The 200,121-nt window shown below is 44.4% G+C and carries 182 protein-coding genes and 1 pseudogene; 107 read left to right on the top strand and 76 right to left on the bottom strand.

Translation table 11 applies throughout. The features are described 5' to 3' along the window. Positions 1 to 48: 48 nt before the first annotated feature. The 3 genes from FC51_RS06145 to FC51_RS06135 all read right to left on the bottom strand — a co-directional run bounded on the left by FC51_RS06145 (position 49) and on the right by FC51_RS06135 (position 3,031). Positions 49 to 1,146 carry a VanZ family protein gene (locus tag FC51_RS06145; protein WP_057909903.1) on the bottom strand — a complete coding sequence of 366 codons (1,098 nt, stop codon included), beginning with the start codon at positions 1,144 to 1,146 and terminating at the stop codon, positions 49 to 51. An 18-nt stretch (positions 1,147 to 1,164) separates the two neighbouring features. Continuing rightward, positions 1,165 to 2,232, bottom strand: a complete 1,068-nt coding sequence (locus tag FC51_RS06140) for a YdcF family protein (RefSeq protein WP_057909904.1) — start codon at positions 2,230 to 2,232, stop codon at positions 1,165 to 1,167. 388 nt (positions 2,233 to 2,620) lie between these two features. Beyond that, entirely contained in the window at positions 2,621 to 3,031 is a 411-nt protein-coding gene (locus tag FC51_RS06135) for a Spx/MgsR family RNA polymerase-binding regulatory protein (protein ID WP_057909905.1), read from the bottom strand. Positions 3,032 to 3,213: 182 nt separating this feature from the next. Here FC51_RS06135 and FC51_RS06130 point away from each other — a divergent pair, with 182 nt between their 5' ends. Further along, a complete protein-coding gene (locus FC51_RS06130; RefSeq protein WP_057909906.1) occupies positions 3,214 to 4,332 on the top strand; it encodes an aminotransferase in 1,119 nt (372 codons plus the stop codon). Positions 4,333 to 4,807: 475 nt separating this feature from the next. Here FC51_RS06130 and metF read toward each other — a convergent pair whose 3' ends face one another. From metF to FC51_RS06100, 6 genes are all read right to left on the bottom strand, one after another. Next, on the bottom strand, positions 4,808 to 5,704 hold the full coding sequence (gene metF, locus FC51_RS06125) for a methylenetetrahydrofolate reductase [NAD(P)H] (RefSeq protein WP_057911226.1): 897 nt from the start codon (positions 5,702 to 5,704) through the stop codon (positions 4,808 to 4,810). Next, the gene (metE, locus tag FC51_RS06120) at positions 5,682 to 7,967 is read right to left on the bottom strand and encodes a 5-methyltetrahydropteroyltriglutamate--homocysteine S-methyltransferase (RefSeq protein WP_057909908.1); all 2,286 of its coding nucleotides are present in this window, start codon (positions 7,965 to 7,967) and stop codon (positions 5,682 to 5,684) included. Before metE ends, metF begins: the two co-directional genes overlap by 23 nt. 81 nt (positions 7,968 to 8,048) lie before the next feature. Further along, positions 8,049 to 8,522 carry an S-ribosylhomocysteine lyase gene (locus FC51_RS06115; protein ID WP_057909909.1) on the bottom strand — a complete coding sequence of 158 codons (474 nt, stop codon included), beginning with the start codon at positions 8,520 to 8,522 and terminating at the stop codon, positions 8,049 to 8,051. A 419-nt stretch (positions 8,523 to 8,941) separates the two neighbouring features. Next, positions 8,942 to 9,592 carry a TetR/AcrR family transcriptional regulator gene (locus tag FC51_RS06110; RefSeq protein ID WP_057909910.1) on the bottom strand — a complete coding sequence of 217 codons (651 nt, stop codon included), beginning with the start codon at positions 9,590 to 9,592 and terminating at the stop codon, positions 8,942 to 8,944. 9 nt (positions 9,593 to 9,601) lie between these two features. Further along, entirely contained in the window at positions 9,602 to 10,771 is a 1,170-nt protein-coding gene (locus FC51_RS06105) for an ABC transporter permease (RefSeq protein ID WP_057909911.1), read from the bottom strand. After that, the gene (locus FC51_RS06100) at positions 10,749 to 11,486 is read right to left on the bottom strand and encodes an ABC transporter ATP-binding protein (RefSeq protein ID WP_057909912.1); all 738 of its coding nucleotides are present in this window, start codon (positions 11,484 to 11,486) and stop codon (positions 10,749 to 10,751) included. Before FC51_RS06100 ends, FC51_RS06105 begins: the two co-directional genes overlap by 23 nt. Positions 11,487 to 11,768: 282 nt before the next feature. Here FC51_RS06100 and FC51_RS06095 point away from each other — a divergent pair, with 282 nt between their 5' ends. From FC51_RS06095 to FC51_RS06060, 8 genes are all read left to right on the top strand, one after another. After that, on the top strand, positions 11,769 to 13,142 hold the full coding sequence (locus FC51_RS06095; RefSeq protein ID WP_057909913.1) for a cytosine permease: 1,374 nt from the start codon (positions 11,769 to 11,771) through the stop codon (positions 13,140 to 13,142). A gap of 1 nt (position 13,143) precedes the next feature. Then, on the top strand, positions 13,144 to 13,743 hold the full coding sequence (locus FC51_RS06090) for a pentapeptide repeat-containing protein (protein WP_057909914.1): 600 nt from the start codon (positions 13,144 to 13,146) through the stop codon (positions 13,741 to 13,743). Positions 13,744 to 13,842: 99 nt separating this feature from the next. Then, positions 13,843 to 14,739, top strand: a complete 897-nt coding sequence (locus FC51_RS06085; RefSeq protein ID WP_057909915.1) for an energy-coupling factor transporter transmembrane component T — start codon at positions 13,843 to 13,845, stop codon at positions 14,737 to 14,739. Next, positions 14,727 to 16,391 carry an ABC transporter ATP-binding protein gene (locus FC51_RS06080; protein ID WP_057909916.1) on the top strand — a complete coding sequence of 555 codons (1,665 nt, stop codon included), beginning with the start codon at positions 14,727 to 14,729 and terminating at the stop codon, positions 16,389 to 16,391. Before FC51_RS06085 ends, FC51_RS06080 begins: the two co-directional genes overlap by 13 nt. Further along, on the top strand, positions 16,381 to 17,085 hold the full coding sequence (locus tag FC51_RS06075; protein WP_081037524.1) for an ECF transporter S component: 705 nt from the start codon (positions 16,381 to 16,383) through the stop codon (positions 17,083 to 17,085). Before FC51_RS06080 ends, FC51_RS06075 begins: the two co-directional genes overlap by 11 nt. 19 nt (positions 17,086 to 17,104) lie before the next feature. Then, complete coding sequence (locus tag FC51_RS06070; protein ID WP_057911225.1) at positions 17,105 to 18,151, top strand: prenyltransferase/squalene oxidase repeat-containing protein; 1,047 nt, start codon at positions 17,105 to 17,107, stop codon at positions 18,149 to 18,151. Between the two features lie 17 nt (positions 18,152 to 18,168). Beyond that, entirely contained in the window at positions 18,169 to 18,864 is a 696-nt protein-coding gene (locus FC51_RS06065; RefSeq protein ID WP_057909918.1) for a DUF4430 domain-containing protein, read from the top strand. Between the two features lie 410 nt (positions 18,865 to 19,274). Continuing rightward, entirely contained in the window at positions 19,275 to 20,123 is an 849-nt protein-coding gene (locus FC51_RS06060) for a D-alanyl-D-alanine carboxypeptidase (protein WP_225362356.1), read from the top strand. 47 nt (positions 20,124 to 20,170) lie between these two features. On the opposite strand, the gene FC51_RS06055 is transcribed toward FC51_RS06060, so the two are convergent. Beyond that, complete coding sequence (locus FC51_RS06055; RefSeq protein ID WP_057909920.1) at positions 20,171 to 20,449, bottom strand: hypothetical protein; 279 nt, start codon at positions 20,447 to 20,449, stop codon at positions 20,171 to 20,173. 46 nt (positions 20,450 to 20,495) lie between these two features. Between FC51_RS06055 and FC51_RS06050 the strand changes: the two genes are divergently transcribed. Continuing rightward, a complete protein-coding gene (locus tag FC51_RS06050; protein WP_057909921.1) occupies positions 20,496 to 20,912 on the top strand; it encodes a hypothetical protein in 417 nt (138 codons plus the stop codon). Positions 20,913 to 20,944: 32 nt separating this feature from the next. Then, on the top strand, positions 20,945 to 21,799 hold the full coding sequence (locus FC51_RS06045) for a hypothetical protein (RefSeq protein WP_057909922.1): 855 nt from the start codon (positions 20,945 to 20,947) through the stop codon (positions 21,797 to 21,799). A gap of 297 nt (positions 21,800 to 22,096) precedes the next feature. Here the strand turns inward: FC51_RS06045 and FC51_RS12665 are convergent, their stop codons facing one another. Genes FC51_RS12665 through FC51_RS06030 form a run of 4 tightly spaced genes read right to left on the bottom strand, consistent with a single transcriptional unit; the run spans position 22,097 to position 24,981 of the window. Further along, entirely contained in the window at positions 22,097 to 22,261 is a 165-nt protein-coding gene (locus tag FC51_RS12665; RefSeq protein ID WP_338092701.1) for a hypothetical protein, read from the bottom strand. A 6-nt stretch (positions 22,262 to 22,267) separates the two neighbouring features. Continuing rightward, positions 22,268 to 23,062, bottom strand: coding sequence for an electron transfer flavoprotein subunit alpha/FixB family protein (locus tag FC51_RS06040; RefSeq protein WP_338092700.1), 795 nt, complete (start codon positions 23,060 to 23,062; stop codon positions 22,268 to 22,270). 14 nt (positions 23,063 to 23,076) lie between these two features. After that, positions 23,077 to 23,850: an electron transfer flavoprotein subunit beta/FixA family protein gene (locus FC51_RS06035; RefSeq protein WP_057909924.1), complete on the bottom strand. Its 774-nt coding sequence runs from the start codon at positions 23,848 to 23,850 to the stop codon at positions 23,077 to 23,079. A 12-nt stretch (positions 23,851 to 23,862) separates the two neighbouring features. Further along, the gene (locus tag FC51_RS06030) at positions 23,863 to 24,981 is read right to left on the bottom strand and encodes an acyl-CoA dehydrogenase family protein (RefSeq protein WP_057909925.1); all 1,119 of its coding nucleotides are present in this window, start codon (positions 24,979 to 24,981) and stop codon (positions 23,863 to 23,865) included. 178 nt (positions 24,982 to 25,159) lie between these two features. Between FC51_RS06030 and FC51_RS06025 the strand changes: the two genes are divergently transcribed. Next, positions 25,160 to 26,020, top strand: coding sequence for a helix-turn-helix domain-containing protein (locus FC51_RS06025; RefSeq protein ID WP_057909926.1), 861 nt, complete (start codon positions 25,160 to 25,162; stop codon positions 26,018 to 26,020). Positions 26,021 to 26,064: 44 nt separating this feature from the next. Here the strand turns inward: FC51_RS06025 and FC51_RS06020 are convergent, their stop codons facing one another. Next, entirely contained in the window at positions 26,065 to 26,844 is a 780-nt protein-coding gene (locus tag FC51_RS06020; RefSeq protein ID WP_057909927.1) for a tyrosine-protein phosphatase, read from the bottom strand. A gap of 51 nt (positions 26,845 to 26,895) precedes the next feature. Then, a complete protein-coding gene (locus tag FC51_RS06015; protein ID WP_057909928.1) occupies positions 26,896 to 27,489 on the bottom strand; it encodes an NAD(P)H-dependent oxidoreductase in 594 nt (197 codons plus the stop codon). 114 nt (positions 27,490 to 27,603) lie between these two features. Here FC51_RS06015 and FC51_RS06010 point away from each other — a divergent pair, with 114 nt between their 5' ends. The 5 genes from FC51_RS06010 to FC51_RS05990 all read left to right on the top strand — a co-directional run bounded on the left by FC51_RS06010 (position 27,604) and on the right by FC51_RS05990 (position 33,412). Next, entirely contained in the window at positions 27,604 to 28,071 is a 468-nt protein-coding gene (locus FC51_RS06010) for a MarR family winged helix-turn-helix transcriptional regulator (RefSeq protein ID WP_057909929.1), read from the top strand. A gap of 176 nt (positions 28,072 to 28,247) precedes the next feature. Beyond that, on the top strand, positions 28,248 to 29,822 hold the full coding sequence (locus FC51_RS06005) for an Nramp family divalent metal transporter (protein ID WP_057909930.1): 1,575 nt from the start codon (positions 28,248 to 28,250) through the stop codon (positions 29,820 to 29,822). A gap of 71 nt (positions 29,823 to 29,893) precedes the next feature. After that, entirely contained in the window at positions 29,894 to 30,340 is a 447-nt protein-coding gene (locus tag FC51_RS06000; protein ID WP_057909931.1) for a universal stress protein, read from the top strand. Between the two features lie 107 nt (positions 30,341 to 30,447). After that, entirely contained in the window at positions 30,448 to 31,797 is a 1,350-nt protein-coding gene (locus tag FC51_RS05995) for an MFS transporter (RefSeq protein WP_057909932.1), read from the top strand. A gap of 190 nt (positions 31,798 to 31,987) precedes the next feature. Further along, positions 31,988 to 33,412, top strand: coding sequence for an NAD-dependent succinate-semialdehyde dehydrogenase (locus FC51_RS05990; protein WP_057909933.1), 1,425 nt, complete (start codon positions 31,988 to 31,990; stop codon positions 33,410 to 33,412). A 79-nt stretch (positions 33,413 to 33,491) separates the two neighbouring features. Here the strand turns inward: FC51_RS05990 and FC51_RS05985 are convergent, their stop codons facing one another. The 6 genes from FC51_RS05985 to FC51_RS05960 all read right to left on the bottom strand — a co-directional run bounded on the left by FC51_RS05985 (position 33,492) and on the right by FC51_RS05960 (position 39,677). Beyond that, positions 33,492 to 34,688: a CynX/NimT family MFS transporter gene (locus FC51_RS05985; protein WP_225355062.1), complete on the bottom strand. Its 1,197-nt coding sequence runs from the start codon at positions 34,686 to 34,688 to the stop codon at positions 33,492 to 33,494. 24 nt (positions 34,689 to 34,712) lie between these two features. Next, a complete protein-coding gene (locus FC51_RS05980) occupies positions 34,713 to 35,102 on the bottom strand; it encodes a MarR family winged helix-turn-helix transcriptional regulator (protein WP_225355063.1) in 390 nt (129 codons plus the stop codon). A gap of 415 nt (positions 35,103 to 35,517) precedes the next feature. Then, positions 35,518 to 36,408, bottom strand: a complete 891-nt coding sequence (locus FC51_RS05975; RefSeq protein ID WP_057911223.1) for a diacylglycerol/lipid kinase family protein — start codon at positions 36,406 to 36,408, stop codon at positions 35,518 to 35,520. Between the two features lie 45 nt (positions 36,409 to 36,453). After that, on the bottom strand, positions 36,454 to 36,945 hold the full coding sequence (locus FC51_RS05970; RefSeq protein ID WP_057909935.1) for an 8-oxo-dGTP diphosphatase: 492 nt from the start codon (positions 36,943 to 36,945) through the stop codon (positions 36,454 to 36,456). A gap of 502 nt (positions 36,946 to 37,447) precedes the next feature. Next, positions 37,448 to 38,782 carry an ammonium transporter gene (locus FC51_RS05965; protein ID WP_057909936.1) on the bottom strand — a complete coding sequence of 445 codons (1,335 nt, stop codon included), beginning with the start codon at positions 38,780 to 38,782 and terminating at the stop codon, positions 37,448 to 37,450. 262 nt (positions 38,783 to 39,044) lie between these two features. Then, positions 39,045 to 39,677, bottom strand: a complete 633-nt coding sequence (locus FC51_RS05960; protein WP_057909937.1) for an NAD(P)H-binding protein — start codon at positions 39,675 to 39,677, stop codon at positions 39,045 to 39,047. A 164-nt stretch (positions 39,678 to 39,841) separates the two neighbouring features. On the opposite strand from FC51_RS05960, the gene FC51_RS05955 reads away from it, so the two are divergent. From FC51_RS05955 to FC51_RS05945, 3 genes are read left to right on the top strand one after another with little or no spacing between them, the layout of a single operon-like run. Then, the gene (locus FC51_RS05955) at positions 39,842 to 41,761 is read left to right on the top strand and encodes a heavy metal translocating P-type ATPase (RefSeq protein WP_057911222.1); all 1,920 of its coding nucleotides are present in this window, start codon (positions 39,842 to 39,844) and stop codon (positions 41,759 to 41,761) included. 28 nt (positions 41,762 to 41,789) lie between these two features. After that, positions 41,790 to 42,011: a heavy-metal-associated domain-containing protein gene (locus tag FC51_RS05950; RefSeq protein WP_057909939.1), complete on the top strand. Its 222-nt coding sequence runs from the start codon at positions 41,790 to 41,792 to the stop codon at positions 42,009 to 42,011. Positions 42,012 to 42,024: 13 nt separating this feature from the next. Beyond that, on the top strand, positions 42,025 to 42,576 hold the full coding sequence (locus FC51_RS05945) for a ferritin-like domain-containing protein (protein WP_057909940.1): 552 nt from the start codon (positions 42,025 to 42,027) through the stop codon (positions 42,574 to 42,576). Positions 42,577 to 42,686: 110 nt separating this feature from the next. On the opposite strand, the gene FC51_RS05940 is transcribed toward FC51_RS05945, so the two are convergent. The 3 genes from FC51_RS05940 to FC51_RS05930 form a co-directional block, all read right to left on the bottom strand. Next, a complete protein-coding gene (locus FC51_RS05940) occupies positions 42,687 to 43,667 on the bottom strand; it encodes a YczE/YyaS/YitT family protein (protein WP_366915160.1) in 981 nt (326 codons plus the stop codon). 145 nt (positions 43,668 to 43,812) lie between these two features. Continuing rightward, positions 43,813 to 44,790: an aldo/keto reductase gene (locus FC51_RS05935; protein ID WP_171031863.1), complete on the bottom strand. Its 978-nt coding sequence runs from the start codon at positions 44,788 to 44,790 to the stop codon at positions 43,813 to 43,815. Between the two features lie 24 nt (positions 44,791 to 44,814). Continuing rightward, positions 44,815 to 46,032 (bottom strand): MFS transporter, encoded by a 1,218-nt coding sequence (locus tag FC51_RS05930; protein ID WP_057909943.1) that lies wholly within the window; start codon positions 46,030 to 46,032, stop codon positions 44,815 to 44,817. A gap of 240 nt (positions 46,033 to 46,272) precedes the next feature. Between FC51_RS05930 and purE the strand changes: the two genes are divergently transcribed. From purE to purD, 11 genes are all read left to right on the top strand, one after another. Beyond that, positions 46,273 to 46,761, top strand: coding sequence for a 5-(carboxyamino)imidazole ribonucleotide mutase (gene purE, locus FC51_RS05925; RefSeq protein ID WP_057909944.1), 489 nt, complete (start codon positions 46,273 to 46,275; stop codon positions 46,759 to 46,761). Continuing rightward, positions 46,742 to 47,875, top strand: a complete 1,134-nt coding sequence (purK, locus tag FC51_RS05920) for a 5-(carboxyamino)imidazole ribonucleotide synthase (RefSeq protein WP_057909945.1) — start codon at positions 46,742 to 46,744, stop codon at positions 47,873 to 47,875. Before purE ends, purK begins: the two co-directional genes overlap by 20 nt. A 1-nt stretch (position 47,876) precedes the next feature. Further along, positions 47,877 to 48,608: a phosphoribosylaminoimidazolesuccinocarboxamide synthase gene (purC, locus tag FC51_RS05915; RefSeq protein WP_057909946.1), complete on the top strand. Its 732-nt coding sequence runs from the start codon at positions 47,877 to 47,879 to the stop codon at positions 48,606 to 48,608. After that, on the top strand, positions 48,608 to 48,871 hold the full coding sequence (purS, locus tag FC51_RS05910) for a phosphoribosylformylglycinamidine synthase subunit PurS (protein WP_057909947.1): 264 nt from the start codon (positions 48,608 to 48,610) through the stop codon (positions 48,869 to 48,871). Before purC ends, purS begins: the two co-directional genes overlap by 1 nt. Next, positions 48,868 to 49,551, top strand: a complete 684-nt coding sequence (purQ, locus tag FC51_RS05905; RefSeq protein WP_057909948.1) for a phosphoribosylformylglycinamidine synthase subunit PurQ — start codon at positions 48,868 to 48,870, stop codon at positions 49,549 to 49,551. Before purS ends, purQ begins: the two co-directional genes overlap by 4 nt. Then, positions 49,544 to 51,778 (top strand): phosphoribosylformylglycinamidine synthase subunit PurL, encoded by a 2,235-nt coding sequence (gene purL, locus FC51_RS05900; protein ID WP_057909949.1) that lies wholly within the window; start codon positions 49,544 to 49,546, stop codon positions 51,776 to 51,778. Before purQ ends, purL begins: the two co-directional genes overlap by 8 nt. Further along, entirely contained in the window at positions 51,763 to 53,205 is a 1,443-nt protein-coding gene (gene purF / locus FC51_RS05895; RefSeq protein WP_057909957.1) for an amidophosphoribosyltransferase, read from the top strand. Before purL ends, purF begins: the two co-directional genes overlap by 16 nt. 10 nt (positions 53,206 to 53,215) lie before the next feature. Continuing rightward, positions 53,216 to 54,232 carry a phosphoribosylformylglycinamidine cyclo-ligase gene (gene purM / locus FC51_RS05890; protein WP_057909950.1) on the top strand — a complete coding sequence of 339 codons (1,017 nt, stop codon included), beginning with the start codon at positions 53,216 to 53,218 and terminating at the stop codon, positions 54,230 to 54,232. After that, entirely contained in the window at positions 54,229 to 54,816 is a 588-nt protein-coding gene (gene purN / locus FC51_RS05885; RefSeq protein ID WP_057909951.1) for a phosphoribosylglycinamide formyltransferase, read from the top strand. The genes purM and purN overlap by 4 nt, the downstream gene beginning before the upstream one ends. Then, a complete protein-coding gene (gene purH / locus FC51_RS05880) occupies positions 54,816 to 56,345 on the top strand; it encodes a bifunctional phosphoribosylaminoimidazolecarboxamide formyltransferase/IMP cyclohydrolase (protein WP_057909952.1) in 1,530 nt (509 codons plus the stop codon). The genes purN and purH overlap by 1 nt, the downstream gene beginning before the upstream one ends. Positions 56,346 to 56,537: 192 nt before the next feature. After that, the gene (gene purD / locus FC51_RS05875) at positions 56,538 to 57,770 is read left to right on the top strand and encodes a phosphoribosylamine--glycine ligase (protein ID WP_057909953.1); all 1,233 of its coding nucleotides are present in this window, start codon (positions 56,538 to 56,540) and stop codon (positions 57,768 to 57,770) included. 333 nt (positions 57,771 to 58,103) lie between these two features. On the opposite strand, the gene yaaA is transcribed toward purD, so the two are convergent. The 4 genes from yaaA to FC51_RS05855 form a co-directional block, all read right to left on the bottom strand. Then, entirely contained in the window at positions 58,104 to 58,859 is a 756-nt protein-coding gene (gene yaaA / locus FC51_RS05870; protein WP_057910159.1) for a peroxide stress protein YaaA, read from the bottom strand. Between the two features lie 2 nt (positions 58,860 to 58,861). Next, a complete protein-coding gene (gene pepI, locus FC51_RS05865) occupies positions 58,862 to 59,740 on the bottom strand; it encodes a proline iminopeptidase (protein ID WP_057910160.1) in 879 nt (292 codons plus the stop codon). Between the two features lie 153 nt (positions 59,741 to 59,893). Next, entirely contained in the window at positions 59,894 to 60,529 is a 636-nt protein-coding gene (locus tag FC51_RS05860) for an HAD family hydrolase (RefSeq protein ID WP_057910161.1), read from the bottom strand. A 172-nt stretch (positions 60,530 to 60,701) separates the two neighbouring features. After that, positions 60,702 to 61,940 carry an MFS transporter gene (locus FC51_RS05855; RefSeq protein ID WP_057910162.1) on the bottom strand — a complete coding sequence of 413 codons (1,239 nt, stop codon included), beginning with the start codon at positions 61,938 to 61,940 and terminating at the stop codon, positions 60,702 to 60,704. 344 nt (positions 61,941 to 62,284) lie between these two features. Here FC51_RS05855 and pyrF point away from each other — a divergent pair, with 344 nt between their 5' ends. The 5 genes from pyrF (at position 62,285) to xylB (ending at position 68,776) form a co-directional block, all read left to right on the top strand. Then, entirely contained in the window at positions 62,285 to 63,004 is a 720-nt protein-coding gene (pyrF, locus tag FC51_RS05850) for an orotidine-5'-phosphate decarboxylase (RefSeq protein WP_057911221.1), read from the top strand. After that, entirely contained in the window at positions 62,994 to 63,641 is a 648-nt protein-coding gene (gene pyrE / locus FC51_RS05845; RefSeq protein ID WP_057910164.1) for an orotate phosphoribosyltransferase, read from the top strand. The genes pyrF and pyrE overlap by 11 nt, the downstream gene beginning before the upstream one ends. Beyond that, positions 63,631 to 64,575: a dihydroorotate oxidase gene (locus tag FC51_RS05840; protein WP_057910165.1), complete on the top strand. Its 945-nt coding sequence runs from the start codon at positions 63,631 to 63,633 to the stop codon at positions 64,573 to 64,575. Before pyrE ends, FC51_RS05840 begins: the two co-directional genes overlap by 11 nt. Positions 64,576 to 64,680: 105 nt before the next feature. Continuing rightward, positions 64,681 to 67,203 carry an excinuclease ABC subunit UvrA gene (locus FC51_RS05835; protein ID WP_057910166.1) on the top strand — a complete coding sequence of 841 codons (2,523 nt, stop codon included), beginning with the start codon at positions 64,681 to 64,683 and terminating at the stop codon, positions 67,201 to 67,203. A 64-nt stretch (positions 67,204 to 67,267) separates the two neighbouring features. Continuing rightward, complete coding sequence (gene xylB / locus FC51_RS05830) at positions 67,268 to 68,776, top strand: xylulokinase (protein WP_057910167.1); 1,509 nt, start codon at positions 67,268 to 67,270, stop codon at positions 68,774 to 68,776. Positions 68,777 to 68,938: 162 nt separating this feature from the next. Here xylB and FC51_RS05825 read toward each other — a convergent pair whose 3' ends face one another. Then, on the bottom strand, positions 68,939 to 70,339 hold the full coding sequence (locus FC51_RS05825) for an amino acid permease (protein ID WP_057910168.1): 1,401 nt from the start codon (positions 70,337 to 70,339) through the stop codon (positions 68,939 to 68,941). Positions 70,340 to 70,547: 208 nt separating this feature from the next. After that, positions 70,548 to 70,994: an Lrp/AsnC family transcriptional regulator gene (locus FC51_RS05820; RefSeq protein ID WP_057910169.1), complete on the bottom strand. Its 447-nt coding sequence runs from the start codon at positions 70,992 to 70,994 to the stop codon at positions 70,548 to 70,550. A gap of 182 nt (positions 70,995 to 71,176) precedes the next feature. Between FC51_RS05820 and FC51_RS05815 the strand changes: the two genes are divergently transcribed. The 7 genes from FC51_RS05815 (at position 71,177) to FC51_RS05785 (ending at position 80,691) form a co-directional block, all read left to right on the top strand. Continuing rightward, positions 71,177 to 72,385 (top strand): MFS transporter, encoded by a 1,209-nt coding sequence (locus tag FC51_RS05815; RefSeq protein ID WP_057910170.1) that lies wholly within the window; start codon positions 71,177 to 71,179, stop codon positions 72,383 to 72,385. Positions 72,386 to 72,580: 195 nt separating this feature from the next. Next, positions 72,581 to 74,557, top strand: a complete 1,977-nt coding sequence (locus tag FC51_RS12500; protein ID WP_057910171.1) for a DUF5776 domain-containing protein — start codon at positions 72,581 to 72,583, stop codon at positions 74,555 to 74,557. Positions 74,558 to 74,729: 172 nt separating this feature from the next. Next, positions 74,730 to 76,037: a hypothetical protein gene (locus FC51_RS05805; protein WP_057910172.1), complete on the top strand. Its 1,308-nt coding sequence runs from the start codon at positions 74,730 to 74,732 to the stop codon at positions 76,035 to 76,037. Positions 76,038 to 76,199: 162 nt separating this feature from the next. Next, positions 76,200 to 77,024, top strand: a complete 825-nt coding sequence (locus tag FC51_RS05800) for an aldo/keto reductase (protein ID WP_057910173.1) — start codon at positions 76,200 to 76,202, stop codon at positions 77,022 to 77,024. Between the two features lie 93 nt (positions 77,025 to 77,117). Next, positions 77,118 to 77,759: an SDR family oxidoreductase gene (locus FC51_RS05795; protein ID WP_057910174.1), complete on the top strand. Its 642-nt coding sequence runs from the start codon at positions 77,118 to 77,120 to the stop codon at positions 77,757 to 77,759. A 296-nt stretch (positions 77,760 to 78,055) separates the two neighbouring features. Next, positions 78,056 to 78,736, top strand: coding sequence for a hypothetical protein (locus FC51_RS05790; RefSeq protein WP_057910175.1), 681 nt, complete (start codon positions 78,056 to 78,058; stop codon positions 78,734 to 78,736). A gap of 632 nt (positions 78,737 to 79,368) precedes the next feature. Further along, positions 79,369 to 80,691 (top strand): MFS transporter, encoded by a 1,323-nt coding sequence (locus FC51_RS05785; RefSeq protein ID WP_057910386.1) that lies wholly within the window; start codon positions 79,369 to 79,371, stop codon positions 80,689 to 80,691. Positions 80,692 to 80,744: 53 nt separating this feature from the next. Here FC51_RS05785 and FC51_RS05780 read toward each other — a convergent pair whose 3' ends face one another. The 5 genes from FC51_RS05780 to FC51_RS05760 form a co-directional block, all read right to left on the bottom strand. Next, a complete protein-coding gene (locus FC51_RS05780; protein ID WP_057910385.1) occupies positions 80,745 to 81,752 on the bottom strand; it encodes an aldo/keto reductase in 1,008 nt (335 codons plus the stop codon). A 161-nt stretch (positions 81,753 to 81,913) separates the two neighbouring features. Continuing rightward, a complete protein-coding gene (locus FC51_RS05775; RefSeq protein WP_057910054.1) occupies positions 81,914 to 82,720 on the bottom strand; it encodes a CAP domain-containing protein in 807 nt (268 codons plus the stop codon). Positions 82,721 to 82,821: 101 nt separating this feature from the next. Then, positions 82,822 to 83,433, bottom strand: a complete 612-nt coding sequence (locus tag FC51_RS05770; protein ID WP_057910062.1) for a TMEM175 family protein — start codon at positions 83,431 to 83,433, stop codon at positions 82,822 to 82,824. Positions 83,434 to 83,644: 211 nt separating this feature from the next. After that, positions 83,645 to 84,007, bottom strand: a complete 363-nt coding sequence (locus FC51_RS05765) for an MFS transporter (RefSeq protein ID WP_081037526.1) — start codon at positions 84,005 to 84,007, stop codon at positions 83,645 to 83,647. 197 nt (positions 84,008 to 84,204) lie between these two features. Further along, positions 84,205 to 84,429 (bottom strand): hypothetical protein, encoded by a 225-nt coding sequence (locus FC51_RS05760; protein ID WP_057910052.1) that lies wholly within the window; start codon positions 84,427 to 84,429, stop codon positions 84,205 to 84,207. Positions 84,430 to 84,565: 136 nt separating this feature from the next. Here FC51_RS05760 and FC51_RS05755 point away from each other — a divergent pair, with 136 nt between their 5' ends. From FC51_RS05755 to FC51_RS05730, 6 genes are all read left to right on the top strand, one after another. Beyond that, entirely contained in the window at positions 84,566 to 85,465 is a 900-nt protein-coding gene (locus tag FC51_RS05755) for a LysR family transcriptional regulator (RefSeq protein WP_057910051.1), read from the top strand. 127 nt (positions 85,466 to 85,592) lie between these two features. Further along, positions 85,593 to 86,243 carry an NAD(P)H-binding protein gene (locus FC51_RS05750; RefSeq protein ID WP_057910050.1) on the top strand — a complete coding sequence of 217 codons (651 nt, stop codon included), beginning with the start codon at positions 85,593 to 85,595 and terminating at the stop codon, positions 86,241 to 86,243. A 54-nt stretch (positions 86,244 to 86,297) separates the two neighbouring features. Next, complete coding sequence (locus FC51_RS05745; RefSeq protein WP_057910049.1) at positions 86,298 to 87,269, top strand: alpha/beta hydrolase; 972 nt, start codon at positions 86,298 to 86,300, stop codon at positions 87,267 to 87,269. Between the two features lie 60 nt (positions 87,270 to 87,329). Continuing rightward, on the top strand, positions 87,330 to 88,064 hold the full coding sequence (locus tag FC51_RS05740) for an SDR family oxidoreductase (protein WP_057910048.1): 735 nt from the start codon (positions 87,330 to 87,332) through the stop codon (positions 88,062 to 88,064). A 169-nt stretch (positions 88,065 to 88,233) separates the two neighbouring features. After that, positions 88,234 to 89,598: an FAD-binding protein gene (locus FC51_RS05735; RefSeq protein ID WP_225355035.1), complete on the top strand. Its 1,365-nt coding sequence runs from the start codon at positions 88,234 to 88,236 to the stop codon at positions 89,596 to 89,598. Between the two features lie 251 nt (positions 89,599 to 89,849). Then, the gene (locus FC51_RS05730; RefSeq protein WP_057910047.1) at positions 89,850 to 93,059 is read left to right on the top strand and encodes a MucBP domain-containing protein; all 3,210 of its coding nucleotides are present in this window, start codon (positions 89,850 to 89,852) and stop codon (positions 93,057 to 93,059) included. Positions 93,060 to 93,109: 50 nt separating this feature from the next. Here the strand turns inward: FC51_RS05730 and FC51_RS05725 are convergent, their stop codons facing one another. Both FC51_RS05725 and FC51_RS05720 read right to left on the bottom strand, forming a co-directional pair. Further along, a complete protein-coding gene (locus tag FC51_RS05725; RefSeq protein ID WP_057911220.1) occupies positions 93,110 to 95,524 on the bottom strand; it encodes a Xaa-Pro dipeptidyl-peptidase in 2,415 nt (804 codons plus the stop codon). Between the two features lie 286 nt (positions 95,525 to 95,810). Further along, a complete protein-coding gene (locus FC51_RS05720; protein ID WP_057910046.1) occupies positions 95,811 to 97,151 on the bottom strand; it encodes a TMEM175 family protein in 1,341 nt (446 codons plus the stop codon). A 167-nt stretch (positions 97,152 to 97,318) separates the two neighbouring features. On the opposite strand from FC51_RS05720, the gene FC51_RS05715 reads away from it, so the two are divergent. The 5 genes from FC51_RS05715 to FC51_RS05695 all read left to right on the top strand — a co-directional run bounded on the left by FC51_RS05715 (position 97,319) and on the right by FC51_RS05695 (position 100,914). Beyond that, on the top strand, positions 97,319 to 98,146 hold the full coding sequence (locus tag FC51_RS05715) for a sugar phosphate isomerase/epimerase family protein (RefSeq protein ID WP_057910045.1): 828 nt from the start codon (positions 97,319 to 97,321) through the stop codon (positions 98,144 to 98,146). A gap of 28 nt (positions 98,147 to 98,174) precedes the next feature. Further along, positions 98,175 to 98,741, top strand: a complete 567-nt coding sequence (locus FC51_RS05710) for a L,D-transpeptidase (protein WP_057910044.1) — start codon at positions 98,175 to 98,177, stop codon at positions 98,739 to 98,741. A gap of 111 nt (positions 98,742 to 98,852) precedes the next feature. Beyond that, the gene (locus FC51_RS05705) at positions 98,853 to 99,482 is read left to right on the top strand and encodes a uracil-DNA glycosylase (RefSeq protein WP_057910043.1); all 630 of its coding nucleotides are present in this window, start codon (positions 98,853 to 98,855) and stop codon (positions 99,480 to 99,482) included. A gap of 74 nt (positions 99,483 to 99,556) precedes the next feature. Next, positions 99,557 to 100,057 (top strand): DNA-3-methyladenine glycosylase I, encoded by a 501-nt coding sequence (locus FC51_RS05700; RefSeq protein ID WP_081037525.1) that lies wholly within the window; start codon positions 99,557 to 99,559, stop codon positions 100,055 to 100,057. A 14-nt stretch (positions 100,058 to 100,071) separates the two neighbouring features. Beyond that, positions 100,072 to 100,914, top strand: a complete 843-nt coding sequence (locus FC51_RS05695; RefSeq protein WP_057910041.1) for a hypothetical protein — start codon at positions 100,072 to 100,074, stop codon at positions 100,912 to 100,914. A gap of 55 nt (positions 100,915 to 100,969) precedes the next feature. Here the strand turns inward: FC51_RS05695 and FC51_RS05690 are convergent, their stop codons facing one another. From FC51_RS05690 to FC51_RS05655, 9 genes are all read right to left on the bottom strand, one after another. Then, the gene (locus FC51_RS05690) at positions 100,970 to 101,278 is read right to left on the bottom strand and encodes a glycine cleavage system H family protein (RefSeq protein WP_057910040.1); all 309 of its coding nucleotides are present in this window, start codon (positions 101,276 to 101,278) and stop codon (positions 100,970 to 100,972) included. Next, positions 101,262 to 102,665: a lyase family protein gene (locus FC51_RS05685; RefSeq protein ID WP_057910039.1), complete on the bottom strand. Its 1,404-nt coding sequence runs from the start codon at positions 102,663 to 102,665 to the stop codon at positions 101,262 to 101,264. Before FC51_RS05685 ends, FC51_RS05690 begins: the two co-directional genes overlap by 17 nt. Continuing rightward, positions 102,665 to 103,720 carry a lipoate--protein ligase gene (locus FC51_RS05680; protein WP_057910038.1) on the bottom strand — a complete coding sequence of 352 codons (1,056 nt, stop codon included), beginning with the start codon at positions 103,718 to 103,720 and terminating at the stop codon, positions 102,665 to 102,667. The genes FC51_RS05685 and FC51_RS05680 overlap by 1 nt, the downstream gene beginning before the upstream one ends. Before the next feature lie 139 nt (positions 103,721 to 103,859). Beyond that, positions 103,860 to 104,168 (bottom strand): glycine cleavage system H family protein, encoded by a 309-nt coding sequence (locus tag FC51_RS05675; protein WP_057910037.1) that lies wholly within the window; start codon positions 104,166 to 104,168, stop codon positions 103,860 to 103,862. A 17-nt stretch (positions 104,169 to 104,185) separates the two neighbouring features. Continuing rightward, the gene (locus FC51_RS05670; protein WP_225355036.1) at positions 104,186 to 105,250 is read right to left on the bottom strand and encodes a lipoate--protein ligase; all 1,065 of its coding nucleotides are present in this window, start codon (positions 105,248 to 105,250) and stop codon (positions 104,186 to 104,188) included. Positions 105,251 to 105,367: 117 nt separating this feature from the next. Next, the gene (locus FC51_RS05665) at positions 105,368 to 106,213 is read right to left on the bottom strand and encodes an aldo/keto reductase (protein WP_057910036.1); all 846 of its coding nucleotides are present in this window, start codon (positions 106,211 to 106,213) and stop codon (positions 105,368 to 105,370) included. A gap of 58 nt (positions 106,214 to 106,271) precedes the next feature. Next, complete coding sequence (locus FC51_RS12530) at positions 106,272 to 107,126, bottom strand: PH domain-containing protein (RefSeq protein ID WP_225355034.1); 855 nt, start codon at positions 107,124 to 107,126, stop codon at positions 106,272 to 106,274. A gap of 56 nt (positions 107,127 to 107,182) precedes the next feature. Further along, positions 107,183 to 107,725 carry a PH domain-containing protein gene (locus FC51_RS12525; RefSeq protein WP_225355033.1) on the bottom strand — a complete coding sequence of 181 codons (543 nt, stop codon included), beginning with the start codon at positions 107,723 to 107,725 and terminating at the stop codon, positions 107,183 to 107,185. Continuing rightward, on the bottom strand, positions 107,715 to 108,194 hold the full coding sequence (locus FC51_RS05655; protein WP_057910035.1) for a PH domain-containing protein: 480 nt from the start codon (positions 108,192 to 108,194) through the stop codon (positions 107,715 to 107,717). The genes FC51_RS12525 and FC51_RS05655 overlap by 11 nt, the downstream gene beginning before the upstream one ends. 178 nt (positions 108,195 to 108,372) lie before the next feature. On the opposite strand from FC51_RS05655, the gene FC51_RS05650 reads away from it, so the two are divergent. From FC51_RS05650 to FC51_RS05625, 6 genes are all read left to right on the top strand, one after another. Then, the gene (locus FC51_RS05650; protein ID WP_057911219.1) at positions 108,373 to 109,587 is read left to right on the top strand and encodes an MFS transporter; all 1,215 of its coding nucleotides are present in this window, start codon (positions 108,373 to 108,375) and stop codon (positions 109,585 to 109,587) included. 193 nt (positions 109,588 to 109,780) lie between these two features. After that, positions 109,781 to 110,554, top strand: a complete 774-nt coding sequence (locus FC51_RS05645) for a (S)-acetoin forming diacetyl reductase (RefSeq protein WP_057910033.1) — start codon at positions 109,781 to 109,783, stop codon at positions 110,552 to 110,554. Positions 110,555 to 111,337: 783 nt separating this feature from the next. Next, entirely contained in the window at positions 111,338 to 112,186 is an 849-nt protein-coding gene (locus FC51_RS05640; RefSeq protein ID WP_057910060.1) for an aldo/keto reductase, read from the top strand. A gap of 152 nt (positions 112,187 to 112,338) precedes the next feature. Next, complete coding sequence (locus FC51_RS05635) at positions 112,339 to 113,259, top strand: ABC transporter ATP-binding protein (RefSeq protein WP_057910032.1); 921 nt, start codon at positions 112,339 to 112,341, stop codon at positions 113,257 to 113,259. Position 113,260: 1 nt separating this feature from the next. After that, positions 113,261 to 114,868 carry an ABC transporter permease gene (locus FC51_RS05630; RefSeq protein ID WP_057910031.1) on the top strand — a complete coding sequence of 536 codons (1,608 nt, stop codon included), beginning with the start codon at positions 113,261 to 113,263 and terminating at the stop codon, positions 114,866 to 114,868. 10 nt (positions 114,869 to 114,878) lie between these two features. Further along, entirely contained in the window at positions 114,879 to 115,514 is a 636-nt protein-coding gene (locus FC51_RS05625) for a TetR/AcrR family transcriptional regulator (RefSeq protein ID WP_057910030.1), read from the top strand. A 411-nt stretch (positions 115,515 to 115,925) separates the two neighbouring features. Here the strand turns inward: FC51_RS05625 and FC51_RS05620 are convergent, their stop codons facing one another. Continuing rightward, positions 115,926 to 116,477 (bottom strand): LysM peptidoglycan-binding domain-containing protein, encoded by a 552-nt coding sequence (locus tag FC51_RS05620; RefSeq protein ID WP_225355032.1) that lies wholly within the window; start codon positions 116,475 to 116,477, stop codon positions 115,926 to 115,928. Positions 116,478 to 117,041: 564 nt separating this feature from the next. On the opposite strand from FC51_RS05620, the gene FC51_RS05615 reads away from it, so the two are divergent. From FC51_RS05615 to FC51_RS05580, 8 genes are all read left to right on the top strand, one after another. Then, complete coding sequence (locus FC51_RS05615) at positions 117,042 to 117,683, top strand: hypothetical protein (protein WP_057910028.1); 642 nt, start codon at positions 117,042 to 117,044, stop codon at positions 117,681 to 117,683. Positions 117,684 to 117,696: 13 nt separating this feature from the next. Then, on the top strand, positions 117,697 to 118,368 hold the full coding sequence (locus FC51_RS05610) for a Crp/Fnr family transcriptional regulator (protein WP_057910027.1): 672 nt from the start codon (positions 117,697 to 117,699) through the stop codon (positions 118,366 to 118,368). A 117-nt stretch (positions 118,369 to 118,485) separates the two neighbouring features. Then, positions 118,486 to 120,093 (top strand): xylulokinase, encoded by a 1,608-nt coding sequence (locus FC51_RS05605; protein WP_057910026.1) that lies wholly within the window; start codon positions 118,486 to 118,488, stop codon positions 120,091 to 120,093. Between the two features lie 21 nt (positions 120,094 to 120,114). Then, entirely contained in the window at positions 120,115 to 120,843 is a 729-nt protein-coding gene (locus FC51_RS05600) for an L-ribulose-5-phosphate 4-epimerase (protein ID WP_057910025.1), read from the top strand. Positions 120,844 to 121,343: 500 nt separating this feature from the next. Beyond that, entirely contained in the window at positions 121,344 to 122,078 is a 735-nt protein-coding gene (locus tag FC51_RS05595; protein ID WP_057910024.1) for a glycosyltransferase family 2 protein, read from the top strand. 98 nt (positions 122,079 to 122,176) lie between these two features. Then, positions 122,177 to 123,484 carry a D-alanyl-D-alanine carboxypeptidase family protein gene (locus tag FC51_RS05590; RefSeq protein WP_225355031.1) on the top strand — a complete coding sequence of 436 codons (1,308 nt, stop codon included), beginning with the start codon at positions 122,177 to 122,179 and terminating at the stop codon, positions 123,482 to 123,484. Positions 123,485 to 123,680: 196 nt separating this feature from the next. Further along, positions 123,681 to 124,541 (top strand): metallophosphoesterase family protein, encoded by an 861-nt coding sequence (locus FC51_RS05585; protein WP_065203849.1) that lies wholly within the window; start codon positions 123,681 to 123,683, stop codon positions 124,539 to 124,541. An 85-nt stretch (positions 124,542 to 124,626) separates the two neighbouring features. Then, positions 124,627 to 125,280 (top strand): YoaK family protein, encoded by a 654-nt coding sequence (locus FC51_RS05580; RefSeq protein WP_057910021.1) that lies wholly within the window; start codon positions 124,627 to 124,629, stop codon positions 125,278 to 125,280. Here FC51_RS05580 and FC51_RS05575 read toward each other — a convergent pair. After that, a complete protein-coding gene (locus FC51_RS05575) occupies positions 125,266 to 125,814 on the bottom strand; it encodes a GNAT family N-acetyltransferase (RefSeq protein WP_057910020.1) in 549 nt (182 codons plus the stop codon). The genes FC51_RS05580 and FC51_RS05575 overlap by 15 nt on opposite strands. 58 nt (positions 125,815 to 125,872) lie before the next feature. Here FC51_RS05575 and FC51_RS05570 point away from each other — a divergent pair, with 58 nt between their 5' ends. Next, entirely contained in the window at positions 125,873 to 126,217 is a 345-nt protein-coding gene (locus FC51_RS05570; RefSeq protein WP_057910019.1) for a hypothetical protein, read from the top strand. Positions 126,218 to 126,350: 133 nt separating this feature from the next. Next, entirely contained in the window at positions 126,351 to 127,025 is a 675-nt protein-coding gene (locus FC51_RS05565; RefSeq protein WP_057910018.1) for a DNA alkylation repair protein, read from the top strand. Between the two features lie 93 nt (positions 127,026 to 127,118). On the opposite strand, the gene FC51_RS05560 is transcribed toward FC51_RS05565, so the two are convergent. Beyond that, on the bottom strand, positions 127,119 to 127,307 hold the full coding sequence (locus tag FC51_RS05560; protein WP_057910017.1) for a hypothetical protein: 189 nt from the start codon (positions 127,305 to 127,307) through the stop codon (positions 127,119 to 127,121). Between the two features lie 516 nt (positions 127,308 to 127,823). On the opposite strand from FC51_RS05560, the gene abc-f reads away from it, so the two are divergent. Next, a complete protein-coding gene (gene abc-f, locus FC51_RS05555) occupies positions 127,824 to 129,338 on the top strand; it encodes a ribosomal protection-like ABC-F family protein (protein WP_057910016.1) in 1,515 nt (504 codons plus the stop codon). 70 nt (positions 129,339 to 129,408) lie between these two features. After that, on the top strand, positions 129,409 to 130,116 hold the full coding sequence (locus FC51_RS05550) for an SGNH/GDSL hydrolase family protein (RefSeq protein WP_057910015.1): 708 nt from the start codon (positions 129,409 to 129,411) through the stop codon (positions 130,114 to 130,116). 46 nt (positions 130,117 to 130,162) lie between these two features. Here the strand turns inward: FC51_RS05550 and FC51_RS05545 are convergent, their stop codons facing one another. Then, on the bottom strand, positions 130,163 to 130,720 hold the full coding sequence (locus tag FC51_RS05545) for an RBBP9/YdeN family alpha/beta hydrolase (protein WP_057910014.1): 558 nt from the start codon (positions 130,718 to 130,720) through the stop codon (positions 130,163 to 130,165). Positions 130,721 to 130,764: 44 nt separating this feature from the next. Next, on the bottom strand, positions 130,765 to 131,427 hold the full coding sequence (gene tenA, locus FC51_RS05540; protein WP_057910013.1) for a thiaminase II: 663 nt from the start codon (positions 131,425 to 131,427) through the stop codon (positions 130,765 to 130,767). A gap of 165 nt (positions 131,428 to 131,592) precedes the next feature. On the opposite strand from tenA, the gene FC51_RS05535 reads away from it, so the two are divergent. Continuing rightward, positions 131,593 to 132,342, top strand: coding sequence for a glucose 1-dehydrogenase (locus FC51_RS05535; RefSeq protein ID WP_057910059.1), 750 nt, complete (start codon positions 131,593 to 131,595; stop codon positions 132,340 to 132,342). Between the two features lie 51 nt (positions 132,343 to 132,393). On the opposite strand, the gene FC51_RS05530 is transcribed toward FC51_RS05535, so the two are convergent. Continuing rightward, positions 132,394 to 133,215 (bottom strand): DNA/RNA non-specific endonuclease, encoded by an 822-nt coding sequence (locus tag FC51_RS05530; protein ID WP_057910012.1) that lies wholly within the window; start codon positions 133,213 to 133,215, stop codon positions 132,394 to 132,396. Between the two features lie 375 nt (positions 133,216 to 133,590). Next, positions 133,591 to 134,544 carry an aldo/keto reductase gene (locus FC51_RS05520; RefSeq protein ID WP_057910011.1) on the bottom strand — a complete coding sequence of 318 codons (954 nt, stop codon included), beginning with the start codon at positions 134,542 to 134,544 and terminating at the stop codon, positions 133,591 to 133,593. A 117-nt stretch (positions 134,545 to 134,661) separates the two neighbouring features. Here FC51_RS05520 and FC51_RS05515 point away from each other — a divergent pair, with 117 nt between their 5' ends. Together FC51_RS05515 and FC51_RS05510 are read left to right on the top strand one after the other, a co-directional pair. Next, the gene (locus tag FC51_RS05515; RefSeq protein WP_057910010.1) at positions 134,662 to 135,273 is read left to right on the top strand and encodes a DedA family protein; all 612 of its coding nucleotides are present in this window, start codon (positions 134,662 to 134,664) and stop codon (positions 135,271 to 135,273) included. A gap of 171 nt (positions 135,274 to 135,444) precedes the next feature. Beyond that, on the top strand, positions 135,445 to 138,270 hold the full coding sequence (locus FC51_RS05510; protein ID WP_057911217.1) for a cation-translocating P-type ATPase: 2,826 nt from the start codon (positions 135,445 to 135,447) through the stop codon (positions 138,268 to 138,270). 95 nt (positions 138,271 to 138,365) lie between these two features. On the opposite strand, the gene greA is transcribed toward FC51_RS05510, so the two are convergent. Continuing rightward, positions 138,366 to 138,833, bottom strand: coding sequence for a transcription elongation factor GreA (greA, locus tag FC51_RS05505; protein WP_057910008.1), 468 nt, complete (start codon positions 138,831 to 138,833; stop codon positions 138,366 to 138,368). A gap of 320 nt (positions 138,834 to 139,153) precedes the next feature. Here greA and FC51_RS05500 point away from each other — a divergent pair, with 320 nt between their 5' ends. Together FC51_RS05500 and FC51_RS05495 are read left to right on the top strand one after the other, a co-directional pair. Continuing rightward, positions 139,154 to 139,504: an aggregation-promoting factor C-terminal-like domain-containing protein gene (locus FC51_RS05500; protein ID WP_057910007.1), complete on the top strand. Its 351-nt coding sequence runs from the start codon at positions 139,154 to 139,156 to the stop codon at positions 139,502 to 139,504. A gap of 225 nt (positions 139,505 to 139,729) precedes the next feature. Further along, positions 139,730 to 141,040 (top strand): nucleobase:cation symporter-2 family protein, encoded by a 1,311-nt coding sequence (locus tag FC51_RS05495; protein ID WP_057910006.1) that lies wholly within the window; start codon positions 139,730 to 139,732, stop codon positions 141,038 to 141,040. A 67-nt stretch (positions 141,041 to 141,107) separates the two neighbouring features. Here the strand turns inward: FC51_RS05495 and FC51_RS05490 are convergent, their stop codons facing one another. Continuing rightward, on the bottom strand, positions 141,108 to 142,040 hold the full coding sequence (locus FC51_RS05490) for a LysR family transcriptional regulator (protein ID WP_057910005.1): 933 nt from the start codon (positions 142,038 to 142,040) through the stop codon (positions 141,108 to 141,110). A gap of 346 nt (positions 142,041 to 142,386) precedes the next feature. Here FC51_RS05490 and FC51_RS05485 point away from each other — a divergent pair, with 346 nt between their 5' ends. Both FC51_RS05485 and FC51_RS05480 read left to right on the top strand, forming a co-directional pair. Next, positions 142,387 to 144,705: a glycoside hydrolase family 65 protein gene (locus FC51_RS05485; RefSeq protein ID WP_057910004.1), complete on the top strand. Its 2,319-nt coding sequence runs from the start codon at positions 142,387 to 142,389 to the stop codon at positions 144,703 to 144,705. A gap of 161 nt (positions 144,706 to 144,866) precedes the next feature. Beyond that, a complete protein-coding gene (locus tag FC51_RS05480) occupies positions 144,867 to 145,340 on the top strand; it encodes an arginine repressor (protein ID WP_057910058.1) in 474 nt (157 codons plus the stop codon). A 168-nt stretch (positions 145,341 to 145,508) separates the two neighbouring features. On the opposite strand, the gene FC51_RS05475 is transcribed toward FC51_RS05480, so the two are convergent. Next, positions 145,509 to 148,613 carry a YfhO family protein gene (locus FC51_RS05475; RefSeq protein ID WP_057910003.1) on the bottom strand — a complete coding sequence of 1,035 codons (3,105 nt, stop codon included), beginning with the start codon at positions 148,611 to 148,613 and terminating at the stop codon, positions 145,509 to 145,511. Positions 148,614 to 149,159: 546 nt separating this feature from the next. Between FC51_RS05475 and arcA the strand changes: the two genes are divergently transcribed. The 5 genes from arcA (at position 149,160) to arcD (ending at position 155,134) form a co-directional block, all read left to right on the top strand. Beyond that, positions 149,160 to 150,392 (top strand): arginine deiminase, encoded by a 1,233-nt coding sequence (gene arcA / locus FC51_RS05470; protein WP_057910002.1) that lies wholly within the window; start codon positions 149,160 to 149,162, stop codon positions 150,390 to 150,392. Between the two features lie 330 nt (positions 150,393 to 150,722). Then, positions 150,723 to 151,754 carry an ornithine carbamoyltransferase gene (argF, locus tag FC51_RS05465; RefSeq protein WP_057910001.1) on the top strand — a complete coding sequence of 344 codons (1,032 nt, stop codon included), beginning with the start codon at positions 150,723 to 150,725 and terminating at the stop codon, positions 151,752 to 151,754. Positions 151,755 to 151,920: 166 nt separating this feature from the next. Further along, positions 151,921 to 152,862 (top strand): carbamate kinase, encoded by a 942-nt coding sequence (gene arcC, locus FC51_RS05460; RefSeq protein ID WP_057910000.1) that lies wholly within the window; start codon positions 151,921 to 151,923, stop codon positions 152,860 to 152,862. Positions 152,863 to 152,979: 117 nt separating this feature from the next. Then, positions 152,980 to 153,681, top strand: coding sequence for a Crp/Fnr family transcriptional regulator (locus FC51_RS05455; protein ID WP_057909999.1), 702 nt, complete (start codon positions 152,980 to 152,982; stop codon positions 153,679 to 153,681). Between the two features lie 25 nt (positions 153,682 to 153,706). Beyond that, positions 153,707 to 155,134: an arginine-ornithine antiporter gene (gene arcD / locus FC51_RS05450; RefSeq protein WP_057909998.1), complete on the top strand. Its 1,428-nt coding sequence runs from the start codon at positions 153,707 to 153,709 to the stop codon at positions 155,132 to 155,134. Positions 155,135 to 155,202: 68 nt separating this feature from the next. Here arcD and FC51_RS05445 read toward each other — a convergent pair whose 3' ends face one another. Continuing rightward, a complete protein-coding gene (locus FC51_RS05445; RefSeq protein ID WP_057909997.1) occupies positions 155,203 to 155,982 on the bottom strand; it encodes a sulfite exporter TauE/SafE family protein in 780 nt (259 codons plus the stop codon). A gap of 211 nt (positions 155,983 to 156,193) precedes the next feature. Here FC51_RS05445 and FC51_RS05440 point away from each other — a divergent pair, with 211 nt between their 5' ends. Further along, positions 156,194 to 156,850, top strand: coding sequence for an HAD hydrolase-like protein (locus tag FC51_RS05440; protein WP_057910057.1), 657 nt, complete (start codon positions 156,194 to 156,196; stop codon positions 156,848 to 156,850). Between the two features lie 409 nt (positions 156,851 to 157,259). On the opposite strand, the gene FC51_RS05435 is transcribed toward FC51_RS05440, so the two are convergent. After that, positions 157,260 to 157,598, bottom strand: a complete 339-nt coding sequence (locus tag FC51_RS05435; RefSeq protein WP_057909996.1) for a DsrE family protein — start codon at positions 157,596 to 157,598, stop codon at positions 157,260 to 157,262. A gap of 2 nt (positions 157,599 to 157,600) precedes the next feature. Then, positions 157,601 to 159,016 carry a DUF2252 domain-containing protein gene (locus FC51_RS05430; protein ID WP_057909995.1) on the bottom strand — a complete coding sequence of 472 codons (1,416 nt, stop codon included), beginning with the start codon at positions 159,014 to 159,016 and terminating at the stop codon, positions 157,601 to 157,603. A gap of 145 nt (positions 159,017 to 159,161) precedes the next feature. Between FC51_RS05430 and FC51_RS05425 the strand changes: the two genes are divergently transcribed. Further along, complete coding sequence (locus tag FC51_RS05425; protein WP_057909994.1) at positions 159,162 to 159,740, top strand: methylated-DNA--[protein]-cysteine S-methyltransferase; 579 nt, start codon at positions 159,162 to 159,164, stop codon at positions 159,738 to 159,740. Here the strand turns inward: FC51_RS05425 and FC51_RS05420 are convergent. Further along, complete coding sequence (locus FC51_RS05420) at positions 159,712 to 160,563, bottom strand: hypothetical protein (protein ID WP_057909993.1); 852 nt, start codon at positions 160,561 to 160,563, stop codon at positions 159,712 to 159,714. The genes FC51_RS05425 and FC51_RS05420 overlap by 29 nt on opposite strands. A 120-nt stretch (positions 160,564 to 160,683) precedes the next feature. Then, positions 160,684 to 161,094, bottom strand: coding sequence for a helix-turn-helix domain-containing protein (locus tag FC51_RS05415; RefSeq protein ID WP_057910056.1), 411 nt, complete (start codon positions 161,092 to 161,094; stop codon positions 160,684 to 160,686). A gap of 122 nt (positions 161,095 to 161,216) precedes the next feature. Here FC51_RS05415 and FC51_RS05410 point away from each other — a divergent pair, with 122 nt between their 5' ends. Beyond that, positions 161,217 to 162,161 (top strand): alpha/beta hydrolase, encoded by a 945-nt coding sequence (locus FC51_RS05410; protein ID WP_057909992.1) that lies wholly within the window; start codon positions 161,217 to 161,219, stop codon positions 162,159 to 162,161. Between the two features lie 85 nt (positions 162,162 to 162,246). Continuing rightward, a complete protein-coding gene (rny, locus tag FC51_RS05405) occupies positions 162,247 to 163,845 on the top strand; it encodes a ribonuclease Y (protein ID WP_057909991.1) in 1,599 nt (532 codons plus the stop codon). Between the two features lie 443 nt (positions 163,846 to 164,288). Here rny and FC51_RS05395 read toward each other — a convergent pair whose 3' ends face one another. Then, positions 164,289 to 165,857: a bifunctional metallophosphatase/5'-nucleotidase gene (locus FC51_RS05395; protein WP_057909989.1), complete on the bottom strand. Its 1,569-nt coding sequence runs from the start codon at positions 165,855 to 165,857 to the stop codon at positions 164,289 to 164,291. A gap of 81 nt (positions 165,858 to 165,938) precedes the next feature. Further along, positions 165,939 to 167,924, bottom strand: a complete 1,986-nt coding sequence (locus FC51_RS05390; RefSeq protein WP_057909988.1) for a cation:proton antiporter — start codon at positions 167,922 to 167,924, stop codon at positions 165,939 to 165,941. Between the two features lie 193 nt (positions 167,925 to 168,117). Here FC51_RS05390 and spx point away from each other — a divergent pair, with 193 nt between their 5' ends. From spx to FC51_RS05370, 4 genes are all read left to right on the top strand, one after another. Next, on the top strand, positions 168,118 to 168,513 hold the full coding sequence (gene spx / locus FC51_RS05385; protein WP_013727307.1) for a transcriptional regulator Spx: 396 nt from the start codon (positions 168,118 to 168,120) through the stop codon (positions 168,511 to 168,513). A gap of 295 nt (positions 168,514 to 168,808) precedes the next feature. Further along, positions 168,809 to 169,603: a Cof-type HAD-IIB family hydrolase gene (locus FC51_RS05380; RefSeq protein WP_057910055.1), complete on the top strand. Its 795-nt coding sequence runs from the start codon at positions 168,809 to 168,811 to the stop codon at positions 169,601 to 169,603. Positions 169,604 to 169,753: 150 nt separating this feature from the next. After that, positions 169,754 to 171,010 carry a M57 family metalloprotease gene (locus FC51_RS05375; RefSeq protein ID WP_057909987.1) on the top strand — a complete coding sequence of 419 codons (1,257 nt, stop codon included), beginning with the start codon at positions 169,754 to 169,756 and terminating at the stop codon, positions 171,008 to 171,010. A gap of 9 nt (positions 171,011 to 171,019) precedes the next feature. Further along, positions 171,020 to 171,211, top strand: coding sequence for a hypothetical protein (locus FC51_RS05370; RefSeq protein WP_057909986.1), 192 nt, complete (start codon positions 171,020 to 171,022; stop codon positions 171,209 to 171,211). Between the two features lie 269 nt (positions 171,212 to 171,480). Here FC51_RS05370 and FC51_RS05365 read toward each other — a convergent pair whose 3' ends face one another. Further along, entirely contained in the window at positions 171,481 to 172,437 is a 957-nt protein-coding gene (locus FC51_RS05365) for a nucleoside hydrolase (protein ID WP_057909985.1), read from the bottom strand. A gap of 148 nt (positions 172,438 to 172,585) precedes the next feature. Here FC51_RS05365 and FC51_RS05360 point away from each other — a divergent pair, with 148 nt between their 5' ends. Further along, positions 172,586 to 173,668: a PrsW family intramembrane metalloprotease gene (locus tag FC51_RS05360; protein WP_057911216.1), complete on the top strand. Its 1,083-nt coding sequence runs from the start codon at positions 172,586 to 172,588 to the stop codon at positions 173,666 to 173,668. 8 nt (positions 173,669 to 173,676) lie between these two features. Then, positions 173,677 to 174,669, top strand: a complete 993-nt coding sequence (locus FC51_RS05355) for an NAD(P)/FAD-dependent oxidoreductase (RefSeq protein ID WP_057909983.1) — start codon at positions 173,677 to 173,679, stop codon at positions 174,667 to 174,669. A 126-nt stretch (positions 174,670 to 174,795) separates the two neighbouring features. Here the strand turns inward: FC51_RS05355 and FC51_RS05350 are convergent, their stop codons facing one another. From FC51_RS05350 to FC51_RS05340, 3 genes are read right to left on the bottom strand one after another with little or no spacing between them, the layout of a single operon-like run. After that, positions 174,796 to 177,054 (bottom strand): ATP-binding cassette domain-containing protein, encoded by a 2,259-nt coding sequence (locus tag FC51_RS05350; RefSeq protein ID WP_057909982.1) that lies wholly within the window; start codon positions 177,052 to 177,054, stop codon positions 174,796 to 174,798. A 5-nt stretch (positions 177,055 to 177,059) separates the two neighbouring features. Next, positions 177,060 to 177,851, bottom strand: a complete 792-nt coding sequence (locus FC51_RS05345) for an ion channel (RefSeq protein ID WP_057909981.1) — start codon at positions 177,849 to 177,851, stop codon at positions 177,060 to 177,062. A gap of 14 nt (positions 177,852 to 177,865) precedes the next feature. Next, positions 177,866 to 180,010, bottom strand: coding sequence for an LTA synthase family protein (locus tag FC51_RS05340; protein ID WP_057909980.1), 2,145 nt, complete (start codon positions 180,008 to 180,010; stop codon positions 177,866 to 177,868). Between the two features lie 163 nt (positions 180,011 to 180,173). On the opposite strand from FC51_RS05340, the gene FC51_RS05335 reads away from it, so the two are divergent. The 4 genes from FC51_RS05335 to FC51_RS05320 all read left to right on the top strand — a co-directional run bounded on the left by FC51_RS05335 (position 180,174) and on the right by FC51_RS05320 (position 184,120). Then, the gene (locus tag FC51_RS05335; RefSeq protein WP_057911215.1) at positions 180,174 to 180,830 is read left to right on the top strand and encodes a histidine phosphatase family protein; all 657 of its coding nucleotides are present in this window, start codon (positions 180,174 to 180,176) and stop codon (positions 180,828 to 180,830) included. Positions 180,831 to 181,082: 252 nt separating this feature from the next. Beyond that, positions 181,083 to 181,520 carry a GNAT family N-acetyltransferase gene (locus tag FC51_RS05330; protein ID WP_057909978.1) on the top strand — a complete coding sequence of 146 codons (438 nt, stop codon included), beginning with the start codon at positions 181,083 to 181,085 and terminating at the stop codon, positions 181,518 to 181,520. Between the two features lie 520 nt (positions 181,521 to 182,040). Beyond that, positions 182,041 to 183,288, top strand: a complete 1,248-nt coding sequence (locus FC51_RS05325; protein WP_057909977.1) for a PTS transporter subunit EIIC — start codon at positions 182,041 to 182,043, stop codon at positions 183,286 to 183,288. After that, positions 183,272 to 184,120: an alpha/beta hydrolase gene (locus tag FC51_RS05320; RefSeq protein ID WP_057909976.1), complete on the top strand. Its 849-nt coding sequence runs from the start codon at positions 183,272 to 183,274 to the stop codon at positions 184,118 to 184,120. Before FC51_RS05325 ends, FC51_RS05320 begins: the two co-directional genes overlap by 17 nt. A gap of 27 nt (positions 184,121 to 184,147) precedes the next feature. Here FC51_RS05320 and FC51_RS05315 read toward each other — a convergent pair whose 3' ends face one another. The 3 genes from FC51_RS05315 to FC51_RS05305 form a co-directional block, all read right to left on the bottom strand. Next, positions 184,148 to 185,263, bottom strand: a complete 1,116-nt coding sequence (locus FC51_RS05315) for an acyltransferase family protein (RefSeq protein ID WP_057909975.1) — start codon at positions 185,261 to 185,263, stop codon at positions 184,148 to 184,150. A 121-nt stretch (positions 185,264 to 185,384) separates the two neighbouring features. After that, positions 185,385 to 185,876 carry a C40 family peptidase gene (locus FC51_RS05310; RefSeq protein WP_057909974.1) on the bottom strand — a complete coding sequence of 164 codons (492 nt, stop codon included), beginning with the start codon at positions 185,874 to 185,876 and terminating at the stop codon, positions 185,385 to 185,387. 291 nt (positions 185,877 to 186,167) lie between these two features. Beyond that, entirely contained in the window at positions 186,168 to 188,879 is a 2,712-nt protein-coding gene (locus tag FC51_RS05305) for an MMPL family transporter (RefSeq protein ID WP_057909973.1), read from the bottom strand. 169 nt (positions 188,880 to 189,048) lie between these two features. On the opposite strand from FC51_RS05305, the gene FC51_RS05300 reads away from it, so the two are divergent. Genes FC51_RS05300 through trxA form a run of 4 tightly spaced genes read left to right on the top strand, consistent with a single transcriptional unit; the run spans position 189,049 to position 191,773 of the window. After that, entirely contained in the window at positions 189,049 to 190,029 is a 981-nt protein-coding gene (locus FC51_RS05300; RefSeq protein WP_057909972.1) for a linear amide C-N hydrolase, read from the top strand. Between the two features lie 32 nt (positions 190,030 to 190,061). Continuing rightward, positions 190,062 to 190,685: a glycoside hydrolase family 73 protein gene (locus tag FC51_RS05295; protein ID WP_057909971.1), complete on the top strand. Its 624-nt coding sequence runs from the start codon at positions 190,062 to 190,064 to the stop codon at positions 190,683 to 190,685. Between the two features lie 25 nt (positions 190,686 to 190,710). Beyond that, the gene (locus FC51_RS05290; RefSeq protein ID WP_081037527.1) at positions 190,711 to 191,469 is read left to right on the top strand and encodes a TerC family protein; all 759 of its coding nucleotides are present in this window, start codon (positions 190,711 to 190,713) and stop codon (positions 191,467 to 191,469) included. Next, the gene (trxA, locus tag FC51_RS05285; protein ID WP_057909969.1) at positions 191,447 to 191,773 is read left to right on the top strand and encodes a thioredoxin; all 327 of its coding nucleotides are present in this window, start codon (positions 191,447 to 191,449) and stop codon (positions 191,771 to 191,773) included. Before FC51_RS05290 ends, trxA begins: the two co-directional genes overlap by 23 nt. A 3-nt stretch (positions 191,774 to 191,776) precedes the next feature. On the opposite strand, the gene FC51_RS05280 is transcribed toward trxA, so the two are convergent. Continuing rightward, positions 191,777 to 192,166, bottom strand: a complete 390-nt coding sequence (locus FC51_RS05280; RefSeq protein ID WP_057909968.1) for a hypothetical protein — start codon at positions 192,164 to 192,166, stop codon at positions 191,777 to 191,779. 88 nt (positions 192,167 to 192,254) lie between these two features. Between FC51_RS05280 and FC51_RS05275 the strand changes: the two genes are divergently transcribed. The 4 genes from FC51_RS05275 (at position 192,255) to FC51_RS12690 (ending at position 195,498) form a co-directional block, all read left to right on the top strand. Further along, positions 192,255 to 192,809, top strand: a complete 555-nt coding sequence (locus FC51_RS05275) for a GNAT family N-acetyltransferase (RefSeq protein WP_057909967.1) — start codon at positions 192,255 to 192,257, stop codon at positions 192,807 to 192,809. A gap of 274 nt (positions 192,810 to 193,083) precedes the next feature. Next, complete coding sequence (gene nhaC, locus FC51_RS05270) at positions 193,084 to 194,481, top strand: Na+/H+ antiporter NhaC (protein WP_057909966.1); 1,398 nt, start codon at positions 193,084 to 193,086, stop codon at positions 194,479 to 194,481. A gap of 208 nt (positions 194,482 to 194,689) precedes the next feature. Beyond that, positions 194,690 to 195,295, top strand: coding sequence for a LysM peptidoglycan-binding domain-containing protein (locus FC51_RS05265; protein WP_057909965.1), 606 nt, complete (start codon positions 194,690 to 194,692; stop codon positions 195,293 to 195,295). A gap of 113 nt (positions 195,296 to 195,408) precedes the next feature. Further along, entirely contained in the window at positions 195,409 to 195,498 is a 90-nt protein-coding gene (locus FC51_RS12690; protein WP_225355030.1) for a DUF5776 domain-containing protein, read from the top strand. Between the two features lie 59 nt (positions 195,499 to 195,557). On the opposite strand, the gene FC51_RS05260 is transcribed toward FC51_RS12690, so the two are convergent. The 3 genes from FC51_RS05260 to FC51_RS05250 all read right to left on the bottom strand — a co-directional run bounded on the left by FC51_RS05260 (position 195,558) and on the right by FC51_RS05250 (position 198,310). Next, positions 195,558 to 195,878 carry a hypothetical protein gene (locus FC51_RS05260; protein ID WP_057909964.1) on the bottom strand — a complete coding sequence of 107 codons (321 nt, stop codon included), beginning with the start codon at positions 195,876 to 195,878 and terminating at the stop codon, positions 195,558 to 195,560. 156 nt (positions 195,879 to 196,034) lie between these two features. Further along, positions 196,035 to 197,006: a GMP reductase gene (locus FC51_RS05255; protein ID WP_057909963.1), complete on the bottom strand. Its 972-nt coding sequence runs from the start codon at positions 197,004 to 197,006 to the stop codon at positions 196,035 to 196,037. Between the two features lie 23 nt (positions 197,007 to 197,029). Continuing rightward, positions 197,030 to 198,310 carry an adenylosuccinate synthase gene (locus FC51_RS05250; protein WP_057909962.1) on the bottom strand — a complete coding sequence of 427 codons (1,281 nt, stop codon included), beginning with the start codon at positions 198,308 to 198,310 and terminating at the stop codon, positions 197,030 to 197,032. A 228-nt stretch (positions 198,311 to 198,538) separates the two neighbouring features. On the opposite strand from FC51_RS05250, the gene purB reads away from it, so the two are divergent. Continuing rightward, positions 198,539 to 199,834, top strand: a complete 1,296-nt coding sequence (gene purB / locus FC51_RS05245; RefSeq protein ID WP_057909961.1) for an adenylosuccinate lyase — start codon at positions 198,539 to 198,541, stop codon at positions 199,832 to 199,834. A gap of 65 nt (positions 199,835 to 199,899) precedes the next feature. Here purB and FC51_RS05240 read toward each other — a convergent pair. After that, positions 199,900 to 200,121: pseudogene (locus FC51_RS05240) on the bottom strand (quinone oxidoreductase family protein); the annotation flags it as partial.

Below are 200,121 nucleotides of genomic sequence, written 5' to 3'. Positions count from 1 at the left end.
TATACGCCTCTAAGCTTAGTAGTTTTTCTATATACAATTTACAATAAATCAAGCGGGCTTGGTGTCTGTGCCACTTAATCTTTCGAAGAACAATAGATGCTTCTGTGAGAACCAGTCAATCAAGAGGTCGACAAATACCAACAGAAGGAAAAATGATAGGACTAACACAAGATGGAGGATATTGGTCAGCTGTGAATAAGGCGCTGTAGCTGTCATATCCAGCAGACGGCCAACGGTTTCAAACAGCCCGCCAATGATCCCGTAGCCCAATAGATTGCGAAGTAAAATTTTAGCCTGGCTGGCACTTTGACCATTGCGGTCAACAATTTTGATGTGGACCAGCCGCATGCCGATGGTTTGTTGTCTCACCAGTTCAAATCCTAGGATAAAGATGATAAAACCAATCGCGGTGGTCACCCACGGTGTTTTGATCACAATACCAAGAATGGCGCTAAAAATTGAAATGATGATCCAGTCAGCACCAAGGGCTGCAATCCGTCTAATTGGTGAAATGTTCTTACTGAGCGCCATTGTCCGCTTGGTAACTTGTTCCTTGGTTGGCAGGTAACGGCCGAGCCAGACTGCCCCAGCAGCACCGACAATGCCCCCCGTCGTATTAAGCAACAGGTCGTCGACATCAAACAGGCGGTATGGGCGAGGGTAAAATCCGTAGAGCCCGGATAACTGCGTGAGCTCAAAAAACAGCGACAAGCAGAAGGTCAATAGAATCGTTTGTTTCCATGATCGTTGAAAGTAATATTTCATATAGAAACCAAACGGCAGGGTCAGAAAAATATTAAAGACCGGCTGGATAACCGTTGGCGCTTTGAGCGCAGCAATCCAAGTCCCCGGATGGGTGAGTGAAAATGGATTGTATTTGATAAACTCTCTGACAAAGGTAAACGGCACAAAATTGTGTGTCGGCGTTGTCAAATGAGCCACGTAAGTCCGTGACGGCAGCGGCAGAATCGTTAGGAAGTAGGCACACATCATGTAGAATACGAAGGTGTACAGCATGAAGATACTCCACTTCGGTATCGCGCCGTATTTATGATAACTTACAAGCAATATTGGTAAGGTAATAAAAATCGATAGCAGCGGGAATAAAAAGGCTGCGGTATAAATAACGTGAATATACTGTGACATAAAACTCTCCTAAACTAGTTATCTGATTGTTTCGCCTGGAATAAAGTACAGCAACAGACCGGCACCAATCGAAATCAGTAAAATTAAAATAATGATGGCAATATTTGACCGCTTATTCATGACTAAAAATGCCAGGTGTTCCCGAATAACGGCGTTGGGCAGGAAATAAAATGGGGTTGGCGCGCCAACGCCAAAGGCAACGAACTTTAACTTTCGCGCCAGCACACCGGCACGTAAAATATGATAGTTATTTGAGACGAAGATGACTTTGCTATCGGTCTTGCCACTATCTTTTTCGATCATTTGACGAGAAAATTGCAGATTCTGTTTGGTATTGACGGATTTGTTTTCAACCAGGGTATCTTCTTTGGGGATGCCATGTTCCAATGCGTATTTTTGCATCGCTTCTCCCTCTGGTAACAGTTCGTCGCCACCTTGGCCGCCAGAAAAAATTAATTTGGCGTGTTTGCCGGTAGCTTTGATTTGATCGTGGTAGAATTCCAGGGCTTTATCAATTCGGTTACCCAGCAGACGACCAACTTTGTAGCCATCGATCAAGCCACTTCCCAAAACAATAATGTAGTCCTTATCTTTTTTGGGAAAGTAAAGCCGGTACAACAGCATCGATGAGATGGTGTTCCAAACCGTGAGCAGGACGTAGAAAATAAGTAGGGTCAAGAAGGTTGTAACTGCCGCTTGCAGGGGCCTGGGGCCAAAAGATGGATTGGTGAAGTAGAGAATATCGACCACAACGACGGCAATCCCGGTTATCAGTGTCAGCGAACTGCTTAGACTGTAACCTTCGCGCTTCCAGACTACAAAGGCGTTAATAAAGAAGAAAATAAAGCTTAGGGCCAGTCCTAAAAGTACCAAACCGCCAACGATGAAGACGGCAACACCTAGGACAATCCCCCAGAATTGACTATCCAAAAGCGAAATTAACTGTACCAAGAAGATGAGCAGGACCAGAAGCGAAAGGTTGGCGAGCGCACCGATATACAGTGAATTGCGTAATTTGATTAAATATGTACAAAATAGTCCAACAACGATAATTAAGATAATAGTCGTCGGCAGTAATAAAGCCATAAAAACACCCCTTAAAAGTTAGCATCCGGTTGGAAGAGGCAGGTTTCGGGTATGAAATCGGAAAATCAAATTCACATCGAAACAGCGCCACAACAACCAGAAAATGATGAAATGACCCCCTAAATTGTCACTTCGTGGATTTAAACTCGTCAGCACTCGTAGAATACATTGAGTTGTTACCACATGACAATAGGGGATCACGATATGTAAAGTATAATTTATGTAAGTATAGATGTCCATGAATAAAGCGTTGGTTTATGGCTGAAAAATGGGAAAAATGATGAATTCAACCTATCTCACACTTCATGTCAGCCCCAGCTTTAGTACAATTTAAATAGGCCGGGACCAAAACCGAAGTCTTGTCCCAGCCCAATCAACACCCATTTAATTAGACAGTTTCCACGGCATCCGCGTGTGCCAACATGTCGTCTAACAATTCTTTTCTTGCGTGCCTTGGCAAGAAGCTGCGAATATTTTCTTCACTAAAACCAACTTGCAACTGTTGGTCGTTGAAAATCAACGGCCGGCGGATTAAGTCAGTGTGATTAACCATCAAGTCGATCAACTGTGATACAGTTAGATTATCAAAGTTGACTTTGAGCTTGCGGTAGCTGATGCATCGAGTCGAGATGAGATCTTCTGTCCCATTTTCCGACAATCTGAGCAGTCGTTTAATATCATCTGCGGTTAAGGGGTCCTTGGAGATATCGCGTTCGGTAAATTCAATGCCGTGGTCAATGAGCCACTTTTTTGCCCGTCGACTGGATGAGCTGCTGGGTGCCAAATATAAGTTGAGCATGGTTGCCATCTCCTTTGCTGACTAGGACGACAATGAAAATTGATGCATCGGCTCACCAACCTATCCCCACGTTTATCATATCATGAGTATAAACAAAGTCAAATATAAACTATAAGAATATGGTTAACACTGGTGCTATATTATTGACCTGAATACAAATATGAATAAAGGAGCTGGATTGAATGAAAATTGCTGGATTTGGTGTGGAAGAATGGTTAAATAAATGGGAAAAGTCGGCGACGTACGACATCTCTCAAAGCACAATTTCGTCGATGACCATGCAAGAGGCTTTAGCACTCGACGGCCATCAGGGAGCCGAGTTCTATGACATGTTGGACAAGGAGAAGATGAACTATGGTTGGATTGAGGGCTCGCCCGAATTTAAAGCTGAAGTGGCCAAACTGTATGCTGATGTGGACCCGGAAAATATTTTGCAGACCAACGGCGCAACGGGGGCGAACCACTTGGCCTTATACGCATTGATTGAGCCGGGCGACCACGTCATTTCCGAGTATCCATCGTACCAACAGCTTTACGACATTCCCAAGTCGTTGGGCGCAACGGTTGATTTCTGGCACATCCACGAAGACAAGCAGTGGTACCCGGATATTGAGGAATTAAAAGCTTTAATCCGCCCCGACACCAAAATGATTTGTTTGAACAACGCCAATAATCCCACCGGGACGCTTTTAGATGAGGCCTTCTTAAAACAAGTGGTTGCACTTGCTGACCAGGTTGGCGCCTACGTCTTGGTCGACGAAGTTTATTTACCATTGGACCATCCAGAAGCGTTTACTTCGATTGTGGACCTCTATGATCGTGGGATTGCGACCAATTCATTGTCAAAGACCTATTCGATGCCCGGAATCCGGATTGGCTGGACGGCCTCGAATCACGAAGTGGCCGATATTTTCCGAAAGTACCGCGACTACACCATGATTTGCGCTGGTGTCTTTAATGACTTGATGGCAACTTATATCTTGAAGCACCGCAAGCAGGTCTTAGCCCGCAATCAACAGTTAGTCCTTAACAACTTAAACATTTATCGGCAATGGATTGCGTCTGAACCGCGAGCCAGTGTTGTGATGCCCCAAGCGGTCTCAACATCGTTTCCCAAGCTCGACGTTCCCGATGATATTGAAGACTTTTGTGTTCGCTTATTAAAAGAAACCGGCGTTTTGCTGGTACCGGGTAACCGATTCGACATGCCCGGTCACGTTCGATTGGGGTATTGTGCCGACGAAGCAACCCTAAAGGAAGGATTAAAGCGACTATCCGTTTTTTTGAGACAGTACGACTAGCGGGTTTCTTAAGATGATTTAAAGGAGTTAGCGATTTGGTTAAGGATCATCATTCATATTTGGATTTGGCCGCACTTTAAGCTTCGGTTAAGCTGGCGACGGTAATCTAAGAACAATCAAATATGAAAGAAGGGATGATTCAAAGGTTAGTCACTAGGTCAAACACAGTCGGTAAACTGTTACGATTTCAATTTAAAGTGAAGAACGTCTCCTCCAAGATATGATTCTTCCAGCAAATTGTTATTTACCCGTTATACGAGAAAGGAAGTCGGCTAATGAACCGCAAAAATCTGTATTATACGTCAGGGATTGCCGCAACAGCCATGGCCTTAATGGTTGCTCACCGGATCTTTCGTCGATCGCAGTTAACACTTCATGCAAACTAAACCAATTCTTCTCCTCCAAGAAAGAATGGTCACAAAAAATCGTTTAGCGACTTAACCGTTCAAGCCGGTTATGTCACTAAACGATTTTTTTATGAGTTTGCTTTTTGTTTGCTCAAGTCGGATGCCGCAAAGACGGATTCGGTCTCGTCCCAGATACGTTTGGCGATTTTCGAGTTATTCATCGTATAAAGGTGAATGCCATCGACGCCTTGAGAAACCAGGTCGATAATTTGGTCGACCGCAAAGGCAATCCCAGCGTCCAGCATTGCTTCTTTACTATCTTGGTAACGATCCATAATTGCCGCAAACTTCTTTGGAATCGGAACGCCTGAAATTTGCGTGATCCGCTCGATTTGGTTCTTATTGGTACAGGGCATAATGCCGGCTTCGATTGGAACGTTAATGCCAGCGATTTCAGTTTTCTCTTTAAAATCATAGAATGCCTGGTTATCGAAGAACAGCTGGCTGATTAAATGGTCGGCGCCAGCGTCAACTTTTTCTTTAAGGTGGGCCAAGTCATCGACAAAGCCGGCCGCTTCGGTGTGACAGTTGGGGTAACAAGCGCTGGCGACGGTAAAATCAGGGCGTTGTTCCTTGACGAATTTAACCAGTTCGTTGGCGTGAGTAAAGTCGCCCGCGGGTTGTTTACCGGCAATTCGGTCACCTCGTAATGCCAAGATGTTTTTGACGTTGATGCTGTCCAGCCGATCCAATAAGGCAAGTACCTGTTCTTTGGTTTGGTAAAGGCCCGGTACATGCGAAACGGCTGGAATGTTCAGCTTGTTTTGAATTAAATTGGCAATCTCCACGGTGCCATCGCAGTGATCGGTGCCGCCAGCTCCCAATGTCACTGAGATAAAGTCGGGATTAAGGGACTGCAGTCGCGTCAAAGTTGGTAAAATTGCTTCGGTCGGGGAGGTCTTTTTAGGTGGAAAGACTTCCAATGAAAAGACAGTTTTATGTTTAAATAACTCCGTTAGGCTCATTGATCTCACTCCTGACCTTCTTGGTGGCGTCAACGATATTCTTCAGACTTTCAAACGATTCGTCCTCCGAACGCGTCTTAAGGCCACAATCCGGGTTGATCCAAACCTTATCAACTGGCAGTTTTTCAACCAATTGTTTAATAAGGCCTTCAACTTCTTGTTCGGACGGAATTCGAGGTGAGTGGATATCGTAAACACCGGGGCCAACTTCCGTCTGGAATTTGGCAGCAACCAGTTGGTCGATCAAAGTGAAGTCCGCACGGGAAGCTTCAAATGAAATCACATCGGCATCCAACGCGTCAATAGCTTTAATAATATCGCCAAATTCGCTGTAACACATATGGGTGTGAATTTGGGTACTTGGTTGAACCTTACTGTGAACAAGGCGGAATGCCGGAACTGCCCAATCGAGGTATTCAGAATACCAGTTGGACTTTCTAAGCGGTAAGTTTTCCCGTAACGCCGGCTCGTCAATTTGAATAATCTTAATGTCGTGTTTTTCAAGGTCGAGGACTTCATCTTGGAGGGCTAAAGCAATCTGAGTTACTGATTCCTTAGGCGTCACATCTTCTCGTGGGAATGACCAGTTGAAGATGGTAACTGGTCCTGTCAGCATGCCCTTCATTGGCTTGTCGGTTAAGTTCTTGGCAAATACCGAAGCGGCAACGGTGATAGGGGCAGTCCGGCTGATATCGCCCCAGATGATTGGTGGCTTAACACCACGGGTTCCGTATGATTGAACCCAGCCGTTTTGGGTGAAGACAAAGCCATCCAGCTTTTCGCCAAAGTATTCAACCATGTCGTTTCGTTCATACTCTCCGTGGACCAGGACATCAAGGCCGATTTCTTCTTGGATTTTGACGATCCGGCGAATTTTATCTTCATTGAATTTGTCGTATTCTTCCTTGGAAATCTCACCATGACGCAGTTTGGCACGATTTTGTCGGACATCTTTGGTTTGTGGGAATGAACCGATCGTGGTGGTGGGCAAGATTGGTAAGTTGAATTCCTTCTTTTGGATCTTTTCCCGTTCACTTCGAGCTGGCAAACGGGTGTAATCGGCGTCACTTAATCCATCAATCCGCTCATGAACTGCTTCATTATAAGGATGTTTAACATTGTTGAAGAGGGCGTTATTTTTCTCGAGGGCGACCTTGCCGTCGGCTTCATCGTGATAAATATTGTCGAGTTCTTTGATTTCGGCTAATTTTTCAATCGCGAAGGCTAAATGTTGCTTGACGTCTGAGGGCACTTTGGTTTCATCTTCAGCGCTATATGGGACGTGAAGAAGAGAAGTTGAACTGCTTAAAACAACTTTTGCTTGGGTGTTCAGTCCGTTCAAGAAGTCAATGGTATTGGCGTAATGGTTGCGCCAGATATTCTTACCATTAACAACGCCGGCAAATAGTACTTTGTCAGCAGGGAAGCCATTTTTCTTCACGAGTTCGGCGTTGTATCGGCCTTCAACAAAGTCCAGGCCGATACCATCAAAATCAAGATTGATGACGTCATTGTAAATATCCCGGATATCGCCGAAGTAGTTCTGCAAGAGGATCTTAGTGGATCTCTTTACAGCAAGAATGCCTTGGTAGAGCTTGTCGAACAAGGCTTTTTCAGCCGAATTGACGTCAAAGCTTAACGCAGGCTCATCAATTTGAACCCAATCAACACCTTGCTGGCCTAACTTTTCAATGACTTTTGAATATGCGGTAATGAGGTCTGCCACAAAATCATTTGGGGTGGTGCCGTCAAGAAAACGACTTAGTTTAAGCAGGGTGTAAGGACCGGTAATCACTGCCTTGACGTTAATTCCAAGTGCTAAGGCTTCATCAACTTCATTGAAGAGTTTGTCGCCGACTAGTTGCACCTGGGTCGTTTTGGTAAATTCGGGGACGATGTAGTGGTAGTTCGTGTTGAACCACTTCTTCATCGGCAGTGCCTTGACGGTTTCAGAGCCGTTTTGGTAACCCCGTGCCTGGGCAAAATATTCGTCCAGTGGAGATAAGTTAAGCTGTTTGTAACGGTCGGGAACGATATTAAGTAGGTTGGCGGTGTCTAACACGCCGTCAAAGAATGAAAAGTCGCCAGCGGGGATTAAATCAATTCCGGCAGCTTGTTGTGCCTGCCAATGATTCTTTCTGATGGTTTGAGCGGTTTGTTGTAATTCAGCTTGGTCAATTTTATTTTTCCAGTAATGTTCGGTCGCAAATTTTAACTCACGATGATGACCAATTCTTGGAAAGCCGATAATAGTCGTTGTCATGTATTATTCCTCCTGATTGTGTTGTTTCTGTTAGTGTCGGAAAGTGTCCTTTAAATCAATAAGCGGTGGTTCACTGGCTGATTAAATCACATGGCGCTCATATGGGTCATTTGAAATACCCTCATCTAAAATCTTCTTGCTCCATTCTTTGGCTGAGAACAATGAATGGTCGCGGTAGTTGCCACAGCTGTACTTATCGACGCCCGGCACATCTTTCCATTCAACCTGGTTGGCAATTTCATCAAGTGAGCCCTTGAGTGCTTCAGCGACCTCGGTGGTGCTGTGTTCACCCCAAGTAATCAAATGAAAACCGGTTCGACAGCCAAATGGGGAACAGTCAATTACGCCGTCCAAACGGTCACGAAGCAGGCTTGCCAGTAAGTGCTCAATTGTATGAAGCCCGGCCGTTGGAACTGCCGTTTCATTTGGTTGGGTTAATCGTAAATCAAAGTTGGAAATCACGTCGCCGTTAGGGCCGGTTTCCGTCGTAATCAAACGAACGTATGGTGCTTTTACCTTTGTGTGATCCAATGTAAAACTTTCAACTTTTGCCATAATGTCATCAATCTCCCTAGATAAAGTATTTAATTTATTTTTAATGCTGTAAATTGGTTTGCCATTTTAGATGCAAAAAAAGCATTCGCCCCTCGCATCAGAATTAATCTGACGGAGGGGCGAATGCTTCGCTTTACCACCCTGAATTTGTATTGCTTTCACAAACAATACCTCTGAAAGTACCAGACATCGATACTCGGCGATGTAACGGTCGCACCCGGAATTCAAGCGTTAACTTGAAGTCGCTATTCAGAGTTCATCTTCGTTAACTCGCAGGCCATCCTTTTTCACCAACCGGATTCTCTAAGGGCCCGTTCATTAAGTACTCTTCTCTTCAGAGCTTTAATTTACTAGCATTAAAATTTAATGATAATACTAGTCGTTGTTTTAATAATTGTCAACTGTTCCGGAAAAATAAATTATTTTTCTGGGGATAGACCTTTGACTAAGAACTCGACAGCTTGGTCGATGATGTGTTCCAAATCGAACTTGCGATCGAACAAAACCATTTGGGCACCATAGCCGGCTCCGATTGAAAGGACGTACTCCATGATACGCGGGGTGTCCCAGTCAACCAATAGGTGCTGCTTTTTTAACTCGTCGAGAACAACAGGGATGGTGTTGGTCAAAACATCTTTCACCGGGCCAATCAATTCGGCCAGTAATGTTTGGTCATTAACCGCCTGCATGAAAAGAATTTTGATGACCTGCTTGTTTTCAGCTCCAAACGTGAGTCGATTCATGAGAGTCGGTTTTAAGAAATCAGCCAAGCTGTCATATTTGAACTGACGAATATCTTCAGCGAATTCTTTTGCGGCTCTGGGGATGGTTTTGGAAAACAGTGGTTGGACAACGGCATGGAGTAGTTGATCCTTTGTTTTAAAACGTTTGTAGACCGTTCCTTGACTAACGCCGGCTTTTTCCGCGATGTCTGCCGTCGTCGTTGACTCAAACCCCTTGGAGGCAAAGAGTTCCAAGCAGGCTTTAAGAACCTGCTTTTGTTTTTGCGGTAAATCCGTCGCCGAGTCGATATCTTCCGAGTAAAATGATTCAATTGGCGTTGAAGACATGCTACTCACCTACACTTTCCGATACTTACGCATCCCGATCATGTTCAAGACAACAAACACTACTAAGAAGATTAGTATAGCAGAAAATTGTGGCATGACTGCAGATAAACTGGCTTGTTTTTGAATCACATCGGTTAATGCGCTGGCACCATAGTAAAGCGGCATGATGTGGGCAATGACTTGCAGCCAACCGGCCATGTTTGCGACCGGGATCAACCCGGAGAAGAAGATTTGGGGAATGACGACAATTGGGATGAATTGGACCATTTGAAATTCCGAAGCGGCAAACGTCGAGACAAACAATCCCATCGAAAGCGCCACGAGTGCCAGTGCAAAACAGATCAGCAGGACGACCCAGATACTGCCGAGAATTTCAATTCCCAGTACATAGATACAAAACAGTGTGATGACAGCTGTTTGAATAATCGCCACGACACCGTAACCGGTCAGGTAGCCATAGATGACCTCGCTGCGCTTAACCGGGGTTGCCAGCAAGCGGTCCAGGGTTCGGGAGTTTCGTTCGTTTAACAGCGAGATTCCAGAAATTAAGAAGACAAAGAAGAAAACCATGAAGCCGAGAAAGACCGGCAGCATTGTCGTAAAGAACGACGAGTTGCTTTTACCGTAGAGGTAGTGTTGGCTTAATTTTAAATTAGTTGGTTTTGAAGCGTTTTGAGGGACTGCAGCCGCCGGAATTCGACTTCCAATTGAGGCCGGCAGCTGTTTTTTAATTTGCTGAAGGGCCGATTGCATTTTGATCAAGCCGGCCTTTGACTTCTTGGTGGCCGTTACCAGTTGTTTCATCTGAACTTTAATCAACGCCATTTGAACTGACTTCTTGATGATGGCGGTTTTATTTTGGTCGGCGTTTTGGTACGTGACGATGAGTTTGCCGTTTTCTTTTTTGATGAAGCCGGCGTAGTCCTTATCTCGGATGACTTTTTTAGCCGAGACGTCGCTGCTCATCTCGTGGGTCTTGAGATGTTTATTGTCGATTGCTCGAATAACAGAACTTGAGACGTTGTACGTGCCGACATCGGCGACCGTATTGGTGTTTGATTGGAAGAGAAAATACATCAATGACAGGATGAACAGTGGGGCGATAAACATCAGCGCCAGCGTCCGCTTGTCACGAAGCATTTCAACGAAAATTCGTTTAGTGATTGTCAGTATTCGCATTTGATTTCCCCGCTTTCAAGAAGACTTGTTCCAAATTATCAACGTTAAATTGCTGCTCAAGGTTGCTTGGAGATCCGTGAGTAATGACGTGACCTTCTCGAATCATCAACAGTTCATCACACTCGGCGGCGTCTTCCATGACGTGGGTGGTGATGATAATTGACTTGCCGTCCTCAGCGTATTTGCGAAGCTCATCCCAAATCTGACGTCGAAGTTCCGGATCAATTCCGACGGTCGGCTCATCCAAGACGAGCAGTTCGGGGTCTTGAATCAGACTGATTGCCAGCGATAATCGCCGCTTCATTCCACCGGAGTAATTGCTGACCCGTTTGCCTAAATCTTGATTCAGATTGACAATGCCGGCAGTATAGTCGATGCGGTTCTTAAGCTGGTCTTTTTGAACACCAAATAATTGCGCGAAGAACTTGAGATTTTCTAGGCCGGTCAAGTTATTGTACAAGGCGTCTTCTTGAGCCATAAAGCCGATCCGCTGTAACACCTTTCGGTTCGGCATCGGTTGGCCAAAAACGGTCACGGCGCCGTCGTCCGGTTCTTCCATTCCCATAATATTTTTAATAATCGTGGTTTTTCCAGCTCCCGATGGCCCAATTAACCCCAAAATCTCGTGGGTCGAAGCGGTTAAATTAACATCGTGTAAAATTCGCTTGTGGTTAAAGCTTTTATTAACGTGTGAAACTGTCACAACTGCGTCCATAAGCTGATCCTCCTTTTGTGAGTGAGTGCTAACTCATTTATGGTTCAAGTATACATCAGGAAAAGTGAGTGTCAACTCACAAATTGCATTTTTTTCAAGCCTCACGTATAATGACAATAAAATTAAGTCCTTTAAATAGTCCAGAGAGTCTGTCAAGGAAGCCATTAATGATGTTGTTTTTTACCAGCGATAGTCTGGATTAAAATGCGCTTTGACTCGGATAGAGTTGGAGTGCATTTTTTGTTTGAGGGATGACTTAAATGAGTAGAGGAGATTATCTTCATGGAAGACAAAAGTTTTGGGCGCGTTGAATCGATTCCAAAGGAACATCGGCATCAATCCTACTGGGATATGTTTGCGACTTGGGTGGGCGCAAACGCCAATAACGGAACCTGGTACGTTGGCGGCGTGATTGCGGCGTGCGGGTTTGTGACAGCTTCGACCACGCTGATCATCGTGGGTGTCATTACATACTTTTTGCTGGCCTTGTCCGGATATATGGGCTATAAGACCGGGTTGCCCGCAATGGCGTTGACCCGGGCATCATTTGGGCTTAAGGGCAGTTTTTTACCATCCGTGATCAACATTGTCCAATTTATCGGCTGGGCTGCCGTGAATACGTTTATCGCGGCAACCTCAATTAGTTATATTCTCCACGACGTCTTGGGCTGGCCGGTCTATGGTAAGCCCGGTGGATTGAAGGGGTTGGTTTCAGGAATTATCGTGATGAGCATTCTGCATTTACTCAGTATTTCGATGGGCGAAAAGTCCGTCCGGATTATTGAACGAATTGGCATTATTCTGGTCTTTATCTTGGTGATTTGGGAATCAATCGTGGTCTTCCAAAACGTGTCGTTATCTGAAATTGTTTCGTGGCACGCACCGGCTGCTCTGAAAATGACGCCGGGCCAAGCCGTGGATGTATTGGCCGCCTTTAATTTAGCCTGGGTGACCGCAGCCAGCGACTTTACCCGTTTTTCAAAGAAACGGGCCAGTTCGACTTGGGCACCGTTCTTTGGGGCTAATTTAGGACTGATTTGGTTTGCGATGATTGGGATTATCTCGACAATTGCGACTGCGATTACCTTAAATCACTTCGATGCCAACAACTCGGATCCTTCCACGATTGCCAGCAAGTTGGGTCTTGGAGTCTTGGCGATGCTCGTGATCATTATTACCAGTACAACGGCCAATGCGGTGAACCTGATGTCGGCTGGATCGGCGCTGACCAACATGACCAAACGCTTGTCGTTGACTGTAAGCATCGTTTCCGTGACGATTGTCGCGGTGTTTGTGACCTTTATTCCAATTTTTTATTCCACCTTCCTGAATGTTTTTACCGCCTTTTTGGATGGTATTGGGATGTTTTTAGGACCTGAGATTGCCATCTTCTTGACTGATTTCTACGTCGTCGCCAAGCGGAAGTACCGGGTCGAACACTTTGCCTCTCGAACCGGCAAATACTGGTATACCGGTGGAATTAACTGGATTGCGATTGGGTCGTGGCTAATTGCGGTGATCGCGTACGGCTACGTCAAGCAAGTGCCGGTATTGGCGAATTCAGTTGGTGCAACGTTTATTTCGATGATGATTGCGGCCGTAATTTACTACGTGGTCAGTCGACTTGTTTATCGCAACCAACTGCAGGAGGATTAATTTGGCAACGATTGAGAAACAGACATTGAGCTTGGACGATGTCGAACCGGATAACGAGTATTTAAATTGCACCATCACAGTTTCCAACCAATTAATTCGTATTAACGAGGTTGTGTTTGACCACTGCGCGTTTGAACAAAGCAACTTTGACGGCAGCGACTGGGGTTACGTGTCCTTTAAGGGCTGTAACTTCTTGAACGCCAGTTTTCACAAGAGTTACTTTTCTAATTGCCAATTTACCAACGTTCAATTGATGGGCGCCGACTTTTCGATGGGGACGCTGCTTAAGAAATGCCAGTTCAGAGATTCCAACCTGCACTATGCCAATTTCAGTGAAATTAAGCTCGAAGACAGCTTTTTTGTCGACTGCAATCTAGTCGAGAGCAGCTTTCAGGCCGTGACCGTCAAAAAGGCACTGTCGTTTAACAATTGTGACGTTAACCAGATTGATTTTCTCGATACACGGATGAAGGGAATTGATCTGTCCAAGGCAACTTTTGATGACCTCATCGTCAACCCCGAACTGATCGCCGGCTTAAAAATTAACCCCTGGCAGGCCGGACAAATCGTCGCGATGCTGGGAGTGATTGTTGAAGACTAAGTCAATTAAATAATTTGGGAGTTACTCAAAATTCAAACGCTTGTTGATGATATAATAGTCATTCAGGGTCAACATCGATTTGAAAGGAGCAGTCTAACCATGCAGCAATTGCCGATACGAATGACATTTTTTTATCAGCTTCACCCAGTCGTTTCGGCAGTTTACTTCGTTGAAGTCGTGGTTGGGCTGCTTTTGTTTAACCACGTTTCCGTCGCAGTTGTTGGATTTGCCGGCTTGTTGGCGGTTAGCGGATTTTATATGGGCTGGCGGCCTGTGTTCAAGCAGCTCAAGTGGAATGGGTTGCTCTTTTTAACGATTGTTTTCTTTAACTGTTTGTTGAACCAAAAGTTTGCACCAACACTTGGACAGTTTTCGGTCTTCGGGTTGACGTTTCGGGCTTCGTTGCCTGCCCTAATCTATGGTGCCGTCATGGGCCTAATGCTGGTGGAAATGCTGATGGTGTTTGGGATATTGAATGTTATTCTGCCCGCCAATCGCTTGGTTTATGTCTTTTCACCAATGACGCCGAAACTTGGATTGCTGGCCGTGATGTCAGTTCATCTGGTCAAAACCTTCAATCATCAATTTCACGAACTGGCCATGCTGCAGAAGACCCGAAACTTGAACGTTGAAGCCGGTTCTATCGGCGTTCGGATTCGAAATGCGGGTAAACTCCTGCAGATTCTCTTAGAGGATTCGCTGGCGTCAGGGATGGAATCGGCTCGGTTGATGGATGCCAGGGGCTTTGGGGCGACCAAACGCAGCCATTATCAGACGTATCGTTGGCATGCCACTGATTGGATGTTTTTGGGCTGTTCGTTAGTCGTTTTTATTGGGATGATCGTGGTTCGAAGCAGCCAGTTCGGTTGGTCGAAATCAGTCGCTGATTTTACCGGCTTTTGGGCAACTGACGACTTTTTAGCAGCGGTCAGCCTGGGTATGTTATTAATCGGCCCACTGGTTTTTGAAGGAGCTTATCGCGCATGCAGGAATTAATTCAAACACACCATCTGACATTTACATATCCTGACAGCCCTCAGCCTGCCTTAGCCGACATTAATCTGACGATTTTTCGCGGTCAATTTGTCGTCATCGCCGGTGCAACCGGCAGTGGCAAGACCACTTTGATCAATCATTTTAAAAAGGAATTACTGCCCAATGGGACTCGATCCGGCCAAATTCTGATTAATCAACGGCCTCTCGATAGTTTGGATAAACTGACCAGCGCGAAAACGGTGGGGTATGTTCCCCAGGACCCCGCCGTACAGCCGATTATGGACACTGTGATTGACGAATTGGCATTTTCACTAGAGAACATCGCCTGTCCCAGTGAAGAAATTGAGCGGCGAATTGCCGAATTGGCTAACTATTTAGGACTCGATCAGTTGCTGCACAATACGATTGGCAGCCTATCCGGCGGCCAGCTGCAATTAGTTAATTTAGCATCGGTTTTGATTTTACGTCCCGATATTATTCTATTGGACGAACCGACCGCACAGCTGGACCCGCTTTCAACCCAGCACTTTTTTGATGTCTTGGAACGGATCCACCATGAGTTGGGGATGACAATTGTGATGACAGAACACAATTTGTCAACGGCACTGGCTTTAGCTGATACGATGGTCCTGATCCAAGATCGCCAGCTTTCATTTGTTGGCGACCCGGCGACCGGGATTCCCAAGATGGCGGCAGATGCCAAGCTCCAATACTTCGTGCCGGACGTTCCCAAACTATTTTTGAACTTAAAGTTGACCGATCAAAAACTGCCGATTTCGGTCGCTGACGGCCAGACTGCTATCTTGAAGCAGCGCCTGGAATTTCAGTCGGCCATTCAAGACATGCATAGGGCAGCGGCCAAACCTGTCATATTGAGTGCCAAAGATATTTCGTTTTCTTTTGACCACGCCAATAACGTTGTCGATCGCTTGGCCCTTGATTTGCATAAGGGTGACTGGCTGTCAATCGTTGGCAAGAACGGTTCGGGGAAAACGACTTTGCTGACGATGCTGGCTGGGCTGAGGGTTCCCCAGCATGGGAAGATCAAATTTGACCGGCAGATTGTTTGGCGGCTGCCAACTGGCGACCGGCTGTCTAAAATTTCGTTTCTTTCACAGACTCCCGCACTTCAATTTGGGGCCGAGACCGTTCTGGAAGAACTGCAAAATCAAGCGGACCAACTGCCACAAACCGTTTCAAACGAAGCGATTGAGGCCATGATTGCCCGTTTGCACCTGAATTCGGTTAAAAGCCACAGCCCGTTTGACCTTAGTGCCGGTCAGCAGCAGCTTTTGGGTCTGGCTATCGCATTATTGGCCAAGCCACAGTTGTTGATTTTAGATGAGCCCACCAAGGGGTTGGACCCATATACCAAACAGTTGTTGGGCAAGTGGCTACTAGAAGTCAACCAAAGCGGGACGACGATTTTGATGGCCAGCCACGACATGGCCTTTTGCGCGGCGTATACGAAACACTGTGCGTTTATGTTTGATGGTCACCTCAACACCATTTTGCCGACCAGAGAATTTTTTTCTGATAACTTCTTTTTTACAACACCCATTAATCGGTTGTTGAGAAGCCAAGTTCCTGAGGCAATATTGGTGGATGATGTTACACTTAAATCAGAAGGGACGAGTGGCGATGTTTCATAATCAACGGGCAGTTTATCTCAGCCGAATGCTTCTTGTCTTTTCGCTGATCGCTGTTTTTTTAGTCTTAGTACTGTTGTTAAAAAATCAATATTTCTTGCTATTCAGCTTCATGGTGCTCTTATGTACGCTTCTTCCTGCCTACTGGCGGTTTGAACACCAACCGCTGAAGACACAGACGTTAATGTTTGTGGCCATTTTGATTGCGCTGGCGGTTGCCGGCCGCGTCCCGTTTGCCTCGATTCCCAGCGTTCAAGCTGCCAGCTTTGTGATTATTTTAGGCGGGGTGGTCCTTGGACCGGAATTGGGTTTTGTGACCGGTTCGACGACAGCGCTGGTCTCAAATATGTTTTTGGGGCAGGGACCGTGGACTCCGTGGCAGATGGTTGCCTGGGGGTTGATGGGACTGACCGCCGGCTTTATCGGCCGGACCAAGTTTCGTCACAGCCTGATAGCGATGATTGTTTTTGGCGGCGTTTGGGGATTTGTGTTTGGCTGGATGATGGATCTTTGGTATGCTTTGGCTTACGTGACCCCACTAACGCCGAAAAGTTTTATTTTGGCATTTGTGGCGAGCGCTGGATTTGATTTGAACCATTGTCTATCAAACGTTGTGCTGATTGGATTACTATATCGAACTTGGGAAAAGCTGTTTAACCGGCTGGACCGAAAATACAGTTTTTTACCCAAACAATAAATCAAGGGATGGATAACTTATGAAACACATTAAAAAATTAGTGACTTTATCAATGGCCGGCTTATTGTTAGCCGGTGCCGCTTCACCGCTGGCAACCGTTAACGCCGCCAGTGTTAAGACTGCTTCAACTGCTTACCAACAATCAAAGACCAAGGCCAGTTATCAATACGCCAAGAAGATGTTATCCAAGAACCGGACCGGCTTTTCCGGTAAGACCAGTTACATATTTAGTAAAAAAGCCTATCCGACGACTGGGGCCGTTTATGGCTATTCAGACTTTCTCCTGGGGCTTAAAGGCTTGGGGTACAAGTTTACCAAGACACAGCGAACACGGGTCGCTAACAGCCTAATATTGAATAAGAAGAGTACCCCTGCTGATTTGGCAACTGCTATTATCGCAATCAAGGCGGTTGGCTTGAATCCACAGAAGCTCCACAAGACCGGCGCTAAGAAATCCCTAAACCTGGTTGCGGCACTTTATCGTAAATCCATGACGAAGCAGACTGTGACTGTCCAAAGTCAGGCATTAATTGCTTTATCGACTGGTAATTACCAGCGGCCAAGCAACGCACAATTTTCAAAGGCCGGCTTGGGTCAGGTGATCGTTAAGAATCAGCTCAGTAACAAGGGATGGGCGTATAATAATCAGCTTGCCAATACAGACAGCGACACCACGGCAATGGCTGTTACCGCATTGGCTCGAAGCAAGTCAACCACTGCAGCCGTTAAATCAGCGATTGCCAAGGGGCAAACTTACCTTAAAAATGCGGTTTACCCAAGTGGTGCGTTTGGTTACGCGTACATGGGTAAGACTTACCCCAACGCCAACTCAACTGCTGAAGCAATCATCGCATTTTCAACTAAGCAATCGACGTTGAAATACGTCAACGGTTACTTTAAATCAGGTCAAACCGCTTCACCTTTGAAAGCGATGCTCGGTTATGTTCGATCAACCGGCTCAATTAAGGGGGCCGCTACTCAAACATTAGGTGTGGGTCAGGTCAATTTGGCAAATGCGGCTTACCGGCAGGCGCTCAAGCACCAATCAGTTTATACAATCAAGTAAGTTAAAGGAATGGGTTTATGAAAAAAGCGATTGGAGTCGTCATTGGAATTGTGATTGCGCTGGGCCTGGCCTTTGGGGTTCGCGAGGTGATCGCCAACCGAGCGGAGCAGCATCCGAAGACCGAAGCGGTTGCCAAGATGGATTCCGGCAGCCAGCCTAAGGTATTCTCAAGTTCGACTTCCTCTTCAAGCAAGCCAAAAAAGCAGTCCAGTTCCAGTCAACCACATCACAGCAAGTCCCAGCACCAGGCTGCTCATCATCAAACAGCGGATCGGGCGTCTTCGATAGCTCATACGCCTGAGAAAGCAGCCGCTCATCATGCGACTGCTAAACAGTCATCCACGTCTCAGCATCCCAAAGCGACCACTAAAAAGCAGACGGCCACAACTCACCGATCAACGAATACGGTTGGGAGGGCCTACCTCAAAGTTTCTGGGTATAAGAAGCAGTTTTATTCAGGTAATCTAAGCATTACCAAGAAGACAACGGCCTTTACGCTTCTCAAACAAACCAATTTAAAAGTCACCTATACCAGCAGTCCGGCCATTTACGTCAGTGCCATTAACGGACTGAAGGAAAATGATATCAAGCCCGGCAGCGGCTGGATGTATTCGGTCAACGGCAAGTATGTTGACAAGTCGGCGGGTGATAAATTGATTAAACCGGGCGACCAAGTTCATTGGTACTTTACGGTGAACGGATTTAGTGAATAGAATTGATGATGGGAAAAAATTAACATAAACATAGGTTGTCGACAAAAGCGATGCACTGGAAAAATCATTTGGTTTTTCCAGTGCATCGCTTTTAGTGGTTTTTGAAATGATTGATAGAGCTGTGGAAGTTAAGTGGGGTTCTTGATCTTTCTTAAAATATGGCTCACTTATTGGCTTTGATCCAAGTCTTTTCCAACTGCTTAATGTAACTGCGGTCATCGACGTAGGTAATTACAATGTGGCAATTGTCAGCATCGGTGGGTGATTTAACTAGGCCGTTTTGATTTTGATTAACTCACCATTGTTGGGTTGTGTCGGTTTTGAAGACCTATCGTTATTCTTTATGGATGTTTTATTGACCCCAAATACAGAATCTTTTTGTTACAATATAAGTAATGGAGGTATTTAGGATGCTAAAAAGAAGTTTGTCATTTTTGTTACTGTTAGGGGCTGTTTTCCTTGGCTTATTAAATATTGGCTCAGTATCAGCGAACACTATCCCAAGCAACTATTCTTTCGATGGCTCCATATTTACAGGACCAATTCCGTATTATTCAAGCACTAAAAGTCAAAAAGCTTATATTTGGAACAATACCCAAACCAAACGGATTCACAATTTAAAGAATTATCCTAATACTGTCTGGTTGGTTTCCAAGGCATTTGTGAAGCCGGTTAAAGGTAAGAATCAAGTGTATTACAAGCTATATTCGGCATACAATAAAAAGGTTAAAGGGATTGCTTGGTATGGTTATTTCAAAAAAAGTATCATTAAGCTACCAGTCATATTTAATAGCCAACAAGCCTACCTTAACGATTTAAGTAGCAACAAAGCGTTAAAGCTAACGCGAATGGTTGCTAAGCTGTTTCCCAATTCCCAAGTTAACCTAGATCTGTCTAAAAGCTTATATGTTTCCTTACCCCAAAAAACGGATTTATTGAACGAATTTACAAGTACTAAAAGGATAGATTTGAATTCTTTTGATAGTGAGGGAAATTACAGTTACTATGAACGGATGGCCCCTTCTAAAGCCATTAAGCTAATTGATCAACGGCTTTCAGAGATGGGATACGATCAAGATAAGCGAAATAGTATGTCTAACTATGATATTGGTTTAAACATCGTCGGCTATGCGGAATCTTTTTATCGGCAAAGTGAACTAAACATCGCTAACAAGTACCGATACCCAGTCACGCTTTCAAACTTTCGAGATATGCAAGATTACGGCGCATGCTCAATCCAATTGGGAATCCCTAAATAAAGTAAGTAATATGTACCCCCTTCCTTATTCAGGAAGGGCTTTTTCAGTTAAAAAATAGATTTTTGAACACGGTAAATATAATGAGTTTTATTACCGGACGTTCCCTGCTCAATTCCAAACAGAATGTCATTACCGGTCAATTGTGGTGCTTCGATTTCTACTGCCCCAGATAAATCTGAAAAGGTTATGACACGTTCAACGGGAGTAGAGCCCAAAATATTCCAAGGTGAGCGAGTTTTGTCAATAGATAATGCCACATTAACTTCATGCATACTCATTTTTTGTTCGCAGTAATAGCCATTGACCTCAGTTTCTAAAACTATCAATGCTGTATCTTTTCAGCTATAATCGATTTAAAAAGAGGGGACCTGAATGAAAAACAGAATTCTATTAACTATAGTTTTGAGTGTCTTTGTGATCGGCTTCATGCTCCCAGTCACGACGATGTCCGTATCGGCACAACAACGAATCGTTCTTAAATCGGGGTGGAAAGTTATTAAGGGCAGAGCCTATCCAGGAGTCCCTTACCATGCAAAAAGTCCAAAGAAGAGTGCCATTCTTTGGAATACGCCAACCGTTAGCAAACATTCAAACCTGAATAAGTATCCATATGAAACTTGGAACGTTGTTGATGTTTGGGTTCTTCAGAAGGGGTCTAAGAAGCGTGTGTACTATCAGGTTGATGGCCAACACAATACCGGTTGGGTTTGGCGTGTTTATTTAACAAAAGGGCATAATCCTAATGAATCTAAAGGTAATAATCCAAATCAATTACCAGAAGATAACTAAAAAGTATTGGCATATTTTAGGGGGATATTTAAATGAACCGACTCAAGTTAACGCTCATAATTCTGTTAGCAACAATTTTTGGCTTCACAGTTATTTCGGATAATAAAGCTCAAGCCAGCGCTGTTCCAGCCAACTATTCATTCGATTATCATAAGGCACAAGTTGGGGCGGTCCCTTATAAAGCTAAATCAGTTTCACACTCAGCTTATTTGTGGGATTATCGCCACACTAAGAAGCTTCATAATCTTAAGAATTACCCTAACTCTAACTGGTATGTTTTCTACGCCAAAGTTAAAAACTACACGGGTAAACGAGCTGTGTACTATTACGTTGGCGCTAGCTCCAATCTTAAGGTTAAAGGGTGGGTTTGGAGTGGCTATCTCACCCGCTTACTGGCGAAATCACCTGCTAGTTTTACATCTGAATCAGCTTTTATTAATTATGTTCAAACTGATCGTTCGCAAAGATTAACTAGAGCCATTTTGAAACTCTTTCCCAACTCACAGCTTAAACTCGATTTATCGAAAGCTGCAGCAACGAGTATTAACGCTAAACCAACGTTAGCACCAAATTACACTAATTATATTTATTTGAATGATTTGAAGCCGGCCGGATCAACTCAAGTTGGTGACGATAGCATGTGGTATTTAAGTAAAACGGCGGGCAAACCGATCAGTCCTAGAATTAATTATATTGAAACCATTTTAAATGCGAATGGCTATACACCTTCTAAGCGTGAAAGCATGAAGAATTATAATATTGGCATTGCGTCATGGGACGGCGCACAAGACAGTCCTAAGTCGTACTTCACTAGCCCATATCCATCCTATCAGCTAGATGATAGTCAGAATAATGGTACGTTATTGTATTTAGCTACTGCAAAATAACTCTAGCAAAATGGCATTAAATTTGTAATGGTCGATTTGAGTTAGAGAACAGGATCGTGGGATCGCTAATTTTATTTGGTCCTATTAGAAACGGATCTAGTTACCGGTAAGTTTTTTCTATACTGACAAATGATGAATAGGTACGGCGAAGTAGTCATTTTAAAACTTTCCAGATAATTAGGATAAAGCGCGTATAACAATCGCTCAGCGGTGAAAGAACAATTCCGGTTCTTTCACCGCTGAGCGATTTTTTGGTAGTCAATTCGGATTTTATTAAATTACTAAATCAGGATAATGCTACCTGACCTGCTTTGCAAATGCAGTCAAAAAGTCCGTTACATCACCAACGTAGGCGAAGTCCGATTCTTCAAAAATTGGGGCATCTTTATCAATATTGACCGAGACAATCTTTTTGGCGTTCTTAATTCCAACGGTGTATTGGACCGCTCCTGAAATCCCCAAGTTGATTCACAGGTCGGCTGATAGTTTGGCACCACCAATGCCGATTTGATCATCGTGGGTGAATTCCGGTTCGTCGGTTAATGGCCGGGAGACGCCGACCATGCCACCGAGTTTTGCGGCTAGGTCTTTGGCCAGTTCAATGTTTTTTTCGTTATAGGCACCGCGACCCAAAGCGATGACAACTTTGGCATCGTCTAATTTAGATGAGCTGTTAATGATTGGCTCGGTGGCGATTACCTGACTATCGGCTTGCTTGTGGAAGTCAAAGACAGCCTTGGTGATTTCTGAGACAGTATCGTTGGTTTTCTTTGCCCGGAAAGTGTTTGGTCGAACGGTAACCATCTGTGGCCGTTCGTCTGGGCAGACAATATCACACATCACGTTATCTCCATAGGTCGGCTTAACTTGAACCAGCTGGCCATCTTTGTAGAAGATATCCAAACAATCGCCAGTCAGGCCGGTCTGAAGCTTTGCCTGCAGACGAGGTGCAACTGATCGCCCTAAAATAGTAGCTGGGAAAAGCAAGCTGTCTGGTCGGTTGTGATTGATCACTTGGAAGAGTGCGTCAGCGATTTCTTCATCGGTTGCGGTTGCGAATTGATCGGCTATCAACGTTTCAATCCGGTCAGGACCGTATTGTTTAAGCGTTGTTTCAACGGTTACTGCAGTGGTTTCCGGAACGACGGCAACGACTTTACGACCGTCAGCAATCTGCTTTGCTTTGGTAATCAGCTGAAGGCTGGTTGGCTCAATTCTGGAGCCGCTTGTTTCGATATATACCCAAATTTCATTGTTATTCATCATGTTGACTCCTCTCAATCCAAGCTGCCAAGCAGTTCTGAAACAGCTTGGGTTGGGTCATCTGGTAAGACAGTTGTTTTCTTTACTTCTTTGGTTGGCGCATAAACCTTGGTGACCTTGGTGGGTGAACCGGCTTGGCCAATCATTGACGGATCAAGGTCTAAATCCTTTTCAGTCCAGGTGGTGATTGGCTTATCGAAGCTTTCTTTGATATTTGACGGGGTTTCGTAACGCGGGGTATTCAGTTCTTTGCGAACGGTCACGACCGCTGGTAGGGTCAGCTTAATATCTTGAACGGCCGAATCCAGCTGTCGTTCGACAACCAAGGTGTTGGCAGATTCTAAGCTCAACGTTTCGGCAAAAGTAACTTGTGGGAAATCAAGAAATTCGGCAACAATCGGTCCCACCTGGCCGGTATCTGCGTCCACGGATTGACGACCAAATAACACCAAATCAACGTCTTTGATGGCCTCGATTGCTTTGGCCAGGGTATAACCCGTTGCCAACGTATCGGCACCACCAAACGCCCGTGAGCTCACCAAAATTGCACGGTCTGCGCCCATTGCCATTCCATCTCGAAGTGACGTCGTGTAGCTGTCGGGCCCCATACTGAGGAGAATCACCTCGCCACCCGCTTGATCACGAAGCTGAAGGGCGGCTTCTATTGCATTTTTATCAAATGGATTAATTATTCCCTGGATTCCTGATCGGACCAGGTTGTTTGTCTTGGGGTCAATTTTGACTGAATCTGTTTCTGGAACTTGTTTAATGCCGACAACGATTTTCATGAAGTCCACTCCTTACTTGGCAATTTCTGCATTGGTGATTTCAACGTTCATTTTTTCAATAGTTCCTTCAGCGAGCTCCATGGCTCTGGCATCTCGGATGAGGTGTTCAACCGGGTATTCGTGACTGTAGCCATAACCGCCCAGAATTTGAAGCGCTTTGTCTCCAGATAAAACAGCCGATCGGCTCCCATATGACTTGGCCATTGCGGCGATTTCATCATACGGTTGGTTGGCTACTTTATTTGTGGCGCCTTTTTGATATAATGCCCGGGTATTTTCTCTGGCGATGGCGATATCGGCGATTTTCTCCTGGGTGACTTGAAGTTGGTAGAGGGGCGTATCCATGGCTTTTCGTTCTTTTGAATAGCTGACAGCCGTGGCCAACTCATGATCCATGATGCCGGCAAGTACGGCACCCATCAGAATTCGCGCGTCTGCATGGGCGTTATCACCGATCTCCAAGCCTTGACCGACAACGCCTAACAAATGGCTCTCGGGAACGACCACGTGATTCAGGACGACTTCGCCGACTGGCACGCCTTTTAAGCCAATGAAATCTTCTCGTTTGCCGAATTTAAATCCGGGCATATCCTTGTCCACCACGAAGACGGCCAACTGGTCATCTTCAGTCTTCGAAAGAACGCAGTAGACTTCAGCAAGACCACCATTGGTAATCATAATCTTGTCGCCAGTGATGACCCAGTTATCACCCTGCTTGATGGCCCGGGTTGAGATTCCTTTGGGGTTGGAGCCTCCAGACGGTTCGGTCATCGAAAAAGCAAAAATCCGTTTTGTTGCACTGGGGAGGTAGGCATCATTAAGTGCTTTATTCCCATACTTGATAAACTGTTCGATCGTTTTGAAATGACCTTCCAAGGTAACAGCCATACTGGCGTTTCCGGCAGCCATATGTTCAAGTGCCTGGGCTGTGGCAACGTAGTCAAAGCCGGCACCGCCAAACTCCCGGGGAAGGGTCATTCCCAGCAAGCCGGTGTCTACGACCTTCTGGAACAAGCCGTCCGTGTAGTCACCACGTTGGTCAATTTCCATATCAAGTGGGGCTAATTCGTTGGCAGTAAATTCCTTGATCATTTGAATCAGCATTTTGTTTTGATCTAATGTTATCGACATATTGAGTCCTCCTGTGCATGCGTTCACAATCCTTTATATTCCAAAATTATATAGCCCGTTATTCCAAAAGTCAATATAATATCGTATATAAAATGACGTGATGGTTGATGTAAGCTTATATAGTATGATAATATTAGGTCATAAATAATTTCGGGGATAACCAGGAGGCAGTGGGAAAATGGACATTCAAAGGTTTATTAATCGCAGAAAAGAGCTTGGTTATTCCCAAAGCGAATTGGCTAAGGGAATCTGTACGCAAGCCACCATTAGTAAGTTTGAAAATAACGGCAAGATGATTTCGACTAAGATTTTGACGCAGCTCTGCCAGCGGCTGGGTCTTTCACTGAGCGACATTTTCCCCAGTGAGTCGGATAACGATTCCGAAGTCAGGGACGAATTGCGGCACGCGGAATTTGACCTGATTACGACAGAGTATGACGAAGCATTAAAAATTTTGACCAGCATTCAAATTGATCAAATTGACGATAAGCAGATAAAAATGGAATATTTGTTCATCAAGGGGTATGCATTGGCATTGAGCCGAGAAGACGTTGACGAAGCCATCTTTTGTTTTGATCAGATTTTGAACGGCTATGATGAGGAGCACAGCACCGTTTATTCACCACTGGCATACGTGGGCATGGGGATTTCCTACCAGCAGGCCGGCAACTTTGATAAAGCAGAATTCTATTTTTCAAAAATGCCGGAACGTTTGAAGACGATTTCCAACACCGATGTCGATTCGGTTTGGAAGTCACTCACGATGCTGTTTTACACTGGGAATTTCTATGGCGCACAAAATGAATTGGACATCAGCAACATGTTGCTTCAGTCGCTGATTAATCTGAGTTCACAACGGCACGTCACCTTTTACGTCGCCCGTGCTCAGTATCATTTAGCCTTAAACGAACAGGCCAGCCACGGATACTCCGAACACGTTCAGGAACTTTTGAATGACGCGGCTGCCTTTGCCCGCTTCAACAAGAACCAAAATCTCATCAAACAAATTGACCAAATCGAGCAAAATAGCCAAAAATAAAGCACTCGGACAATCATCTCATTTGAGATGGTGGTCTGAGTGCTTTATTTGGTTAGGTAGCGTGTTCGGAGCTTTTGAATGTCGGTAGTTGAAAGGTGCATTTCGGAATTTAGGTACTGTTTCATCGAACCTGATCGTTGGTCAATCGCTGAATACGCTGCGTTAAGGTAGGCAGACCGGACGGGGGTCCAGTGGCCTTTTTTGTATTGCGGGAGCTTTGACGCGGATAAATAACGGTTGGACGCCAAGTAGTTCTTCATGATGGTGGTTTTGGGGACGCCCAAACTGCTCAGTATCAACATTGTCGCGATACCGGTCCGATCTTTGCCATAGGTGCAGTGGTACAAAACAGCCCCTTGTTTTTGTTGGAGCAGAATTTTGAACATGGATCGATATGCCCGAATATCTTGTTTATCCGTGACAAGTTGGCGATAATATTGCGGCATGCGGTTGCGGCCCGACGACAAATTGCTTAAGATATTGAGCTGATGCAAACGGGCACCAGAAATTCGACTATCCGGTCGCTGCTTGATTTCCGGTTTTGAGCGGAAATCAATTACGGCTTTAACATCGTGTTTTTTTTGGAGGTCCAATCGATCGTGGTGCGTGAGGTTGGTCAAAGCATCTGATCTGAATAGTCGTCCTTGTCGGATATGCAGCCCATTTTTTGTTTTGATGCCGCCAAGGTCGCGGGTATTGGCGGTCCTTGTCAGTTTGATGTGGGTGCCGAGATTGGGTGTCTTGGCAGACGATGCGCAACTGGCGGTGAGTGCAACCAAGCCAACGCCCAACGCCAGCCACAACTTTTTAAGCGTGATTGTCATGCGAAATTCCCCCTGATAGCACCATTATAAGCCTCATGAACTGAAAGCCACTTATTTTAAGTACTTTTCAATGTGCTCTAAATCTCGTTGACGCTTACTGACTGTTTCATCTTCCGGGTTGAAATGATGCCAGCGGACCTTTTTCAGCCCGATCTTTTTAAATGTACCCCGACCAAGTGCTTTCATCACGGGATTTCCGTATACCACTCGATAAAGTAGGGTAGGGGTTCCACCAACCGTCAATATTTGGATGGTCGGCTGTTTTGGCAAGATGACTTTGGGGTGCTTTGAGACAATGCGGTTCTTGCTGAAAACCTTATCGATAAAGCCTTTCGTCATTGCCGGCATGACTTCCCACCACAAAGGGAAAACAAAGATGATTTCATCGGCTGATTTCAAGCGGTCAAAATAATCGTCGACTTGAGGATTCAATGACGCTTTGGTTCGCCATGCCGCTAAGTCGGCCGCATGCATGACTGGATCGAAATTGTCCTGATGTAAGTCGATCACATCAACGCTGTGACCGGCTTTCTTCAAATAATCAATAGTATGTTGTGCAACGGCCGCACTGTAGCTGCGTCGATGGGGAACGTTTTGACTGGAACTCAGGGTATAGGGATGATCAAATACAATAATATAGTTCATAAAAACCTCTTTTAAATTTGATTGATGTAACTGCTTTTAATTTTATATTCCAAGGAATATAATAATTATAATCAAATTAAATCTAAAGTCAATATATATTCCGAGGAATTTAAAATGAAAAAGAAAATTGCTATTGAAACAATTGCAGCTGAATTGGAGACGTTTCGGAGCCATGATGTCGACGCCACGATTTTGGAAAAAATTCGAGAAACCGACTTGGGTGACGTCAATACCAGAATGGGAATCACCATCAATGACCTTCACGTCTTAAGTGCGGTGCCACAAGACGGCAGTGCTAAAATCGCGGAGATTGTCGATTCAGTGCCATTGACACAGGGGGCGGTTTCAAAGGTCCTCAGCAAGCTGACTACTAAAGGATTAGTGTCCAAATTTCACCAGCCAAACAATAAGAAAGATACCTTTGTTCAGTTAACGACGGCTGGTGAGAAAGTCAATCAACTTCACCATGAGTATCATCAAGTTGAGGCCGTTAAGCTTGAAAAATTAGCGGCCGGTTATTCTAAAGGTGAGTTGGAAACAATCGCATCCTTTTTAGCCGCAATCAACAAAATCCGCCAGTAAGATTCCAAATAAAATTCAAAATAATTTCGGAAACTGCTAACCGCTTTCATTCTTGATATACCAAAAAAGGATTTCTCTTACTTATTAAATCAAAGTTAGGCGACCCTAATTAAAGATTTACATTGATTTAAACTATGCTAATATTAGAATTGTACAAACATAGAGGAGGTACTGCGATGTCAGACGAAAAAAAGCCAAAAAAGGAACATTTGATTCACTACGCGAATGGTCCTTCGTTGGAAGAAATTAACGGAACAGTTGTTGTTCCAAAGGGAAAAGGTTTTTGGAGAACGTTATTTGGATATTCAGGGCCCGGTGCGTTAGTGGCCGTGGGGTATATGGATCCCGGTAACTGGTCGACTTCGATTACCGGTGGACAAAATTTTGAATACCTATTGATGTCCGTTATCTTAATGTCGAGTTTAATTGCCATGTTGCTTCAATATATGGCAGCTAAACTGGGCATTGTGACGCAAATGGACTTGGCCCAGGCCATCCGGGCCAGAACTAGCCGTGCCCTTGGGTATGTTTTATGGATTCTAACCGAGTTGGCCATTATGGCGACTGATATTGCGGAAGTTATTGGGGCCGCAATTGCTTTATATTTACTATTCCATATTCCACTAGTTATTTCAGTTTTCATTACTGTATTTGATGTATTGCTATTATTGCTGTTAACCAAGATTGGATTTCGAAAGATTGAAGCGATCGTGGTGTGCTTGATCCTTGTTATTTTCGTCGTGTTCGCCTACGAAGTCGCTTTATCCCATCCTGATTGGCTCGGCGTCTTCAAAGGCTTGGTGCCAAACGGTGAAACATTCTCTTCGTCACCCCATATTGGTGGCCAAACACCTTTGACTGGTGCACTGGGGATTATTGGTGCGACTGTGATGCCTCATAACCTGTATCTCCACTCTGCCGTTTCTCAAACGCGAAAAGTGGATCATAGCGATGAAGAAGACGTTGCTCGAACGGTGCGTTTCTCAACATGGGATTCAAACATTCAATTATCAATGGCGTTTTTGGTCAACTCCTTACTTTTGATCATGGGAGTTGCAGTATTTAAGAGTGGCACCGTCAAGGATCCCTCGTTCTTCGGCTTATTCCAAGCACTATCAGACCCATCAACGTTAAGCAACGGGGTTTTGATTGCGGTGGCGAAATCAGGAATCCTTTCCATTTTGTTCGCCGTTGCATTGTTAGCTTCAGGTCAAAATTCCACTATTACTGGGACGTTAACTGGTCAAGTCATTATGGAAGGCTTTATTCATATGCACATGCCGCTTTGGATGCGTCGATTGGTGACCCGTTTAATTTCAGTTGTGCCCGTTTTGATTTGTGTGGCCATGACTGGCAAAGAATCGCCAATCCAGCAGCATGAGGCTTTGAATACATTGATGAATAATTCTCAGGTGTTCCTGGCATTTGCCTTGCCATTTTCAATGTTGCCGTTATTGATGTTCACGGATAATAAGATTGAAATGCATGACCGCTTCAAGAACTCATGGATTATCAAGATTCTTGGCTGGATTTCAGTTATTGCGTTAACTTTCCTGAACATGAAGGGACTGCCTGGACAGTTTGAAGCCTTCTTAGGCGACAATGCGTCAAAGGGGCAGGTTGCAATGGCTGACAATCTTTCATACGTTGTTATTTTCCTTGTGCTGGCACTATTGGCCTGGATGATTTGGGATATCCATAAGACCAACAAAAAATTGCAGGCAAAGTTTGAAGCAGCCCACGAAGAGTAGTATAAATAGAGTTGTGATAAACTTAGTACTTTTTAAGAGAGATTAAATGATGTGTGAAAGGAATGTTTAGAATGGCAAATCAAGCAGGTGGTCAAAAATTTGACCGGATTTTAGTGGGTGTTGATGATTCGGAGGATGCACAACTTGCATTTCGTTATGCAATCCGCGAAGCTCGTCAATCAAACGCACGACTAATCATCACTTCAATTCTTGAAGAAGATAATGTCAATGTATTTCAGGCTTTAAGCAAGGACTATGTTCACGGTGAGCGCTCAGAGCTGGCCAAGCATATTGAACAATATCGTCAGTTGGCTTTGCGGGCAGGTGTTAAGCAGGTTGACACCGTCATTGATGAGGGAGACCCTGGTGAGACAATCGTGAAGCGGGTCATTCCAGCAACCAACGCAGATTTGTTGATTGTCGGATCACTTTCAAAGACTGGCGTACGAAAGTACTTTGGTTCCCAAGCAGCCTATATGGCCAAATATTCACCGATTTCCGTAATGATCGTCCGATAGTTTCGAGAATTCATAGATAAATAGGATTAATCAAACAAGAAGGCTTAGATATCGGGATTTTACCGGTGTCCCAGCCTTATTTTGATAAGTCAAAAAGGGGGATTATCTTGGAACTTACAGAAAAAAGCCGCAAGTGGTTCATTGCCACGTTGCTGCTGGGAACATTTACCATGTCAATTAGTCAGTCGTCATTATCGACTGCTTATCCGACATTTATGCGCTATTTTAATTTGCCAGCCAGTACGATTGCCTGGTTGACGACCGGCTTCATGCTAATCATGTCGGTGGTGATGCCACTGTCGCCGTGGTTGATGAAAAATTTTCGGTTTAAGCCATTATATCTGACGTTGCTGGTCAACTTTGTGGTCGGAACGTTCATTATTATCTGGGCGCCTAATTTTTTGGTGATGATGCTCGGCCGTTTAATGGAAGGATTTAGCGTTGGTGTCTTATTTCCGTCCTACCAATCGATTATTCTGGAAATCACACCGACCAGTCAACGGGGAACCGTTATGGGGACCGTTGGCCTGGTAATGGGGTCCGCATTGGCGGTAGGCCCAATTATTTCTGGTGTCTTACTGCAATTTTTCCCGTGGGAAGCGATTTTTGCCTTTTTCCTCATTACGTTGACGATTGTGTTCTTACTGGCACTCAAAACAGTTGTTAGTCCACTGAAGATTGAATCCACGAAGTTCGACTTTGTGTCGGTCTTGATGTCGCTTGGAATCATTGGCCTACTGTACTTTATTAACGAACTTTCACATATGACTTCCGGCAGTTATCTGAACTGGATTATTTTAGTTGTTTCATTAATTCTGTTGGTGCTGTTTGTTCGTCGCCAATTGAGAATGCCACAACCATTACTTCGGTTAGATATTTTGTCGATTTTAAACTTTGATTTGGGCGTGGCGTTAACCTCGCTGTCCTACATGTCACTGATTACGGTTACGATTATCATGCCGCTATACTACCAGCAGATTCTTGGACTGACACCACTCTGGTCAGGATTGGCGCTTGTTCCAGCCGCTGCAGTGTTGTCCTGGTTAAATCGGCGAAGCGGCCGACTGGCAGATCGAATCGGCTTTAAGCCGGTGATTATGATTGGCTTTGGCCTGTTTATCGTCGGCTGGGCTGCCTTATTGCTGCTGTCAGGTTTGAAGAACGTGTGGGTGGCCATTCTTTGCTCGATTATCATCGAATCTGGTAACGCATTCGCTATGATGCCGGCAACGACGCTGGGTGCCAATTCATTGACCAACGATTTGATCCCCCATGGATCATCAATCATCTCCACGATTCGACAGATTATGGGGTCAACCGCCATTGTGATCGCCACCGTGGTTTTGGGTGACAAAAACTTCAACGGCGTTTTCCTGACCTTTCTCATCTTGGAAATAATTGCCATTTTCTTGGTATTTAAAATCAAAGATACAAAAAAGGTGGCCGTTACGGCTTAAGACCGTCTTGTGAAATGTAACCTATTTTCAGAAATAACATATGTTTATTATTGACCTCGTGAACTATTTTGAAAATCACAATGCTTTTTGTTGTATCCATTTTCATGACATGATATTCTATATTTGGATGTTGAAATGTCTATTTAATTTAGGGCGTTACAGATTTATCCAAATTATAGGAGGTTATATAATGGCATATCGTACTGTTAATCCTTTCAACAATGAAGTTGTAAAGGAGTATCCATTTGCGACTGACGACGAGCTGCAGGCTGCATTGGCAACTGGTCATGATTTGTATGAAACAATGAAGAAACAAGATATTTCAGAAAGGGCTAAGATTCTTCATAACGTTGCTGACAAGCTGCGTGATCACGAAGATGAATTGGCTCGTGCCTGCACAATTGACATGGGTAAATTAATTGGTGAATCAAGAGGCGAAGTTGAATTGGTTGCGTTAATCGCTGACTGGTTCGCAGACCATGGTGAAGAATTATTAAAACCGGAAAAGATTGATACTATTGCAACTGGGGATGCTGAAATTCAGCACCACGCAACTGGTGTTGTCATGATGGTTGAACCATGGAACTTCCCTTACTACCAAATCATGCGTGTTTTCGCACCTAACTTCATGGTCGGAAACCCAATGATCTTAAAACACGCTGCCAACACACCAACCTCAGCCCAGATGTTCGCTGACGTGGTTGCTGAAGCTGGTGCCCCTAAAGGTTCGTTAACCAACCTGTTCCTTTCATACGATCAGGTGACAGAAGCAATCGAAGATCCTCGTGTTCAAGGCGTTGCTTTAACCGGTTCTGAGCGTGGTGGTACAGCCGTTGCTGGTGCTGCTGGTAAGAACTTGAAGAAGAACACCATGGAACTTGGCGGCATGGATCCATTTATCGTTTTAGGCGATGCCAATATGGATGATGTCAACGATATTGCATGGCGGGCACGTATCTACAACACTGGCCAAGTATGTACATCTTCCAAGCGTTTCATTGTGATGGACAATGTCTACGATGAATTCGTTGAGAATTTGAAGCAAAAATTTGACCAACTCAAACCAGGCGACCCACTTGATCCTAAGACGAGCTTGGCGCCAATGAACACCAAGAAATCAAAGGATAAATTACAAAAACAACTTGATGAAGCGATTGCCAATGGCGCCAAAGTTGTTTATGGCAACGAACCAATTGACTTACCAGGTCAATTCTTCAAGCCAACAATTTTGACTGACATCGATAAAGATAATCCAGCATACAAGACTGAATTATTTGGCCCAATCGCATGTGTCTACAAGGTTCACAGTGAGCAAGAAGCAATTGATCTTGCTAACGACAACCCTTACGGACTGGGTGGAATCGTCTTTGCCGGCGACGCTAACCACGGTGCCGAAGTTGCTTCACAAATTGAAACTGGGATGGTCTTTGTTAACAACTTTATGTCAACATTACCTGAACTTCCATTTGGTGGGGTTAAACTCTCAGGCTACGGCCGTGAAATGAGCCACATTGGCCAAATGGCATTCGTTAACGAGCAATTAATCGTTAAGACTGACAAGCCAAACATGGATAATTTAGCCGGTGGATTGGTTGCAGTTGATCCAGCTGAATAATTGAATCATTACTCGGATTACAAAAAGAAGCAGTGTGCATTTTTCGCACACTGCTTCTTTTTTTCAGGATGTTTAATTATCAATTAAAGACATGTTGTTGCCGGTCAATCATCAATCCAGCACCGGTCATGATCACGACAATCACGATCAGGCAGACCAGCGCGATCGTCCAAGAATTGAATTGACTGTGAAGAAAGCCAGCCATCATTGGACCGACCGAAGCCGCCAGATAGCCGATGGATTGGGCCATCCCGGAGACTGCCGAAGTTTCATACGGATCTTTTGTTTTGAGGGAAAATAAAATCATCGACATACTAAAGGCTGCGTTAGTTGCAAATCCCAGTAGGATGCAGGAAATGACTGCGATGACCATTGATGGCGTTTCGATCATCAAGCCACCCAAGCCAAAGAAAAACAACAAGAAAATCATCAGCATTAACGGTGCCTGCTTTTCTCTTCTGCCCGCCAAGTTTGGAATGAGGTAGGCCATTGGAAGTGACGACAACTGCAACAGCCCCAACAAGAGACTGGCAGTGTTTTGACTCATCCCATGAGAGACGAAAATTGACGGTACCCATGTTAGGATTGTATAGAATAACAACGATTGAAGTCCCATGAACACAGTGAGCGACCAAGCCAGCGGTTGTTTCCAAACAGGCTTGGTTTGGCGAGTTGCGCCACTGTGTTGAATCGTGTTTGCGGAAGGCTTTTTCTGAACGGATTGGTTGAAAAACATCACCGCCAATGTGATGACCGGGAAAATGGCCAACCATTGCAAGGTTGACTGCCAGCCAAGAACGCCGGAAATTGGTGAACTGAGTCCAGCAGCTAATGCACTGAAGACCGTCATCGACAGGGTATAAACGCTGGTCATGACCCCAATCTTACTTGGAAAATATTTACCGACAACGGCAGGCGACAAGACATTTAAGATAGCAATCGAACTGCCCGCCAGCAAGGTTCCGATAAGCAGTGCCGGAAATGAATAGATACGGACAAAGGATCCAATCCCTAAGCCAATTAAGGCGGCGGTAATCACCGGCATCATCCCAAATCGATGGACCAGCCGGTTAACGAAGGGCGAAATAATGGCAAAACAGAGTAACGGAATGGTGGTCAGACTGCCCAAAAACCAAGCCGGCAGGTGAAAAGTATCGGAAATCTGGTTTAATATCGGCGGAACGGCTGTTAAGGCAGTTCTTAGATTGGCACCGATTAAGATTAATAATAGGATAATTAAGATCATTTGAAGTTTAGTTTGCTTTGTTGTTTGCACAAAAGTACTTCCTCTCATAAAAAATTATTGAATGTGACTGTGAACGCGGGTCAGAACATCCTTGATCTTTCCTAAATCGAGTTGGTCGAGTGAAAAAACCGTGTTGAGTTCATCCAAATAGGCGTTATAAATTCCTTCAGATAAATTGCGTCCTTTGACAGTCGCGTTTAACTTGAAGCGGCTTTGATTAGCCGGGTCGACCTGACGAGACACTAACTGTTTTGCAATTAAGCCCTTGATGATGGTGGAAACGGTACTTTTGTTGAGTTCTAAGATCTCTGCCAAGCCGATGACTGAGTTATCAGGGAAGTCCACCAAAGTATCAATTAATAAAAGCTCATTTGGAGCCAGGCCGTGTTTTCTGGCGTATTTGCGCAAAAGTCGGCGTTCCGTTCGCCGAATCCCGCGATTCAAAAAGATGATTTCTTTGAGTAAGTCGCGTTGTTGGGTATTGATGATGATCACCTCATTTTAGTTGAAGTGTTCGAAAACAAACACTAATCATTCTACACGTCCTTTGGGAAAATGCAACCTGAGGGGTGAAAATGCAGTGCGTGCTGGGATTGGATGAAATTGGTTCGTAGATGACAAGTTTGATTTTAAACGTAATAGAACCGACCAACGATGAATGAGTTGCATTCATGATTGGTCGGTTCTTTTGATGCGAGTCTAAGGAATGTAAGCATGATTTCAATTTGTAAGGGGGGCTGTTATTTAGATAAAACGTGTTCCGACGAGCCTGATACTAATTTCTAAGGGAACTTTGATTCAAACCCAAAAGCAGGGTTTAAACCAAAGCTGCCTTAGAAACCGCATCACCCAGCCCTCGTCACACTCTCGGCACAATTACCCTCAAAAAATCCGCCTTTGTTTTGACCGTAATTGGCAGCGACATGGCGGGGTCACCATCAATTCTTGCCTGGATGTCACGCTTGGACTGGTTTTCAATTTTAACCGTTTGGCATTTAAAGTATTTGACACCCTTGGCGTTCTTGAGATTTCCCGTAATGAAATAGCGTAAATACGTCAGCAATTTCATCGGTGTAAAGCTCTTCAAAATAAAAACGTGCAGATAATCGTCATCATAAGACGCGTCGGGGTTAAAGGCAATGAAGCCGCCGACCGAGTTCGTTGTTGTAATGAGCAGAATTTGCGAACGTAAGGTTTCAGTGTGACCGTTTGCGGTAATCTTCAGCTTGTAAGAGCGGTTGGTGAATAACTCCTTGAAGCCCTTGACTAGATAGATCGCCTTGCCAAACTTTTTCTTCTCGTCGTCCTTCACGTTCCTGGCGATGTCGGCAAGTCGGCCCAGTGTCAGGCTGCTAATCATCGGTGTGTCTCCGATGGCACCTAAATCCACTTCCGTTGGTTCGCCGTTCAGAAGGTTATTGATGGCGTCATCGACTTTCAGCGGGATGTCCAGTGCCCGGGCAAAATTATTAATCGTGCCACCGGGGATGATTCCTAGAGGAATGGCCTTCCCTGCCTTTAAAAAGCCCTCACAGGCGGTATTGATTGACCCGTCACCACCAATGGTAATTAAACAATCGTAGTTTTCGGTAGCGATTTCTGCTTGGTGAACCGCGTCATCTCGGGATTTAGTCTGGCGTAAGTCAACTGTTTTGCCATTACTTTCCAACAGCGTCTTGGCATCAGTCGCAATCTGTTGATTATCGGTTTTACCGGCATTCTTATTATAGATAATGACGTACTTTTTCATGTTGCACCTCCTATTCATCGATCCTAGGATTACAACATCATTATATTATGATTCGCGAGTTGTGTCGTCTTTAGGGATTATCGTCAGCGATCCGTTCATAATCGGCGAAGTGGCGTCGACTGTATCAGGATCAGTGAAAATTTTGAGGAATTTCATGAAACTTTCAGCAGTGTTGGCTTCGTTGAGGTCCTTTAATGGCAGCCAATAGTTTTTGCCTTCGTCAGATTGCTTGAGTTCACCGGAAAAATGAGTCGTTTTATATAGAAATCCGATTCGGCGATACGCGGGGGTTTCATTAAACCACTCAACTGTCCCGCATGACTGCAAATGACTCACCTTGAGGCCGGTTTCTTCAAAGACTTCTCTGACCATGGCATCGTATAATGACTCGCCTTTTTCAACGTGGCCACCGGGAAAGGTGTGACCGAACTTCCAAGCAACGTCGGTCTTGTCTTCTACCAGCACTTCTCGAGTCTGTTCATTATAGATCATGCACATGTTGACCATTTCAATTGGTTCGGAACGTGAATATGTCATTTAACTGCCTCCCGTATCGTTAATATATCCTTTGGTGCTTAGTATAAAGTAGATAGTAAGCTGGGACAAGAAGGGTGAGGGGATTCTTGGCTGGGCGATGAAACGAGTTTTATTTTGTGTCTCATTTAGCCGGTTGGACGACCTGGAAACCACGGCAGAAAAATAGCCAGTCAACGATGAATAAACTGCGTTCATTATTGACTGGTTATTTTTGTGGTCTGATGGCCATGAAATGTCTAGTAGTTAAACGGTTCGCTTTGCACTCTGGTTTGATGTAGATGTCCGTTTGGGCTTTCCTTTTTACCTAGCCCAAACTTGCTCCGACGACCACAAACGAAGTGCAGTGTCTAGTCCTGTGGACGACGCAACTGACACTGCGATCTAAGACCTTCCAATCAAAATCCAAAACCAGGATTTCAATTGGAAGGACCTTAGCTCTCCGACGGCTGTGAAACCGCCTAGCCTACTTGGCGTGTCAAACCGTTGCTCGTCGCACTCTCCCCTAATGCAACCGCGGATCCTTTGGGACATCCAGTCCGCCCAGTTGTCCTCTAAATTCTTTTGAATACAGGTTCAGATCAGAACGATATTCATCGAGATCTTTACTCATTTCAACGGTGTAATCAGCTTCTTCACCGTGTTCACCTTGGTCCAGGCCAAGCTCTTCTTCCTTGCGATCAACCCGCATTGGCATCACCAGACTGAGGCCCTTGATAATAATGGAAGCGGCAATGGCCACGAAGACGATTGTTGCAAGTGTTGCAACGACTTGGACTGTAATTTGGTGCCAACCACCACCGTAAAAGGCGCCGTTGTGAGCGACAATCGGGTTAACTGCCTTGGTTGCGAACAATCCGGTTGCAATACTTCCGACAATCCCACTGACCCCATGGCAGCCAAATGCGTCTAACGCATCATCGACACCAATTCGATCTTTTAGATAGTTAACGAAGAAATAACTGGCAAATGTTGAGAACATCCCGATCCAAAATGATCCGGCAATTGTCACAAACCCACAGGCTGGCGTAATCCCAACCAGACCACAGAGGGTACCGGTACAAACACCTACCAAAGTTGGCTTCCCATTAATGATCATATCCAAAATCATCCATGTGACCATTGCGGTACCCGTGGACATGGTCGTGGTAATCGTTGCTTGCGCAGCAATGTTATCAACTCCCAGGGCAGAACCAGCGTTAAAGCCGTACCAGCCAATCCACAAAATCGCAGTTCCAAGCAAGACCCACGGCAGGTTGTAATGCGTGTGGGGGATGTCGCCAAATTTAATGCGATTGCCTAAGAAAGCAGACAATACAAATGCTGTAACACCAGCGTTGATATGAACAACGGTTCCACCAGCGAAGTCGAGAACGCCAAGCCCATAGAGGATGCCGTGAGGGCTCCAGACCAAGTGAACCATCGGGTAATAAATAATGACTGACCAAAGAACTAGGAAGACTAAGAGAAAATTAAACCTAATTCGGCCAACCACCGCACCGACGAACAGGGCAGGCGTAATGACGGCAAACATCATTTCAAATACGGCGAAGATCCCAGTTGGAATTTTAGTCGCTGTCAGGCTGGTCAGGTCGATGCCGTTCATAAAGAAATTCTTGACGGTTCCGATGAACCCACCAATGTCACCTGAAAATGAGAGTGAATAGCCAATCACAATCCAAAGAACAATTGCAACACCGGTCATGATGAAAACTGACAGCATCGTGTTGACAACGTTTCGCTTTGAAACCAGGCCCCCATAGAAAAACGCTAGTCCGGGAGTCATGAATAATACCAAAATACTGGATAGAATCATAAATGAGGTGTTTGCAGCATTCATAACATCGCTTCCTTATCTTTTAATGTCATAAATTCTAACATCATCTTTTTCACACGTCCAGCACTTTTTGAAATTGGTTAGAAGATTAGAATCTCGCTCATTCAAATGGAACCGGTACCAATGCCTAAAAACAACAACTTTTATCAGCATGATCGTTAGTAAAAAGAATTTCATTTTTAAATTGGTACATGTAATTAAATCTGACACAAAAGCAGCTCATCACATTTAATGATGAACTGCTTTTCTACTTGTTGCTTCAAATTTAATTTAATTCATTAATGGCTTCTGGAATTGGTTCGTTTCCAGTACTCATTTCAATGACTTCTTTAATTCCGGCGTGATTTTCGACCAGGCCAATTAAAACATCGGCAACATTATCAATGCTATTTTCATTGGTGCTGTATGCACCCAGAGTCACTTTTCCGGACCCGGTCTTTTCAACCAGTGTAGTTGGTTGGAGGATCGTGTAATCCAAATGGGTATTATGGATCAGCCACTCATCGGCGTAATATTTGGCGATGAGATAATTCTCAAGTGGGGAGTCAGCGAATTCATCCGGAGACAGCGACCCCTTGGAGCTCAACATAACGAAGCGATTGATTTCCTTTTCTTCGGCGGCCTGCATGACCTTAACGGCACCATGCAGATCAATCTTCAGCAAATCTCTGCCACCCGAACCGGCAGCGAAGATAATTGCGTCAGCTTCCGGAAGGGCTTCTTTAATGTCGTCCATTTTGTCACTGAGGTCCAAGGCAAACGGAGTGACATGGTCGTTAGCTGGAATTTTTTCGGGTTGCCGGGCACCGGCATAGACCTCGTCTTCAGGATGCTTTGCCAGCTTTGCGACGATATTTGACCCAACTCGTCCAGTAGCACCAATTACGATGATTTTCATATACTTCTCCTCCAATCTTGTTACCTCTAATTATGGTGGAATTAATCCGATAATGCAAAAAGAAGATTTATTTAAGGAAAATGCCAAACTTGATATAGGTCAATTCTTTATTTGCGCATCCACCATATACTTAAGATACAAATTAAGGAATGGAGCGGGATATTATGAAATTTCAAAAGTACATTAATCAGCACACAAACCAGATAACGTTAGTCACCGCAATATTAATTGGGGTTGGCCTGCTTGGAAAGGTTTTGAACAGCGATATGATTTACACGGTTTCATTTATCGCCGCTTCAATCATTTCCGCAGTCCCAATCATTCTTCGGGCAATCTCGGCACTTCGATTTAAAACGATTAGTATTGAATTACTGGTAAGTATCGCTGTTATTGGGGCCTTCGCCATTGGTGAATATAACGAATCGGCGATTGTGACCTTCCTGTTCTTATTTGGAACATTCTTGGAAGACAAAACATTGGCCAAGACGAGGCACTCAATCAAAGATTTAACTGAGATGGCACCCACCACCGCGTTAGTTGTTGATGACGATGGTGAGACCGAAGAGACCGACGTTGACTTTGTTGACGTAGACGATGTGGTATTGGTCAAAGCCGGCGGCCAAATTCCAGTCGATGGCGAAATTGTCGACGGTTCAGGGCACATCAACGAAGCAAGCATTACCGGCGAATCCAAATTAGTCACCAAAAATGTGGGCGACCAAGTCTTTTCAGGCACAATGCTCGACAATGGTACAGTAAAAGTTCGTGCAACCAAAGTCGGTGATGATACGACATTTGGCAAAATTGTTGAATTAGTCGAAGATGCTCAAGATACCAAGTCACCAGCCGAAAAGTTTATTGATAAATTTGCCACTTATTACACCCCGGCCGTTTTGATTATTGCCTTGATTGTCGGGCTGGTTACTAAAGACTTCCGGTTAGCGATCACCGTCTTAGTGCTTGGCTGCCCAGGCGCTTTGGTCATCGGCGCACCAGTCTCAAACGTTGCCGGAATTGGTAACGGTGCGAAAAATGGCGTCTTGATCAAGGGCGGCGAAGTCATGAACACCTTCGCCAACGTTGACACCCTCGTCTTTGATAAAACCGGGACCTTAACAGAAGGCAAAACCGCTGTTACGCAGTTGAAAGATTACTCAAAGAATCAACTCGGCTTGACGATTGCGGCTGCAATTGAAAAACAGTCGGATCATCCACTTGCCCAAGCAGTTGTTAAATTCTCTGCAGACCACAAAATTGGATTTGACAAGGTCGAAGTGACTGATGCCGATACTATTAAAGGTCGAGGTGTGAAAGCAACCGCTGATGGCCAATCGGTTTTGATTGGTAATCTCAGATTGATGAACGATGAGGAAATTGCCTTAACTGACCAGCAGAAGTCAGATTTAGAGGCCATTCAAAGCCAGGGAAGTTCAACTGTCATTGTTGCTTTCGATGGCCGGGTTCAAACCATCCTTGGAATCTCAGATGTGATCCGTCAAGGCGTTAAGGAAAGCTTGGCCACTTTGAAGTCACTTGGCATCAAAAAGACCGTGATGCTGACTGGGGATAATTTGCAAACTGCTGATGCCGTTGCCGACCAAATTGGCATTGATGAAGTTCATGCGGAATTATTACCCGAACAAAAAGTTGAATATGTTAAGAAGTACCAGGAGCAAGGCCACAAAGTTGCCTTTGTCGGTGACGGCATCAATGACAGCCCGTCGCTGGTTACAGCAGACATTGGAATTGCCATGGGAAGTGGAACCGACGTTGCCGTTGAAACCTCAGACGTTGTCCTCATGTCATCCGGATTCAACGAATTGATTCACGCTTATGGCTTGTCGAAGAAGACCGTGATGAATACCAAAGAGAACATTTTCATCGCGATTGCCACGGTGGCAGCACTGCTAATTGGCCTGATTCTTGGCTTCATATACATGGCCAGTGGGATGTTCGTCCATGAAGCAAGTATCCTGGTTGTCATCTTTAACGCAATGAGATTAATTAATTATCGACCGAAAGTTGCAAAACTTGATCCAGATCAATTATCCGTTCGCGAATATGATTTATCATTAAAACAGTAAAGAAGTAAAGAAGATGGAGGTCATTAATATGAGTAAAGCAATTTTACAGCTCGACGCACTGTCATGCCCGTCATGCATGCAAAAAATCAAGGGTGCCCTTGAGAAGCAAGATGGGGTGGAAAACGTCAAAGTGATGTTTAATGCCGCTAAAGTCAAAACCGAATTTGACGGTGATAAGATTTCCGCTGACAAATTGTCAGACACCGTTTCCGATTTAGGCTACGAAGTTCAGTCAATGAAAGTTAAATAACGAGGTGAAAGATATGACAACAGCAACTCCAGAAAAATTATTCGAAGCAGAAGTAAAGCAAGCAGATATTGATCATCACACACCAACTGCCGGCGCAATGACCGGACATATCGTTTCCAACTTGGAAGTTTTAGCCAATAAGCTTCAAATGGCAAAATGGTATGTCAAAGGGATGTCCGCTGAAACGTTGAAGAATGTGTTTGGCGACTTGCTTGACCAAGCATACAGCCAAAAAGATGCCTTAGGGACAGTTCTGATCGATGAAGGCCTCATTACCCCAAGTACCCAAAAAGAATTCACTGAGTACGCCATGCTTGAGGAAAACGGCCAAAATAAATATGAAACAGCTGAATGGCTTGTCGATGATCTGGTTCACGATTACGATACGGAAAACATGTTTGTAACTCGCGCAATCAAATTGGCACAAAAAGAGGATCGCCCGGTTTTAGCCGACTATCTGGTCAACTTGCTTGGAGACAACAACCACAACGTTGCCAAGTTGCAAGCACTGCTTGGAAAGTCACCAAGAGAAGGCTTGGATGAAGACGAGGATGATGAGGACTAGGATTTAAGCTTGAGGGTCACGTAATTTAAACCACTAAAAAAGTTCTGGGGACAACCCCAGAACTTTTTTGTACGCAAGAAGTACGCAAGAAGTACACAAATTGTACACATTTATTCTGCTCGATTACCCGGCAAATTTCCCTTAACGACCTTGCCACGTTTCTTGGCCTCTTGGACCAGAATTTTATATTGGCGCTGGGCGTTTTCGTAAATTTGACCGGCTTCTTTTAATTGCTGCTGTGATTCGTTTAATTGTTCAACGAGTTGTGAGTCTGTGTAGGCTGACTTATGGCGTTGAATCTGTTCGGTCATTTGGTAAGCTTTAACGACTGTTCGATACCCTCCGCGGCCAAAGCTGGCAATTTGCGTACCGGCGTTTTTCAAAGATGGCTGGGCACTGAAATTATTAATCCGAAGCAGGAGCTTTTCGCTGACGTGACTATTCCAGTAGGTGATTAACGGACCCGTGAAGAAGGCGACGATAATGGTTGCAATTCCAACTGGACCGCCGATGAAAAACCCGGCGATCATGAACAAAATGTCTTGGCCAATTCTGGCTACCCGGTACTTCAAATGAACTCGAGTTGAAAGAATTGGCGCAATTGCATCGTAGGGGGCGACCCCCAGACTGGCACCCATATACATGGAAGAGCCCAACGTGAACAATAATAAGCCGATAATCAAGTCGGCCGATATCGTCAAAAAGTTAAGCGAATTTGGCAGGATTTGATTATACAAAGTTGTAAACCATTGAATTTCATAACCCACCAAAATCATGTTCATGATGGTGCCGATACCAATCTTCTTCCGATCCAGTAAGAGGACAATCATAAAGATAACCAGGTTGGAAATAAGCTGGGTATTTCCCAGACCAAGGCCAATCTTGGCAGCAATCCCAGTGTTCATTGCCGTAAACGGATCCAGACCGACACGACCTTCACGAAGAAAGGTGGTTCCAAGCGACAAAAGTGCGATTCCAACAAATGCCATGAGTGTTTTTAGACTGATTGCGGCACCGCGATTAACGGACGGCTGCTGCGGCTCTATCTCAGCCTCTGATTGCGTGTTTTTATCCATAACAGTATTAATCAATCATCCTTTCGTGTAAGCAAACGTTTGTGTTATTGTAACATCAACCTTTTTTAGAATCAAAAATAGTGTCGGCTGTATCATTCGACCGCCGTTCAACGCAAAAAGCTGAGATGCTTAACGCACCTCAGCTTTTGTGTTGAATAAATTACCAAAGATATTCAACTGGATTTTTAATGTATTGATCGTAAACGTCGCGGACAATCTGCATCTGGGCATCCGTAAACGCCGGCAGTTCTGCAGCAGTGGTATTGCGGTCAATTTGGTTGGGGTTACTTGCCCCGGGAATGACAGCAGAAACGGCGTCAAACATCAAAATAAAGCGCAGCGCCATAGCGGCGAGGTTGTCCGTTCCCAACCGGTCTTTCAACTCGTTTGCAGCTTTGACGCCAGTCAGATAATCAACGCCGGAGAATGTTTCGCCTTTGTCAAATTGTTCGCCATGGCGGTTGGTGGTCCGGTGATCCTCTGGCGCAAATTTGGTATCAGCCGTATATTTACCCGTTAACAAGCCACTTGCCAACGGGACTCGGGCTAAGATGCCGACGTTATTTTTCTTGGCCAAATCAAAGAACAAATCTGCTGGCCGCAACCGGAACATATTAAAAATAATTTCAACGGCAGAAATATCGTAGCTCAAGGCCTTGATTCCTTCTTCGACCCGTTCAACGCTGACACCGTAGTTTTGAATTTTACCCTGCTTTTTAAGCTTATCCATTTCAAAGAAGGTTTCCGGCATATAGTAATTCATCATTGGTGGACAGTGCAAAAGGACCATGTCCAAGGAGTCGACACCCATGTTTTTCAAGGATTCATCTACGTAACGGACAAGATGCTCAGGGTTGAAGTGCTCGAGGGATAGTGGGGATTCCTTCCGGCCAATCTTGGTTGTAAAGTGAACGTCGGGATGAGACCGAACAAACTCACCAACCGCCTGCTCACTTTTACCATCTTGGTAACCATCAGCGGTGTCAAAGAAATTAACGCCGTGATTGTATGCTTCTTCCAGAGTGTCTCGGGCATCTTTGGAGTCAAACGGGGTGCCCCACTTGCCACCAAGCTGCCAAGTGCCCAGTGAAACTTCACTAATTTTGTATCCGGTTTTACCTAAGGTTCTAAATTTCATCATATAGCCTCCATGTAAATCTTGTTATGAGTTAATTTTACCATTTTCAGAAGCTAAGTTTGCGGGAAATAAATGACTGGTTAAGACCACCACAAGGGAAACAAAATAACCAATTGCTGCCCAGGTGAACATGGTCCGGTAACCGCCTGAATTATTGAGAAAGGCGCCGGCAAAAGCCCCGATCACAACGCCAAATGACTGGACGAATTGTAGGAGCGCAAACGCTGAGCCTAATTGGCTGTGAGGAATCGTTTTGGACACTTCGATTTCGATCGTTGGATTATGACCGGCATCAGATAGTCCAAGCAGACTGCGACTCAGTATCAAAGCCAAAACGGTTATGGAAAGGGCGGCGACGACATAACTCATGGTCCCCAGCAATAACGCAAAAGCCAATAATCCGATAGACGACCAACGATTGATGAAGAAATCAACTGAATGAGAAATTGCAAATGAAAAGACGCCAGTAATTGCGATGGTGACACCGATCAAAAGCAGACCGGCATGACTGTCGATTTGACGAACAATCAAAGCCAAGTAGGGCGTGATCGAATTATTGGTGATTTGAATTAGAAGGACCCCCAACAACACCAAAACCAGCCGCACAGGAAAATGACGCGGTATTTTTTGATTGCTTCGTGGCGTAACGCGCGTGTTTGGCAGCTTAAACTGTAAGAATCCGCAACACAACAATAGAAGTCCGCCACTAATGATTAAGGTGAGCCGAAACGACAGCAGTGGAATTAAGATTCCTCCGATGACTGGCGCTAAGACGGTGGCCAAGCTGGTGGCAACACCTAATTTGCCAAGGGTTTGGCCCACTTTGGCAGCCGGAACCAGACTGATGAGAATACTGCTGGCAATCGAAATAAAGCCAACGAACAGGCCTTGAATGATTTTTAAAATGACCAACTGAAGTGGATTTTGAACCATACTCATTAACAGCAGAATAATAGCCGAGCCAAAACCAGCTCGAAGCAGCCAGGGCTTGGCGCCATATTTAATCGCAAGTCGGTTCCAAACCGGTGCAATCAACATGCCAACCAGATAGGGTGCAGCAATACACAGGCTGGTGAACCAGCTGGTTGCCGCGGTCCCTGTATGGAGCGTTTCTTTGATGAAAAGTGGTAAGAATGGGTTGATCTCGCCCCAGGACACTAGAAAGATAAATGACGTAAAAACAAACAAGCTGGTAATACTAAACGATGGTTCTCGATATCGATCCTTAAAGAAGCCAAACATATCAATTCCCCCTATGTATTGTCATTAAGTTATGTTTTCCATGTTAACGCAAAAGTAGTTTGGATAAAACAATCGACAACTGTTCTCAGTCGAATCAGTAAACAAAATCCGTAAATTAGCGAATAAATTTAGGGCAAAAGGGTCATATATCGTTTTAAACACGAACAATAAGGTTGACTTACAACATCATGTCAAGTATCCTTTAGACACTAAATAAATTTGAAAAGGTGAGTGGTTTAAATGGCAAACGTTGTCGGCGTAGCAATGGGCTCGATATCTGACTGGCCAACGATGAAGCTGGCTTGTGAGCAACTGGAAAGTCTCAAAATCCCTTATGAGAAGCACATTATCTCAGCACATAGAATGCCCGATGAACTTCAAGAATTTGGCAAAACAGCGCGGGACAAAGGATTGAAAGTTATCATTGCTGGTGCCGGTGGGGCTGCTCACCTGCCAGGAATGATTGCCGCCAACACGACACTTCCCGTAATTGGGGTGCCAATGAAAACACGAACATTAAACGGAGTTGACTCATTGCTCTCAATCGTCCAAATGCCGTTTGGTGCGCCAGTGGCGACCGTCAGCATTGGTGAAGCTGGTGCAAAGAATGCCGCATTGCTGGCAGCTCAGGTCTTGGCAACAACTGATCCGCAGGTTGAACAAAGGCTTGCTGATCTAAAAGAAAAGCAGAGAGTGGAGGCCAAAAACAGTGAGCAACAGTTCGATTAAAACAATTTTGCCGCCCGCAACCATTGGAATCGTTGGTGGTGGACAACTCGGCCAGATGATGGCGTTAATTGCCAAATCGATGGGGTATCACGTTGGAATTCTGGATCCAACGCCTGAAGCACCTGCAGGGCAGGTTGCCGACTTTCAAATTGTTGCTGAATACGACGACGTTGATTCATTAATGAAATTAGCCGAGCAAAGTGACGTGTTGACTTACGAATTTGAAAATGTCGACGAAAATTCGTTGTTGAAAGCTAACAAAGTCGCTGAGCTCCCGCAAGGCGTCAATTTACTTCACATCACCGGCCAACGCCTGAATGAAAAGAACTTCCTTAAAGATTGTGGCATCCCCGTTACCAAGTTTGCGGCGGTTTCTGATGAAGCATCACTCAAACGGGCAGTTGAAGAAGTTGGCTATCCTGCGATTTTAAAGACCGTTTCCGGTGGTTACGATGGGCATGGTCAAATGGATATCAATTCCGCAGCCGACGTTGCCAATGCCTCTGAGCTTTACTCAAAAGCGACCTGCATTTTAGAAGCCCGCCAAGATTTCATTGCTGAAGCATCGGTGATGGTCACTCGGGACCTCAACGGAAAAGTGATTACATTTCCGCTTGTCGAAAATCGTCATAAGAATCATATCCTTCATACGACGATTGCACCGGGGAGGTTTTCCAAGACCGTTCATGCCAAAGCCAAGCAATATGCTGAAATCATTGCCAACCGTCTCGACTTATATGGCGTTCTTGGAATTGAACTATTCGTGATTAATGACCAAGATGTCATGGTTAACGAATTGGCGCCTCGCCCACATAACTCCGGTCACTACACGATCGAAGCCTGCAACATTTCTCAATTTGAAGCCCACATCAGAAGTATTTGCGGCTTGCCGATTCCTGAAATTATTCAAGAAAAGCCCGCAGTGATGCGAAACCTATTGGGAACCGACTTAACCCTTGCCAGAAATTTACTCAAAGAACATCCTGAGTGGCATTTTCATGATTATGGGAAGGCTGAAATTCGACCACAACGCAAAATGGGCCACGTTACCGTCGTTGGTGACGACATTGACCAGTTACTGAAATCAACAGACATGCTAAAGGGAGAAAATTAAAATGACTGAAATAGTTAAAAAAGACTTGTTGTATAAAGGTAAAGCCAAAGAAATGTACACCACCAACGAACCGAACACCATGTGGGTTCATTACATGGACCAAGTGACCGCTTTTAACGGCAAGAAAAAAGTCCAAATGGAAGGCAAGGGCCAAACCAACTGTGAAATTTCGGCCTTGATTTTCCAAGACCTTGCCAAGCACGGCATTAAGAACCATTTTATCAAGCAGATTGACTCAAATAACCAACTCGTTAAACGGGTTCAAATCATTCCTTTGGAAACAGTTGTCCGAAACTTTGCGTCCGGTAGTTTCGAAAAGAAATTTGCTGCCAAACACTTGATGAAGTTCGATAAGCCGGTTCAAGAATTTTTCTACAAGAGTGACGAACTGGATGACCCATTCATTAATGATTTTCAAGCTGAAGCATTGGGCGTTGCAACCGAAGACCAAATGAAACAAATGCGCGCCATTGCCCTTAAAGTGAACGACCGGCTAAAAGAAATCTTCTCAGAAATGAATATTGACCTGGTCGACTTCAAAGTTGAATTTGGGATGGACTCAGATAACCAGCTGATCTTGGCCGACGAAATTTCACCTGACAGCTGCCGCTTGATCGACCGCGAGACGAAGAAGTCACTTGATAAAGATGTCTTCAGAAAAGGTCTTGGGGCATTGGTTCCTGTATATAAAGAAATTCTTGGACGTTTGGAAAAAGTGGAGGATGTTAAATAATGGCTCTCGTAAAAGTGTACGTAAACTATAAAAAATCCATTTTGAATCCTGAAGCAGAAGCTGTTCATAAGGCTTTGAAACGTTTAGGTTACGACAATATTGATGACGTTAAGCTCGGTAAGTATTTCGAATTAACCGTTGCTGACGGAAAGTCTAAAGACGAGTTGGATCACGAAATCAACGAAATTTGCGACAAACTGTTGGCCAATTACAATATGGAAAATTATCACTATGAAATTGTTGAAACGGAGGCTGCCCAATGAAATTTGCTGTCCTTGCATTTCCAGGATCGAATTGCGAAATGGATCTCTATAACGCAATCAAAGACATCATTAAAGAAGATGTCGAACTGGTTTCATACAAAAATGAGTCACTCGATGGTTTTGACGCCGTACTTATTCCCGGTGGTTTCTCTTATGGCGACTACTTGAGAAGTGGGGCAATTGCCCGTTTCTCACCAATTATTCCTGCACTTCAGGAATTCGCCAACAGTGGCAAACCAGTTCTTGGAATTTGCAACGGATTTCAGATTCTCACTGAAGCCGGGTTGTTACCCGGAAGCCTTCAGAAAAATGTTTCTGCAAAGTTTATTTGTAAGACTGAACCGCTTGTTGTCAATAACGACCAATCAATGTTCAGTTCGGAATACAAGGCGGGTCAGTTGATTAGCCTGCCAATTGCTCATGGTGACGGGAATTATTACTGTGACCAAGAGACGTTACGAGACCTGGTTGCCAATGATCAAATCGTTTTCAAGTATGCAACCAATCCCAACGGCAGTGTTAATAACATCGCCGGCATTATTAACAAACGTGGAAATGTCCTTGGAATGATGCCTCATCCTGAACGAGCCGTGGAAGCCATTCTTGGTTCCGATGACGGCAAGGGTGTCTTCCAGTCAATCGTCAATCACATTAAGACTCGAGGGGTAATCTATGAATAGTGTAATGGACCAAACAACCGAAGCGACGCCGGAACAAATCCGTGATCAAAAGTTATATCAATCAATGGGTCTAACCGACCATGAGTACGGATTAATCAAGGATGACGTTTTACACCGTTTACCAAACTACACAGAAGTCGGTTTGTTCTCAGGAATGTGGAGTGAACATTGCTCGTACAAAAACTCCAAGCCGGTTCTGAAAAAATTCTTTACCAAGGGCAAACATGTTGTTAAAGGTCCTGGTGAAGGTGCCGGCATTATTGATATCGGAGATAACCAAGGCGTTGTCTTTAAAGCAGAAAGTCATAATCATCCCTCAGCCGTTGAACCGTTTCAAGGCGCAACAACGGGTGTCGGTGGTATCTTACGGGACATCTTTTCAATGGGTGCCCGTCCGATTGCCAGCATGGACAGTTTGAGATTTGCCGAACCCAAGACGGATGCAGATAAGTATTTTATCCAACAAATCGTTGCTGGAATTAGTGCTTATGGAAACTGTATTGGCATTCCAACCGTTGGTGGCGACACCGCATTTGACGATGCCTATGCCCATAATCCACTCATTAACGTCATGTCAGTCGGCTTGATGGACCTTGATAAAATCGAGGTCGGGGCTGCTGCCGGCGTTGGCAACAGTATCATTTATGTTGGTCATAAAACGGGGCGTGACGGCATCAACGGCGCCTCATTTGCGTCCTTACAGTTTGATTCGGAACATGAAAGTCAACGGTCAGCTGTCCAAGTTGGCGATCCGTTTGAAGAAAAATTAGTGATGGAAGCCTGCCTTGAAGTCATTAACAACCATTCGGATGCCTTGGTGGGAATCCAAGATATGGGGGCCGCCGGGCTCGTTTCATCATCTGCAGAAATGGGCTCTAAGGCCGGTGGAAATGGGATGACCCTAGATCTTGACTTGGTTCCACAACGTGAAGAAGGCATGTCAGCTTTTGAACTGATGCTCTCCGAATCTCAAGAACGGATGTTATTGTGTGTCAAGGCCGGTCATGAAGATGAAGTCCTAAAAGTATTTGCTGACCAGGGTGTCAATGCGGTTGTCATTGGTCACGTGACGGAAGGCCACCAATATAAATTGTTGCATCACGGCAAGACGGTTGCTGACGTGCCGGTCGATTCACTGGCATCTCAAGCACCCGTTTACCATCGGGAATCAGCCGTTCCTGAACATTTGAAGAACGTTGATTCAGCGCAATTTGAGCCACAAATTTCCAACCCAACTGAAACATTGAAAGAGATGCTGGGCCAATTAACAATTGCATCTAAAGAAAGCATTTATGAAACATACGATACCCAAGTTCAAACGAATACGGTTGTGGCACCGGGATCTGACGCAGCTGTTGTCCGGGTCCGCCACCACGACAAAGCATTAGCGATCACCACTGATGTTAACGGTCGCTACCTGTACCTCAACCCACGGGTCGGCGGTGCGATGGCAGTGGCTGAAGCTGCCCGCAATATCGTTGCTTCCGGAGCGGTTCCACTTGGAATTACGGACTGTCTAAACTTTGGCAATCCTGAAAAGCCGGACCAATTCTATGAGTTGGATCAAGCGGTCATGGGGATGAGCGAAGCCTGCGAGAAATTTGAAGCGCCGGTTATTTCCGGGAATGTTTCGTTGAACAATGAATATGACAATATTCCAATTTACCCAACACCAATGGTCGGAATGGTTGGCTTGATCAAAGGGTTAAACCATATTACCACCCAAGACTTTAAGCATGCTGGTGATTTGGTTTATGTTGTCGGCAAGACCGAACCTGGTTTTAATGGTTCTCAAATTCAAAAAATGCAGACCGGAAAGATTGCCGGCAAACTGTTTGACTTTGATTTGGATTATGAACTTAAGATTCAACAACTCGTTACTCAAGCGATTCAAGCCAACCTGTTACAATCAGCCCACGATATTTCCGAAGGTGGTCTGATCACAGCGATCGCTGAAAGTACCTTTGGTCATCAATTGGGAGTCGACTTAGCAAGCGATTTAAGCGTTGCCGACTTCTTCTCTGAAAGCCAATCACGTTTCATCGTCTCAGTACCACAAGAAAAGCAGGCTGAATTCGAACAATTGGTTGGAAAAGAAGCGCAACAGCTTGGAAAGGTAGTCGATGACAATCACCTATTTGTCCAAGCCAACGATGGTTACTTTGACCTCGATGTTGATAAAGCGCTCGGGATTTGGAAAGGGGCATTGCCATGCCGTCTGAAGTAAAAAGTTTAAATGAAGAATGTGGCATCTTTGGTGTTTGGGGAACTCCCGACGCCGCCAAGCTGACTTACATTGGTTTGTTTGCCCTTCAACACCGCGGTCAGGAAGGCGCCGGAATTACAGTTAATAACGGTGGCCATCTGACAACCAAGCGGGGCTTTGGCCTTTTAACCGACGTTTTTGATTCGCCCAATGCAGTTGATGAAATGACTGGCGAGGCTGCAATCGGCCACGTTCGATATTCAACGGCCGGCAGCAATTTGCTGGAAAACATTCAACCACTGCCATTTAATTTTAGTGATACCCAGTTTGCTTTAGCACATAATGGGAACTTAACGAACGCCATTTCAATCCGAAAAAATCTCGAAGATCGTGGCGCCATTTATCATTCAAGTTCCGATACCGAAAATTTAATGCACTTGATTCGTTTGAGTCAGGCCGATAATTTGGATGACCAGATGAAAGAAGCCCTGAACATTATCAAGGGCGGCTTCGCCTACTTGGTCATGACGAAGGATCGGCTTTACGCAGCGCTTGATCCTAACGGCTTTCGACCATTGGTTGTCGGCCAGCTGCCAAATGGTGCATACGTCGTCTGCAGCGAGACTTGTGCCTTGGATGCCGTTGGCGCCAAATTCAAATGTGATGTTCAACCAGGTCAATTAATTAAAATCGATGACTCTGGGATCACGATTGACCAATACACCAATGACACTCAGTTGGCGATTTGCTCGATGGAATTTATCTACTTTGCCCGCCCTGATTCCGATATCTATGGGGTCAACGTTCACTCCGCCAGAAAGCGGATGGGGGCTCGATTGGCTCAAGAACAACCTGTCGAAAATGCTGATATGGTCATTGGGGTGCCGAACTCATCGTTGTCCGCAGCGATGGGATACGCTGAAGCGTCGGGACTGCCTTATGAAATGGGGCTGGTCAAGAACCAATATTCTGCCAGGACTTTCATTGAACCGACTCAGGAGCTTCGTGAGCAGGGTGTTAATATGAAGCTTTCCGCTGTAAAAGGCGTTGTCCGCGGCAAGAATCTTGTTTTGGTCGATGATTCAATCGTCCGTGGCACAACCAGTCGTCGGATCGTTAAGCTTCTTAAAGATGCTGGCGCCGCTTCCGTTCATTTGCGGATTGCTTCACCGCCACTGCGTTACCCATGTTTTTACGGAATCGATATCCAACACGTTCGTGAGTTGATTGCAGCCAATCAGACAATCGAAGAAATGAGAGAAACTTTTGGTGCCGATTCCCTTGGTTTCTTGAGTGTTCAAGGCGTGGTTGATTCAGTTAACCTGAAGACCGATGCGCCTAACAAAGGACTTTGTGTCGCTTACTTTGACGGCCAATATCCAACACCACTTTATGATTACCAAGAAGAGTACGATCGTGATCAAGCCCAACTACAACAAATGAGATGAGGTCATTATAATGGACGCCTACAAAAAGGCCGGTGTTGACATCAACGCTGGTTACAAGTTAGTCGATGATATTAAGAATTTATCTAAAAATAGTGCCCTTGGATCATTTGGCGGGTTGTTTCCTTTAGAGCTGGGTACCTATCAAAATCCAGTTCTGGTATCCGGAACAGATGGGGTTGGAACGAAGCTGTTGATCGCAATTAAGGCCAATCTTCATAAAACAATTGGTATTGATTTGGTCGCGATGTGCGTCAACGATGTTTTGGCCCAGGGTGCCAAGCCGCTGTTCTTCCTTGATTACCTTGGGGTTGGTCATTTGGACAATGACAAAGCCAAAGACATCGTCAGCGGTGTTGTTGAAGGTGTCTCCCAAGCGCAGGCCAAATTGGTCGGTGGTGAAACAGCTGAAATGCCCGATATGTATACGGATGGTCACTATGATTTGGCTGGATTCGCAGTGGGGATTGCCGATAAGGCGAAACTGCTGAGCGCGAAGAATTTGCGTGAAGGGGATGTGTTGTTGGGACTTGCTTCTAACGGCCTTCATTCAAACGGGTTCAGCTTGGTGCGCGATATTTTATTCAAGCAACATGACTATTCACTTGATGAGACATTGCCCGGATGTGAGCTTGACTTGAAGCATGAGCTCTTGCGACCAACCAAGATCTATGTCAAGTCCGTGCTACCGCTGATCGATAAGGGGAAAATTACTGCTATTGCCCACATCACGGGTGGTGGCCTTCCCGAAAACGTTGCCCGAATTTTGCCTGACAATCTTTCTGCCGAGTTCAATTATGGCAGTTGGAAAGTGCCGGCAATTATGGAAAATCTTCAGCGCATTGGTCAGCTGTCATTTGACGATCTCAAGCATACTTTCAACCTTGGCTTGGGAATGGTCGTTGCCGTTCACCCAGACGTGGCTGAAGACGTTAAAGCAGAACTGGAGAAATCCGGTGAGACCGTTTATCGAGTTGGTAAGCTTGTTTCTGGGCATCAAGAAGTTATTATTCGAAAGGATCAACAATGAAACCTGACGTAAAAAACATTGCGATATTTGCTTCCGGCGAAGGAACCAATTTTACGGCGTTAACGGATTTCTTTAAGAAAGAAAGCCTACCGCTCAAAGTTAAATTACTGGTCTGTGACCACGCTCATGTTCACGTCCTTGACCGGGCACATCAAGAATCGGTTCCAACGTTTGTGATTAATTTTAAAGATTATCCGGATAAGGCCGCTGCTGAGACAGTCATCGCCCAAAAGTTAGCCGATAATCAAATTGATTTCATTATTCTTGCCGGCTACATGCGGATTATTGGTCCAACGCTGTTAGCCAAGTACGAGGGTAAGATCATTAACATCCATCCGGCATTGCTGCCGAAGTTTCCTGGTCGTCATGGAATTGAGGATGCTTATGAAGCCGGTGTCGATACCACTGGTGTGACGGTTCACTGGGTCGATTCCGGAATTGATTCCGGGAAGATCATCGCCCAACAGGAAGTCCCGGTACACAAGGATGATCAGTTGAGCGATCTTGAGCAGCGAATTCACGCAACCGAACATGTTTTGTATCCCAATGTTGTTAAACAATTATTAGAAAGAGGAGAAATCTAATGTCAAGAAGAGCCCTTTTAAGTGTTTCTGATAAAAGTAACCTGGTTGATTTTGCCAAACAGTTAATCGATTTGGACTTTGAAATCGTTTCAACTGGTGGTACCAAAAAAGCGTTGGAAGATGGCGGCGTGAAGGTGACCGGCGTTGAAGAAGTAACCGGATTTCCAGAAATGTTGGATGGCCGGGTAAAAACGCTTCATCCAAAGATTCATGCTGGTATTCTTGCCAAACGCGACAATCCCGACCACATGAAACAATTAAAAGATGCCGGTATCACCCCAATTGATTTGGTTGCGGTTAACCTATACCCATTTAAAGAAACCATTGAGAAGCCTGATACCACGCAAGCACAAGCCATCGAACAAATCGATATTGGCGGCCCTTCAATGCTGCGGGCAGCTGCCAAGAACTTTGCGGGTGTGCTGACGGTCGTCGACCCGGCTGATTACCAACCGGTCGTTGATGCGCTCAAAGACCATAAAGATGACGCCGATTTCAGAAAACATTTGGCTGCGAAGGTATTCCGTCACACTGCTGCCTATGATGCACTGATTTCTAATTACTTAACTGAAGAAGAGTTCCCAGAAAAATTAACACTGACCTATGAAAAGCAACAGGCACTCCGTTATGGTGAAAACAGTCATCAAAAAGCCGCGTTTTACCGTAAGGCACTACCATCCAAATTATCAATTATTCCCAACCAACTTCACGGTAAGGAATTATCATATAACAACATTAAGGATGCTAATGCTGCACTGAACATGGTCGCTGAATTTGATCAACCCACTGTCATTGCAATGAAGCACATGAACCCATGTGGTGTTGGTGTGGCAGACACCATTGAAAAGGCCTGGGATGAAGCATATGAATCAGACCCAATGTCAATTTTTGGCGGCATTATTGCAGTGAACCGCGAAATTGATGCTGCAACTGCTGAAAAGATGCACAAGATCTTTTTGGAAATTATCATTGCACCTTCATACAGTGATGAAGCATTTGAAATCCTGGCCAAAAAGAAGAATATCCGTTTGCTGAAAGCTGACTTGAGCCATCGTGACCAACCTGACCGCTTTGAAGAGATTACTGTCAGTGGTGGGATGTTAATTCAAGAAAGCGACCATGAAATTGACCAAATTCCTGATTTCAAGGTGGTTACCAAGGTTCAACCAACTGAACAACAGTTAAAGGCGCTCCAATTTGGCCAACACGTGGTTAAACACGTTAAGAGTAACGCAGTGGTTGTAACGACCGATTCTAAGACTTTGGGTGTTGGAATGGGCCAACCAAACCGGATCGACTCGGCGAAAATTGCGATCCAAAAGGCAATGCCAAAAGACGGTTACGAAAATGCCATTATGGCATCGGATGCCTTCTTCCCAATGGATGACTGTGTTGAATATGCTGCAAAGCACGACATTAAGGCAATTATCCAACCCGGTGGCAGCATCAAGGATAAGGACTCGATTGCGATGGCAGACAAATTTGGTATCGCAATGGTCATGACAGGGGTTAGACATTTCAGGCATTAAAAGAACAGAGTGTGACGAGCCTCGGGTGGCTCCGGAGCATAAGCTGGTTATTGCCCTGGCGAACACATTTTAGTCAGAGTGAAGACTGGGGTCCGAACACCTAGCCAAACAAAAATCTACAAACCGCACCACAAGGCTGCTTGTCAGCCGTTATACATAACCAAAAACAACCAATCAAAAGGAGATCTCATCATGGCAAACGTCCTAGTTATCGGTTCCGGTGCCCGAGAGCACGCAATTGCAGCAACAATGTTGAAAAGTCCACAAGTTACAACAGTTTATTGTGCCCCTGGCAACCCTGGGATGAAAAAGGATCAGATACAGATTGTTGATATCGATGAAATGGATTTTCCAAAATTAGTTGAATTTGCCAAGGAACATCTGATTGATCTAACGTTTGTCGGACCGGAAGTTCCGCTCTCAAAAGGAATTGTCGATGCATTTATCGCAGCTCGTCTGCGTGTGTTTGGACCTGATGAGTCCGCAGCCCGCTTGGAAAGTGATAAGAATTTTGCCAAAGGCTTCATGCAGCGAAATAATATTCCGACAGCCAAGTTCAAAACGTTTACGGATTTTTCGGCAGCCAAGCATTACGCTGATGAACTGTCATTACCATTAGTTGTCAAAGAAAACGGGCTGGCTGCCGGTAAAGGGGTCACAATTGTTAAGGATGCCGATGACTTGGAGCCAACCATCAAGACGGCACTCGACAAATCCGGTGAGATCTTGATTGAAGAATTTCTTGAAGGCGAAGAATTTTCACTGATGCTATTTGTTGGCGGTGACAAGAAGGTTGTTTTTCCGATTTCCCAAGATCACAAGAAAATTGATGAGGGCGAAACCGGTCCAAATACTGGTGGTATGGGAGCTTATTCCCCTGTTCCCCATATTACTCAGGAAGTCTTGGACACAACGATTCATGAAATCGTGGATCCAACGATGGCCGGGCTTGCCAAAGAAGACCTGGAGTTTGCTGGAATTATTTACGTTGGCTGCATGCTGACAAAGCAGGGGCCAAAAGTTATCGAATACAATTTGCGACTGGGTGATCCTGAGACGCAGGTATTACTGCCACAACTTGAGAGTGATTTTTACCAGATGACGTCTGATTTGATTGACCGCAAATTGCCAGACATCAAATGGCAACAGGGTGATTTTTACTTGGGCGTGGTGGTTGCTGCCCCAGGGTATCCAACCTCACCGAAACAACATATTGCTTTACCGGCAGATTTACCAGGAAACATTTTTTATGCCGGTGTCACTGAAGAAGACGGTAAGCTATATAGTTCAGGTGGGCGAATCTTCACCTTGTATAATCACGCCTCAACTTTGGAATGTGCCCAGGCAAAGGTTTATGCCGAGTTAAGTAGATTGGACCTGCACGAGTTTTACTATCGAAAAGATATTGGCTTTAGAGATCTATAAACGATGAATGACAAAAGGGAGTGTGCCAAAAGGCGGTTTTGCTTCCGTAGCATAACCTAGAATGACTTTTTGAGCTGAAAGCTCGGAAAGTTATTCGTAGTTATGCCTAGGAAGCGGCCTTTTGGCACACGTTCCGGCTATATAAAATTGAAAAAACAAGGGGCTGCTAGCAAAACGTTAGTTTTGTCACAGTCCCTTTTTGGCGCAAATAAGACTCAGCCGAATCGCCCGAAATAGGTCGTATAAAAAATGATCCAATCATCCAATCCTAGGATGTTTGGACCATTTTTTTGTATTTTGGAACCTAACCGGTTTTTGTTACACACTCCCAGTTTACTTATCCACTGCTGATTGACGCAGAAAAACTAAATTGGTATCGGTGGAATTGGCCTCGTCAAACTGGTAGTTGGGCGAATCGAATTGAGTGAGTTCAGCTACGTCGGTGATGTGGCGCTCCGCCATGAATCGGACCATTTCCCCACGCGCCATCTTGGCGAAAGTCGCTCGGGTTTTGATTTGGCCATCCACCAAGTGACCAAACGTGATGCCAATGAACTGATCGTCAGGTTTCAGAAATTTTGTGATCGTTTTCGAATATTCTTGAGAAGCCAAGTTGATAATTGGCCCGTCGTCGGCAAGTGCCCGATAAATGCGATCGCCCCAGTACTGATACATGTTGTTAGCAGTGCCGATTGCCAAACGTGAGTCCATGTCAAAACGATAGGGCACAACACCATCGAATGGCTGTAAAATTCCGTAAAGCCCCGAAAGAATTCTTAAATGACCTTGCAGATAATCTAACCCATCCTTACTTAACAGATCTGGTGCCATATATTGATACTGGATGCCCGAAAAGCTCAAAATTGCGGGTGTTAGGCGCTGATGTAAGTCAATCTGTTGCAGTTGGTCATAACTGGCTTGAGTCAGCTTTTCGCTGGCGTGCCATAGCTGTTTGAGCTGATCATAACTTAATTGGCGTAACGCCGCCAAAATTTCTGTGGCTTGATCCAGATACATGGGGAGTCCCAAGACATCAAAATCATCAAGATTGACGACCATTTTCTTAGCTGGAGAAATAATAACTTTCATCGCTAATCATTCTCGTTCAGCCAGTTATCCAAAACGCTGATAAATTCGTCGTGCTGATCTAATAGGGCTAAATGACGACTGTTAGCGAACAGGTGCCATTTTGCGTTAGGAATGTGATCGTATACTGATTTGGCAATCAACGGCGTGCAGAGGTCATCAGTGCCGTTTGTGACCAGGACTGGGACGTGGATGTTCTTCAAGTCATCGGTAACATCAAAATCACTAATTGTGCCGTTTTCAGTAAACTCATTGGGACCTTCGGCGATCAGACTGGCCTTTTTTCCGTTGGTTGGCCGTCTTAAGGGTTCAGGTGAGTTTTCATCAGGGTCGTCCCAGCAGTAACGCTCCATGTAACGGTCGTTGGCAGCCAAATATTTAGGGCCGCTAAAATCACCGGTCCGCTCGGCTTCAGCGATTGCTTGGCGGTCTTCATAACTCAAATACTTAATGAGTCGGTGTTGCTCTTTAATCCACAATTGAATTGAAGCGGGAGAGCCATCGATCATGACACTTTTAACGCCTTCTTGGCTGTAGTGCGTCAAGTAAAGCATTTCCAACATTCCGCCCCACGATTGGCCCAACATATGTACGTGATCCAAATGAAGATATTGACGTAAGGCGATTAATTCCTCCGCCCAGGTCTCTTTGACATAGACTGATTCGTCGTCTGGAATTGATGATTTACCACAGCCGACCTGGTCATACATAATTAATTGGCGGCCGGTCTCGGCGTAATCATCCAGTAGTTCAAAATAATTATGAGAAGAACCCGGTCCACCGTGAATTAAAAGCAGCGGTGCCTTGCCAGGTGTCTTTTCGCCGACAATCCGGTAGTAGGTCTGGTATCCGTGAAATGGCATGTAACCTTCTTGAATTTTCATAAAAATCAATTCCCTTCATCAATCAAATTTGTTTCGTTGATTTTGATTATACGCTGAAAGTTTCTATTTGGCGCACGAATCTGCTAGGTAACAGTCAGGCTAAAAAGAGGTTGAAGCAAAACTTTTAGCTTTGCCCAACCCCTTGTTTTGAAATTAATTGTTGATAAGTGTCTCTCGTAATTGTTCGACCGAAGTATAAACCTCACCAGGATTGATTTTCTCCAGCTCTTCAGGCTTGGCATTAATCGACCAAGCAGCTGAGTAACACTTGATACCTGCCTGCTTACAGGCAACAACGTCGGTTGAGGCATCTCCGATATAAGCCATGTCTTCTGGTGTTAACTTGAATTGTTTAATGACTTCACCAAATTGTTTGGCTTTGATTGAGCCGTCTGGAGACCCGGACATAACCGGCGAGAAGGCGTCGTTGAGGCCAAGAGAATCCAGGCTGACCGTTAGACTTTGCTCGCCTTTTCCAGTAATCATCGGCGTGATCACGTCTCGTTCATGTAACTCTTTAATTAACTTTTCGATCCCATCAAACGGGTGCCGCAATTGTAAATGCGCTCTGCGGTAGTTCTCGTGAAAGCTTGCCAAAACTTCATCAGAATAATTAGGAATCAATTCCTTTAACATGCCAACTTCATTTGCGCCAAAGGTGGCCAAAATGACCTGATTGCTAATCCATTTATCGGTGTAGTCGTGTACTGTGCGCCTAAACGAATCAAAAATCACCGGGAAAGTCTCTGCGACCGTTCCGTCCATATCAAACGCAATAATTTTTTCCATTACTATTTTGACCTACCTTTCGAATTGCCTGACGAGTTTTCGCTTAAATAATAATTGTTAAAATCCTCCAGAATATGTATATACAACCATTATCGACTATTATAGGGAAATATTCAAATTAACTAAAAAAATCGCCAACAAATTGTTGGCGATTTTTGCTGATTTGCAATATTTATGCACGTTTTAACGTCATTTTCTTTAATCCCGGCAATGTGATCATGGTCATGAAACTGATGATGTAGAGAATTGAGAGAAATCCCATGACAACAGTCAGTGAGTAGTTATCCATCAGGATGCCGATAACCACTGATGAGAAGCCTCCAATTGCCCGGCCAATGTTGACGATAATGTTATTTGCGGTCGACCGAATTTCTGTAGGGTACAGTCGGCTGATTACCGCACCGTAGCCACCAAACATGCCGTTTGAGAAGAAGCCGACGATGGCACCAATGATGAGCAGTGAAATTGTGTTGTGTGCCAATGTGATGGTAAAGACCATTGCGGCAGAAGCAATAAGGAAGATGCCAAATGCCCGGCGTGGTCCGAAGAAATCAAGAATTGACCCGAAAGTAATCATTCCCAGACTCATGCCAATGATGGTTGAAATCATCCACAGTGATGAACCCGAAACGCTTAGGCCCAATTGTTTTTGAACAATGATTGGCAACCAGTTCATTAAGCCAAAGTAACCTGCAATTTGAACGGTCGTCATAATCATCAGTGCAAAGCTTTGATAAGCTAATTTTGGTGAACTGAACATGTATTTAAAGACGGCCTTGCTGGTGGATTCTTTTTCCTGCTTCTTTGCTTGTACAAATTCAGCAGTTTCGCTTAAATGTCGTCTGACAAAGTAGGTCAGAACAACCGGCACAATTCCAACGAGGAATAGGGCGTGCCATCCTAAATGAGGAATGACGATTGCGGCGGTGATGGCGGCTAAGATCGCACCAATCTGCCCGCCGATTGCGGCAACGGAAGTCATTTTCCCAATTTGGTTCTTGTGGAAGGATTCGGCAATCATTGCGATACCGACGCCATATTCACCACCCGCCCCAATTCCGGCAAGAAACCGCAAGATGTAGATTAACGTAATGTTATTGGCGAAGGCCATCATGGCAGTGGCGAACGCGAAGATGAAAATTGTGTAGGTAAATGTTTTAACCCGGCCAAAACGATCACCAATTAAGCCAAACATAATGCCGCCGAACAGCATTCCCAGGTTGGTGATTGACCCAATCAAACCGGCAGCGCCGCCACTCAAGTGAAGTTGGCCAATCATTGAACTCATCGCAAAAGATAAAAATAGCACATCCATATTTTCCAACGCGAATCCTGAACTGGTCGAGGCAATGACCCATTTCTGATTCTTCGTAAAAGCATGGCTGTGCGTAAGTGCATTTGTATTTTCCATTTTCGTTCCTCCAAATGAATGCTCGCTGACATTCTTTATTTTTAAGCTGTTCGTATTATGCCATGGAAATTATGTGAATGCAAGGGCGTTTCATTTAGATGATCCGATTATCTGTGACCCTTCACCAAAGAAGGTTGATTAAGCAGCTCAACAAATTCTACTTGAACAACCTCGATCAACGTGATAAAGTTATAAACAAATAAAAGAGCTTTAATTTGGTTCAGAGAGGCCAAAAGCGGACGACAAATAATCTAAGAGTCCGTGATTTTACAGGGATTGGTGCAGGGATGTACCGAGTTCTGCAGTCTCGGGCTCTTTTTCTGCAATCAACCAGGAGGGTAATTATGCGAGGACCGTTAATTGTATCACTTGATGTTTGGAATCGAGAAGGCTTGTTCAAGATTATCAACCAGTTTCCGACTGATGAAGGGATGACCGTCAAGATCGGCATGGAACTGTTTTATGGTGAGGGCCCCGAAATTGTCAAGGAGCTATTGAACAAAGGCTTTAAAATATTCTTGGACCTAAAACTTCAAGACATCCCCAATACCGTTAAGATGGGAATGATGCAAATCGGTCGGATGGGTGTGACTTACACAACTGTCCACGCACTGGGGGGATCAGAAATGATTGCCGCAGCTAAGGAAGGGTTGGAACTAGGAAGCGAAGAAGCTGGTGTGCCAACGCCGAAATTACTTGCGGTAACCGAGTTAACCTCCATTACCGAAGATGCCCTAAAGCATGAGCAAAACTGCAAGCTAGATATGGTCGATCAAGTTGTTTCACTGGCCAAGTTAGCTAAAAAATCCGGTGCCGATGGTGTTATCACGTCACCTCTTGAAGTGAGCTCGTTAAAAGAACAGGTTGGCGACGACTTCTTGTACGTGACCCCAGGAATTCGGCCAGCCAACTTTCCCAAGGATGACCAGTCAAGAACCGCGACTCCTAAGCAGGCTGCTGAATATGGCAGTTCGGCTTTGGTCGTCGGCCGACCGATTATTCGCGCCGAAAATCCGGTTGCCGCATATCATAAAATGTTAGAGGAGTGGAATTATGCAAACTAATCAAATCATTCAATCACTGATTGATCACCAAATTGTCAGCATCAACCTTGAAAAGCCATTTAGATATGCCAGCGGTATTTTAAGCCCAATCTATACCGACTTTAGATTGACAATCTCGATTCCATCATTGAGAGACATGATTGCTGACGGCTTGGCTGAAAATATTAAGAACAACTATCCGGACGCAACCGTCATCGGCGGCGTTGCAACGGCAGGGATTCCCCACGCTGCATGGGTAGCTGAACGATTGAATCTACCATTAATATACGTCCGGGCCAAGCCAAAGGATCATGGTGCCGGAAAGCAGATTGAAGGCCGAATTACCAAGGACGACAAGGTTGTCTTGATTGATGATTTAATTTCAACCGGCGGAAGTGTGTTGGGAGCCGTCAAAGCGGTTCGAAACGAAGGCGTAAACGTTATCGGCGTCGCTTCAGTCTTCACGTACGGCTTGCCCGATGCAGACAAAAACTTCGCTGATGCCGATACAAAGTTGGTCCCATTACTCAGCTATGCCGATTTAATTGCGCAGGGCCACAAAGAAAATAAATTCTCAGATGAAGAATATTCACGTTTATCAACCTGGCACAAAGCCCCTTGGGACTGGACAAAACGGGAGGAAGCAAATGCAAACTAAAATCTCACTCGCCTCACACATTGGTGATTACAAATTTGATAACCTACTATTAAATGCTGCCGGTGTTCGCTGCTCAACCACCGACGAACTGGAGAAGACGCTCGACTCAATGGCTGGTGGCTGTGTGACCAAAAGTGCCACTCCAGAAGAGCGGGCCGGAAACGAAAGCCCACGGATGAAGGCTTTGCCACTTGGAAGCATTAACTCGATGGGCCTGCCGAACCACGGCATCGATTATTATCTGAAATTTGCTGAAGAAAACCAAGGTCAAAATGGCAAGCAGGTTATTCTATCAGTTGCCGGATTATCAATTGACCAAAACATTGAGATGCTCAAAAAAGTTCAGGAAAGTGCGTTTGACGGCTTAACTGAATTGAACCTCTCTTGTCCTAACGTTGCCGGTAAGTCTCAAGTTGGTTATGACTTTGATGCCGTTCGTGATGTGTTGACCGCAACGTTCAAATTCTTCAAAAAGCCACTTGGATTAAAATTACCACCATACTTTGACTTTAACCAATTTAATGGCATTTCAGAAGTGTTGAACGATTTTCCAGTGACTTATATCAATGTGATTAATTCGATTGGTAATGGCTTGGTTGTCGATCCAGAAACCGAATCAGTTGTCATCAAGCCTAAGGGTGGTTTTGGCGGCCTCGGTGGCGATTACGTTAAGCCGACCGCATTGGCCAACGTTCGTGCCCTTCGGCAACGGCTCGATCCGCGAATTTCAATTATTGGAACGGGTGGTATCAAGTCCGGTATGGATGTCTTCGAACACGTTTTGTGTGGTGCCGACTTAGTTCAAATTGGAACTGCCTTTGGATATGAAGGAACGCCAATTTTTGAACGAATTTCTAAAGAACTTGAAGAAATTATGGACAAAAAAGGGTACCAAACGCTTGATGACTTCAGAGGAAAATTAAAGACAATCTGAGTAAAATAATGAGAGTCGAACCAGTAATGGTTTGGCTTTTTTTGTTCGCAAAAGTTCTTGCTGCGTTAGAATTAAATTAATCATATTTTCAAAAGGAGTCGTTATATGCCAGCAAACAAATTGCCCGATCACATTGAGGTGGTTGGGGGAAAAGTGAATAATTTAAAAAATATCAACGTTAATATCCCGTTGCATCAATTCGTTGCCATTTCGGGGCTGTCCGGCTCAGGAAAATCTTCTTTGGCGATGGGGATTTTGTATTCCGAAGGTGCCCGTCGTTATTTGGATTCATTAGCAACATACACTCGTCGGCGGATTAGCCAAGTCGGCCGTGCCGATGTTGATTCGGTCAAGCATATTCCGTCTGCGCTGGCATTAAGACAACGACCAACCGTGCCTGGTGCCCGGTCAACTGTTGGAACCATGACGGAAATTTTCAACGTTTTGCGGTTGATGTATTCCCGCTTGGGGTCGCCAAAGTGCCCAAATGGACATCAGGTGCCACCGACAATTAAGATTGCCGAAGCGATGGACGTGATGGGTGATCAAATGGGCATCATTACCTGTCCAACTTGCGGCGTGAAATTTCGCGCATTTGGCGCCGAAGACTTTGCGTTTAATTCAGACGGTGCCTGTCCAAAGTGTGAGGGCTTGGGGATTACCAAGCAACTGGATCCAAATCAGCTCATTGGGGATCAAACGAAAACGATTCGAGACGGGGCTGTGGCTGCTTGGCGGATTCCTGGGCGCAACTTTATGCCGATCGTGGCCCAAGCTGCGGGGGTTCGAATCGATGTCCCATATAACCAACTGACTGCTCAAGAAAAAGACATGGTTCTCCACGGCAAGCAGGAACATTTTGCGATTGATATCCCCAGCAAAAACGGCCGGGTTTTCCATATGGATAACGCGCTTTACGAAAATGCCTATAACGCGGTGGAAGATAGTATGAGCACCACTAAAAGTGAAGTCGCATTAAAACGGCTCAACCGATTCTACCGATTTTTCACCTGCCCGCTGTGTCACGGTACCCGGATGAATCCGGATCGGTTAACCCAGCTGATTGACGGTATGAACATTGCGGAAGCCAGTCACCTGCCAATTGGCAAGTTGCCGGCATTTGTTAAACGCATTAAAAAATGGCTGCCGGAAAACATGCAGCCACTCGCGAAGAATTTAACGACTGAATTGTTGAATCAAACCCAACCGTTACTTGATCTGGGGTTGGACTATTTGACGATGGACCGTGCCGGCGCATCACTTTCAACCGGAGAACTCCAGCGAATCCAGTTGGGACGGACATTGCGCACCCAAACGACCGGTGTGCTGTACGTCTTGGACGAGCCTTCAGTCGGACTGCATCCGGATAACGTTTCGGGTTTGATCAAGATTTTCCACCAACTTGTTGATCAGGGGAATTCATTGGTGGTGGTCGACCACGAAACATCGATTATTGATGCGGCTGATTACATCATTGAAATCGGTCCCGGTTCCGGTGTGAATGGCGGTCAGGTGATTGATCAGGGGACGCCGGCAGAAATTCGCGCCAGCAAGCAGTCACTGATTGGCCCGTTTCTGACCGGTCAGGCTAAGTTGATGACACGAAATGTTGTCCAGAAAAATGTCTTTGAGAAAGGCCAGGCGACGTTGACGATCAGTCACCGCTTTAACTTACACGACGTTACGGCTGATTTTCCGATTAACCGTTTGATTGCGATAACCGGCTTTTCCGGCGCGGGTAAAACGACGCTGGTGTTGGATGGATTACTGGATGCCTTTCAAGCCAAAATTCATCGGCGCTCTCTTCCCGACTACATTGCCAACTTTGAACCTGGTCGGCTGAAACACATTGTCAGTGTTGACGCCACTCCGGTTGGGAAAAATGCCAGATCAACGCTGGCCACCTATACCAACATTATGGATCATTTGCGCACAAAGTTTGCCCAGTTACCGGCTGCCAAGAAGAATCATTACACGCCCAGTTACTTTTCTTACAATAATAAACAGGGTGCTTGTCCAACATGTGGTGGGACGGGTGAAATTTCTTTAGACATCCAGTATCTGCCGGACATGGTTGAGACTTGTCCAACGTGCCGTGGCAAACGATTTAATCAAGATATTTTGAAAGTTAAGTGGAACGGGATGTCAATTGCTGATGTGTTGGACTATGACGTTGACCATGCGATCGGGTTATTTGAAGATGACGCGTCAATTTCCAAAACGCTTCAGGTCCTTCAACAAATGGGACTTGGCTATCTCCATCTCGGCGAATCGACACCCAGTCTGTCAGGTGGTGAGGCACAGCGACTAAAACTCACGTCACACATGAAGAGCCGCCAAAATGACACTTTGTTTATCTTCGATGAGCCAACGGTGGGACTGCACCCATTGGATGTCCACGTGCTGTTGAAGGTGTTCTCCCAGCTGATTGACCAAGGGGCGACCGTCTTGATGATCACACATGACCTGGATTTAATGGCCAACGCCGATTACTTGATCGACATGGGCCCCCGGGGTGGCGATCAGGGTGGCCAAATTGTTGCAAAAGGCCGGCCAAAAGATTTGATTGTCAATCCGCAGAGTTTGACGACCCGATATTTGGCGGAACATTTCGAAAAGTTTAAGTAAAATAAGACAAGCCATTTGATCCGAACCCAATGGATCAAATGGTTATATGTCAGGAGGAAACAACATGACTGATTGCGTATTGGGCGTTGACCTTGGCACAAGTTCTGTAAAAGTCACGGCGGTTACCAAAGCCGGTGATATTATTGCTCAAGAAGGGATGGATTTTCCGTTAGATCAGCCAAAACCCGGTTATGCTGAACAAGATCCGGAAGACTGGGTAAGTGCGACGACGGTATCCATCGTGCGCCTTATTTTAAAGGATGGCATCCAGCCTGAAGACATTAAGGGAATCAGCTATTCAGGCCAGATGCACGGCCTCGTGTTGCTGGATAAGAATCATAAAGTGTTGCGGCCAGCGATGCTTTGGAACGATACGCGTTCTACTAAGCAACGAGAAGAGATCATGGACAAGATGGGTGAGCGGTTCGTTGAAATCACTCATAACAAGCCACTTGAAGGATTTACCCTGCCCAAATTACTGTGGGTTAAAGAAAACCAACCGGAAATCTTTAAACAAGCAACAACGATGCTGCTGCCAAAAGACTACCTACGCTTCCGGATGACCGGCAAGTTGGCAATTGATTATTCCGATGCCACCGGAACGGTCATGCTGGATGTCGACAAACAGCGCTGGAGCCAAGAAATCCTTGATGCATTCGATATTCCTGCCAGTCTGTGTCCACCGTTGGTCCGTTCAATCGATGAAACCGGCCATATTGATGACTGGTATTCCGAATATTCAGGACTGTCCACTGACACCAAGACCTTTGCTGGCGGCGCAGACAACGCTTGTGGTGCTGTTGGCGCCGGAATTGACGGTCCCACCAAGGTCCTTTCAAGTATCGGAACCTCCGGCGTAATTCTCAAGTATGAGCTCAAGAAGGAGACCAATTACGATGGTGTGATTCAGTATGAGGACCACGCCATCCCTGACGCTTACTATTCAATGGGGGTTACCTTGGCTGCTGGATATTCACTCAGTTGGTTTAAGAAAACCTTCGCTGAAAACGAGGACTTTACGGAGGTTGTTGAAAGTGCTGGCAAATCAACTGTTGGTGCCAATGGTCTGCTATTTGCCCCGTACATTGTTGGTGAACGAGCACCCTATGCCGATGCCGATATCCGTGGCAGCTTTATCGGCATCGACGGGATTCATCGGCGTTACGACTTTGTCCGAGCGGTTCTTGAAGGCATTATTTTCTCGTTTAGGGACATTCTTGATCTCTATGAAGAAAAGGGCAGTCAATTTGACACGGTGGTCTCCATTGGCGGCGGCGCTAAAAGCCCATTGTGGCAGCAGATTCAGGCGAATATCTTTAATGTTAAAGTGATTTCACTTCAAAATGAGCAGGGACCGGGTCTGGGTGCCGCGATGCTGGCTGCAGTTGGCGTTGGGTGGTACAAGGATGTTTCTCAATGCTCGAAAGTCTTCGTTCAATTCAAAGATGTCTTTTTGCCGGAACCTGAAAACGTCAAAAAATACCAAAGATTACACGATATTTATCGAAAGATTTATCCAAGCACAAAGCAAATCACACATGAGTTGGTCGATTTTCGTCGTGATAACAGTTAGGAACAAACCTAACTGAAATGGCCGATTTGATGAGGATCGGCCAATCATGAAACGGGATTGGTAAAATCACCGAAAACACAAAAAATCTAAGACCGAATTTAGTTATCGCTGTCTTCAAACAGTTGTCACTAGATTTGATCTTAGATTTTTTAATTGAAATTGTTAATCATTTTCCGGGTTGGCCACTGCCATACTGCGTTGATGCATGTAAGTCACACCACCAAACACGATGGTCCAAATGATGGCACCCACAGCTCCGATAATATCTTGTGGGATGAAGAATAGGGTCACGAAGATAATCGCAAAAAACGCAATTGTCAGTGGGCTGGTAATGTTATACCAAGGCATCTTGAATCCATTTGGTAGGAAGTCGCTTGATTGGCGGTATTTCCGGTGGGCAATCATTGCCAAGGCGTAAACCAAAATGTACATGTCGTTTGAAGAACCTGCTACGATCGTGAAGACCGAGGCAGTCGCATTGGTCAAACTCATCAAAGGTGTGATCAGTAGGCAGAAAGCCGACATGGTAATTGCGGCAACTGGAACCCCATTTTTAGAAATTTTGGCAAAGTGGCGGTGCATGAAGCTGTCTTCAGGCGTTTCGGTGGCCAGTTGGTAGAAGTGACGGCCGGCTGAGAAAATAAAGCTGTTCAACGATGAGGAAGCCGACGTCAATACAACGAAGTTAATAATAGCAGCGGCGGCTGGGAAGCCGGCTAATTTGAATACTTGAACAAACGGGCTGCTGGCAGCGTTTAAATGCGTCCATGGAATAATTCCCATGATGACAATCAAAGCACCAAAGTAAAAAATCAAAATTTTAAGCAACGTTTCATTAACGGCTTTTTTGATAATCTTGTGTGGTGTTTGGGCTTCGCCGATGGTAATGCTGACGAATTCAATGCCTTGAAAAGCAAAGAAGACCATTGGAAAGGCAGAAATAAAGCTCATTGCACCGTGTGGGAACATTGAGAAGTTTTGGGAAATGTTTTGAATTGATGCATGTCCCAACGGTGTGACCGAATGGCTAAACATCATGAACGCACCTGTTGCAATCAGAGCAAGGATGGCGACAATTTTGATTAACGCAAACCAGAACTCTGCTTCACCAAATAACTTGGCAGCGATCAGATTAACGCCGGCCAAGGTGCCCAAGAACACCAATTGGATGATCCACGATGGAATAGTTGGAAACCAAAACTGGACGTATGTAGAGATGGCAGTAATTTCAGCCATGGCACAAAAAGAAAGGCCCAGCCAATAGGTCCAACCAGTGAAGTGGCCGACTGTTGGTCCCAAATAGCGGGTAATAAAGGCAACAAACGTGTGTTGTGATGGGTCGGAATAAAGCATTTCACCCAACGCCCGCATCATTAAGAAGAAAAAGATCCCTAATACTAAGTAAACTAATAAAATCGATGGACCGGTTTTGCTGATTGTGGTTCCGGATCCTAAGAATAATCCAGTTCCAATCGTGCCTCCGATAGCGATCATCTGAACGTTACGGTTGCTCAAGGAGCGGCGGGTGCCGTCAGCGTTTTTGGTTACTTCTGTTTTTTGCATGAATAAACTTCCTCCCTGTTTGGAAATGATGAATTGAATTAGAGGCCTCTAATTAATTTGCCATTATCCTAACACGACCGTGTCGAAATTGAGCGGTTTGGGGCGGAAGTTTTTAGATGATTTTGTAAATTTGATAATATTTTCATGAAAATAAGGCAGAATTGACGGTTTGCCTATGAAAACAAAATATTTTTTTCAGAGGCTGGTATTACGCATCGTCTTCGGGAAGCTTCAGTGGTCGGGGACCAATATTGGTCGTAAACGCAACGTTGGTATGGCTGTAGCCAAAGTCCTTGAGGGATGCATTGAACTCGTTTAACTCAGTCATGGTCTTGTAAAAGACTTTTAGTTGGACGGATGCGTCCCCAGTAATGTAATTACATTCAACCACATTGGGAATCTTTGAAATAAATTTCACGAATTTCGGCATTTCCACGTAACTGACATCGATCCTGACAAACGCTTTGATCAGGTAGCCTAATTTCTCATAATTTACGTCTGCGGTGTAGCCGTTGATAAAGCCATGACTCTCAAGATTTTGAAGCCGAACGGACGCTGAGGGAGCAGAAATAAAACATTGTTCAGCAATGCTCTTAATTGAAGCTCTTCCATCCTCTTGGATGATATTTAAAATTTTGCGGTCTAATTTGTCCATTCGAATTCTCCTCTTAAAAATATTTTGCATTCATTATACCATTCACGATTGAGTGGGTTTCTTTGGACGCCTCGTTTTTCAGAAAGCGTGGCATTTGTCAAAGATAATTGCCACCTACAACAATAATCGTTATAATAAATTTTGTATCTAAAATTCGAATTTAGTAAGGGTCTTGGAAAATCATGACAAAATCTGCAACACCTCAGTGGAAGAAAAACCTGTGGGCGCTTTGGTTTGGCAACTTTGCCACCGGTGCCGGCGCCAGCATGTCGATGCCGTTTCTACCATTATTTATATCTGAAATGGGTAACTTCCCCAAATGGCAGCTGACGCTTTATGCTGGGCTGGCATTTTCCGGCGTTTTTTTAAGTCAGGCGATTGTCTCGCCGATGTGGGGGAACTTGGCCGATAAGACCGGACGAAAACCGATGCTGCTGAGAGCGGCCATTGGGATGACGATCAGTGCGACGCTGACAGGATTATCGCCAAACGTTTGGTTTTTAATCATCATTCGCTTTATTCAAGGAACTTTTTCAGGCTACATTAATAACGCATACGCACTGATTGCCAGTGAGGTTCCGACGGAGGACAGCGGCAAGACCATGGGGACTTTGACCACTGGAAACGTCGGTGGCCAGCTGATTGGACCGATTATTGGTGGGTACCTTTCAGGTGTCTTCGGTTACCGCCTACCATTTTACATGTTTGGGTTTATGATGTTTTTAGCTTCGCTGTCGACTTGGTTCTTTGTTAAAGAGGACTTCACGCCAATTAAGAAGGGCGCTAAAACTGGAATCAAGGACGCGTTTAAAGGCATTAAACACAAGCGGGTTGTTTGGGCAATGATCATCTCATCAATGTTGGTGATGGCGGCAACGACGTCGATCAACCCAATTATCAGTTTGTTTGTTAAAGAACTCATGCACAGCCAGGGAAATGTCGCCTTTACCAGTGGGGTCATCGCTGCGCTGCCGGGGATTGCGACGATCTTTGCGGCCCCGTATCTGGGACGACTCGGCGACCACATTGGGCCGGAGAAAATCTTGTTAGCAGGCCTGATATTCTCGGCCGTCGTTTTCTTCCCGATGTTTTTTGTTACCACAGTTGTGATGCTAGGAGTTCTGCGGTTCTTGATTGGGATTGCCAACGCAGCGTTACTGCCGATCACGCAAACGGTTATGACCCTTGAAGCGCCATCGAGATCGGTGAGTCGAATCTTTAGTTATAACCAGTCCTTCCAGGCGATGGGGGCCGTTGTCGGGCCGATGTTAGCGTCGGGAGTCGCTGGGATCTTAGATTATCGCTATGTATTTTTGATGACAACGTTGATTGTTTTGATCAATATTGTGGTCGTCATCGTGGCTTATAAGAAAGACAAGGTTATTGCGTAAGTGATATTTATATATGGATAAATTTTTGAGGCATGCCTGGTTTGGGGATGCCTTTTTTGCGCTCCAGATATTGAGGTCCACGCGGTTTGTAACCTCTCTTTTGAACAGGTTTTAGAGGCCAAATAGATACTCAACTGGTATAATAAAAGTATCAATTAAATGTTATTAATTTTGTTATATTCTGGGGGAGTTTATATGAAAAAGCAGATCAGAATAATAGGCCACTTCGCGTTATTATTGGGAGTATTCGGATTGTTTGGGTTGTTTGGTTTGAATAATGCGCGTGCGGATAGCAGTTTATACAATGGTGCAGCGCCAAGGTATACAACACCAGCAAAATATAGTAACGGTTTGGAGCATGCCGTATACATTTCCGCTAATGGAGATAACTCGAACTATGGAGGATCTTCAAGACAGACACTGATCAATAATGATGTTTGGAAACTCTCTAATAAACCGTATTTTTATGAACATCTTTATTTGAAAAATAGCAATCCAACTGGGGGAGCTGATATCTCGGTTGCTCAATTTTTGAGATTTCCAAAAGATCTGTCCGGTGGAAGTGCACCGTTTCTTCCGGTTGGAGATCCTGCGACAGCAGCTGTGATCACTGGTGGGACCTTAGGACAATTTACGATCACTAAGCCATATGGGAATAGTAATATCGTCATCAACGGGAGTTTAAAGCCACAGCAGTCAATTGATGTAGCTGTTCCGCTTGCTTACGATGGGATAGGCCTCGTGTATACGAACGCGTATTATGAGGTTCGAGAAAACAACTGGGAATTTGACGGTACATCACTTTATTTTCGGGTCGGCCTTCCAATAGACGTTCAAACGTATCCTGATTTTATGAAGGGTCAATATTTGGTGACATATAAAGACCAGGATGGCTACTATAGACAGGCAACTGACGTTCAACCGTTAATGCCACAGTTTAACCTTGAAAATGACATTGAAATTGATAATGTTAATAAGGGATTGGGAACAAATGACGGCACAACTTTATTTAGTAATGCAACATACCGGGTCTTGGGCGACCAAATGTCTGCCAACAACGGTCAACCGTTTTGGGACATGCTCCAGAGTCGTGGATATGCCCCGGTATGGACGAACCGTTTGTTAACATATGAGAGTTTTACAGCCGGGTATCCAGGCGGATCAACGCCCACTGATCCTGATTATTTTAAATATATGCGCGATATTCTAAATCATAATGGCATTGGTGGCATCAACTGGCAGGTAGTTAAGGTACTGGTTGCTGATAACGCAACCGTTACTCGGAATACAAAGTGGAATCCGTTGGATCACGTTACATTGTATGATCCAAAGCAGCAGAACAATTCAACTGCGACGGAAATTCCCGTTACGAAGGACAACGTTAAGGTAACCTCGAACAATGGGCATATCAATTCTGATGGTACTTTAGATACCAGCACACCAGGTGTATATAATGTGACCTACACTTATGAGGCAGTATATTCAGATTCCGTAAAACGGACGATTAGCAAGACTATTCAAGTAACGGTTCCAGGTGGCAGCCACAATAATGGTGGATCTTCCACGAATTCAAATGCTGGCAATGAGAACGGGGGTAGTGGTAATTCTTCTTGGAATCCGACCACTCCTAGTAATCCAAATGGAACCGGCTTACCCAATTACGCTGCAGTCAAGGGCGCTGCTGTTTATGCGACCAAGACAATTTATCTCTATAAAGATGCGACGTTTAGGAAAACACAACGAATTGTTAAGTATCCTAAGGTTAAGCAAACTGATCGGCCGATGTTTGTCGTGACGGGCTATTCCCGTTCAAATGGGGGTGCGTTAAGATACAAGGTTCGTGACGTTAATCATAAGTCCAAAACGGCTGGCAAAGTTGGTTACATTACGGCTAATCGAAACTATGTGGAAAATGTTTATTATCAATCGGCACGTTGGAACAAAAAAATCACGGTTATCGCCAAAAATGGAATTCACGCGTATAAGAATAAGAATCTGACAGGGCGAACCAAAACGTATAAGAAGTGGACCATTTTGAACGTGAAACGGTTAGTCAAACATAATCTGACGACGCGTTATCAGCTAAAGAACGGTGACTATGTGACTGCCAATAAAAAGTTGGTCATTGAGGGCGAATCACATCGGATTGTGGTGATGAGTTACAAAAAGTAATCTGTAGTCGGGAAGCTGGAGTTAACTCTCCAGCTTTTTGTGTCTACAAGGTTACAACACCGAGTCGATTGGGTTAATTCAGCTGGAAAGGTACCATATTAAAATTTAACATGGTAACATTTAATTAACGCCAATTATGATTGGATTCGAAAGATTATGGGGAGTGAAGGTTATGCATTTGAATCTCAACAAATCGCTGATTTTGGGGCTTGCGGCAATTTCATTGACTGCTACAACGGGTATTTTAACCACCAATGTAAGTGCGAAGTCTTACGCACGAATAACAAGTAACCAAGCTTTACAGACTGCACCACAAAATCGTAACGTGACGACCAACGGAACCAGTGCCTTGTACACTAAAGCTGGTACGTTGCGGGGTGCACGGGTTATTGCATCAAAGTACACGCTGCAAAGATACGGGACGTCTAAAAAATCAAGTCAGTATTTCAGAGCTTACCGGGTTGCCACCACTAACCGGGGGTCTGTTTACTACAAAATTGTGTCGTTTAATGGCGTCTACCGTGGTTGGATTTACGGTGGCAATGTTTCAGGCACCTTTTCGGGTGGGGTGAATCCCGCCAACACCATGGAAAATGCCAATATGCCGGTTCAAAAAACCGGTTATACGCTTAATAATATCAATAAATATACGCTGTGGGTTGATCCAAAATGGTCACAGTATAAGGCTAAGCAAGTCGACATGAGTAGCTATACCGCCGGCGATACATTTACAATTTCAGATGCAGCAATGAAGACTCGGGAAAACTACCTATATTACAAAGTCACTGATGATAAGAATTCTGCGATTGTGGGTTGGGTTTATTCTGGTGGTTTGAACGCCCCAAACTCACAACCAGCCACCAAGGATAACAGTGTGAAGATCAACTACGTTAATGCTGCCGGACAATCAGTCGGCGCTTACACTTGGATTATTCAAAAAACGGATTTAAAGGATAGTGCCACTTTGACAAACGGCGCCAAATTAGGTGACATTCTTAATAACCCAACTGAACTAACGACGGTGGCGACCAAGAACGTCCCAACTGGGTATAAGATTAGCGATACCCAAAGCCCCACAAATTTGCCTGCCAGTGTGACGGTGGGGACCAACGATTATCTCATCTACGTTGATCCGGTGACCATGAACTTTACGTCACCCGTGGCCTATTATCTGACGAATACGGGTCAACAGATTAGCCCTTCACAGTTGAAGGCGAACACTTATCCAATTTTGACAGATGCTGAAATGGCGGTCTTTTCAAGTAATACCCAGGGAACGATTCCTGCCAAAGTATTTGATAATACGATCTTTAGTGACTCTAACAAGTTGGCAACACTCACTGGTGTCGCGGTTACCAACGCTGATGGCACAACGTCTACACCGACTTATTATTTCAATAAATCAGCTACGGTTGCTGCCAACGCTTCTGCCAAATATGGCGATACTTTGAAGCTTTACTATACGCAACCACAAAGATAATAAACGAGGGGCCGGGCCAAAAGTATCAGTTTTTAACTCGACGCCTTTTTGGTACTTCGATATTATTTGACCCACTCGACTACAAAAATGCGATTTCTCGCGTTTTTTCGTGTGAAGGTTCATAATATAACTACTCGCAAAAAGCAAAAGGAGGCATTTTAAATGTCGATTTTAACTGATACCTATGAATTAAATAATGGCATTGCAATTCCCAAAGTTGGTTTTGGAACCTGGCAGATTCCGGGCGGCCAAGATACCTATGATGCCGTCAGCATGGCACTTCAAGCTGGCTATCGCCACATTGATACTGCCAAAGCCTATCGAAACGAAAAGAGCGTTGGTGAAGCCATCCTCGATTCTGATGTCGATCGGGAAAGCGTCTTTGTGACGTCAAAATTACCAGCTGCTACCAAGTCTTATGACGGTGCGATTGCTGATTTTCGTTCTACCATGAAGGCCTTGAACCTGTCCTATCTGGACTTATATTTGATTCACGCACCATGGCCATGGGGTGAACGTGGGTCTACCAATTACGATGAAGCCAACGTTGAAGTCTGGAAAGCCATGCAAGATATTTATGCTAGTGGCGACGTTAAGGCGATTGGCGTTTCCAATTTCAATGTTCACGACTTACAGAATATTTTGGACCACGCAGACGTTAAGCCAATGGTGGACCAAATTCGCTACTTCGTTGGCTACACCGAACCTCAAACAACTCAGTTTGCTAAAGACAATGACATCTTGGTGGAGGCTTATTCACCACTTGCGACCGGCGGCATTCTTGAAAATCAAGATATTAAGCAGATTGCTGAAAAGTACGGGGTCAGCGTGGCTCAGTTGGCATTAAAGTTTGTTCTTCAAAACGATGTTCTGCCATTGCCGAAAGCCACCCATGAAACACATATCAAAAATAATACCCAGCTGGATTTTGAAGTCAGTTCAGCAGATATGAAAGTTTTAAACAGTTTAACTTCGACAGATATTTAATCGTAAAAACGGATTGCCAAGCTTTGGCGACCCGTTTTTTTAAATGTTTGTTATAGTGGAAGTAGACACTATTTGAAAAGGGGAATGTAATTTATGGCAAATGTATTAATTTTAGGTGCTCATGGAAAGATTGCCCAGCTTGTGGAAACACAATTGTTGGCTGAAACGGATCATCATTTAACGTTGTTTCTTCGAAATGCCGATCGCCTGAACGTGACTGATTCAAAACGCGAAACGGTAATTGAAGGAGACGCAGCTGATAAGGGCGAATTAATTAAAGCGCTGGATGGCATCGACATTGTGTATGCTAATCTGAGTGGCAAAAATATTGAGGATCAAGCAAAAGCAGTTGTCTCCGCCATTGATCGGACTAATGTTCAACGATTGATCTGGATTTCGACTTTGGGGATCTATGACGAAGTCCCTGGCAACTTTGGCAAATGGAATCATCAACAGTTGGATGGCGGTTATTTGGAAACCTATGGCGCCGCTGCTAAAGTGATTGAGGAATCCGATCTGGATTACACAATCATTCGTCCTGCCTGGTTATCCAACAAAGACATTGTCAGTTATGAAACGACACAAAAGGGTGAACCATTTAAAGGAACTGAGGTTTCAAGAAAGAGTATCGCCGACTTAGTGGTCAGCTTAATTAATGATCCAAGTAAGGAAATTCGCCATTCGCTTGGGGTCAATCAGCCAAACACTGATGGGGACAAGCCTTCGTTTTATTAACCATTCAAAATTAAATAAGGTATCAATAATAGGATAGGCCACTGTGCCTATCCTATTTTTGTACATAAAAATTATGACTTCCTAAAAAGGTTTGCGTTTTTCGTAAGGAATGTCCACTTTTTGACGTTGGTTTCCGTTTTTAAGTTGCGTTTAAGCTGGCAACGATAATCTGGTAACAATCAATAACGAAAGGAGCAATGCCAATGACACATCAGCCATAGTGCAGACAACTAAAACCAACTAACGAATAACTAATTACAAAAACTAAAAACTCAAAATTAAAGGAGATCATCAATATGAATTTAAAAAACATCTTATACGTAACCGGAGCAGCAATGGGAATCTTTACAACAAGTGCAGTCGCAGGTGTCACTGCCAACGCGGCAGTTACCCCCAACCAGCAAACTCAACAGTCTACTAAGGCAGGTAATCAAACAAAGCAAAATAGTACGACAACGCCAGCAACACAAAATAAAGATAATCAATCGACAAGTCAAAAGAATACGGCTGGCAATTCAGCAACCAAGTCCAATCAAAACGCAAACCAATCGGAAACCACTAGTAAGAAGACGCCAGCCACGAATAACCAAAATAACAATACCAACAAGCAAAGTTCAAATAATCAAACTGCTACAAAAACCAACAATGCAACATCAACGAACTTTGACCAGCGGGCACCTCGATTAACGGGGGCTTCCTATAAGAGTGAAAACGCCGGATTCAAAACTTCTGTAAAGAATTCCCACGCAAACCAGGATGTTAATGTTAAGTATTCTGTTAATACCTATGAATCAGATGGGTCTGCAAGCAGCAAGCCGTTCCAAATCAAAATTTATAAGGATGGCAGTCTTTACAAAACCATCAATGCTTCTTCAGGCTCGATCAGTGGTTCATTTAAGGCACCAAAAGGCACGTATACGCTGAGAGTTTACACTAGCCAATCAACCCATTACACCGGCGGTTTGTCCGTTGACTAAAAAAATTGACATTTAAAAGTTGATTTAAGCTTCGTTTAAGTTGGCTGCTGTAATCTATAGACAATCAAATAAGAGAGGAGGCAACATTGAATTACCGAACCAAACCCCTAAAAAAATGACCAGCTTCAAAACAAATTGACATTCGAAAGGAAGGATTCGCTGCAAATGCCTAAAACAAAATCCAAGTTTAAGTACCAGACGCACAGTTCCAATCGACATCCGAGGTTTGTTGTTTGGAGCTGCTACTAAAACCAAAGTTCCGAGTTAATTAAAGACTGTGCGCTGAAACTCACCACAACATTGAAAGGACTGATGCCATGGAGAAAATTCAGAATCACTAGCGTTTCACAATAAAATATATTCACCCTCAAATAATTACTAAGAAATACCCAACAAGATTAACAAAATTCTTAACTTCATGAAATACCCCTCAATATGAAATGAACAAGAATTACCCCTCAATATGTTTTAAAATGAAATACCCCTCAATATGAAATATAAATTTCCCTAAGAAAGTCCTGTATGCGAGCAGGACTTTCTTTTTGTCTGTTTTGGCGTGTTTTTGATTGTTGCGGTCCGAAAAGTTGCGTACAATTAGTTTAGAAGTTTTAATTTGACTGGTGGTGGGAATAGTGAGAGCGAGCGCCGAATGGTCAACCCGGTGGCCGGAACGGATTAGTTATGGCTTAAGTGATGCGGCCGACAACTTAATTTTTCAAATGATGACAACGTATTTGTTGTTCTTTTATACGGACGTTTATGGATTGACGCCAAGTGCGGTGGCAATTTTATTTGTGGTGGCGCGGGTTGCCGACGTGGTCGAAAGCTTTATCATTGGCATCATGATTGATCATACCCATTCAAGATTTGGAAAGAGCCGTCCCTTTTTCTTGTGGTATTCCGTTCCGTATGTGGCGTTTGCAATTTTAACCTTTGTGACGCCCAATTTCTCCTATGGTGGCAAACTCATTTGGGCATACGTAACCTACCTTGGATTAGGTTTTCTGTATACCGCCGTTAATTTACCGATCACGTCGATTTTACCAACGATGTCTCAAAATACCCGCGAATTGACTTTACTCGGAGTCATCCGCCAATTCTTTGGTAGTTCCGTTCAAATCGTCGTTGCCGTCTTTACTTTGCCGCTGGTCTGGTTGTTCGGTCATGGTAACCAGCAGAAAGGCTTTTTGGGGACGATCATCGTTTTTGGTGCGATCTCACTAGTCCTGATTCTTAACACCTTTATTCACGTTCGAGAGCGCTTTTCAAATCCACACATTGCCCACCAGCCGGTCAAAGTCGTGTTAACGATGCTGCGGCATAATCAGCCGTGGATTGTAATGTCGATTGTGATTTTTATGTATTGGCTGGTAACTGCGATTAAAAACCAGACGACCATTTATTACTTCAAATATACCCTTGGCAATGAAGGCCTGGTTCCCTGGGCAAACGGGTTTACCTTAGCTGCCCTAATTGGGGTTTTGATGATTATTCGTCTAACGGATCATCAAAGCAAAAAGAAAACCATGCTTCACGGGATCTTAATTGCACTCGCCGGACAAGCCATTATTGCGGTTGGCGTTTATGCCAAATGGTTGTGGGTCTTATTTGGCGGTGTCTTTATCAATTCAATTGGGAATGGTATTATCATCGGCTTGGTTTCAATTATGATTGCCGATACCATTCGTTACGGTGCCAGTATGGGAATTCAAGCAGAAGGAATCTTGGCTTCCACGGATGACTTTGGCGTTAATTTTGGCCTTGGAATGGGTGGATTGATCACCGCCGGTCTCTTTCATTTGTCAGGATACGTCGCAAATCATTCCCAAAATGCCGCAACTTTAGTGATGATTAATTGGAATTATGTCTGGATTCCACTAGTGATCTATGCAGCGATGTACGTGGTTTTAAATTTGTACGATGAGCAGCGAATATTAGATGCCGTCGAAAAATAGCTTTGGATAAAGTTGAAGATAATCGACTTTACCTAAAGCTATTTTAGTCTGGCTTATTTCTTTTGATCGATCAGAATCGTTCCTTGTGCTGGGTTTTGATCGATCGCACCCACAATTTCGTGGGGCGCGTACAATTCCTCAAGATAATGGATATCCTCGGAGGTTAACTTGACTGATAAAGCAGCGACGGCGTCATCCAAGTGACGAACCTTGGTTGAGCCAATAATTGGAGAAGCGACGCCTTTTGACCATTGCCAAGCCAGCGCAATTTGACTCATGGAGACGTGATACTTATCGGCTAAGTCGCTGACCCGATTAATTATCTGCAGATCGTTTTTTTCTGCACGATCATATTTACCCATGGCAACGCGATCGGTTTTACTACGCAGCGTACCAGACTGCCAGTTCTTATGACTGAGGTGGCCAGCTGCAAGGGGACTGTACGGCATCAAAGAAACGTTTAGCTGCTGACAGATTGGAATTAATTCCCGTTCATCTTCCCGATACAGCAGGTTATAGTGGTTTTCCATCGCTTGAAACATCGCCCAACCGTTATCCTTGGCAACTTGCTGCATGTTCATGAATTGGTAGCCATACATTGCTGAAGCGCCAATTGCTCGGACCTTTCCGGATTGGACAAGATCATTTAATGCTGACATGGTTTCTTCAATGGGCGTTTCGTAGTCAAACCGATGGATGATGTATAAATCGAGATAATCTGTTTGAAGCCGCTTGAGGGAACCTTCAATTTCTCGATGAATTGCCTGACTAGAAAGTCGGCCAGGATTAAAATACACTTTTGAAGAAATCACAACTTGATCACGAGGAATCCCATTTTCTTTCAAGGCCATGCCAAGATATTCTTCACTGGTTCCCTTGGAATAGACATTTGCGGTATCAAAAAAATTAATTCCCTGATCCAATGCGTGGTCAATGACGCGCTTGCTGTCGTCGTAGTTCAACGACCAATCATGCATGGTCCCCGGCTGACCGAAACTCATGGCGCCGACACAAATCTTTGAAACGTTGATATCCGTATTTCCTAATCGAACGTATTGCATAACACACACTCCCCTTCATAGCAGTTCATACATATGTTTCTACACTAGAAATCCTACACCTTGAAGTGGACTTCAAGTCAAGCTGTGAATGATGTCGATTAAAAAAATCGGCGTTCAATGTACAAAAGCACAATGAACGCCGGTTTTAGTTAACTTACTTGCTATTCCTTGGCCCCCGCCAATTCAAATAACTGGGCCATCTTGGCCGACCCGTCGGCGTGGAAGCTAAAGGCGACTTCACTGTAAGTTGCCCAGTTGTTTAATTCGGTATCCCTGTGTTCAGCGTCACAGGTTAATAATTCGTTGCTGGCGGTTTGAGCGGTCTTTTTATAAGAAACGTAGCCGTTGGAATTATAAACGATGGTTGCACCCTGACCGGAATTATAAGTGGAAATCCCGTAAGAAGTGAAATAGGTTGGTAGGACGGCCATCACTTCTGCGTAACCACTGTTTGATGAATTATACGATTGCCCATTTGGCCGCACGTGGCTGAGTTTGGTCCAGAGTTCTTTTGAACGAACAATCGCTTTGGTTTTGAGGGATGCGCGATGCTTGAATTCTTTTAGTCCCTTAGTTACCCGGTATGCGTTAATCTGTTTGAGATATTGTTTTTCAACTTTGCGTGCCAACGTCGATTCCTTTATGTACTTCACCGTCAGCGAACTTGGCATGCTTTGATAGGTGTAGTTTTGCTGAACCTTGTGGGGAACGTAGCCTTTGATCGTCTTGACGTAACCAGATTGTGTGTTTGGATAGCCGCTTGTCGTGTAGGTGTAAGTTGTCCCAAAGGCGTTGATCCCATTTGAAACGCGGGTGTAGGTGATTGGTGCCCGAAGTTGTTGGCCAGTGGTTGAGACATAGTTGACCGTCATCGTTTTGGCAGCTTCAGCAGTATTTCCCAGGACGCCCGCACCGACTAGACCAAGGCCCACACCGAGTATTGTTAATAATTGATTTCTTAATTTCATCTATATTCCCCCCAATACGGATCTGAAATTGTTAAGAATTTCTTAAGTGTTTGCAATTTCATTATAGCAAATTATTCCATAGGGGTTCATTAAAATTAAAATTATTTGTTTGTTTTTCGTGTTTGAATCCGGTTGATTGCCCGCGCCACATGGGTAACGATCGTTCTTAAGGCAAGTCCAATCCAGATGACAATTAAAAAATATTTTGGCGTGAAGTAGGCAAAGACGAGGTAGATGACGCTGATTCCCAGCATCACTTCTGAGGCAAGATATTCCTCACGGTCATGAGCAGTCATTTTCATACCATCTTCTTCGCCAATGTCGACAACTTCGTGGAACATGACCGCTTGAGTGAAATTGACCAAAATAATGACAACTGAATAAGCCATTGAGGGCATGCGCTCCATAAAAGCGTCATTCAGCCAACCAGTCGCAAATGGCGTTAAGCTAATGAAAACCAAGTAGTAAATGTTGGTAATTGTCAGAAGCGGTGTGGTTCGCTTGATGCCGCTCAGTAATTCTTGGTGGTAGACCCAATACTCTGAAACAATTCCAAAACTAATGAAATAAATCAGTAAGTGTTTGATCAAATCGATCATCGGTCCCCGCGCCGTGCTGACAGGTGACTTGATATCCAGTACCATGATGGTCAAAACAACGGCAAATACCCCATCCGAGATGCCAATTAAACGTGATTTCGAATAATGAAACATCGCATTCATTTCCCCTCATATCAATTGTGCCCCTGCACTTATGGTTTTATTTTACCGCTGTTGGATTGATCGGGGTAGGAAAAGAATGGGATGTGGCGTGGACCCACTCATCCACAACAGATGGCTCGGCTGGCTTTTAAAGTTGATATCAGCAAAAAAGCATTTGGTTATGTAGATTGCTGACAACATAGCCAAATGCTCTAAATGATTTTTAGTATTCTTCTTTAATTTCAAAATTTGATTGGGTTTGAACGTCTTCGGGTTTATTCAAAATAATATCTTTGTTATTTGGTTGAGGGACAACGTCTTTTCGATAAAACAGCAAAACGATCAAACTACACAAAATTCCAACGACCGCAATTGCAACGTCAAACCACATGATATTAACAACGCTTGTCTTAGAAATCAGGGCGGTTACAACGGGGATAGAGAATGAAGCAAGACCACTAGCTGTATAGTAAATCCCTGTGATTCGGCCTTTGGCTGTCGGGAATAAATCACCCATTAAAGTTAGCCCAATTTGCATTACGCCACCTGCTGCAGTACATCCGATAACAAATGATGCGAGGTTCATAACTAAATCATTTGTAAATAAAACAATTGTTAGCAATGCTATAAAATCGAGGGATATACTTAACTTAAATTGTAGTAAAGTGTTTAATTTTTTCCCGATGGCTATATTTGACCAGCTATAACGCTATTTAAGACCTATAGTCACGCAACTGCAATCTGCCTATACGCATCACTGGAATGGCTATTTGTTGAATGCTGTTAAGTCGTTGGCTTTTCTTTTTTGATGTGATAGGTGAGGTAATCCAGACGATCAATCTTTGCCTGATCACTGTGTAACTTTTCTAATAATGTTCTTTTATATCTTGATAGTAATAGTAATTGTTCATTAATTTTTTGATTTTTTTGTAACCGTTTAAATTCTTTAATTATAGTCTCATTACAGCCGCTTGCCAGTAAGCCATCTAAAATTTGCTCGTTATTCATGTATTTTGCCTCTTTTTTTTATTTTATTTTATAATAGACTGGTGTTATTAGCTAATACCTATAAATAATAACAAACAATGCTTTTTAGGTATTTTATAATAAGTAATTCATAAATAATTGAGAGGCATGATAATACATGGAATTAAGAGTACTAAAATATTTCTTGACTGTCGCGCGTGAGGGTAACATCACCAATGCCGCTAATTTTTTACACGTTACACAACCAACAATTTCACGTCAATTGCAAAGTTTAGAAGACGAGTTAAATGCCCAACTGTTTGAGCGGCACCAGCAAACAATTACGTTAACGAATGCTGGAATGTTATTGCGCAAGCGAGCTGAAGAAATTCTTTCAATAGTGGATAAAACTGAAGAAGATTTTACCTCGATGGGGGATTTAGTTGGCGGCACCGTGACGATTGGCGGTGGTGAATCCAGTTCAATTAAGCGACTAACCGAGCTGATTGCGGAGCTGCAAGCTGAGTACCCGCTGATTCATTATGATTTGTACAGCGGGCATGCTAATAATGTGGCTGAAAGGTTAGATAAAGGCCTGCTTGATTTTGGTATTTTCATGGATCCAGTCGATTTATCAAAATATAATTATGCAGATATGCGGGTGGCAGACACTTGGGGTGTAGTCATGCGCAAAGATTGCGAATTGGCTAAAAAAACAGCGATTAAAAAAGAAGATTTGGTAGATTTACCTTTGATCTTATCTAGTCAAGTGACCCAGCAAACCAAAAATGGCGATACCTATGATGAATGGTTTGGTAAACGTTTTGCGGATTTAAATGTAGTGGCAACCTTTAATTTAGTTTATACCGCGGCGCAATTTGTGGCCCAAGGCATTGGCTACATGATTACTTTTGACAAGTTAGTAGATGTTTCCAGTGAAAGTCCCTTATGCTTTAGACCGCTCGAGCCACTGGCTAAGTCTAAATTATATATTGCGTGGAAAAAGTATCCGGTATTTTCACCTGCAGCAGAAGTTCTGTTTAAAAAAATACAGGCTACTTTCGCCTCAAAAGCATGATTACTGCAAAAACTATGCTTTTAAAGTATTTTTCGAAATTCAATATAGGTATTGGTAATTATACCGGTGAGCATCTATTATATTAACTACAGGCAGCAAACAAATAAACAAACGGAGGAATAAAATTATGAATTTATTGATTTTAGGTGCCAATAGCCAAATTGCCCGTATTGTCGAACAACGAATTTTAAATGAAACAGCTTTTCAAGGGGTTAATTTAACTTTAGGTTTAAGAGATAGTCAACGGTTAGCTGCATTAAATAAAAATAACCGGGTAACCTTGCTGGAAGTTGACCTTGAAAGTGCTGCATCAGTTGATCGTGCAGTCAAAGGGCAAGACATGGTTTTTGTTGCCGCAATTGATCAAGAACCGGGTAACCCAATGACTAAAAACGTGATTAAAGCGATGCAGCATCATCAAGTTAATCGTGTTTTATACGCCAATATTGAAGGTTTATATGATGAAGTGCCCGGCGAATTTGGTGAATTTAATCGTAATTGGACGAAAAATGTGATTAATGAATCAATCAATAGCGATCAATTATTGGCTGATTCTGGTCTTGACTACACAACGTTACGCTTACCTTTCTTAAATGACCGCGATGAGATTAAATATACAGTGACTAAAAAGGGCCAAGAATATATTGGCGTTTCTGGTTCAAGAAAAAGTATTGCTGATTTCGTTTTAAAAATGGTTAAAGATCCTACCATTGGTTCGCGAGAAAGCTTAGGCTTAGCCAACCCCGATACACAGGGTGAACCACGACCTGTCTATTAACCTAAAGCATCAATAATCTGTGACTTAAATTTTATTTTAAAGGAGTTAAATATGATGAATGAACAATTAACAATGCCCCAAACTTGGGACAAGGTTTTTCCAAAAAGTGATAAAGTTAACCAGCGCAAAGTGACTTTCCATAATCGGTATGGGATTACGTTAGCTGCTGATTTGTATGAACCCAAAAATGCGAGTGATAAGTTGCCCGCCATTGCGGTTAGTGGTCCATTTGGTGCGGTTAAGGAACAATCATCAGGTTTATACGCGCAAATTATGGCGGAAAGAGGATTTTTAACGATTGCTTTTGATCCTTCTTTCACCGGTGAAAGTGGCGGTAATGTCCGCAATGTAGCTTCACCCGATATTAACACAGAAGATTTTCAAGCTGCAGTAGATTTCTTATCAGTACAAGATAATGTTGATGCTGAAAAAATTGGTATTATCGGAATTTGTGGTTTTGGCGGCATGGCGTTGAACGCTGCAGCTATTGATACACGAATTAAAGCGACCGTTACTGCAACCATGTATGATATGTCGCGGTTGAACGCAAATGATTATTTCGATTCAATGGATGCCAACGCGCGGTATGCCAAACGAGAAACATTAAATCAACAGCGTACTGACGATTATAGAAATGGCAGTTATGCACCGGCTGGTGGCATTCCGGAAAAATTACCGGCTGACGCACCACAATTTATGAAAGAATATCAAGCCTACTATAAGACTAGCCGCGGTTATCATGCTCGTTCAGTTAATTCAAATCAAGGATGGAACGCTACTTCAGCACTTTCCTTTATGAACATGCCGCTTTTGCAATATACAAATGAGATTCGGCATGCCGTTTTAATGATTCATGGCGAAAAGGCACACTCTTTGTACTTTAGTCAGGACGCTTTTAAAAAGTTAACCGGCGATAATAAGGAATTAATGATTGTGCCTAATGCGACACATACTGATTTATATGATCAAGTGGCTATTATTCCATTTGATAAAATGACAGCTTTCTTTCAGAAATATTTAAACTAATTTGCGTCAGAGGTCTATTTTTTGCTGAAGAAGTGGAATATTTAGGAGATTATGAAGAAAATGAGTATTAAAAATAAAGTAGTTATCATTACTGGTGCATCAAGTGGTATTGGTGCTGCAACCGTTAGAACATTGGCTGAACAACATGCTAAGTTAGTAATTGGTGCTCGTCGCATGGATCGTCTTGTCGAATTAAAAAATACATTTCCAGATGAAGCAATTTATGCACAACAGGTCGATGTGACTAAATTTGATCAGGTACAGTCACTGATTGATCTAGCAATGACGAAGTTTGGGCATATAGATGTCCTCTATAACAATGCTGGAGTGATGCCGCAAAATGCATTGATTAATGTGGCGCGGGATGAGTGGCAGCAAATTTTAGATGTCAATGTGATGGGGGTGCTTAATGGCATTGCCGCAGTGTTACCGATCATGATAAAGCAACAAGCGGGTCAAATCATGGCAACTGACTCAGTAGCTGGTCACGTAGTTGTACCGAATTTAGCAGTTTATAATGGTTCAAAATTTGCTGTTCGGGCAATTATGGAAGGCTTGCGAAAAGAGCAGCATAATAACAATATCAGAACGATGATTGTTTCACCGGGATCAGTGGCAACAGAGTTGTACACCTCAATCAATAATGCAGAACGGCGGCAAGCTGAAATTATGTTTGAAAAGCAGGTAGGCATAGCAGCTGAGGATATTGCACGAGCAGTAGCGTTTGCCATTGATGCACCTGAGAATGTGGATATCAATGAAATGATTATTCGGCCGATCAAGGAAGATATTTAAGTATTTAGACATTAAGGAACCTGTTTCATATAATAAAGTTCATCGAGATCCAGATTTTGAAGCATTTGCAAATGGGCTTTCTCCGGAATATCCGGAGTTTGAAGGCTCTGACACCATCGATTTAACCACTGTTCATGATGGCTACTTTGATGCCTCCCTATGGAAAACATTGCGAGGACAAGTTATTCAGCGGGAGAAGCAAATTGATGTTTGGTTAGGGTCACCGGCTAGGCACTTAATTACTGATTCGGAAACAAGTGCAGTGATGGGTGTTCAAATTGAGCGAAATGGCCAATTAGTCAATATTCAAGCTCGTAATGGCGTTGTCATGAGCATGGGTGGTTTTGAAAACAACACTGAGTATATTCAAAACTTTATTGGCGTTCCCAAGCTAAAAGTGATCGGTACACTATATAACAAAGGTGATGGTATCCGTATGGCCCAGGAGGTCGGAGCCTCATTGTGGCACATGAAGTCATTTGAAGGATTTAGCTTTAACACCGGCTTTACATTTGAAAATCCTGAAGAAGACCGTGGGAAGTTTATTTTGAGCCCATGGCCGGATCTTTCACATGGCAGTATTTTTGTCGCAGCTGATGATGGCAGTCGATACGTCAGAGAAGATGAAAGTGGGCGTCATGGACATGCCTTTGAAGGCGGAAGCTGGAAAAATCCGACAGTCTTTTCTCACCCTCACCTGATATTTGACGAAACGCAATATCATCAGATTGAGGAGAATGGCGAGTTGCCTTATTCTGAGTTTTTTAATATTACCGTTAAGGCAAATACGATTGAAGAGTTAGCTGAGAAAATTAAGGCTAATCCAATAACATTGAAACAAACGATGCAACACTTTAATCGTTTCAGCAATGATGGCGTAGACTTGGCGTTAGGACGTAGTGGTGATTCAATGCGCGCATTTGATGATGGCCCATATTATGCGACTCCCTTGGCAACAGCAATGTTGAATACACAGGGAGGTGCCAAGCGTGACGAACAGGCTCGAGTATTGGATGCGCAAAATAATCCAATTCCACATTTATATAGTGCCGGAGAGTTTGGTGGCATTAATGCAAACCAATATAATGGTGGGGGTAATTTAGCTGAGTGCTTAATTTTTGGCAAGATTGCTGGAGAAAATGCTGCAGCTGTTAAGCAAGACTTGGAAGCTAAGTTAGATCAATCAGCCAAAGAGAACGTTAATTTAGGTGGTAATGATCTTGCATCTGCCAGTGTTTTAAGCCACTACTCAACCGGCAAAGACCAGTATCTTGGTGTCAGTGAGGCCGGAATTGGCGGCCGTGTTATTGTCCGGATTACTTATTCTGACGATCAACTGAAAAAAGTTGAAGTTCTGGAGGAACACGAGAGTGAGGACGTTGGTCAAAAGGCAATGGATCAATTACCGAAGACGATGGTAGAGTTAAATACCTATGAGGTGGACTCTGTTACTGGTGCATCCACATCGAGTCGTGCTTTAAAGAGTGCAGTTAAGGATGCTGAACAAAAGGCCAAGCATGCCACAGAAAATTAGTAGACGGATTCAAATTTTTTTTAAAAAAGGCTCTGAAGTTGAAATGCTTCAGAGCTTTTTAATGTGTAAAACACTCATCAATCCCACCGTGAACGCAATTGTAAACCTTGTGTTCTTAAAATAAGGGATTAGATTAACATGATGATTATGTTATATAAAATAAGCCAAAATAGTACTAATAATCGACACAGCATGTTATTATTACACTGTAACGGGGGAACATGAACACAAAAAATGAGGGAGTGTTGACTATGTTTAGCAGAATAGACAATTCTAAGACAGGGCGACTTGCAACGAATTGTAAGCGGTTACGACAAATGGTAACGGGGACCATTGCAATCATCGCGGTATTCTTTGGGTTGGGAGCAATGCATGCTTCTGCGGCAGATGTTGAAAATATGGTGCCACGCACGGACGAGTTTAATATCAGTAAGGTTAGTCCGCTGCAGTACACGTATGTTCATGTTGGCTTAGATAAATTGGGCGCTAAGGCTTGGAAGGGCGCCGATTACGCAGCAGCAATTCCAGACGATGCCAAAGGAATTGATCCTCAAACTGGTAATCTATATTTGAGCGAGTGGATGCCAGATAATATGTTTGAGTATTTCATCTGGCAGACGGCGTTTTCCGACAAGTACAAAACTGCTGATGATTTCTTTTACAATTTCACCAAAAACGATATGAAATCATTGACGTCACTATCTAGCGATAGAGATAAGCAAAATGCTGGGACTTACGATAACCCGAAAGCTTCGCAGTATTATATGGCATTAATGTCGATGCAGTCCCTTGAAGGCCTACAATACGCATCCCAATTGGCCTCGATTCACTTAAGTCCAGACGCTACTGTGAGTGCAGCAACATTTAAGACCGCTGCCAAAAATGGGAACTTATGGGACATCGATGCTTTAAAGAATTTGAACGAATTAGAGACAGTGATGATTCAAATGTTTTCAGTCAACGATATTTCTTCGCTGGCTAATAAACCCAAGTTAAGCAGTATTTCCTTACATTATAACCAAATTGCGGATTTGTCACCATTGGCTACAAACAAAGGCAACAAGGGGCTGAGCCTGACTTCTGGATTTAATTATCAGCATATTCTCCTTCAGCCAATCACTTTGCGGGGAAATAAAACGACGGCAGCTGAGACGTCCTTTACGACACCATCGTTTATTATTAAAGATTTGGAGTCTGCTAATTTACCAGTTAAACCATTTGATGTGAAGGCAGAAAAGTCGAATTATCCTAGTTTATACCCAAGCACGTCAGACGCCGGTAACATTGATCCAATTACCCTGACATGGACGAATTTCCTGCCTGATCAAACAAATCTGTATGGATCCTTATCGAGCCACTGGACAGATCCGAACTCCGATTTTGAAGGCTGGATCATGGTTCCTTATCAATTTAACGAAACAGCGGGTAACGTCTTTGTGAACTACCAACTGTTGCAGCCAAATGGCAACCAGTTACAGCTGGCCCCGACAAGTACGATGTCAGGAAACGTTGGCACCAATTACGATATCTTGAATAACCCAAGTACCAATTACACCTTAAATAAGTTGTTTGTCGAAGATAAGCTCAAAGGAATTGGAATTTTCGATGGCACTGGCCGGTATGCCGACTTTAAAGCCAACAACGGCAAAGCAAACTCGGTTGGTCAGGCAGGGACTTATACTGAACAGCCGCAGACCAGAACCATCGTATTTGCTTCAGATTCATCGACGGTCACAATCAATTACGAAGATGAGGCAGGCAATCAACTGCAAGCGCCAACTTCAGTGACTGGAAACACCAACACTGATTTCGCGCTGCCAACCATTCCTGAAACAATCACCAAAGACGATGTTGTTTATACATTAAAAGGGTTGAAGGACGGCCAAACAGTGCCAGCTAAATTTGATTTCGTCGATGAATCACTGACGTATATCTATCAGGTTAAACCAACCGAAGCCAAACCAGTGACCGTGAAATACGTTGACAAAGATAATATGCCACACGAAATTGGGCCACAAAAAATAATCACTGGAAAGCTTGGCGAGACTTATAATGTGAACGATGACTACAAGCTGGCAATTCCTGGATACACATTTGCGGGAATCTCTGGCAATGCGACTGGAACGTTTGAAGACACCGCGCAGACGGTTTACATGCAGTACACCAAGAATCCTGCCCAGCCAAAATCTGTCACAATCAGATATGTCGACATCGATAATATGCCACACGAAATTGGGCCTGAAAAAGTCATTACGGGCAAAATCGGAGATCCTTACAATGCAACGGAAGCCCAATACAAACTCAATATCGACGGCTACACATTTAAAGATATCCAAGGACCGGCAACCGGACAAATTAGTGAATCAGGCCAGACAGTTTATTATCGTTACAAACGAGATCAGGCTAAAAACGAAGCTAAACCGGTAACCATTCGGTACGTGGATGCCAACAATATGCCGCACGAAATTGGGCCTCAGCGGACGGTAGCTGGTGCAATGGGGGATCGCTATGATGTTACTGCTGGTCAATATAAACTAAGTATTAATGGTTACACATTTAAAGACATTCAAGGAGAGGCAACCGGAACGTTTGGCGACGTTGGACACACCGTCTATTACCGGTATACAAAGGATCAGGCACCTACGCCACCAACACCGGTTAATCCTCCAGTAAATCCAGTGACGCCGAAACCGGTCCCTAAACCGGACCCAAGTCCAACACCACAACCACAGCCAGAAACGGCGGTTAAAGAGACGACAGAATCGGCAGCTATCGCTAAAAAAGGTGAAGCAGTCTATGCCTTAAAGAAGATCTATCTCTATCAACACGCTGACTTTAAGAAGGGTGAACGACTGGCAGGATATGCCAAGAAGCCACGGATTAATCGGCCGATGTTTGTGGTAACTGATTATGCCAAGTCAAAGAACGGCGCGTTACGGTACGTCGTAAAAGATGTTAATCACCACGCCAAGTCCGATGGCATGAAGGGCTATATTACTGCTCAGTATGCCTATGTTCGTCCGGTCTACTACCACAGCAAGCACCAAACACTGACGGTTATCAATCCAACCGGTGTCAATGAGTACACTAATAAGAATTTGACTGGAAAAATCAAGAATTTCAAGCAGGGAACGCAACTGAAAGTGAAAGGATTTGTTAAACACAACCTGACGACACGTTATCTGTTATCCAATGGCCACTATATCACTGGAAACAGAAAGTTGGTGATGGCGGGTAAACACACACAACCAACCAAAATCAAAGTTAAGAAGTCAATTTACCTCTACAAGAACGTGGACTTTGGTAAACGGCTCAAACACATCAAGAAGGGAACCATCCTCAAAGTTAAGAAGTGGGATTACTCATATCAGTATTCAACCACAACCTTTGGGGCGAAACGATACCTCGTTGCCGGTGGGTATGTGACCGCAAACACCCATTTTGTTAAAGTGATCAACTAAATTCAAAAACTCGATGCCATTTCGGTATCGAGTTTTTTGTTAATGGAGGATTATTGATTTTTTGAATTCAATATCGGCAGCACCAACTCCGAGTTATCCAGATCGACAGTGTATTGGATATCCTGATTGCCATGGATGGTGTACACCATGTCGCTGGCGTAGATCACCAAGCCGACTTGATGGCCCTTCAATAGGTGCCAGAACGTTGGTTGAAGCGGAAAATTCAGTTCGTAATACTGATTTGGCTTGAGATCATCAACCTGATAGCTGTTCTCGCGATTTTGGAGATTGATGTGCGCTTCCGTAATCCGTTTAAAATCTGTTTCATCGGCTTGTGGTAAAAATTCTTTGAGATCATCTTTTCGCCAATGATATCCTTGGAGAATTTTTCTTGAAACCAATGTTTGGGGGACGTCCGTGAGTCGATGAGCGAGTCCATAGTCTACCAGAGCCACACTGATCATGCCGACATCGGCACTGCTTTGGACCTTAAGCTTAACGGATGGCTGCCCATCAATCACCAGATCGTCATCCAGCGGTTTAGTCACTAAGCGAATACAGTGGCGATCCATGGGTGAGCCGTTTCGCTGGTAAAGATCGGAACGCCACTGCTCGAGCTTCTGAGTATAACGGTTAAAATCAACTTCAGGTAACTGATCTGAAAAGTGATTATGATCACTCAGGTTGATGAGTTGGGCTAAGGAATAAGACTTTGAAACGGTTTCTGAGCCACCCCAGTCCTTAAACGGCGTCCAAGTTTCTGCTTTGGCATTATCCTGTACAATGACATCCGGGAAGATGGCGTCAACTTGATTTTGAACCCCCAGTAATTTGTTGGACAGCCACAAATTGACCAAGTCCGTGTAATCAAATGAACGGAAGTTATTTAAATACTCGTGTTGTCCCTGATGTAAAATCAACTTTTGGGTAATTGGGCGGCTTTTTAGTTGATGACGTGAGTTCCAGACCTGGCCGGTTTTAACATTCCAGTCGTTGAGGCCATGAACTAATAGCATATCCGCTACGGTGTGATTTTCTTTAGTAACGTTTCTGGCATCCCAAAATTGGTTAAAGCTGCCGTTATCGTGGTCCTGATCATGGGTGAGTCGTTTGAGATGGGTCAGCCACTGGTCTTTGATCCGGTTGTAATCCCCGGCAGTTTGTTGGCGACTGAAGGTCCATTCGGCAAGAACGTCCGCATCGTCTCCGTCGGGGGCAACCACCAAGCCGTTTTCACGATAGTACGGATAGTAATCTGACAAGCCCGCTTCTACGATTGCCGTTTTGAGGCCATTAACGCCAGTAAATGCTGCTGCAGTGGCAAGGGTGCCCAAATAAGAACGACCGGTCATGCCGATATTCCCATTGCTCCACCAAGCTTTGATTGCAAGTTGGTCGAAACGGTTGGTGAATGCCACTCGGTCGCCATGAAGCCACTCGATTACGGCAGTTGCACTCAACGTTTCGGCCTTGGTCCCTGTGGTTCGGAACCCATCGGAATCTTTGGTGCCAATTCCTGAAGAATAGACCACCGCAAATCCGCGAGCTAGAAAATAGTCATTCAGTGAGTATGACCAAAACTTGGTGAAGGTTTCACCTGTTTGGCGGGTGTGACCCTTAATGTCTCTTGGTTTGGGTAAATCGGTGGATGGCTCAGTTGCCGCCACATCGGCGTAAGTCAGGGAATTGGGTTGCTTTCGTTTGAGCGGTCGGACGTTGTTATGGGAATAGGCCTCAGACCACTTCTCGTTCATTCCTTGCGCATAGGGGTCGGCAGTAAAGATGACAGGGGCCTTGAAACCATCGGCAGTTTCGGCCGGTCGGATGATGTTGGTCTTGAGAAGATCCCGGTGGCCATCGTGATCGGTGTCTAGTGGCGACTCCACGTAAACAACTTCACGGATGAGTTTGTCAGTGTCAAAAACAGCCTGTGCTTTGCCGTTGAAAAATAATGGTTTCTTGAAATTGCTGTCTTGGCAAAATTGATGGTAGTAACCTCTGCCAGCTATGTAATCGATGAGTAATTGGCCGTATTTGTTGCGGGTATTCAATAATCTATACCAAGCATCAATCACTTGGTCACGGGACAAAATAGCGGGAACGTCAGCGGTCGGAAGTCCCAGCTTTGCCATAGAGCCAAGCGGATCGCTGAGTGTGAAGTCCAAGTCGTCAAGAAAGCCTAATAATTGAAGGCCAATATTGTAAAATGCTGAACGGGCAACTGAACCGCCACCATTGGTGTAACTGTTGGCGTCCGTATTTTCAGTCGCCATTAAGTTGCGAAGCTTTTCGACTCTGGTGGTTGCCGAGATATTTTCTGAAAAGTATTTTAATAATAAATCACGAAACAGTGCTAAGGGATCAACCAACTTGAGGTTGTTGGCGTCCAAAAAACGGGTGGCCTTCAACTCAGTGATGATTTGGTCATGGGGTGTCGGTATGTAGGAAAACTGATTAATTTTCATTGGAAACCTCCTAAAATGTAATTAATGCCATTATACAAGTTGATTGGTTAAAAGTGACCAGTTTTACTAAAATCATCTAAGACAAATAGCGGTTAGCTTCCAGAAGATAATTGTTTATGCGGCCGGAAGCTGCTAAAGGACAGCGTTTCAACCAGAACATGTGGACAGAAAAAAGGCCTGGGCCAAAACTAACAACTTTTGACTCGGGCCGTTCCTCGTGATTCCCTGTTTTTCGGATGAACTGTGTCACCAAGCGGATATCACACTACAATCAGCATCGTCAATATTAGTCCTTGTTGTTGGGTTCCTTATCGGAATCAGGCTTTGGCTGCGCATCCGGCGTATGATCACCATATTGCTTGGCCTTTTGGGCTAACTTTTGTTTTCGGATCTCTGCTTTGGCATCTTCTCGTTCCGCTTTGTGCTGGGCCTTTTGTTGGCGCTCAGCAATTTTAATTTCTTCTTTGGCCACTCGGCGTTTGGCCTTTGCTTGGCGTTCCAGATCTTTAGCCGCTTGGCGGGCGGAATCCTTTTCAAGATCCTGCTGTCGCTCAGCCTCCTTAGCTGCCTGCTTGGATTCTTCCTCGCGGGCTTTTCGCTTTAACTCGGCTTCTTTAGCTGCTTGTTCGGCGTCATGTTTTCGTTGATCCTGTTGTTGTTCAGCAACCCGTTCAGCTTGCTTAACTTGATCGTGCTTGATATCCTGTTCCTGCTTGTGATTTTTGTGGGCTTGATCCCGATAGGTTTTGGAAGCTTGCTTCATTTGTTTGGCAAATTCTTCCCACTGAGCCTGACGTTGTTTACGGATCGCCTCGGCATCACCACTACTATTATGATCAAGTGGATTAATTGGGTTGCCGGCACTGTCTGCACCAACTGGATGGTCCAGCCAACCAGTCAGTGAATTTTGGGGATGGCTAGCCGTTTGAGTAGTTCCGTTAGCAGGCTGGGCCTGGTTCTGGACGATTTCCCGGAATCGGTTGATGGCGTTTTGAGGCAGCTTCAAATACTGTTGTCGCTGTTCAGTCGTCAATTGAGAAGCATCGTACATTTGTTGGCGATCCCGGCTGCTTAACAGCAGGTAGACGAGTGGATATGGAAGGTAGAACCACAAGACGATTTGTGGGAAAAAGTAAGCCAGTACAATCAAGACAACGTTTGAAACAATGTAGATGGTGTTGTGGCGGCCAAAGATTTTTCGATAGAGCTGCCGCATTTTTGACGTGTCAGTATACTCAAAATGCATCACCGAGCTGGTTAGCAGCCGGAAACATGCCGAGACGACGCCCAGTAAAACACCATAGGCCATGACCGGAATTCGAGTCGTGTTGCTGGCCATCATGTTTGTAGCCAGTGGTGTCAATGACAATGGGATTAAGAATAAAAAGTCATACAGCATGATTCGATAGGTCATGTCGTCAATTTCATTAAACAACGTCGCGTGCTGATACCACATGTTGGCAACGAAGGCGAAACTAATGACGTAAATACCAATCTGTTTACTTAAAAATATGTAATCTGACCAATTGTTTTTTAGAACCGGTGTTAAATCCAGCACCATAATGGTCAAGATAATTGCGATAACGGCATCGCTAAATGCATCCAGCCGTGTCTTAAGCTTTTTCATTGAAATTCCCCCAGGACTCAAATTGATAGATCCACATTATGATTTAAATGTAGCACACTGAACCGCTAGAGGGTTACAAAATGTTTAACAAATTTGCGTTTTCAAACATTTTGCTTGATTCGCGATATAATTGATGTGTTGAACCAATTATGAAATGGGGGATTGCTGTGTTTCCGTATCTTGGGCTCAAGGCCAGCACCGATCGGAACCAAATTGATGAACGACTTCAATATCAGCCGAAAGTGTTTGAGTTCTTCACAACCGCAAATGACATGACGCCTGCTGGGTTGGACCACCTGCGGGCGATGGTCGGCCACGTTCAAGATGCCGGCGTCGATAAAATTGTGATTCATCATCCAATGAGCTATCAAGGTGAACACAATGAGGTTGCTGTTGACCAAACGAGTAATCCAGATGGCTATCAATTTTTGATGACCAGTTCAAAGAAATTAATCGAACTCGCAATTCAAATGGACGTTCAGGTGCTGATTCACGGTGCTTATAACTCGCCTCAATCCGCAATTTTAAGCAATTATCCCTCGATTGAAGCTGCTCGAAAGGTGACATTTAGTCGACTGGACTATTTCCAATCAATTGGCGGTGATCATGTGATGTTTGAAAACTCGATTTCGCCATTATTTGACTTTGGTGATCCCGAGATTGAACGGACCGTCATTGAGCACCAATATCGATTGTGTTACGATACCAGTCATGGGTTCATTGTCCTGCACGGCGATAACGCCAAGCTCCGGGCCAGCCTTAAAAATTTGCGTCCTCAAGTGGTCCACTATCATTTTGTGGATTCAATGGGCAAATTTCATGACAGCTTGGAATTGGGCAAAGGGGCGATTGATTGGCAGTCGTTGAAATCAGTCGTGAACGTGAACGCGACGAATATTTTTGAAATCAATTTGAAAGATCAATTTAACAGTCAGGAAATGCGTGCCAGTTATGATTATCTGCGAGCGGCGTGGGGGATGCCGGTGACAGATTGACGTTGTTTGTTAAGAGGGGGACTACATAGTGAAATTTAAAAATGTGATTGCATTAATCTTTGCTTCACTGTTTGTTGTGATGGCCTTGGTGGCCGCGCAGCATTCATTTGCGATTCCAAAGGCGTCCGATTCAACCGGAAGCACTGAGAGCTCTGCTTCTGTTCCTTGGAAGGCGCCATCTGAAAATAAGGCCTATCCAAAGTGGTCTGAGATGCGTAAACCTTGGATCTACGTGAGTCTTCGGCAGCAAAAAGTATACATTCACGGCAACGGCAAAGTTCAGTATGTGATGAACTGTTCGACTGGGATGCCGACGAGTCCAACGCCGACGGGAACCTACCATATTCAAAAAGAACGTGGCTATTCATTTTATAATGCGAAGTCTCATGAAGGTGCCCACTATTGGGTTTCCTGGCATGATCACGGTGTTTATTTGTTCCATAGCGTCCCAACAAATAAGGCGGGTAAGTACGTGGTTTCCGAAGCTGAGAAGCTCGGTGTTCCGGTATCCCACGGGTGTGTTCGATTGTCGATTCCGGACGCCAAGTGGATGTATAAAACAGTTCCGTTTGGCACAAAAGTTGTGATCCACTAAAATTTAGTTGCCTATAAATGAATGAGCGCCTTTAAACAACGGCCGTGGCAGATGTCTCGGCCGTTTTATTATATAATGAAGGTAAATCACGATTGAAAGAAGGCTACCATGATGACACTACATACAATTTTGACACCGGAATGGATCCACCGGGGTAAGCTGATTGCTGCAGAAAATCCTCGTCTGGAAGGCTTCGTCCCCAGTGAAGGCGGTGAAAACCCACGCATTCTGCTATTGGGTGAGGCGCCTGGTGACAAAGAGGTCAGGCTTGGTCGGCCATTTATGGGACCTTCAGGAAAAGAACTCGACCGCTGGTTGGCGTCTTTAGGGCTAAGTCGCGAAGATATTTATATCACAGGAGTGGTCAACTCCCGACCGTTTTCAATTGGAAAGACTGGCCGAAAACGCGATCGGCGGCCCAACCAGACTGAAGTCAAAACGTCGGCACCAATGTTTGATTGGGAGCTGGCGCATTTTCCGGATGTCTTGCTCGTACCGATGGGCAACGCCAGCTTACAACGGTTGTTGGGAAACCAAGCCAAAGTCGGTGACTTGCACGGGCAATTATTAAACCGACCGATTCAGCAGTACAATCAAAAAACCGGTCAATTTGAATTGACTAAAGAAAGTTATCGCATTTTCCCGCTGTATCATCCTTCATATTCCAAGCGATTTAAAAACATGAAAGAAATTGTCGACGCCGATTCCCACAAACTCAAGGCATTATTGTCACAATCATAAGCTTAGGCGTTTCCTGCTATCATTTGACGAAAGGGTGTTAACCTGAGAGCAGAATAAAGGGGAGGTTGATGGCCATGGCAGATAAAGTTAATGGTGTTGCACTATATCACTCGTTATTTGGAACCCAAATTCACGACTCGCGGGTTTTGTTCGAGATGTTAACGGTCAATGTTTTTCAACCTGGATTGAATTGGCGGGTCGCCGCAAGCAAGATTCCAGTGTTTGATAAAGTGTTCAAGCATTTTGATGTGAATGAAATTGTTAAGCTGAATGAAGCCGATCTTGAAGCTTTGGAGGCCGATCCTGAGATGATTCGCAATCCAAGAAAGATTCGGGCTGTCGTCCAAAATGCCAGGGCAACCATTGATTTATCACCGGAGTTCAAGGATCTGGCGGATTATTTATGGTCATTTAAGCCCAAGGACGATGTTGTCAAAGGGACATTGACGCAAGATTCAAAGACATTGGGCGCTGAAGTTGCTAAAGACATGAAAAAACGGGGCTTTACCTTCGTTGGCCCGACTACGATGGAACTGCTGCTGATTGGCAGTGGAATTTTAAAACATGAAGATTGACTGGGGGCGGTGCCATGCATGCAATCAAATTGACAATCACAATTGTTTCGACAATTTTATTTGGCTTTATTTTGGGTGGCGCGGCAAATGCCAATTCAATGACGCCGCCAAAGAATGCCCGGATCGATTTTTACTTTTATCAAACCAAGGTGCCAATTAAGACGACGATTGGTTTAACTGATCCTCAGTCGAATCGTTACGTAAACAAAGCAATCACGATTCCGAAAAACACGGTTGTTGCTGGGCACCCGACATTCGTCAAAGACCACCGGATTAAAACGATTGCGATTGATGCGACAGCCTTGAGTTACCACGTTAAGAAAACGGCCGATCGTTCGGGTTATTTCTTTGAACAACTGCAGGACTTTACCGGCGATATTCCGTACTCTAAGGCCAAGTTTATAACGGCTAAACGACCGGGATACATGCCACAGGCAAGCAATGGGAACTTATTTGCCGGAACAGTTCCGAAGAGTTTTCCCAATGCATTTCAAAGTAATAAGCTCGCACTGACCACGGATGGTTATGTCGAAACCTATCCATACAGTTCGACGCGCTTACCGGAAGGCTTTTTGAACCGACCGGCAGGAGTTGCAAAAATTACCAAGTATCAACGCCGTGGCCAAAAAACGTTCTTATATTACCGCGCCCATTTGAAAGGTGTGCATGATGTCCGCGTTGAAAAGACCGGCAAAGCCCGTTATCGATTGACCATTTCAGGGCCAAATCGAATGCAGACGCAAACGGTTTGGGATGGCGGCAAGCAGGCATTTGTTGCGAACGTTTATTATCATGATTATATAGTTGGAAATCAAAAGTTTTATACCGAAATCGGCGAAAAGGGAATTGACAGTTGAGTCAATTCCCTTTTTCAGTGGTACCTATATTGCAAAGTCGGTGTGCTTACCGGGGTTAAAATAATTCAATAATCCAGTTGCTATCTTGATCATCATTGTTTAATAATTCGGGGTGCTCCAATAAGGCTGAGTTGACTTTGGCAACCTTGCCAGCCTTTGGTGAATGCACTTCCGTGACGGCTTTGGCACCCTCAAATGAGAGAATCACGTCGCCATCTTGGACTTCGCTCAAGTCCTTAGGGAAGGCGGCAAACGAAATTTCACCAATTTCACCGCGGGCCAAATCGTTCAGTCCAATTCGGGTGTGACCATCCTTTGTTTCTGTTTGCCATAAGTACTTTGAATCATCAATTTTTTGTGCCATGTGAATCTTCCTTTCGTTGATCGTCAGTTAAGTGTCGTTTTGAATAGAGATTGAGAATTGTGTTTGTCTTGGCGATGGCGTTGCCGACGTGGCCACTAGGGGTCATTAGGCCGTCTAAGTCGGCATGGCTGAGGTATTGACTGATAGTTGAATCGGAATAAAATAATTGTTTCAGCGGGATTTCTTGGTCGTCGGCTTTTGCACGTAACGCCACCAACAAGTTGTGGGCGTTCTCGCGACCCATGGATTCAGCCAGCTTCAACATGAGCGCACCGGAATACATCGTCCCATCGTCGGCGGCTAAATTTTTCAGCATCCGTTGCGGGCTAAACTTGCCAAATTGGAGAATATTGATGGCATAGTTTAATTGCCCGGACAGATACATGGTCATCTCGGGTAAAGCGACGTATAGATCTCGCCAAACAGTGGTATCTTTTTCACCATCAACGCTCATCGTATCATACATTAAGCCCATTTCATTGCGGATAACCGTCGCTAAGTTGACCACCGCTTCAACCATGTAGGGGTTCCGAACGGTTGGCACGACAGTGGAACCCTGCCGGCCGGGGGCATAGCCTTCCTGAAATTCGCCGACGATCGTTTCGCTCATGTACAGCAGATTCTTGCCGAGCCGGCCAATCACTTGGGCAATCATGGTTTCCACGTGACTGTATTCCGTGAACCGCTCCCGTTGGGTGTGCCAATACATCTCTGGGGTGGCTAGTCCCAAGTGTTCACAAAAATCATGTTCAATTTTGCGGTAGTCGGAACCGAGCATCGAAGACGTCCCGTCCGCGCCTGCCAAGCTGCCCGCGAAGGTAAATGGGCCAAGCGAGTCCAATTTCGTCATCAAATGATCCAGTTCATTTAACACGATGCCCAGCTTAAACCCTAACGTTGTCGGCGCAGCGAACGTCTTGTGGGCAACGGCAGCCGTGATGGTTGTCTTGTATTTCTCGCAAAGCTGATATAAGACGTCTCCCAATTGGCGAAGATAATCTTTTAGGACGGCATCGGATTGTTTCAACTGCAGGACAAAGGCCGTATCCTCGATGTCTTCACTCGCCGCGCCGAAATGAACGTACTGGCCGCTTTCATCATCAAATAACGGCTGGACGACTTTGACAAATCCTGCCAGAAAATGGCCGGCCCTGGCCGATTCAATTTTTAATTGGCGCAGGTCAATGTTGTCGAAAACAAGTTTAGATGAAATTTCATCGTAGGCCCTCTTGGGGATTCGCCCGTTTTTAGCCATTGCATAGGCGACGGCGACCTCTGCTTGGCAGACGACTTTGACCCGATTTTCATCGGACCATATCTGCCGCATTCTTGCAGTCGAGTACCCGTTTTGGTTAAAAAAGGAGCCTAACATTTCGCCACTGGTCATTAATTCACCTCCCGAAATTGCTTGTCTAACATGAGTTCGGCCATCTGTTGGGGTGAAATTTGGCCGATATTATCACTTAGATGACTGATCCGAAACGCTTCAACTAAACTGTCTTTTCGGAAAGGCACCCCGGTAATCTGGTCTTCAATTGCGCGAAGATCGCCATTGGCCTTGTTAAAATCGCCAAAAATTCTGGCGTGGGTGATAATGCCGTCGTTAACGGAAAAGCTAATCTCGATTGTTCCAAGACCGTCAAAATGTTCCCCGTGGAAGAAGTCATCATCACGTTTGGTTCCCATGATGAAATCAGGGTCGGTAAATTTGCCGCTGGCGATTTTTTCGACTTCCTGCCAATCGGATGCCGTCATTTTATAGGTCGGAATTGAGGTAAGGTCGTCGGTGGAAAAGACCTCTTTTAACATCAATTCCTTGATGCCGGCGAAGGTAATGTCTCGATACTTTGGCAAGAAGTACTGCCGAATGTTGGTCACTCGACTATGCACTGATTTGACACCCTTTGACTTTAATTTGGTTTTGGGTGGGGTCAGCGCTTTAGCCGCCCGGTCCAAATCGACATCGATCATTAATGTGCCACCGCAGGAAAAGCGATTGCCAATCTTGAGTGATGACATGCCAGAGAATTTTTTGCCGTCAACGGTCAAATCATTTCGTCCGGTCATTTCAGCGTTGACACCCATTTGATGCAATACGTTGATTGCGGGTGTCGCGTACTTCTTGAAGTTTAAGTAGTCTGTGCCGTCATCGTTGTCCACAAAAGCGTAGGTCAGGTTACCATGGTCCACATACACGGCACCGCCACCGGCTGCCCGTCTTGATAAATGAATGTGCTGTTGTTTGATGTAATCTAAATTCACTTCTGAATAGGCATCTTGGTTAACACCCAGCACAACCGACGCCTCAAACGGCCGCGAAAAGTGGAAAATGGTATCGGTAAATTGATCGGCAGTAATAAAAAATGTTGATAAGCTGCCGCCAACTCCGGGTTTTCGTAGGTGTTGCTGTGAAATTGGATCTGATAAATCAACAAATAAAATGAGTTTGCCCTCCTTTTCAAATAGACTTGGTAGCGATTACATAAAAATAGTATAGCATGGGGTTAATGAATTGCAAAAGGCGACGGGCATCACGTGTACTCACATGAAGCCCGTCTTATCGTTATTTAAATCGATTTAGCTAAAAAAGTTCCACAATCCAAGTTTTGTCCCGATTATCTTCGTTTAATAACTCAGGATGTTCGATCAAATCGGAGTTAATCCTGGCAACCTTGCCGGCAACCGGAGTGTGAATTTCAGTAACGGCTTTGGCACCCTCAAATGAAAGAATTGGGTCGCCGTCTTCGACTTGTGTCAATTTTTCCGGGAATTCAGCGAAGGTGACTTGACCAATTTCATTTCGAGCCAGATCGTTCAATCCAATTCGGGTGTGACCGTCATCGGTTTTGTCTGTCCATAAGTACTTTGAATCATCTATTTTATCTGCCATGTGAATCATCCTTTCCATTACTTAAGATCGTAGTTGTCTTTAACCATCATTTCAGCCAGTGCTTCAGGGTCAACGTTGCCAATATTTTCTTTGACGTGACTTGTTCGGAAGGCTTCTGTCAAGCTGGCTTTGGCAAACGGAACGTTGGTAATGTTGGCCTCAATTGCCTTTAGGTCACCATTTGGGTTGTTGAAATCGCCATAGATTTTGGCGTGGGTGACGACGTCATTTTGAACCGAGAAGCTGATTTCAACTGTGCCGACACCATCAAAATGGCGACCGCGGAAGTAATCATCATTTGGTTTTTCTCCCATGACAAAGTCGTTGCCGGTGTAAGCTTTATCGGCAATTGCCAAAACGGCTTTCCAATCATCATCCGTCATCGTGTAAGTCGGGATATCGCGGAGATCAGAGGCGTGAAAGACCTGAAGTAAAATCCGATTCTGTAATTCTTCCATGGTTATATTTTTATATTTTGGATCAAAGAATTGACGGATGTTGGTGACCCGACTGTGAACTGATTTGATACCTTTCGACTGCAATTTGGCTTTGGGCGGTGTCAGTGCCTTGGCAGCTGCTGCCAAATCGACATCGACCATTAAGGTGCCGCCGCATAAGAAACGGTTGCCGATCTTTAAGGCAGACATTCCTGAAACTTTTTTGCCGTCGACGGTTAAATCATTTCGACCAGTCATTTTGGCATCAACCCCCAGTTTCTTGAGGGTGGAGATAACGGGCTGAGCGTAACGTTTGAAGTCACCGTAGTTGGTGCCGTCGTAGTTGTCGATGAAGGTATAAGTTAAATTGCCGGAATCAACAAAGACAGCGCCACCGCCCGCAAAACGACGTGAAAGTTGAATGTTATGCTCATGGATGAAATTCAAATTGACTTCGGAATAGACATCTTGGTTAACTCCAATGACGACAGCGGATTGTGGTGGCCGTGAAAAGAAGAAAACAGGTTCAGTAAATTTGGGGTCTGTGATGAAAAAGTTAGCCAAGCTATCAGTGATCATTGGCCTATTTAAATACTTTTCCCCATTTGAAATATCTATATACCTAATAATAATCAGCTCCTTTATCAAAGTAAGCGGTTACAAATTTCTTTAAATAAAAATGCAGTTGGACGTTATTCGCCTAACTGCATTGTAACCCATTCCGATTAACGGAGCGAGTTTGTGTATTTACTTTTTTAGTATTTATCTCATATCCAATGGTTGCTTACTGTTTGGCTTAGGAAATTGCACATCCAGCTGGGCGAGTTCGTTGGCTGTCAGCGTGATGTTTGCCGCCAAGACATTATCAACCGTGTGCTTTGGATCGTTTGACTGGGGGATGGCGATGGTATTTCCATCACGGATCGCCCAAGCCAAAATGATTTGCCAAGCGGAAGCAGAATGGTTCGCTGCAATTTGCTTGACAACGGGATCGGCAGTCAACCGGCCGCGTTGATCGCCGGCAGCCACGGGAGTATACGCGATTAACGGAATCTTTCGCTCTCGCATCCATGGCAACAAGCTATATTCAATGCCACGACTGCCGAGGTTGTACAAGTCTTCATTAGCAGCGACCTGGTCGGCATTGGGCAGTTCGAGCAACTCTTCCATATCAGAAATGTCAAAGTTGGAGACACCCCAGTGCTTGATCTTACCCTTGGTTTGCATCTGCTGAAGGGTCAAAATGGTTTCACTCAGCGGAATCGCCCCACGCCAATGGTAGAGGTATAAGTCGAAGTAGTCGGTCCCAACTTGCTTGAGACTGGTGTCCAGGCTGTGCTCAAGACGAGAAGCCGAAGCATTTGACGGCAGCACCTTGTCGATAATGAAAAGTTCATCGCGGTTCATCCCTTTGATCGCTTCTCCAACTAAACGCTCACTGCGACCATTACCATACATTTCTGCCGTATCGAGCACGCGGGCTCCGGCAGCAATGCCGTCTTTAAGTGCCTTAATCTCGGTTCCCCGGGTTGCGTTATTATCGCCCATATGCCAAGTCCCAAGACCAATGGCAGGGACATTTGAATCTCCAATGGTGACTTCTCTCATAGATTGAACCTCCTAAAAGTCGTTTGTTTATCAGTATACTGCTTAATCACATTAACTGTTACCTGATTTTTAACCAATTAAAAATTTCTTTACCGGATTCTTCGGGCAAATAGCGAATTTCAATCAGTTCGTTTTGATTGCCGTGGCGCACGTTGACGCGGATGTGGGCGAGCTTGGAGTGCGTCATCCAAATCGATTGAACAAATAAAAATGACTGCACATTTTTGTGGGGGATGACGTATTGGGAACGGGTGAACCAGTGGCCGTTTTGGAGAACCAGCTGACCGTCCAAAATTTTCCAGCCGGTGTTATTCCCGGAATACCAGCCCAACAAAATGGCAATTAAGAATAATGGTGTGCTCAGTAAGCCCCAGCCCTTGAAGAAATACAGACACGGAAAAATAACGATCAGGCTCATGAGTGACGCATTTCGGATAAAGTACCAGTAGCTGCGGCGACTTAAGCGCGCCATCCCGCTCAACTGATGGGGTGCCCAATTGACAAATCTGGAAGTCGTCGAAAAGGCGGTTTGGGTTTTAACCACTGGCAGAATCATTAAATCATTGCCCTTTTCGTCGTCACCGGCGGAGGATGCTGCAAGTGCTTGGACAGTGGTTAGTCTTAGCCACTGACGAATCACGTTTTGCTTGATACGCAGTGCTTGAATGCGGGCGATTGGAATAGTGACAGCGTTGCGTTGAAAAAGGCCTTGCTCGGTTTTTAATTGGGTGTTGTCGGAATTAATCCGGAATTTATAATACTTTTGAACGATGGTCAGATACGAGCCGGCAATACTGATCAAAACGATTAAAATACCCACCGTCATGATAATGATTGCTGATTGGTGAATCAGTTTTGAGGCAACCGAATCAATCACCTTTTCTGGAATTGCTTCTTGGATTTTACCAAACAACGCAAATAGGGCACCGATAATTGGGAAAATGCCAAGCGAGGTGAGGGCAAATAAATTCAGCTCATGCGGGTCGATTGTGTAATCGGCAACTGGCTTAAAAGCGGTGTTGTCGCCTTGATCCGGCTCACGGGAATGTCATTTGACCGCGTTTTTCCAAGTCGTTTTCTTTCAATTTCTGCTCTGACTCGTTCATTAACCAAGGGAAGAACTGCTTCTGGGGCTTTTTCGTCGTGGCCAGCCGTTTCAATCTGCAGCTTTTCCAAATGAAAGGGAACCAGGAAAAACCATTGGGTATGCTGAATGGTTTGGATGCGGCCGTACGGAATATGGGTGTGCTTTTTGACAAAGACACCGGTGTTGATGGTCAGCATCTCATTATCAAATTCAAAGGTAAAAAACCAATATTTGATGCCGTATAAGCCAAGAATGATTAAGAGTAAGCCACCAAATCCAATCATTGGGTCAATCCCGATTTTCCGCGACAAATTGGTAATGGGATTCAAACTCAAAAATAACAGGATGAGCGTGTCCCAGGTATGGTGAAACAAAAAATAGCCGATAGATAATGGATTTAAGTGTTGACGATTATTAGACGTCATTTTCGCCCACCTCCACCGCCAATTTCATGATTTGTTTACGGAGTTGTTCGCCGACGGCCGGTTCAACACCGTCAATCTTATGGGAAGTCGAGGCAGTGGTAATGCGGATTTCCTGCAGCTTTTGAAATTGTAAAATTGGCCCGGCCGATAACGTAACGTCCTGGACTCTGGCGATTGGAATCGAAATTAATTTGCGAAAAATAAAGCCGGAACGCAATTCAACGGCATTATCGGTCAGGGTATATAACCAAAAGGAATAGCGGTATGGGACTAGTGTCAGTTCAACGATTAGGTCAATGACGGCAACCACAAAAAAGAAATCGGCGGCGTAGAAGAGCCACTGGAAGTGGAAAAAATGGTAACCAATCATGGCACCGAGGCCGACGACCGCAGCCAACAGTGCGTTCAAAACGGCTGAAATGCGCCAGACGGTTTTAATTTGTTTGGGGAGATGAGATGATTCGTTCACGATGATTACCTCCTTCAATAAGCGCACAACATGGATAGTTGCCCTAAGTTTACAAAAAAACGGGTTATTTTACCATAGATTAATTCTACATTAATTAAGCGTTGTGGTGGACATGAGAGCATTTATAGCGTTATACTTGTTTTTATGCTTTTAACGAAAAACGAAAGGGGGCCATCAATTGTCGAAAAAGGTGAGAAACGCGATAATTGTCCTGATATTTGGAAACTTTTTGGTGTGTATTGGAATGAGTCTGATTTTTCCGGTCATGCCGTTCATCAAGAACGAACTACATTTGTCCGCCACTGACATGGGGATTATGAACTCGCTGTTTGCTATCGCACAATTGGTGGCTTCCCCAATTATCGGCCAGTTGTCTGATAAGATTGGCCGAAAACCGATCTTGGTGTCTGGACTGTTACTGTACATGCTGTCCGAAGTCTTATTTGCGATGACCAACTGGTTGTGGATGTTTGATATTTCCCGAACGATTGGTGGCTTATCGGCCGCAATGGTGGTCCCGACGACTAATGCGCTGGCAGCTGATTTAACGACACCAAGGCAACGGGCCCGAATTATTGGCCTGCTTTCAGCGGCCTTCAGCGGGGGCTTGATTCTGGGACCTGGTATTGGTGGAATCCTGGCCAAATTTGATTACAAGACGCCATTTTGGTTTGCGGCAGTTTTGGGACTGCTGAGTATGATTTCATTGTGGACCATGCTGCCAAATGAAAAAGAGATTGAAAAAATTGCGGCCAACCACCCGGTGCCAGCTCAAAGCCGACCACCCAAGCGGGCTTCATGGACCCAGGCGAAGAAACTATTTTCAGGACCAATGGGATTGTTATTCTTGTTGATTCTGATTTCCTCATTTGGGCTTGTCGGTTTTGAAAGTATTTACAGTCTGTACGTAAATGAAGTTTTTGGTTTCACCATGGGTAATATTGCCTTGGTATTAACGTTAAACGGGGTAACGTCATTGACATTTCAGGCGCTTTTGTTTGACCGTCTGGTTGTCTGGTTGACTGAAAAACGATTGATTCGATACTGCTTCTTACTTTCATTCTTAGGCACCGGCTGGATTATTCTGGCCCATTCCAAATTAGAAGTCATTATTGCCACCTTGATTGTCTTTACCGCCTACGATCTCATTCGACCGGCGATTACCACTTTGCTGACAAAGGCTAGTGTGACCAAGCAGGGGCTGATCAACGGGGTTAATATGTCGTTGACCAGTGTCGGCAATATTGTTGGCCCGATTGTATCTGGGGCCTTACTGGACACTAGCTATCACTTACCATACCTTGTCGTGATCGTTTTCCTATTTATCTCGTGGGTGATGACGTATTGGATTCGGGACCATTTCTCAGTAAATTTGAATAGTGAAACAGATTAAGGTTTTGGGGCGGTACGAACGTCACCGGCCTTGTCCTTATCATACTTAACAGCCTGAACGGAGAATGCTCTGATCAGGTTGTTTTTTATTTTCCAAATTAAAAATAGTTTTTGTATACGGCATGATTAAAATCAGGTACAATGAAAACGTATACAAGATATACACAAATGATTTTCAAATGGAGGTAACAATTATGGCAAAACAAGTTGCATTCGTTACTGGAGCAGGTCAAGGAATCGGTGAAGCAATCGCGACTCGACTGCATGATGATGGGTTTAGAGTGGCCGTTGTTGATTTGAATATTGACAATGCTGAAAAAGTGGCTAAGAAGCTTTCACCTGATGGATCAGAAGCAATCGGCATCAAGGCTGATGTTTCTGACCGCGATTCGGTATTCGCTGCAGTTGACAAAGCCGTTGATACGTTCGGCGACTTCAACGTAATTGTTAACAACGCTGGTTTGGGACCAACAACGCCAATTGATACAATTACCCCAGACCGATTTAAACTCGTATATGGCGTCAATGTTGGGGGTGTTTTATGGGGTGCACAAGCAGCTCATCAAGCATTTAAGAAGTTGGGTCATGGTGGCAAGATTATTAACGCAACTTCACAAGCTGGGGTTGTCGGTAACCCGAACCTGGCATTATACTCAGGAACTAAATTTGCGGTCCGTGGAATTACCCAAGTGTTGGCCAGAGATTTGGCTGAAGAAGGAATCACGGCAAACGCATACGCACCAGGTATCGTAAAGACACCAATGATGTTTGATATTGCGCATCAAGTAGGAAAGAACGCCGGCAAGGATGATGAATGGGGAATGCAAACATTCGCTAAGGACATTGCCCTGAAGCGTTTGTCCGAACCAGAAGATGTAGCAGCTGCCGTATCATTCTTAGCAGGAAAAGATTCAAATTATGTAACGGGCCAGACGCTGATTGTGGATGGCGGAATGCAATTTCAGTAAAAGTGTGCGACGAGACCTGTTTGGGCCCGGAGTACAAGGAGAAGTCGGCAATGATGAACGGTTCTTGTTCATCGTTGTCGGCTTTTTCTTGTACAGTAGGGCCCTGGGTCGTCGGAGCATAGCTCGGAGGCTGAAGGGAGCAGTAAATAAAATAAGCGCACTCATTCTTGTGGCATCATCTTCAATAAACAATGCGAACTGAACGCACTTTGTTCGTCGCTGGTTTTTTTCCTTAATATATTAGGGGCCTGGGTCGTCGCCAAGAAGGCTAGACGCTGGGTCGTTGGAGCATAGCTCAAAAGCTGCCATTACCTGAAAGTAACCAAACAGACGAAACCAATTTGTAGGATGGCGTTCAATATAGCAGGGGAAATCAATCCAAGGAGCAGTCGGCAATGATGAACGGTTCTTGTTTATCGTTGTCGACTTTTTCTTGCACAGTAGGGCCCTGGGCCGTCGCCAAGAGGCTAGACGCTGCACTACGTTTGCGGTCGTCGGAGCGCATTTCAAAAGCTGACTTTACCTCAAAGTAACCAAACAGACGAAACCAATTTGTAGGATGGCGTTCAACTTAGCAGGGGAAATCAATCCAAGGAGAAGTCGGCAATGATGAACGTTTCTCATCGCACTTCACGGACTGCGAACCCGCAAAAAACTTCCAGCTGATCATTTTCATTCCCGACAATCGATATGTTATGCTTAAAGGGTACCAACATTAAAGATTGGAGATGTTTTTTCTTGGACGGATTACAATCAACGATTAAATTAAATAATGGTGTCGAGATGCCACGCCTGGGTCTCGGCGTTTGGAAAACCAGTAATAATGATTCGCGTGACGCGGTCATCACAGCCATCAAACACGGCTATCGGGCCATTGATACTGCCCGTGAATATGGCAATGAGCCCGGTACCGGAGCAGGTATTCGCGAGGGCATGAAGCAAGAAGGCCTGAAGCGTGAGGACTTGTTTGTTACCACCAAGCTTTACAACGGTGAACAAGGCGATTACGACAAGGTTTCCAAGGTTTTGGATAAGCAATTATCCGATCTTGGTCTTGACTATGTTGACCTGTATTTAATTCACTGGCCAGTTGACGCGACTTACATGGAAAGCTACCACGCATTGGAACGCCTCTACAAAGAAGGTAAAGTCCGTGCAATTGGGGTTTCAAACTTCGATAACGACCGCATGAGCAAATTGCTGGAAGAATCAGAAATCGTTCCTGCTGTTAATCAAATGGAATTCAACCCAACACAACAAGAAAAAGAAATTTTGAACTTTGATAGCAGCCATGGTATTCAACTGGAAGCCTGGTCACCACTTGGGGCTGGTAAAGCTTTAAAGAACCCAGTGATCGATGAATTGGCAAAGAAGTATAGCAGAACAGCTGCCCAAATTATTTTACGTTGGGAATGGCAAAGAGACATCGTCACGGTTGTAAAATCAGTTCATGAGAAGCGAATTGTCGAAAACAGTGACATCTTTGACTTTACGCTGAGTGCTGAAGACGTTCAACGCATTAATCAATTAGATGAAAACAAACGGGATCTATGGTATGACGACTTTACTTGGCATAATCCAAATGGGCGTTATGGCAATGAAATCGAACAGGTTCCAGATATTCAAAAGTAAAATTAAACCCACTTATATCAGGAGTTTTGAGCTCCTGATTTTTTATTTTCCAATAATGACTGCTCGGTTATTGACTGTTCAGTCATTTATGCTATACTCAGGGTGAATTTTTAATTAACAGGTTCGTTGGCTACTCGAAAGGAGTGGGCATGATGGAAAATCAATTAGTTTTGGATGTTCAGGGGCTCAAAAAATCATTTGGAAAAGTGGCGGCCCTAAAAGATGTTAATCTTCAGCTTCATAGTGGCGAAGTGCTTGGATTTATCGGACCAAACGGGGCTGGCAAATCGACTACGATTCGCGTGATTCTCGGGTTGATTAAGGAGTCCGGCGGTTCGGCCACTGTTTTTGGCGAGGATGCTTGGAAAGATTCGGTTAAAATCCACAAAAATTTGGCTTATGTTCCAGGCGACGTTTACCTCTGGCCCAATCTGACTGGCGGGCAGACGATTGACATGTTGCTTCACATGTCAAAGCAGCAGCATACCGCCAAGACTGATGAATTAATCAAGGCCTTTAAGTTGGATACCAGTAAGAAAAATCGGACGTATTCCAAAGGTAACCGGCAAAAGGTCGCACTGATTGCGGCGTTTTCAACTGATGTTGACCTTTATATATTTGATGAACCAACTTCTGGGCTGGACCCGCTGAACGAACTCATCTTCCAACAACAGGTTGCCGCACTGAAAGATGCCGGCAAAAGTGTTCTGCTTTCAAGTCATATTTTATCGGAAGTCGAAAAAATGTGCGATACGATTTCCATTATTCGGGAAGGAAAAGTCATTGAGACCGGCTCTCTTGAATCGATGCAGCATTTAACGCGAAATGTGGTCGCTGTCAAAACAGCTTCACCACTGGATGGCCTTGACCAAGCTTCAGGTGTGCACCAGTTGAACTTCAAAAATGACCAGCACACCATGGCTGAATTTACCGTGGATTCCGACCAAATTGGGTCCGTGATGACCTTATTGACCGCACAGACAATTGTGCAACTGAAAACCACGCCGCCGACGCTGGAAGATCTTTTTCTACGTTACTACCATTCTGATGATGACCAAAAAGTAGGTGAGTAAGATGGAACAGTACACACAAACCTTAGCGTTACTAAAGGCTAATTTAAAGCGTGATTGGTTCAAGATCATCGGCTGGCTGGTCGTTTTGGCGGGTGTCTTTGTGGCAGTGGCGGCCAAATTCGACAGCATCTATGGCACCCCGAAACAAATTGCGGCAATTGGGTCGACTTTGCGATCCAAAGCGATGGTCGCACTGGTTGGGAATGTTCCCAGCGGTCATTTAACGACGGCGTTGATTTTTGCCTCGGAGATGGCGGTTTTCTGGGGGTTGTTTATTATCATTTTTAATTACACCTTGGCGGTTGGTGCCAGCCGCGGGCAAGAAGAGTCAGGACTAACCGAAATGATTCTTGGTGGCCACCCGGTAGGTCGCTTGGCACCAATCTTGGCGGCGGCGCTCGAATTGCTGATCGCAAATGTCGGCTTCGTGTTGATCACTGGGTTCGGCACGTTAATTGCTGATATGCCGGGAAGTGATGTCAATGGGACCTGGTTGGCAGCTGTAGCGATTGCCGCTGTCGGCTGGGCATTCGGAATGATTTCGTTAATCTTTTCTCAGTTGGTAGCGGATAGTCATAACGTCGCGATGTACAATTACGCATTTCTAGGGATTGCTTATCTGATTCGGATGGTAACGGACGTTTCCAACCCAAAGTACACCTGGATTTCACCGTTGGGCTGGTTGGAGAAAACTCAGATCTATCGACATAACAACTGGTTTCCGGTCTTATTGTTAATCGCACTGGGGGTAGTCGCGTTTCTGATTGCGATCATCTTAAATAGCAGACGAGACATTGATGCCGGTGTGATTCATGTTAATCCGGGTAATCGGCGAAGTCATTTTCTTCGAGGGCCGGCCACACTTCTACTTTGGAATCAAAAGTCAATGACGATTTTTTGGATTGTCGGGATGGCCGTTCTGGGCGCCAGTTATGGATCGGTGTTCAATAGTATTGGCAAGATTTTTAACACCTCACCAACGATTCAAAAGGTCCTCGGTCAAAGTGGCGTTCAACACATTGAAAAGCTGCAGGTGCTCTCATTTGTCGGTTTGTTGGGGATTATCTTCAGCTTGTTAGCAGTGATTGCCGGAATGATGATTGTCACCCATTTGGTCACGGAAGAACGCCGTGGCTACTTACAGATGGTTCTCACGAAGCCGCAAAGCCGTGGGTATCTATTAGCAACCTACGTCATGTTTGGGCTGGTCGTTTCAGCAGTTATGTTAATGGTTGCCCTTTTAAGTGCCATGGCGGCAGGGAATGTGGTGATGAAACACCCAATTGCGTTTAATGATTACTGGCAAACCTTCATTGCAAATTTCCCGTCAGTTGTACTGTTTATGTCACTGACAGTGGCCTTTATCGGGATTTATCCGAAGATCCGCTCATTAGTATGGGCATATCTGGGTGTGGCGTTCATGATCACATACTTTGGAAACCTGATGGATTTACCAAAGTGGTCGCTTCAATTATCCCCGTTTTACTGGACGCGAAAGGTGCCAATCGAATCAATTAATGCCACCCCGTTAATGTGGATGCTGGGGATTGCAATTGTCCTGATTATCATTGGATTTATCGGTTATCAGAACCGCGACTTGGAAAGTTAGGAGGACGAAAATGGCAAAACGATTACCCCGTGATCCTGACAAGGAAAAGGCAATTTTGGTCGCTGCGGTTCAGGAATTTGGAGATGCCGGATACCGGGCAAGCACGGATACAATCGCTGAGAAGGCGGGGGTTTCCAAAGGCTCGGTCTTTAGGTATTTTGACAATAAAAAGAAATTGTATGTAGCAGCGGTGCAGATGGCAATGAAGACCTTAATCGACGTGGTTGATCTAAGCGTCTGGACGGATTCAGATGACTTGGTCAGCATGATTATTAACGCCACTCGATACAAAACACAACTGTCGCACCAATATCCAAGCGAGTTTGCGTTATTAACCAGGGTATACAGCCAGGATTCAATGATTCCACCAAAAGTTCGCAAACAAGTTTTCGATATTTTCTCAAAATGGGAAACCGTTGTATCAAATCAAGTCATTAACGCAATGCTCAAAAAAATGGTTTTACGTCCGGGATTGAATCGGGATCATGTCAAAAAGTATCTGATGAACACACTCGCAATGGTCATGGTGGACATTCAACAATATTTTGAGCAGCACCCAGAAGTGAAGCGGATGGAGGATATGGGTGACATTATCGATGAAATAAAGGAGTATATGGATATGGTTGAAAATGGAATTGTTGGGTAGCGACGGCAACGCCGATTTACTTGGGATCCTTTGTTGATTGTATTTGTTAAGCTTCTGTTGTTATCAGACTGATTCAAAAAAACACCAGTATCAACATGTGCTTGCATGCGTACTGGTGTTTTTGGTTTGCATTTATTTGCTTAGTTTGTGGTAGCTTTGCTCTTATGATAGTTGAAACGTGGTCCGATGCAACTGGCACTGCGATCTAAGCCGCTTTGAATTAAATCCCAAACCAGGATTTAATTCAAAGCGAACTTAGTTCTCCGTGCCACCCCGTTGCTCGTCACACTCTGTTAAAACGTGTTCCGACGACCCAGATGCTAACTTCTAAGAAAGCTTTGGGCTAAACCCAAGTTCGGGGTTCAACCCAAAGCTCCCTTAGAAACCGCATCTCCCGGGTCTCGTCACACTCTAGGGCATTACCAGATCATAATGATTTCCCACAATCGCTGTTCCGCGGTCATGAACCACGCCTTCACCTAGTGGGGTTTGGACATGGGTTCCAAATGGAACATCCGATGGGGCTGCGACGATTAAGTAGCCGTCTGCATCATAGCCACCGTGATTTGTCGTTCCATCGGCAAATGCGGCACCCGTATAGTAGGTCCACTTTTTACCGTCCTGGTAAATCACACCTTGTGACTGGAATGCTTCTGGCGTAGTTGTTGCGCTACTTGTTGCGTCAGTTGTTGAACTGCTGTCACTTGATGATTGGGATGTTACAGCAGTGTGAGCCGATCCCTTTTTAATTGACGTTGACGTCTTCAAGTGTTTTTTGTTGGCTTTGGACGTTGATGCCTTGGCATTCTTTCCAATTTCGAGCTTTTGACCGACTAAAATGAGGTTCTTGTCGGTTAATTTATTGCGCTTTGCAATTCCGTCGACACTGTCATTGTGTTTTGCAGCGATTTCAGCCAGCGTATCTCCCGACTTAACGGTATAAGTGCTTGCGCTTGCAGCCACGCCACTGAATCCTAAGACACCTGCAACTACGGATAATGTTAATAGACTCTTTTTGATTGTAATAACCACCTTTTAGATTACTGTTTCTAGAATTACGTTCACAGTTGAAACGAAAACCTGACTTCCAAAAATCTGATGAATGCTTGAATTGAAATAAGTGTTCCGGAACACTTCTGGATGCTTTGAAAATGATTTTGGAAGATGATTGATTAACTGAAGTGAACGCCGCATAAATCAATCACGCAAATATAATATCAGATCTCACTCGACCGTCAACCGCGTTTACAAATAAGACAAAAGTGTGACAATGGCGTTCCATGATACGGGTACCATTCGAGCAGGTTGTTACAAACTTGTTAAAGTTAAAGAAGCCTCTTTCCCATTAAATGAATGTAAAAGTTGTGTAAATGGTGGCTGGAGCCCATTATTTCCTTTACAGATTAGAAAAGTGGTGAATTCACTCTTTCACGGCCACTTAAACACTCATGCTAGGAGAAACCGCGATTGATCGTTATAATAAGTGAAGAAGATTAATAATAAGAAAAGTGAGCGGTGACATAATTTATGGTCAAACAGGGCAGGTTCGCCAAATCAAAACGACTCAAACAAATTAAGGCAATTAGAAAACAGACGCACACCGACACGGGTCGCACAATCAAGTCGGAAGACTTTGAAAATTTTGTCTTGGTTCGATATGGATTGACGCTTAAGAAACGGTTAACCGGTGTCGACAAGCAAACGGTTCAACGATTTTTGCAGGAACTGTTACGGGATAATCCGCCTGCTGGTGTCTGGGATTTAGATAGCGTCTTAACGCAAACATTAAAGGAAGTTAACGTTCATGTGCCGTTTAAATTTTATGAACGGCTAGTCGCAAACTGGCCAGAGATTGAGCATTTTCTCCGGCGTGAAATTCCAGCCGTTCCCTTGGCGCAACGAATTCAAATTTATCCAGGGAGTCATATTCAAGAGGTTGTTCTCCGACAGTTGGACGCCAACATGCTGATTTTTATTTCAAAAGATAATCCGAATATCTTTAAAGAGATGACCATGGAAAAAATGGACGCATTAAATGATAGTTTAACGTCCGGGGGACTGATCGATTGGGAAAAGGTAGCAGACATCTTCGCACCATTTGGATTTGATATCAACACGGCGTCCGATGACGGAACCAGGCAATGGTTTGACCAGTTACTGAACGAATAATGAGGTGGAAACGATGGATTTACAACAAGCTTTAGAGTGCGTCAACTTAGTACCGATGTTTCATTCCCTACCAGAAGATCAAAAGACCGAGGTTGCCAAATTGGTTGTTCAACACGACTATCCAAAGGGAACCATTATTTACCTTGCCGGCGATACCGTTGGTCATTTTATGATTCTGGAAGCCGGTCAGGTCAAAATTTCACAGGTAGCTGCTAACGGGAAAGAACAATTATTGAAGGTCCTTCAACCCGGTGACTTCGACGGAGAAGCTGCCCTGTTTAACGGGGATCAACGAAACGTGACTGCAACCGCTCTGGTGGATTCCAACGTTTGCCAGATCGAGCAGGGGGCCTTTCAAAAGCTGCTTCAAAAGAGTCCGGAATTATCAGTCAGCCTGCTGCAGACGCTGAGCCAACAAATCAATAACATGCAAGCCGAAAAAACGATTTCATCGACCTCTGATATGGCCGGCAAGTTGGCAAAATATCTGCTGGAAACCAGTGCCGGACTTAAAGAAAATCCGTTTAAACTGCCATTGAAGAAAAAAGATATCGCCACATTTTTGGGGACGACTCCCGAAACGATCAGTCGGACATTTAAACAATTAGCTGCAGAAGATTTGGTCGACGTTTCCGGATCCAAAGTCCGTATTTTGGATGAGGACGGCCTATCGATGCTGGTTTAATTACTTTTTTAAAAATATTTATTCTACAAATTTCGAAAGTGATTGATTTATACGTACGAATATTTTACAATTAGGGGGTAAACGAAAACTAAACGTAGTGACGTGGAGGAAAAAACAATGGACGAAAGTCGAGTACGGAATGAAATTGTAAGCGGAAACATTTCGTTGGGGATCGAACTTGGATCAACCCGAATTAAGGCTGTCTTGGTAACCGACGATTTCCAGACGGTTGCATCTGGAGATTATCTTTGGGAAAACGAATTAAGTGATGGCATCTGGACATACCCAATCGAAAAAGTTTGGGATGGGATTCAGACAAGTTATGCGACCCTTGCACTACAGGTTCATGACAAATATGGTGTTGATATTAAAAATATTGGTTCAATTGGTGTCAGTGCCATGATGCATGGGTACATGGCATTTGATAAAAATGATGAACTCTTAGTACCATTTAGAACTTGGAGAAATAATATTACTGGTGATGCTGCTGAAGCATTGACCAAGTTGTTTGACTTCAATATTCCAGAACGGTGGAGCATTGCGCATCTATATCAAGCAATTCTTAATGACGAAAAGCACGTTAAGGACATCGACTTTATCACCACTTTGGCCGGCTATGTGACTTGGAAGTTATCAGGTGAGAAGGTTCTTGGAGTCGGCGATGCATCAGGTGTGTTCCCAATCGACGAAGCCACAGTTAATTACAATCAGGAAATGGCTGACAAATTCAGCTCATTACCAGAAGTTCAAAAATACCCGTGGAACTTCAAGGATATTTTGCCGGAAGTCTTGCCTGCTGGTAAGAAGGCTGGCGAGTTAATCGCTGATGGTGCCAAATTGTTGGATCAAAGCGGAACCTTGCAAGCTGGTTCATTGATTGCCCCACCTGAAGGGGATGCAGGAACTGGAATGGTTTCAACCAACAGTGTTAAGAAACGGACTGGTAATATTTCTGCCGGAACTTCTGCTTTCTCAATGGTTGTCTTGGATGCACCTTTGAAGGCAGTTCACCGAGATATTGATATGGTAACGACACCAGATGGTGCACCAGTTGCCATGGTGCACACTAACAACAGTTCCTCAGATATTAATGCCTGGGTTGGCATTTTTGGCGAATTTGCAAAAGCACTCGGCCTTCAGTTGAAGCCGGATGATTTGTATGGCACATTGTTTGCTGAATCCGTTAAGGGTGACCAGGATGCCGGCGGGTTGGTTAACTACGCCTATCTTTCAGGGGAAAACATCACAAGAATGCCTGAAGGACGTCCATTGTTTGTCCGCAAGCCAGACAGCAAGTTGAATTTAGCCAACTTCATTAAGACTCAAATTTACTCAGCATTTGCCCCTCTGAAGATCGGGATGGATATCCTGCTTCGAGAAGAACACATCAAGACCAACGTGCTGGTTGCACAAGGTGGAATCTTCAAGACACCGGTTGTGGCCCAACAAGTTTTGGCCGATGCACTCAACACCCCAATTTCTGTAATGGAAAATGCCGGTGAGGGTGGTCCTTGGGGAATGGCTGTTTTGGCCCTCTTCTGTGTAAATCGTGAAAATGGTGAAGCATTGGAAGATTACCTTGAAAACCGTGTCTTTAAAGATTCAACCAAGGCAACTTTGTATCCTGAAGATGCCAGCGTTCAAGGCTATGACAAGTTCATCGACAACTACAAGGCAGCATTGCCTGTAGAAGCCGAAGCCGTTAAATCAATGAAAATGAAGTAAACAGTTGGAGGCTGAAAATTAATGTTAGAAGATCTCAAACAAGAAGTATATGAAGCAAATATGCGCTTACCACAATTGGATTTGGTCACTTTCACTTGGGGAAATGTTTCCGCAATTGACCGTGACAAGGGCTTATTCGTTATCAAGCCTTCCGGTGTTGAATATGACAAGTTAAAGCCATCAGATATGGTGGTTGTGGATTTGGACGGTAAAGTTGTTGAAGGCGACATGAATCCTTCATCAGATACGCCAACCCATACTTACTTGTACAATCACTTCCCAAATATTGGTGGGATTGTCCATACCCATTCACCTTGGGCGGTTTCCTTTGCGGCAGCCAAGATGGATATTCCAGCGGTAAGTACGACGCATGCCGACACATTCTATGGCGATATTCCATGTGCCCCAGCTTTGACGAAGAAGCAGATTGAAGAAGCTTATGAGTTGAACACTGGTAAAGTAATTGTGGACGAATTTGAACGCCGTGGCGTGGATCCAGATGCTGTTCCGGCAGTATTGGTCAGCCAACACGGACCATTTGCCTGGGGTCCTACAGCGGATAAAGCCGTGTACAATGCCAAGGTATTGGAAGTTTCAGCTGAAATCAGCTATCACGCATTACAATTAACGCGGGATGAAACCCACGTGCCACAATATCTATTAGACAAGCATTACTACCGTAAGCATGGTAAGAACGCCTACTATGGTCAAAATAGTGCCAAGTCCAAGTCGCATGCGGAACATGAATAGAGCGTGACGAGACCCGGTTTGGCCCCGGAGTGTAAGACAAAAAGTCCATTGACGAACGGTTTGCTCGTCGATGGACTTTTTGTCTTACACAGTAGGGGACAGGGTCGTCGGAACGCATTTCGGCAAAATAACAGGGGGAGACACGGGTTTGTTCATCGTTGGTCTTTTCTCTTTATGCAGTAGGGATCAGGGGCGTCGTCCACAGGACTAGGCGCTGCACGGTGTTTGCGGCCGTCGGAGCATAGCTCAAAAGCAGAAAAACATGAAAAAAGGATAAAAATGATCACCCCCGTAGCCATCCAAAGCGTTTTGCTCGTCGATGGACTTTTTGTCTTACACAGTAGGGGACAGGGTCGTCATCCACAGGACTAGGCGCTGCACGACGTCGTCAAGTTTGCATTCCTTTTGTCGTCAGTGTCGAATGCATTTTCAGGCAAATCAGTTGCCCCCAAGAAATTTCAGCCGTATACTCACCAAAAAGTACCATGGAGGCGATTACAATGGCTGATTTACCAATGATTACGATTTCGATTCCGACCTATAATTTAGGCTCGTATTTGAACAAAACACTGGAAAGCATTCTACATCAGACTGATCAAAACTTCGAAATTTGGTTGGTAGACGACGCGTCCACTGACAAAACCGCGGATACGGTCGCCCAATTTGAACAAGCGGACCCGCGGATTCATGCGCACTATTTTGACACCCATCAAGGGGTATCAAAGGCGCGAAACTATGCGATCGAGCACGCCAAAGGTGAAATCATCGTTTTTGTCGATGGCGATGATTTGTTGGAACCAAACTACCTTGAGGTGATCGCAACCGGATTTACTGATCCGACCGTTGACCTGGTAGGTGTTGGTTACACGTGGGGATGGCGTGGCGGTCAATCCGGGCGCCACGCTTTTACTGAAATTTCAAAAACAAACGCCTACGCCTCGATTAATCATCGTGGTGGTGACTTTGGTGGTTATACCTGGAATAAGGGGTTCAAGATGAAAATTATCCAGGATAACCAGCTTCGATTTGATGAAACGTTGGATTTAGCCGAGGATCTGCTTTTTACCGCCCAGTACACATTGGCTGCACATAAAATTCTCTATTATCCGGATGCCCTATACACTAAAGTTAGCCGCAGCAACAGCATTATTCACTCGGCAACGTGGGAAATGCGCAGTAAAGAGCAGGCGGTCCGCCAACGGATTGATAAGATGGGCAGAAGCATGCAACCTTGAATAATATCTAAAGATTTTTCCAAGAAAGGCCAAATTTGATTCAGATTGGAGTACGATAATTTCGTCTGAATAAATTATTTTTGGAGGTGAGCGCAATCTTGCAAACAGCGGCCAAACACCACCGCATTCATTGGCAGCAATTGGTTATCGCATTGGCTGGATTTGTGGCCACTTTAATGTTGATGGTCATTCAAGTAAGTGCCAACAAGGGCCAGCAGCAAAAGTTTGAAGCTAAAGAAGCTTACGTGATGGATGCGAAAACTGGGCAGGTACTTTACCAAAAAAACGGCAACACCAAGCGACCCATTGCCAGCCTCTCCAAATTAATGACGCTTTACCTTACTAAAAAAGCAATTGACAATCACCAAATCTCTTGGGACCAAAAAGTACCGGTTGATTCAGAATTACGTAAGATGAGTAAGAGTTATGAAGTTGGTGGCTTTCGTATTAAGCGAACCAAGCAGTATACCGTTCGCGATTTGTACAAGGCGGCTCTGATTGCGTCATCTAATTCATCAGCGATTGCCCTTGGAAATCTGGTTGGCGGTGGCAGCAATGCGACCTTTGTCAAAATGATGAACCAGCAGGCCAAAAAGTGGCATCTGCAGGCGACGTTTGTCAGCAGTTCCGGACTTGATAATACGGATTTGAGTAAGTATCACTATCAGGTGCCGCACACGACTGCCAAAGCCCAGAATATGGTAAGCGCCAAGGCAATTTCAACGGTTGCCGCTCATGTATTAGAAGAATTTCCAACGATTACCAAGTGGAGTAAGCAGCCGTCAATGAAAGTCGGCAGCCAGGTACTCATTAATTCAAATCGATTGTTACCGGGTTCGGCGTTTTACCACAAAAGTACGCATGTCGATGGCTTAAAAACCGGTTTCACGGAAAACGCCGGTTTATGTATTACGGTCACTTACTGGCACGATGGCCGGCATTTAATTGCGACCATCATTGATAGCAATACGCTGTATACATCGATGAACAAGTTGATTAATGCGGTCAATGGGAAGTACCAACCAACTAAGGTCGCACTGGCTGATCGCACGTTTACAATCAATGGTCATCGAATCAAGGCGACACCAGAGGAGCAAACTGCGGTTATTTGGCAAAAAGTCGGCACTGAGAGTGCTCATGTTGTGAACTACACTCAGACCCAGTCGAAGCTTCCTGTTGAAAAAGGCGCCACAATTGGAAATGCGATTGTCAGACTTAAAGATAATGCCAGTTCAGCTGTCATTCCGATGAAGGCGGACCAAAGCCTTCAATTGCCGAAGCAGCGGGCTAAAAATAAGCACCAGCATCAAGTCTCACTGATTCAAGAAATCCTTGGCTTTGTTGGTGGCATCCTGGCCGTTATTTTTAGATTTTTTGGCGCTTTTGTGAAGTTTATGACACCATAATCCTCAATTTAGCTGACGCATGATGTTTTGGCGTCAGCTTTTTTATTTCTTTAATGTCGTTTTACATGACTTATACACATCTGTAATGGTTCTTTTACAATCAATTGTTATCCTAAAGGTATTCTCAATTATCCGTTTCTGGTAGCACCAGTCTTGTTGCAGTTATGACTGAATTTAGGCGATGGAGGGATCAATTATGTTTGATTACAAAATTTGTCAAATTTCTGATACGCATTTAACACCGAAGAACGCCAGACCTGCCAACAATCAGCGGGTCGACCCACTGTTAAAATTAATGCAGGTGTTTGATGACATTTATACCACGAGGGTCAATCCTGATCTAATCGTGATTACCGGTGACTTGATTCACGAAGGTAGCGCTAATGATTATCGTGATTTTAAGACCGTGATTGACCAAGAGGAGCGCCGATTCAATGTCCCAATTCGCGTCATTCTTGGCAATCATGACCGAACTCGGCCGTTTTATCAGGGCTATTTACAAAAATCCTATCTAACCCGCTACTATTACAGTATTTCTAACAATGAGTGGGACTTTTATTTCTTGGATACGAAATGCGGCGACTTGGAACAAGGCTACATTGACGAGCGCCAAATGGAATGGTTACGTGCCGAACTTCACTCTTCGCCCAAACCGGCAATTTTGTTCATGCATCACCCGTTATTAGGCGCACCACTCGAACAAATGAAATATAGTATCCTGCAAAATGGTAAGGAGCTCCGGCGCGTGATTGAAGATACCAACGTCAAAGCGATTTTTTCGGGGCATGTCCATTACGCAAACCTCTTCCTGGAAAATGGCATCTTAAATGTGACGGCGGATTCAACTGCCTATCATATCAACTGTGCCAACCCCCACAGACATTTCATCACTGACGGCACCAGCTATAATATTATTAGCCTGACCGACCAGCAAATCGGCGTTGAAACTCGCTCACTGCTATTGGGAACGGATACCATTAAGGCGTTTGATGTTGCCGATACCGGATTCGTGGACCGCAGTATTTTATACAACGAAATGAACCGGGTGCTGAATTAAATCCCAGGTGCTTTTGTTAGCCTCTGCAGCTTCTTGAAGTTAAACTAGTACAGAATTATCTTCAAAAGTGTAGGGGGAAAACTGGATGGAAAAACAGGTAATTGGACCATATGAGCGCTTGTTGAGTGGTGCGCTTCTGGTCATGACAGCTGGTGTGCTTGATTCATACACCTATATTCAAGATGGCGGCGTCTTTGCCGGATTGCAAACCGGAAACTTAATCCTGACGGGTTTGCGAATCGGCAGAGGAGACTATGGCAGCATCGTCCAAGCGTTGGTCTCATTAGTGATGTTTGCGGTTGGCGTTGCCATTATCCGGGTCGTTCAATACCATTACCCAAGCGAACGCGCCGTGACTAGGAAACGGCTCACTTTAAGCTTTGAAATTGTGATTTTCGTTGTGGTGAGCGTCATTGCCGGACACGTTTCGATTCTGTTGACGACCGGCTTGTTGGCGCTGGCCGCCGCTTCTCAGCTCCAGGAATTTCGTCGTTTAAAGAACGCCCCGTTTACGCCGTTGATGATGACCGGAAATGTCCGCACATTGTCAGAAAGCCTGCTGGATTTTGTGGCTCAGGGCGATATGCAGGCACTCAAAAAGGCCGGTGACATTGCAACACTCATCGGCGCTTTCTTTGTTGGGGCATTATTAAACGGTTATTTGATTCAATATTTGCACGGTCAATCGATTTTGGTGGCCGCCCTGATTTTACTGATCACCATCCTATTTGCTAAATAAGGATTCTGACTTTAATTTGGAATATAAGGCCATATCGTGGTAGGCACCGTTATAGAATGCCGATTCTCTTAGAACCCCTTCTTGAGTGAAGCCACAACGTTTTGCGACGTTGCGGCTTTTTTGATTACGGACATCTGCCAGGATTTCAATTCGATTTAAATCCAGTTCGGAAAATGCAATTTGTTCGAGATGGGAAAGACTGCGGGTTACAATGCCACGTCCCTGGAAATGGTGTGCCAGCCAGTAGCCGATTTCAGCATGGCGATGGTTGTGACTAAATTGATGGAGGTCAATCATCCCAGCCGGTTCATCATCAACCAAGATAATCGCAAACCAAAAGTCACCCTGTGCCATCTTCTCAATCCCATAGTCCAGGAATTTCTCTTCATCGCTGATTGCCATCATGGATTTGGCCCACGGCAGCCATTCACCAAGCTGCTGGCGGTTGTTGTCAATCAGGTCAAGCATGGCCGCTGCATCTGCGGTTGTTGGTAGTTTGAATGAAACGTGGTCGTCAACTTTATCAAGAAACATCGAATCCCTCCTGTATAAACTGTTAAAATTAGTATAAACCTTTTGAGGAGTGGTACGAGTGGCAGAAAAACATATTTTAGCATTACCGGATGACCTGAAAGCCCAGCTGGGAGTCCGGTCGGGTTTAGAAGTCGAAATACATATGGGAACGGATGAATTGATTATTCAATCCCCGAAGCCGGTCGAAGCCAAAAAGCAGCGCTGGGGGATGATTGTCCTCACAATTTTGATGACCTGCGTGTTTGTTGGTTATTTTTTGGTCCGCAAAATCTATTCGGTCTCGCTCGTCGGCAGTGAATCAGTTGCCACCATGGTCTTGATGCTGACGACGTTAAGTGGTCTGATTAGCTTCTCAGTGGTCTTTAGTCGCTTGAAACGCACATCCGGGGTTATTTATCATTAACAGCCTTTGAAATTTTGGCGTTTCTACTGGCCTTTAGCTGGCTGGCCATGTTATTCGAGCGGCTGAATGATTACCTGGAGCCGATTCAGGTTCGAAGGTACGTTGTGAAATAAGAAGTTGGAGGGATTTTGACATGTTTGAAATGATTGGTAACCCGGATAAGCAAGCTGACATGGAAAAATATATGCGGCAGCAATTTCAATTTTTGGGATTACAAACACCGGAACGAAAGGCCCAGTCTAAGGCATTGATTCAGCAATCCAAGAAACTGCCGATCCGATCCGTTCATTCATTAATTGCTGATTTGTATGATCGGGTTGAACGGGAATATCAATACGTTGCGATTGACGTGGCTTATGCCAATGTAACCCGATTCACCTATTCGGATTTAAAGGAGCTCACCCAATACATTCAGCGTAAATCCTGGTGGGACACGGTTGATTCGTGGCGAAAACTGTATGGCAAATTCGTTGTGCTGCATTCGGAGCAAAAAGGGGCAGTTTTTAATCTGTTTTATAAGCATCCAAACATGTGGATGCGTCGGATCTCAATTATTTTGCAACTTCATGAAAAAGAAACGTTGGATACGCATTTACTCACTCTCGCAATTGACTATGATATTGATACAGACGAATTTTTTATTCAAAAAGCGATTGGCTGGGCGTTGCGCAATTACAGTAAATACAATCCATTTTGGGTATCGATGTTTGTCGAAAATCGCGACTTGTCGAAGTTGGCCAAAAAAGAGGCCAGCAAATATCTAAAAGAAATAAACTGGGAAGAGAATTTTTTCGACGATAAACTTTAAGCCCGGTTCAACTGGATAATTTGGAAATACTAAAAAGAGGTTGCGTCAAAAGCTGACACTTTTGACGCAACCTCAATACATCCGTCATCTAAATTAATGTTTAGATGCCAAATGATGATCTCTAAATGTAAATGCGGTCACTACAATAATAGCTGCGACAAGGAATGATAACAAGCCGGGAATGATGTTAGTAATGCCAAGACTAGCCAAAACGGAAGCCAGCACAGTTCCAAATACTAATGTTAACAAGCCAATCACGGTGATTTTCAAATTTTCATCCATAAGATCGCTCCCCCGTACTATTAAGTGATTGTAAAATTGCAAGCAATTAACAGAGAAATCATTCGGACATAATGTGTAAAATCAGTAAATTGTTTGCGCTTTCTTTACACCTTCATTGTAACGTATATCACCCGTAAATACAGCCTTTTTCTCAGATTTAAAGCGTTTTATTTATGACCAAAATTTTGGCGAACTTTTCGTCAAAAAATAGGATGACTGGACAATAAATTGGTAATATGTAAAAATAGACTTTGAAATTATTCGACTATAAAAGGATGTGTCGCCATTGAAGATTGCAAATCGTTAATTCAGAAGATATTAGTTACTCACTGTTTAGAAACAGGGGCTATTCTGTGCGATTTTGCAATTTAAATGGACTTCTTCATAAGGGGCACTTTTTTGGTGGCCTTATAAACCTGAATGCACCCATTTAGAATAGCTCACTTGCGGTCTCGCAATGTGGGCTATTTTCATGCACTGATCCCCTTTTTCTGCGTGTCAGAATGAGGTGAATTTATGGGAACTATCAAAATTAATAAGCTGTCCTTTCAATATGATGGCATGCTTCACAAGTTATTTGATCAATTTAGTCTTAATATCGACGAGAGTTGGAGGCTTGGGCTCATCGGTCGTAATGGACGTGGAAAAACCACGTTTATCAAGCTTCTTCTAGGAAACTTACATTACCAGGGAACGATCGACACAACTGTGGTGTTCAGGGCTTTTCCGCAGGAAGTGTCAGATCCACGGCAGAAAACGCAAGATGTTCTCTTAACGATTGCTGGATTGGAATCAAGCGAGTTATGGCGAATTCAAGTCGAAATGGACCAACTGAGACTAAGCGATCAGGTCTTAAATCGGCCCTTTGATACCCTTAGCCCCGGCGAACAGACCAAGGCGCTTTTGGCGGCCCTGTTTACCGACGACAGGTGTTTTCAGTTAATCGATGAACCAACCAATCATTTGGACGTCGAAGCCCGGGCGGTGGTTGCCGATTATTTGAAACACAAGCGTGGCTTTATCGTGGTGAGTCATGACCGCCATTTTATCAATCAGGTCATTGACCACGTGTTGTCGATTGATCGGGCGAAAATTCAGCTGTTTGCCGGCAACTATGATACCTGGGCAGCAGAATATCAGCGGGAAACACAATCAGAAATCGAGGAAAAGCAACAGCTCCAACAAGAAATTAAGCGGCTCAAATCCAGTGCTGAACAAATTGAAGGCTGGGCGAAGCGTGCTGAGGCAAAGACACAAAAGGGACGTAAATCAGACTTACATGCTAGGTTGGACAAAGGATTTTTAAGCCATAAAGCGGCTAAATCCATGCAGCGATCTCAAAATACGTTGAAACGAACAAAATCAGCTATTGATGAGAAGCAAGTGTTAATGAAGAACGTTGACACCGTGGTTCCATTGACAATGAAGGATGAACAACCGCATCAAGTGCATCTAATGCAGGTTAACCAGATTCAAGTTGGCCGGGAAGGGCGCATTTTAAACCAGCCGCTGAGCTTTGATTTAAAACGGGGACAACGCCTTGTTTTATCTGGTGCCAACGGATTGGGGAAGACGACAATTTTCAAGGCACTGATGGGGCAGCGTGATCTGATCGTCAATGGGACAATTTTAAAAAGTCCCAGTATCAAGATTTCTTATCTGAGTCAGGACTTTGAAACGATGTGTGGGTCCATTCAAGCATATGCGGTTCGATTTGGCATCGAATTAAATACGTTTTTGAATACATTGCGTAAATTGGGGTTTGAACGGGCAGCCTTTGATGAGGATTTGGGTGATTTAAGTATGGGACAAAAGCGGAAGATCTCTTTAGCCAGGTCATTGTCCGAAGCCGCAAATCTGTACATTTGGGATGAGCCGTTGAACTATCTCGATGTCATTACCCGCCAGCAGATTCAGGATCTCATCTTGAAGCATCAGCCAACAATGCTGATCATCGACCACGATGAAGCCTTTATTGAGGCTGTCAAAACCGGTCCGTTACTCAAAATTCAACGATTTGAATCGAATTAAGGTGTACTTCTTTGATGGTTTGGTATAAGATGTTTGAGATATTGTTGTTAGATTTAACAAAGGAGTTCAGATGCAAAAATCAACCCATTCATTGAAGAAGTCATTATTGATCAGTCTTGCCGTGGTCTGTGCGGTTGGCATTTTAATGGTCAGTATCGGTAAAGTCTCTCAGGGAAATACTCGCCAAGAGGCCACCCGAACGTCTAAGACCGCCAAAAAGGCAGCAAAGATTCACCTGACAAAACGCGAAAAAAAGATTGCCAGACATTATAAATTGACCAAATTAGAAACCAGAACCGCTTCGAAAACGCACATTACTGCCATCGGCGATTCTGTGATGCTGGACGTGAAGCCCGATGTTAAACGCGTCTTTCACCATAGTGCCGTTAGCGGATCGGTCGGACGGCAGTTCTATTCACTGCCGGGAATTGTCCGTAAGTTAAAAGCCCAGGGCCATTTGGCAAAGTACATTGTGATTAACTTGGGAATTAACGGCCCACCAACCCAACACGATATTAATGCCGTATTGAAAACGGTTGGCAAGAAACGACAGATTTTTTGGATTAACACCCGGGTTCCAAGGCATTGGCAAAATACGACGAATCGAATGATTGCTAAAAATGCCAAGAAGCATGCCAACGTCCACCTGGTTAACTGGTATAAAGCCAGTAAAGGACACAAGGGCTGGTATGTGAGCGATCGCGTCCACCTGAATCTCACCGGTGATATCTATTACGCACGAGTATTGGCGCGGCGGGTATCAGAGGTTTTAAACTAACTAAAAATCGTTTCGAAGTCCGCTTGGTGGATTTCGAAACGATTTTTTATTTAATCAGATTTTCCAGTTCGGTCAATGCAATTGGCAATACCTTGTCTTTTCCCGTATCCGTGAAATGATGACCGGACGGCATCAAGATGAATTTGGCATGAAGGTGTCTAGCTAAAGTCAGTGTGTAAGGATAAGGGACACTATCATCGTCGATGGCCGAAATAACAGTTACTTGGCGAACTTTAGGCAAAATGGAGGTGTAGTCAACAGGATGCGCCGTAAATGAATCAAGCTCCGGCAGCGTCCAAATGGGCTCGTCAAAGCCTGATATCAGTAAGACGTTAACGTTTTTGATGTCATGCTGCTCCAAATAATGGAGAACTTGGATGCAGCCAAGACTATGCCCGACCAGCGTGATGCCGTCTTCCGCTTTGATATTTTGATCACAGCACTGGTTCCAAGCATCGACGTCAGGATGATCGGAATCTGGAAAGTTTAGTTTTTTAAATGGAATGTGGTGATTTGATTCGATATTTTGTTCCAACCAGGGAAACCAGTGGTCATTTCCGTTGGAAGTATAGCCGTGAAACATATAGATGTGTGAAGTTGTCATTTAAAAGCCTTCTTTAACTGGATTTTTAGTGGGAGGTCAGTAGCTTATGACCATTCTTGACGTTGATAAGCCATTTCCCAAAAATGAAGTTCAAAATAGCTGCTTCGAACAAACGCTTGGATCATCTCTTGTTGTTCTTTTTGATCGGCGGTTTCAGCAAGCTGATCGACAATTTGAATCATCTTGTCAGTCGCCGTTGTAAAATCGGGACTTTCATATGTTTCAATGAACCGCTGATAGATTTTAATTGGTGAGCCTAATTGAATGAGCTTTTTGCCGATTTCGTTGTATAACCAATAGCACGGCAATAGCGCCGCGGCGGCCCGGGCAGGGGTCCCTTCATTTAATTCATGATACATATGGGTCACATAGCTATACGCGGTCGGGGCGATATGCGTTTGGTCAATTTCTTCTTGGGTAATCTTTAATTCGCTGAAAAATTCTTTCCGAACTTCCTTTTCGCTATCGTTAAAACCTTCAGCTCCGGCGTAGAGAAAAGCCTTGATGTCCGGATCGTCTATTTGATCAGCGATTTTGCCATGCAGCGCAGCGAAGTTTTCCAAATAAAAACGATCTTGTTTTAAGTAATAACGAAAGGTTTGCGGGGAAAGTGCGCCTGTTGAAAGTTGTTCAATGAAGGGATGATTGAAGCTGGCTTCCCACAATGGGTTAGCTTGTTGACGCATTATGTCGGTGATTTTTGTCATTGATCTAAACTCCTTGTCGGTACTTTAGTAGCAGCGTTTGACTAATTTTACCATGATTGGAATTAGCAGAATCAATATTTTTAAGTGAAATAGTGAGCAAATCAATTGATATTCCATTTTTCTTCAGGTACACTTGTGACAGATTTAAACCTGAAGGGAGTTCATATCATGGATCGATTAAAAGACAAAGTTGCAATTATCACCGGGGGCGTTGCAGGAATTGGCTTAGGGATTGCGGAATGCTACATTCGTGAGGGAGCCAAGGTTGTCATTACCGCCAACCATAACGTTGAAGGCGGGAAGAAAGCCGTTGAAAAGTTTGGCGATGATAAGGCCTTATTTGTTCAGCAAAATGTTGCCGATGAAAAATCCTGGCAAGAGACGACTCAAAAAGCAATTGAGAAATTTGGCCGTGTTGATATCGTCGTTAATAATGCTGGTATTGGCGGCGTCAATGGCCCACTTGACGACCTCAGCCTCGAAGATTGGCAAAATGTCATTGATGTCAATTTGACCGGAACATTTCTTGGTGAAAAGTACGGCATTAAGGCAATGAAGCAGACCACTAACGGTAAGGGATCAATCATTAATATTTCTTCTGTCGCGGGATTGGTTGGCTTGCCGTTAAGTCCGGCTTATTCCGCAAGTAAAGGTGGCAGCCGTCTACTAACCCATGCCACCGCCCTGTCTTTGGCTCAGCAAAAACTCGATATTCGAGTTAACAATGTCCACCCAGGTTGGATTGCCACTGATATCGTCCCTAAAGGCTATGAAGAAGCACTTACCAAGACCATTCCGGTTGGTCATATGGGTGAACCGGTTGATATTGGTGAAATTTGTGTCTATCTTGGCAGCGACGAATCGAAATTTGCCAATGGTGCCGACTTTGTGATTGATGGCGCACAACGGGCTTAAAATCATTAACATAAATGAAACGAGTGGCCAATTAATCCGGCACTCGTTTTTTTACGGTTCCGGAACAGTCATCGACCGGTCGATGTGTGAACGACCTGTTGCGTAGTCAAATTGCACATTTGGCTGAACGTTAAATAAGTAGACGTTGAAATTAAGCGATCGATTGGTTGAAATGGCTTCCAAGTGAATTCCTCTCGCCATTAGCTCATTTCCCCGGAAAATTGGTTTGGCAAAGAAGATAACCTTATTACCCTTACGAAGCGACTCGCGGATTTTACTTTCAAAGATGGTCTGAATGCGTTGGTTGGAAAAACTTGTCTGGGTAAATAGATTTTTGGGGTTGTTTTGATCACCAGAAATGTCATTGGGTTGATATTGCCCGGAAGAACTGATTCCGCCAGAAATCGAATAGGCGATCAAATGGCCCCGGTTAATGATTGGCTGACCGTTGACAAATTTCTGGTGCCAAGCAGTCGGCTCAACGTACTGACGAACGCGATTCTCATCGGAGACCACGTTTCTGGGTTCCAAGTAGGCTAAATTGCCAGTGCTGGTCCGGTTAAAATTGTCCAAGTTGGCATAAATCACTTTGTTGGTTTTCCATGAGTTGGGATCCAGTTGGGCTTTATTATGGTTCACAAAGATATAACTGGGATCTCCGGAATGATAGTCAAGCTTCGCCAATTGGTCGCTTGGAACGCTTTTACTGGTGTGAAATAAAGAACTGGAAATCTGACTAACTATTGAATTGAGACTGGTCGGTTGTTGGCCTAATCCAAACCACATGCCGGCGAGAATAACGATCAATGAGACGATGCTTTTAAGGCCCAGGGTAGATTTTTTTCTGCGATGATACTTCTTATGTTGACTCATGGTTTGTCCTCGATTCTATATGTAAGCTTCACCTTCAAACATACCAGAAAGGGATGCTTGAAGGCAAGCGTGTAAGGAGAGTATGCACACTTGTGTGCAATTTGCCGGGGAAAGCAACAATGGCTTTTTTGCCATCACTTTATATATACGCAAAAATGACGGCCAAGTTTTCTTTTTGGCCGTCATTTTTTGTTTTTTCTGTAGGGAAGTGATTGGTGGTTGCTTTGAACGCTGTTTCTTTTTACCTTGAAAAACGTGCTCCGACGCAACTGACACTGCGATCTAAGGTCCTCTAATTAAAATCCAAAATCAGGATTTCAATTAGAGGACCCTTAGTTCTCCGTGTCAAACCGTTGCTCGTCGCACTCTCCATTTCTATGGCAGCACATTTCCCGCCGCGAAGAACAGATCATACCACTCTTGCTTGGTTAACTCGATATCAGCACCCGCCGCGCTATCCTTGATATGTTCTGGGTTCATTGTTCCCAGTAATACTTGGACGTGGGCCGGGTGTCTCAAAATCCAGGCCGTTGCGATTGCATTCTTTGAGACGTGATATTTGTCACCCAATTCGGCTAACTTATCGTTTAATTTCTCAAACTTCGGATCATTGATGTACATGCCTTCAAACAAGCCATAGTTGAATGGGGACCATGCTTGAATCGTCATGTTCTTTCGGCGCGAGTACTCCATAATGCCGCCATCGTGCATGACACTTGCATCATCGACCATGTTAACGTGCATGCCTTCCTTGATCATCCCAGAGTGAACCACGTTGAATTGTAATTGGTTAATCATCAGGCGTTGACTAATCCATGACTGAACCATTTCAACTTGTTCCGGGTTGAAGTTGGATACGCCAAAATGACGAACCTTGCCTTCACGCTGCAATGTATCAAAAGCTTCGGCGATGTCGTCTGCTTCCATCAATGGATCTGGACGATGAAGCAGGAATGAGTCCAGATAGTCAATGCCCATTCTTTCCAAAATGCCATCAACGGCGTCGATCAAATGTTGCTTGGAGAAATCATAACGCTGACCAAACACTAAGCCATCGTGACTACGTTCCGGATCCAAAATAATACCACCTTTGGATTGAATGAAGAGTTGGTCACGTGAAACGCCAGAAGCCTTCAACGCTTCCTTGAATTTAGTCTCTGATTGACCATCACCATAAATATCGGCTGAATCAATAAAATTAATTCCGGAATCGACTGCGGCTTCAATTGATTTTGCGGCGTCTGCCGTTTCCATCCCAGCCATTCTCATGATACCCAGTGCAACTGCTGAAGCTTCAAAACTTGTGTTTCCAATTTTGACAGTTTTCATGTTGATCCTCCTTTATTGCTTAAGTTAATTATACGGCAAAAGAGGTGAGGGCGAAAAGACGTGGTTGGCGAATATGGTATAATTTCTTTACTTAAAATATGAAATGGGGATATTAATTTGAGCGAAAATACAATTACTGAACTGATCAATCAGTATGGCTACTTCGGAATTGCATTTTTAATCGCTATTGAAAATATCTTTCCGCCAATTCCATCTGAATTAGTCTTGGTGTTTACCGGATACTTGACGGTGACCAGCAAACTGACAATTTGGGGATCCGTTTTGTCGGCGACTTTTGGTGCCTTGGCCGGCGCAATGGTTCTTTACGGGGTGGGCCGGCTCCTGAGCGTCAAACAGATCGAAAAATTAGTGTCCGGTCGTTTCGGTAAACTGATGCACCTGAAACCAACCGATATTGAGAAAGCCGCCAGGTATTTTAACAATCATGGTGGCAAGGCCATTTTAATTGGCCGTTGTATTCCGGTCGTCAGGAGCCTAATTTCAATTCCGGCGGGAATGACTGGCTTTTCATTTAGCCGTTTTTGCCTGTTAACCACAATTGGAACGCTCGTCTGGAACACGGTTTTAATTGTGGTTGGCCACTTTGCCGGCCGAGCTTGGACCCAGATCTTAGGGATGATTGACCAGTGGTTGATGGTGATTTTAGTAGTTGTCTTAGTCATCGCCGCTTGCTTTGTTTACTATCAATTTTCCCGAAAAAGTGAATAGACTTCATGTGTGTGGCCGTAATTGTGATTGCGGCTTTTTTTGTTTAAAAATTTATTTTTCACTAATTTTCACTAAATAATCTTATAAAATTCACAATTGGTAGTCGTTAATTTGTTATGATTATTATAAGTAATGCACCACGACAGATGAACCCCCAAAAGGAGGCCAAATATGAAATGGTACAGTCAAAACGCATCGACGATACTACAACAGCTTGATACCAGCCGAATTGCCGGATTGGATGAGGCAGAGGCAAAACGGCGGCTTGAGCAACATGGGCTCAATGAATTGACCGCCAAAGAGACCGAGCCGGCTTGGAAAATGCTTTTGAAGAGTTTTAAAGAACCTTTGATTGTGATCCTGTTAATTGCGACCGGGCTTGCACTGGCAAGTGCTGCCTATGATTTTTTCGTGAGTGGTGATCAAGCCCACGCAATGGCTTCTGTGTATGAAGCTGTTGCAATCGTGCTGATTGTTTTAATCAATAGTGGGATCACCTTTCACCAGACACGAACGGCACAGAAATCCCTGGATGCTTTGGCGGACATGCGTCAACACCACATGAAAGTCCTGCGGGGCAGTAACTGGCTATCAATTCCTGCCGACCACCTCGTTCCCGGGGATATCGTCAGCGTAAAATCAGGTGACTTCATTGAAGGTGATTTGCGCTGGCTAAAAGCTTCTGAGTTGCAAATTAACGAATCGCATCTAACCGGGGAGTCTGACGCAATTGACAAGTCGGTCGAACCCATTGATGAGGAGACTGAGTTGGGCGACCGGACGAACATGGGTTATTCCGGTTCGATGGTGGTTAACGGAAACGGGATCGGCGTCGTTGTCGCAACGGGCATGGATACCGAATTGGGTAAAATATCCGGCTTAATGCAGGATATCGATGATCAAAAAACTCCGATTGAAAAATCTGTTTACAGTCTCAGTCAAAAACTGATGATTATTGCCGGAATTATCATTGTGATTACGATTGGTTACGATTTAGTGAAACAACTGATTCAAGTCGGCAGCATTTCCATGGATAGCTTTGGTGGGATCTCCGCGACGGCGATTGCCATTGCCGTAGCCTCGATTCCAGACGCAATGCCGGTGGTATTATCGATTGTGCTGACGATTGGCGCGAAGATGATGGCCAGCCAAAAAGGGTTGGTTAAATCATTGAGCAGCGTGGAAACCTTGGGGTCGACGACCTACATTGCCTCCGATAAGACAGGGACGCTGACGAAAAATGAAATGGCAGTCACCCGATTTTTAGCAAACGGTCAAATTTATAACGTCGAAGGAAATGGCTATACACCGATTGGTGATTTTATTCGGGCGGATGGTGGCGATACCCATTCAGCTGACTATCAGCGATTTTTAGAAGTTGCGGTTTTGAACAATGAGGCCGAAATTAAGCCGGATGACAAGCAAAACTGGCGTCCCTTTGGGAATCCAACTGATGTTTCTTTGGTGGTACTGGCCGCAAAACAGGGCATTAAGCGTGACGAACTGCTGGAAGATAAGGGCGATCGTGATATTGATATTGTCCGGATCTTCCCATTTGACAGTACTCGAAAAATGATGACGGTGGTTATCAAAGAAAACGGGCGCTACTTTAGCTTAACCAAGGGTGCGCCCGATGTCATTAAGCCATTAACCGAGTTGGCACTAATTGATGGTCAAAAAGTTGATATTCAAAACGCTTCTGCAACCATTGAAGAATCGATGCTGGAATTCGCCAACGACGCGTTAAGAACCATTTCAATTGCCCAACGCGAGATTACTAAAGAAGCGGCCTTGAACGCGTCAAGTTCTGAACTTGAGCAACATTTATCATTTCTCGGGTTGGTCGGCATTATTGATCCGCCGCGCGAAGAAGTTAGGCAATCGGTGAAAAAACTGACGGACGCATCAGTCAACGTGGTGATGATCACAGGCGATCATGCAATGACAGCCAAGGCGATTGCCAAACAGTTGGGGATTATTCAATCAAAAGATGCCGACGTGATTACCGGCCGTGATTTGGAAGAAATGTCTGACGCCCAGCTATCAAAGCGCGTTTTGGATACGCGGGTATACGCTCGGGTGACCCCAGAGCACAAACAGCGGATTATCAAGCAGCTTCAAGCTCATGAACAAGTCGTTGCCATGACCGGGGACGGCATTAATGACGCCCCTGCGTTAAAGGCGGCTGACATTGGAATTGCAGTGGGCATTAACGGAACAGAAGTTACCAAGGACGCCGCCGACTTGATTTTACTGGATGATCAATTTACAACGATCGAAAAATCAGTTGAGTCCGGCCGGACAATTTTTGCTAATATTTTGAACTTTATGCGTCATGAGCTAACAACCAATGTGGCGGAGGTTCTATCACTATTGCTGGGGGTCTTCCTGATTACATCGTCCATCGGTCAGGTGACTGAAGTGACGCCGACACTAACAGCGTTGATGGTGCTTTGGGTCAACATGGTCAGCGACTCACTGCCATCGTTTGCTCTGGGCTATGACGAAGCGGAATCAGATGTGATGAAACAGCGGCCACGAGATGCCAAGCAATCAATTTTAGCGAATGGCATGCTAAAAAGAGTGCTCCTGCGTGGTGGTGTCATGGGTGGGATGGTTTTTGCGGCCTTTGTCTGGGCAGCAATGCAAGGCTATTCGGTAGCTCAAAGCCAAACCCTTGCCTTTCTAACCTTGGTATTTGGCCAGTTGTGGCACGTTTACGACGCAAGAAGTGTCAAGACGTTATTTGACCGAAATCCATTTTCCAACTCCAGATTAACGTTGGCGGTGGGATTTGCGGCAACTTCGTCAATTCTGGTGACCTTAATGCCATTCTTCAATAACGTCATGGGAACAGCGCCGTTATCGATGCCAATGTATGTCGGAATCATTATTATATCGGCGATTCCAACCTTTGCGATTTCCGGAATTAAGAAATTAGTTGGCATGAAAAGTCAGACGGATTCATCTCAATTAACACAATTAGATAGCGAGTAATAAATAGCGTAGGAAAAAGGCTGAGTCAAAAGTTGACACTTTTGGCTCGGCCTTTTAGCTTGTATTGCGCATTCAAGTGCTTGTGGGAGAAGTTTTTAAACGCGAATCGACACAATTTTAATTTTGTATGAGAGTTGGGGTGCCGATACCGTGACAATATCGCCCGAATGGTGATTTAAAAGGGCTGACCCAATTGGCGAGGCAATTGAGATCTTGCGGTGATCAATGTCGACTTCCGGGGTTCCGACAATTTCGTAAGTTTCAGTTGAATGATCGTCGAGAAATTCAAAAGTGACGGTTTTGCCGACCTCAACGGTGTCGTCATTGGACGGGGTATAGACTTGGGCATACTGAAGCTGCTTACGTAAGAAACGCAACCGGCTTTCCAAATGACGCAGGTCCCGTTTGGCGGAACTGTACTCGGCGTTTTCGGATAAGTCGCCTAATGCTCGGGCATCAGCTAAATTTTTGATTTTAGCCGGGCGAGAATCTTCGAGGTCGCGAATTTCTGCTTCGATTTTTTCATATCCTGATTTGGTAATTTGATTGAAATGAGGGTCCATCAGCTCCACCTCCTACTTTTAAGTTTACAACAAATCATGACTTGAAATGAGCTGAAAATCAAATGGTGAGGCTTCAAATCATCCTCGTTTTAAACGCTTTTCGAATAATTTGTATTATTAATTGGTAAAAAGCATTCTGGACTTTTGCCGATTTTGCTTTTCAAAATGCTGTCATGACGGGTATGAGCGACGTAATGTTATGAGAATATTACTAAAATCCTATCTAGTTTAACATGCTTGTAATTATCCAGACACGTCTCTGTAAATGAGAAAGCGTATATTCGTCACTGTTGAGAAAAGACGAAAGGAAATAATATTTCATGAGACTGAAAAAGATCATTATCGCATTAATGACTGCATTAACTTTTTACGGCACAATGAACGTTGCCGCATCCACTGAAATCGCTGAAGCTAAAACAACTAAAGTATATAAATCAAACTTATCAAAAGCAAACCAAAAAGCAAAGAACTGGATCGCTTACCACGAATCACGGGGTTCATATCATGCCCGTAACGGTCGATACATTGGCCGTTATCAATTGAGTGCATCTTACCTGCACGGTAACTACTCAAAGAGCAACCAAGAAAAAGCTGCTGACCATTATGTAAAGGCTCGATATGGAAGCTGGGTTCATGCTAAGAAGCATTGGCAAACTTATGGTTGGTACTAAAAATAACCAACAATGCGATTCGAAAAGTTTCAAAAACGTTTAAAGCTGAAAATGATGAAGGATCCTTCATCGTTTCCAGTTTTTTTGTGCAGCCACAAGCTACACAAACAAAGTTGTCAAAAGCCATCCATGCGAGCGCTAACATTCGGATTTGACGTTGTTTTAGTTAAAATATAATGTTAATATTACATTATCACGTTAAACACGAATAAAAGGGAGATCACAATGGAAAACGTTTCTGTTCCGGGCAAAAATTCGCCCGTTCGTAATGCTATTTTAGGTTTTCAACACTTACTCGCCATGTATTCCGGCGATATTTTGGTTCCATTATTAATCGGTGGCGCACTTGGATTTAACGCGGCCCAGATGACCTATCTGGTTTCAATGGATATCTTCATGTGTGGGGTGGCAACATTGCTTCAAATCCGACGGACGCCCATCACTGGTATTGGGCTGCCGGTTGTTCTTGGCTGTGCCGTCGAGTACGTGGCACCGCTACAGTCAATTGGAAAGAACTTTGGTTTGGGGTATATGTACGGCGGCATCATGGTGGCCGGCCTGTTTATTATTATCATCGCCAAGCCGTTTGCCCACTTGCGAAAGTATTTCCCATTGGTCGTGACGGGGTCTTTGATTACCTTAATCGGATTCACATTGATGCCAGTTGCCTTTCAAAACATTGGTGGTGGGGATGCGACTGCCAAGGCATTTGGAAACCCGACTCATTTGTTCTTAGGGTTCTTCACCGCATTGGTCATCGTTGTGCTCAACATTTGGGCAAAGGGCTTTCTCAAGCAAATTTCAATTCTGATTGGGATCTTAGTGGGTTCGGTAGTTGCAGTCTTGATGGGAACGGTTGACTTCGCGGCTGTTGGTCAGGCACACTGGGCGCAATTGCCACAGTTCTTTTATTTTGGCACCCCGAGATTTGAGTGGTCTTCAATTGCGACGCTCATTTTAGCGGCGCTTACTTGTATGATTGAATCAACTGGGGTTTACTTTGCTTTGGGTGATATTACCGGGCGTAAATTGGACGACCGTGATTTGGAACATGGTTATCGCTCAGAAGGAATTGCCGCCATTTTGGGTGGTTTGTTTAACACATTTCCATATTCGACTTTCTCCCAGAACGTTGGGATTGTGCAGTTGTCTGGTATTAAAAAATTAACACCAATTTACTATTCGGCTTTCATGCTCATGATCTTGGGACTCATTCCCAAGTTTGGTGCAGTTGCTACTTTGATTCCATCATCAGTTCTTGGCGGCGCCATGTTAGTTATGTTTGGAATGGTGGGTGCCCAGGGAATTAAGATGCTGTCAAAAGTGGAACTCAATAACAAGAACTTATTGATCATCGCGGTTTCAATCGGATTTGGTCTTGGGGTCACCACTCAGCCACAGTTATTCCAATACCTGCCAGCGACGGTTCAAGTCATCATGAGTAACGGAATGGTTGTCGGAAGCTTTACAGCCGTTATTTTGAACATTTTATTAAACCACACCTCTTTAAGCAAAAAAGTTGAAGAAGATATTTAATTAATTAAGACGTAAAAAGACCAGCGATTTTCTCGCTGGTCTTTTTGTATTAACGATGATTTTTAAATTATCGCTTAGGAATATATTCTTCCACGTATTCTGAGATGATGTTGAGCAAGTCTGTCACTGGTTCTGAAGTTTGCTTGTTCTTAATAAATGAAATCCCGAAGTTGGCGGTTAATACGTCTGTTGGAATTTTAACCACGTTGATGTGCTTCTTTTGTTCGTCAGTCAAACGTCGTGGGTTGGCAAATGGTTCTGGCGTGATGATCGCGCCAACATGTTCAATTGCCAAGTCAGAAGCCAGATGCAAGTCTGGAACTTCGATACTGATTTCAGCAGAAACACCAATATCATTTAAGAAGCTGTTCACCAAACGTTGGTAGTTATCTTCCTGAGGTGTTCCAATGAAGGATTCACCTGAAAGCTTGGTCAGGTCCAAGTCTTCGTAATTGGTGAATACTTTGCCTGGCTCATAAAGCTTTGATGTTTCAGGGATGATTAAAACCAATGGCAATTGGGCGATTGGCCGGTATTCAACCTTGTGGCTTTGAAGTGCGTGGCCAATGAAGAAGTCGAGGGTACCTGATAGCAAGCGCTTCTCAGCATCTCGACTGGTCATTCTGGTGATCTGGGCGTGGATATTCGGATATTTGTTATAGAAACGGACTAACACCGGCTTATATAAGTCATTGGTCACCACTTCATTTGAGGCAATTGTTAAATGACCGTATTTAAATTGTGACAAATGCGTCATCTCACGGTCCAGATTGGCCCGCAGTCGGTTTTCTTCTTGTAAGAAAGCAAGCAGCCGTTCGCCGGCGTAGGTCAATTGGATGGGATGTGATGATCGATCAATTAGCTTAACACCAAAATTAACTTCTGCATTTTTGATAACCCGACTGATATAGGGTTGGGTCACAAATAATGCTTGAGCTGCCTTTGACATATTTCCTTGTGCCTTAATTTCTTCTAGAAACGAAAGTAATTTGCTGTTCATAATTGTAATTCTCCTTTGAAGACCTGTCGCCTTATAGTTTATCTTCTAACCAGATTATATGATATTCTAGTAATATATGCATGAATAATGACTCATTGCAATTTAATTTCGCAAAAAAGCTACAACCTAGTATAGCAATTCAAGACCCGTCGGTAAAGGACGTGAATCTTTTCTACCCCGTATTATATTAATCTTAATATTTTACAATTATATTACTATTAGGTACTACAATAAAAGTAAGCGGTGATTAGCAATAAAACGTGAATTTTTTTCGATGAATGGTAAAATAGTCCTATAATTTTGTGTTGTGATTTGGTACGTACCTGTGTAATAGGAGGTTCCATTAATGAGAATTGAACAGTCTCCGGAATTTCAAATTCATTTACAAAACTTGAGAAGCAAAGAACAGTTATTTTTAGAAACCATTTATAATGTCGGCAACGGCCACTTTGGAGTGAGAGATTCCAATCCACTTCAAGGAAACAGCCCGGATTACATCGGGTCACCGGGTCTTTTTATTAACGGCTTTTTTGATTACAAAGAAGTTTCTTATGGTGAAAAATACCGTGGTTACCCGGATAATAACCAAGTCATCAATCGGCTGCTTGATCCAAGATTTATTCGAATCAAGGTGGGCAACGAAGATTCACTGACTGACCATTTCCGCGTTGAAAATATTGATAAGAACCTGGACATGCAGACTGGGCTGCTGCACGAACTATTTAGTGTGACGACACCAGAAAACCGTAACTTTAACTTGGTGGTTGAAAGTTTTGCCAGCCTCAGCAAATTAAACGTATACGGCATTAAATATGCAATTATTCCGACCAACTTTTCAGAAGAAGTTGAAGTCATTAAGATGCATGATTACGTCAATCAGTCTGTCCATCATCAAGACGACGATATCCGTGTTAGTCAGGATCTGGGCCAAATGCAAATGGACTTTATTCCCGACAACGGTCAGCCCAGCTATTTGGTGACCACTTTTAGAAGCCAGCAGGGGATCATCATCACCTACCAGGCGAATGAAAATTTTGCGCCCAATCCTAAGATTGAGTATTTTATGGACGAGAATCACCACTATGGTTATCGCAGTAAATATTTTGCCAAACCGGGGAGTTCAAAAGACTTTGAATTTTTGTTTGCAATAGGCGACATTCATCCTTTGGTGAACGCCAACATGTATTCTGACCAGTATCTGGCATCGTTGGATAATTTCATTAACGATACGACCTTCAAGTCGGAATTAATGGCATCGGCCCAAGTATGGCAGACCTTCTGGCTTCACAGTGACGTTGAAATTGACGGCGATCCTGCTTTGCAGCAGTGCGTTCGCTTTAATTTGTTCGAGCTCAACCAGTCGGCTGGGCGCGATGAAAAAACCAGTATCCCCGCCAAAGGTTTGACCGGCAACGGCTATGGGGGGCATTTCTTCTGGGACACCGAGATCTTTATGCTGCCGTTTTTTACGTACACGCAGCCTGAAATCGCTAAGGAACTACTGATGTTTCGGTACCACACCCTCCAGATTGCCAAAGAGCAGGCCAGCGACTTTGGCTTGGGTAAGGGCGCAATGTATCCATGGCGGACAATTAATGGATTTGAGTCAAGTGCCTATTGGTTGGCGGGACAAGCGCAGTTCCATATCAACGCCGACATCGCGTTTGCGGTTGAGCAATACTATGAAATTACTCGTGACGAGGACTTTTTGCGCCACTACGGTTTTGAAATCATTTTGGAAACGGCCAGGTTCTGGATGGAATATGGCAACTATGCCGAATTGGACGGCAAGCGCCAGTTTGTGATCAACCGTGTAACCGGGCCGGACGAATACAGCGCCTTAGTGGATAATAACTATTACACCAACGTATTGGCCCAAAGCAATCTTCAATTGGCTGCCAAATATGCCCATAAGTATAAAGATGACGACGGCATGTTGAGTCGCCTGAACGTGACCGACGAAGAAGTTCACGATATGGAGGAAGCTGCAGCTGCCATGTATCTTCCCTACGATAAAGAAAAGAACGTTAAGCTGCAGTTTCAAAATTTTGAGCAACTGCCGAAGATGGATATTGCGTCAATCGATCAAAGTATGTTCCCACTGTTGCTCAACTATCACCCGCTGATGTTGTACCGGCACCAGGTTAACAAGCAGGCTGATACGGTCATGGTCGACTTCATGTTCCCCGAAGGAAACACGTTGGCCCAACTAAAATCCGACTACGAGTTCTATGAGCCGATCACAACCCACGATTCTAGCCTCTCTAAGGCGATTTGCGCCATTATTGCGGCCAGGATAGGCAAAGACCAGCAATCCTATGATTTCTTCTCACAGGCCGTTCAGACCGATTTAATGGATGTCCATCACAATACTAAGAATGGTATCCATGCGGGAAGCCTCGGCGCTGCTTGGGAAGGCATCATCTACGGATTTGCCGGTGTGGTCAATAACGCCAAAAGCTTTAGTTTGCAGCCGCACTTACCTGTTACTTGGAACTGCCTCAAATTTAAGATGCATCTGTATGGCAATGAATTTCAGTTCATTATTTATCAAGATACGGTGGAAGTGGACTTAATTAGTGGAAAAGGTGCGGATATTACCGTTGCCAATGAGAAAAAGCAGTTGAGCCACCAAAATCCGAAACAAATGTGGACTTATAAATGAGTGTTTCTGAAGAATTTGTAAACTAATTGCTTCTTTTTTGGAAAACAGGCGAACTTTGGTTTATCATTTGGTATGATAGTGTTATGCAAATTAAATGGTATTTATTGAATATTTAAACAGGCATGAAAGCCAATCAAGAAGCGAAAGGAACGCGCATTAACATGAAAAAGGAAGCTCGCCAATCTAAAATTGAGCAAATTATTAATCAGTACACGATTACCACACAGGATGAATTGATGGAAAAGCTCCGTGTTGCGGGGATTACGGTTACACAAGCAACTTTATCCAGGGATATCCGCGAGATGCAAATCGTCAAGCAACCGGACAGTTCTGGAAATTCCCGGTATATGATTTTTAAGTCGGGAAACCAAAACGAGATTGAACGGATGTATCGCATGATTAATGGAACGGTGACTGACATTCGCCAAATTGAATTTGTGAACGTGATTCATACGCAGCCAAGTTATGCCAACCCATTGGCAGCAGTCATTGACGACCTGCATATGGATAATGTTTCCGGGACCTTGGCCGGTTATGATACTATCGTGACCTTCAGTCCATCGGTGGATGCGGCCCACGAGATTCACGACTTGGTAACCAAGCACGCCAATCCAGATCTGTTGGTGTCAGAATAAGTGTGTAGGCATTTACTGAATTTATAAAAGCTGGGAATGATGAACAGATTTGTTCATTGCTTCCCAGCTTTTTTTGGTAGGCTTTTTTTAGCTGTCAGGCGCAAAAAAGCCGGGCCCCAAAGTTTGAGAAGCCCGACTCAATTGGATGTTACAGTCGAAACGAGATAATTATTTCAAGAACCATTTGCGATACACCATTCTGCCAACGGAGCCAATTAAGAAGATGAACCACCAAACGATGCCGACAATGGTTAACTTTTTGCCGAGCGATAAGCCTGGCGTTTGATATTTCAACGAAATGAAATGTCGCCCGACAGGGATTCGTGCGCCAATGAAGCCGCGATTGACCTTGAAGATGTCACCCGGTTGGCCATCGATTTTAAGATGCCAGCCAGTCGAATACGGAATTGAGGTGGTCAAAACGCGTGTCCGTTCAGTTGTATCCGTGTATCCGGAAACGGCGTCGTTGGTGACGTGCTGACCCGACAAGCCTGATTTTTGGAGTGCATGAATCTGCTGATCGTATTGCTTGTTGAAAGGAACCGCCATTAATTTGACGCTCTTAAACCTCAATTGTTTGACGCCGTTAAAATGAATGGTTAATGATTTCGTCAGCTTAGGTGAGTAGCCGAGATTCAAGACGATATGCTGACGATTCTCGAAGTCTGATAAGTTGTTTTCAGGGAGCTGACGAACATACGTAAAGTTATTCGGTGTTTCAACCGAGAGCGTAAATGCGCCGAGATCGGGGTGCTGAAGTGCTTTTCGATAGCGATCGATCTTTTGTAATTTGGAAACCGGGGTCCCATCGATAATTGAATCGGCCGTTAAGTTGGCGATTCGATCCATGGCCGTATGGGTGGTGTGCGAGACACCGTCGATTACCAAATAGAGTTCGGAATTGCGATACTGCTTTGGATTGTTAATGTTTAATTGATAAGACAAGTGACGGCCCTGGGCATCGTTATCCATGAGATGCAGCCCATTGGCGTTTTGTGCTTCATTTCGCCTGACGATCTTTTGATTCTTGGCCAGTACGGTTCGAAGGGGCTTGGCATTCGGGTTGATGCCGGTTGCCTTTTCCCAAATCCGTATTTTATGTGCCGGCAGCATCGTCTTATATTTCGCGGCAGTTGCCCGGTATCGGGCGTTTGGTGAAATACGCAATCGATCAAGGACGGCTTTAACGGGGTTGTTGACGATGTGTTGGTCAAACAATTTCGTTGTGTAGCCAACGGTTTTGACTTTGTTGGCGGGTTCAGTTAACGAAACCCCGTCAATTGGCTTATCAACCACCGCGCCGGACAGGATCGCCTGCTCACGTTGAAGCGGAGACATACTATTGTAGTTGGCCGATGAAATGACGTATTTCTGCGTGTAAACCAGCGGCAACGCCAAATTCGATTGTAACAAAATGGTTCCGGAATGGTTGCTCAACCCACTGACGGGCTGTTCCGGGAAGTCAACAATCTTGCCGTTTTGCCCGCGGACATAGTGGAAGCCGTATGGAATCGCTTGTGGCTTCTTGATGATGTCCGTTTTGGCAAACATATATTTAACGCCCAGTAAATTCAGGAGGGTTGTGCGGCCGTCTGCTTCTCCGATGACTGAGTTTACAACGGCCTGAGAGTCACCCAGCGAGCGGGTAAATTGAAACAGACTGCCATTTTGAATTGAATAATACGCCCCTAAATCGTGGGTGCCAAGGACCATCGGGATATTATTGCCGGCAGTTCGGTGGGAATAGTAATTATGAATGGTCGTTGTCCGATAAAAGTTACCATCCTTATTCAACCCGTTTTGAGCCCCGTCATAATACTTGTGCAGCCACTGTTGAGCAGACCCGGTTGCCAGATTTGAATTGATGTTCTTACTATTGTTAGGACTGAACCAACCTTGTCCGGCACTGATGACGTTGACAAACACCAGACCGGTCAAAATGTAGCCCACTCGTTTTGGTGGAAGCTTAAGAGAGGTTTGACAGGCAAATAGTAGGAGGAAACTAAGTAATAACCCATATGCAACCAAATCATTTTGAGGAAGCTTTAACGTGAATCCTTTGGTAATCCAGACCAGAATAATTAGACCGGCACTGGCACCAATCAGCCACCTCAGATCGTTTCGGGTTAAAGTCTTTAACGAGTCAACAAAAATCATGGTTGCTAAGCTCATTGGCAGGACGATGAGAAACAACCAACGATTTGAAGGCGTCGACATGGCGTTGGCAACCGCACTAAATTGCGGCAGCATCAGTGCTACGATGGTTAACGTAATAATCGTTGCCAGCGAACGGTAGCGCTTGAAATGACGTAAAACGTAAACCGCACCCAGGAAGGTTAGCCCACAGAAATTTAGGACCAGCCAATAGTCCTTTGTTGTGGTGCTGGTAATTAACTGATTGGGAAGCGCCAAGTAGTACTTGAGCGGATAAAGGATCAAACCGTTGGCAAATTGAGCGTGATAGGCAATCCGAGTGGACTGAAAAACGGCCAGCAATGTGGGCAGCAAAACGATCCCCGCCGTCAGTAAGCCGGTTATAACGCCTTGAAATAAGCAATAAATGATCCGGCCATTCTTCAGTTGTTCCGGATGAGTATGGCGAATATTGAAGTAGCGGGTCAGTAAATAGACCAGCGTTCCAATCGCCAGCATATAGGCAAAGTAGAAGTTACTAATTAATGCCAGGGCCACTGCAACTGCCAGCGGCAGCCAGTTCTGTTTATGCAGAACTTTTTCAACCCCCATCGCCAACAATGGAAACAGAATCATTGGAATTAAGAAGAAGGGATGGTGCATCGAAACGTAGAAGTTATACCCGGAAAAGGTGTAGATCAGAGTTCCGATGAGCTTGCTGTGGCGGCTAAAGTTTCGTTCGTTCGCCCAGGCAAGAAACGACAAGCCGACACAGTAGAGTCGAAGCAGAATTAATACCTGATAACCCAACTCCAGCTTGCTGGCCGGAAAAAAGGCGATCAGGTAACTGAATGGATCGCCAATTATGTAGAATGCAAATGTGGTCAGTTGATCAGCCCCGGCACCCAGGTTCCATGACCAACCAGCCAGTGACTGATGCGCGGTTCCCTGTAGAATATGTTGAAACTGGGCTAGAATTGGGAAATGCTGGGCAATCCCATCAACGTTCCAAATCAACGTTTTTCCGGCCAGCCATGGGATCGTGTAGGTCGCCAGACAAACGAAGACAAATGCGATGGTGTAGATGAAATAGATTGAAAAATTAAAGGACTTTTTGCGAGTGTCAATTCTCGGTTCCATGTGAAATTACCTCCTCATACATAATCCCATTTTGACCGCAATGGGTGGGTTAGACAAGGTTATTCGGCCAATTTTAATTTTTGTAATAATAGTGCCTTGAGTTTGCAATGTTTTGCATGAACATTCATCAGGAGATAGAACGAAACTAAGTAAAACGCTTTCATGACGACTGATGACTCACCTTTACTAAATTGAGAATGTGAATTTTCTTTTACCAAATTATGAATAATCTATGAAGTCAAAACATATTTATACCGAAAAGATGAGAAGAAAGTATGAATATTGTGAAGAAACTGGTACAATTACTATATTCGTAAATCTAATTAAAAACTTATTTTCTCATTTAAACATTTAGTCTTGCATAAATAATCGAAAGAAGGCTTTTGTGAAGGGAATAATTAGTCGAATAATTTATAAAATGAAACCGCAAACATTTTCCTTGCTAATTGTGTTAGTTTTTTCACATTTCTGATGTCTAAAAATAGACGGTAGCGTTTTCAGAAGGGTTTATGATGTAACTGTACTAATGGAAGAGGAGGTAACAAAATGACAAGCCCAATTCATGTAACATCGGAAATCGGTAAGTTAAAAACTGTATTGTTAAAACGTCCGGGTAGAGAAATTGAAAACTTTACACCAGACATGATGCCCCGGTTATTATTCGATGACATTCCATATTTACCAATTGCCCAAAAGGAACATGATTACTTTGCTGATACATTACGCGACAATGGTGTCGAAGTCCTGTATCTGGAAAAATTGGCCGCTGAAGCACTTGATGCCGGTGGTGACAAAGTACGTGATGACTTCTTAGAGCAAATGCTAACTGAATCCGGATATGCCGCTGGTGCCATCCACGATGCATTGAAAGAATATTTAGACAGCATGAACAACCAAGACATGGTCAACAAGATCATGGAAGGAATTCGTAAAAACGAAGTTGACTTTGTCCCAACCGACTTAGTCAGTGCTGCTGAAACAGAAGGCTATGAATTCTACATGGATCCAATGCCTAACCTATACTTTACCCGTGACCCTTCGGCAAGTATCGGCGAAGGATTAAGCATCAACCACATGACGTTCCCTGCAAGACAACGTGAATCATTATTTAACGAAATTGTGATTAAATATCATCCACGTTTTGCAAATCAGGGTGTTCATGTATGGCGTGACCGAAACCACGATACTCGTATCGAAGGTGGCGACGAATTAGTATTGAATGACCACGTTATGGCCATTGGTGTTTCTCAACGGACATCTGCAGATGCAATTCAAGATATCGCCAAGAGCCTCTTTAAAGAAGGCCATTTCGACACAGTTATTGCGATTAAGATTCCGCATAATCATGCCATGATGCATTTGGATACTGTGTTTACAATGATTAACTACGATCAATTTACTGTTCATCCAGGAATCTTAGGTGAAGGCGGCCACATTGACACTTGGACAATTACGCCAGGTCAAAACGGTGAGCTTAACTTGGATCACAGAACAGATCTCAAGCAAGTCTTGAAGGATGCTTTGAAGCTGGATGACTTGGACTTAATCCCAACCGGTAACGGAGATCCAATTATCGCTGGCCGTGAACAGTGGAATGATGGTTCGAACACATTGGCAATCGCGCCGGGTGTCGTTGTAACTTACAACCGGAACTACGTATCCAATGACCTGCTCAGAAAACACGGACTCAAAGTGCTTGAGGTTATCTCAAGTGAGTTGTCAAGAGGACGTGGGGGTCCACGTTGCATGAGCTGCCCAATTGTGAGAGAAGATATCTAATCAGAGCGTGACAAGCAACGGGTGATGCGGTTTCTAAGTGTGCTTTGATTGAAGTCCCTGGTTTTGGGACTTTGATCAAAGGACACTTAGAAGTTAGCATCAGTTGCGTCGAAGCGCGTTTAAATCAGAGCGTGACGAGACCCGGGTTGGCCCCGGAGTGTAAGACGAAAATTGTAATGATGAACGGGGTTTGTTCATCGTTGGAATTTTTGACTTACACAGTAGGGGCCAGGGTCGTCGAAGCGCGTTTAGATCAGAGCGTGACGAGACACAGATCGTTCCAAACTTTCACCAACCCATCAAAATTCAATCATCAAGGAGAATTCGATTATGACAAAAGATTTCAAACAAAACGTATTTCAAGGACGTAGTGTTTTAGCCGAAAAAGACTTTACTGCTGCTGAACTCGAATATTTAATTGACTTTGGTTTACATCTTAAGGCTTTAAAGAAGGCTAACGTTCCTCACCATTATTTGGAAGGCAAAAACATTGCGCTTCTATTTGAAAAGTCATCAACTCGGACCCGTTCAGCATTTACCACTGCTGCAATTGATCTTGGTGCCCACCCAGAATACTTGGGATCAGGCGACATCCAATTAGGTAAGAAGGAATCTACTTCAGATACTGCTAAGGTTCTTGGCAGCATGTTTGATGGAATTGAATTCCGTGGCTTCAAGCAAAGTGATGCTGAAATCCTTGCCCGAGACAGTGGTGTTCCAGTATGGAATGGTTTGACTGACGAATGGCATCCAACTCAAATGTTGGCTGACTTCATGACCGTTAAGGAAAACTTTGGCAAACTCCAAGGCTTAACTTTGACATTCATGGGTGATGGTCGTAACAACGTTGCCAACTCGCTCTTGGTAACCGGTGCAATCTTAGGCGTTAACATTCACATCGTTTCACCAAAGGAATTGTTCCCAACAGATGAAATCCAAGGCATTGCCAAAGGTTTTGCTGAAAAGTCAGGCGCAAAGCTTTTGATCACCGATGACCTTGATGAAGGTATGAAGGGTTCAAACATTGTTTATACCGATGTATGGGTATCAATGGGTGAAAGTAACTGGGAAGAACGTGTTAAATTGCTAACACCATACCAAGTTAACATGGAAGCCTTGAAGAAGACCGGCACTCCTGACGATCAATTAATCTTCATGCACTGCCTACCAGCATTCCACAATACCGAAACCGAATACGGTAAGGATATTGAGAAGAAGTATGGCATTACCGAAATGGAAGTTACTGATGAAGTGTTCACCAGCAAGTATGCTCGTCAATTCGAAGAAGCAGAAAACAGAATGCACTCCATCAAGGCAATGATGGCCGCAACGTTAGGTAATTTATTTATTCCTAGAGTGTAAGAAGCATCATCCATTGCTTCGAACACGTTTCAACTAGGCATTAGCCAAAACACATTTCAGCCTAGTACCCACCTTGAAAAATAGCTCAACAATACAAGGGACTGGCAACAAAACATTTGTTTTGTCCCAGTCCCTTATTATTTTCTAAGACGAAGGAGAATGTATTATGGGACGTAAAATCGTAGTTGCCCTGGGAGGCAATGCTATCCTATCAAAAGATGCTTCTGCAGCAGCACAGCAACAAGCATTGCGTGACACTGCGGAGCATTTGGTTAAATTTATTGAAAATGGCGACCAGCTGATCATTTCTCACGGAAACGGACCACAAGTTGGTAACCTGTTGCTCCAACAAGCAGCCGGCAGCACTCACGACAACCCTGAAATGCCACTGGATTCATGTGTGGCAATGACACAGGGAAGTATCGGTTATTGGATGCAAAATGCCATGAACGAAGTGATCAATGAAAAAGGACTCGACAAGACGGTTGCCACTGTTGTGACCCAGGTTGAGGTCAGTGCCAATGACCCGGCATTTGCCAATCCAACTAAGCCAATCGGTCCGTTCATGAGTGAAGAAGATGCAGATTTGGCTAAGAAGCAAAATCCGGATTTCACATTTGTTGAAGACGCCGGACGTGGCTATCGTCGCGTTGTTCCATCACCCAAACCAATTGGGGTCGTCGAAACCAAAGCAGTTAATGCGTTGGTTGACGCAGGAATTGTGCCAATTTCGGTTGGTGGCGGTGGCGTGCCGGTTGTTAGCGATGGCAGTCGCTTGGTTGGTAAGGAAGCAGTTATCGATAAAGATTTTGCCAGCGAAAAATTAGCTGAATTGGTTGGTGCCGATGCCCTGATCATTTTAACGGCCGTACCAAATATTTTTGTTAACTTCAACAAACCCGACCAAAAGAAGCTTGAACACGTGCCGGTTTCTGATCTTCACAAATATATTGATGAGAACCAATTTGCTCCAGGAAGCATGCTGCCAAAGGTTCAAGCAGCAATTGATTTTGTTGAAGCCACAGGGAACGAAGCCGTTGTGACTGCCTTAGACAATATCGAAGGCTTTATCAATGATGGTTCCGGGACAATTATTTCGGCAAAATAGCGTGTTCAAATTATTTTATCCTTAAAATCTGCTTAGACGCGTTTAATGTACAATGACGTGATTTGAGGTACACTTTACTGAGAACATAATTATGTAACCGTTTTTGGGAGTGTCGGAATGATTTTAAAGAATAAAAGTGATTATAAGTATTATGCGGAGAAACTGCGCAGCCATCCAGAATTCAGTCCGCTGAGTGATAAATATATTAATCAGTTGATTGACGAAATGACAATTAAAACCTATCACCGCGGTCAGATCCTATTTGATCAGGGCGATACGCGGGATAGGTTTTACTATTTAATCGAAGGGGTTGCCAAGTCGTTTCACTGGGATAAAAATGGCGAAGAACAATTGTATCTTTATATTCGTCCTCAAAAAGCCTTTCCGTATATCGGCTTATTCGAAGCTGATCGATATGCGTATACCGTTGAAACCATGACTGAGGTGAAAATTGCCGAATTCCCAATGCCAGTCTATGAACAAATTCTGCGTGAAAACCCAGAGCTCATGGAAAACGCCGTTAAAGAAATGAGCAAGATTATCGATACGTCTGAGACACAACTTCAACGGATGGTCACAACCAGCGCCAAGTGTCGGGTGTGGAACGCGATTTTATTTATTGGCCAACAGATCGGCGATTTGCAGGCTGATGAAACGATCTTGGTCCCATATCCAATTACGCTGGTTGAACTTTCGAAGGTCAGCGGGACCACGAGGGAAACAACGAGTCAGATGGTTCAGCAGTTAATTGCTGAAAACAAGATTCAATACAACCGAAAATACTTCAAAATTTTAGAGGTTGACGATGAGTCATTTTAATTAAATATCTAGGGGAGTGAGCTACATGAAAGAGCATGATGGTAAATTAGGCCTACTCGAGCTGGTCGGATTAGTTGTCGGGTCCATCATTGGTGGTGGGGTCTTCAACCTGATGCACGATATGGCCGTGGGAGCCGGTGCAGGTGCCATTATCATTGGCTGGGTTATTACAGCTATTGGAATGGTCATGTTGGCTTTAACGTTCCAGAACTTAACCATGAAGCGTCCGGATCTGGATGCCGGGGTTTATAGTTACGCTGAAGCCGGATTTGGTAAGTACATGGGTTTTAACTCCGCATGGGGTTACTGGCTGTCTGCCTGGCTGGGAAACGTGGGTTATGCGACGCTGCTAATGAGTGCCGTTGCCTACTTCTTACCAGTCTTTGGAAATGGCCAAAACATTTGGTCAATTATTGCCGCATCATTCATCCTTTGGGCATGTCACTTTATGATTCTTCGAGGCGTTGAATCAGCTTCATTTGTGAACACGATTATTACGATTGCAAAATTAATTCCAATTTTCTTGTTTATCCTTATCGTGTTATTTGCATTCAAGATGAATATGTTTACCAGTGATTTCTGGTACACACCAAGTGGTAAATTTGAGTTTGCAAATGTCATGTCACAAGCCAAGAGCACGATGTTGGTAACAGTTTGGGTATTTATCGGAATTGAAGGCGCCGTTGTCTTCTCTGGTCGGGCCCGCAAGCGTTCTGACGTTGGTAAAGCAACCGTTCTTGGAATTATTACCGTTATTTTGATTTATATGTTAGTTACATTGCTATCATTCGGTGTTATGAGTCGTGCCGGACTTTCTCATTTGTCTCAACCCGCAATGGCTGAGTTACTTCAGAGTCTGGTTGGTAAATGGGGGGCAATGGTCGTTAACGGCGGATTAATCATTTCTGTTGTTGGTGCCTGGCTCTCATGGACGATGTTTGCCGGTCAATTGCCATACGAAGCAGCTAAAGAAGGAACGTTCCCAAAGATCTTTGCCAAGGAAAACAAAAATGGCGCTCCAATTACGTCGTTAACTGTTACCAACGTCTGTGTGGAACTTTTCATGTTTTCATACCTGATTACAGCATCTGCTTATAATTTCTTCTATTCAATTGCCAGTGCCGCAATTTTGATTCCATACGCATTTTCAGCCTTCTATCAACTGAAGTACTCGGTTACTTTGGATCATGGTAAGGGCCGAGTTGGAAACATTGTTATCGGCGCGATCTCAAGTATCTATGCATGCTGGCTGTTGTTTGCGGCTGGTACAAATTACCTGCTGTTAATGTCACTGCTGTTTGCTGCTGGGATTCCAGTTTATTGGATTTTGCAGAAAAAAGATAATCATGCCAAAAAAGTTTTCGGCCCAGTTGAAATGACTTTAGCCATTTTGATTGTGATTGCTGCCGTTTACGCAATTTATGGGTTGATTGTCGGTAAAATTACGTTCTAAAATATCGGTTAATAACCAATCAATAAAGGAGTTCCTCAACTTGAGGAGCTCCTTTATTGGTCATAATTTTAGAAATAAGCTTCCACAAACAAATACCCAGCCAGACCAAAGGCTGCCAATGAAATCAAAATTCGCAGCAGGTGGATATTGGCGTGGCGGACAATAATTGGTCCCGTGTACCCACCGATAAGCAGGCCGAACCCAAGCGGGATGACGTATAGCCAATTAATGTTGGACTTGAAAATAAAAATGATCGTCGCAACTAGGTTACCGGCAAAGGAAATCACGTTTTTCATGGCGTTGACAACCGCAAACCTGTCATCGGTAATCACTGACAGGATTGCTAAAAAGATGACGCCACCGGCAGCACCAAAGTAACCCGTGTAACCGCCCACCAATATAATGCCAATGAAACTGATGAATGAAATCCAAAAGTGATGGGCAGGTGTCTCGCTGGCTTTTTTTAATTTCTGAGTGGACAGGTCTTTTTTTCGCCCAGACATAAAGAGTAAGACACCGGCAAATGCGATGAAAAGCGGAACGACTTTTTGAAATGATGAGGCGGGAAGCACCAGTAATAATGAACTGCCACCGATACTTCCGACTAACGCCAGGCCAACAAAAACCAATAATTTTTTCCAATGACCGTGGAGTTCTCTGAGAGATGAAACGGTGGAGCCGATCCCTGAGAAAATCAAAGCAGTGGTATTGGTGACGTTGGCAATGACGGGTGGCAGGCCGACTGCCAGTAAGGCTGGATACGACACTAAAGAGGCCAATCCAGCAACCGAAGCAAGCAGACCCGCAGCGAACCCGGCAATAATTAGAAAAGCAAAAGTGAGTATCATGTGTTACCGGATCCTTTCTTTTTTTTGATACTTTTAATATACTACTTTCTATCTGTCAGTAAAATTGGAATCATGAAATGTTTCTTCTAACACAGCGGCATTTGCATACCAAGGAGGGGGGGATTGGCTTCATTCTTGGCAATACTTGATTTTTGTTTTCAAACCCCTGATAATGGTTAGATATCAACACAAAAACGAAAGTGGGTATCACATGACGCAATTATTTTTTGACTTTGACGGAACCATTGCCGATTCTGAACAGGGGATTGTTAAATCGCTAAAATATGCGGTGAAGAAGATGAACTTGCCGGAATTGACGCACGCACAATATTTGAAGTTTATTGGGCCGTCGATTTTGTCCAGTCTACAAAAGTTCTTCCCTGAGTTAACTGACGCCGATCGAATGCAGGCGTTGAAGTACTATCAGGACTACTATCGCAGTGAAGGGATGTTTCAGCTTGATGTTTATCCTGGCATTCCTGAGCAGCTTCAGTTATTAAATGACCAGGGTTATGGCGTGAACATTGCTTCTGCCAAGCCTGAAGATATGATTCATGAAATCACCGATGAATTGAAGTTGAGTCATTACTTTAACGGCCGCTTTGGCGCAACGAGTGATGAGCGAACACGAGTCACCAAAACCGCTGTTTTGAAATATGCCCTGCAAGAAACCCACGCGGATAACAGGGACAGCGTGATGATTGGCGATCGCGATACGGATATGCTCGGAGGTTACAATAATCATGTCAAGACTTTGGGGGTAACCTATGGCTTTGGTGATGTACCAGAGTTATTGGGTGCCCATGCGGACACGATTATCGAAAAGCCCAGTGAGATTCAAACTGGCGTTGTGAAATTAATTGGATAATTTAATGTATAGAAAAGCGGGTCGGAATTTTTTCCGACCCGCTTTGTGTATGTTTTTTGATGGTTGTTACAATGTGGTTGTTTGGTTGGCTGATTAAATGTGTTTCGACGACGGCAAACGAAAGGAGACACAGCTGAGGTAAGCCTCTAAATGGGGTTGTGATACTGTTACTTGGATAAAACGTGTTCCCCAGGGCAACAACCTGCATGTAAGCCACCTTGGGATGAAATCAAAGTCGATTTCACCCCAAGCCAGCTTACACTCCGGTTGCTGACCGCCCTGGCTCACACTAAACGTGCTACGCAAACCAACTTTCTCCGCTTAGTCCAATTAGAGTCTCCGACGCAAGACCCGCGTCAAAGACTCTAATTAAACTAATGCTCAAAAGTAATCCGGTTTGCTCCGCACTCTACGCCTTTACATACGCAAATCCCTGCTCCTGCAGCGACACCAAGTCCGCCACTCCCGCCGAGACAATTTCCACATCTTCCGGCAACTGACTTTCCGTGATGCCGTGGGTATTCATCGAATTATTGCAGGCATGGAACCTCACACCTTCATCGCTGAATTGGGTGACCTTGCTTCTTAATTGTTGGTCAAGGTAGCCTTCGATCGCGTCACCATTTACCAAAACAACAATGTGGTATTGTTCCTTATTTTCTTGGCCATAGTCAATTAGATTGGTAATATTGCTCAACGTGTGGTCCCACTTATCCAGCTCATCGACATGAAAGACAACTTTATGCATTATTACGCCTTCTTTTCATCGGTATCTAACGACGTTAAAAATTCTTGATAATCGACGTGGACTTGTTTGGCATAGTCGTTTGCCCAGTTGATGAGTGCGTTGACGAATTTCTTCTTTTTGCCAACGTAGCCTTGAACAATCGCTGCCGTTGGACTTTGGGCATGGCCCCTTGCCAACAGGAGGGCACAGATTTTGGCATATGTCGTGAAATCTTCCTCGTCCAATTTGTCCAAGTTAATCGATTCCTTCATATCCCAGAACTGGCGGACGTAGTAACTGCGACCACTGTCGGCATTGTGGTAAAAGCCAAGCAGCGGATCTGATGCCCGTTGCAAAATCTGCTGACAAGTAACGATTCGTTCGCCGTTGTCAGGTTGGCTTTGACTGAACGGGGTTGTCACGTCAAACCCACGGAACCGCCGCGTTTGCAAGGCTTCCTTAATCTGGAGAACCAGATGACTGCCATCAATTGCGGTTAGTAAAACCAAATAGCAACGCGTCCCGAAGCTGCCAACGCCGACGCTGTGGCGAACGATGTCACTAATGTGAAATTGGGAAAGAAGCACCGTCACATCCGGACTGACTGATTGCGTGTAGTTTTTCAAGTGGTCTTTAATTTCATTAAATCGTTTATCACTTACGTGGACAGTTCTTGGCGCATTTTCCTTGAAGATCAAATGGCCGCGAGAATCCAGCGTCGTAAACTTTTTAACGACCTTATCCGAATTTCGCTGCTCAGCACTATCGCGAATTTTGCGCCAAACCTTTGGCAGCTTGTGGTTGGATTCTTCTGACTGCAAGAATGTTTCGACTTCGGTTGAGAAATAATAACGTTCCATCGCCGAGTGGGCCTCAAAACATTCACTGAGAATTTGTTGGTAGGTTTCCAGCGTTCCCTGCATCACAATATTGATTTGTTCCGGATCAAAGCCCAACTGTTCGCCTTGAAGAATAATGCTGACCAGCAGTCTGCGGATGTCCCAGTCCCATGAGCCGATGGTTGATTCGTCAAAATCATTAAGATCAAATAATAATTTCCGTTCTGGGGAGGCGTAGAATCCGAAGTTACCAAGGTGCGCATCTCCTGAAATCACCACCGGGATGTTGGTAGACGTTTGTTTAGATAAATCAAAGGCCATCAATTCATCCGTTCCGCGGAAAAACGCGAAGGCCGATGCGGCCAACCGCTTGTGCCTTAGTGGCATGAGGTCGGCAATCATCTTTTGCTCAACGTGTCGAATCCCTTGAACCACGTTTCGCTTAACCGGTTTAAAGGTGCCGAGTTGTTCAAAGGAAACCTCATCGCGAATTTCTTTTCCCCGGGCAATTAATTCGTGAACGGATTTGGAGATATTAATTTTACTGAGGTCATAGTGTAGTTTAGTGGGTGTGTTCGTTGTGTCGTGGCTGGTTGCCATAAGAGTCGATCCTTTCGTGTTAACAATTTATACCATCATTGTGGCGAAACAAGTCAGCCGAGTCAAGCGAGACCAACTCATATATGATTGTGATATGGTACAATTATCCCATTGGACAACTCGAATGTAATGGAGATTTAGATTAATGAAAAAACTGTATTGGGAAAGCATGGAAGTGAATAATCAAAAATTTTTCTTCACAGTCACTGATAAGGGCTTGAACTTTGTTTCCAGCCCGGGAAAGTACCTGTCGGAAATCTTTGATTTTTACCCCGAGAACCGTTATGAATATCAATTTTTATACGATGAAACGGTCACCGGAGATTACTTGGATGAATTGACCGATTATTTTGATAAGAAGCGAAAAAAGTTTGAGCTGCCCCTTGACCTCGATGGTTACGGAACGAAACTGCAACACGAGGTTTGGTCGGAGATTCAAAAAATTCCTTACGGCCAAACGATGACTTATAAACAGCTGGCTGAAAACGTTGGCCGAAAAAGAGCAATCAGGCCGGTTGCCCATGCGGTTGCCATTAACCCTGTGTTAATCGTGATTCCCTGCCACAGAGTTGTGCGTGCCAATGGCGACATCGGGGATTATCGTGGCGGTAAAGAAAGCAAAAAGGCGCTCCTCGAGTTTGAACAGAAGCCGGTTGAAAAGCAGTCACTGATTAAGAAACTGCCGTTACCCAAGCTTAGTCAACTAGGTAAACCTGATCTTTAATTAGGTCAAATGGCTGATGATGGTCGTTTAACTTCCGAGCAGCATCGGTTTTGATGAAGTGTGCCTGCTGCCAAAATTCTTTAGAATTGGTGGCACCATTTTTTTCGCCGATGACGATCAGTTCAAGATCATTGTCGGCTTTTCGAATCGCGTTCAAGACGGCAACGTCAATCGGGTCCTTATCGGGGGACCAGCTCATGATGACGTACTTGACTTGATCTTTGTATTTGTCAATGGCAGCCAGCGCGTCGAGCTTTTCAACTGGGATGAGCTGATGGTTGCCGGTTTGATTTTCGCTGACCCACGCCAAGTTGTCAGTCGGGAAAATGGTGACGCCTTGATCTTTGAGCCCCTTTGAAATGTAACCATTTCCGGCCATAATTTCCAGTGCCGCATCATTTCCGATATACTCGGCCAGCCCCTTGACAAACGGTGCTGAAATATAGGCCCACATCCCGTATTCTTCTTCCAGGTAATCACGAAACGACCTCAATTGTTTATCCAACTTGGGAAGGGCTTCGGACAACTGGTTCCAAAGCGCGTCACCCTGGGGATCGCCCGGTTTGAACTTTAGATTAATTTGTTTAAAAATCTGGTCTTGACTGTCGTCAGGCAAAATCAACTCTGGAAGGTCTTGGGGAAGCAGGCCCTGTTTAATCAGATGATCGCTTTCAATCACATTGTTGATGAGAAACTTGATTTGGGGGTAATCATCAAATAAGCTGCGGTAGGTCAGCATTTCAGAAATGTAGTTGGACGCTTTGGGTTGGTTTTGAGGATGCTTTTTCTTGAGCAGCTTCTTTTTTTGTTTATTCGTTAGCATGATGAGGCTCCTTTTAATTTTGATGAATCGTTCATTGAGATTGAAAAAAGATCAACGATAGATGATGCTAATCATTGACCTTTTGAATAAAATTCCAAACGTGTTTTGACGAACCCGTCACTACTTCAAGTCCAGTGACCCCTGTTCCAATCGCGGCCCGTCGTCTCTGTTGGTGTTGCCTCTTCCATGGACGTATCCCGAAATAAGTTGATAAATCTCGTAGCGGTCCTTGGAGCTTAAATTGACGCCGTTAAACTGTAAGGACTTATCTGAAATGAATAAGCGTGCCAGGTCATAAGTGCTGGTTTCCGTTAATCCCGTCAAATAATCCATGGTGACATCGAAAAATTTCGCCAGTCTTTGAATTTCGACATAACTTGGCGTTCTAATTCCCCGTTCCCAGTTTCCGATCTGGGAGCCAGTGTTTTCATGTTCTTTGTCAGTAGGAAGCTTCTTGTTCAGTGCATCTGCCAATTCAACCAAGGTCAATTGCTGGCCCTTTCTTAATGCTCGTAATCGTTCTGGAAACATTTGATCACCGTCCTGTTCATTACTTATATTATACTGCATTTTTTCTAATCACCAAATCTCGGTACGGAAATGATGAATGTGGTATATTTATGACGAGAAATTTGAATTGATGAGGTACAAAAATGAAACGAAAAACAAAGATTATCATTGGTTTGGCATCTGCCGCCATTATTGTTTGTGGCGGCTTGTTCGGTGCGGGGATGTATTTCTACAACGTTGCCGTGGTGCCGGCACCCAAATCATTTTTGAGTAAGTCGAAACCGATTAAAAAGGGTGACGCGCTTTACCCGGCTCACAAATGGTACCAAGAGGCTAACAAACAACGCTGGAACGAGATTTCCGCCACCCGTCATCTTAAATTAGACGCCAATTACATAGCAGCAGCTAAGCCCACCAATAAGACGGTGATTATTGCTCATGGATTCATGTCCAATAAAGATAATATGTTTGACTATGCCTATATGTTTCATAATTTGGGCTACAATGTCTTATTACCGGACGCCCGGGGGCACGGCGATAGCCAAGGCAATTATATTGGCTATGGTTGGCCGGACCGGCTGGACTACGTTAAATGGATTAAGAGAGTTATTCGCCATAATGGTGCCAACTCAGAAATTGCCGTGTTTGGGACCAGCATGGGCGGGGCGACAACGATGATGGTGAGTGGCGTGAAAGGACTGCCGCGTCAAGTCAAAGCGTTTGTGGAAGACTGCGGGTACACGGACGTTTATTCTGAAATTGCCTATCAGGCTAAAGAAATGTATCACCTGCCGACTTTCCCGTTAGTCGATATTGTCAGTGGGATTAATCACGTCAAGAATGGCTATTCGTTTAAAAAGGCCAGCGCGCTGGACCAAGTTCGCAAAAATACCCGGCCAATGCTGTTTATCCATGGTGCCCACGATCACTTTGTGCCGACTCGAATGGTCTATCCACTATATCGAGCCGACAAGGGACCCAAGCAGCTGTTAATCGTGCCTGGGCCGGGTCACTCACGATCATTTCATAATCGACCAACCTTATACCGCGATACGATCGAGAAATTCTTGAACCGTTACTTAAAGTAGCTGCCGTTCACGCAACTTTTACGCCGTGGCCAAAGGGTTTATGTTAAACTATTGTTAGGACTGTTTTTAGAAAGGAGGTCCGCACTTGTTATATATTGTGATTTTAGGCGTCATTGCCGCCATTATCGGTGTTTCTTGCGGCGTACAGTTACAAAAACGTCATTTTCAACAAGAAATCGATGACGCAAAAGCGACTTCCGCTAAAATGATCGCGGAGGCGCAGGCCGATGCGAAAGAAAAATCAGCAAAAATTCTTGCGGATGGCAAACATCAAACACTTGATTATAAAGAATCAATCGAAGAAGAACTCGACGGCTATCAGACTGATAATGTCAGTCGTCAAAACCGAATCGAACAACGACAAACAGGCTTAAAACAAACTGAGGACCGATTGGATCAGCTTCACCAAAGATTGGCTTCAGAGACGCATCAAGTCAATGAGAAAAAAGATGCCATCAAAGCACTTCGGCAGACGGCGGATGATCTCTCCCGAAAACGGGTCGAGACCCTTCAGCAACGTGGTGACATGACCTTGGATCAGGCTAAACACGAGATCTTGGATCAGCTCAGAGTGGCCTTGGATCGTGAAAAAGATGTTGAACTTAAATATCAGGATGACGAAGCACAAGTGAATGCACCAAAATTAGCCAAGATGATGGCCGATGATGCGATTCAACGCGGACCAGTCGACATGCCACGTGAACATATTGAACATGCAGTCCAAATTAATGATGGCAATACCAAGCAAAAATTGATCGGCAAGGACGCCCAAAATATTCGCTACATTGAATCGTTGACTGGAACCGATTTGGTATTTGATCCCGAAGATGCACACTTGCTTCACGTGGTCACACAAGACCCATTGAGACGTGAGGTTGCCAAGAAGGTGATCACTAATTTGGTGGTTACCAAACAAATTAATCCAGAATCAATTGAGCGTCAGGTTGAGACTGCGCAAACAGACTTGATGAATGAGCTACGGCGAACCGGTGAAAAGGTTGTCGGCTCACTGCACATTGGCTGGATGCATCCGGACTTGCTTAAAATTATTGGCCGTCTGAAGTATCGGACCAGCTATGGTCAAAACGTTTTGAATCACTCGGTTGAAGTTGCCGATATTGCATGGATGCTGGCTTCAGAATTAGGCTTAAACGTCAAGATTGCCAAGCGGGCCGGACTTCTGCATGATATTGGAAAGGCCATTGATCGTGAAGTTGACGGAACCCACGTGGAGCTGGGCGTTAAGATTGCCGAAGCCTACAATGAGGATCCACAGGTGATTAATTCAATTGCTTCTCACCATGGCGACGTTGAAGTGACCACTCCGATCGCGCATTTGGTAGCCGCAGGGGACTCAATCTCTGGTGGCCGTCCAGGTGCCCGAAGCGAATCCGTTGAAGAATACGTCAACCGACTCAAGAGTCTGGAACGAATTGCCAGTTCCAAACCGGGGGTTAAAGAGAGCTACGCCATTCAAGCCGGACGAGAAATCAGAATTATGGTTGATCCTAAACGACTTGACGATGAGCAGAACCAGAAGCTTGCCAATGAAGTTAAAAATGAAATTGAAAATGAATTGACTTACCCTGGAAAAATCAAGGTTACCTCAATTCGTGATTTTAAAGCTATTGCGTACGTTGGTGCTGAAAGAAAGAAGCTCCACCGACGATTAAAGAAAGCATAATAAAAAGTCAATCCACACGGATTGACTTTTTATTATGCTTAGGTTTGTCTAAGAAACGCTATTTGCTAATTATTGAGACCAACGAATACGCAAACAAGATGAGCAGGCAGATGACACAAACGTTGCGAATGAGTAGGGGCCACTTGTAGGCCGGAACGGGGTCGCTCAGTTTCAGAATTTCGCTGGACCAAAAATATAATGCAATGATGGCTAATAAACTATACTGAATTTGATCCGGCGTGTTCATCCCCCAAACGGCCACTGGGAGTCCCACTAATACCAGGCAGCAAAAGACGCTAAATAAGGTGAGTTGGGTTTTAAATTGATAACGGGTTTTCAAAAACATCATAACCTTTCTATGTGAGAGAGGTGGGGAAATCGTTTAACTTGGATGGTTCCCCCCAAAAAAATAGCAAGACCACAATCAGTCTTGCCAAAATAATTTAATTGCTTTGATCTGAATCAGAAATAATTTCAAAATTATGGTTTACTGTTGCTTCAACCACGGGATGTTTTTGAAGGTATTCCATAATCACGTGGCTGATGGTCATATCACTTGATTTGATAATCTTATCGCTGGTATACATGGGATAGTGACCGCCACCACTTGCTCGATAGCGATTTAAAGCGATGGTTAAGACCTGGTCATCTTGGACGTCCCTGCCGTGATACTTCAGGCGGGTTACTCGATGGCCGGCTGGCTTGGAAATGTTGAGCGTGTAGTCGATGCCCTCGTACATATCGTAGTTATAAAAGCGTTCTTTTGGAAAGACAAATTTCTCATTGATCACAACATCGCCGTGACGCACGGTAAAGTACTGAGCACTCACCTCAAGCGCTGCCCGTAAGTCGGCTCCGGTGATTCTTGAAGCAACCAGGGTGTTGGGATACACATAATTGGTGATAATGTTGCGCATGGTGATTGGATCCTCAAACCCGTGCGCTTCGTTATTGTACAAAGCAGTCGCCGATAAGTCGGTCCCCATTTTATCCATTTGAATTTTTTGAATCAATTCAATAAATGTCGATTCATGAATTCGGGCTTGGAAGGGGTCTTTGAAGGTTAAGTCGCCCTTGATTCGGGAAAGGGGTTTGTCCAGCCAATGCTCCAAATGTGAAGACAAGTCTGTAACGGTTGCCCTGATGGCTGGATCCGGCTCGCTATCTTTGACGTTTAACAGCTCAGAATCAGTCTTGGTAATCGATTTGTCCTTATTGGATGTTTCAATCGAAATCTTGGCCACATATTGGCCGCGGGACCCCGGCTGAACAATTGGGACGTTAAACAAGCGGCTCGCGATTTTTCTGTGTTGATGCCCAGAAATAAAGGCGTCGATACCTGGAATGTTTTTCAAAATTTCATAGCCACGGTTTTCGCCGGGGTTGATATCATTCCAGTTGCCGGTATGGTCGCGTTCAAAGCCGCCATGGTAGACGACGACAACAACGTCAGCCTTCTCACGAATTTCGGGTATATAGCGTTTGCACGCGTCGATTTCTGAAATTAGGTTGAAGTCATTTAAGTCATTGATGTTCTTCCATTTCTTAGTGGTGGTGGTTGTTAGCCCCAAAAAGCCAATTTTAACACCCGCCACATCTAAAATGGTGTAAGGGTCAGCCAATAACGGTTCGTTGTTGTTGTCGACAATATTAGCGCATATAAAATGACGGTCTGAATGTTTCAGCATAAAGTTGAGATAATCCAAACCATAGTCAAATTCGTGATTCCCGATGGTGCCTAACTGATAGCCCACCTGATTGTAAGCTTTGATGAAGCTTTCTTTGTCCTGCTCATCAGCACGTTTGGCAACGTAATAGGCCATCGGAGATCCTTCGAGAAAATCCCCATTATCCAACAGGATCACTTTCTCGTCGGGATGCGCTTGTTTATATTTTTTGATCGTCGTACAGGCCTTTTCAATGCCAAAGGGCTTTTCAATGCCTGAGTCGACGTAGTTCGTGGGTTCGATAAACCCATGCGTATCACTGGTCGCTAATAGCGTAATTTTCATATTTTCACCCGCACAAAATCATGTATATCGTCAAGTATAGTCAATTATTCCACGATTGTAAATTAACTTTAGACAAACCGGTTAAGCAAGCAGTAAGGCACTGTTGGTTCCCTGTTCCATATACGCCATTTGGTCGGTTGAGATGCTTTCACTCAGCCGATCTGAAAGGTTCCGAGAAATTTCGCCGGCTTTGAAGGCTTCGGCCACGTAGGTATATTCAAATTGAAATGACTGAATTAACAAGCTGTTGCGCAGGTCATCAGAGTCTGCGTTGTCTGTGGTTCGCGCCTGACGGTAATTGTATGAGCTTCGGATGTAGTTGATTGAGGCGGTGTTTTCGGCAGTTTCAATACTGTCGAGGTAAGCGTTGACACTGTCAAACATGGTTTGTTGAATGAGATGATCCACCTGTCGTCTGCCGTTGATTTTGCTTTGGACTTTCTTTGGAACGGATCCTTTTTCTTGCCGGAATCGTTGCGCACGTTGGCGACTCTTGAAGCGACGCAGCTGGTACTTGGCAATATATTTGAACCTCACGAAAAAGCCAACGTGATTGTTGGGGGTTGTCGCCAAGCGTCTGGAAAAACGGCTGGCAATCTTTTTATCAATTTTGCCTTGGCTTGCCAGATCGTTAACTGCCTGCACGGTGACCTGTTGGGTTTGCGCCAAAATTTTCTGAATTTGTTTGCGATCGACACCCGTGTGGTTCTTTTGGCTATTTAACATATCCAAGACGTAGTTGCGGTCAATCATCGTCACGGTTGGATCTTGTTTGACTTGGGCAATCGCATAGTCAACCATTTTGGTTCGGTATTTTTGGAACTCTCCTTGGTCTTCAGGCATTTTCTTTGGTAACAGCATTGGTAACACAATGGTTGGAATAATTAAGCTCAGTAAAATCACGATGGTTGCGATATAGATGAGTTGGTCACGAAATGGAAATGCTTGGCCGAAGGATGTCAACGGAATCGATAGCGCCATGGCCAACGTAATCGTTCCGTGAACGCCACCAATGGCACTTAAAAAAGCTTCCTTGGTCGATATGTCGTGATCGCTGACATGAAAAATGTTTAGTTTAACCCAACCGAAGCGAATGACCAACATGACCAAATAAATGACGACTGCATCGCCTACAAGCTGAAAAATGAGTGCGTTGGGGTACGGGAGTATTTGTTTGATCACTTTGGGCAGGGTGACGCCCAGGAGGACAAAGACGACGCCGTTTAGCAGGCTTGAAATGATGCCCCAAGTGGCACTGGTCACCAGCTGGACATTAGTTGAGGTGAGCTTTAGGCGGCTTTGGTTGGTGCCATAAACGATTCCGGCGGCGACCACTGCCAAGATACCGGAACACCCAAATGCCTCTGAAATTAAGTAAATTGCAATTGGCGTCATGATACTAAAGGGAACAATGACACTTGAGGTATCCATGGATTTATTCACCAGGGCAGACTGGAGCTTAACAAACAATGAGCCGACAATGCCCCCAATTAAGAGCCCGCCAAAAAAGCTAATTAAAAAACGGTCCAATCCGTTCACGAAGGAAAAATTTCCACTGACAAATGACGCCAGCGCCAAGTTAAAAATCACGATACCGGATGCATCATTGAACAGCGATTCATTTTCCAATGCATCTGAAATTTTTTCGGGCAGTAAAACATCCTTAGTCAATGATTTAAAGGCAACAGAATCGGTTGGTGTGACAATTGCGGCAACCGCAAAGCACAGGGCCAATGGAACCATTGGCAACAGAAGGTGGGTCATAAAGCCGACGATCACTGAAGTGGCAACCGCCAGAAAAATCGCCAGTGAGGAAATTTGGTGAATTGATTGGCGGAAATGTTCGCCGCTGGTACCCTGACCATCTTTAAACATCAATGGGGCAATGACCATTAACATAAAGATTTCAGGTTCCAGCGAATAGTTTTGAAACACCGGTAGAAGCGACAATAAAAGGCCACAGCCGATTTGATAAAACGTCAGTGGGATCGACGGGAAATTGGTGTAAAAAATATTGGCGATGATTGTCGCCACAATTAATAAAATAAGTGAATAAAAGATTAGCAAAATATTTCTCCTTTAAACGGTTTTAATACCCATATTATAGTTGATTCGCGGGATAAACGGTGTATAATTAATTTCACAAGCAGGTTACTATAAGTAAGTAACCGTGTTGACAAAAGTTGCTAACATGATAATATAGTAATTGAAGGATGTTGTTTCTCGTTTGTACTTTTGTTACTAGCAGGGGGGAATTGTAATGCTGAATTTATATGTCGCACAAAGCAGCGCTTCAAGTCGGAAGGCTCGTGCATGGTTGAAGAGCCATCACATTGATTTTAAGGAACGAAATATCAATTCCAACCCTCTAAACGCTGATGAGGTAAAACAAATATTACGTTTAACCGAAAATGGTAGTGAAGACATTATTTCGACAAGGTCTAACATTTACAAGAAGTTGAACTTAGACCTCGATAATTTAACGGTTTCACAGTTAGTTGATCTTGTCGTCAAGTATCCTGATTTGATTAAACGTCCAATTATATTTGACGATCATCGTCTTGAGGTTGGATTTAACGAAGAAGAGATCAGAAGATTTCTTCCACGAAGTGTTCGTGAAGCAGAACTTCGTGAACTAGAATCACAAATTAGTTAAGTTATAAAAATAACAAAACAGTTATACGGATCAATTGAGAAGTTTGGGCGGATAGTCGCTCAAACTTCTTTTTTAGTTTGTGAAATCAGCTGAGATCCATACTCTCGCAAGGAAAGAAAATTATCGATAACTTTGGATCATTCCGAATTTATCCGTAACAACATTAAATTCCACTAAGAACTGCTTATGATTTTCCCATGATGTAACCGCCGGCGGCTAATCCAAGTGTTGTGTTTCACGAGAGTCCCGCTTAAAATTAAGGAGATAAACAAAGGAGACGGACAAATTGATTAAAATGGTGGCACTTGATTTAGACGGAACTTTATTGACGAGCGACAAAACAATCTCAAAAGGCAATGAGCAAGCGCTGAAAGCCATTCATGACGATGGTGTAAAGGTTGTGCTGTGTACCGGCCGGCCAATCAACGCAATCTGGCGGTTTATTGAGCAGCTCGGTTTAACTGAAGAAGCAGATTATACAATAACTTTTAACGGTGCGCTAGTCGTGCATAATAACGATAAGGCAGAACTTGCCAAGAGTGGCATTCAAAAGGCTGATTTAGTCCCACTCCACGACTTTGTAAAAAATCAGGGTGCACCACTGGATATTTTGGACTTTGAGCAGGTATATCCAATGACTGATCTTAAGCCTTCAATGTACAAGCAACAATTTAAAGGCAACATTGACTTTGTGCCGCGATCATTTGACGATTTAAGCACTGATGACGAGTATTCCAAAGCAATTGTGAGTGATCAACCCGAGTTGTTGGACAAATACCAAAGTAACATCGACGACGATTTACGGGCAAAGTACCATATTGTTCGTTCACAACCTCAAATCATGGAATTTCTGGCATCCGGGATGGATAAAGTCGTCGGCTTGGAGGCGCTTTTGAAGCACTTTGGCATGGACTTTAGTAATTTGATGGCTTTTGGTGATGCTGAAAATGACTTGGGCATGATTAAAAATGCTGAGATTGGCGTCGTGATGGAAAACGGCCAGCAACCAGTCAAAGAAGCGGGTGACGTGATTACCGGCAACAATGATGAGGACGGCGTCGCTCAATTCGTCAACAAGTACTTTGGCTGAGACATTGGCGCTCGGGTTCAATTGAAAATATGAAGTGGATAAATATGGCGCTCATCGCAAGGAAAATGTTTAAGTTTCCTTCGATGGGCTTCTTTATGATGCGGGCATGTACTAAAATAAGGATATAAATGATGGATTGGGGGAAACAGTATGAAACAAAGACGAAATATCATCACGATGATTGTAGCGGCAGTTTTCTCGTTCGGGCTCATGTCGGGTTTGAGTCCGGTACAAAACGCTGACGCCAAACAGTCAGTCAAAGTTGTCCGGGTTAAGAAAGTTGCGTCAAAGCCGTATCGGGCAACTAAAGGTTACATGTATAATTCACCAAAATTAACCAAGAAGATCCACAACTTAAAGAATTACAAGCACACAACGTTTTATTCCAAGAAGCGGGTGACAATCAAAACCGCAAAGAATAAAACAGCTTACTATACTTATGTGACAACCAAAAATGGCAAGATTAAGGGTTACGTTTATTCAAAATACTTAGAGCTGTATCAACCAACCAAAATCACAATTACGGGGATGCCAAGCACCCCATCTGACAGCACCACTCCGGTTAAGACAACCCCGAGTGTGATTTCCAAGAGTAGTTTGGAGTCGATGATTGCGGCGGCACCTGATTTGGATCCGGCGGGGTCACTGCTGAATCTGACGTCGGCCGACTATTCAACTTATCGTTCCATATTTGATCATAATTTTAACGTAGGCGACTACGCTGACGACAGTGTCTTTAACAAAGACCAGGCATCGATTTACGTTGCCTCTTCAGAGTTGGTTCCGTATGTCCAAAAGGCAATCGATAAATGGAATGCCGCCCTTGGGACAACCGTGTTCACACTTGGTACCAGAGGAAATCACAGTTTGTTACTGAAGTTTGGTAATGGTCAGTCAGAGGGCTGGGACGGGGTCTTTGATGGCGATAGCGTTCAAGTTGACTATCTGGATTTCCATGATTCAACGTACCCATATGGGTCGATGCCATTGTCATCGTCACAAACAGTTTCAATTAAACTTTCCACCGATGACAGCAGTGCCGATGATTCAGCAACCGGGATGGCTTCAAGTCGGGTTCAAACCAAGTCTGGCAGTCATCGTGACGCAAGTGCCCACTATCTGACAACCACTGTCACGGGGACACCGAGTCAATTGCTTGAAAATTACTGGGTCGGCGTGATTACCCATGAGCTCGGTCACGCACTGGGCTTGGACCACACACCTTATTTCCAAGACATTATGGCAGCGCCTGCAAGTACTGAGGATGGGTCAAGCCAAGAGAATGCCAAATATAACTGGACCGACTACAAAGACAGCGATGGTGTTCAGGGAGGCGCGTTGACGGCAACCTTGAGTCAGCGAGACATTGATCGGGCCAAATTGACGAAATTATTGGGTTACTGGTAAAAATTCTTAATGTTTAGGATTTGGCTGGGTTGGCTCCGCCTGCCACTCGAACCGGATACTGCGTGGTCTGGGGTGGTCATCGGCTCCGCCTACCGCAGTGACCTTGATTTCGAGCCTGTAGTCTCGAAATACAAGGATGTTGGCAAGCCAACATTTCCACTGCGGTTGGCAATGCCAATGACCACCCCAGAAGTCAGCTAAACAGTCAAGCTGCCAAGGATAACCCTTTTAAAGTAGCCTGATTTGGCTGGGTTGGCATTGCCAGCCATAGTGTTAGTGTTGTTTCACCGCAAGAAGCGGTGATTACAACACCTTCGGATTTCAAGACTACAGGCTTGAAATCGAAGCCACTATGGCAGGCGGAGCCAACCCAGCCAAATCCACACGACCTATAAATTTAGCGTAAAACGAAAAAACTTCCAAACCAGTTCAATCCGGTTTGGAAGTTTTTGTGTGGTGGAAATTCAAGTTTAGTGTTTGCTGAACAAGCCCGTAAGGTGTTCCATGAATGCTTTCAAGTAGGCGTCAACATCCGCATTAACGGCAACTTTGACGTTTGTATTTGGATCATCCAGGCGAGCTGGATCACCAGTTGTTCGGCCGTAGTATTTTTCGTCGGTAGTGACGTACATGTTCAAGCCGATTGTTTGAACAAAATCAGGATTAATCGCCACACCAACCGCAAATGGATCGTGAAGTGCGCAACCGTGGAGATCCGGGCTGGTCACTTCATAGGCCTTGATGTAGTAATCAACGATGTCGGCGAACGCTTCACCTGACTTGGTGTGCAGGTCACGCCACTGTTGGGTTTCTTTGTAAGTTAAGAGGGTTCTCAAAGTAACGTCCAGGCCAACTTGTGTCAGTGGGGCTTTTCTAAAGACGTGGTCAGCGGCCGTGGCATCCTGTTGAATGTTGGCTTCTGCAACGTTGGTGACGTTGCCGGGAACGGTGACGGCACCACCCATGATGGTAATGTTGCCGATTTCTTTGGTAATTTCAGGGGCTTTTTGAATGGCAGCGTCCAAATTGGTCAGTGGACCAGTTGGAACCAAAATTAAGTCCTTACCATATTTCTTAACCGCATCAATGAAGAAGTCGATTGCGTCGCCTGTTTCCGGTTGTCGTTTTGGATCGGGAAGTTGAACATCACCGATGCCGTTTTCGCCGTGAATTTGGGCACTAACCGGCATCCGGTCGAAGTGATCGGATTCAGATGAGTGAGACAATCCTTGATAAACAGGGACGTCTGTTGCTCCCAGAAGTTCCAGAATCTTCAGTGAGTTTTGAACACCATCTTCAACGTAAACATTACCGTAGGAACCGATAATGCCAATTAAGTCAACATCGGGATCGGCGACCGCGTAAGCAATTGCCATTGCGTCATCAATACCGGTATCAAGGTCAAGAATCATTTTTTTCTGAGCCATTAAGAACTACCTCCGTTTGTGTATTATCAAGGATGAAAACCCTTTACCTAATCATAACCGAATTTGATTTGAAACTCAATTCGCCATCTAACTTGAAACCAATTAATTTGTAAGTTACGCTTATTGGTATCAACCATAGGAGTGAATGATGAAAAGTAGTTTACAAAATTTACATCGAAATATTTTCTCACTGGTATGGACCGGTGTTCGTCGAAATTACGATAATTTGGACGATAACATTGCCAAACACTTGGGAGAAACAGACGCCAATCATCCGGTTGAAATTCATTTATCGCGGATGTTTTCCGAGGTGTTTAAACGACACAGTAGAGACGAAGCGGATCGGTTGTTCATCGTCGGGACCAAGAGCACGACGCCCAGCCTGCAAAAGGTGTCCAGTCGACCCGTGACACCGTGGTTTTTTAGTCGGGTATTTCTCGTGTTGGCGGTGAGCTTTGTGATGCTGATGGCGTTGTTGTTCGTCTTCAAAAGCAACAAGGTCATTCCAGGACTCATTTTTATCGGCTCACTGACGGTGCCACTGTCTCTTTTGATGATGTTTTTTGAGATTAACGTCTATCAAAATATTTCGATTCGGCAGACAATGGTTATCTTTTTAGTGGGGGGTATATTGTCGCTGATTGTGACGATGACGTTTTATATGATTCTGCCAATTCGGACCGAAATTAGTATTGAGTCGGCGTTAATTGTTGGAATTGTTGAAGAGCTGGCAAAGTGTGTTGTCATTATTTTATTTATCAATTCCTATAAGACAAATTATATTTTTAATGGTGTTTTGATTGGCGCCTGCATTGGTGCCGGCTTCTCGGTTTTTGAAAGTTCCGGGTACGTTAGCGAGTATGGACTGGCGACGATTTTTACCCGTAGTTTTCAAGCCATCGGGACCCACACCATTTGGGCGGCAATTATTGGCGGGGCAGTGATTCTGGGCAAGGCCAGAAAGAAGCCGTTTACAGCCAAGGATTTCGTTACCAAACCAAAGTTTTACGTGTTCTTATTAATCGCAATTTGCCTGCATACTTTTTGGGATTGGGATATTCCAGACACTGGAATCGGCGTTTCGCTATTCCAAGAATTCATTGACATTGTCATCGGCTGGTTCTTGATTTTTGTCATGATTGACGCCGGTCTGCGGGAAGTTAAGACACTTCAGGGACAACAAATTATCATTCATCGAAGTAAAAGAAAAAAGTTAGTTAATAAACGTTAGGAGATATCATGACAGATAATTCATTTTACGACATCACAATTATTGGTGGCGGGCCGGCCGGAATGTTTGCCGGCTTTTACGCTGGTTTGCGAAATGCCAAGACCCAGCTAATCGAGAGCTTGGCTGAACTTGGTGGTCAGGTTACCGCATTATACCCTGAAAAGACCATATTAGACGTCGGGGGGTATCCCACGATCAAAGCCAGAACATTAGTCGATGAACTCGAAAAACAGCTCACAGGCGCTGATACGGCCGTTAAATTAAATCAGACGGTGATTGATGTCGAACAAATCGACGGCGGCTACCAGATCACAACTAATCAGGAAGTGACCAAAACCAAGGCGATTATCATTGCAACCGGCGTTGGCGCCTTTAATCCTCGGAAGCTTGCGGTGGACAATAGTGACGATTTTGAAGGTAAAAGCCTGTTTTATAGCGTCAAGCACTTGGAGCAGTTCCGTGACCAAACGGTGTTGGTTGCCGGCGGCGGGGATTCGGCGATTGATGAGGCATTGCTTCTTCACGGTGTCGCAAAAAAGGTCTACTTATTGCATCGCCGTGACAAATTCCGCGCTTTGGAACACAACGTTGAACGCTTAATTCAATCGACTATTGAACCGGTTACGCCCTATCTTATCAAGGGGTTGACCCAGTTGGATAATGGGCAGGTCGAAGTTGAAGCCAAGAAAATGAAGACTGAAGATGTCAAAAAGCTGGTGGTTGATAAAATTGTCGTCAACTATGGATTCATTGCCCAAGACGATGCCCTAAACAAGTGGCAGGCTCACCCCGAAATCAATCGGGGGACAATTGAAGCGCAGCCGAGTGGACGGACGGAGTTAGCCAACGTCTTTGCCATCGGTGACGTGTCAACGTATGACGGCAAACAACCATTAATTGCGACCGCCTTTGGGGAGGCCCCAATGGCGATTAACACGATTATGAAGAATTTATACCCAGATCGAAGGGGCCCAATCCACAGTACGTCAATTAAACATTAATCAGAGTGTGGGACAAATAGCTGCTACTTTGCGTACAATTCAGCTGGGAGCATTCAGACTCAAAAAGCGGTCGAAGCAAAACGTTTAGTTTTGACTCGACCGCTCTTTTTGTCTGAAAATTCTGTATTACCGATCCAAATTATACTGTTTCAATGCCGCGCCAGTTCGAGACCGTGGTTCATTTTGCGAGGCTTTAGGCAATCCTGAATAGAGAATCTCACCGCCGTAAATACCAGCGTCCGGACCGACATCAATCAGCCAATCCGCTTGACTGATAACAGCCAAATTGTGTTCGACGATGATCAGCGTGTTGCCGGCAGCGACTAATTCATCAAATAGCTTGATGAGCTTTGCAACGTCTTTCATGTGCAGGCCGGCAGTCGGTTCATCCAACAGGTAAATGGTTCCGGTTTGATTAAGCTGAACAGCCAATTTCAATCGCTGGCGTTCACCGCCGGATAACGTTGTCAGTGGCTGGCCAAGAGTAAGGTAATCCAAACCAACTTTTTGCATGTTGACGAGCTTGTCGTAGATTTTTGGTGTGTCGGCAAAGAAGTCAATTGCCGATTCAATTGGCAAGTTGAGCACCTCACTGATGTTTTTCCCGTGATACAAATGACTCAATGCCTCGTCGTTGTACCGCTTACCGTCACACATTTCGCATTTTTGAACCACCGGATCCATGAACGCCATGTTGGTAATCGTGACGCCCTTACCTTTACAGCGCGGACAAGCGCCCTTGCCGTTGTAACTAAATAGGCTGGTAGACGCACCGGATACCTGGGCAAAAATCTTTCTGATGTCATCCAAGATATCCAAATAAGTGACAGGCGTCGAGCGGATATTGGTACCAATTGCTCCCTGAGCGAGATCGATGTAAGGTTCGTGCAGTCTCGGGCGCAACGCATCAACCAATGAACTTTTACCAGACCCGGCAACCCCGGAAATGACCGTTTCGACGCCTAAGGGGATGTTGACGGTGACATCTTTTAAGTTATGGGTCGTGACATGGTTCAGTTGAATTGTTTGATCAAATTTTCTTGGCGTGCGGTAGGCCAGGGGCCGCTTGAGATAACGGCCAGTCATCGTGTCCGAATTTAGCAATTGTTCGTAGGTCCCGGTAAACGTGACTTGACCGCCGGCGCGACCAGCCTGTGGCCCGATTTCAACAACGTAGTCGGCGATCGGGATTAACTCGGGATTGTGTTCGACGACCATGATGGTGTTGCCCTTATTTTTGAGGTTAATCAAGGCGTTTTTGATTAATTGAATGTCGTGGGGATGCAGGCCGACGCTGGGTTCATCCAAAATGTAGACCATGTCCACCAAGGCACTGGTCAAGAATTTAGCAATCTTGATTCGCTGAGTTTCGCCACCGGAAAGCGTTTCGGTACTTCTGTCCAAGGTTAAATAACCCAATCCAATGTCGATTAAAGATTGAATCTTGGTCGCAACCTCCCGGATAACATCGGTCACCAACGGGACGTTGATTTCATGGAGAAATTTTAAGGCATGAACCAAGTCCATTGAAAGTAAATCGGCGATGTTTTTGCCGTTGATCTTACATCCCAAGACTTCTGGCCGCAAACGCGTTCCGTGACAGGCTGGGCAGGGCCTTCGGGTGACGATTTTGTCGATGGCTTCTTTATGGTGCTGGGCTTCGCGTTTACCGATAATGGAGCGGCGAATTCTGGGGATCACGCCCTCATATAAGGCGGTTCTCGGCCACTTTTCCGGCGCGTCCTTTAATTGATGCTGGGGTGCATAAAGCAGTGTCTGCATTTCTTCTTCGGTGTAATCTTTAAGGGGCTTATCATTGTCAAACAAGCCGCTATAAGCGTAACGGCGCCAACGCCATGTGTTGGGACCAAAACTGACAAAGGTAATCGCCCCTTCATTTAGTGACTTTTCGGGGTCGATCAACGCCTTTGCGTCAATATCATCAACGTAGCCGAGCCCTTGGCACTTTTGGCACATTCCTTGTGGCAGATTGAATGAAAAGGTATCGGAGTAGCCGACAAATGGGGTTCCTGCCCGCGAGAACAATAGCCGCAGTAGTGAATAAATGCCGGTATAAGTGGCAAGTGTCGACCTGGCATTTTTGCCGATCCGCTTTTGTTCAATCACAATTGCAACGGGCAGGTGGGCAATTTCTTTGACGTGGGGTTGGCCATATTTTGGTAAATATTGCTGGGTAAAGCTGGGGAAGGTTTCGTTTAATTCCCGTCTGGATGCCGCAGCGATGGTATCAAAAACCAATGATGATTTCCCCGAACCGGAGAGTCCTGCAAACACCGTGATGGCGTATTTAGGAATCCTTAAATCAACGTATTTTAAATTATTCTGGTAAGCGTCATGCACTTCGATGGCACCATGTTCAAACATATAAATCAACGACCTCCTGACTTTTTCTTATGGGAACGATTTGGGGCGGGCTTTTGCTGGCCCTGTTCTTTCTTAAGTTCTTTTTGCATCTGGTTGACCTGCCGTGAGAGGTGGTTAACCTGCTTGGCCAATTCTTTAAGCGCTTCGGTTTGATCCACGTGGGTGTCTTGTGATGTGAAGAAATCCGTAATTGTGGAAGTCAGTAAACCAATAAAACCAATTCCGCCGAGCATGAGGACGGCCGAAATAATTTTACCGCCATCCGTTTTCGGAGTGATGTCCCCGTACCCGACGGTGGTGGCGGTCGAAATTGCCCACCAGAGCGAATTCTGAAGTGAATCGTGCTCGAACGAAGCAAAGATCAATGAACTAAAGATCAAAATGACCAAACTGATTGACAACAGGTAAATAAAACCAGTGTCGTATAAAAATTTGTGCAGCGCATTGGTAAACTTTCCCGACAGACCAAACCGCCACAGTAGGTTATAGTACCTGACGATGGTGTAAATACGCGCGATCCGGAAAAATATGAAAATCGGGTGCGACGGGATGAGGGCAATCAGGTCAAACAAATTCGAGATCAAGAAATCTTTTTTTGATTTGGCACGTTTAAATCGAACTAAATAATCAATCAGGAAAAAGAGCCATATGAGTGTGAAGACAACTCGGTATGGCCCTTGGCTGAGGGTGATCTTAGTGACCAGTGCCAGAATCGCCAGGACAAACGAGACCAAGGCCAATGAGACGACCAAGATGTTGTAAAGTAAAATTCTTAATTTCATAGAATCTCGTTTCATGACTGATCTGCCCCCTAGCGACTGCTGTCAGTATTGTTTGCGTCTGGATTGGTAATCTTGATTCGACTGCTGTCGGTGGTCTTATGATGGATTTCAGGCGCGTCTGTGAAGTACTCTTTCCAAGTGGACTTATCGCCATTTTCGGAATAGATACTGGTTGATTTCTTGCCTAAACGTTTTTCAATCCGCTTTTCTTTTTGATAAAGGTCGGCGTAATTGTACTTTCGGGGATCAACTGCTTCAAACCCCTTTGGATGGTAGAAACGAAGCAGGTTCTTTTCGTTCAGTGAATCTGACAGCGATAATTCGGTGTTGACCCGTTTCTTATCCTTTTTAACCTGAGCCTGTTGACGTTTGGTTAATTTCAACAGTTGACCGGTCTCATTGGAATAGATATCGCCGCTAATTGACGTGAAGGCCGGGCTGACCCAATCCTGATTACGGAAGGCTACGACTTGATCATGTTGTTTGGATAAAATGTCGGTGCCAAACTGGACGTAGCGTTTCGAGCTAATTCCCAGCAGGTGCATCAAGGTTGGCAAGACGTCAATTTCGCCGGCATATTTGTTGGAAATAAAGCCGTTCTTCTTACCCGGGATGTTGATGATGAGCGGTACCCGCTGCAATTGCGCGTTGTCAAAGTCGTCCCAATCGTCGGGATTTTTGCCTAAAGCCTTGGCCAAGCTGGTGTTTTCCGAGTTGGAAATCCCGTAATGGTCCCCATACAAGAGGATAACCGAGTGCTTCAATAAGCCGGTCTTTTTCATGTAGTTATAGAATTCGTGAACCGCCTGATCGAGGTAGTGAGCTGTCAGGAAGTAATTATCGACAACTTTATCTTGCGTATTGGTGGTCTTGAAATTGGTATCTTCTTTGTCCAAATCATACGGGAAATGGTTGGTTACGGTGATGTACTTCACGTAAAATGGCTGTTGGAGATTTTGCAGGTACTTGACCGAGTCTCTAAATAACAGCTTATCCTTCAAGCCATAGCCCAACGAGCGGTCGCCGGTGGTGTTGTAATAACTGGCGTCAAAGAAGTATTGGTAGCCCATATTTTTATAAACGTTATTCCGGTTCCAGAAGCTGGCAATGTTTCCGTGGAAAACGGCGCTGGTGTAGCCACGGCGTTGATTCAAAATAGCTGGTGCGGCTTGGAAGGTGTTGTCGCTGCCGAGTTGGGCAAATAAGGATCCCTGTGGTAGACCATAAGTGCTGGTTTCCAACATGTTTTCGGCATCAGAAGTTTTTCCCTGGCCGACTTGATGGAAGAAGTTTCTAAATGAATAAGAGGACTTGCTCTTATAAAGCTTATTTAAGAACGGTGTCACTTCTTGACCGTTTATTTTTTTACCAATCAAAAATTGCTGGAAGCTTTCCAAATGGATGACGATAACGTTCTTTCCCTTGGCAATTCCGTAATATTTTTTGTTTGGCTTGGCATAGTGACTGCGCGTAAATTTGAGCACATCGTTGAGTTCCGACTTGGTGGCGGTAGCGCGCAGGTCGTTATTGTGCTGGGATTTCAAGCCATCATAGACGGTAAATGCGTCCAGCCCAAGGTATTTGACGATGTAAGTCCGATCAAATGTCCGGGTGAGCAACTGTGGTCGATCCATTTCGGCCAGCGATAGATTGACAACGAAAAATAAGACCGAAAATGACGTTACGGCCAAGCCGATCCGTTTATTTAATGGTCGATGATCAATTTTAATTTTTTTGAAGACGATTAAGCCAATGATGACGATCAAATCAATCCAATACAGGATGTCATGGATGTTAGTCAGCGCGAGCGAGCTGCCGCTCAAACCTTGGTTGACTTTGGAGTAGCCAGTCATGGTACTGACGGTCATAAAATCGGTGAACTCACGGAAATAAATGACGTTTAAGTAAAGTAAAACGGTGTTTAAAATGGCAATTAGCAGCGCGATTGGATAAAAGAAACGGCTTTTCTTGAAGTAAAGCGCAATGCTCAGTAGTAAAGTGGTGGTGGCCAATGGGTTAATCAAGACAATGAAGAATTGAAACGGGTTGGTGATTCCGAGCCCAAGGTCGACAAAATAGGCCAGCATTGTTTTGGCCCAAAAGCAGACGATTAAAAGAACGATGAAACCCTTGCGTGTACTACATTTTTCAAGGGCCCAATTAATATATTTCAAAACGGTTTGCTCCTTAAAAGAATTACTTGTTTTATCTTATCAAATAATTTCTCAGAAAAAAGAAAAATCAAGCGATTTTGCCCAAATCTTAAATTGATTTTGCCTGAACGTGGGCCCAAAAAATTGTTATACTTTAACTATTAAGGGTAAAGGATGTGTCAACATGAGTAAATTTACTTTGTACATGGTTCGTCACGGACAGACCTATTTCAACATCTATAACAAGCTTCAGGGTTGGAGTAATTCGCCTTTGACCGAAAAGGGAATCCAAAATGCGGTCGATACGGGTGAAAAGCTGAAGGACACAAAATTTGTGGCTGCGTACTGCAGTGATACAACTCGAGCTGAACAGACTGCTCAAACAATTTTAGATAAGAATAACGCTTCTGACATTGAAAAACCAATCACAGCCAAATTTTTCCGTGAAGAGTTTTATGGATACTTTGAAGGAAATGATATGAACCAGGCGTGGTATTTGGCCGGCGCACCACATGGCTTGCCAACTTTTGGGGATATTGTGGCGAAATACTCGATTGGCAAGGCCAAAGATTACCTAAAGGAAGCCGATCCATTTCACCAAGCAGAAAATAACGAGGAGTATTGGCAACGGATGGATCAAGGATTTGATTTGATCAAAAGTAATCCCAAGATCAAAGATGGCGATAACGTCTTATTGATCAGCCATGGAAATACACTGCTAAGCGTTGTTGAACGATATGGAAAGGGCAAGTACGACGTAACGGAACGCCCGGCAAACGGCAGTGTGACAAAGCTGGAAATTGACGGCGACAAGGTGGAGGTCGTGGGGTTTAATGAGTAGAGTGCGTAACGAGCCGGTTAGCTTTTGAGCATTAGTTTAACAACCACCTTCAACGCTGGTTTTGCGTTGAAGGTGGTTGTTGGACTAAGCGGAAAAAGCTGGCTCGTGTAGCACGTTTTTCAGCCAGGTAGCCCAACAAGCATGGAAATCGAGTTTGATTTCTCCACTAGTTGGCTTAGGTGCAAGTTGCTGCTCTGTAAAGCACGTTTTCAGCCATCATTTAACGATACTAAAAGTAGGCGGATATGAGTTTTGGAAATTAAACAAACAGATCAATTAGATACCATTTATCAAGATGCGAGAACCATTCGCCACCACGTCTTTGTTGAGGAACAGGGGATTGATGAAAGCGATGAGTTTGACGGCACCGATTCTGACGCGATTCATTTTGTCGCATACGTTGATGGGACACCGGTTGCGACGGCCCGGACGACCGTAACTGAAGCCGGTATTCATATTCAGCGAGTCGCAACGGAGAAGGCCTACCGGAACCAGGGATATGCGAAACAATTGCTGGCGTATCTGCTGGCATCCCCCATGTTTCAAGATGCTCCAATGTTTTATCTTGGGGCACAGAAGACCGCAATTGGGTTTTATCAGCGGCTGGGGTTTGAACAATATGGTGAACCGTTCACGGAAGTTGGAATTCCGCATGTCAATATGAGGAAGGTTGTCGTTAAGCAAAATTAGTTTGATGCAACAATGCGGGTTGAAACTTTTAAAATATTAGATAAATGGTTAAGCAGTTAGACTGATGCGGATTGCATGATGCTAGCTGCTTTTTTGATTGGTGTGATTGACGACCGTAAACAAAGTGCAACGTGACCGGGTCTCGTCACACTAAACGTGTTCCGACGCAACTGACACTGCGATCTAAGCCACTTTGATTCAAATCCAGTATCAAGATTTGAATCAAAGCGGCCTTAGCTCTCCGACGGCTGTGAAACCGCCTAGCCTACCCGGCATGTCAAACCGTTGCTCGTCACACTAAATGTGCTACGCAAACCAGCTTCGTCCGCTTAGTGCAACACCCGCCTTCAACGCAAACCCAGCGTTAAAGGCGGGTGTTACACTAATGCTCCGAAGCTAACCGGTTTGCTCCGCACTCTCTACTTTTTTCTTGACAAATTTTCATTTTGAAACAGAATAGTGATAATAATACAGTCGGACCCCACTTGCCTTGGGGTTTCGGAGAGGGACTGAGACCGTGATGAATCGATTACTAGCTATCTCAACACGCTTTTACAAAAGCCGAGTGACGCGGATTGTTCGCGATACGCTGAGTATTTTGTTTCCAATCATGTTACTCGGAAGCTTTGCCGAAGTTTTGAAATTTGCATTTTTGTCCCCAAGTGGGTTTATCGCGACACTTTTTTCAGTCACTAAATGGTTGCCGTTCGTCCATCCGTTATCCCAATTGGCGGGGGTCATTTCCCGTTGTACGATCGACATGATCGGCATATACGGAGCGTATGGCGCCGCATATTCTACCGTTAAGGAATACGGAAAAAAATCAGCCGCGGTTGCTGGGGCTGTGGGCATTTTGTCCTTTCTCATGATTTCGTACCAAACCGGCAGTCGCGGTCGATTGGTATTTAACCCGACCTTAATGGGCCAGGGGCTGTTAATCGCATTAATTGTCGGTTATGTATGCGGTCGGGTGATTGTCACCTTTGAACGAAATCAGTTGTCGGGGCCGTATCAGGTCATTCGACCATTGCTTATCATTTTGCTCCTATCGGTCCTCGCCAACTTATTCATCAGCTTCCTTAGAAGTCCTCAGGTTCAAACGTTTATCTTCTCCATTACACCCCATCCAGTTCAGGGAAATGCTTTTCCGTATGTCATCGGAATGGGGCTTTTAACTGACTTGTTGTCGTGGCTGGCGATTGGGGGCCCATATACGGCCAGTCCAACGTTTACAGATCCGCCCGCGCTGGCCAATCTTAATCACGCATTGAAAGCCGGAACTGCCTATAACGCCCCATTCAAGTACACGGCCACAACACTTTTTCACAGTTTTGCGAACTTTGGTGGCAATGGGGTCATTCTTGCCTTGATCATCGCAATTTTTATCTTTTCTAAACGAAAGAAGTTTTTGACTGTTGCCCGCTGGTCGACTTTTCCTGCCATTTTTAACAATAATTATGCCATGATGCTTGGTGTGCCCATTCTTTACAACCCCATCTTATTGATTCCGTTTTTGCTGGCGCCCTTGGTGAACATGTGCGTGGTAGCGCTGTTCTTAGCATTAAATTGGATTCCAGCGGCAGTCTATCCGGTACCGTCGGGGACACCGGGACCTCTGATTGGGTTTATTGGGACCAACGGCAACTGGCTGGTACTTGTTCTGGGAATCGTGTTAATTGCCATTGATGTCCTGCTGTATGCACCATTTGTTAAATTGTATGACCGATTGAACGAAAACGCGGGTGATAAGCATGAAACGACGGACTAAATTATGGTTAGTAACAGCAATCGTCGCGATTATGACGGTTGGTCTGATTTTTGTCTCCCTTCAGTGGTCGCATAAAAACGTTGCTGCTTTAACCCGACGGCATAACTCGCAACTGTCCCCGGTTATCATGATTCCTGGAAGTTCAGCCACCGAGAATCGGTTTGACGGGTTGGTAAAGGAGCTTAACAAAAATCAGCGCAATCCTCACAGTCTGCTGAAAATTAGGGTAACCAATAAGGATAAACTGCAATTCAGCGGCCGAATTCGCCCTGGCGACAAGGAGCCGTTTATCGTGGTTGGCTTTCAAAATAACCGTGATGGTTATTCCAACATTAAGCAACAAGCACGTCAATTTAACATTGCCTTCAAGGAATTGGATAAGCGATTTGATTTTAATAATTTCAAAGCATTTGGTCATTCAAATGGGGGCCTGATCTTCACTGACTTCCTTGAAAATTATTTTGCCGACTACAAAGATCAAATCAAAATTACCAAGTTGATGACGATTGGCTCTCCGTTTAATTTTGATGAACAATCAATCCAAAATAAAACGCAGATGCTGTCCGACTTCATAAAGAATCGAAAGAAGCTGCCGACCAACCTGAGCGTTTATTCGGTCGCAGGGACTCAAAATTACACCTCTGACGGTATTGTGCCGGTGGTAAGTGTGATGGCGAGTCGCTATGTTTTTCAGGGTCAGGTGAAGCATTTTACAACGATCACGGTATCGGGAACTGATGCGCAACACTCGGATCTGCCACAAAACGACCAGATTGTGCGGTTAATCAAACAATATCTGTTAACGCATCACAAGCCGCGCCGTCCGGAATAAAATGAACCGCCAAGTGAGTCTCGGCTGTTATTGATTGTTCTTGGATCTGACAAAGATCATTCTTCGTATTTGCTTCCAAACCCAGTGAATCATGATGGCCGATGCAAATGACAGAACCCAGGTACCGAGATAAACCAGGATGATGCCAATTAGGGGCTTATTTGTGGTCAAAGCACGGCCAAAGGTCAGCCACAGCAGCTGGTTCCAAAAGACATTTGAAAGAAACGCCGGGTAAGCATAGTTGGCCATGAAGTGAATCGTTTGAGCAATCTGGGGACGGTTGGTAAGTTGGGTGGCAGCAAATGCGGCAATGAGAAAAATAATACTTAAATCGTAGACGGTCATTGATGGCTTATAGTAGGGCGCATTGATGACTTGAATCGGCAGTGAATATGACAGCAACTCCCAATTAATCCAGACGAACGACGCACCAGCAATTATGAGAATCACCCAGTGCCACTTGTGCAAAAAGCGGGTGGTGATGTGGCGGTACTGCCACGCAAGGACGCCTAAGACGCCATACATCAGAAAGCTGATAAACAGCCGATCCAACAGATACCAATCCTGCATGTGAGGGCCGTGAAAAACTTGGCGATCGTAAAAGGCCAACCAGGCAATCTGAATGAGGCTGACTGTGATCAGTACCAAGATGCCCCGAAAACGATTTTGACCACACCAACGGGCGAGCCACCAAAACGCCGGCATTAAAATGATGAACTGTAGCATCATCGAGTTGTACCAGAGATGAGGCGCCGCGTTTCCGTTAATAAATTGCCAAGCAAACGTTTGTAAGTCATGGTAGCGATGGACTTGTTGGACCCAGGGCATGACCAACAAGTAAATAGTTGTCCAAGCAATCGTTGGAATGAATAGTGCGTGCCACATTTGGATGAGGTAGGTGCGATATGTCAGGTTAGAGTCGACAGCGATTCGGGTAGTGGTGTACAGAATTCCGGCTATGAAAGCTGGAGCAGTAAATTTTGTCAGATCGTAAAAGATACCAATTCCAATTTGAGCAGACGGACTTGGATGGGTTTGCAGGGCTTCGACAAGGATGATTTGAAGCATTACCGCCGTGCACGCGAATACTTTTAGATAATCACCAATATCAGCGGCCAAAGGTGACTTGGCTTCATATTTCATGGTGGAACTCCTTTCGTAGGGTATTATTACTTCCAATATACGCAAAAAGAGGCTGGAATCAAATCGATTCCAGCCTCTTTAGGTGATAGTTATTTGAATTGTCGTTATATGTGTTTAGATATTAATCGTCGGTATCATTATCGCTGTCAAAGTTAACAACGTGAGCAGAACCAACGTAGTTCCACCATGGTGCTTTAACTGTTTCAGTAATCACACCGCGGTTTTGAGCATCGATCATCTTACCATTGCCGATGTATAAACCAACGTGAGAAATTGATGCGGCATTCCAACCAAAGAAGACCAAGTCGCCTTTTTGTAAGTTCTTGTATGAAACCTTTTGGCCTGCGTTATATTGTGCTTGAGCAGTCCGTGGTAGCGTGACGCTGGCAGCTTTCTTATAAACGTAGCTGGTAAAGCCGGAGCAATCAAATGCTGAAGGACCGGTAGCACCATATACATAAGGCTTACCAAGGTTTTGCTTAGCAACTTTATATACTGCTGAATATGAAACGTCTGTGTCAGCGGCTTTTGATGCTTGAGCATCTTCAAAACCGGCGAATGACAATGTGAAAAGTGCAACTAAGGTTAATAATATTTTTGTATGTAATTTCATCTTTTATCAACAACTCCCTATCAAATGTACAACCCTAACTTTACCAATGAATTGTTGCAGTCGTGTAACAAACTATTTGCAATGCAGTTAAAAGTCATATGTCAGCTGAAACATTCGTCATGGTGCATGTGAATAATCGCTTACAAAGACCGTTGTGAAAGCAAAAACAAGTGAGCAATCAAAAATGACACCCAAAGTGAATTGAGTGTCATTTTTGATTGTATTTTTGAAATTTCAAAGTTGAATTTATTATTTTAATATGAATAGTTTAAATAAAAGTTAATAAATTCATTACTTATTCTTTAGAATATTCTTTTTACTTGGTAACGTCACAGCCAACTTACCCATTGAAGAAACGATCATCGGCAAGATCAGGTAATAAACGCAAACCGTATAAATGACGATTAAGGCAGTTTCAATCATTGCAAACGATGCGCCGAAGGTTAACCCGATCGCTAGGGCAATGACGACCAGCAAAATATAACGAACAATTTTACCGTAACTTGCCATCGTCGGTCGAATCCACTCCAGCAGCGATAATTCTGTGTAACGGAAGGAAAGCCCCAACGCGATAATTTGCCAAGCTGCAATAGCCGTTAAGATGCTGACAGCGAGCATTGGAACCTGCCAGTCGAACTGGTTGGTGCCGGTGACGTAATGCATGGTCAGGTAGGTTAATTGAAAGCCGGTGGCCGCAGACATCACGAAAGCGACTGTCCAGTAAAGTGGTTGTAAGATTGAACGGCTGACGATAAAGACGGTCGCCAAGATGCCAATAATGACAATTGCCAATAAGGTGACAAAATGATGGCTGTACTTGGATTGATTAATGGCTTGGGTAACGGGTTCACCGCTAAAGGCGACCTTGTCAGCTGATAGTGGCGTTCCACGAAGCTGAAGATTGACTTGGTCTTCAAGCGTTTTAACCTGTTGAACGTTGTTCTTGCTTGAAGGGGCGTTTTTCAACACAACTTGAATCGTGGTAATCTTTTTATCCTGGCTGGTGTAGTTCAACATCGTCTGGAGAAAATCAGTGTCGGCCAGCTGCGCTTTGGTAATGTAATAAACGTTGGCAGCACCGGATTTTTGTAATCCATTCAAGTAATCGTAAATGTTATTTAACTGATCAGTTGAGGAATGAACCTGGCTGCTAACTTGTTTAAGTTGCTTTTGAACCTGGCTGATTTGTTGACTATAGCTTTGCAGATTGTTGGCACTGTTTTGGCCGTAATTTTGGATGACCGATCCTTCAGCGTTTAACTGGCTGATACCGGCCGAAACACTTTGAAGGGACTGGTTCAATTCGTTAATCTTTTGTTGGTACAGTCGAACCCGCCTGGATGCGCCCTGTTGAACGCTCACACTTGCATTTGCGGCGACGCTGTTGACTTGAGAAGCGAGGCTCGAACTGTCCTCGACGATCTGATTGCTCTTTTTAACCAGTTGTTGCATATCCTTAACCTGTTGTTTCAATGTTGAAAGGTTAAGGTTACTGCCGCTGGTTTGAATCCCGGTTGATGCCTGGGATAACTGGCCGGTTGCCTGCTTGGCGTTGAGGCCGATTGACTGCAACTGATTGGAAACGTAATACTTTTCAATCGGCATTCCGCTAGGTTGGGTGAGTGAATAAGCTGCGCTGACCCCTTTGGTATGCTGTAATTTGCTGGTTAATTGATCCAAGTGCTGGAGATACTTTTCGTTATCCAAAGGTTGGTTATTCTTTAAATAAATGGTGATGGGTGTCGCTTTTCCTTCTGAGAAGTGGGCTTGAAGGACGTGGGCACCTTTGACTGCCTGATTGGTTTGAGTCACGTTAGTCATTGGTGAGTAGTTCAAGCTTGTGTGGTAGAAGTAGATAAACGGCAATGTCAGATATAAAACCACCATGAAGCTGGCAATTGGCTGCCAAAGTGAAAACTCGGTTGCCTGAGTCCAGAAATGTGATTTCATTGCTGTAAGTGGGGCGTTGGACGGCCAGAAGAGGCTTTCACCCAAGGCTGCCAGAAAGACTGCGTTCAGCGTTAAGGTGGCCAACATGAGGACGACGTAGGTCACACCAAGGGTCCATAGGGACTGCAATTGATCATAATTGATGAAGCCACAGCAGGCGAAAATAAGGGCCAATGCACTTCCGACAACTGTGATCGGGAACCGCAAGTCATCGATTGTTTGTTTGGTCGCGTAACGGGCCTCGCGCTGCAGTGCCAAGACGCTTCGGAGCTTTCGGTAAATATAGACATTCCAAATGGTTCCAATGACGACGGTCGCAATGCCAATTTCAAGCGGGACATATTGATTGTATGCAAAGCCGAAGTGTTTGGCGAGAATGGTCGAAAGGCTAAACGATACCACAAACGAAGCAAAGAGGGTGATAAATGAAATCAGCGGTGCCAGCAACGACCGGAAATAAATGCCGACAATCAAAATGGAGACAGCAAACAAAGTGATTAAAACAATGTTGGTCACCTGGGCAGTCTTTTCGTTGTTCACATCCCGAACGATTTCCGGACTGGTAATGTAAGACTGCAATCCTGACACCTTCACCTCGTTGACAAGTTCATTTGTTAATACGCGAAGGGTGTTGCTCTTGGCGTCAATATCAAGGGTCGCAATCTGAGTGGATCCGTCCTTTGACAGTAATTGCTGTTGGCCGGCGACGTTGGTATTAAGCGTCACAATCTTTTTGATACTGTAAAATGATTGGTGCTGTTTTAACTTGTTCAATGCGGTATCGATTTTTGTCTGCTGCTGAGGGGTAATCTTTCCCTTTGGGTTATTGTAGACAACGTTAACCGTTGATGCTTGGCCGAGACCGTACCCCCAGTCCTTGCGAAGTTGTTGCGCCTGTGCCGGCTGCGATGATTGACTGTAAGTTGGCTGACTGTATGATTGAAGCGTATCCGTAACGTTTGGAGCGACTATAATTGCAATAAATGTCATAATCAGCCATACTAGCAGCGTGAATAAGCGATTTTTGTGTAGTTTTGAAATAGTTTCCTTCATCAATTCGTCCCCTAAATATGTATGTATTAAATAGGCCCATATATTAAGAGTTTACCATTTTATGAAAGCAAGCGCGATACGTTTCGGCCGTTTTGATGAATTATCATTAGGAGATTTGCACGAATTTTTAGTAATGACTTGAAGATTTATTTAAAGAGGGGGTCAACAAATGTGTACAAGTATTTTTCAAATCGGTCAGGTGGATGGTGCCCATGTCCTGTCACGGACGATGGACTGGCCGCAGCTCGGCGCTCATCCGGTCTTTGTTCCGCGCAATTACACTTGGCATTCCGTTTATGACGATAAAGCGTATGTCACCAAATACGCAACGCTTGGGTCCGGTCACCAGCACGCCCGCCGGATTGATATGTCCGATGGGGTCAACGAATTTGGTTTGGCCGTTCAAAAACTTACCTTTACCAATGGTAGTGAACTGGTTGAAGAACCTGGCGAAGATAAAATTCATTTGGCACCATTTGAGTTGTCATTTTTTTTGCTGTCCAATTATCAATCGGTTGCAGACATTGAGGAACACATTGAAGAAATTGAGTTAATGGCAGATAAGTATAGCTTGATGAAATACGGGCATAGTGAACTGCACTTTGCTGCCTGTGATTCAACGGGTCGAATTGTCGTCATTGAGCCGGTGACAACCCCGATCGAAATAATCGATAATCCGTTGGGCGTTTTGACGAACAGCAATCACTTCGACCGTCAGATCGATAAATTAAATAAATACATGGACTTCACACCTGACTTTATCAATGGGTCGGTTCCGTTGAATACACCACGGGTAACAACTGGGAATGTGTCCGGAAAATCAATTCCACCTGGTTCTTATTCTCCGGGATCACGATTTGTTCGGGCAGCTTATCTCAAAGAACGAATTGACCTGCCGCAAAATGAAAACGAAGCGGTTGATAACTGCTGGCATATTTTGGATTCGGTGAACGTTCCTAAGAGCACGGCGCATCAGCCAACCTATTCGGTCTATCGGGCAGCGGTTTGCTGTGAGAGCCGAAATTACTACTACCAGCCGTATCATGCCAAATCAGTGGTCAAAATTCAACTTACTGATGAATTAATTCACTCAAATGAGGTCAAATTTTTCCCAGTTGATGATAAAATTGTTTTTAATGAGTTAAACTAGGTAATTGAAGGTGTCTGTGGGGAGAAGTTAAATTGCGAAAACAAGGTTGGCGCATCATTTTATTATTACTAATCACATTTGTGGTGTTAGGTGCAGCCGTCACGTATCGCGGTCAATTAAGCAGTCGATCACCACAGTCGCCAAAAGCGCCCACTTTGGTTCAGAAAAAGTCGGATCATTTTTCCGAAAAGCAAAAGCGGACGTTTATTAGCGAAGTGGGCAATCCAGCGGTTAAGCTGTATCTAAGGGATCGCCAAGTGCTGCCAAGCGTCGTGATCGCCCAGGCAATTTTGGAATCGCAATTCGGAACGTCTGAGTTAACGACAACGGCGAACAACTTATTTGGAATCAAGGGAAGTTATCAGGGGCGGTCGGTGCAGTTTTATACCCAAGAAGTTGAAAACGGCAAGACCATCAAAGTTTTGGCCCAGTTTCGAAAATATCCGAGCCTGGCTGCTTCAATCGCCGATCACAATCAGCTTGTCAGTGCCAAATTTATTAAGTCCAAAAATATTTTGAGCTACCGAACGTCGACCCACTTATTGCAGGAAAATGGCTATGCTACAGACCCGCATTACGCGCAAAAATTAAATCACATCATTGTCAAGTATGACTTAAGCCGGTATGATTTAAGAGCAATTAATTCCAGAGTCTAAATATTACGAGGTGAACGCCACATTGTTGGATTGGGTTTCTAATTTATACGGTCCGTTCTTTGATCCCCATAACTGGGGAACGGTCATTACCAGTGGAAGCGACTGGCTGATTATTTTATCGCTTGTCACAATTGAATGTCTGCTTTCAGTGGATAACGCAGTCGTCTTGGCTGCGCAAACGCAGGCCTTACCAACCAAAGTTCAGCGGGAAAAGTCGTTGTTTTATGGCTTGTGGGGAGCGTATATTTTTCGCTTCTTGATTATTGGAGTCGGGACGTACCTGATCCATTTTTGGGAAATTAAGGTCATCGGGTCACTGTATCTATTGTATTTGGTGTATCAATTTTTCCGGAAAACAAAAATTGTTCGAACCAAGAAGTTAGCGAGTGAAAAAAAGCACGGGTTGTCTTTATTTTGGTCGGTCGTCGCTCAAATCGAATTCATGGACGTTGTTTTCTCGGTTGATTCCGTGTTGGCATCGCTGGCAATCTCATCAAACCCAGTTATCGTGTTGCTAGGTGGAATGATTGGTATTTTGGCGATGAGAGGCGTCGCCGAGGTCATCATGCGCTTAATGGCAGTGATTCCCGAGCTGCAGCCAATGGCCTATATATTAATCGCCATTATTGCATTAAAGCTCTTTCTTTCAATCCCAGCAATTGACATCGAAATCCCAGCCACCGCATTTGGTGGCATCGTGATTGTGGCAGTCATCATCACCTTGATTATTCACTTTGTACGCAAGAATCGGAGGACGACAAATGAGCACGAAGATCACACCTGAGAATTTAGAAGAAGAAACGGATAATAAAATCACCATCATCGATTTCTGGGCGCCGTGGTGCGGTCCTTGTAAGATCTTAGACCCAATATTGGCGGACTTGGAAAAAGAGTATGGTGATCAGATTCACTTTGGAAAGATGAACGTCGACGGCAATCAAGAAATTGCTGAAAAGTATCACGTCTTGAGCATTCCCAGCCTAGTCGTATTCAAAAACGGGCAGGCCAAGGAAAAAGTGACCGGCGTTTACCCAAAGGATAAGTTAAAAAAGTATTTTGAGGCGAAGATTGCCGAAGTCAACGCATAGACATCAACGGAATGGTTTGATGCCTTTTTCTTTTGCCATCGGCGTTAATTTGGCATTTAAAATATCCAATCCCTGCAGTGGGAAGGTGAAGACCGGCGCCAAAATTGCCGGCTTGGACGGATCGGGAACGACTTGGCTCGGCTTTAAATTGGGCAGCATCTTGGCTAAATCCGTTTGGGTGAGTCCGAGAGCTTTGCTGAAATACATGACCCGCTGAAAAATGAGATTTTTAAACCACAGATAATAGATAATTCCAGCGGCAGCGATGTACCAAAAGATCGTCCACGTGATGCCGATTTTGGCAGGTGAGAGGACATCTGTGAATAAAGCAAAGATAATAAAGGCACAATATGTTAAAATGCTAATTATGGTTAGTTTAGATTTTGTTGTCATAATCGACCAACTTTCCAGGTAGATTTTGTGATACTATTTAACCATATATTATATCAAGTTGGAAAAATATAGATAGTGAGATGAAATTGTGAAATTTTCAGTAGAGACAATTGATCGCAAAGATTATGCGGCTGTACGGGGTATCATCGCAGACAGTTATAAGAATGATGGTCCCAACACCGACGGAGACGAAGTTGACATGGTCGACCGGCTCAGATCGGGCGAGGGCTACCAATCACAGTTTGAAGTGGTCGCTAAAGATGACAATCATCAGGTAATTGGTCACGCGCTCATGGTGCCGGCAACGGTCCGATCCGCAACGCACAAATTTCCGATTGTTTCGATTGTCGAGATCGGTGTTTTGAGCAAGTATCGAAATCACGGAGTTGGCCAAGAAATGGTTATCGAGTTGGAAACACGGGCTCGTTTGGCCGGTTATCGCGCTGTTAGTGCGATTGACAATTCAGATTTCTTCTTTAAGAACAACTACGTCCCTGCTGACAACTTCGATATTTTGCCGACTGTCAATGTTGACTTCAACGCTAATTTGATTAAGCCGCTATTTGACGGCGCGCTGTTCCAAAAGGGCGGTAAGATTTATTATCCTGAAGAATTCTTCGGGGTCAGAAGCACCAATTATTAAGTTCATATATAAACTTCCATATTAAAGTAACGGATAGGTCTGGGTGTCAGAAAGCCGGTGGGTGATGCGAATCGGTCAGGACTTATTGGTGAACTACCGTGGTGGGATAATAAACGGATAATAGCTAGAACCGATATCATCTAGTGAGTGGGCTGCAGTTGTGCAGCTTAAGTTGGGTGGTACCACGCGCGAGCGTCCCTTAGTCCTTGATTGGGCTGAGGGATGCTTTTTTAATTCAAAAAAATATGGATTTTTAGATATAAGGAGAAAAACGATGAAACAAGTTGTCAAAGCACCACGAATTGGATTGACTGAAGGGCTGATTGTCCTGGCAATGATGCTGCTGATTATGGGATTCAGTGTGATCAAGTTGCAAATATCGCCCCAAATTCCAATTTTATTTGTCATTTTATTGCTGATTGCCTGGGCCAAGGTTCGCCGATTTTCCTGGGATTCAGTTAATCAAGGTATTATTGATGGGATCTCTACGGGCATTATTCCAATGTTTATCTTCATTTTGATTGGGGCGTTGATCAGTTCTTGGATTGCCGCCGGTGTGATTCCGTCACTGATGGTTTACGGATTTCATCTAATTAGTGCGGAGTGGTTTTTGCCATCGGTCTTTCTTGTCTGCACAATTGTTGGAACGGCGATTGGCAGTGCCTTTACGGTTATCTCAACGATTGGAATTGCCTTTTTGGGAATGGGACTGACGATGGGGGTTAATCCCGCAATGATCGCAGGAGCGGTTATTTCAGGTGCCATCTTTGGCGATAAAACGTCGCCTTTATCAGACTCGACGAATTTGGCGTCTGCTGTGGTTGGGGCAGATTTATTCAGTCACATTCGCAACTTGATGTGGTCGACAATTCCGGCATTTTTCACGTCACTGATTGTCTTTTTCATCATTGGCCGATCAAACGCTAAGCTGAACACGACTTCAATCGACCATACGGTGACTATTTTGACCAGTCACTTCAGCATTTCGCTGTGGGCGTTTCTTCCTATTGTCTTGATGTTTGTCTGTGCATGGCGAAAAATCCCGGCGATTCCGACACTGTTTATTAATATTCTGGTCGCGGTGGGGATGATTTATATCGAGAATCCGCGGACAAAAATTCAATCAGTCATCAACATTTTGACAAACGGATTTGTTTCTCATACCGGAAATAAGGCCGTTGATAATCTTCTGACACGCGGGGGGATTTCCAGTATGATGGCAACGATTGCCCTGATTATTTCGGCTCTGGCGCTGGGTGGCCTCTTAATGAAGTTTGGTGTGATTGATGCCGTAATGGGGCCGTTGTCCAGAAAATTACAGTCAAATGGTTCGCTGATTTCTGCGGTTATATTAAGTGGGATTGGTGTCAACTTATTTGTCGGCGAGCAATACCTATCCGTAATTCTGCCAGGAAATGCGTTCAAATCAACCTTTGAAAAGGCTGGCTTGGCCCCGGTTGCATTAAGCCGGGCGCTTGAAGATGGCGGGACCGTGATTAATTATCTGATTCCATGGGGGGTTGCCGGGGTATTTGCTTCGAATACACTTCAAGTTCCGACGATTCAGTACCTGCCATTTGCAATATTTAGTTTAAGTTCTCCTATTTTTTCAATTCTCAGTGGCTTTACCGGGGTCGGTTTGAAACATTTGAAAACGCATGAAAACGACTAGCATTGCGAGTTTAACAACGTTTTACTAACAAATCGTCAATTGGATATTTGACAAAGATTACTTACTCATTACATTAGTTACGGTCGAACGGTTTTTCTTAATGCCTGTGATATTTGATGGTAACTTCGTAACTATACACTATGTATTGTTGATTGATGAGGTCGACAAAAATTCTAGAAACAGAACACAGATATAGGAGTGTGTAATTTTGAAAAAAGTATTATCTATGATCTTCGCAACTTCAGCCGCAGCTATTGGTCTTTTCTTCGCAGGATCCGCATATGCATCAGCATCAACAATAGTTACAGTTAAGTCAGGCGACACCGTATGGGGAATCTCACAACAATACAATTCCTCAGTCAAGGCTATCGAGAGTGCAAACAATCTTAAGGATGCCAATGTCATTACTGTTGGACAACAATTAACCATTCCTTCAGCAGACAGCGCATCAACTACTCAGGGTAGCGCACATGCAGCACAAGCAACAACAACTCAACAAACACAGAGTTATAGCTCAGCAGCTTCAACCCAAACTAGCCAAGCAGCATCAACAACATCATCAACGGCTACTAGCGGTTCAGTTGCAGAACAAGCAGCACAATTGATGGAACAAAAGACTGGTGTTTCAGCATCAACTTGGTTGGCCATCAGTTACCGTGAATCAAGAAACAACCCAACTGCACAAAACCCTAGCTCAACTGCTCATGGTTTGTACCAATCACTTTACACTACAAGTAATGACTGGCGCGAACAAGTGAACGATGCAGCACGGATTTACCAGTCACAAGGAATGGGTGCCTGGGCATTAAACTAAAGAATCAAAATGCGAAGTAAGCTGTTCAGCTTCCAAGCATTAAAGTAAAAGCAATCCCGATGCGGATAACCGTGTCGGGGTTGTTTTTTTGATTAATCAAAAGACGTTGGCTTGTGAAGCATAACTTGACGACTCGTTATCAGTTAACGAACGGATATTATATTACCGGTAATAAGAAGTTAATCATTCACGGCGCTGATTAAGCGGTAAATGTTATAAAAAAGGTATTCGCAAATCGCGAATACCTTTACTACATACTTTATTAGCCTCTCACCAGCAACTCCATCTGCCCCTTCTGCGGTGCAAAGTTAATGCCAACCAGTGGTTCACGCAAAATCTTGCCGTACTCGTCCAATACGTCGGCAGGAAGTGGGGTGTGGGCTTTGAGTGAGGCAACGACATCTCCGGCGTCAAACGCCTCTGAAAGGTCGATAAACAGGTTAACCTTGCTGACCACGTCTCGGAACAGATCAGTTAAAATTGCGTTTGGTTTTCCCTCAACATCTGTAATAACGACCTGGGAAGAATCGAATGATAGATGGTTAAAACGCACCATTTGTAATACGTCAAACAAGTTATTCATTGACTTCAAGTCCCTTCATGATGAATCATTTAATACTTAGTTTAGACGTTTGTATACTTAAAAGGCAAGAAATATATCGTTTGAAAAACAATTCAGGGCAAAAAAGCGGTCGGAGTGAAACATTTAGTTTCGCCCCGACCGCTTTGCTATGAAAGGTTAGTCACCATTCATAATTGAATTTTTAACAATGACATAATCAACTTTGGTGATATCGTTTAACTTACGGCCACCGGCATATGAAATCGATGACTGAAGGTCCTGTTGCATTTCGTTTAAAGTATCTGAAATGTGGCCACGGTATGGCACCAACATTTGTCGGCCTTCGACGTTGCGGTAGGCACCCTTTTGACGTTCAGATGCTGAACCCCAGTATTGTTTGTATTTCTTGCCATCAATACTGATTAGGTTACCAGGTGTTTCTTCATGACCTGCCAATAATGAACCGATCATGACCATTGAAGCGCCAAAACGAACGGACTTGGCGATATCGCCGTTAAAGCGAATACCACCGTCAGCGATCATTGGTTTTCTTGCGGCCTTTGAGCAGAGACGAAGAGCAGCCAATTGCCAGCCGCCAGTCCCAAAACCGGTCTTCAGCTTAGTGATACATGCTTTACCTGGGCCGATTCCAATCTTGGTTGCATCGGCGCCGGCATTTTCAATTTCGCGAACGGCTTCCGGTGTTCCCAAATTCCCAGCAATCAGGAAACTGTCTGGCAATTGTTCCTTGATGTAGTGGATCATCTGGATAACATAATCCGAATGGCCATGTGCAACATCAATTGTGATGTACTCTGGCTTTTGGTCATCAGAAACTAGTTGGTCGATGAATTCGTATTCTTCAGGTTTGATACCAACGCTGATTGAAGCGTAAAGGTTCAGTGAGTGCATCTTCTTGATGAATGGTTCCCGATTCTCAGGTTGGAATCTGTGCATGATGTAGAAATAGTCATTTTGAGCCAGCCAAATGGCCAAGTCTTCATTAATAACGGTTTCCATATTAGCGGGGACCACCGGAATCTTGAATGTCTTGGGACCAAACTTTACGGATGTGTCAGCGTCACTTCGGCTCTTAATGATATTTTTGTTAGGGATAAGTTGAATGTCTTCATAATCAAATACTTCCATGATTTACCTCCGGATGGTGGTGATTACCACACTTTTTCAACGACGTTCGTCTGCTCTCTGTCAGGACCGACTGAGAAAGTTGCGTAAGGGACTCCGACTGCTTTTTGGACGTGGTTCAAATAATTCTGAGCGTTGGTTGGCAATTCATCAAATGTCTTGCATTTGGTAATATCTTCGTCCCAGCCTGGAAGCTCGTCATAAACTGGCTTGCAGGCATCCAACTCTTTTAAAGTTGCGGGATAGTGGTCAATCTTCTTGCCGTTCAATTCATAGGCAACACAAATTTTTAATGTTTTAATTCCTGTTAAAATGTCTAAACAGTTGAGTGCGAGGTGGGTGTAGCCACTAACCCGAGCCGAGTGGCGAAGAACAACACTGTCGAACCAGCCGATTCGGCGTGGCCGCTTGGTTACAACACCATACTCATGGCCGACTTCGCGGATATGGTCGCCAATTTCGTCATGCAATTCCGTTGGGAAGGGGCCTTCACCAACACGGGAAGTGTAGGCTTTGCAGACACCGATGACGTGGTCGATTCGGTTAGGACCCACGCCGGTTCCAATAGCGGCACCGCCGGCACTTGGGTTCGATGAGGTGACAAACGGGTAAGTCCCGTGGTCGACATCGAGCATGACACCCTGAGCGCCTTCAAACAAAACGTTTTTGTTGTCATCCAATGCATTGTTAATGATGTAGGAAGCATCAACAACGTAAGGGCGAATGCGGTCTGCGTATTCATTATATTCATTAAAGATTGGTTCAAATTCGAGTGGTTCTTCACCGTAGATCTTAGTCAACAGTTCGTTCTTGATTGCGAGATTGCTTCGAAGTTTTTCTTCAAAGATATCCTTGTCAATGAGATCAGCAATTCGAATACCAATTCGTTCGTACTTATCCATGTATGCAGGGCCGATTCCTTTATTGGTTGTGCCAATCTTGGAGTCTTTCTTTTGTTCCTGCAAACCATCAAATAGAATGTGGTAAGGCATAATGACTTGAGCACGATTGGAAATTCTCAAGTTATCGGTACTAATTCCATCCTTTTTCAAATTGTCCATTTCGTTGATCAAGGATTTGGGGTTAACGACAACACCGTTACCAATGACGCTATACTTCTCCTGGTCGAAAATACCGGAAGGAATTAGCTGTAAATGGTAGCTGTTGCCATTAAATACAATGGTGTGGCCGGCATTATCTCCGCCTTGATAGCGGGTGATAATGTCAGCGCTTTGGCCGAAGAAATCAGTAATCTTACCTTTCCCTTCGTCGCCCCATTGACTTCCAACAATCACAATAGATGACATATGAACACCTCTAAATTTTATTGCCAGGAATCTACCCAGCATTTTTAATGATACCAACTTGCAATGTATTAATCAACCAAAACGTTAATAATTTGAATGAGTAAAACGTTTAATATTCGAGTTTGAAACCGAATCCGAACATAATCCATTTATTCTTCTCATAATATAGTCAAAACGTGAACGATATGGTATTATTATCTTGTCATTATTTAGTAGAAAGGACTCGTTATGATAGATAGATATTCTTTACCAGAAATGAGTAATATTTGGTCACTCCAAAATCAATATGCCGCATGGCTTAAAGTTGAAATTGCCATTGATGAGGCATGGTCCAAGCTGGGCAAGATTCCAGCCGAGGACGTTGAGAAGATTAAGAAGAACGCCAAGTTTGACGTGGATGGGATTGCGGAGATTGAAGCCGTGACGCATCACGACATCGTGGCCTTTACCCGGGATGTTTCCAAGTCACTGGGTCCGGAAAAGAAATGGGTGCACTATGGTGTTACCAGTACCGACGTTGTTGACACTGCTTGGGGAGTTCGAATCAAGCAGGCCAACGAAATTATTCGAAAAGATATCGATCACTTCATTGATGTGATTGCAACACAAGCTAAGAAGTACAAGGATACGGTCATGATTGGCCGGACCCATGGTGTTCAGGCCGAGCCAACCACTTTTGGGTTGAAGCTGGCCCGTTGGTATTCTGAAATGAACCGAAACAAGCGGCGTTTTGAACGGGCTTCAAAAGAATTGGAAGCCGGTCAAATCTCCGGTGCGGTTGGAACCTATGCCAACGTGCCACCATTTGTTGAACAGTACGTCTGCGATTCACTTGGCCTAAGAGCACAGGAGATTACCAGCCAAATTTTGCCACGTGATCTGCATGCCGACTACATTTCAACTTTGGCACTGATCGCAACGAGTTTGGAAGAATTTGCGACTGAAATCCGTGGATTGCAACGCTCCGAAATTCATGAAGTTGAAGAACATTTTGATGCAGGTCAAAAAGGATCTTCCGCAATGCCGCATAAAAAGAATCCAATTGGTTCGGAAAATATCTGCGGGTTGGCTAGGGTTGTTCGCGGCCATATGGTCACTGCTTACGAAGATGTCGCTTTGTGGCATGAACGCGACATTTCCCATTCATCTGCCGAACGGATTATTATTCCAGATACATTGACATTGTTGGATTACATGCTGCATCGTTTTTCAAATATTGTCGAACGGTTAACTGTCTTCCCAGAACGGATGAAAAGTAACATGGGACTCACTTATGGCTTGATTTACAGTCAACGAGTGATGCTCAAATTAATTGATTCAGGAATGACCCGTGAGCAGGCGTATGACCTTGTTCAACCATTGACCAAGCAGTCGTGGGACAAAGGGATTCAATTCCGAGATTTGGTTGAAGGCAGCAAGCCGATCACGGATGCCTTGAATGAAGAACAGATCAACGACGCATTTGATTATCATTATCACATTCGCCACGTAGACGAGATTTTTGCTCGGGTTGGTCTCGACTAACCAACCATCGATAACATAAAATAAGTCCCCTTAAACTGCACTGGCAGTCTGAGGGGACTTTTAATTTAGGGCAAAAAGACCAAGCGATTGTCGCCGGATTCATGCCATTTTTCGGCAATTTGGCTTAACGGATAGGTGGTCACGGGGACTGAGATTTTACCGTCGGTGATCATTTTTAACAGTGCCGGCATGTCATTGGCCAATTCGGCGGCCGTGAAGGAACCGAAGCCACTGCCCAGCAAGTGAAAGTCCATGCTTCTAAGAAGCTGTCCAAGATCTATGATTTT

It is taken from the genome of Lentilactobacillus parabuchneri DSM 5707 = NBRC 107865 (genome assembly GCF_001435315.1).
GTDB lineage: Bacteria > Bacillota > Bacilli > Lactobacillales > Lactobacillaceae > Lentilactobacillus > Lentilactobacillus parabuchneri.
The sequence above is the reverse complement of the archived record's forward strand: the minus strand, read 5'-3'. Positions and strand labels throughout refer to the sequence as shown.

Excerpts from the sequence above, each read along its gene's own strand:
- FC51_RS06145 (WP_057909903.1), bottom strand. The coding sequence starts at position 1,146 with ATGTCACAGTATATTCACGTTATTTATACCGCAGCCTTTTTATTCCCG.
- FC51_RS06140 (WP_057909904.1), bottom strand. The coding sequence starts at position 2,232 with ATGGCTTTATTACTGCCGACGACTATTATCTTAATTATCGTTGTTGGA.
- FC51_RS06135 (WP_057909905.1), bottom strand. The coding sequence starts at position 3,031 with ATGCTCAACTTATATTTGGCACCCAGCAGCTCATCCAGTCGACGGGCA.
- FC51_RS06130 (WP_057909906.1), top strand. The coding sequence starts at position 3,214 with ATGAAAATTGCTGGATTTGGTGTGGAAGAATGGTTAAATAAATGGGAA.
- metF (WP_057911226.1), bottom strand. The coding sequence starts at position 5,704 with ATGAGCCTAACGGAGTTATTTAAACATAAAACTGTCTTTTCATTGGAA.
- metE (WP_057909908.1), bottom strand. The coding sequence starts at position 7,967 with ATGACAACGACTATTATCGGCTTTCCAAGAATTGGTCATCATCGTGAG.
- FC51_RS06115 (WP_057909909.1), bottom strand. The coding sequence starts at position 8,522 with ATGGCAAAAGTTGAAAGTTTTACATTGGATCACACAAAGGTAAAAGCA.
- FC51_RS06110 (WP_057909910.1), bottom strand. The coding sequence starts at position 9,592 with ATGTCTTCAACGCCAATTGAATCATTTTACTCGGAAGATATCGACTCG.
- FC51_RS06105 (WP_057909911.1), bottom strand. The coding sequence starts at position 10,771 with ATGCGAATACTGACAATCACTAAACGAATTTTCGTTGAAATGCTTCGT.
- FC51_RS06100 (WP_057909912.1), bottom strand. The coding sequence starts at position 11,486 with ATGGACGCAGTTGTGACAGTTTCACACGTTAATAAAAGCTTTAACCAC.
- FC51_RS06095 (WP_057909913.1), top strand. The coding sequence starts at position 11,769 with ATGGAAGACAAAAGTTTTGGGCGCGTTGAATCGATTCCAAAGGAACAT.
- FC51_RS06085 (WP_057909915.1), top strand. The coding sequence starts at position 13,843 with ATGCAGCAATTGCCGATACGAATGACATTTTTTTATCAGCTTCACCCA.
- FC51_RS06080 (WP_057909916.1), top strand. The coding sequence starts at position 14,727 with ATGCAGGAATTAATTCAAACACACCATCTGACATTTACATATCCTGAC.
- FC51_RS06075 (WP_081037524.1), top strand. The coding sequence starts at position 16,381 with ATGTTTCATAATCAACGGGCAGTTTATCTCAGCCGAATGCTTCTTGTC.
- FC51_RS06070 (WP_057911225.1), top strand. The coding sequence starts at position 17,105 with ATGAAACACATTAAAAAATTAGTGACTTTATCAATGGCCGGCTTATTG.
- FC51_RS06065 (WP_057909918.1), top strand. The coding sequence starts at position 18,169 with ATGAAAAAAGCGATTGGAGTCGTCATTGGAATTGTGATTGCGCTGGGC.
- FC51_RS06060 (WP_225362356.1), top strand. The coding sequence starts at position 19,275 with ATGCTAAAAAGAAGTTTGTCATTTTTGTTACTGTTAGGGGCTGTTTTC.
- FC51_RS06050 (WP_057909921.1), top strand. The coding sequence starts at position 20,496 with ATGAAAAACAGAATTCTATTAACTATAGTTTTGAGTGTCTTTGTGATC.
- FC51_RS06045 (WP_057909922.1), top strand. The coding sequence starts at position 20,945 with ATGAACCGACTCAAGTTAACGCTCATAATTCTGTTAGCAACAATTTTT.
- FC51_RS06040 (WP_338092700.1), bottom strand. The coding sequence starts at position 23,062 with ATGAATAACAATGAAATTTGGGTATATATCGAAACAAGCGGCTCCAGA.
- FC51_RS06035 (WP_057909924.1), bottom strand. The coding sequence starts at position 23,850 with ATGAAAATCGTTGTCGGCATTAAACAAGTTCCAGAAACAGATTCAGTC.
- FC51_RS06030 (WP_057909925.1), bottom strand. The coding sequence starts at position 24,981 with ATGTCGATAACATTAGATCAAAACAAAATGCTGATTCAAATGATCAAG.
- FC51_RS06025 (WP_057909926.1), top strand. The coding sequence starts at position 25,160 with ATGGACATTCAAAGGTTTATTAATCGCAGAAAAGAGCTTGGTTATTCC.
- FC51_RS06020 (WP_057909927.1), bottom strand. The coding sequence starts at position 26,844 with ATGACAATCACGCTTAAAAAGTTGTGGCTGGCGTTGGGCGTTGGCTTG.
- FC51_RS06015 (WP_057909928.1), bottom strand. The coding sequence starts at position 27,489 with ATGAACTATATTATTGTATTTGATCATCCCTATACCCTGAGTTCCAGT.
- FC51_RS06010 (WP_057909929.1), top strand. The coding sequence starts at position 27,604 with ATGAAAAAGAAAATTGCTATTGAAACAATTGCAGCTGAATTGGAGACG.
- FC51_RS06005 (WP_057909930.1), top strand. The coding sequence starts at position 28,248 with ATGTCAGACGAAAAAAAGCCAAAAAAGGAACATTTGATTCACTACGCG.
- FC51_RS06000 (WP_057909931.1), top strand. The coding sequence starts at position 29,894 with ATGGCAAATCAAGCAGGTGGTCAAAAATTTGACCGGATTTTAGTGGGT.
- FC51_RS05990 (WP_057909933.1), top strand. The coding sequence starts at position 31,988 with ATGGCATATCGTACTGTTAATCCTTTCAACAATGAAGTTGTAAAGGAG.
- FC51_RS05975 (WP_057911223.1), bottom strand. The coding sequence starts at position 36,408 with ATGAAAAAGTACGTCATTATCTATAATAAGAATGCCGGTAAAACCGAT.
- FC51_RS05970 (WP_057909935.1), bottom strand. The coding sequence starts at position 36,945 with ATGACATATTCACGTTCCGAACCAATTGAAATGGTCAACATGTGCATG.
- FC51_RS05965 (WP_057909936.1), bottom strand. The coding sequence starts at position 38,782 with ATGAATGCTGCAAACACCTCATTTATGATTCTATCCAGTATTTTGGTA.
- FC51_RS05960 (WP_057909937.1), bottom strand. The coding sequence starts at position 39,677 with ATGAAAATCATCGTAATTGGTGCTACTGGACGAGTTGGGTCAAATATC.
- FC51_RS05955 (WP_057911222.1), top strand. The coding sequence starts at position 39,842 with ATGAAATTTCAAAAGTACATTAATCAGCACACAAACCAGATAACGTTA.
- FC51_RS05950 (WP_057909939.1), top strand. The coding sequence starts at position 41,790 with ATGAGTAAAGCAATTTTACAGCTCGACGCACTGTCATGCCCGTCATGC.
- FC51_RS05945 (WP_057909940.1), top strand. The coding sequence starts at position 42,025 with ATGACAACAGCAACTCCAGAAAAATTATTCGAAGCAGAAGTAAAGCAA.
- FC51_RS05935 (WP_171031863.1), bottom strand. The coding sequence starts at position 44,790 with ATGAAATTTAGAACCTTAGGTAAAACCGGATACAAAATTAGTGAAGTT.
- FC51_RS05930 (WP_057909943.1), bottom strand. The coding sequence starts at position 46,032 with ATGTTTGGCTTCTTTAAGGATCGATATCGAGAACCATCGTTTAGTATT.
- purE (WP_057909944.1), top strand. The coding sequence starts at position 46,273 with ATGGCAAACGTTGTCGGCGTAGCAATGGGCTCGATATCTGACTGGCCA.
- purC (WP_057909946.1), top strand. The coding sequence starts at position 47,877 with ATGACTGAAATAGTTAAAAAAGACTTGTTGTATAAAGGTAAAGCCAAA.
- purS (WP_057909947.1), top strand. The coding sequence starts at position 48,608 with ATGGCTCTCGTAAAAGTGTACGTAAACTATAAAAAATCCATTTTGAAT.
- purQ (WP_057909948.1), top strand. The coding sequence starts at position 48,868 with ATGAAATTTGCTGTCCTTGCATTTCCAGGATCGAATTGCGAAATGGAT.
- purL (WP_057909949.1), top strand. The coding sequence starts at position 49,544 with ATGAATAGTGTAATGGACCAAACAACCGAAGCGACGCCGGAACAAATC.
- purF (WP_057909957.1), top strand. The coding sequence starts at position 51,763 with ATGCCGTCTGAAGTAAAAAGTTTAAATGAAGAATGTGGCATCTTTGGT.
- purM (WP_057909950.1), top strand. The coding sequence starts at position 53,216 with ATGGACGCCTACAAAAAGGCCGGTGTTGACATCAACGCTGGTTACAAG.
- purN (WP_057909951.1), top strand. The coding sequence starts at position 54,229 with ATGAAACCTGACGTAAAAAACATTGCGATATTTGCTTCCGGCGAAGGA.
- purH (WP_057909952.1), top strand. The coding sequence starts at position 54,816 with ATGTCAAGAAGAGCCCTTTTAAGTGTTTCTGATAAAAGTAACCTGGTT.
- purD (WP_057909953.1), top strand. The coding sequence starts at position 56,538 with ATGGCAAACGTCCTAGTTATCGGTTCCGGTGCCCGAGAGCACGCAATT.
- yaaA (WP_057910159.1), bottom strand. The coding sequence starts at position 58,859 with ATGAAAGTTATTATTTCTCCAGCTAAGAAAATGGTCGTCAATCTTGAT.
- pepI (WP_057910160.1), bottom strand. The coding sequence starts at position 59,740 with ATGAAAATTCAAGAAGGTTACATGCCATTTCACGGATACCAGACCTAC.
- FC51_RS05860 (WP_057910161.1), bottom strand. The coding sequence starts at position 60,529 with ATGGAAAAAATTATTGCGTTTGATATGGACGGAACGGTCGCAGAGACT.
- FC51_RS05855 (WP_057910162.1), bottom strand. The coding sequence starts at position 61,940 with ATGGAAAATACAAATGCACTTACGCACAGCCATGCTTTTACGAAGAAT.
- pyrF (WP_057911221.1), top strand. The coding sequence starts at position 62,285 with ATGCGAGGACCGTTAATTGTATCACTTGATGTTTGGAATCGAGAAGGC.
- pyrE (WP_057910164.1), top strand. The coding sequence starts at position 62,994 with ATGCAAACTAATCAAATCATTCAATCACTGATTGATCACCAAATTGTC.
- FC51_RS05840 (WP_057910165.1), top strand. The coding sequence starts at position 63,631 with ATGCAAACTAAAATCTCACTCGCCTCACACATTGGTGATTACAAATTT.
- FC51_RS05835 (WP_057910166.1), top strand. The coding sequence starts at position 64,681 with ATGCCAGCAAACAAATTGCCCGATCACATTGAGGTGGTTGGGGGAAAA.
- xylB (WP_057910167.1), top strand. The coding sequence starts at position 67,268 with ATGACTGATTGCGTATTGGGCGTTGACCTTGGCACAAGTTCTGTAAAA.
- FC51_RS05825 (WP_057910168.1), bottom strand. The coding sequence starts at position 70,339 with ATGCAAAAAACAGAAGTAACCAAAAACGCTGACGGCACCCGCCGCTCC.
- FC51_RS05820 (WP_057910169.1), bottom strand. The coding sequence starts at position 70,994 with ATGGACAAATTAGACCGCAAAATTTTAAATATCATCCAAGAGGATGGA.
- FC51_RS05815 (WP_057910170.1), top strand. The coding sequence starts at position 71,177 with ATGACAAAATCTGCAACACCTCAGTGGAAGAAAAACCTGTGGGCGCTT.
- FC51_RS12500 (WP_057910171.1), top strand. The coding sequence starts at position 72,581 with ATGAAAAAGCAGATCAGAATAATAGGCCACTTCGCGTTATTATTGGGA.
- FC51_RS05805 (WP_057910172.1), top strand. The coding sequence starts at position 74,730 with ATGCATTTGAATCTCAACAAATCGCTGATTTTGGGGCTTGCGGCAATT.
- FC51_RS05800 (WP_057910173.1), top strand. The coding sequence starts at position 76,200 with ATGTCGATTTTAACTGATACCTATGAATTAAATAATGGCATTGCAATT.
- FC51_RS05795 (WP_057910174.1), top strand. The coding sequence starts at position 77,118 with ATGGCAAATGTATTAATTTTAGGTGCTCATGGAAAGATTGCCCAGCTT.
- FC51_RS05790 (WP_057910175.1), top strand. The coding sequence starts at position 78,056 with ATGAATTTAAAAAACATCTTATACGTAACCGGAGCAGCAATGGGAATC.
- FC51_RS05780 (WP_057910385.1), bottom strand. The coding sequence starts at position 81,752 with ATGCAATACGTTCGATTAGGAAATACGGATATCAACGTTTCAAAGATT.
- FC51_RS05775 (WP_057910054.1), bottom strand. The coding sequence starts at position 82,720 with ATGAAATTAAGAAATCAATTATTAACAATACTCGGTGTGGGCCTTGGT.
- FC51_RS05770 (WP_057910062.1), bottom strand. The coding sequence starts at position 83,433 with ATGTTTCATTATTCGAAATCACGTTTAATTGGCATCTCGGATGGGGTA.
- FC51_RS05765 (WP_081037526.1), bottom strand. The coding sequence starts at position 84,007 with ATGAACCTCGCATCATTTGTTATCGGATGTACTGCAGCAGGTGGCGTA.
- FC51_RS05760 (WP_057910052.1), bottom strand. The coding sequence starts at position 84,429 with ATGAATAACGAGCAAATTTTAGATGGCTTACTGGCAAGCGGCTGTAAT.
- FC51_RS05755 (WP_057910051.1), top strand. The coding sequence starts at position 84,566 with ATGGAATTAAGAGTACTAAAATATTTCTTGACTGTCGCGCGTGAGGGT.
- FC51_RS05750 (WP_057910050.1), top strand. The coding sequence starts at position 85,593 with ATGAATTTATTGATTTTAGGTGCCAATAGCCAAATTGCCCGTATTGTC.
- FC51_RS05745 (WP_057910049.1), top strand. The coding sequence starts at position 86,298 with ATGAATGAACAATTAACAATGCCCCAAACTTGGGACAAGGTTTTTCCA.
- FC51_RS05740 (WP_057910048.1), top strand. The coding sequence starts at position 87,330 with ATGAGTATTAAAAATAAAGTAGTTATCATTACTGGTGCATCAAGTGGT.
- FC51_RS05730 (WP_057910047.1), top strand. The coding sequence starts at position 89,850 with ATGTTTAGCAGAATAGACAATTCTAAGACAGGGCGACTTGCAACGAAT.
- FC51_RS05725 (WP_057911220.1), bottom strand. The coding sequence starts at position 95,524 with ATGAAAATTAATCAGTTTTCCTACATACCGACACCCCATGACCAAATC.
- FC51_RS05720 (WP_057910046.1), bottom strand. The coding sequence starts at position 97,151 with ATGAAAAAGCTTAAGACACGGCTGGATGCATTTAGCGATGCCGTTATC.
- FC51_RS05705 (WP_057910043.1), top strand. The coding sequence starts at position 98,853 with ATGACACTACATACAATTTTGACACCGGAATGGATCCACCGGGGTAAG.
- FC51_RS05700 (WP_081037525.1), top strand. The coding sequence starts at position 99,557 with ATGGCAGATAAAGTTAATGGTGTTGCACTATATCACTCGTTATTTGGA.
- FC51_RS05695 (WP_057910041.1), top strand. The coding sequence starts at position 100,072 with ATGCATGCAATCAAATTGACAATCACAATTGTTTCGACAATTTTATTT.
- FC51_RS05690 (WP_057910040.1), bottom strand. The coding sequence starts at position 101,278 with ATGGCACAAAAAATTGATGATTCAAAGTACTTATGGCAAACAGAAACA.
- FC51_RS05685 (WP_057910039.1), bottom strand. The coding sequence starts at position 102,665 with ATGACCAGTGGCGAAATGTTAGGCTCCTTTTTTAACCAAAACGGGTAC.
- FC51_RS05675 (WP_057910037.1), bottom strand. The coding sequence starts at position 104,168 with ATGGCAGATAAAATAGATGATTCAAAGTACTTATGGACAGACAAAACC.
- FC51_RS05665 (WP_057910036.1), bottom strand. The coding sequence starts at position 106,213 with ATGAGAGAAGTCACCATTGGAGATTCAAATGTCCCTGCCATTGGTCTT.
- FC51_RS12525 (WP_225355033.1), bottom strand. The coding sequence starts at position 107,725 with ATGACGTCTAATAATCGTCAACACTTAAATCCATTATCTATCGGCTAT.
- FC51_RS05645 (WP_057910033.1), top strand. The coding sequence starts at position 109,781 with ATGGCAAAACAAGTTGCATTCGTTACTGGAGCAGGTCAAGGAATCGGT.
- FC51_RS05640 (WP_057910060.1), top strand. The coding sequence starts at position 111,338 with ATGCCACGCCTGGGTCTCGGCGTTTGGAAAACCAGTAATAATGATTCG.
- FC51_RS05635 (WP_057910032.1), top strand. The coding sequence starts at position 112,339 with ATGGAAAATCAATTAGTTTTGGATGTTCAGGGGCTCAAAAAATCATTT.
- FC51_RS05630 (WP_057910031.1), top strand. The coding sequence starts at position 113,261 with ATGGAACAGTACACACAAACCTTAGCGTTACTAAAGGCTAATTTAAAG.
- FC51_RS05625 (WP_057910030.1), top strand. The coding sequence starts at position 114,879 with ATGGCAAAACGATTACCCCGTGATCCTGACAAGGAAAAGGCAATTTTG.
- FC51_RS05615 (WP_057910028.1), top strand. The coding sequence starts at position 117,042 with ATGGTCAAACAGGGCAGGTTCGCCAAATCAAAACGACTCAAACAAATT.
- FC51_RS05610 (WP_057910027.1), top strand. The coding sequence starts at position 117,697 with ATGGATTTACAACAAGCTTTAGAGTGCGTCAACTTAGTACCGATGTTT.
- FC51_RS05605 (WP_057910026.1), top strand. The coding sequence starts at position 118,486 with ATGGACGAAAGTCGAGTACGGAATGAAATTGTAAGCGGAAACATTTCG.
- FC51_RS05600 (WP_057910025.1), top strand. The coding sequence starts at position 120,115 with ATGTTAGAAGATCTCAAACAAGAAGTATATGAAGCAAATATGCGCTTA.
- FC51_RS05595 (WP_057910024.1), top strand. The coding sequence starts at position 121,344 with ATGGCTGATTTACCAATGATTACGATTTCGATTCCGACCTATAATTTA.
- FC51_RS05585 (WP_065203849.1), top strand. The coding sequence starts at position 123,681 with ATGTTTGATTACAAAATTTGTCAAATTTCTGATACGCATTTAACACCG.
- FC51_RS05580 (WP_057910021.1), top strand. The coding sequence starts at position 124,627 with ATGGAAAAACAGGTAATTGGACCATATGAGCGCTTGTTGAGTGGTGCG.
- FC51_RS05575 (WP_057910020.1), bottom strand. The coding sequence starts at position 125,814 with ATGTTTCTTGATAAAGTTGACGACCACGTTTCATTCAAACTACCAACA.
- FC51_RS05565 (WP_057910018.1), top strand. The coding sequence starts at position 126,351 with ATGTTTGAAATGATTGGTAACCCGGATAAGCAAGCTGACATGGAAAAA.
- FC51_RS05560 (WP_057910017.1), bottom strand. The coding sequence starts at position 127,307 with ATGGATGAAAATTTGAAAATCACCGTGATTGGCTTGTTAACATTAGTA.
- abc-f (WP_057910016.1), top strand. The coding sequence starts at position 127,824 with ATGGGAACTATCAAAATTAATAAGCTGTCCTTTCAATATGATGGCATG.
- FC51_RS05550 (WP_057910015.1), top strand. The coding sequence starts at position 129,409 with ATGCAAAAATCAACCCATTCATTGAAGAAGTCATTATTGATCAGTCTT.
- FC51_RS05545 (WP_057910014.1), bottom strand. The coding sequence starts at position 130,720 with ATGACAACTTCACACATCTATATGTTTCACGGCTATACTTCCAACGGA.
- tenA (WP_057910013.1), bottom strand. The coding sequence starts at position 131,427 with ATGACAAAAATCACCGACATAATGCGTCAACAAGCTAACCCATTGTGG.
- FC51_RS05530 (WP_057910012.1), bottom strand. The coding sequence starts at position 133,215 with ATGAGTCAACATAAGAAGTATCATCGCAGAAAAAAATCTACCCTGGGC.
- FC51_RS05520 (WP_057910011.1), bottom strand. The coding sequence starts at position 134,544 with ATGAAAACTGTCAAAATTGGAAACACAAGTTTTGAAGCTTCAGCAGTT.
- FC51_RS05510 (WP_057911217.1), top strand. The coding sequence starts at position 135,445 with ATGAAATGGTACAGTCAAAACGCATCGACGATACTACAACAGCTTGAT.
- greA (WP_057910008.1), bottom strand. The coding sequence starts at position 138,833 with ATGGACCCTCATTTCAATCAAATTACCAAATCAGGATATGAAAAAATC.
- FC51_RS05500 (WP_057910007.1), top strand. The coding sequence starts at position 139,154 with ATGAGACTGAAAAAGATCATTATCGCATTAATGACTGCATTAACTTTT.
- FC51_RS05495 (WP_057910006.1), top strand. The coding sequence starts at position 139,730 with ATGGAAAACGTTTCTGTTCCGGGCAAAAATTCGCCCGTTCGTAATGCT.
- FC51_RS05490 (WP_057910005.1), bottom strand. The coding sequence starts at position 142,040 with ATGAACAGCAAATTACTTTCGTTTCTAGAAGAAATTAAGGCACAAGGA.
- FC51_RS05485 (WP_057910004.1), top strand. The coding sequence starts at position 142,387 with ATGAGAATTGAACAGTCTCCGGAATTTCAAATTCATTTACAAAACTTG.
- FC51_RS05480 (WP_057910058.1), top strand. The coding sequence starts at position 144,867 with ATGAAAAAGGAAGCTCGCCAATCTAAAATTGAGCAAATTATTAATCAG.
- FC51_RS05475 (WP_057910003.1), bottom strand. The coding sequence starts at position 148,613 with ATGGAACCGAGAATTGACACTCGCAAAAAGTCCTTTAATTTTTCAATC.
- arcA (WP_057910002.1), top strand. The coding sequence starts at position 149,160 with ATGACAAGCCCAATTCATGTAACATCGGAAATCGGTAAGTTAAAAACT.
- argF (WP_057910001.1), top strand. The coding sequence starts at position 150,723 with ATGACAAAAGATTTCAAACAAAACGTATTTCAAGGACGTAGTGTTTTA.
- arcC (WP_057910000.1), top strand. The coding sequence starts at position 151,921 with ATGGGACGTAAAATCGTAGTTGCCCTGGGAGGCAATGCTATCCTATCA.
- FC51_RS05455 (WP_057909999.1), top strand. The coding sequence starts at position 152,980 with ATGATTTTAAAGAATAAAAGTGATTATAAGTATTATGCGGAGAAACTG.
- arcD (WP_057909998.1), top strand. The coding sequence starts at position 153,707 with ATGAAAGAGCATGATGGTAAATTAGGCCTACTCGAGCTGGTCGGATTA.
- FC51_RS05445 (WP_057909997.1), bottom strand. The coding sequence starts at position 155,982 with ATGATACTCACTTTTGCTTTTCTAATTATTGCCGGGTTCGCTGCGGGT.
- FC51_RS05440 (WP_057910057.1), top strand. The coding sequence starts at position 156,194 with ATGACGCAATTATTTTTTGACTTTGACGGAACCATTGCCGATTCTGAA.
- FC51_RS05435 (WP_057909996.1), bottom strand. The coding sequence starts at position 157,598 with ATGCATAAAGTTGTCTTTCATGTCGATGAGCTGGATAAGTGGGACCAC.
- FC51_RS05430 (WP_057909995.1), bottom strand. The coding sequence starts at position 159,016 with ATGGCAACCAGCCACGACACAACGAACACACCCACTAAACTACACTAT.
- FC51_RS05425 (WP_057909994.1), top strand. The coding sequence starts at position 159,162 with ATGAAAAAACTGTATTGGGAAAGCATGGAAGTGAATAATCAAAAATTT.
- FC51_RS05420 (WP_057909993.1), bottom strand. The coding sequence starts at position 160,563 with ATGCTAACGAATAAACAAAAAAAGAAGCTGCTCAAGAAAAAGCATCCT.
- FC51_RS05415 (WP_057910056.1), bottom strand. The coding sequence starts at position 161,094 with ATGTTTCCAGAACGATTACGAGCATTAAGAAAGGGCCAGCAATTGACC.
- FC51_RS05410 (WP_057909992.1), top strand. The coding sequence starts at position 161,217 with ATGAAACGAAAAACAAAGATTATCATTGGTTTGGCATCTGCCGCCATT.
- FC51_RS05395 (WP_057909989.1), bottom strand. The coding sequence starts at position 165,857 with ATGAAAATTACGCTATTAGCGACCAGTGATACGCATGGGTTTATCGAA.
- spx (WP_013727307.1), top strand. The coding sequence starts at position 168,118 with ATGCTGAATTTATATGTCGCACAAAGCAGCGCTTCAAGTCGGAAGGCT.
- FC51_RS05380 (WP_057910055.1), top strand. The coding sequence starts at position 168,809 with ATGGTGGCACTTGATTTAGACGGAACTTTATTGACGAGCGACAAAACA.
- FC51_RS05375 (WP_057909987.1), top strand. The coding sequence starts at position 169,754 with ATGAAACAAAGACGAAATATCATCACGATGATTGTAGCGGCAGTTTTC.
- FC51_RS05370 (WP_057909986.1), top strand. The coding sequence starts at position 171,020 with ATGTTTAGGATTTGGCTGGGTTGGCTCCGCCTGCCACTCGAACCGGAT.
- FC51_RS05365 (WP_057909985.1), bottom strand. The coding sequence starts at position 172,437 with ATGGCTCAGAAAAAAATGATTCTTGACCTTGATACCGGTATTGATGAC.
- FC51_RS05360 (WP_057911216.1), top strand. The coding sequence starts at position 172,586 with ATGAAAAGTAGTTTACAAAATTTACATCGAAATATTTTCTCACTGGTA.
- FC51_RS05355 (WP_057909983.1), top strand. The coding sequence starts at position 173,677 with ATGACAGATAATTCATTTTACGACATCACAATTATTGGTGGCGGGCCG.
- FC51_RS05350 (WP_057909982.1), bottom strand. The coding sequence starts at position 177,054 with ATGTTTGAACATGGTGCCATCGAAGTGCATGACGCTTACCAGAATAAT.
- FC51_RS05345 (WP_057909981.1), bottom strand. The coding sequence starts at position 177,851 with ATGAAACGAGATTCTATGAAATTAAGAATTTTACTTTACAACATCTTG.
- FC51_RS05335 (WP_057911215.1), top strand. The coding sequence starts at position 180,174 with ATGAGTAAATTTACTTTGTACATGGTTCGTCACGGACAGACCTATTTC.
- FC51_RS05325 (WP_057909977.1), top strand. The coding sequence starts at position 182,041 with ATGAATCGATTACTAGCTATCTCAACACGCTTTTACAAAAGCCGAGTG.
- FC51_RS05320 (WP_057909976.1), top strand. The coding sequence starts at position 183,272 with ATGAAACGACGGACTAAATTATGGTTAGTAACAGCAATCGTCGCGATT.
- FC51_RS05315 (WP_057909975.1), bottom strand. The coding sequence starts at position 185,263 with ATGAAATATGAAGCCAAGTCACCTTTGGCCGCTGATATTGGTGATTAT.
- FC51_RS05310 (WP_057909974.1), bottom strand. The coding sequence starts at position 185,876 with ATGAAATTACATACAAAAATATTATTAACCTTAGTTGCACTTTTCACA.
- FC51_RS05305 (WP_057909973.1), bottom strand. The coding sequence starts at position 188,879 with ATGAAGGAAACTATTTCAAAACTACACAAAAATCGCTTATTCACGCTG.
- FC51_RS05300 (WP_057909972.1), top strand. The coding sequence starts at position 189,049 with ATGTGTACAAGTATTTTTCAAATCGGTCAGGTGGATGGTGCCCATGTC.
- trxA (WP_057909969.1), top strand. The coding sequence starts at position 191,447 with ATGAGCACGAAGATCACACCTGAGAATTTAGAAGAAGAAACGGATAAT.
- FC51_RS05280 (WP_057909968.1), bottom strand. The coding sequence starts at position 192,166 with ATGACAACAAAATCTAAACTAACCATAATTAGCATTTTAACATATTGT.
- nhaC (WP_057909966.1), top strand. The coding sequence starts at position 193,084 with ATGAAACAAGTTGTCAAAGCACCACGAATTGGATTGACTGAAGGGCTG.
- FC51_RS05260 (WP_057909964.1), bottom strand. The coding sequence starts at position 195,878 with ATGAATAACTTGTTTGACGTATTACAAATGGTGCGTTTTAACCATCTA.
- FC51_RS05255 (WP_057909963.1), bottom strand. The coding sequence starts at position 197,006 with ATGGAAGTATTTGATTATGAAGACATTCAACTTATCCCTAACAAAAAT.
- FC51_RS05250 (WP_057909962.1), bottom strand. The coding sequence starts at position 198,310 with ATGTCATCTATTGTGATTGTTGGAAGTCAATGGGGCGACGAAGGGAAA.
- purB (WP_057909961.1), top strand. The coding sequence starts at position 198,539 with ATGATAGATAGATATTCTTTACCAGAAATGAGTAATATTTGGTCACTC.